194 protein-coding genes, 33 tRNA genes, 6 rRNA genes, 1 pseudogene and 2 riboswitches (2 of these 236 running past the window's edge) are annotated in these 230,686 nt (G+C 49.1%); of the genes and pseudogenes, 66 read left to right on the forward strand and 168 right to left on the reverse strand.

Going from position 1 to position 230,686, the window contains the following annotated elements:
• From ABIC22_RS07450 to serS, 4 genes are all read right to left on the reverse strand, one after another.
• Window positions 1-391, reverse strand: partial view of a GNAT family N-acetyltransferase gene (locus tag ABIC22_RS07450; RefSeq protein WP_354479792.1) — the 5' portion only. The gene continues 167 nt to the left of window position 1, outside the view; the window shows 391 of its 558 coding nt (coding positions 1-391); its start codon is at window positions 389-391; its stop codon lies off the left edge, out of view.
• Window positions 381-785 (reverse strand): ribosomal maturation YjgA family protein, encoded by a 405-nt coding sequence (locus tag ABIC22_RS07455; RefSeq protein ID WP_354479795.1) that lies wholly within the window; start codon window positions 783-785, stop codon window positions 381-383. The genes ABIC22_RS07450 and ABIC22_RS07455 overlap by 11 nt, the downstream gene beginning before the upstream one ends.
• Window positions 786-1,196: 411 nt before the next feature.
• Window positions 1,197-2,303, reverse strand: coding sequence for an Ig-like domain-containing protein (locus ABIC22_RS07460; protein ID WP_354479797.1), 1,107 nt, complete (start codon window positions 2,301-2,303; stop codon window positions 1,197-1,199).
• Between the two features lie 241 nt (window positions 2,304-2,544).
• Window positions 2,545-3,840: a serine--tRNA ligase gene (gene serS, locus ABIC22_RS07465; RefSeq protein ID WP_354479800.1), complete on the reverse strand. Its 1,296-nt coding sequence runs from the start codon at window positions 3,838-3,840 to the stop codon at window positions 2,545-2,547.
• A 376-nt stretch (window positions 3,841-4,216) separates the two neighbouring features.
• On the opposite strand from serS, the gene ABIC22_RS07470 reads away from it, so the two are divergent.
• A complete protein-coding gene (locus ABIC22_RS07470; protein WP_354479803.1) occupies window positions 4,217-5,449 on the forward strand; it encodes an MFS transporter in 1,233 nt (410 codons plus the stop codon).
• Window positions 5,450-5,678: 229 nt separating this feature from the next.
• On the opposite strand, the gene ABIC22_RS07475 is transcribed toward ABIC22_RS07470, so the two are convergent.
• Entirely contained in the window at window positions 5,679-6,179 is a 501-nt protein-coding gene (locus ABIC22_RS07475) for a DUF2798 domain-containing protein (protein WP_354479805.1), read from the reverse strand.
• 172 nt (window positions 6,180-6,351) lie between these two features.
• Here ABIC22_RS07475 and ABIC22_RS07480 point away from each other — a divergent pair, with 172 nt between their 5' ends.
• The 7 genes from ABIC22_RS07480 to ABIC22_RS07510 all read left to right on the forward strand — a co-directional run bounded on the left by ABIC22_RS07480 (window position 6,352) and on the right by ABIC22_RS07510 (window position 11,771).
• On the forward strand, window positions 6,352-6,738 hold the full coding sequence (locus ABIC22_RS07480; RefSeq protein ID WP_354485895.1) for a VOC family protein: 387 nt from the start codon (window positions 6,352-6,354) through the stop codon (window positions 6,736-6,738).
• A 95-nt stretch (window positions 6,739-6,833) separates the two neighbouring features.
• A complete protein-coding gene (locus ABIC22_RS07485; protein WP_354479808.1) occupies window positions 6,834-7,298 on the forward strand; it encodes a hypothetical protein in 465 nt (154 codons plus the stop codon).
• A 172-nt stretch (window positions 7,299-7,470) separates the two neighbouring features.
• A riboswitch (TPP riboswitch) is annotated at window positions 7,471-7,583 on the forward strand.
• Between the two features lie 209 nt (window positions 7,584-7,792).
• Window positions 7,793-8,833, forward strand: a complete 1,041-nt coding sequence (locus tag ABIC22_RS07490; RefSeq protein WP_354485897.1) for an ABC transporter substrate-binding protein — start codon at window positions 7,793-7,795, stop codon at window positions 8,831-8,833.
• 29 nt (window positions 8,834-8,862) lie between these two features.
• A complete protein-coding gene (locus ABIC22_RS07495) occupies window positions 8,863-9,153 on the forward strand; it encodes a thiamine-binding protein (protein WP_354479811.1) in 291 nt (96 codons plus the stop codon).
• Window positions 9,153-9,911: an ABC transporter permease gene (locus tag ABIC22_RS07500; protein WP_127539134.1), complete on the forward strand. Its 759-nt coding sequence runs from the start codon at window positions 9,153-9,155 to the stop codon at window positions 9,909-9,911. Before ABIC22_RS07495 ends, ABIC22_RS07500 begins: the two co-directional genes overlap by 1 nt.
• A 44-nt stretch (window positions 9,912-9,955) precedes the next feature.
• A complete protein-coding gene (locus tag ABIC22_RS07505) occupies window positions 9,956-10,864 on the forward strand; it encodes an ABC transporter ATP-binding protein (protein WP_246058501.1) in 909 nt (302 codons plus the stop codon).
• Window positions 10,865-10,964: 100 nt separating this feature from the next.
• A complete protein-coding gene (locus tag ABIC22_RS07510; RefSeq protein WP_354479815.1) occupies window positions 10,965-11,771 on the forward strand; it encodes a TatD family hydrolase in 807 nt (268 codons plus the stop codon).
• 68 nt (window positions 11,772-11,839) lie between these two features.
• Here ABIC22_RS07510 and nfsA read toward each other — a convergent pair whose 3' ends face one another.
• From nfsA to ABIC22_RS07560, 10 genes are all read right to left on the reverse strand, one after another.
• Window positions 11,840-12,583 (reverse strand): oxygen-insensitive NADPH nitroreductase, encoded by a 744-nt coding sequence (nfsA, locus tag ABIC22_RS07515; protein ID WP_127539132.1) that lies wholly within the window; start codon window positions 12,581-12,583, stop codon window positions 11,840-11,842.
• A complete protein-coding gene (locus ABIC22_RS07520) occupies window positions 12,580-13,173 on the reverse strand; it encodes a TetR family transcriptional regulator (RefSeq protein ID WP_354479818.1) in 594 nt (197 codons plus the stop codon). The genes nfsA and ABIC22_RS07520 overlap by 4 nt, the downstream gene beginning before the upstream one ends.
• Window positions 13,174-13,389: 216 nt before the next feature.
• Entirely contained in the window at window positions 13,390-14,550 is a 1,161-nt protein-coding gene (locus ABIC22_RS07525; RefSeq protein WP_354479821.1) for a YhgE/Pip domain-containing protein, read from the reverse strand.
• A gap of 254 nt (window positions 14,551-14,804) precedes the next feature.
• A complete protein-coding gene (locus ABIC22_RS07530; RefSeq protein WP_354479824.1) occupies window positions 14,805-17,330 on the reverse strand; it encodes a heavy metal translocating P-type ATPase in 2,526 nt (841 codons plus the stop codon).
• A 159-nt stretch (window positions 17,331-17,489) separates the two neighbouring features.
• Window positions 17,490-17,690: a copper ion binding protein gene (locus ABIC22_RS07535; protein ID WP_354479828.1), complete on the reverse strand. Its 201-nt coding sequence runs from the start codon at window positions 17,688-17,690 to the stop codon at window positions 17,490-17,492.
• A 51-nt stretch (window positions 17,691-17,741) separates the two neighbouring features.
• Window positions 17,742-18,137: a metal-sensitive transcriptional regulator gene (locus tag ABIC22_RS07540; protein WP_127539246.1), complete on the reverse strand. Its 396-nt coding sequence runs from the start codon at window positions 18,135-18,137 to the stop codon at window positions 17,742-17,744.
• Window positions 18,138-18,273: 136 nt separating this feature from the next.
• Window positions 18,274-18,756, reverse strand: coding sequence for a GNAT family N-acetyltransferase (locus ABIC22_RS07545; protein ID WP_354479831.1), 483 nt, complete (start codon window positions 18,754-18,756; stop codon window positions 18,274-18,276).
• A 110-nt stretch (window positions 18,757-18,866) separates the two neighbouring features.
• Window positions 18,867-19,049: a hypothetical protein gene (locus ABIC22_RS07550; protein ID WP_127539128.1), complete on the reverse strand. Its 183-nt coding sequence runs from the start codon at window positions 19,047-19,049 to the stop codon at window positions 18,867-18,869.
• Between the two features lie 86 nt (window positions 19,050-19,135).
• The gene (locus tag ABIC22_RS07555) at window positions 19,136-19,753 is read right to left on the reverse strand and encodes a hypothetical protein (RefSeq protein ID WP_354479834.1); all 618 of its coding nucleotides are present in this window, start codon (window positions 19,751-19,753) and stop codon (window positions 19,136-19,138) included.
• 195 nt (window positions 19,754-19,948) lie between these two features.
• The gene (locus ABIC22_RS07560) at window positions 19,949-20,839 is read right to left on the reverse strand and encodes a DMT family transporter (RefSeq protein ID WP_354479837.1); all 891 of its coding nucleotides are present in this window, start codon (window positions 20,837-20,839) and stop codon (window positions 19,949-19,951) included.
• Between the two features lie 199 nt (window positions 20,840-21,038).
• On the opposite strand from ABIC22_RS07560, the gene ABIC22_RS07565 reads away from it, so the two are divergent.
• The gene (locus ABIC22_RS07565; protein ID WP_354479840.1) at window positions 21,039-21,929 is read left to right on the forward strand and encodes a LysR family transcriptional regulator; all 891 of its coding nucleotides are present in this window, start codon (window positions 21,039-21,041) and stop codon (window positions 21,927-21,929) included.
• 108 nt (window positions 21,930-22,037) lie between these two features.
• Here the strand turns inward: ABIC22_RS07565 and ABIC22_RS07570 are convergent, their stop codons facing one another.
• From ABIC22_RS07570 to ABIC22_RS07595, 6 genes are all read right to left on the reverse strand, one after another.
• Window positions 22,038-22,799: a nucleoside phosphorylase gene (locus tag ABIC22_RS07570; RefSeq protein ID WP_354479843.1), complete on the reverse strand. Its 762-nt coding sequence runs from the start codon at window positions 22,797-22,799 to the stop codon at window positions 22,038-22,040.
• A gap of 2 nt (window positions 22,800-22,801) precedes the next feature.
• The gene (locus tag ABIC22_RS07575; protein ID WP_354479846.1) at window positions 22,802-23,473 is read right to left on the reverse strand and encodes a sulfite oxidase-like oxidoreductase; all 672 of its coding nucleotides are present in this window, start codon (window positions 23,471-23,473) and stop codon (window positions 22,802-22,804) included.
• Between the two features lie 23 nt (window positions 23,474-23,496).
• Window positions 23,497-24,420 (reverse strand): ABC transporter permease, encoded by a 924-nt coding sequence (locus ABIC22_RS07580; protein ID WP_095291641.1) that lies wholly within the window; start codon window positions 24,418-24,420, stop codon window positions 23,497-23,499.
• The gene (locus tag ABIC22_RS07585) at window positions 24,404-25,471 is read right to left on the reverse strand and encodes an ABC transporter permease (protein WP_127539122.1); all 1,068 of its coding nucleotides are present in this window, start codon (window positions 25,469-25,471) and stop codon (window positions 24,404-24,406) included. Before ABIC22_RS07585 ends, ABIC22_RS07580 begins: the two co-directional genes overlap by 17 nt.
• Entirely contained in the window at window positions 25,468-26,967 is a 1,500-nt protein-coding gene (locus tag ABIC22_RS07590; RefSeq protein WP_354479849.1) for an ABC transporter ATP-binding protein, read from the reverse strand. The genes ABIC22_RS07585 and ABIC22_RS07590 overlap by 4 nt, the downstream gene beginning before the upstream one ends.
• 103 nt (window positions 26,968-27,070) lie before the next feature.
• Entirely contained in the window at window positions 27,071-28,102 is a 1,032-nt protein-coding gene (locus ABIC22_RS07595) for a BMP family lipoprotein (RefSeq protein WP_354479852.1), read from the reverse strand.
• A gap of 278 nt (window positions 28,103-28,380) precedes the next feature.
• Between ABIC22_RS07595 and ABIC22_RS07600 the strand changes: the two genes are divergently transcribed.
• The 3 genes from ABIC22_RS07600 (at window position 28,381) to ABIC22_RS07610 (ending at window position 32,779) form a co-directional block, all read left to right on the forward strand.
• Window positions 28,381-29,823: a hypothetical protein gene (locus tag ABIC22_RS07600; RefSeq protein WP_354479855.1), complete on the forward strand. Its 1,443-nt coding sequence runs from the start codon at window positions 28,381-28,383 to the stop codon at window positions 29,821-29,823.
• A gap of 239 nt (window positions 29,824-30,062) precedes the next feature.
• Window positions 30,063-30,695 (forward strand): DUF5317 domain-containing protein, encoded by a 633-nt coding sequence (locus ABIC22_RS07605; RefSeq protein ID WP_354479858.1) that lies wholly within the window; start codon window positions 30,063-30,065, stop codon window positions 30,693-30,695.
• 251 nt (window positions 30,696-30,946) lie between these two features.
• Window positions 30,947-32,779, forward strand: coding sequence for a bifunctional diguanylate cyclase/phosphohydrolase (locus tag ABIC22_RS07610; RefSeq protein ID WP_127539119.1), 1,833 nt, complete (start codon window positions 30,947-30,949; stop codon window positions 32,777-32,779).
• Between the two features lie 142 nt (window positions 32,780-32,921).
• Here ABIC22_RS07610 and ABIC22_RS07615 read toward each other — a convergent pair whose 3' ends face one another.
• Window positions 32,922-33,089 carry a hypothetical protein gene (locus ABIC22_RS07615; protein ID WP_164764296.1) on the reverse strand — a complete coding sequence of 56 codons (168 nt, stop codon included), beginning with the start codon at window positions 33,087-33,089 and terminating at the stop codon, window positions 32,922-32,924.
• A gap of 288 nt (window positions 33,090-33,377) precedes the next feature.
• Between ABIC22_RS07615 and ABIC22_RS07620 the strand changes: the two genes are divergently transcribed.
• The 4 genes from ABIC22_RS07620 (at window position 33,378) to ABIC22_RS07635 (ending at window position 37,554) form a co-directional block, all read left to right on the forward strand.
• Window positions 33,378-34,208 (forward strand): sensor histidine kinase, encoded by an 831-nt coding sequence (locus ABIC22_RS07620; protein WP_354479863.1) that lies wholly within the window; start codon window positions 33,378-33,380, stop codon window positions 34,206-34,208.
• 1 nt (window position 34,209) lies between these two features.
• Window positions 34,210-34,866: a response regulator gene (locus ABIC22_RS07625; RefSeq protein WP_354479865.1), complete on the forward strand. Its 657-nt coding sequence runs from the start codon at window positions 34,210-34,212 to the stop codon at window positions 34,864-34,866.
• A gap of 179 nt (window positions 34,867-35,045) precedes the next feature.
• Window positions 35,046-36,740 (forward strand): copper resistance CopC/CopD family protein, encoded by a 1,695-nt coding sequence (locus ABIC22_RS07630; protein WP_354479868.1) that lies wholly within the window; start codon window positions 35,046-35,048, stop codon window positions 36,738-36,740.
• A gap of 31 nt (window positions 36,741-36,771) precedes the next feature.
• Window positions 36,772-37,554 (forward strand): YcnI family copper-binding membrane protein, encoded by a 783-nt coding sequence (locus ABIC22_RS07635; RefSeq protein ID WP_354479871.1) that lies wholly within the window; start codon window positions 36,772-36,774, stop codon window positions 37,552-37,554.
• A 107-nt stretch (window positions 37,555-37,661) separates the two neighbouring features.
• Here the strand turns inward: ABIC22_RS07635 and ABIC22_RS07640 are convergent, their stop codons facing one another.
• From ABIC22_RS07640 to ABIC22_RS07655, 4 genes are all read right to left on the reverse strand, one after another.
• Window positions 37,662-37,934 (reverse strand): hypothetical protein, encoded by a 273-nt coding sequence (locus tag ABIC22_RS07640; RefSeq protein WP_153976645.1) that lies wholly within the window; start codon window positions 37,932-37,934, stop codon window positions 37,662-37,664.
• A 56-nt stretch (window positions 37,935-37,990) separates the two neighbouring features.
• A complete protein-coding gene (locus ABIC22_RS07645; protein ID WP_354479875.1) occupies window positions 37,991-39,283 on the reverse strand; it encodes a Tle-like phospholipase domain-containing protein in 1,293 nt (430 codons plus the stop codon).
• Between the two features lie 33 nt (window positions 39,284-39,316).
• On the reverse strand, window positions 39,317-39,598 hold the full coding sequence (locus ABIC22_RS07650) for a hypothetical protein (RefSeq protein WP_127539116.1): 282 nt from the start codon (window positions 39,596-39,598) through the stop codon (window positions 39,317-39,319).
• A gap of 331 nt (window positions 39,599-39,929) precedes the next feature.
• On the reverse strand, window positions 39,930-41,186 hold the full coding sequence (locus tag ABIC22_RS07655; protein WP_354479878.1) for a DUF445 domain-containing protein: 1,257 nt from the start codon (window positions 41,184-41,186) through the stop codon (window positions 39,930-39,932).
• A 361-nt stretch (window positions 41,187-41,547) separates the two neighbouring features.
• Between ABIC22_RS07655 and ABIC22_RS07660 the strand changes: the two genes are divergently transcribed.
• Window positions 41,548-42,375: an aldo/keto reductase gene (locus tag ABIC22_RS07660; protein ID WP_154896509.1), complete on the forward strand. Its 828-nt coding sequence runs from the start codon at window positions 41,548-41,550 to the stop codon at window positions 42,373-42,375.
• 108 nt (window positions 42,376-42,483) lie between these two features.
• Here the strand turns inward: ABIC22_RS07660 and ABIC22_RS07665 are convergent, their stop codons facing one another.
• A complete protein-coding gene (locus ABIC22_RS07665; RefSeq protein ID WP_095361613.1) occupies window positions 42,484-42,942 on the reverse strand; it encodes a cupin domain-containing protein in 459 nt (152 codons plus the stop codon).
• A 212-nt stretch (window positions 42,943-43,154) separates the two neighbouring features.
• On the opposite strand from ABIC22_RS07665, the gene ABIC22_RS07670 reads away from it, so the two are divergent.
• Window positions 43,155-44,006 (forward strand): helix-turn-helix transcriptional regulator, encoded by an 852-nt coding sequence (locus ABIC22_RS07670; RefSeq protein WP_127539113.1) that lies wholly within the window; start codon window positions 43,155-43,157, stop codon window positions 44,004-44,006.
• A 168-nt stretch (window positions 44,007-44,174) separates the two neighbouring features.
• Here the strand turns inward: ABIC22_RS07670 and ABIC22_RS07675 are convergent, their stop codons facing one another.
• Window positions 44,175-45,788 carry a glycoside hydrolase family 28 protein gene (locus ABIC22_RS07675; protein WP_354479882.1) on the reverse strand — a complete coding sequence of 538 codons (1,614 nt, stop codon included), beginning with the start codon at window positions 45,786-45,788 and terminating at the stop codon, window positions 44,175-44,177.
• 460 nt (window positions 45,789-46,248) lie between these two features.
• On the opposite strand from ABIC22_RS07675, the gene ABIC22_RS07680 reads away from it, so the two are divergent.
• The 4 genes from ABIC22_RS07680 to ABIC22_RS07695 all read left to right on the forward strand — a co-directional run bounded on the left by ABIC22_RS07680 (window position 46,249) and on the right by ABIC22_RS07695 (window position 49,393).
• Complete coding sequence (locus ABIC22_RS07680; RefSeq protein ID WP_110756680.1) at window positions 46,249-46,977, forward strand: amino acid ABC transporter ATP-binding protein; 729 nt, start codon at window positions 46,249-46,251, stop codon at window positions 46,975-46,977.
• A 39-nt stretch (window positions 46,978-47,016) separates the two neighbouring features.
• Window positions 47,017-47,859: an ABC transporter substrate-binding protein gene (locus ABIC22_RS07685; protein WP_354479886.1), complete on the forward strand. Its 843-nt coding sequence runs from the start codon at window positions 47,017-47,019 to the stop codon at window positions 47,857-47,859.
• Between the two features lie 104 nt (window positions 47,860-47,963).
• A complete protein-coding gene (locus tag ABIC22_RS07690; protein WP_354479889.1) occupies window positions 47,964-48,686 on the forward strand; it encodes an amino acid ABC transporter permease in 723 nt (240 codons plus the stop codon).
• Between the two features lie 56 nt (window positions 48,687-48,742).
• A complete protein-coding gene (locus ABIC22_RS07695; RefSeq protein ID WP_095361619.1) occupies window positions 48,743-49,393 on the forward strand; it encodes an amino acid ABC transporter permease in 651 nt (216 codons plus the stop codon).
• A 105-nt stretch (window positions 49,394-49,498) separates the two neighbouring features.
• Here ABIC22_RS07695 and ABIC22_RS07700 read toward each other — a convergent pair whose 3' ends face one another.
• The 9 genes from ABIC22_RS07700 to ABIC22_RS07740 form a co-directional block, all read right to left on the reverse strand.
• Window positions 49,499-50,854 carry an FAD-dependent oxidoreductase gene (locus tag ABIC22_RS07700; RefSeq protein ID WP_354479891.1) on the reverse strand — a complete coding sequence of 452 codons (1,356 nt, stop codon included), beginning with the start codon at window positions 50,852-50,854 and terminating at the stop codon, window positions 49,499-49,501.
• Window positions 50,855-50,884: 30 nt separating this feature from the next.
• On the reverse strand, window positions 50,885-51,730 hold the full coding sequence (locus ABIC22_RS07705) for a carbohydrate ABC transporter permease (protein ID WP_483312581.1): 846 nt from the start codon (window positions 51,728-51,730) through the stop codon (window positions 50,885-50,887).
• A complete protein-coding gene (locus tag ABIC22_RS07710) occupies window positions 51,723-52,637 on the reverse strand; it encodes a carbohydrate ABC transporter permease (RefSeq protein WP_261780136.1) in 915 nt (304 codons plus the stop codon). The genes ABIC22_RS07705 and ABIC22_RS07710 overlap by 8 nt, the downstream gene beginning before the upstream one ends.
• 32 nt (window positions 52,638-52,669) lie before the next feature.
• Window positions 52,670-53,362 carry a beta/alpha barrel domain-containing protein gene (locus tag ABIC22_RS07715; protein ID WP_354479897.1) on the reverse strand — a complete coding sequence of 231 codons (693 nt, stop codon included), beginning with the start codon at window positions 53,360-53,362 and terminating at the stop codon, window positions 52,670-52,672.
• Window positions 53,363-53,394: 32 nt separating this feature from the next.
• Window positions 53,395-54,687 carry an ABC transporter substrate-binding protein gene (locus ABIC22_RS07720; RefSeq protein WP_354479900.1) on the reverse strand — a complete coding sequence of 431 codons (1,293 nt, stop codon included), beginning with the start codon at window positions 54,685-54,687 and terminating at the stop codon, window positions 53,395-53,397.
• 128 nt (window positions 54,688-54,815) lie between these two features.
• On the reverse strand, window positions 54,816-55,592 hold the full coding sequence (locus ABIC22_RS07725; protein WP_354479903.1) for a response regulator transcription factor: 777 nt from the start codon (window positions 55,590-55,592) through the stop codon (window positions 54,816-54,818).
• Entirely contained in the window at window positions 55,585-57,417 is a 1,833-nt protein-coding gene (locus ABIC22_RS07730; protein ID WP_127539103.1) for a cache domain-containing sensor histidine kinase, read from the reverse strand. Before ABIC22_RS07730 ends, ABIC22_RS07725 begins: the two co-directional genes overlap by 8 nt.
• A gap of 299 nt (window positions 57,418-57,716) precedes the next feature.
• Window positions 57,717-57,908: an aspartyl-phosphate phosphatase Spo0E family protein gene (locus ABIC22_RS07735; protein ID WP_127539102.1), complete on the reverse strand. Its 192-nt coding sequence runs from the start codon at window positions 57,906-57,908 to the stop codon at window positions 57,717-57,719.
• A 470-nt stretch (window positions 57,909-58,378) separates the two neighbouring features.
• Window positions 58,379-59,773, reverse strand: coding sequence for a transcriptional regulator (locus ABIC22_RS07740; RefSeq protein WP_354479907.1), 1,395 nt, complete (start codon window positions 59,771-59,773; stop codon window positions 58,379-58,381).
• A gap of 265 nt (window positions 59,774-60,038) precedes the next feature.
• On the opposite strand from ABIC22_RS07740, the gene ABIC22_RS07745 reads away from it, so the two are divergent.
• Entirely contained in the window at window positions 60,039-61,163 is a 1,125-nt protein-coding gene (locus ABIC22_RS07745) for an LLM class flavin-dependent oxidoreductase (RefSeq protein WP_354479910.1), read from the forward strand.
• An 84-nt stretch (window positions 61,164-61,247) separates the two neighbouring features.
• Here ABIC22_RS07745 and ABIC22_RS07750 read toward each other — a convergent pair whose 3' ends face one another.
• Entirely contained in the window at window positions 61,248-61,826 is a 579-nt protein-coding gene (locus ABIC22_RS07750) for a TetR/AcrR family transcriptional regulator (RefSeq protein ID WP_354479913.1), read from the reverse strand.
• Between the two features lie 273 nt (window positions 61,827-62,099).
• On the opposite strand from ABIC22_RS07750, the gene ABIC22_RS07755 reads away from it, so the two are divergent.
• Window positions 62,100-63,308 (forward strand): MFS transporter, encoded by a 1,209-nt coding sequence (locus ABIC22_RS07755; RefSeq protein WP_483312532.1) that lies wholly within the window; start codon window positions 62,100-62,102, stop codon window positions 63,306-63,308.
• 65 nt (window positions 63,309-63,373) lie between these two features.
• Here the strand turns inward: ABIC22_RS07755 and ABIC22_RS07760 are convergent, their stop codons facing one another.
• The gene (locus ABIC22_RS07760) at window positions 63,374-64,426 is read right to left on the reverse strand and encodes an oxidoreductase (protein ID WP_154896496.1); all 1,053 of its coding nucleotides are present in this window, start codon (window positions 64,424-64,426) and stop codon (window positions 63,374-63,376) included.
• A gap of 150 nt (window positions 64,427-64,576) precedes the next feature.
• Between ABIC22_RS07760 and ABIC22_RS07765 the strand changes: the two genes are divergently transcribed.
• Both ABIC22_RS07765 and ABIC22_RS07770 read left to right on the forward strand, forming a co-directional pair.
• Window positions 64,577-65,440 (forward strand): LysR family transcriptional regulator, encoded by an 864-nt coding sequence (locus ABIC22_RS07765; protein WP_127539097.1) that lies wholly within the window; start codon window positions 64,577-64,579, stop codon window positions 65,438-65,440.
• 84 nt (window positions 65,441-65,524) lie between these two features.
• Window positions 65,525-66,946 carry an erythromycin esterase family protein gene (locus tag ABIC22_RS07770; protein WP_354479918.1) on the forward strand — a complete coding sequence of 474 codons (1,422 nt, stop codon included), beginning with the start codon at window positions 65,525-65,527 and terminating at the stop codon, window positions 66,944-66,946.
• A 125-nt stretch (window positions 66,947-67,071) separates the two neighbouring features.
• Here the strand turns inward: ABIC22_RS07770 and ABIC22_RS07775 are convergent, their stop codons facing one another.
• The 3 genes from ABIC22_RS07775 to ABIC22_RS07785 form a co-directional block, all read right to left on the reverse strand.
• A complete protein-coding gene (locus ABIC22_RS07775) occupies window positions 67,072-68,178 on the reverse strand; it encodes a Glu/Leu/Phe/Val family dehydrogenase (RefSeq protein ID WP_095291585.1) in 1,107 nt (368 codons plus the stop codon).
• Between the two features lie 153 nt (window positions 68,179-68,331).
• Window positions 68,332-68,958 carry a sporulation-specific diadenylate cyclase CdaS gene (gene cdaS / locus ABIC22_RS07780; protein WP_354479921.1) on the reverse strand — a complete coding sequence of 209 codons (627 nt, stop codon included), beginning with the start codon at window positions 68,956-68,958 and terminating at the stop codon, window positions 68,332-68,334.
• A 179-nt stretch (window positions 68,959-69,137) separates the two neighbouring features.
• A complete protein-coding gene (locus ABIC22_RS07785; protein WP_354479924.1) occupies window positions 69,138-70,709 on the reverse strand; it encodes a DUF6359 domain-containing protein in 1,572 nt (523 codons plus the stop codon).
• Window positions 70,710-70,877: 168 nt separating this feature from the next.
• Between ABIC22_RS07785 and ABIC22_RS07790 the strand changes: the two genes are divergently transcribed.
• The 3 genes from ABIC22_RS07790 to ABIC22_RS07800 all read left to right on the forward strand — a co-directional run bounded on the left by ABIC22_RS07790 (window position 70,878) and on the right by ABIC22_RS07800 (window position 72,148).
• Window positions 70,878-71,174, forward strand: a complete 297-nt coding sequence (locus ABIC22_RS07790) for a hypothetical protein (RefSeq protein ID WP_354479927.1) — start codon at window positions 70,878-70,880, stop codon at window positions 71,172-71,174.
• A 147-nt stretch (window positions 71,175-71,321) separates the two neighbouring features.
• Window positions 71,322-71,477, forward strand: a complete 156-nt coding sequence (locus ABIC22_RS07795; protein ID WP_164764295.1) for a hypothetical protein — start codon at window positions 71,322-71,324, stop codon at window positions 71,475-71,477.
• Between the two features lie 122 nt (window positions 71,478-71,599).
• Window positions 71,600-72,148 carry a GNAT family N-acetyltransferase gene (locus ABIC22_RS07800; protein WP_354479930.1) on the forward strand — a complete coding sequence of 183 codons (549 nt, stop codon included), beginning with the start codon at window positions 71,600-71,602 and terminating at the stop codon, window positions 72,146-72,148.
• Between the two features lie 81 nt (window positions 72,149-72,229).
• Here the strand turns inward: ABIC22_RS07800 and ABIC22_RS07805 are convergent, their stop codons facing one another.
• A complete protein-coding gene (locus ABIC22_RS07805; RefSeq protein WP_261780133.1) occupies window positions 72,230-73,003 on the reverse strand; it encodes a Crp/Fnr family transcriptional regulator in 774 nt (257 codons plus the stop codon).
• Window positions 73,004-73,378: 375 nt separating this feature from the next.
• Here ABIC22_RS07805 and ABIC22_RS07810 point away from each other — a divergent pair, with 375 nt between their 5' ends.
• From ABIC22_RS07810 to chrA, 6 genes are all read left to right on the forward strand, one after another.
• Window positions 73,379-73,855, forward strand: a complete 477-nt coding sequence (locus tag ABIC22_RS07810) for a GAF domain-containing protein (protein WP_127539091.1) — start codon at window positions 73,379-73,381, stop codon at window positions 73,853-73,855.
• Between the two features lie 65 nt (window positions 73,856-73,920).
• The gene (locus ABIC22_RS07815) at window positions 73,921-74,571 is read left to right on the forward strand and encodes a response regulator (protein ID WP_354479935.1); all 651 of its coding nucleotides are present in this window, start codon (window positions 73,921-73,923) and stop codon (window positions 74,569-74,571) included.
• Entirely contained in the window at window positions 74,564-75,673 is a 1,110-nt protein-coding gene (locus ABIC22_RS07820) for a PAS domain-containing sensor histidine kinase (protein ID WP_354479938.1), read from the forward strand. The genes ABIC22_RS07815 and ABIC22_RS07820 overlap by 8 nt, the downstream gene beginning before the upstream one ends.
• A 271-nt stretch (window positions 75,674-75,944) precedes the next feature.
• Window positions 75,945-76,439 (forward strand): chromate efflux transcriptional regulator ChrS, encoded by a 495-nt coding sequence (chrS, locus tag ABIC22_RS07825; protein WP_095361639.1) that lies wholly within the window; start codon window positions 75,945-75,947, stop codon window positions 76,437-76,439.
• A 12-nt stretch (window positions 76,440-76,451) separates the two neighbouring features.
• On the forward strand, window positions 76,452-77,039 hold the full coding sequence (gene chrB / locus ABIC22_RS07830) for a chromate efflux transporter ChrB (protein ID WP_154896487.1): 588 nt from the start codon (window positions 76,452-76,454) through the stop codon (window positions 77,037-77,039).
• 3 nt (window positions 77,040-77,042) lie between these two features.
• A complete protein-coding gene (gene chrA / locus ABIC22_RS07835) occupies window positions 77,043-77,588 on the forward strand; it encodes a chromate efflux transporter ChrA (protein WP_095291571.1) in 546 nt (181 codons plus the stop codon).
• A 107-nt stretch (window positions 77,589-77,695) separates the two neighbouring features.
• Here chrA and ABIC22_RS07840 read toward each other — a convergent pair whose 3' ends face one another.
• A complete protein-coding gene (locus tag ABIC22_RS07840; RefSeq protein ID WP_354479942.1) occupies window positions 77,696-80,062 on the reverse strand; it encodes an Ig-like domain-containing protein in 2,367 nt (788 codons plus the stop codon).
• A gap of 222 nt (window positions 80,063-80,284) precedes the next feature.
• On the opposite strand from ABIC22_RS07840, the gene ABIC22_RS07845 reads away from it, so the two are divergent.
• Window positions 80,285-80,899 carry a class I SAM-dependent methyltransferase gene (locus tag ABIC22_RS07845; RefSeq protein WP_127539086.1) on the forward strand — a complete coding sequence of 205 codons (615 nt, stop codon included), beginning with the start codon at window positions 80,285-80,287 and terminating at the stop codon, window positions 80,897-80,899.
• A 106-nt stretch (window positions 80,900-81,005) separates the two neighbouring features.
• Here ABIC22_RS07845 and ABIC22_RS07850 read toward each other — a convergent pair whose 3' ends face one another.
• The gene (locus tag ABIC22_RS07850) at window positions 81,006-82,142 is read right to left on the reverse strand and encodes a glycosyl hydrolase (protein WP_354479946.1); all 1,137 of its coding nucleotides are present in this window, start codon (window positions 82,140-82,142) and stop codon (window positions 81,006-81,008) included.
• Between the two features lie 146 nt (window positions 82,143-82,288).
• The gene (locus ABIC22_RS07855; protein WP_354479949.1) at window positions 82,289-84,220 is read right to left on the reverse strand and encodes a heparinase II/III family protein; all 1,932 of its coding nucleotides are present in this window, start codon (window positions 84,218-84,220) and stop codon (window positions 82,289-82,291) included.
• A 318-nt stretch (window positions 84,221-84,538) separates the two neighbouring features.
• Here ABIC22_RS07855 and ABIC22_RS07860 point away from each other — a divergent pair, with 318 nt between their 5' ends.
• Window positions 84,539-84,871, forward strand: a complete 333-nt coding sequence (locus tag ABIC22_RS07860; RefSeq protein WP_354479952.1) for a hypothetical protein — start codon at window positions 84,539-84,541, stop codon at window positions 84,869-84,871.
• Between the two features lie 124 nt (window positions 84,872-84,995).
• Here ABIC22_RS07860 and ABIC22_RS07865 read toward each other — a convergent pair whose 3' ends face one another.
• From ABIC22_RS07865 to ABIC22_RS07895, 7 genes are all read right to left on the reverse strand, one after another.
• Window positions 84,996-85,223, reverse strand: a complete 228-nt coding sequence (locus ABIC22_RS07865; RefSeq protein WP_354479955.1) for a KGG domain-containing protein — start codon at window positions 85,221-85,223, stop codon at window positions 84,996-84,998.
• Between the two features lie 169 nt (window positions 85,224-85,392).
• Window positions 85,393-86,049 (reverse strand): SGNH/GDSL hydrolase family protein, encoded by a 657-nt coding sequence (locus ABIC22_RS07870; RefSeq protein ID WP_154896482.1) that lies wholly within the window; start codon window positions 86,047-86,049, stop codon window positions 85,393-85,395.
• Between the two features lie 105 nt (window positions 86,050-86,154).
• Window positions 86,155-86,961: an NAD-dependent epimerase/dehydratase family protein gene (locus tag ABIC22_RS07875; protein WP_354479959.1), complete on the reverse strand. Its 807-nt coding sequence runs from the start codon at window positions 86,959-86,961 to the stop codon at window positions 86,155-86,157.
• Between the two features lie 108 nt (window positions 86,962-87,069).
• Entirely contained in the window at window positions 87,070-87,399 is a 330-nt protein-coding gene (locus ABIC22_RS07880; protein WP_154896480.1) for an AzlD domain-containing protein, read from the reverse strand.
• On the reverse strand, window positions 87,390-88,115 hold the full coding sequence (locus tag ABIC22_RS07885; protein WP_246058504.1) for an AzlC family ABC transporter permease: 726 nt from the start codon (window positions 88,113-88,115) through the stop codon (window positions 87,390-87,392). The genes ABIC22_RS07880 and ABIC22_RS07885 overlap by 10 nt, the downstream gene beginning before the upstream one ends.
• 220 nt (window positions 88,116-88,335) lie before the next feature.
• Entirely contained in the window at window positions 88,336-89,535 is a 1,200-nt protein-coding gene (locus ABIC22_RS07890) for a DUF2087 domain-containing protein (RefSeq protein ID WP_354479962.1), read from the reverse strand.
• 313 nt (window positions 89,536-89,848) lie between these two features.
• Window positions 89,849-91,822, reverse strand: a complete 1,974-nt coding sequence (locus ABIC22_RS07895; RefSeq protein WP_127539077.1) for a methyl-accepting chemotaxis protein — start codon at window positions 91,820-91,822, stop codon at window positions 89,849-89,851.
• Window positions 91,823-92,130: 308 nt separating this feature from the next.
• On the opposite strand from ABIC22_RS07895, the gene ABIC22_RS07900 reads away from it, so the two are divergent.
• Window positions 92,131-93,489, forward strand: coding sequence for a serine hydrolase domain-containing protein (locus ABIC22_RS07900; RefSeq protein WP_354479965.1), 1,359 nt, complete (start codon window positions 92,131-92,133; stop codon window positions 93,487-93,489).
• A gap of 128 nt (window positions 93,490-93,617) precedes the next feature.
• Here ABIC22_RS07900 and nagZ read toward each other — a convergent pair whose 3' ends face one another.
• The 7 genes from nagZ to ABIC22_RS07935 are packed head-to-tail and all read right to left on the reverse strand — an operon-like array spanning window position 93,618 to window position 101,667.
• Entirely contained in the window at window positions 93,618-95,303 is a 1,686-nt protein-coding gene (gene nagZ, locus ABIC22_RS07905; protein ID WP_354479967.1) for a beta-N-acetylhexosaminidase, read from the reverse strand.
• A gap of 57 nt (window positions 95,304-95,360) precedes the next feature.
• On the reverse strand, window positions 95,361-96,542 hold the full coding sequence (locus tag ABIC22_RS07910) for an exo-beta-N-acetylmuramidase NamZ family protein (protein WP_354479969.1): 1,182 nt from the start codon (window positions 96,540-96,542) through the stop codon (window positions 95,361-95,363).
• Entirely contained in the window at window positions 96,539-97,252 is a 714-nt protein-coding gene (locus tag ABIC22_RS07915) for a hypothetical protein (protein WP_127539073.1), read from the reverse strand. The genes ABIC22_RS07910 and ABIC22_RS07915 overlap by 4 nt, the downstream gene beginning before the upstream one ends.
• A 47-nt stretch (window positions 97,253-97,299) precedes the next feature.
• The gene (locus tag ABIC22_RS07920) at window positions 97,300-98,409 is read right to left on the reverse strand and encodes an ABC transporter ATP-binding protein (RefSeq protein WP_354479972.1); all 1,110 of its coding nucleotides are present in this window, start codon (window positions 98,407-98,409) and stop codon (window positions 97,300-97,302) included.
• Between the two features lie 47 nt (window positions 98,410-98,456).
• Window positions 98,457-99,290, reverse strand: coding sequence for a carbohydrate ABC transporter permease (locus ABIC22_RS07925; protein ID WP_354479975.1), 834 nt, complete (start codon window positions 99,288-99,290; stop codon window positions 98,457-98,459).
• Between the two features lie 44 nt (window positions 99,291-99,334).
• Entirely contained in the window at window positions 99,335-100,258 is a 924-nt protein-coding gene (locus ABIC22_RS07930) for a carbohydrate ABC transporter permease (RefSeq protein ID WP_354479978.1), read from the reverse strand.
• Window positions 100,259-100,314: 56 nt separating this feature from the next.
• The gene (locus tag ABIC22_RS07935) at window positions 100,315-101,667 is read right to left on the reverse strand and encodes an ABC transporter substrate-binding protein (RefSeq protein WP_127539069.1); all 1,353 of its coding nucleotides are present in this window, start codon (window positions 101,665-101,667) and stop codon (window positions 100,315-100,317) included.
• A 350-nt stretch (window positions 101,668-102,017) separates the two neighbouring features.
• Here ABIC22_RS07935 and ABIC22_RS07940 point away from each other — a divergent pair, with 350 nt between their 5' ends.
• Both ABIC22_RS07940 and murQ read left to right on the forward strand, forming a co-directional pair.
• Window positions 102,018-102,983, forward strand: coding sequence for an N-acetylglucosamine kinase (locus ABIC22_RS07940; RefSeq protein WP_354479982.1), 966 nt, complete (start codon window positions 102,018-102,020; stop codon window positions 102,981-102,983).
• A 22-nt stretch (window positions 102,984-103,005) separates the two neighbouring features.
• Window positions 103,006-103,912, forward strand: a pseudogene (gene murQ / locus ABIC22_RS07945) (N-acetylmuramic acid 6-phosphate etherase).
• Between the two features lie 158 nt (window positions 103,913-104,070).
• On the opposite strand, the gene ABIC22_RS07950 reads toward murQ, so the two are convergent.
• Both ABIC22_RS07950 and ABIC22_RS07955 read right to left on the reverse strand, forming a co-directional pair.
• Window positions 104,071-104,910, reverse strand: coding sequence for a MurR/RpiR family transcriptional regulator (locus ABIC22_RS07950; RefSeq protein ID WP_127539240.1), 840 nt, complete (start codon window positions 104,908-104,910; stop codon window positions 104,071-104,073).
• A 123-nt stretch (window positions 104,911-105,033) separates the two neighbouring features.
• Complete coding sequence (locus ABIC22_RS07955; RefSeq protein ID WP_354479985.1) at window positions 105,034-106,260, reverse strand: anhydro-N-acetylmuramic acid kinase; 1,227 nt, start codon at window positions 106,258-106,260, stop codon at window positions 105,034-105,036.
• Between the two features lie 324 nt (window positions 106,261-106,584).
• Here ABIC22_RS07955 and ABIC22_RS07960 point away from each other — a divergent pair, with 324 nt between their 5' ends.
• Window positions 106,585-107,997: an N-acetylmuramoyl-L-alanine amidase family protein gene (locus ABIC22_RS07960; RefSeq protein ID WP_354479988.1), complete on the forward strand. Its 1,413-nt coding sequence runs from the start codon at window positions 106,585-106,587 to the stop codon at window positions 107,995-107,997.
• 35 nt (window positions 107,998-108,032) lie between these two features.
• Window positions 108,033-108,590, forward strand: coding sequence for a GerMN domain-containing protein (locus ABIC22_RS07965; RefSeq protein ID WP_354479991.1), 558 nt, complete (start codon window positions 108,033-108,035; stop codon window positions 108,588-108,590).
• Between the two features lie 95 nt (window positions 108,591-108,685).
• Here the strand turns inward: ABIC22_RS07965 and ABIC22_RS07970 are convergent, their stop codons facing one another.
• The 4 genes from ABIC22_RS07970 to ABIC22_RS07985 form a co-directional block, all read right to left on the reverse strand.
• Complete coding sequence (locus ABIC22_RS07970; protein ID WP_354479994.1) at window positions 108,686-110,191, reverse strand: MBL fold metallo-hydrolase; 1,506 nt, start codon at window positions 110,189-110,191, stop codon at window positions 108,686-108,688.
• Window positions 110,188-111,873 (reverse strand): ABC transporter permease, encoded by a 1,686-nt coding sequence (locus tag ABIC22_RS07975; protein WP_354485902.1) that lies wholly within the window; start codon window positions 111,871-111,873, stop codon window positions 110,188-110,190. Before ABIC22_RS07975 ends, ABIC22_RS07970 begins: the two co-directional genes overlap by 4 nt.
• A 78-nt stretch (window positions 111,874-111,951) precedes the next feature.
• The gene (locus ABIC22_RS07980; RefSeq protein ID WP_354479997.1) at window positions 111,952-113,019 is read right to left on the reverse strand and encodes an ABC transporter substrate-binding protein; all 1,068 of its coding nucleotides are present in this window, start codon (window positions 113,017-113,019) and stop codon (window positions 111,952-111,954) included.
• Window positions 113,020-113,092: 73 nt separating this feature from the next.
• On the reverse strand, window positions 113,093-114,106 hold the full coding sequence (locus tag ABIC22_RS07985) for an ABC transporter ATP-binding protein (RefSeq protein WP_354480000.1): 1,014 nt from the start codon (window positions 114,104-114,106) through the stop codon (window positions 113,093-113,095).
• Window positions 114,107-114,514: 408 nt separating this feature from the next.
• Here ABIC22_RS07985 and ABIC22_RS07990 point away from each other — a divergent pair, with 408 nt between their 5' ends.
• Both ABIC22_RS07990 and ABIC22_RS07995 read left to right on the forward strand, forming a co-directional pair.
• The gene (locus ABIC22_RS07990; RefSeq protein WP_354480003.1) at window positions 114,515-115,432 is read left to right on the forward strand and encodes a LysR substrate-binding domain-containing protein; all 918 of its coding nucleotides are present in this window, start codon (window positions 114,515-114,517) and stop codon (window positions 115,430-115,432) included.
• Window positions 115,433-115,560: 128 nt separating this feature from the next.
• Window positions 115,561-116,418, forward strand: a complete 858-nt coding sequence (locus ABIC22_RS07995) for a hypothetical protein (protein WP_354480006.1) — start codon at window positions 115,561-115,563, stop codon at window positions 116,416-116,418.
• A 203-nt stretch (window positions 116,419-116,621) separates the two neighbouring features.
• Here the strand turns inward: ABIC22_RS07995 and ABIC22_RS08000 are convergent, their stop codons facing one another.
• The 25 genes from ABIC22_RS08000 to ABIC22_RS08120 form a co-directional block, all read right to left on the reverse strand.
• Complete coding sequence (locus ABIC22_RS08000) at window positions 116,622-117,227, reverse strand: short chain dehydrogenase (RefSeq protein ID WP_354480008.1); 606 nt, start codon at window positions 117,225-117,227, stop codon at window positions 116,622-116,624.
• Between the two features lie 183 nt (window positions 117,228-117,410).
• Window positions 117,411-117,481: transfer RNA gene (locus ABIC22_RS08005), tRNA-Gly, on the reverse strand.
• A gap of 13 nt (window positions 117,482-117,494) precedes the next feature.
• A tRNA-Pro gene (locus ABIC22_RS08010) sits at window positions 117,495-117,568 on the reverse strand.
• Between the two features lie 16 nt (window positions 117,569-117,584).
• Window positions 117,585-117,661, reverse strand: a tRNA-Arg gene (locus ABIC22_RS08015).
• A gap of 9 nt (window positions 117,662-117,670) precedes the next feature.
• Window positions 117,671-117,745: transfer RNA gene (locus ABIC22_RS08020), tRNA-Gly, on the reverse strand.
• Window positions 117,746-117,753: 8 nt separating this feature from the next.
• Window positions 117,754-117,841, reverse strand: a tRNA-Leu gene (locus ABIC22_RS08025).
• Window positions 117,842-117,850: 9 nt separating this feature from the next.
• Window positions 117,851-117,926 (reverse strand) — tRNA-Lys (locus ABIC22_RS08030).
• A gap of 9 nt (window positions 117,927-117,935) precedes the next feature.
• Window positions 117,936-118,010, reverse strand: a tRNA-Gln gene (locus tag ABIC22_RS08035).
• Window positions 118,011-118,019: 9 nt separating this feature from the next.
• Window positions 118,020-118,095: transfer RNA gene (locus tag ABIC22_RS08040), tRNA-His, on the reverse strand.
• 86 nt (window positions 118,096-118,181) lie between these two features.
• A tRNA-Thr gene (locus tag ABIC22_RS08045) sits at window positions 118,182-118,257 on the reverse strand.
• Window positions 118,258-118,285: 28 nt separating this feature from the next.
• Window positions 118,286-118,363, reverse strand: a tRNA-Asp gene (locus ABIC22_RS08050).
• Window positions 118,364-118,390: 27 nt separating this feature from the next.
• Window positions 118,391-118,464: transfer RNA gene (locus ABIC22_RS08055), tRNA-Met, on the reverse strand.
• Between the two features lie 17 nt (window positions 118,465-118,481).
• Window positions 118,482-118,557, reverse strand: a tRNA-Val gene (locus ABIC22_RS08060).
• A gap of 5 nt (window positions 118,558-118,562) precedes the next feature.
• Window positions 118,563-118,634, reverse strand: a tRNA-Glu gene (locus ABIC22_RS08065).
• 16 nt (window positions 118,635-118,650) lie between these two features.
• A tRNA-Ser gene (locus tag ABIC22_RS08070) sits at window positions 118,651-118,742 on the reverse strand.
• A 3-nt stretch (window positions 118,743-118,745) separates the two neighbouring features.
• Window positions 118,746-118,821: transfer RNA gene (locus ABIC22_RS08075), tRNA-Asn, on the reverse strand.
• A gap of 1 nt (window position 118,822) precedes the next feature.
• Window positions 118,823-118,898 (reverse strand) — tRNA-Ala (locus ABIC22_RS08080).
• Window positions 118,899-118,986: 88 nt separating this feature from the next.
• A tRNA-Ile gene (locus tag ABIC22_RS08085) sits at window positions 118,987-119,063 on the reverse strand.
• Window positions 119,064-119,120: 57 nt separating this feature from the next.
• A 5S ribosomal RNA gene (rrf, locus tag ABIC22_RS08090) occupies window positions 119,121-119,237 on the reverse strand.
• A gap of 73 nt (window positions 119,238-119,310) precedes the next feature.
• Window positions 119,311-122,235 (reverse strand): 23S ribosomal RNA (locus ABIC22_RS08095).
• Between the two features lie 305 nt (window positions 122,236-122,540).
• Window positions 122,541-124,092, reverse strand: a 16S ribosomal RNA gene (locus tag ABIC22_RS08100).
• Together the 16S, 23S and 5S rRNA genes with 17 tRNA genes alongside form the textbook arrangement of a ribosomal RNA operon.
• A gap of 590 nt (window positions 124,093-124,682) precedes the next feature.
• On the reverse strand, window positions 124,683-125,651 hold the full coding sequence (gene rocF, locus ABIC22_RS08105; protein ID WP_127541293.1) for an arginase: 969 nt from the start codon (window positions 125,649-125,651) through the stop codon (window positions 124,683-124,685).
• An 87-nt stretch (window positions 125,652-125,738) separates the two neighbouring features.
• Window positions 125,739-126,932: an ornithine--oxo-acid transaminase gene (locus ABIC22_RS08110; RefSeq protein WP_354480012.1), complete on the reverse strand. Its 1,194-nt coding sequence runs from the start codon at window positions 126,930-126,932 to the stop codon at window positions 125,739-125,741.
• Between the two features lie 125 nt (window positions 126,933-127,057).
• A complete protein-coding gene (locus ABIC22_RS08115) occupies window positions 127,058-127,714 on the reverse strand; it encodes an amino acid ABC transporter permease (RefSeq protein WP_354480015.1) in 657 nt (218 codons plus the stop codon).
• 23 nt (window positions 127,715-127,737) lie between these two features.
• On the reverse strand, window positions 127,738-128,559 hold the full coding sequence (locus ABIC22_RS08120) for a transporter substrate-binding domain-containing protein (RefSeq protein WP_354480018.1): 822 nt from the start codon (window positions 128,557-128,559) through the stop codon (window positions 127,738-127,740).
• A gap of 324 nt (window positions 128,560-128,883) precedes the next feature.
• On the opposite strand from ABIC22_RS08120, the gene ABIC22_RS08125 reads away from it, so the two are divergent.
• Entirely contained in the window at window positions 128,884-129,528 is a 645-nt protein-coding gene (locus ABIC22_RS08125; RefSeq protein WP_127541299.1) for a GntR family transcriptional regulator, read from the forward strand.
• Window positions 129,529-129,640: 112 nt separating this feature from the next.
• On the opposite strand, the gene ABIC22_RS08130 is transcribed toward ABIC22_RS08125, so the two are convergent.
• Entirely contained in the window at window positions 129,641-130,366 is a 726-nt protein-coding gene (locus ABIC22_RS08130) for a class I SAM-dependent methyltransferase (RefSeq protein WP_164764375.1), read from the reverse strand.
• A 165-nt stretch (window positions 130,367-130,531) separates the two neighbouring features.
• Between ABIC22_RS08130 and ABIC22_RS08135 the strand changes: the two genes are divergently transcribed.
• Window positions 130,532-130,876 (forward strand): hypothetical protein, encoded by a 345-nt coding sequence (locus tag ABIC22_RS08135; RefSeq protein ID WP_354480022.1) that lies wholly within the window; start codon window positions 130,532-130,534, stop codon window positions 130,874-130,876.
• A gap of 215 nt (window positions 130,877-131,091) precedes the next feature.
• On the opposite strand, the gene ABIC22_RS08140 is transcribed toward ABIC22_RS08135, so the two are convergent.
• From ABIC22_RS08140 to ABIC22_RS08155, 4 genes are all read right to left on the reverse strand, one after another.
• On the reverse strand, window positions 131,092-131,319 hold the full coding sequence (locus ABIC22_RS08140; protein ID WP_095293549.1) for a cold-shock protein: 228 nt from the start codon (window positions 131,317-131,319) through the stop codon (window positions 131,092-131,094).
• Between the two features lie 187 nt (window positions 131,320-131,506).
• Entirely contained in the window at window positions 131,507-131,707 is a 201-nt protein-coding gene (locus ABIC22_RS08145) for a cold-shock protein (protein ID WP_024633772.1), read from the reverse strand.
• A gap of 393 nt (window positions 131,708-132,100) precedes the next feature.
• The gene (locus ABIC22_RS08150) at window positions 132,101-132,337 is read right to left on the reverse strand and encodes a DUF6953 family protein (protein ID WP_095293548.1); all 237 of its coding nucleotides are present in this window, start codon (window positions 132,335-132,337) and stop codon (window positions 132,101-132,103) included.
• A gap of 145 nt (window positions 132,338-132,482) precedes the next feature.
• Window positions 132,483-133,271 (reverse strand): CPBP family intramembrane glutamic endopeptidase, encoded by a 789-nt coding sequence (locus tag ABIC22_RS08155; RefSeq protein WP_354480025.1) that lies wholly within the window; start codon window positions 133,269-133,271, stop codon window positions 132,483-132,485.
• Window positions 133,272-133,577: 306 nt separating this feature from the next.
• Between ABIC22_RS08155 and ABIC22_RS08160 the strand changes: the two genes are divergently transcribed.
• Complete coding sequence (locus ABIC22_RS08160; protein WP_354480028.1) at window positions 133,578-134,249, forward strand: phosphatase PAP2 family protein; 672 nt, start codon at window positions 133,578-133,580, stop codon at window positions 134,247-134,249.
• 128 nt (window positions 134,250-134,377) lie between these two features.
• Here ABIC22_RS08160 and ABIC22_RS08165 read toward each other — a convergent pair whose 3' ends face one another.
• Window positions 134,378-135,157, reverse strand: a complete 780-nt coding sequence (locus ABIC22_RS08165; RefSeq protein WP_154897019.1) for a helix-turn-helix transcriptional regulator — start codon at window positions 135,155-135,157, stop codon at window positions 134,378-134,380.
• A 111-nt stretch (window positions 135,158-135,268) separates the two neighbouring features.
• Between ABIC22_RS08165 and pyk the strand changes: the two genes are divergently transcribed.
• Window positions 135,269-136,684, forward strand: coding sequence for a pyruvate kinase (gene pyk / locus ABIC22_RS08170; RefSeq protein WP_354480031.1), 1,416 nt, complete (start codon window positions 135,269-135,271; stop codon window positions 136,682-136,684).
• 102 nt (window positions 136,685-136,786) lie between these two features.
• On the opposite strand, the gene ABIC22_RS08175 is transcribed toward pyk, so the two are convergent.
• A complete protein-coding gene (locus ABIC22_RS08175; RefSeq protein WP_127541311.1) occupies window positions 136,787-137,236 on the reverse strand; it encodes an SRPBCC family protein in 450 nt (149 codons plus the stop codon).
• Window positions 137,237-137,503: 267 nt separating this feature from the next.
• On the opposite strand from ABIC22_RS08175, the gene ABIC22_RS08180 reads away from it, so the two are divergent.
• Both ABIC22_RS08180 and ABIC22_RS08185 read left to right on the forward strand, forming a co-directional pair.
• Window positions 137,504-138,241 (forward strand): WecB/TagA/CpsF family glycosyltransferase, encoded by a 738-nt coding sequence (locus ABIC22_RS08180; RefSeq protein ID WP_354480034.1) that lies wholly within the window; start codon window positions 137,504-137,506, stop codon window positions 138,239-138,241.
• A 74-nt stretch (window positions 138,242-138,315) separates the two neighbouring features.
• Window positions 138,316-139,155 carry a DUF6597 domain-containing transcriptional factor gene (locus ABIC22_RS08185; RefSeq protein WP_354480037.1) on the forward strand — a complete coding sequence of 280 codons (840 nt, stop codon included), beginning with the start codon at window positions 138,316-138,318 and terminating at the stop codon, window positions 139,153-139,155.
• Here the strand turns inward: ABIC22_RS08185 and ABIC22_RS08190 are convergent.
• The gene (locus ABIC22_RS08190) at window positions 139,139-139,672 is read right to left on the reverse strand and encodes an MOSC domain-containing protein (RefSeq protein ID WP_127541317.1); all 534 of its coding nucleotides are present in this window, start codon (window positions 139,670-139,672) and stop codon (window positions 139,139-139,141) included. The genes ABIC22_RS08185 and ABIC22_RS08190 overlap by 17 nt on opposite strands.
• A 100-nt stretch (window positions 139,673-139,772) precedes the next feature.
• The gene (locus ABIC22_RS08195) at window positions 139,773-140,993 is read right to left on the reverse strand and encodes an MFS transporter (protein WP_154897015.1); all 1,221 of its coding nucleotides are present in this window, start codon (window positions 140,991-140,993) and stop codon (window positions 139,773-139,775) included.
• Between the two features lie 230 nt (window positions 140,994-141,223).
• On the opposite strand from ABIC22_RS08195, the gene ABIC22_RS08200 reads away from it, so the two are divergent.
• The 3 genes from ABIC22_RS08200 (at window position 141,224) to ABIC22_RS08210 (ending at window position 143,157) form a co-directional block, all read left to right on the forward strand.
• Window positions 141,224-141,589: a DUF1304 domain-containing protein gene (locus ABIC22_RS08200; RefSeq protein ID WP_430197668.1), complete on the forward strand. Its 366-nt coding sequence runs from the start codon at window positions 141,224-141,226 to the stop codon at window positions 141,587-141,589.
• A gap of 120 nt (window positions 141,590-141,709) precedes the next feature.
• On the forward strand, window positions 141,710-142,510 hold the full coding sequence (locus tag ABIC22_RS08205) for a DUF4261 domain-containing protein (RefSeq protein WP_127541323.1): 801 nt from the start codon (window positions 141,710-141,712) through the stop codon (window positions 142,508-142,510).
• A gap of 287 nt (window positions 142,511-142,797) precedes the next feature.
• The gene (locus ABIC22_RS08210; RefSeq protein WP_354480046.1) at window positions 142,798-143,157 is read left to right on the forward strand and encodes a hypothetical protein; all 360 of its coding nucleotides are present in this window, start codon (window positions 142,798-142,800) and stop codon (window positions 143,155-143,157) included.
• A gap of 63 nt (window positions 143,158-143,220) precedes the next feature.
• On the opposite strand, the gene ABIC22_RS08215 is transcribed toward ABIC22_RS08210, so the two are convergent.
• The 36 genes from ABIC22_RS08215 to ABIC22_RS08390 all read right to left on the reverse strand — a co-directional run bounded on the left by ABIC22_RS08215 (window position 143,221) and on the right by ABIC22_RS08390 (window position 171,163).
• Window positions 143,221-143,721 carry a GNAT family N-acetyltransferase gene (locus ABIC22_RS08215; protein WP_354480049.1) on the reverse strand — a complete coding sequence of 167 codons (501 nt, stop codon included), beginning with the start codon at window positions 143,719-143,721 and terminating at the stop codon, window positions 143,221-143,223.
• Window positions 143,718-144,215, reverse strand: coding sequence for a hypothetical protein (locus tag ABIC22_RS08220; RefSeq protein WP_354480052.1), 498 nt, complete (start codon window positions 144,213-144,215; stop codon window positions 143,718-143,720). Before ABIC22_RS08220 ends, ABIC22_RS08215 begins: the two co-directional genes overlap by 4 nt.
• A 42-nt stretch (window positions 144,216-144,257) precedes the next feature.
• A complete protein-coding gene (locus tag ABIC22_RS08225) occupies window positions 144,258-144,902 on the reverse strand; it encodes a hypothetical protein (RefSeq protein ID WP_354480055.1) in 645 nt (214 codons plus the stop codon).
• Between the two features lie 309 nt (window positions 144,903-145,211).
• Complete coding sequence (locus ABIC22_RS08230) at window positions 145,212-146,225, reverse strand: LacI family DNA-binding transcriptional regulator (protein ID WP_354480058.1); 1,014 nt, start codon at window positions 146,223-146,225, stop codon at window positions 145,212-145,214.
• A gap of 126 nt (window positions 146,226-146,351) precedes the next feature.
• The gene (gene iolB / locus ABIC22_RS08235) at window positions 146,352-147,158 is read right to left on the reverse strand and encodes a 5-deoxy-glucuronate isomerase (protein ID WP_354480061.1); all 807 of its coding nucleotides are present in this window, start codon (window positions 147,156-147,158) and stop codon (window positions 146,352-146,354) included.
• Window positions 147,159-147,199: 41 nt separating this feature from the next.
• Window positions 147,200-148,252 (reverse strand): inositol 2-dehydrogenase, encoded by a 1,053-nt coding sequence (gene iolG / locus ABIC22_RS08240; protein WP_154897009.1) that lies wholly within the window; start codon window positions 148,250-148,252, stop codon window positions 147,200-147,202.
• Between the two features lie 80 nt (window positions 148,253-148,332).
• Complete coding sequence (locus tag ABIC22_RS08245; RefSeq protein WP_354480064.1) at window positions 148,333-149,808, reverse strand: CoA-acylating methylmalonate-semialdehyde dehydrogenase; 1,476 nt, start codon at window positions 149,806-149,808, stop codon at window positions 148,333-148,335.
• Between the two features lie 48 nt (window positions 149,809-149,856).
• Entirely contained in the window at window positions 149,857-150,867 is a 1,011-nt protein-coding gene (gene iolC / locus ABIC22_RS08250; RefSeq protein WP_336784424.1) for a 5-dehydro-2-deoxygluconokinase, read from the reverse strand.
• Window positions 150,868-151,056: 189 nt separating this feature from the next.
• Window positions 151,057-151,953 (reverse strand): myo-inosose-2 dehydratase, encoded by an 897-nt coding sequence (gene iolE, locus ABIC22_RS08255; RefSeq protein ID WP_127541342.1) that lies wholly within the window; start codon window positions 151,951-151,953, stop codon window positions 151,057-151,059.
• A gap of 60 nt (window positions 151,954-152,013) precedes the next feature.
• The gene (iolD, locus tag ABIC22_RS08260; RefSeq protein WP_354480069.1) at window positions 152,014-153,879 is read right to left on the reverse strand and encodes a 3D-(3,5/4)-trihydroxycyclohexane-1,2-dione acylhydrolase (decyclizing); all 1,866 of its coding nucleotides are present in this window, start codon (window positions 153,877-153,879) and stop codon (window positions 152,014-152,016) included.
• A gap of 314 nt (window positions 153,880-154,193) precedes the next feature.
• A tRNA-Gly gene (locus ABIC22_RS08265) sits at window positions 154,194-154,264 on the reverse strand.
• Between the two features lie 11 nt (window positions 154,265-154,275).
• A tRNA-Pro gene (locus ABIC22_RS08270) sits at window positions 154,276-154,349 on the reverse strand.
• A gap of 8 nt (window positions 154,350-154,357) precedes the next feature.
• Window positions 154,358-154,436, reverse strand: a tRNA-Leu gene (locus tag ABIC22_RS08275).
• Window positions 154,437-154,451: 15 nt separating this feature from the next.
• Window positions 154,452-154,528: transfer RNA gene (locus ABIC22_RS08280), tRNA-Arg, on the reverse strand.
• A gap of 9 nt (window positions 154,529-154,537) precedes the next feature.
• Window positions 154,538-154,612: transfer RNA gene (locus ABIC22_RS08285), tRNA-Gly, on the reverse strand.
• 10 nt (window positions 154,613-154,622) lie between these two features.
• A tRNA-Leu gene (locus ABIC22_RS08290) sits at window positions 154,623-154,703 on the reverse strand.
• Between the two features lie 11 nt (window positions 154,704-154,714).
• Window positions 154,715-154,787 (reverse strand) — tRNA-Lys (locus tag ABIC22_RS08295).
• A 7-nt stretch (window positions 154,788-154,794) separates the two neighbouring features.
• Window positions 154,795-154,880, reverse strand: a tRNA-Tyr gene (locus ABIC22_RS08300).
• A 12-nt stretch (window positions 154,881-154,892) separates the two neighbouring features.
• Window positions 154,893-154,965 (reverse strand) — tRNA-Phe (locus ABIC22_RS08305).
• 21 nt (window positions 154,966-154,986) lie between these two features.
• Window positions 154,987-155,064 (reverse strand) — tRNA-Asp (locus tag ABIC22_RS08310).
• Between the two features lie 9 nt (window positions 155,065-155,073).
• Window positions 155,074-155,149, reverse strand: a tRNA-Thr gene (locus ABIC22_RS08315).
• 5 nt (window positions 155,150-155,154) lie between these two features.
• Window positions 155,155-155,230 (reverse strand) — tRNA-Val (locus tag ABIC22_RS08320).
• 124 nt (window positions 155,231-155,354) lie between these two features.
• Window positions 155,355-155,426: transfer RNA gene (locus ABIC22_RS08325), tRNA-Glu, on the reverse strand.
• Between the two features lie 4 nt (window positions 155,427-155,430).
• Window positions 155,431-155,506 (reverse strand) — tRNA-Asn (locus tag ABIC22_RS08330).
• Window position 155,507: 1 nt separating this feature from the next.
• Window positions 155,508-155,583, reverse strand: a tRNA-Ala gene (locus tag ABIC22_RS08335).
• 88 nt (window positions 155,584-155,671) lie between these two features.
• Window positions 155,672-155,748, reverse strand: a tRNA-Ile gene (locus ABIC22_RS08340).
• Between the two features lie 39 nt (window positions 155,749-155,787).
• Window positions 155,788-155,904 (reverse strand): 5S ribosomal RNA (rrf, locus tag ABIC22_RS08345).
• Window positions 155,905-155,977: 73 nt separating this feature from the next.
• Window positions 155,978-158,902: ribosomal RNA gene (locus ABIC22_RS08350) — 23S ribosomal RNA — on the reverse strand.
• Between the two features lie 271 nt (window positions 158,903-159,173).
• A 16S ribosomal RNA gene (locus ABIC22_RS08355) occupies window positions 159,174-160,725 on the reverse strand.
• A gap of 645 nt (window positions 160,726-161,370) precedes the next feature.
• Window positions 161,371-161,919, reverse strand: coding sequence for a GNAT family N-acetyltransferase (locus ABIC22_RS08360; RefSeq protein ID WP_354480072.1), 549 nt, complete (start codon window positions 161,917-161,919; stop codon window positions 161,371-161,373).
• 21 nt (window positions 161,920-161,940) lie between these two features.
• Window positions 161,941-163,545: a response regulator gene (locus ABIC22_RS08365; RefSeq protein ID WP_354480075.1), complete on the reverse strand. Its 1,605-nt coding sequence runs from the start codon at window positions 163,543-163,545 to the stop codon at window positions 161,941-161,943.
• Window positions 163,542-165,425: a cache domain-containing sensor histidine kinase gene (locus ABIC22_RS08370; protein ID WP_354480078.1), complete on the reverse strand. Its 1,884-nt coding sequence runs from the start codon at window positions 165,423-165,425 to the stop codon at window positions 163,542-163,544. Before ABIC22_RS08370 ends, ABIC22_RS08365 begins: the two co-directional genes overlap by 4 nt.
• 25 nt (window positions 165,426-165,450) lie before the next feature.
• Window positions 165,451-166,299 (reverse strand): carbohydrate ABC transporter permease, encoded by an 849-nt coding sequence (locus tag ABIC22_RS08375; RefSeq protein WP_354480081.1) that lies wholly within the window; start codon window positions 166,297-166,299, stop codon window positions 165,451-165,453.
• Window positions 166,296-167,192, reverse strand: a complete 897-nt coding sequence (locus ABIC22_RS08380; protein ID WP_354480084.1) for a carbohydrate ABC transporter permease — start codon at window positions 167,190-167,192, stop codon at window positions 166,296-166,298. Before ABIC22_RS08380 ends, ABIC22_RS08375 begins: the two co-directional genes overlap by 4 nt.
• 102 nt (window positions 167,193-167,294) lie before the next feature.
• Window positions 167,295-168,629: an ABC transporter substrate-binding protein gene (locus ABIC22_RS08385; protein ID WP_127540478.1), complete on the reverse strand. Its 1,335-nt coding sequence runs from the start codon at window positions 168,627-168,629 to the stop codon at window positions 167,295-167,297.
• Window positions 168,630-168,826: 197 nt separating this feature from the next.
• On the reverse strand, window positions 168,827-171,163 hold the full coding sequence (locus ABIC22_RS08390) for a glycoside hydrolase family 88/105 protein (RefSeq protein WP_354480087.1): 2,337 nt from the start codon (window positions 171,161-171,163) through the stop codon (window positions 168,827-168,829).
• 373 nt (window positions 171,164-171,536) lie between these two features.
• Here ABIC22_RS08390 and ABIC22_RS08395 point away from each other — a divergent pair, with 373 nt between their 5' ends.
• Window positions 171,537-172,364, forward strand: coding sequence for a methyl-accepting chemotaxis protein (locus tag ABIC22_RS08395; protein WP_127540484.1), 828 nt, complete (start codon window positions 171,537-171,539; stop codon window positions 172,362-172,364).
• 146 nt (window positions 172,365-172,510) lie between these two features.
• Here ABIC22_RS08395 and ABIC22_RS08400 read toward each other — a convergent pair whose 3' ends face one another.
• Window positions 172,511-173,329 carry an endonuclease/exonuclease/phosphatase family protein gene (locus ABIC22_RS08400; RefSeq protein ID WP_127540486.1) on the reverse strand — a complete coding sequence of 273 codons (819 nt, stop codon included), beginning with the start codon at window positions 173,327-173,329 and terminating at the stop codon, window positions 172,511-172,513.
• 278 nt (window positions 173,330-173,607) lie between these two features.
• Here ABIC22_RS08400 and ABIC22_RS08405 point away from each other — a divergent pair, with 278 nt between their 5' ends.
• On the forward strand, window positions 173,608-175,371 hold the full coding sequence (locus tag ABIC22_RS08405) for an SWIM zinc finger family protein (protein WP_354480090.1): 1,764 nt from the start codon (window positions 173,608-173,610) through the stop codon (window positions 175,369-175,371).
• On the forward strand, window positions 175,368-178,394 hold the full coding sequence (locus tag ABIC22_RS08410) for a DEAD/DEAH box helicase (protein WP_483312533.1): 3,027 nt from the start codon (window positions 175,368-175,370) through the stop codon (window positions 178,392-178,394). The genes ABIC22_RS08405 and ABIC22_RS08410 overlap by 4 nt, the downstream gene beginning before the upstream one ends.
• A gap of 138 nt (window positions 178,395-178,532) precedes the next feature.
• Here the strand turns inward: ABIC22_RS08410 and ABIC22_RS08415 are convergent, their stop codons facing one another.
• Window positions 178,533-179,009, reverse strand: a complete 477-nt coding sequence (locus ABIC22_RS08415) for a hypothetical protein (RefSeq protein WP_354480093.1) — start codon at window positions 179,007-179,009, stop codon at window positions 178,533-178,535.
• 353 nt (window positions 179,010-179,362) lie between these two features.
• Here ABIC22_RS08415 and ABIC22_RS08420 point away from each other — a divergent pair, with 353 nt between their 5' ends.
• The 7 genes from ABIC22_RS08420 to ABIC22_RS08450 all read left to right on the forward strand — a co-directional run bounded on the left by ABIC22_RS08420 (window position 179,363) and on the right by ABIC22_RS08450 (window position 187,555).
• On the forward strand, window positions 179,363-179,707 hold the full coding sequence (locus ABIC22_RS08420) for a sigma-70 family RNA polymerase sigma factor (protein ID WP_354480096.1): 345 nt from the start codon (window positions 179,363-179,365) through the stop codon (window positions 179,705-179,707).
• Between the two features lie 31 nt (window positions 179,708-179,738).
• Window positions 179,739-179,897 (forward strand): RNA polymerase sigma factor, encoded by a 159-nt coding sequence (locus tag ABIC22_RS08425; RefSeq protein ID WP_354480099.1) that lies wholly within the window; start codon window positions 179,739-179,741, stop codon window positions 179,895-179,897.
• The gene (locus ABIC22_RS08430) at window positions 179,881-181,002 is read left to right on the forward strand and encodes a DUF4179 domain-containing protein (RefSeq protein ID WP_354480102.1); all 1,122 of its coding nucleotides are present in this window, start codon (window positions 179,881-179,883) and stop codon (window positions 181,000-181,002) included. Before ABIC22_RS08425 ends, ABIC22_RS08430 begins: the two co-directional genes overlap by 17 nt.
• A 33-nt stretch (window positions 181,003-181,035) precedes the next feature.
• The gene (locus tag ABIC22_RS08435) at window positions 181,036-181,611 is read left to right on the forward strand and encodes a VanZ family protein (protein ID WP_354480105.1); all 576 of its coding nucleotides are present in this window, start codon (window positions 181,036-181,038) and stop codon (window positions 181,609-181,611) included.
• Window positions 181,612-181,803: 192 nt separating this feature from the next.
• Complete coding sequence (gene udk / locus ABIC22_RS08440; RefSeq protein WP_095293127.1) at window positions 181,804-182,436, forward strand: uridine kinase; 633 nt, start codon at window positions 181,804-181,806, stop codon at window positions 182,434-182,436.
• Between the two features lie 453 nt (window positions 182,437-182,889).
• Window positions 182,890-184,161: an S-layer homology domain-containing protein gene (locus ABIC22_RS08445; protein WP_354480108.1), complete on the forward strand. Its 1,272-nt coding sequence runs from the start codon at window positions 182,890-182,892 to the stop codon at window positions 184,159-184,161.
• A 535-nt stretch (window positions 184,162-184,696) separates the two neighbouring features.
• Complete coding sequence (locus tag ABIC22_RS08450; RefSeq protein WP_354480111.1) at window positions 184,697-187,555, forward strand: DUF5704 domain-containing protein; 2,859 nt, start codon at window positions 184,697-184,699, stop codon at window positions 187,553-187,555.
• Between the two features lie 238 nt (window positions 187,556-187,793).
• On the opposite strand, the gene ABIC22_RS08455 is transcribed toward ABIC22_RS08450, so the two are convergent.
• From ABIC22_RS08455 to ABIC22_RS08480, 6 genes are all read right to left on the reverse strand, one after another.
• The gene (locus ABIC22_RS08455) at window positions 187,794-188,624 is read right to left on the reverse strand and encodes an ABC transporter ATP-binding protein (RefSeq protein WP_354480114.1); all 831 of its coding nucleotides are present in this window, start codon (window positions 188,622-188,624) and stop codon (window positions 187,794-187,796) included.
• Window positions 188,614-189,411 carry an ABC transporter ATP-binding protein gene (locus ABIC22_RS08460; protein ID WP_354480117.1) on the reverse strand — a complete coding sequence of 266 codons (798 nt, stop codon included), beginning with the start codon at window positions 189,409-189,411 and terminating at the stop codon, window positions 188,614-188,616. The genes ABIC22_RS08455 and ABIC22_RS08460 overlap by 11 nt, the downstream gene beginning before the upstream one ends.
• Entirely contained in the window at window positions 189,411-191,003 is a 1,593-nt protein-coding gene (locus ABIC22_RS08465; protein WP_354480120.1) for an ABC transporter substrate-binding protein, read from the reverse strand. The genes ABIC22_RS08460 and ABIC22_RS08465 overlap by 1 nt, the downstream gene beginning before the upstream one ends.
• Before the next feature lie 14 nt (window positions 191,004-191,017).
• The gene (gene nikC, locus ABIC22_RS08470; protein WP_354480123.1) at window positions 191,018-191,851 is read right to left on the reverse strand and encodes a nickel transporter permease; all 834 of its coding nucleotides are present in this window, start codon (window positions 191,849-191,851) and stop codon (window positions 191,018-191,020) included.
• A gap of 1 nt (window position 191,852) precedes the next feature.
• Window positions 191,853-192,791: a nickel ABC transporter permease gene (nikB, locus tag ABIC22_RS08475; protein ID WP_354480126.1), complete on the reverse strand. Its 939-nt coding sequence runs from the start codon at window positions 192,789-192,791 to the stop codon at window positions 191,853-191,855.
• Window positions 192,792-192,954: 163 nt separating this feature from the next.
• Window positions 192,955-193,144, reverse strand: a riboswitch (cobalamin riboswitch).
• Window positions 193,145-193,224: 80 nt separating this feature from the next.
• Complete coding sequence (locus ABIC22_RS08480; RefSeq protein ID WP_354480129.1) at window positions 193,225-194,052, reverse strand: AraC family ligand binding domain-containing protein; 828 nt, start codon at window positions 194,050-194,052, stop codon at window positions 193,225-193,227.
• A 192-nt stretch (window positions 194,053-194,244) separates the two neighbouring features.
• Here ABIC22_RS08480 and melA point away from each other — a divergent pair, with 192 nt between their 5' ends.
• Window positions 194,245-195,546, forward strand: coding sequence for an alpha-glucosidase/alpha-galactosidase (gene melA, locus ABIC22_RS08485; RefSeq protein ID WP_127540513.1), 1,302 nt, complete (start codon window positions 194,245-194,247; stop codon window positions 195,544-195,546).
• A 107-nt stretch (window positions 195,547-195,653) separates the two neighbouring features.
• Here melA and ABIC22_RS08490 read toward each other — a convergent pair whose 3' ends face one another.
• From ABIC22_RS08490 to ytxJ, 8 genes are all read right to left on the reverse strand, one after another.
• Complete coding sequence (locus ABIC22_RS08490) at window positions 195,654-196,352, reverse strand: response regulator (RefSeq protein WP_251643590.1); 699 nt, start codon at window positions 196,350-196,352, stop codon at window positions 195,654-195,656.
• Between the two features lies 1 nt (window position 196,353).
• Entirely contained in the window at window positions 196,354-197,934 is a 1,581-nt protein-coding gene (locus tag ABIC22_RS08495; protein WP_354480133.1) for an ATP-binding protein, read from the reverse strand.
• Window positions 197,935-197,942: 8 nt separating this feature from the next.
• On the reverse strand, window positions 197,943-200,282 hold the full coding sequence (locus tag ABIC22_RS08500) for a histidine kinase (protein ID WP_354480136.1): 2,340 nt from the start codon (window positions 200,280-200,282) through the stop codon (window positions 197,943-197,945).
• A 132-nt stretch (window positions 200,283-200,414) separates the two neighbouring features.
• The gene (gene kdpC / locus ABIC22_RS08505) at window positions 200,415-200,975 is read right to left on the reverse strand and encodes a potassium-transporting ATPase subunit KdpC (RefSeq protein WP_354480139.1); all 561 of its coding nucleotides are present in this window, start codon (window positions 200,973-200,975) and stop codon (window positions 200,415-200,417) included.
• Between the two features lie 259 nt (window positions 200,976-201,234).
• Window positions 201,235-203,403, reverse strand: a complete 2,169-nt coding sequence (kdpB, locus tag ABIC22_RS08510; protein WP_354480142.1) for a potassium-transporting ATPase subunit KdpB — start codon at window positions 203,401-203,403, stop codon at window positions 201,235-201,237.
• 71 nt (window positions 203,404-203,474) lie between these two features.
• Window positions 203,475-205,154 carry a potassium-transporting ATPase subunit KdpA gene (gene kdpA / locus ABIC22_RS08515; protein WP_354480145.1) on the reverse strand — a complete coding sequence of 560 codons (1,680 nt, stop codon included), beginning with the start codon at window positions 205,152-205,154 and terminating at the stop codon, window positions 203,475-203,477.
• Between the two features lie 36 nt (window positions 205,155-205,190).
• Entirely contained in the window at window positions 205,191-205,274 is an 84-nt protein-coding gene (locus ABIC22_RS08520) for a potassium-transporting ATPase subunit F (protein ID WP_354485906.1), read from the reverse strand.
• A 284-nt stretch (window positions 205,275-205,558) separates the two neighbouring features.
• Window positions 205,559-206,098, reverse strand: a complete 540-nt coding sequence (gene ytxJ / locus ABIC22_RS08525) for a bacillithiol system redox-active protein YtxJ (protein WP_261780164.1) — start codon at window positions 206,096-206,098, stop codon at window positions 205,559-205,561.
• A gap of 196 nt (window positions 206,099-206,294) precedes the next feature.
• On the opposite strand from ytxJ, the gene ABIC22_RS08530 reads away from it, so the two are divergent.
• Entirely contained in the window at window positions 206,295-207,152 is an 858-nt protein-coding gene (locus ABIC22_RS08530; protein ID WP_354480148.1) for a hypothetical protein, read from the forward strand.
• Window positions 207,153-207,234: 82 nt separating this feature from the next.
• Here ABIC22_RS08530 and ABIC22_RS08535 read toward each other — a convergent pair whose 3' ends face one another.
• The 16 genes from ABIC22_RS08535 to ABIC22_RS08610 all read right to left on the reverse strand — a co-directional run bounded on the left by ABIC22_RS08535 (window position 207,235) and on the right by ABIC22_RS08610 (window position 230,285).
• A complete protein-coding gene (locus ABIC22_RS08535; RefSeq protein WP_127540525.1) occupies window positions 207,235-207,663 on the reverse strand; it encodes a VOC family protein in 429 nt (142 codons plus the stop codon).
• A 392-nt stretch (window positions 207,664-208,055) separates the two neighbouring features.
• Window positions 208,056-208,292, reverse strand: a complete 237-nt coding sequence (locus ABIC22_RS08540; protein WP_127540527.1) for a MerR family transcriptional regulator — start codon at window positions 208,290-208,292, stop codon at window positions 208,056-208,058.
• Window positions 208,293-208,515: 223 nt separating this feature from the next.
• Entirely contained in the window at window positions 208,516-209,388 is an 873-nt protein-coding gene (locus ABIC22_RS08545) for a sugar phosphate isomerase/epimerase family protein (RefSeq protein WP_354480153.1), read from the reverse strand.
• A gap of 12 nt (window positions 209,389-209,400) precedes the next feature.
• Window positions 209,401-210,276, reverse strand: coding sequence for a sugar phosphate isomerase/epimerase family protein (locus tag ABIC22_RS08550; protein WP_354480155.1), 876 nt, complete (start codon window positions 210,274-210,276; stop codon window positions 209,401-209,403).
• A 228-nt stretch (window positions 210,277-210,504) separates the two neighbouring features.
• Window positions 210,505-213,603, reverse strand: a complete 3,099-nt coding sequence (locus tag ABIC22_RS08555; protein WP_354480157.1) for an alpha-mannosidase — start codon at window positions 213,601-213,603, stop codon at window positions 210,505-210,507.
• Window positions 213,600-215,912 carry a glycoside hydrolase family 3 N-terminal domain-containing protein gene (locus ABIC22_RS08560; protein WP_354480159.1) on the reverse strand — a complete coding sequence of 771 codons (2,313 nt, stop codon included), beginning with the start codon at window positions 215,910-215,912 and terminating at the stop codon, window positions 213,600-213,602. Before ABIC22_RS08560 ends, ABIC22_RS08555 begins: the two co-directional genes overlap by 4 nt.
• 55 nt (window positions 215,913-215,967) lie before the next feature.
• Window positions 215,968-218,181 carry a helix-turn-helix domain-containing protein gene (locus tag ABIC22_RS08565; RefSeq protein WP_354480161.1) on the reverse strand — a complete coding sequence of 738 codons (2,214 nt, stop codon included), beginning with the start codon at window positions 218,179-218,181 and terminating at the stop codon, window positions 215,968-215,970.
• Window positions 218,182-218,352: 171 nt separating this feature from the next.
• On the reverse strand, window positions 218,353-219,990 hold the full coding sequence (locus ABIC22_RS08570) for a type 2 periplasmic-binding domain-containing protein (protein WP_127540539.1): 1,638 nt from the start codon (window positions 219,988-219,990) through the stop codon (window positions 218,353-218,355).
• Window positions 219,991-220,118: 128 nt separating this feature from the next.
• A complete protein-coding gene (locus tag ABIC22_RS08575; protein WP_095293099.1) occupies window positions 220,119-221,027 on the reverse strand; it encodes a carbohydrate ABC transporter permease in 909 nt (302 codons plus the stop codon).
• Between the two features lie 15 nt (window positions 221,028-221,042).
• Entirely contained in the window at window positions 221,043-222,020 is a 978-nt protein-coding gene (locus ABIC22_RS08580) for an ABC transporter permease (RefSeq protein ID WP_153976529.1), read from the reverse strand.
• 313 nt (window positions 222,021-222,333) lie between these two features.
• The gene (locus tag ABIC22_RS08585) at window positions 222,334-223,746 is read right to left on the reverse strand and encodes an alpha-L-fucosidase (RefSeq protein WP_354480165.1); all 1,413 of its coding nucleotides are present in this window, start codon (window positions 223,744-223,746) and stop codon (window positions 222,334-222,336) included.
• Between the two features lie 309 nt (window positions 223,747-224,055).
• Window positions 224,056-225,114: a Gfo/Idh/MocA family protein gene (locus ABIC22_RS08590; protein ID WP_354480168.1), complete on the reverse strand. Its 1,059-nt coding sequence runs from the start codon at window positions 225,112-225,114 to the stop codon at window positions 224,056-224,058.
• A 247-nt stretch (window positions 225,115-225,361) separates the two neighbouring features.
• Entirely contained in the window at window positions 225,362-226,228 is an 867-nt protein-coding gene (locus ABIC22_RS08595; RefSeq protein ID WP_354480170.1) for a sugar phosphate isomerase/epimerase family protein, read from the reverse strand.
• A gap of 106 nt (window positions 226,229-226,334) precedes the next feature.
• Window positions 226,335-228,092, reverse strand: a complete 1,758-nt coding sequence (locus tag ABIC22_RS08600) for a glycoside hydrolase family 35 protein (protein ID WP_354480172.1) — start codon at window positions 228,090-228,092, stop codon at window positions 226,335-226,337.
• A 1-nt stretch (window position 228,093) separates the two neighbouring features.
• Window positions 228,094-229,554, reverse strand: coding sequence for an alpha-L-fucosidase (locus tag ABIC22_RS08605; RefSeq protein ID WP_354480174.1), 1,461 nt, complete (start codon window positions 229,552-229,554; stop codon window positions 228,094-228,096).
• Window positions 229,551-230,285, reverse strand: a complete 735-nt coding sequence (locus ABIC22_RS08610) for a copper homeostasis protein CutC (RefSeq protein ID WP_336784218.1) — start codon at window positions 230,283-230,285, stop codon at window positions 229,551-229,553. The genes ABIC22_RS08605 and ABIC22_RS08610 overlap by 4 nt, the downstream gene beginning before the upstream one ends.
• Before the next feature lie 138 nt (window positions 230,286-230,423).
• On the opposite strand from ABIC22_RS08610, the gene ABIC22_RS08615 reads away from it, so the two are divergent.
• A protein-coding gene (locus tag ABIC22_RS08615; protein WP_127540554.1) for a helix-turn-helix domain-containing protein crosses the window boundary here: on the forward strand, window positions 230,424-230,686 show its 5' portion. The gene runs 670 nt beyond the window's last position; the window shows 263 of its 933 coding nt (coding positions 1-263); the start codon lies at window positions 230,424-230,426; the stop codon falls past the right edge of the window.

Below are 230,686 nucleotides of genomic sequence, written 5' to 3' on the forward strand. Positions count from 1 at the left end.
GTTCCTGAAAGCAGTAATGGACGATGGGCTGCATCGCTTCAGCAGCAAGCCCTTTATTCCACTCCTTGCTTGCAATGGCATATCCCAAAGAAGCACTCTGCATTAGTTCATTGAAATGAAAGATCCCCCCGCGGCCAATCAGGCGCCCCGTGTCTTTGCGAACAAATCCCCATAGATACACCAATTTATTCTCATAATTGTTCAAGGCCCTTTGGATGTATTGAACGGAGTCATCCACCGTCTCATGGCAGTTCCACAGACTTTGCTCGCTCACTCTTGGGTCGGAGGCAAATGCATAGTAATCCTCCGTATCGTCTAATGTAAGACGTCTGAGCAGCAGCCGTTCTGTTTCAAATTCTGGCGACTCCACGAATAACTTTTCAACGTTCATACAAACTCCTCCTATTGCTTAGGAAATAATGGTCTATCACGAACGCAAACAGGATCCCAGCCGTATATCTGATGAGATCTATGGCAAGAAAACCGTGTCCCAAAATCAGGGCACCCAACATGGTTGAACGCACCTCATTGAGCCATGGCATCTGAATCATTTGCGAGAATTCTATTACCCAGCTAAACACGAAGCTCAAAAGGAAAGCCCAAGCCTTACTTCGCCTGATCCAAACCATACGAAATCCGAAATAGATCATGCCTGCCCACAAGGCATCTCCAGCATGGTCATGTAAGAAAACAGGCAGCATATCCCCGTAACGACGGGATGCCAGCCCGGCTGCCATGGTAATGACTACCGCAATAAAATAAATTCGTCTTTCTCTGATCAACATCACCTTCTCCAATGCTTACGATCCATCGGGCCTAACCCGCTTTTCCCTTTTTGTACAACAATTCTATGATCTGCAATTGGTTCTCAGATGGTAACCTGTTTTGTACGTTTCACTTGCCCTTTGTTTCATTTCCTCAAGCCTGATGCTCTTCTGAAACGTCAGCACCGAGATGATCGAAAGAAAAAGATACCTGAAGTAAGCCCAGTCTTTCAGATCCCCATTTGAACTTATAATTGTAGCTTTCATACGGGTCACGTCCTCTCCGTTTTTGTTTCTTGGCCCACGCAGCTAAGCCTCTTATTGCGGTGACTTTGTATTTTTGTATCTAAAAAGGGACGTATATTCTACGCCCCTCTGCTGTCTGTCTCTATGATGTAAAAAGCTAAGTCACTCGCTGGTTTGAAACAAGCTTTATTTTACTGTTACCGGTATCGTCACTTTCTTGTTGTTCCACTTGGCGGTTATGCTCGTTTTGCCTTTACTTACAGCCACCACTTTGCCATTGGTTACGGTAGCTACGCTCGGTTTCGTACTGCTCCAGACTGCATTGTTGGTAACCACCGTTGTCTTGCCTGTATCATACTGCGCCATAACGGTTAGCGTTGTGCTTCCCTGCGGGGATAACACCAGCTTCTTCTGACCTGTAAGCAACTTTTTGAGCAATGGAACAACTGTAACTTCTGTCTTTATTGTCTGATCTTGGTAGGTTCCTGTCAAGGTTGCATTTCCTTCGGTTAGCGTTTTGACCGTCCCATTTTTAACGGTTGCCACTGCATTATTCGAAGAAGTCCAGGTCACCTGTTTCGACAGATTGATTGTTTTCCCGTTGGCATATGTACCAATGACCTTCAGTGCTTTGGATTTCTTGATGTTCAACTGCATTGCAGTAGGAGTAACTTCCACTTTGGTAATAATGTCTGTAATGGCTACAGGCACTTTAACTGTTTCCGAGCCGTATTTACCCTGCAACAGCACCCGGCCAGGGGTATTGCCCTTGATCTTGCCGTTTTCCACGACAGCTGCTGCATTCGAAACGCTCCACACGATCTCGGAGGTGACATCTTCTTCCTTGCCGCTCGCACGTACAATGCTGACTTTTGGCAGTGCACTTTCACTGCCTTTGACAAAACTATAGGATTTGGGCGAAGCCTTGATGCTTTTGATTTTCTCGGAAACCTGGACAACGAGCTGCGCCTTTGCCCCATCGACTTCAACATGAATCGTTGCCTCACCCGCTGCTACTGCCTTTACTTTACCTTTCACAATGGTTGCAACTGCTGCATTACTCGTAGACCACGTAACCCCTGCAGTCACATCCTGCTTGTTATCAAACCCTTCAACTTCTGCCATCACCTTCAGCGCAACCGTCTGTGACACACTTAACTTCTGCGGGCTGCTGTTGGTAATTTCAATGGAGGTCACGTCACCTGTAGCCGCCAGAATGTGTGATGGAGCCAAGATGGCACATACCATGATCAGTGCAAGCATTCCTCGAAGTGTTCGTTTTACTCTTTTCATTGCTACCTTCCATCTCCCATAACCCAATATTTTACTTCTATTATATTATATCGGAGATTGAATGCATAATAATGAATTTTGCAGTGCTAGGATGGTCTAAAGAAGTGGGATTCGACAATTTTCCAATCAACCTTTCTACGAATTAAAGCTCTACGCCGTTTACATTCAAGAAAATAAAAAACAGAACCCATAAAGGGCTCCGTTTCTGTCTTGCTGCCAACTTAACTTATAGTTCAGGCGGTTACTCTTCATCTGGAAGCGGCAAAGTCAAATATTCAGCACCGCCCATGTAAGGCTGAAGGGCCGCCGGAATACGAATGCTTCCATCCTCCTGTTGGTGATTCTCCAAAAGTGGAATGAGGATCCGCGGTGATGCCACTGCGGTATTGTTCAGCGTATGGCAGTAAGCCAGTTTACCTTCGGCATCTCGACAGCGAATGTTCGAACGGCGCGCCTGAAAATCTTGCAGGTTTGACGACGAATGGGTTTCTCCATAAGCGCCCCGGCTCGGCATCCATGTCTCAATATCGTATTGTTTATACGTTTTCTGCGACATGTCTCCAATACACACCGCCACCACACGATAAGGCAGTTCCAGCAACTGCAGCAGCTCTTCAGCATGTCCGGTAATTTCCTGCAGCATACGCTCTGATTCCTCTGCATCCGGTGCACAGAGAATGACCTGTTCGACTTTGGCAAACTGATGCACTCTGTACAGTCCTCGCACATCACGGCCGCCTGACCCGACCTCACTGCGGAAACACGTCGATATACCAGCCAGCTTGATCGGCTTCTGTACATCCACAATCTCATCGGCATAATACGATACGAGTGGTACCTCCGAGGTTCCGACCAGCCACTTGTCCTCCCCTGCCAGCTCATAGACCTGATCACGTCCTGTTGGGAAAAATCCCGTGTTCACAAGTGCATCCTCCCTGACCATGAGAGGCACTTCCATAGGGGTGAACCCATGCCCCAGCAGCAAATCAAGTGCAAGCTGCTGAACAGCCCGGTGCAGAAGCAGCCCTGCCCCTTTCAGCACATAGCTTCGTGTCCCTCCGATCTTCACCCCCCGCGGGATATCAATCAGATCATGAAGCTCCCCGAGCTCCACATGGTCCTTGGCTGTGTACGCGAATGTCGGTGTTTCCCCCACACGTCGCAGCTCCACATTATCCTCGTCCGATGCTCCAAACGGCGTATCTGGTGATACGACATTAGGCACCAGCCATTGCAGCCGGGTCACTTCCTCCTGCACGTCCGCAAGCTTCGCTTCGACCTGTTCCAGCTTCTCATTCAGCTGTTTCACCTGAGTTCTTAATCCTTCGGCCTGTTCACGGTCCCCGGCTTGCATCAATTTTCCGATATCCGCTGATAAGGTGTTCCGCATTCTGCGTCCTTCTTCTGTTTCCTGCAAAAGCGCTCTGCGCTCCTCATCCCGTTCCAGCAATGCACGAATGCTAATATTGATTTTCTTCCCGTCTGCCGCCGCCTGCACTTCATCTGCATGGGCCCGAATCCACTTCATGTCCAACATGGTCACCGTCTCCTTTGGCTAAAAAAATGCAAAGAGCGCCCTCATCCCTTGGGACGAGGAGCGCTCTGCTCGCGGTGCCACCCAACTTGCCGAATCAGGATACCCTGTTCCAGCCTCTTGGTCCGCGATAACGGGCGGTTCCGGTTAACTTGGGGATGGATTCGCTCCCCTGGCGATAACGCCTCCGAGTTGGATGCTCTTCAACGGCATGGTTCCGATCTGTAATTGTTGTGTCTCAGTATATACGAACCATGAACCACTATGCAAGTCCTACCAAATCCTTACACATGCTGTTATGATAGACTTGTTTGCACTCGGACGTATGAGCCAAAGTAAGCTGACCTTAAATTGTACATAGGTATAGAAGGAGTTCTCCATGAAAAAATTGTTATGGATCGGCTGCCTGTCCTATTTTCTTATCGGACTTGCACACGTGGTCCTCGGTTCCATTCTGCCTGTCGCACTAGAACATTATGGCAAAGATTACAGTCAGGGAGGAACACTGATCTTTGCCCAATTTGCCGGATTCCTGGGCGGTGTACTGTTATCCCCTCCGTTAAATCGTCGCTTTGGCAAACGCGGCGGGTTACTTATCGCTGCAGCTCTGCTATGCATTGCAGAGTTATCCTATATGCTGCTGCCTCCATGGGGTCTCATGTTCATCATTGCACCCGCAGCCGGTTTCGGATTCGGCATGATTGAAGCCGTAATCGGTACGATCATCATTGCCGCCATCAAAGAAAATACCGCAGTTGCGATGAGCAAGCTTGAAGTATTATTCGGAATCGGAGCCATGGTCATGCCGCTGATCGCCAGCGGTCTGATCTCGGCAGGGTACTGGCGCATGTCCTTCCTCGTCGTTGCCGTCTGTTCAGCACTGACATTCCTCTTCTGGGCCAGAATGTCATTCGGGGAGCTGGATCATGCACTCAGCAGGCGCCAGCCAGATGCCGCTGCTGGACACATCCATGCGGTGGAAGCTTCTGATGGTGTGTCTCCTTCAGACCGTGACACTACCAGTTCAATCTATCGAGGCCGTAATCTGGCCCTGATGATCTTATTCGTTGTATTTTTCTTTCTCTATGTCGGCACGGAGATGAGTCTTGCCAACTTCATGCCTGCCATTCTGATTGAAAAAATGAACATGAAGGAAGCTGGAGCAGCACTTAGTGTTACCTGCTTTTGGATCGCGATGTCTGTTGGAAGACTCTTCGCCGGATATATCGCTGAAAAGTTCCAGTATCGCGTGTACATTTTGTACAGCTGTCTGGCAGCTGTGCTGCTAATGGCCATTTTCCCGTTTACCAACCAGATCTGGTCTGCTTTTCTAATTATTCTCCTGCTTGGGCTGGCTTTTTCAGGGGTTTTCTCCATTGCTCTCGTTTTTGCCAGCAAAATGCTGCCAGGAACAGAAGAGTCTACACCCAGTATCCTGATTGCATCTGGCGGAGTCGGCGGCGCCATTCTGCCTCTGCTTACCGGTTGGAGTCTGGATCATCTGGACATCAATCAATCCACATGGATGCTTGCGCTATTTTCTGCAGGTCTGCTTGTAATCAGCTTGGTTGCTTATCAGTGGCAGAGCAGACAACATGTAGGTTCCGTTTGATTACCGTCTTGCAAATCGTATTAAAATCACCAATTAAGCTATAATGTAAAGAGGTTCCGCAGCGCATGCTTCGGAGCCCTTTTTGCTTCAATTATCGCACTGTAGATTGAAACTCTTGCCGTTCAATGGTCTACATCATGATTGCCCAGGAAATAGTTTGCGGCAGGTTTTTTCATTTCTGGAGTAAAAAATATTAGCATTAATTTATGAATTACATTCAGCAGGTTTACTAAGCTTCATTGTTGATCAAGGGAGCTACCACTTCTTTCCCTTTAATAAATGTACGGAATACATAGCGAACAAGGGGCCCAATAATGAGAAGCTGCAGCGGAAGGGCCAGGCTAAAGTTACGAGTGATGGTGTGAAGATAGGTTTCGAGGAGCGATTTACCCACCAACTGATTCGCAAAATAAGACGTGACCATACCATACAAGGACATGATCAAAACCATGCCAACAACCATGCAGCAAGACATGGCCACAATACCGAGAAGCTTGTTGGACTTGTCAAACGGCAGTGAAAAAGCAACTTTCTGGGCTACCGGACCGACAACAAAGGATTCCACTAGGAAAGCAATAGCAAAACACAAAACAAACTGAAACAGTAATTCAAGCGGGGATAATCTACCGATTAATCCGTTGTAAATCAGGTTGAAGGACATCATCACGATGACCATTCCTGTACACATCATCAAGCCAAAATAAATATGTTCTTTCTTCGTGGTTGGCAACTCTCTCTCATCCTCTCTGTTTACTCTGCCAATTATAAAGATCGCGAATATCTCCACATAAGTGAACATTCTGTGAATTTGATTTAAATCATATTTGACAACTCGGAATTAGGAATCTATCATATCCCTTAATATGTAAGAAACGATTTTCTGAACTTGGGAGGTTTTCATGATGGGTTTTCAAAAACGTATTGACCACATCGGCATTGCTGTACGTGATCTGGAGACAACACTGCGTTTCTATACGGAGATTGTAGGACTGGAATTGAAAGATCGGGTAACCCACACGAATGGTGTTATTCAGCTCGCTTTCCTTGGCTTCCATGGTAGTGATGAAACGGAGATTGAATTGATTCAGGGATACAGCGATAAACTGCCTTCCGAAGGAACGGTGCACCATTTCGCTATCCACGTGGAGGACCTTGATGCGGAATATAAGCGTATCCAGGCGACGGAGGCCGAGTTTATTGACGGGGAGATCGTTACGCTGCCCAACGGCTATCGCTATTTCTTCATCTATGGACCGGAGAAAGAATGGATTGAGTTCTTCCAGCGTTAAACCATGTACCGTTTAAGGAATATTCAATTCCAGGAACCCGTGGGTATAATGTGACCTGTCACGCATTATTCCCCCCTATATTCAAGGAGTTCGCCATGAAAAGACTGATGCAAATGATCGCCGCTATTACTGTCATATGGGCATTATGCTACACCGTATATTTTTCAATTCTAGTAGGAGAATCTTTACTCGTGACTTTAAGCAACAAACCACTCCCCCAATCCACAGTCCTGGTTCAAGAGACAACCCTATCCATTCCTGCGGAGTATTTCGAGTATACTTGGAAAAACAATACGAAATATAACGAATTTTCAGCAATCGATGTGCCAACCTCCCCTGTAAATGTACCTGCCGGTTCAACGCTCTTCATAACCTTCGATCAGACTCCTACAGAAATTACATTTATTGAACAGGGGATTGCGTTAAACAGTTGGATCAGACTAGATCATTCTCATCATACAATCGAAGCACCTGATACTCCTGGAATATATACCTATTTGTACAGTGCAAGTTGGTTTGAAGGCAGCGTTAGTTACGTGATCAAAATCAAAGTTCAGTAAATCAAACATGTACCCGTCTGCCTTCAAACAAAGATCGAGTCCGATCTGCTTATCCTTTCTGATATTTGATACATTCCCACAGGCAAATCACCCTTGGCTATTCCATCCAGTTCCTGACTGGACACATCCCGGCCTCTGGCCTATAATTACACCTAGTAATGCCTGTAACTTCATAGTTTCCCAGGGGAGTCGGAATTGGCCGGCTGAGAGTGTATCCCATCAAGATACTAACCCTTAGACCTGATCTGGATCATGCCAGCGTAGGAATCGGAGTATATCGAATTGGCCCAGCCATGTGCTGCAGCCACCTCTCTAACGCCTGCACGCGTCCCGGATTACGGGGCGCTTTTTTTGATGGTATCTTTTTGACACAAAAAGTACGTCATCCGGATCATAGCTGGTATAAATCGAAGGATTTATGCACCATGCTTGGATATGAAGCCAAGGAGTACCCCGCGCCACTGGCCGGACCATATGAAGGAGAGAAAAACAAGATGAGATGGCGTAAAATGATCGGACTCCTGCTCTTGTGTGTGACACTGGTCACCGTCGCTGCATGCGGCAGCAAGGAAGCAGCGCCTGCAGGACAGAACGGCAGCAGCACCACTGAAAACAGCAGCGAAGGTGACAGCGCAGCATTGAAGGATGTTAAGGTCGTGCTCGACTGGACACCCAATACGAATCATACCGGGCTTTATGCCGCCGTGGATCAAGGATTTTACCAGGCAGAAGGCTTGAATGTCGAGATTGTGCAGCCGGGAGCCGGCGGTGCGGATACGATGGTAGCCTCAAACGAAGTTCCTTTTGGGGTAAGTTATCAGGAGAGTGTAACACAGGCCCGTACACAGAACGTTCCGCTCGTCTCCATTGCAGCAGTCATTCAGCATAATACGTCTGGATTCGCCGCTCCGGTGGATCGAAACATTAAATCACCCAAGGATTTCGAAGGCAAATCCTATGGCGGCTGGGGATCACCGGTTGAAGAAGCGGTTATGCAATCCATAATGGAAGGCGAAGGCGCCGATGTGTCCAAAGTGAAGAATATCAATATGGGCGACACCGACTTTTTTACCGCAGTGAAACGGGACATTGATTTTGCATGGATTTTCTATGCCTGGACCGGCATTGAAGCCGAGCTGCGCGGTGAACCCCTCGACATGCTGTATGTGAAGGATTATTCCGATGCGCTGGACTATTACACGCCTGTACTCGTGACGAACGAGCAGACCATTCAGAATGACCCGGAGCTGGTGAAGGCGTTTATGAAGGCTACTTCCGAAGGGTATCAATATGCGATTGATCATCCCGAAGAAGCGGCAGACATTTTAATCAAGGCTGTACCTGATCTCGATAAGGACCTTGTGGTGGCAAGTCAGAAATGGCTGAGCCCGAAATACAAGGATGACGCTCCGCGCTGGGGTGAGCAAAAACAGGAAGTGTGGCAGAACTACACGGACTGGATGTTTAGCAAAAAACTGCTTGATGAGCAGATCGACGTATCCCAAGCCTATACGAACGAATTTCTACCCCAATAAAGTTGAATCGAAAGGAGCCGTGATTACTCATGGCAAGCACACTGCTTAGCATTCAAGTGATTCCCAAAACGCCGAATGGCGAAAATTCTTATCCTTATGTAGATCGGGCCATCGAAGTGATTCAGCAATCTGGCTTGAAATATCAGGTTAATGCGCTCGACACCACGATGGAAGGTGAACTGGAGGAACTGCTGGAAGTTGTCCGTAAAATGCATGAGGTGCTCGTGGAGGCTGGCAGTCCAAGCATCATCTCCCAGATCAAAATCGCCCACAGCCCGAACGGCTTCAGCATGGATACCCTGACGGAGAAATATCGCTAATGCATACGTACTTCAAAAGTGTATGGCCGCCCATTGTGGCGGTTATTCTCTTTATAGCCATATGGCAGGGCGCCGTTTCCCTGTTTCATATTGAGAAATGGATGCTGCCCGCACCTTCGGACATCGCGCACGAAGCCGCTTCCCAAGCAGAACGCCTAGGCATGCATGCCTGGGCGACCATTCAACTTACATTAGTTGGCTTCGCCGCTGGCACGCTGGTTGGGCTGCTGATCGCCATGGTACTGCATCTGATTCCATTTCTGAAATCTGCCCTGTATCCTTTACTTATCCTTAGTCAAAATATACCGACCATTGCGCTCGCTCCGCTCCTGCTGATCTGGTTCGGATTCGGACTGCTGCCCAAACTTATTACCATCATCCTGGTCTGCTTCTTTCCCGTTGCCGTCGCTGCCATGGATGGCCTGACACGTACGGATGCCGCCATGATGAATTACATGCGCATGGCGGGAGCGAGACGCGGCCCAATTTTCTGGAAGCTGGAGCTCCCGCACGCACTGCCTTCCATCTTCTCCGGTGTCAAGATTGCTGCTACTTACAGCGTTATGGGTGCCATTATTGCTGAATGGATCGGAGCCGACAAAGGGATCGGATATTACATGATGCTTCAGAAGTCCGCTTACCGGACAGATCGTCTATTCGTTGCGATTATGATTATTGTCGCGCTCAGCCTGCTGCTCTTCCTGTTCATTGCCCTGCTGGAGAAGCTGCTCGTTCGCTGGCGACCACAGAAGCGCTGAAATCGCAGCAGAAGCACTATACAAGGTTAGGAAGTGAATGTGAGATGACACTCAAATATAACGAACAGGCACCTCCTGCACCAGGCGGAAGCGCCGGAATTTCAACTCGAGAAGAATCACTCCGCACTGCTGCTTCTACCGCTACCTCCGATTCGGGTAAGCAGAGCCTGCCTGCACTGGAAGTACAGGACGTCCATGCTTCCTTCCGGGAACGACGGAACAAGCTGTCAGTCCTGAACGGATTATCCCTGACCGTAGAGCAGGGCGAATTCGTAGCGATCGTTGGGCCTTCCGGATGCGGCAAGAGTACGTTGTTCCATATCATTGGCGGGTTGTTGAAACCCCAAACAGGCCAGGTTCTCATGAACGGACAGAATGTTACCGGGCAGCGGGGCAAAATCAGCTATATGCCGCAGCAGCCCGCTCTCTTTCCTTGGCGTACCATTGAAGACAACGTGCTGCTTGCCGGGGAAGTGTCAGCACATACGCCACCCAAGGCAGAAGCGCTTGCGGAAGCACGGAAGTGGCTTTCCAGCGTCGGTTTGGGCGGGTTTGAACAGGCATATCCGCACATGTTATCGGGCGGTATGCAGCAGCGGGTAGCCTTTTTACGTGCCCTGCTCAGTCCGCAGGAACTGATGCTGCTGGATGAGCCCTTCAGCGCCCTCGATGCGTTGACACGCAGTGACATGCAGCGATGGCTGCTCGATATATGGGAACAAAACCGCCGATCCGTACTGTTTATCACCCACAATATCGAAGAGGCACTGCTGCTTGCGGATCGAATCTATGTGTTATCCAACCGACCTGCGACCGTGCTGCATGAGGTACATGTCCCTTTTGATCGTCCAAGACGTGAAGAAATAACGGAAGAGAAGGCTTTCCTCGAACGCAAACGGCAGATTTCGGAGTGGATGAAAGAAGAACAGAAAAAAGCCCGGCTAACTCCATAGCACGGGTTTTTCGTTATATTTTTCCAAAACGGTGATCCGCATTCATCATATTCACGTATCAACCTTCAAAAGATAATAGATGACTAGGAGGGGCTACTTCATGCATTCCCAAGCTTTTGCACCACTGATTGATGCTCATATCCATTTTGACAAATATACCGTGGAGGAACAGCAGCATATGCTGCAATCTTTCCCGGATCAACAGGTTGAGGCTGTCATCGCCGTTTCCATGAATATCACCTCGGCACAGGATAATCTGGAGCTGGCGAGACAGAATCCCCGATTCATCTATCCGGCTTTTGGCTTCCATCCTGAACAGCCCCTGCCATCGGTGCAGGATCAGAACCTGTTCTTCGACTGGATTGAAAAGCATATCGAACAAGCGGTAGCCATCGGGGAAGTTGGACTGCCCTACTACAATCGCCAGGAAGCAGAACAGGCAGGACTTGCTTTTGATCAGAGTGGATATATTGAGCTGCTCGAACGCTTTATTCAACTCGCCAAGCGGCATAACAAACCCGTCGTGCTTCATGCCGTTTACGAGGATGCCGATATCGTATGCGACTTGCTGGAACAATATCAAGTCAGACGCGCCCATTTCCACTGGTTCAAGGGTTCCCGTCAAACCGTGCGGCGGATGGCGGATAACGGGTACTTCATCTCCTTCACGCCAGACATTCAGTATGAAGAGGAGATTCGTGAGCTGGCAAGACAATATCCATCTGAACAGGTCATGGCAGAGACGGACGGGCCCTGGCCTTTCGAAGGGCCGTTTCAGGGGCGAATGACACATCCCGCGATGACGAGACAGGTGATTCAGGCCTGGAGCGAGATCACGGGCATGGGAACCGAGCGGGCAGCACGCCTCTTTTACCAGAACTCGAAGCGGTTCTACCGTTTACCTTAATGTACAGCACAGATAGACGACAAAAGGGTCAGCCGGACTTCCCGGATGACCCTTTTCGTTGACCTTAATTAACGTTTCATAAACCCTCTGCCTTCGAGATACGATTTCATCTGCAGACGTGCCGGCTCGGTAAGGCGTTTGGCCATCAATTCGGACCACGGCGTCGTACGTTCACCATTCGTGCGGGCTCTCATATAGGCTGTAGTGGTTTCGTCATAACTTTCCACACCTCGGAGCGTCTCTTCGGCATCATAGCGATTACGATGAAGAACAGCATTCAGTGGCAGACGCGGACGGATGCCGGTTTCCTGGTCGGCTATACCGACACACATGCCGAAGACAGGGTATACCCCTTCCGGCAGTCCCAGTAGTTCAGTCACTTCTTCAATCTTGTTACGCAGACCGCCAATATATACAATCCCGAAACCGAGCGACTCAGCCGCCAGAGCGGCATTCTGGGAGGCAAGAGCCACATCGATCGTTGCTACCATAAAATTCTCTGTGGAATCGGCATACGACTCCTTCTCCGGCTGGTGGCGCTTCGCCGCATCACTCAGACGATACAGGTCTGCACACCACACGAGGAAAACAGGGCATTCTTCCACATAAGCCTGGTTGCCTGCGAGTGCAGCGAGCTTCGATTTTAGTTCCGGTTCCGTCACGGCAACGACGCTATATGCCTGTACACTGCTGGAAGAGGAAGCCATCTGCCCGGCAGCCACGATTGTCGCAAGCTGCTCCTCGCTTACCGGATCCGGCTTGAATTTCCGCACTGAGCGGTGTTTCATCATCAATTCAATGGTTTCATTCATGTCTGGTTCACTCCCAATCCTCGTAGTACGAACTCAATCGTCTGTTCAGCCAGCTTATCTGTATCCATATCCTCATAGTTAAACGTAAACCGTGAGTTTTTGGCACGTTTGTGTGCCAGAGCCACACCCATGACCTGAAGCATTGCATAAGATACGGAATCGATCTGGAATACACCCTGGTCTTTGCCTTCCTGCAGCAAATCATTCACTTTAGTCCAGACAGGGTCCAGGAACCGAAATACGGTAGCCGTGCGATGAGTGTTCAGTGTAATTTCAAGCTGTACAATGTCGCTCATTTCCCAGTCCGTCATCGTGAACTTCACGACTTCACCTACAATTTTGCTGATACCCTCCACAGGGGACATGGACTCTGCAGCCAAATCAGTCAGCATGTGATCAGGAAAGAAGTGCTCAAATATTGCTTCAAACACCTTTTCTTTGCCGCCAAAATGGTACGAGACCAGTGACACATTGGCACCCGCCTCATCACAGATTTGACGAACGCTTGTCCCGTCATACCCCTGCTGCGCAAAAAGTTTTTTGGCTGCGAGCAAAATCCTCGTTTTGATATCCAATTCCGGTTCCGTCATTCCGTTCGCTCCTCTTGTCCGTTCTTATCATGCTCCAGCTTCCGGGGCTGCAGCCAGCTGTTTCATCTATTTATTATGAAAGTTTAACTTTCAAAGCGCAAGGCATGACCATATCATGTCAGAGCTCTAACTGGTCCTTGATACACAGCAGGCACCCCGGTTGAGATCCAACGGGGTGCCTGCTCCAATACTATAGAGTCATTTACATCTGTAATATTAGCTGTTTACTTGAGCCGGGCTTGGTGCACCTGCTGGCATGCGCCGTTTTTTGAGCAAGGTCACTACCAGGGAGAGGGCAACCGCGATGACCAGAACAATCGCAACAGATCCGGCTGCCGACTGAACGCCAGGTCCACCAAGTTGAACGCTCAGAATACCTTGAACTGCGTACGTTGCAGGCAAGTACTGTCCGATACCGCTGTAGAAACCGTTAAGCAGCTCACGGGGTACCATTGCACCGGAAGATACCAATTGCAGGGACAGTGAGATGATGTTGAACAGGCTTCCTGCAGGTCCGAAGCAGATCAGGAAGAACTGCGAGAAGAACATGAACGTGCAGAGGAACAGAGCCTGGAACAACCAGAACGCGATGAATCCTTGAGCAATCTGTCCTCCGAGCGCAACAATCAGCGATGAGCCAAGAAGCGATACGACCAGAGCAGATGCGATATTAATCACAATTCTCGCACCAAACAGGGTCAAGCGGGAGTGGGTTGCTGACAGCATTCCCATAGCCGTTTGCAGATTCATACCCATGATCATGGCGCCGACATAAGAAGCCAGTACCATCATCATCGGTACCATCTGATTATTCATGCCGTTCACCGGATTAATCGAAGTTGTTGTGCCTTCAACCCGGGTAGCCAGATTGGCAGCAGCATCGGCAGCCTGATCCGCAGGTGCCCCTGCAGCTGTCAGTACGGTCTGCACGCCTTGCGCAGTCGCTTGCTTATTGATTGTATTCGTCACACTTTGGGAGACGCCCTGCATCATGCTTTTGATCGTCACCGGGTTAGCTTCGTTAATGGTGTACTTGATCTCAGCTGTGGAACCTGCAGTCTGAAGAAGCTCGTTAAAGCCAGCCGGAATATTCAGTACCATGTGAACTTGGTGGTGATTCAGCTGATCCAATGCCTCAGCGGAACTGAGATCCGATACCGTATGGAAAGGCAGCGTCTTAGTCAAACTTTCCGCAATACCTTGGGACATCTCGCCATCTTCGTTCACAATGGCTACTGTCAATTCAGTCGTGCGGTCGTTCACGCCGGAGTATGCAGTCATCCAGATGACACTGAAGATCACTTGGAACATAAGTGCTGTTACGATCCCCACAATCACTGGTGGTTTTTTCAATAAAATGCGTAATGCCTGTAGCATAGAATAAGGTCCTCCAATATAGATTAGTTCACATTTGATTTAAACGATCGTTTGAATCAAACAATTGTTTAAATTTTAATGGCATATGTCATTATTGTCAACTTATTTCTGAAATGTTCAGAAACATCATTCTCGTTTCATAAAGTCCATTTCCTTTTTTTCATAAAAAGACAAGAAAAAGCACGGTTCACCGCAGCAAACCGCGCTCCATTTCAGGCTAAGCTGAAGGTAATAGCACGCCTATCGCCTGCAATCTACTTTGGATTGCGTTCCAGCTTCAAACGTTGCAAACGCAGCGAATTCAATACCACCGATACGGAACTGAATGCCATGGCCGCACCAGCCAGCCAAGGGGCCAGGAAACCCAATGCAGCGATTGGAATACCAATGACGTTATAGCCAAGCGCCCAGAACAAGTTTTGCTTGATATTGCCCATGGTGCGCCGGCTCATCTCGATCGCATCCGCTATACTGTTCAGATCACCACGCATCAGCGTGATATCTGCCGCTTCCATCGCTACGTCTGTTCCAGTCCCGATGGCCATACCGATATCTGCTGTAGCCAGGGCAGGTGCGTCATTGATGCCGTCACCAACCATTGCTACTTTCAGCCCGCTATCCTGCAGCTTCTTCACTTCGGCTGCTTTACCCTCAGGCAGGACTTCTGCCAGGACATGATGGATACCTGCTTGCTCCGCCACGGCACGTGCTGTACGCTCATTGTCTCCCGTAATCATGATGACATCAATGTTCATCGCCTGCAGCCGTTGAATGGCTTCGCGTGATGTATCCTTAATTGTATCTGCCACAGCAACAATACCTGCCCAGCGGCCATCGACTGCTATCAGCATCGCTGTGCGGCCGAGCTCCTCCAGTTCATTCATCTGGCGAGCGGTTGCCTCCGATATCTCCACATGAGCATCGGCAAGCAGCCGCCGTGTTCCAACCAGAATTTCCTGTCCTTGTACTCTGGCCCGAACGCCATATCCTGGTATGTTCTCAAACTGCTCTGATTGGGACAATACGATCCCTTTGTCGCGGATTCCTGCTACGATAGCTTCCGCTAGCGGATGTTCAGAGCTTTGTTCTGCAGCTCCAACCCATTTCAACAGTTCTGCTTCTGTCCAATCTTGTGCTGTGATCACATCCGTCAGCACCGGTTTACCTTGAGTGACTGTCCCTGTTTTGTCCAGAACAACCGTCTGAATCTGCTGTGCCGATTCCAGATGTTCTCCGCCTTTGAACAGGATGCCATACTCAGCCGCCCGTCCTGATCCAGCCATGACAGATGTTGGTGTTGCTAAACCCAAGGCGCATGGGCAGGCAATGACCAGTACGGCAATCGCTTTTTCCAAAGATCCTGCGAAGTCACCGGGACTGGCAAACAGATACCAGATCAAGAATGTCAGTGCAGCAATGCCAACCACAATTGGGACAAAGATCCCTGAAATAACATCCGCAATCCGCTGAATGGGCGCTTTGGACCCCTGTGCCTGTTCAACTACTTTAATGATCTGAGATAATGCGGTATCCGAGCCGACTCGTGTTGCGCGCAGCCTTAATGCACCGTTTTTATTCAGTGTAGCACCCGTAACGGCATCCCCCGGCCTTTTATCGACAGGCAAGCTTTCGCCGCTGAGCATGGATTCATCGACCGAGGATTGCCCTTCTTCCACAACACCATCCACTGGGATACTGTCCCCCGGTCGCACCAACACAATGTCACCTACGGCTACATACGCTGCAGGCACAACCACTTCCTGGCCGCCCCGGATGACCCGGGCTTCACGAGGGGCCAGTTCGATCAGGCTTTTGATCGCCTGGGAAGAGCGACCTTTCGCTACGGCTTCAAACCATTTTCCAAGCAAAATCAACGTAATCAAAACCGCACTAGTCTCGTAATACAGTTCAACCGAAGGCATCGTGGCACCCGCACTCGTGCCCATCCCGCCATGATCCATAGCAGCCGTTGAAGGTACCATTCCATTCGTGAGTGTCAGATACAGACTGTAGAAGAATGCCGCGCTTGTACCCAGAGCGACCAGTACGTCCATATTGGCACTTCTGTTACGCAGCGCCTTGTAAGCCCCGACATAAAATTGCCACCCAATAACGAACTGCACCGGTGCTGCCAGTACCAGCTGGAACCATGGATTCATGAACAGATCCGGCACCCAAATCCATGATGTAAATGAGAAGTGGCCTACCATGGCCCACAGCAGCGGTATGGATAATAAGGCGGAGATCATCCATTTCCATTTTTTGCGCTGCAGCTCACGTTCGCGTACTGATGAGGTTTCTTCCTGCGTCTGCTGTAATTCGGCACCATATCCCAGCTGTTTGATTTTGGCCGTGATATCGGAAGGTTTCAAGGCTCCAGCAGCAAATTCAACGTGCCCTGTCTCCAGCGCCAGATTCACATTCGCTCGGGATACACCCGGAAGACGGGAAAGTCCCTTCTCAATTCGGGCAGAGCACGCAGCACACGTCATGCCTGTAATATCCAGATCAACCGACTCCGTTACTGTACCGTATCCGAGTGCCTCCACCTTATCCCGTAACGCGTTGACACTTACCGTCTTCGGATCATAGGTTACACTCGCTTGTTCTATGGCCAGATTAACGCTGGCCTGCTGAACGCCCTCCATACGGGATAGCCCCTTCTCGATTCGTGTGGAGCAGGCAGCGCACGTCATTCCCGTTATCTGCAGCGTGGTCTGGGTTCCATCCGGTTGCGATCCGGCTACAGGTACATGATCCCTTGATGATGCTTTATCCATGATGGCGTCTCCTTTCATATGAACTTTCTATTCGCATACCCCTATAGGGTATAATTCAGGCAAAAAATCAGGCTTAAACGACGATCCCTCTTGTCTGTTGTATATCGGCATCTTGGTTCAGCGCATAGACAATAAGAAATCCGTTTAAGCCAACATGGATTAGACTACATCGTACCCTTGATCTTCAATGGCAGCCTTGATCTGCTCCACATTGACCTGCTGCTCATCATATTCCACCGCAACGGTTCCCGCTGCCAGATCAACCTGACCCTTGGCACCGACGTTTTTCACCGCTTCTTCAACCGATTTTACACAGTGGTTGCACGACATTCCAGTAACATTAAGCGTAATGTTAGACATGATTCAATTCCTCCTTGGGATATATAAATGATTGCTTTATTCTTTTAACAATTACTTCATCAACTTTCTTACCGTTACCAACAGTTCATCCACTACCTCATGTTCCCCTGCCTGAATCCGTTCAACAATACAACTCTTCATGTGGCCTTCAAGCAGCAGCTTGCCCACTGAATTTAGTGCAGACTGCGCAGCTGCAATCTGGGTAAGCACATCATCACAATACGTGTCCTTCTCGATCAATCCCTTGATCCCGCGAATCTGGCCTTCGACCCGGTTCAAACGAGATATCAGGTTGCTCTTCATCTCCTGCGAGTGATGGCTCTTGCGCACATGCTTCCCGTCACTGCCTTCGGTATGGCATGCCGCTGCTTGTTGACCGGTTGCATTGTCATCGGACGGCGTTACAGATGGTTCCAAGGGTTCCTTGGGATGGCTCTGATGATCCATCATGAACACCTCTTTTCTTCGTTCTTTTCACAGTGTAACATACCCCATGGGGGTATTCAAGCATCAAAAATACTGTTTTTTTTCTCCCCATAAGAGCCCTTTGAAACCTTTACGTTATACCTTGTGCAAGTCATCATTACAGTATGTATTCCATCCTGCTGCTGCGGACGGCTAAACCCATCTGTTCATAAAAGGCCTGCGCTCCCGTGTTAAATGTGGATACTGTTAATTCTACGCTATCTGCCTGAAGCTCCCTGCCCAGTTCAATTAGAGCATGCATCAATTTCTTACCCGTCCCTTGACCCCGCCCATCACTGCCGACGATCAATTCATTAATATACAGCACCTTGCGATCCAACAGCAGTTCAACTCCCTGAATCAAACTGAACTGCGCACTACCGTACCCCAGAATATCCCCCGTGCCTACCGATTCAGCAATATACAGATAACGCTTATCCGTCTCCAGCAATGATACAAACTCCTGCTTCTCCATTCTGGGTTGCAATGCTCGATACACATCAGGCCGAGCCTCAACATGCATTTGATGCAGCTCATCCATCAGGAGGGAAACACCGGGATAGTCGGTGGCCACTGCCTTTCTAATCTGGATTGGATCCACTTGAATCACACCTTCCTTTACTTGAATTTACATTATTATACAACAAAATATAATAAAAGCAGATACCTCAGCGGTATCTGCTTCGTCAGAAACGACTCATTCGTTTCGTCTTATTCTTTGGAGGATTTGCTCTCATTAAATGCAACCGGTGATGGCTTGGCTGCCCAATCGTCCGCTTGTGGCTCGATATCTACACCGTTCATGATTTTCTTTTTCTCCATCAAGGAATCCCCGTCTTCGTCCAGCTTGTTGCGAATTTCCGCCTCATCTTGAGGTTGATTATTCTGTGTCATCTTAGAGTCCTCCTTTATATTTCATCATTATAATGATGTTCCTTTATATAACTTACCCAATTATTTCATTCCCATTCGCGATGTAGCTATACGAAATCCACCTGTTTATCCAGAATAACTTCTTCCATCTTATGTTCCAGTTCCGGAATTGAAGGAACCAGTGAAAATTGAACCTGTTCGAGAGAGGAAGGCAGCGCGGGCACAACCCGAAAACTTATGTGTGTTTCGCCGCCTCCTCCACGACTGCTATGTCTCATCGACATATGGTTCTGTTCACTAATCACTTCTAACGCCAAATGAGGCACCACGTGTACACGGTCCGTTTCACTTCCTTTATAATGAATCTCCAAATGAATAATACTTTCCGTCTCATATTGCATCGAATGCGTGATGAGATATTCGCAGGAATCCTGGATCGTTCTCTTCATAATCGGAACGACACCCATCAATGGGAGCTCTTCAGGCGGGAAAAACTGCCTCTGAGGCACTGGTTGTACACTACGCAGGACATAACGGATGTCTTCCTCCTTCAAATCCAGAGACGCTGTCCATTCATCTATTACTTCCTGAGGTGGATGGTACTGAACCGCTCCTGTTATTTGCTTCCTCTCAGCGACCAGTCGAAGCAGCTGTTCATCAATCTGCCGTACCTGATCATTGTACTCAAAAGGGATGGCACGAAATTCACTCCAACCTGAACTCATATTTTAATCTCCTCCCCATTTCGAAGTTCACCACTGACTTAGGTATCCATTGGCTAAGTATCTAATAGAAACTATTCGCTACTCTACGTTCGCTCCCTCTCCATAGATTGCAATTAACTCTATTGTAAAACAAAAAAATGACGAGCCTCTCGTCCGGCTATGATAGCCGGGTGCGAAGAGGTTCGCCACATGGTTTTATATTTTAGCCACTTTGTTGCCCTTCATCTTCATGTTTACGAGCAGAATGCTAGCGATAATCATAACCAGACCTGCAATCAGATTAACCGTCACGGACTCCCCAAGGAACAATACACTGCAGAACAGTGCAATCAGCGGAATCAGAAATGTGAAGGACCCCACTTTACTCGCTTCTCCTGAGCTGACCAGTTTGAAGAATGCGAGCCAACCCAGCGCAATGACGAAGACCGAAATGAACAGCATATCCAATATAAATGGAAGTACCCATTGCACTTCAGCCCAGCTCTCTGTCGCTGTACCCGTCAATGTCAAGACAACCCCGCCAATCAGAATAGGAATGGCCGTCATCCAGATTCCATCCACCTTCGTCGATGTTTTCTTCATATATACGGTTCCGATTGCCCAACTGATGGCACTAAACAGTCCGAGCATAACCCCTTCAGGTGATACTTTGCCAGTCATGCCGCCGATACTGATCGTTGCCACCCCTGCAAAACCAAGGACCAGTCCGGCAATTTTCAGCCCATACATCGACTCGCCCAGCCACAGCCAAGCCCCAATACCGAGCAGCACAGGCTGCAGGAATACGATGGAGGAAAATAAACCTGCGGGTACTTCCGTCAGACCTACCGTCTGAAATCCGTAGAAGAAAATGATGTTCAGCACCGCCGAGATCGCATAGATATGCCAGGTTTCCCGAAGCCGCAGCGTTTTGTACCTTGGAAAAGCATAGATACCGAGCACCAGTCCGCCAATCAACAGGCGCATGCCTGCAAATAAAAGCGGCGGTGCATAGTTTAAAGCGTATTTGGTCAGGGGCCAATTTACTCCCCACATGAGTACTAGAAAAGCCAGGACCCAGCCTGCTTTTGCACGTGATAAAGCCATAAATTAACCTCTCCTATCTTGCACAGCTTCAGAGCCGATCCACAATCAGGCACCAGATTCATGCCACTGTCTCAGCCCATCTATATTCAGAGTCGAATAGGCCCATGTCCTTCCGTTGATCGTTCTGTTTCTCCATGATACAATAACGAGCGTAATAATTGAAATGCATGTTAATCATAAGGAGCATATCATATTTGTTATGAACAATTCACAATTACAGTTATTCGTCAAAATTGCCGAGACCGGAAGCTTCACTCGTGCCGGACAGGAACTGAACATGACGCAGCCCGCGGTTAGCCGGGCTATCTCATCGCTGGAAAACGAATTGGACGTTACCCTGATCATACGGGACCGGCGGAACGGCATTGTGCTTACCGATGTAGGACAACGAATACTTGTCATTTTCCGCCGGATTCTACAGCAATATGATAAAGTGCAGCAGGTCGTTGCAGCCGAGAAGGGACTTGAAATCGGTACGATTCGCATCGGTTCTTTTCCCATGTCATCAGCTCATCTGCTGCCCAAGATTATCCGATCCATTCGTGATCGCTACCCTAACATCGAATTTGAACTGCATGAGGGAAACATTCATGAAATTCAGGAATGGCTTAACTCACGTGCAATTGACGTCGCACTCATTATTGTTACGGAACAGGACCCGGTAGAGATGGCTTATGAAACACTGCCGCTCTACAACGAAGAAATGCTGGCTGTATTCCGGGAGGATGAACCGTTTGCCAATCAGGAGATCCTGCCTGTGAAGATGCTGAATCAACATCCCATGATTGTATGCAACGGTGGATATGAAGTGCCGATCGTGGATCTGTTTAAACGTGCGGAAACGGAACTCAACTTTGGGTTTATCGTCCATAACATTAATACATGCCTTAACATGATTGAACAGGGACTCGGAACCGCCTTGCTGCCTGCCATTTCTCTCTCTTGGCTCCCTCCTGGTGTGAAGGCACTCCCTACCGAACCGAAGGCTTATCGCCACATCGAGATCGCCGTCCCTTCTCTGGTGGAGGCCTCTCCAGCTTCCCGTTTGTTCATCGAGACGGCGCAGCAATTGTTTGGACAGCGCAGCTAAACACACAAAAAAAGGACATCCACAAAGTCACATTACATGACCAAGCGGACGTCCTTTTTTTAAATTGTTTTGTGTACAGTTATATTCTCAGCATTCGTTGAACGCTGCTTACGCCTGATCCTGCCGAGCGAGCGCAGCAAGTGCACGCAGAGCCGCGTTGATCTCACGCTCAACCGCATGTGCTACCGCATCTGTATGCGGATCATATTCAGCAGCCAGATCGCTGTCGGCGAAGCCGTCGATGGCCACAATCGCACCGGCACGCGCACCTCGCAGCGTGCTGACGATGTACAGTGCTGCAATTTCCATCTCGGCCGCTAGTGCGCCGGCCTGTTTATACTTGCGGTGAGGGATCTCCTCAACCCCTGTGAAGAATGCATCCAGTGTAACGGTAATGCCTACACCGACTTTACCTGCATTCATTGCCGGGTCCGCAGTGTTCCCTTTCTCCTGTGCAGCTTCAATGAGTGCCTGAGTGACTCCAATGTCCGCAACTGCAGGGAAACCATCCGGCACGAGCTGACGGGTCAATCCGTCCGAACGGACTGCTGCCGTGCTGACAATGACACTGCCCGCAGGATAATCTGCCGTATAGGATCCGGCTGTTCCGACTCGAATCAGGGTTGTCACACCTGCCCGAATCAGTTCCTCGAAGCAGACGGCCGCTCCGGGAGAACCTACACCATGGCTGACAACAGCCATCTGCACCCCTTCATATAGCCCAACGAATGTACGATATTCCCGGCTGAACGCCAGTTCTCTCGCCTGCTCCAGCTTCCGGGAGATCTTCTCCGCACGAGCGGGATCACCACAGACAATCGCATAAGCAGGCATATCTTCCGAATGAATCTGCAAAATGGGCATTAACATTGTTAATCAAACTCCTTCTTCGTCCATTCATCTTCGGGGATCGGCAGATCTTCACCCGAGAAGCGCTGTTCCTTGAACGGATCGGCAAAGTGATGAAACCCGTTGCTCTCCCAGAATCCGTTGCGATCTTCGGTCATAAACTCCAGACCGCGTATCCACTTTGCACTTTTCCAGAAGTACAGCTGCGGCACCACCAGGCGCAGCGGATAGCCATGCTTCGGTGTAAGCGGCTCGCCGTTATATTTGAAGGCAAGCAAGACGTCGTCATGCATCAATTCTTCGAGCGGTACATTTGTCTCATAATCATGATCAGCATGGATCATCACATATTTGGCTTCAGGTTTAACGCCCAAAAGCTTAATGAAATCCGAGAAGCGAATGCCTTCCCATGGGGTATCGAACTTGGACCAGCGGGTCACGCAGTGAATATCGCTCACCGTATTGACCTGCGGCATGGCCTGAAGCTCGGCAAAGGAGAACACTTTCTCTTCCTCTACCTCCCCGAACACTTTCAGATCCCATGTGGACAGGTCGTATTCAGGCACTTCACCTTCATGCAAAATCGGGAATTTCTCGGTTAGCATCTGTCCCGGCGGCAGCCGATCTCCATGCTCAGCACCCACTTTCGGCGCAGTCGTTTTGGTTTTCTTCAGACGTTCAGCCTTGTTATGCAATGGTAACCCTCCTTCTTTTTACATTAGCGCGAGCTTCCGCCCGCTTTCAGTGCATCTTGTGCATACGTGCGGTCTTTGAAAAAGAACATCGCCACCAGCGTCACAATATATGGAAGCATCAGGGTGAAGTGCGTTGGCAGGGAGAAGCCCTGCAGACGAATGCTGAGTGCTTCCATGAAGCCGAACAGTACACTGGAACCCATGACGCCCAGCGGATTCGCTTGGCCCAGCATGGTTGCTACCAAGGCGATGAAGCCGCGACCTGCGGTCATGCCCTCCGTAAACATCGTCACCTGACCGAGTGACAACTGAGCGCCAGCCAGAGCACACAGGATACCACACATCAGAACCGCGCCATACTGAATGCCGCGTACCTTGATCCCGATGCTTTGCGCTGCAATGGGATTCTCGCCGACGGAACGCAGACGGAAACCTGATACACTTTTGAACAAATAAAATTGTAATGCAATAACGAGTATGATTCCGAGGTACACGAGCGGGCTGTGCCCGGAAAATACGCTGCCAACCCAAGGAATGTCCTTAATCAATGGAATATCCCATTTGGGAAGTCCCACCATGTCCTTGTCGTAGTATGCACCTTTTACATCAAAAATCGCCCGTAGTGCAAAGGTCGTCAGACCTGTCGCCAGGAAATTGAGTGATATCCCTACCACGATGGCATTTGCCTTGAGATTAATACTAATAAAGGCAAACAGCGCCGAGAACAACATCACAATAATAATAGAGAAGATAACGGCCAGAAGTACATTGCCAAACAAATAGTTGCCGACAATCGCGGAGAAAGCACCGATCAGCACGAGTCCCTCGAGACCCACGTTGAAAAGGCCAACACGGGAGCACAATGCCCCGCCGAGCGCTGCAAGCAGGATCGGAGTCATAATCCGCAAGGTCGAGCCGAACATGGCTGCATCAAACAGTTGCTGCATTGGATTTTTTCTCCTTTCTCCGCTTCAGGAATGAATACCCGATCTGGGCTGATACAAATAACGTAAGCACGGCCTGGATTACACTGCCGACTTCAAGCGGCACATCCGTATTTCGTTCCATACCCATTGCACCTGTCTGCAGGGCAGCAAGCAAAATGGCCGCTACAGCCGTACCGAGTGGGTGCGAGCGGGCGAGTAGTGTCGCCATGATACCGCTCCATGCGTAGCTCGCAGATGACAGCGAGCCATCCAGGAAACGGTACTGTGTTCCCAGCACTTCGCCTGCCCCCGCCAGACCTGCCAGTCCACCGCTAATTACCATGGACAGCATCATCATTCGAATCCGGCGTACCCCGCCATACGTCGCGAACGATGGATTGCTTCCGAGCATGCGAATCTCATAACCGGTTACCGTTTTGTGCGTAAACCAGTAGATCAGGATTGCAGCTACAATGGCAATGATGAAACCGGCATGCAGTCCCATGCCCTGAAACAGCTTCGGCAGCCAGACTCCCTGATCAATCATCGGCGTCTGCGCCATCGCTGCGGACCCGGTGCGATCCTTGAACGGATAAGATACCATGTACCCGCCAAAATAGATGGCAATATAGTTGAGAAGCAGTGTTGTAATCAACAGGTTCATACCAAACCTGGCATCCAGCCAGCCGGCAAATACGGACCAGATTCCTCCGGCCAGGATTCCTGCCACAATGGCCGCAATACAGACAAGCCAGCCCGGGCCTGGCAGATAGAGCGCCGTGAGCGCAGCACTGAGCCCCCCGAGAATCATCTGTCCTTCGGCTCCCATGTTGAAGAATCCCGCACGGAACGCGAGTGCTACACCCAGTCCAGCTAGGATAATGGGTGTCGAACGAGCCAGTGTGTTCGTGAAGAAGTAGAAGTTCCCGAAGGCTCCCTTCCACATCTCTGCATATGTTTCGAAGACATTCCCGCCAACAACCAGAATTGCCACAGCTCCTGCAAGCAAACCGATTACTATGGCAAGCAGCGGCTGTACGAGTCCGCGAAGTGTTTCTTTTACCCGATTCATACCCGCTCTTTCCCTCCTGCCATCAATAAGCTAATCTGTTCTTCCGTGGCTTCATCTGCCTTCAGTTCCCCGGCAATCTCGCCTTCATACATCACAATAATTCGATCGGATAATTGCAAAATCTCGGACAGCTCGGAAGAAACGAGCAGCACCCCAGCACCTTCGTTGCGTTTGCGAAGCAGCTCGGCATGAATCGTCTCCATGGCTCCGATATCGACGCCACGTGTCGGTTCCGCTGCAATCAGGAACGGAGCATCCTGCGCAAATTCACGTGCAGCAATCAGCTTCTGCAGATTACCTCCTGACAGGAACTGTGCCTTCGTCTCTGACGAACCGGTCTTGATGCTGAACTGTTTGATCCAGCCCTCTACCATGGCCCGTGCAGCTTTGGCCTTAATAACGCCTCGTGTCTGAAGCCGGTGGTGATGTCCCATGAGTCCATTCTCACGCACACTGGCATCCTTGGCTGCGCCCCACATATACCGATCCTCGGGAATGTGAGCAAGTCCATGCTCCCGAATGCGACGAACAGGCCAATTCGTTGTATCCTGCCCCGAGAGCAGGACACGGCCGCTGTCTGCAGTGCGCAGTCCGGCAATAACCTGGATCAGTTCGGACTGACCGTTACCCGAGATACCTGCAATGCCAACGACTTCTCCTTTTCGAACTTCCATATGGATATCCTTCAGCGCCGAGCGATCCTTCGCTCCGGACAAGCTCACGCCCTCCACCTGGAGTACGGCTTCTGCAGGCACGGATGGCTGCTTGTCGAGACGTACCAATTCACGCCCAACCATTAACCGGGATAATTCCTCCACATTGGTGTCCTTCGCCTCCAATGTGCCCGTCACCTGACCATCGCGAAGAACCGTAATCCGGTCAGCCACGTCCATGACTTCCTGCAATTTGTGGGTAATCAATACGAAGGTCTTGCCCAGCGCCGCAAGAGATTTCATATTCGCCAGCAATTCCTTGACTTCCAGTGGTGTCAGTACCGCTGAAGGCTCGTCCAGGATGATAATATCCGCCCCCTGATGCAGCACTTTGAGGATCTCTACACGCTGCTGCATGCCGAGAGGACATTCGGATACTTTTTTCCAAGGGTCAACAGGCATGCCGTATTTTTGGCCCAGGTCATTCACTTGAGCGGCTGCCTGCTTGCGGTCAAATACCCCAGCTGCAGCCGGCTCGCGGCCAATGACAATGTTCTCGGCCACCGTAAAGGAAGGAAACAGCATAAAATGCTGATGCACCATGCCAATACCGCTTGCCATGGCTTGAGACGGAGTGGCGAAGCTTACCTCGCGCCCCCGGACTTTGATCGTACCTGACGTGGGCTGCTCCATTCCGTACAGCATGCGCATCAGGGTTGTTTTGCCCGCTCCATTCTCACCAACGAGGGCGTGGATCTCTCCCTCACGCAAATTAAAACGGATATCCCGATTGGCGGTGAAGCCGCCGTATTTCTTCGTAATCTGATCCATCTCCAACAGCATATCTCGCGTTCGCTCCTTTCGGTCTCGGGCATTTAATAGCAGCAAAACCGGCTGCCTGATCGGGCAGCCGGCTGATCAATACAATTCCATCAAACAATCAAAACTATTGTTGCAATGGATCCTTCACAACGATTTTGCCGGATACGATATCTTCATTAATTGCTTTTACCTTGTCGATAACTTCCTGTCCAACAAAATCACTCAGTGCGGATTCGCTATCACGTGTAACGAAAGTCAGACCGACACCGTCCTCTTTCAGGCCATAGTTTACAGCACCTGCTTTGAAGTTTCCTTCTACGAAATCCTTCACCGTCTCATAAGCAACCGTATCTGTGGATTTCAATTGGGACAATACGATGTGCTCTGGATCTTCAACCGTGCGATCGGTATCCTGACCGGATGTATAGAAGCCTTTTTCCTTCGCTGCTTCGAATACGCCAAGGTCACCTACTGCAGATGCACCAGCAATGAAGTCAGCGCCTTTGCCGAATTGTACCAATGCCAGTTCTTTTGCCTTGGCCGGGTCATTGAAGCCACCAACGTAGTTCACGAGGAATTCCGCATCCGGGTTAACGGATTCCAGACCCGCTTTGAAACCTTCGGTATATTTCTTGATCAATGGAACGTCCACTGCTGCGATCATGCCGACTTTATCCGTTTTGGTAGATAGTCCGGCAGCTGCACCAAGCAGATACGCTCCTTCGTATTCACGGAAACCAACGCTACGTACGTTAGGCAGATCAACCGTTGTATCCACAATGGCAAACGACTTGTCCGGATTCTCGGCAGCCACCTTTTTCAGTGCATCTTCTGCCTGGAATGTCGCCGTAATAATCAGATCATAGTTCTCCGCAACCGCAGCACGCAGATTTTGCTCGAATGCTGCCGGGTCTGTGGATTCGATCGTTTTGGTATCCAATTTAAACTCTTCGCCTGCTTTTTTGAAACCTTCATCCATTTGTACAAAGAACGGGTTTACCCCGATTTTTTCAGGAAGTACGAGTGCCATGCGCAGTGATTTCTCACTGTCGCCACCTTGGGCCGATTGTTCGTCTTTGGAAGCTGAAGTTCCACAAGCCGCGAGCAAAACTGCCAACATGATGATCGATAAGACGAACGATAAGCCTCTTTTCATTTTGAAGATTCCCCTTTTCCACATTCTTTTTTTAATAATCCTAGCGGATACTGTCGATCCTTGTCAATAAATCTTTGTGCATAAACATTCAAATTAAATATAATTATTTCATCACCTACGAAGATACTTTGGGAAGCGCTCCAGAATGGCTTTTTTCCGTTGACATGGGTGGCTTCGCCGTGCTAAAGTCAATCCAATTATTAAATTCACATCGGTTTTGTCAGAATTATAGCGCAAACTGTTTCATTTTCCAACCATATCTTAAGGAGGCTATTCATATGAAAAAAATCACCCAGTTCACACTGGCGGCTCTGCTCGCCGCGCCAGTCACGATCGGCAGCCTCAGCTTGCCCGCTTCGGTTTCCGCTGCATCTGCTTCGCCCGTCGCGCCATCCGCATCGCAAACCGCAAAAGCAACCCCATCCCAGACTCCATCCGTGTATACGGAGAGTGCAGCCGATTATGCTCAGTTCCTGCAGGCCAAATACGACATCCAGCTGCCACAGCAGCTGACCAAGGGTGAATTCATTCAGGCCATAGCAGCTATTATTGGAGCAGATTCAGCAGCGGACTCTACGGAAGAAGCCAACGGAAGTCAGACCCAGACTCCTGCTTTTACCGATCTGAGCTCGGGAGATTCATCTTATGATGCAGCCATCACCCTACATAATAATGGCATCCTGTCTGGTACAGAAATTCGTGCCGGTGACACCCTTAGCACTTATGCTGCGGTATTCATTGCCGTCAAGGCAGCTGGATTCAAGGAACTTGCGTATACATATCCGGAAGAGAAAACAAAACAAGCGCTCACCAAGCTTGGCATCAGCCCGAATCGCGTTCAGGGTCAGGCGGCTCAGGAGCTCGCCGCTGCCATCGATACTGGTCTGGTTCCGGAAAGCCTCTATCCTGCTCTGCGTAAGGGCGGAGCGGCGAGTACTGATTTTGCCAACATCTTGCTTGGCCGGGTATTGACCAGTCAGGGAAAATATAAGCATGAGATCGGACGCTCTGGCGATGCCGACATCTACTCCAAACTGTATGCCGCGTATCGCACAGCGGATCTGATTGAAGCACCCGAATTAAGAGAGATTGTGGATCAGGCATTACGGGATGACCTCGTTACAGGCTACAACCTGAAGGATAGCCGCTTCGATTCCAATTTTATCGAAGAACTGACGTTGACTTATGGACATGACGATATCAAACATGCCGTGCAGCTGATTGGCCTGCTTCGCAGCGAGGGCATTGATGCCGATGTGCAATTCCAGCCGAAAACCTCTGCCTTCATCTATTTGAAGGAATGGGGCGAGCCCAAGGAAACGCCGGATTACAAAGTGACCCAAATTGAAAATGGTAATTATATTGCATATGCCAAGGAATATGATATTCAATTTGAATTCAACAACACGGCGGACAAGGCCCTCTTCAATGACATTATTCTGAAATATGCCAAAAAGAACAGCGATGATGCCTCTGCCCTCATTTATGCTTCCTGGTGGCAGCCGCTTTATTATTCACCGACAGCTGTTCAGGACTATCCTGTCATTGCCAACAACAAGATTTCACTCGGCAATTACTACGCTCAATCCTTCTCATTGAAAGAGAATGCGAAAGGTATTCAGGAAGGCTTCCGGAAGCTTGCTCCAGATGCGGACATTACCAGCTACAACTTCTGGGTAGATCAGCCTTTCTTCAATTATTTGAACGGGGAATCGGAGTAAACAAATATTCGTTACCTGTTAGAATTAATCTCGTAATTTGTCACACAAACAGCCGTTTTTCGCGAACCGCGCGATGGATTGAATCCACGGTTCCGTAAAGACGGCTTTTCATTTATTTTTTTGCAAAATTCTTCTTCAAAATCATTTCTCCTTTGAAGGATTTACCAGTAAAAGGTCGAATAACATATGTACACAAAAAGAAACCGCAATGACACATATCTGAATGACAGGAGTTAATCATGGTATATGACGGCATTCTGCTCGGTTTGATCGTTGGACTGTTCCGGGGAGGGTACCGGTATGGTCTCCACCAGTTTGCAACACTTCAACTTCGCGGCGGGTGGATATTCCCACTGTTGCTGCTTGCCCAATTCCTTATCTTTTTCTTACAGGGAAGACTGGATTGGGTTGCATCTATCAACGGGTATCTGTTTGCGGCGGTGTACGTTACAGGCCTTGCATTTCTGTGGCTGAATCGGCATCACCGGGGATTTACGCTGATCTGGATTGGCGTGTTCCTCAATTTCATCGTTATGGCGGTGAATGGTGGACGCATGCCTGTCTCGGTGGAGGCTTCCGCTGTACTCGGACCTTACTATGTGGATATGCTTCGTGAAGGTGGAGCGGTCTCGAAACACTATATGATGGATGCATCTACCCACCTTTCCTTCCTGGGTGATATCATCCCGCTCTCCAGTCCTTATCCGCGGACCCAGGTGATCAGCATCGGCGATGTGGTCATGAACATTGGTATATTCCTGTTTATCCAGTACATGATGGTGAATCGTTCCGGCAAGGCTGCAATGCCAGCGACATCCATCCGGCCTGAAGAGATTAGGACAGACTCCAAGGAAGGGAGGTCTTTTCCATGAAAAAATTTGAAGGCATTAAATATTCCCGCATCGTCATCAATGCAATCATCGTAGCTTCTGTCGTTGTCGCGTTGACTTCGGGATACAAGCTGGGCGGCTAGTACATACTTGCCAACCAAGACAAACAGGCTGCCAGCGGCCTGTTTTTTCTTTCTGGATTTTTACCAGGTAACTTGTTATGTTATACATCTAAATAGTACAAACCGATATCTATACATCAAGAGCCGACTAAACCAAGCAGGAGAATTTGTATGAACTTTATTCGTAATCTTATCCATAAAGCAGACCGAAGCAGCATGTATGTTGTTTTGCTGTGCTGTGCAGGCATCGGTATTTTTCTGTATATGAACAAGTTGTCTTATCTGCACCTCTCCACTGAGGAATGGGTTATGGTCTATACCATGCTGGGTGCCGCGCTGATTCTGGATTACTTCACCTTTCAGATCCCACCCAAGGGTAATCAGCAATCCATGGACTCTTCCGTGTATCTTGCCTGTATCTTCATGTTCGGCGGTGCGTTCAGCCTGTCTGTGCTCCTGCCCGTTTCCCTCATTTTATTAATCAAGGATCGCAAGCTTGCCTGGTGGAAACACATTGTTAATTTCAGCATTTACAGCCTTATGATTGCGGGAGCAGCTTCCATATTTACATGGACAGGCGGTGTTCCAGGAACGCTGGACGGGTATAATCTGTTTCCTTACTTTGCAGCACTTGCCGCATACTTTATCATTAATACGATCACGCTGGGCTTATTCTTTCATTTCTCCACCAAAGATGCTCTGCAGCAGATGAAACGTGCGTTCGTGACCGAGTCGCTGCTCGTCTATCTATGTACACTGATTCTGGCGCTCGTGCTCACCATACTGGTCATTCATAATGGCATTCTGGGCTTGCTGCTCTACTTGAGTCTCAGCATTCTGTTATCTCACGCGTTCAAACAGCTGTTCCTGATGTACCAGAACATTGAAGAAAAGGCAAATACCGATCAACGAACTGGTCTCTTTAACCACAGCCACTTCGAAAACATGCTGGAAAATGAGCTGGCATCTGCCCGTGCGGCAGGAACGCCGCTCTCCTTGGGGCTAATCGATATTGATGACTTCAAAAAGTATAATGATCGCTTCGGTCACCTGCAGGGTGACAGTCTGCTTGCTCTGCTAGGAGATTTTCTAAACCGCAAGACGGAGGGTACCGAGGTCACTGCTTTTCGGTACGGCGGGGAAGAATTCACGCTGCTCATGCCAGGCATGGAGCTGGACGAGGCTTATACCTTTATGAACAAACTGCGCAAGCAGCTGAATGATACTCCTTTTGAAGGAGTCGAGGTGTTTCCGCACGGCTGTCTCTCCTTCTCCGCCGGGGTCGCACGATACCAGGTAGATATGTACAATAAATCACAGCTTGTGGACCAAGCTGACAAGGCGCTCTACTATGCCAAAAAACAGGGCAAAAACAATGTCCATCGTTATGGCAGCAATGACGGCATGGAACATGAAATTGACCTGGTACAGGATGTGCGGGATATCGAGCAGCAGCTGAACCTGTTCAGGTACAAGGATATCGACACATTCAAACACTCCAAAAGAGTATATAAATACGCCCTGGATCTCAGTGAGCTGCTGGAACTCGACAATGCGGAGAAACGGCAGTTTGTACTGGGTGCTTTGATTCATGATATCGGTAAACTGGAGATTCCGTGGTCCATCCTGAACAAAAAGGAAAAGCTTACCGCAGAGGAATGGGAAACGATTAAAGGACATGTCACCTGGGGCAAAAAAATGGTGATGACCAACGAACGTTTCAACGATCTGATCCCGTATATTGAATTGCATCATGAGCGGTTTGACGGCAAAGGATATCCCTACGGTTTAAGAGACCGTGAAATTCCCCGCTTGTGCCGAATGCTGACTGTCATTGATTCATTCGACGCGATGACCACCGAACGACCGTATCAGAAAACCAAAACGGTGGATGAAGCGATCAACGAACTGCGGGCGTGTGCGGGCTCCCAATTCGATCCTGAGCTGGCGGAGCTTTTCATCCGTTATATTCAGAAGAAGACAGCACAGCAGCTGTTATCCTAACGCACGCTAACGTACAGCTGTCCACAAAATCCCTATATAATGCCAAAGCGCTACCCCCGGTCCATTGGGGATAGCGCCATTTTCATTTTCATCAATGAGTCAATCTTGGAATTCAGGACAGCTCTTAACGAACCAATTCCAATTAACGGGTGGTGCTCAGCTCATGTGAAGTTTGATGCAGCTCTTTGATCATCTGCTGCAAAAACATGTTATCCTGGCGACTGATTCCGTGCTGATTGTCTTGAAGAAGCATCTGATGAATATTCTTCTTGAGCAACTCACTACGACGTTCCAATACCTCTTGATTCATGTTGTTGCGTTCACTCCTTAACATGGTTTGTCATGAATTCACGTTCTATATAAGTATAAAGAACCTTCCGCCTCAGGGAAAACAGGCACAGCTCTCCTCTCCCGTATACATCCAGCCTCACACTCCATGACATTCTGTCACGACATGTCGTTCTTAGATATCCTTCTATATACTCCCGTATCCACCTATATATCCTCCGAGACCAACAGACTAGGTGCCAGAGACAGGTTGGGTTATAATGGGGCATAGATTCGTACAAAGAGTCGATATTAAAGGAGTTCTGGATGCATGTCCTACAAACAAATCAAGTGGATGATCCTGCTGATTCCCACATTAACCGTTGGTCTCTGGGAATACATACGTCATCAATTTTTAATGCCCTACCTCTCCATGGATGCGGGGAATTGGCTCACTCCCGTTATCGTATACCTTGTCAGCGTAACGCTGCTGAGCCGACTGTTCAAGATGCTGGAAGGCGCAAGAGCGGCGCTGGAACAGGAACGTGCCTCCAAGGCCGCCCTTGAGGCCAGGGACCAGCTGGCCCGCGAACTTCATGACGGGATCGCGCAATCCCTTTTTCTCTTGTCTGTCAAAACTGACAAAGCCGAGCGTGGTATGGCCGGCACTGGTCACGAACATGAAATTCAGGAAATCCGCAAGACTGTACACGAAGTAAATGCCTATGTCCGGCAAGCCATCGCCCAGCTGCGATATGTGCCCGGCCATACTGCCATGCCTACAGGAGTTTCTCTTCAGGGACAGGTCGAATCCCTAACGGAGGAAACGATACCTGGAGCCCAGGTTCATTGGGAACTGGACAGTCATTTCTTTACGCCAAAAGAACAAGTTGAGCTCCTCGCCTGCATTCGGGAAGCTCTGATTAACGTACGCAAACACGCGCAGGCCTCCCATGTTCAAGTGGAAGCGGAGGGCAATCCTCTCTCCTGGTCTGTTCGCATTCAGGATGACGGCGTAGGTGTCAGCGGCGATCCACTGCACATCAAGGACCGATATGGACTGCGGATTACGAAGGAACGTGCCATTCAGATGGGCTGGTCCTTTTCTCTGGATTCCGAACCCGGCTTAACACGAATGACGATAGGTAAAGGGGATGCTTAACATGGAACATGTACGTGTACTGGTTGTCGATGACCATGCCCATGCGCGCGAGGCGATATGCAGCATTTTGTCGGAAGACAGCCTATTTGAAGTCATTGGTACGGCATCAAATGGACAGGAAGCACTGGAACTTACCGAACAGTGGATGCCAGATCTTATTCTGATGGACGTACAGATGCCTGATATGGATGGTCTCGAAGCCACCCGGCTGATCAAGCTCCGCTATCCTTACGTGATCATCGTTATGGTGACGGTCTCCGACGATGTAACGTATCTGTTCGAAGCACTGAAACAGGGTGCCCAGGGTTATTTGCTCAAAAACCTGGCCCCCTCCACCTGGCTGGAATATCTGCGTGCGATCGTATCGGACGATGCACCGCTCAGCAAGGAGCTGGCGTACCGGATTTTGCAGGAGTTCCCTGCGCCCCGAAGTGAAGATGTGCCGGACAACCCGCTTACCACACGGGAGCTCGAGATTCTGCAGTGGGTATCCGCCGGGTATACGAACCGCGAAATAGCAGACCAGCTCGGCATTTCCGATCAAACGGTGAAGAATCATCTCAAAAATATTTTGCAGAAGCTGCAGCTCGAAAACCGTGTTCAACTGACCCGCTACGCACTTGAAAGCGGCCTTGCCGGACGAAAACTGCGCAAGTAGCAAGCATTCATGCTTTTGTCACAATTCTTGGAATATAATCGTTTTTTTATAGCCCGATGTAGTCATACGCCGTTATTTTGGACAAAGTTATAATGGTATAGATTGTTATCGGCATCCGAAGAATAACTACAATTCTATAACCTGAGGGTGATGTTTTTTTGAGTTTAGGACGTTTTACGATGAGATGGGATAAACGGCACTGGGCCGTAATGCTTTCCCTGCTGCTCATGTGTTGTCTGGTTATGCCGCAATGGGCTTCAGCCCATGCTTATATTGTTCAGGCCTCGCCAGGGGAGGACGAGCTGGTAGCCACTGCTCCAGAGCGCTTGACACTGGAATTCAATGAATCGCTGCAAACGGCCTTCTATGATATTAAAATTACCGCACCTGACGGTACACAAGCGGATGACGGCAACGTGCAGATAGACGCCGAGCGTCCTCACGTGCTTGAAACGGGGCTGCGCAGCGGACTTGGCAACGGTACATATGCCGTCAGCTGGAAAGCCGTGTCGGCTGATGGCCATCCCATTCAGGGAGCCTATGTATTCCATATCGGGGAACCGTCAGGTGCCCCTGCGGGTCTGGCGGATCTGACCTCAGGAACTGGTCAAACGGGCGGTCCAATCAAATGGATACTGTCGCTGACCGATTGGATTCAATATCTTGCATTGTCTGTCATCCTGGGCTCGCTCGCCTTCCTGCTCTTCCGGATTGCTCCGTCATCCATAGCAAGAGAGCCCATGGAGGTGCCAGGCAGCTATAAGCTGTTATGGATCAGCTATGCGGCAGCTTCTGTAGCCGCAATCATCAGTTTGCCGCTGAACACCATTTACGAGTCAGGGGTAGCTATCAATGAATTCAGCTGGGCACTGATGGGCAGTGCCTTGAAGCTAACGTCGTTTGGCCTCATTTGGATGGCACAAATGCTCATTCTGATGCTGCTTGCAGTCACAATTCTGTCAGGATATGACCGAGATCGCTCTTTGAAGATCCGCATCTGGTCATCTTATGGTTCACTGGTACTTGTACTGGGATGGCTGCTCACGCATGCTATGACAGGTCATCCTGCCGCAGCCGAGCAGCGTGGACTTGCCATAACCATGGACTATGTCCACCTGATTGCAGCAGCATTCTGGATTGGTGCCCTGACGGCCATGGCGGTTTGTCTGCCTCCACTGGCAGACAAGCTTCCTCCGAAGGTACGAGGAGAGGTGTATTGGGGAGCTATCCGCCGTTTTGCGGCTTGGGGCATTGGTGCTGTAGCCGCTCTGGTTGCTACAGGGATCTATAGCAGTTTGGTCATTTTACCCGAACCTGTACTGACGTCCCTGTTCACCACCACTTACGGTTACGTGCTGCTTGCGAAGATCGTTTTGCTGCTGGTGATGATCGCATTCGCATGGCGTCATGCCCGAACGGCCAGACAGGGCAAGGGTAACCGACTGGCAGGCAGTCTTAAAGCAGAGCTCGCTATAGGTGCCGTTGTACTGGCTCTGGCTGCTGTACTCACCCATCTGTCCCCCGGCCAGCCTGAAGCCGCTGGTCCATTCAAGGGAGTACAAACCACAGAGGATGGCTCAGCGATCACACTTCAGGTCAGCCCCAATGTTACCGGTGAGAATCAGTTCGAGGTTGGTGTAAAAGCACCTGACGGCAGCGTAGTAAATGATCTGGAGCAGATCACCTTAACGCTGACCCACCTGGATATGGATATGGGAATTTATGAAATCACCATTCCAAAAAATGATACAGGCGTGTACCAAGCGGAAGAATACATCTCCATGCCTGGACGATGGAGCATCAAGGTTCACCTGTTGACTCGATCCCTCGATTCACTGGATACCGAGTTCGAGATCGACACAGCGAATCCATAATTTTTCTAGAAAAAGAGAGGGGTAATTTATTTTGAAAAGAACATCCTGGACTTCCAAACTTACATCCACTATAGCGGCAGGTGCTGCAGCGCTCATGCTGTTCGCCAGCTTCGCGAGTGCTCACGTAACTGTCAGCCCAGCGGCCGCACAGACCGGAGCATGGCAGACGTACACGATCAAAATCCCTTCTGAGAAGGATCTGCCAACAACCAAGATCACGATGAAGGTTCCGGAAGGTGTAGCCTTCAAGCAATATCAGCCACTGGCTGGATGGAAAATCACCACGGAGAAAAACAGCTCGAACGAAGTCACATCGATTACCTGGGAAGTGGATGGAGATAACGAGGGGATCCTCGCCGGACAATTCCAGCAATTTAACTTTGTCGCACAAAATCCGGATACAGCAACAGAAGTAGCATGGGACGCTTTCCAATACTATAGCGATGGCAGTATCGTAGAATGGACAGGACAACCTAGTGACAGCACACCTCACAGTATTACGGCTATTAGCGAAGATCCTGCAGCTGCAGGCAATCAAGCCGCAGCAGGTGGCCATGACAGCGCAGGTACAGCTGGCAATGCAAGCGATGACGAAGCAGCCGCTGGAGATAACAATGCTGCAGACGATACCAAGGCTGACGATGATACCACGCTCGGCGATGCATTGAACGACACGGTTACAGGTGAGCCGAATAATACGGATTCAGATCCGGGTACATTGAAGCTGCAGCAGGCAACACTGATCGTATCGATTCTGGCATTGATTATGTCCTTCCTGGGCATTGCACTCGCAACACGCCGCAAAAAGAGATAACACGCAGTCTTCTAAATACCGGTTAAACGTAACAAAAGAGCCTTGGCAGATGCCAAGGCTCTTTCTTGTTAGATGAGACTTACCATACTTCGTTTCAACGTTTACGATTAACGTTCCTGATCCGTCTGGATCATGATCTCAATATATTGCAGCAAGCTCTGCTTCTGCTGTTCAATTGAATGGATTCGACTGGACAGCCCGGCGAAGAATCCTTCAATCTGCTGCCTGGTGTAGTCAGCCGACTGACCCTTCCAGTCATTCAGCCGTGCATACAGGGCTCTGGCTTCCTGCTCATCTGCCTGCAGGCGGGCCAGCAGCCGTGTAAGCTCCTTCTCCGCAATTCGAAGGTCATTCAGTTCCACCAGCAATTGTCCGCTCATGCCTATCCCCTCCCCTTATGTACATATCGCTATCGATCTCCTGGCAGCTCCGGTGTTTAATTAAAATGAACCGGACTCTCATCAGCCTGGCGGAAGGCATCTGCCTTCTGATCAATGAAGTCGAGGAATTGACTCGTATGCTTCATATGCCATGTACTTAATTCGTTAATGGACGCATCAAGCTGGGTTACAATGGGCTCCAGTCTGCGACTGCGGCTGGTATGCAGATATTGAGCCATACGGCTGCGCACCTGATTGAGCTCAGCGTTGCACTGCTGTGCATTTTGCTTCCAGCGGGAAGCGACGCTCTTCAGTTCTTCCGGCGTTACCTGAATCAGACCGGAAGCGGCCCCCACTGCAGCCATGTTTCTTGCCAAGTTACTTGCGTGCGCCCCCATGTTTCGCATGAACGCAGCAAGGTCAGACAACGCATTCGATGGTTGACGCGGAGAGTATTCAATTCTCTCACCTGTCACCGGATCGTATAAATCATTGGAGATGTAGCCATTCTCAAATTGGTATTGTTTCAGATCATGGTACTCTTTTCCTCCAAATGTATTGTTGATCTTGTCCATCATACTCATGCTGTCATTCATGTCTTTATAGTTGGAATTGATGTAATACATGGACCCAACATGACGATCATACCCTCCGAAAAAACCACTTGCCACAAAGTCTCCTGGATGCCCATAGTTGATAATCTGATTATCAAATCCACCTTCCTCCGCCTTTCGTTTCATCTCTGGCGTGAGGCTTGAGATCACGGAAGGTGCACTGAAGGTAACTGCCGGAAGTCCTGTATATGCAGCCGCATATTGAGCATTCCCTCCTCCGAGTGAATGTCCCGTCAATGTGAAATCCAAATTTTTATATTTATTCTGCATGTCTTTGGCATAGTCTTCCGCTTCATACATTTGGTTGGGACCTATGCTGAATGTCTTATCCAGCTTCTTATCCAGTTCCCCCACAGCATTCTCCACGGTAGTTATACCTGTCACATCCCTGACTTTCTGGATTCCACTAGATAACCAATCGGGTGTGATATCCGTGCTCTGCTCAATCTTCCTCCCCAGCTCAGGGATGGCAATCTGTCCATCCGCGTAAAAGTCACGGCCTTTTCGATCCCATCCGGCACTTCCCTCTGTACCCCGATAAGCAATAACCGCCTGTTCGGTTTCCGGGTTATAAAAGGTTACGGCATCGAAGCCGGAGTAGGAATTGCCATGCGTATCTTCGAGAACCTGCCAGCCAGGCAGATTCGCATATTCCGTGCCCGCTTTTGCATTTTCATAAGCCAATTCGGACATTAAACGGTATGTTTCATCATCAATTCTTTGGGCGTCCCCCACAATGCTTCACCTCCAAAAAAAATCATTGGAATTCTATTTTTCAAAAGGGTCATAGCCTTTAGCTATAATTGCTTCCTTGATGGCAGGACTCATGCCAAAATTTTTCATCTTTTTCTCGTTATAGTCATATGAAATCGTAAATTCCTGATCCTCATGCTCGGCCACATGTCCCTCCAGCGCGATGGAATCCAGCGCCATCTCAGGTAGCAGTTCCTTATTTGTAATAACAACGTTCAACTCAAACTTATCTTTAAAATACTTTATTGCTTCCGTCTCCGCCTCAGTAAAATAGGCTTGTTTTTCACTTTCCTTCATATTCTGACACCCTCCCAAAATAAAAGCAGATAATATGGTTAATAAGCATAACCATGATAATTGGCGTATCCACCGCACGATGATCACCTTCTCTTTGATTTTCAATAATTCAATTTATTGTTGTTAAGTGCATCATAGTACAAAATCAACATGACTACATCGGCTCACCGCATCGTTTTTATGTAACTTTCCTCCTAAATGGTTCCATTAAAGTATTCGGGTTACATTACCCAATTTCCTGATTTTTGCAACAAATTTGCAGCATTTGCGCAGACACGCAAAAGAGCCGCCCCATATTAGGGCAGCCCTCCAATTTACTATGCCTATAATCTTATTCCAGCACCATCCTTAAGGCAGTAAGCGCAATACCAATAACGAATCCGGTCACGGCACCGTTGATCCGAATCCATTGAAGATCCTGACCAACCTTGTCCTCGATCAACGAGATCAACGATGCATTATCCATTTTATCAACATTTTCACGGACCAGATTACCGATCTTGGAATGGTTCTTTTCCAGCAGTGTTGTCACGCCTTCGACAATCTTGGCATTCATGCCATCCAGCAATGCACTGTCTGAGCGCAGATCGGACAATACCCGCTCAATGGCAGGGAGCGCATACGTCTCCACATACTTTCCATCTTCCATAGCGGCGAGTGCTCTTTCCCTCAGTTCGGTAAGCTTGTTCAGCACGGTTTCTTCCGCGTCCCAGCTGTCCAGCAGGCTGTCTTTCCAGCCGTTCAATCCGCCACGCACACTCTCGTTCAAGGCAAGACGCACTGCTTGAGTTCGAACCAGACCTAACACCTTATACCGGAGGGCACTTCCCTCACGCTTCATATCCTCCACCTGGTCAAACAAATATCCCTGCAGGATGCTGCCAAGCTTCTCCTCATTCATATAGCCAAGGAAGGCATTCATGGCAAATTGCATAAGCCCATTCATCTGAATGCCACTAATCGCCTTCATGCCGCTCTCACCCAGAAACGTGATGGTCTCCGGCTTCACCAACCACTCTTCCGCCTGCTTCAACCCGTAGTCCAATGCCTTCGTGTCATATCCACGTTCACTCAATTGAATGGATGCCCGTTCCAGGATCGGTCCAAGGTCGAAGTCCCCGGCTTGTGATTTGATCTCGCTTGCAACCAGCGGCGCAATCTGCTCCAGCGGCAGGCCAGCCAGAATACGTTTGCACAGCGTGTCGATCATCGTTTTGACACCATCATTGTGAAGTTCACGTGACATGATGTCGAGTACCATTTCCGCTGCCTTGAAACCGGCAATCTTCTCGGTAATGCTGTCTTTGTTCAGCAAATTGTTCTCCACCGCAGAAACAAGGCCCTCCGTCATCTTATCCCGGTTCTTTGGCAGCAAGGCCGTATGCGGAATCGGAATGCCGAGCGGATGGCGGAACAATGCCGTTACAGCGAACCAGTCGGCAAGCCCCCCTACCAATCCCGCTTCAAATGAACCCACCAGCAGCTTGCCTACGACACTGCCCTGAAACGGCAATGAAGCGGCAAAGCCTGCCCCCATTACGACGAGTGACCAGGCTGCTGCCTTTTTGGTTTGTTTAGGTTTAGCCATCATTCTTGCTCCTTTATCATTAATCACACGTCTAAATCCCAATTGGATCTGTCCGTGCATATTCCGTTCTTTTTTCGAATGTGAATAATCCAAAGCGGTTAATTAGCACTTTACTTTTCATTATTTTCGCTTCCACATCGCGTATACTTCATCTTATCACCCGCAAGCACCAAAACCAAACCTCCAGCTGCCAAAAAGAGCAAAAGAGATTGATTTTCCGTAAAATTGCTGCCTATCTTTTTCCTTTCCCAAGGGCTTTTAGTATAATCAGGAAAGATGGCCTATCATATACGATTGGCTGCCTTGCAGCAGGGTAATTACATAGTGGGACAATTGAAGGAACAGGGAGGAATTTCGGAACATGAAAAACGTGCAGGACACAACGACACTCTATAACGGAGTCAAAATGCCTTGGCTGGGTTTTGGCGTATTCAAAGTGAAAGATGGAGAAGAAGTGGTTGAAGCCGTCAAAACGGCCATTCAGGCAGGTTATCGCAGCATCGATACAGCCAAAGCCTACAACAACGAGACAGGTGTAGCCCAAGGTATTCGTGAATCCGGAGTTGCCCGCGAGGATCTGTTCATTACCACCAAAGTATGGAACAGCGACCAAGGCTATGAATCAACATTGGCCGCCTTCGAAGCCAGCATGGAACGACTCGAACTTGAATATCTTGATCTCTATTTGATTCACTGGCCAGTCAAGGGCAAATACAAGGATACATGGAGAGCGCTGGAGAAACTGCACCGGGAAGGACGCATCCGCGCTATAGGCGTAAGCAACTTCCAGATTCACCATCTGGAGGATCTGATGACGGATGCCACCATTAAACCTGCTGTGAATCAGGTCGAGCTTCACCCGCTGCTGATTCAATCGGAGCTCCGGGACTACTGCAATAAACACCAGATCCAGATTGAGGCCTGGTCTCCACTCGGCCAAGGCAATCTGCTGGAGCACCCGCTTCTTCAGGATATTGCAGCGAAGTACGGCAAATCCCCCGCACAGGTCATTTTGCGCTGGGATCTTCAAAACGGCATCGTGACCATACCCAAATCCGTTACGCCACAGCGTATTCGAGAGAATGCTGATCTATATGATTTTGAACTGACTGCGGATGAGGTTGAACAGATTAATGGACTGAACGAAAATAAACGCTTCGGTTCGGATCCGGATAATTTTAACTTCTAAGCTCAGTCATTTAGGCAAGCTACATGAAATAGAGGAAAACCAAAAAAATCCCGATTCGAATGCATCTGCATCCGAATCGGGATTTTGCCGTTCAAACGTTTTAACCGATCAGCCTTTGGAAACCAGCTTGAAATCATCATAGTGGAAACCTGGCGCAACCACACACGTTACGAGCACTGGCTCATCTCCCAGTGGACGTGCCGTTTGCCATACCCCAGCTGGAACAAGCACCTGCGGCGATTGCCCTGCAGCAAGATCCATGCCAAGCACAAGCACTTCCTCATTCTCAGGGTTTTCCCCTTTGCCGCCCAGTTTCAATTCAATTGGACTTCCGCTGTGCCACAACCACAGCTCATCGGACAGTACGGTGTGCCACTCGGAAATTTCATGCGGGTGCAGCAAGAAGTATGTCGAGCTTGCAGAGAATCTTGGGCCGGAATAAGCTTCCGGCAGAACGGATTGCGGGATTTGATAAGAAGCCTTCCATACTTCTTTATACCAACCGCCTTCAACGTGGGGCTGCATATCCAGTGCAGCAACCAGAGGCGATAATTCATGTGTCGTCATAACCTGTTTCCTTCCTTCCAAATCATATTGGAGACCCTCTTCCAGAGTTCGGCCTCACTCTCCCTACTGTAAAACATCGCTGTTCGTTTGTCACCCTTAGAACCGGTCCATTCCATTTTAACGAAACTTTTGATAGCGTTTACAACAAACTGGATTTTCCGTTATGATATGGATATAAACGTAAATCAGATGAAGTAGAAGGGAGCCTGATCATGAGTATGATTGAGGATCGAATTGGACCCAAATATCGCATTGGGGAAAATTCATTCACCATTGAATACATGCGCAGACATGAAGGCAATGCCATGCCGCAGCCTCACGCTCATTCATTTTACGAGCTGTATTACCTGCTTGAAGGAGAACGGGTGTATTCCATGAACGGCCAGCTCCTGACCGCGAGAAAAGGTGATCTGATCCTCATTAATCCGCATGATGTGCATACAACGTCCAGAGGAAACAGGCCCGGATTCGAACGAATTCTTATCGGTTTCTCTCCTTCGTTTGCCACCGGGATGGAACTCGGTGTGTGCGGTCTGCTCCCTTTCGAACGATCAAGGCTTCTTCACCTCCCAGAATCAGAGCAGCAAGAGATGGAACGCATGCTATGGCAGATGCTGCGCGAATGCAAGGAGCGCCGCCCTCACTATGAGATGGTTGTCAGAAGCCTGCTCGCTCAGCTTCTGATCCATATCTATCGGGTAGAAGAAAATAGTCGCCTGATGTCACCCGGCCCAATTCACCCGATGCAGGATAAAATCGGCGAGATTGCCGCTTACGTGAACAGACATTACAACGAACCGCTTACCTTGGAGGATGCGGCAGCCCGTTTCTATATCAGCCCATCCTATCTGAGCCGGATGTTCAGTCGGTTTACCGGTTTTCGCTTCAGTGAGTACTTACGGGTCGTGCGGGTGCGAGAAGCGCAGCGGCGCCTATTGTCCACCCAGGAGCGGGTGCAGTTGATCGCGGAGAAGGTCGGGTTTGAGCACACGGCTCATTTCAACAAAACATTCAAACAGGTGACCGGAACCACCCCTTTGCGCTATCGAAAAGAGCATCGCTAGTACAGGGAATCTTGGGAAGTTGAAGATAGAAGCCGAGTGGGTAGCCCTACCCGGATGAATGTGTCTCTATATCACAAAAATCAGGATGATACATGGAGACACATGCTACACCACTGCGGCTGAGTGTGAATCAATGAACGACTTGCTATTCATTCGTATCAAGGACTCTTATCTGCGGATGAGCACACCGCTTCTCACCTCAGGACCCATGGAAATCTGGCGCCCTTCCTCATCTGCATCGTCCTCCCGGCACACAATTCCGGCAGACTCGTGTCCTGTTACAATCAGAAGCCGGCCGTCAGGCCCTTTTCCCTGAATTCCCTCTATTTCAGCTCCCTTGCACTGGTGTAAATGGATCAATGATCCTTCTGAAATCCGGGCTCGCAGATTGGCAATTCTCAAATGCTTCGCATGAGCACAATGTATACCGTTCCGAGCAGTGACGTCATATCCTTCAACCACTACACCGTCCAGAGGCATTTCGGGCAGCCCGCTTACGAATAAAGCCATCTCTGCACCTGCACAGATAACATCCGATATACGAATATCGCGGAACACCGGGGTCTCTTCACTAATTTCCTGAAACAGATCGCTTCCGCGGGCTGATCCCTCCATATTTGCATAGAAAAAGGAAAACGAGATGGCTTCCATGATAATATCTTTCATATAGATACGCTGAATTTCAATATCTTCAACGACTCCACCGCGCCCGCGGGCGCTTTTGAACCTTAGTCCAATATCCGTCCCAATAAACGTACAATCCGATACCCGCACATGCCGTACACCACCTGACATCTCACTGCCAATAACGAATCCGCCATGACCATGATACACAGTGCAATCCCGAATGGTAATATATTCAGATGGCAGACCGAGCTCTCGGCCTTCCGCGTCCTTGCCGGATTTCAGGCAGATGGCATCATCCCCCACATCGAACACACTGTGCTCCACGACAACATGACGGCATGATTCAATATCCAGCCCATCGCCATTCTGAGAAAACCACGGGTTTCGTACACTCACGTTACGTATGGTAACGTGCTCCGATGCCCAAGGATGCAGGTTCCATGCAGGTGAGTTCTGGAATGTTGGACCATCCAGCAGCACCCGCTTGCACCGACGCAAACTGACCATGTTTGGACGTAAAAAGTCTCTGGCATCCTCATAAGCTGACAATTCACGCTCCTGCTCCATATGAAGCCGGTTGGCGATGGCGCCACCTTCGAGGGCCGAGGCCGAAGGCCACCAGATTTCTTCATTTTCACCCGAATGCTCTACAACACCACCGGAAGCAACCAATCGACTCCATTGTGAAGCGGTCATCTTGGACCGTTTGACTGGACGCCACGCTTCTCCGCTGCCATCCCATATTCCCTCACCTGTAATCGCGATATCCTCCAACGATTCTCCGTCAATTGGAGATTGGCATCTCACCACCTGCCACCCCTCGAAGCTCGAAGCAATCAGAGGATAATGATCAAACTCGCGACTGAACGTAACCAAAGCTCCCGCCTCTGTGTGCAGCTCAATGCGACTGCGAAGCACAATCGGACCTGTCAGCCAGACTCCTGCCGGAATAACGATTCGTCCGCCACCTGCTTCAGCACACGCGGCTATAGCAAGCCTGAACACCTCCGTATTGTCCGTCACGCCGTCTCCTTTTGCTCCGTAGTCCGTGATGCAGAAATCCCGAGCGGGAATGTCAGGTAGAGCAACCTCATAGGCTTTCGTATTCGCTTGGATACCTTCTCTTGCACTTAATGGGGAGTAGTATGTATTCATCGTTCAGAACATCCTCTCTTCTCTGTATTGGGATTGGACTGTGATCGACATAGCATAGCTTTCAGGAATGAGTATTATCACCCATCATATCAACGGGATCTGGACCAAGGTTGTGTTTTTTTGCCATGTAGCGTTAGAATTTGAGGTTATTTGTTCCGTTACCCTGGACATAGGATAGGTATCAACACCAGTATACTCTATACATCTATTCCAAAGGTTGTAAAAACTCTAGGAGATTCGATTCATTTTTCTGTCAGGATTCGTCACAAAGAACTCACCCACTTAACAAATATATAACGTATTTTTGGCCTACAGCCCTATTAAACCTCATACTTATGTCATGTTTTATTACAAACCAATTGCCAGAAGAAGGATGACTATGTATGATTAAATAACTAGTTTCAATTTATTCCTTATTATTCCTTTTTCAAACCAACGTTGCAGAAAGGATGGGTTACTCTTGATTGAATTTAGGGGTGTGCAGAAGCACTTTGGTCATTTTCATGTCCTCAAAGATATCCATCTCCACATTGAAGAAGGAGAGGTCGTTGTCATTATTGGCCCTTCCGGCTCCGGCAAAAGTACACTGCTCCGCTGCATCAACCGTCTGGAGACCATTACGGAAGGCGAACTCGTCGTCAGCGGTGTCCCTTTACATCAGAAAAAGGTGGACATCAACCTCTTCCGTCGCGACATTGGCATGGTATTTCAACACTTCAATCTCTATCCTCACAAAAAAGTCATCGATAACATTACACTTGCCCCAGTAAAGGTACGTAAACAGCCCAAAGCTGAGGCAGCTGCTACGGCAATGAAATATTTAACCCGTGTTGGCATTGCCGACAAGGCTGACAGCTATCCCTCCCAGTTGTCGGGTGGACAGCAGCAGCGGGTCGCTATTGCGCGGGGACTCGCCATGGAGCCCAAAATCATGCTCTTTGACGAGCCCACCTCTGCGCTCGACCCTGAAATGATCGGGGAAGTACTGGATGTCATGCGCTCTCTCGCACATAACGGCATGACCATGGTTGTCGTTACCCACGAAATGGGCTTTGCTCGTGAAGTGGCAGACCGTGTCATCTTCATGGACGAAGGCCGGATCGTGGAAGAGGCTTCTGCCACAGAATTTTTCGATAACCCGCGGGAAGAGCGGGCACAGCAGTTCCTAAGTCGTCTAATTCATCATTGAGAATTATAGAATATTCCATTTTGAAAGGGGTCTTTACTCATGAAGAATTTGCTGAAGTGGCCGTCGTTCGTCCTTGTTTTGGTTCTCTCGCTGGCATTGGCCGGCTGTAGTACGGGAGAGGAAGCTACCAACAGCAGCGGTGGTGGTGGCGGTGATGAGAATACTGCAGCCAAAGGAACCATTGAACAGATTAAGGAGCGCGGCAAGCTGATTGCCGGGGTCAAATATGATACGAAGCTCTTTGGCTTGAAGGACCCGGCAAGCGGTGAGGTCGAAGGATTCGATATCGATATCGCCAAGGCACTTGCCAAACAGATCCTTGGGGACGAGACCAAGGTTGAGCTGAAAGAGGTCACATCCAAAACCCGGATTCCCATGCTCCAGAACGGTGACATCGATATCATCATCGCTACCATGACGATCACGGACGAGCGGAAGGAGCAGGTGGATTTCAGTGACGTTTACTTCGAGGCAGGGCAGTCCCTTCTTGTAAAAAATGATAGTGCCATCACTGGACTGGAGAGCCTTGGAGGCGTGAAGGTGCTCGCAGTTAAAGGTTCAACCTCTGCGCAGAATATTCGTGAAAAAGCTCCAGATGCCGAAGTACTGGAATTCGACAACTATCAGGATGCCTTCACTGCGCTCAAAGCGGGCAAAGGTGAGGCACTGACGACGGACAATATCATCCTGATCGGCATGCAGCAAACGGACAACAACTACAAGCTGGTTGGTGGCAACTTCACAAGCGAGCCATATGGAATGGCCATCCGCAAAGGCGACACTGCTTTTGTAGAAGAAGTAAACAGCCTGCTCAAGAGCATGAAAGACAGTGGTGAATACGATACGTTACATGAAAAATGGCTGGGCAGCAAGCCCGAGTAACCTCGATTAACGATGAACGAGCGGCGGTTTTCATCTGTAGGGACTAAATCACCCGTACAGCATGAGTCGCCGCTTCACATCTGGAGAACGGAGGCTTCGCCTACATGGGCAAATTGGATTTTGATGTATTGTTCAAGCATTCCGATCGTTTCCTGGAGGGATTCCTCAATACGATTCAAGTAAGCATCATGGCTTTGATCGGCAGTTTTATCCTTGGAGCAATCATGGCAATCTTCCGGATATCCCCCATCAAGCCGCTCAATTGGATCGGTACGGCTTTTGTGGAATTTATTCGAAATATTCCGCTTCTGCTGGTCGTGTTCTTCTTTTACCTTGGACTGCCCTCCCTTGGCATTTCACTGGACGGGTTTGTCTCCGGTACGCTAGGTCTTACCATCTACACGGCAGCTTTTATTGCAGAGGCCATCCGGGCAGGCATTCAGACCGTCCCCCGGGGACAGCTGGAGGCCGCTAGATCTTCAGGTTTGTCCTACGTACAGGCCATGAACCTGATCATTTTGCCGCAGGCAATCAAGATCGTGCTTCCATCCATCGGCAATCAATTTATTAACCTGGTCAAAAACTCCTCCATTCTTGCCGTTGTTGCCGGCATGGACCTGATGTATTTTGCCGATCTGGTCAATTCGGATACGTTCCAGCCGCTGAGCGTGTATACCATTGTTGCACTCTTCTACCTCGTATTAACGCTGCCGCTCAGTTTTCTGGTTCATTATATGGAGCGCAGGTTTGGACAGAGCGACGCCGAAGCACGAGGCAGCAAGGGCAAGCCGAAGAAAAACAAGCCGGCCGGGCAGGTTACCATGTGATTTAACCATACCACTATTCAGCCTAAGCATTACTCACAGAAGGAGGTCGATGTACTATGGACTTTAGCGGGGCTTATGCCTGGCCCAACCTTCGTTTCCTGCTGCATGGATTCCTGATCACCTTGCAGGTGGCAGGACTGTCAATCGTCTTCAGCTTTGTTCTTGGCACCGTGCTGGGTACCGTCCGGTATACGCGTATTCCGGTCCTGTCACAGATCATTGCGGTTATTGTGGATACGATTCGGAACCTGCCGCTGCTGCTGATCATCTTCTTCATTCATATTGTCCTGCCCCAGCTGGGGATTAAGATGTCCGTCTTCTGGTCCACCGTCGTTGGGCTTAGCCTGTTCGAAGGCGCCATGATCGCCGAAATCGTTCGTAGCGGTCTCAAATCGGTTGAGCGCGGACAGGTGGAAGCCGCCCGTTCCTCCGGTCTAAGTTATATGCAAACCCTGGGCAGCATCATTATGCCTCAGGCACTGCGCCGCATGTCGCCGCCGATGGTCAGTCAGTTCATCTCCCTGCTGAAGGATACGTCCCTGGCCATTATCATCTCCTTGCCGGAGCTGATGCACAACGTGCAGATCCTGGGCGGCCAGAGCTTCGATTACGTAATCCCGGCGCTCCTGCTCGCAGCGGTCTTGTATTTTGTCATCAACTACACCCTTTCCATTGTGGCCCGGCGCCTTGAGGCAAGAATGAATTGATTGGGTTAGATCTATCGAAAGGCATTGTGTATGCACATAAGAGTCCAGCTGAACACATATCTGTGTCTAACTGGACTCTTTATTATTTGCGTATTCTTTCCGATTTCATATCGCCACTCCATTTTGCCGTAATTCTTTCTGCAGCAACGCAACCGGGAGTGATAGCGGATCAAGCTGCAGCTGCACTGCCAATGCAGCGGATGTTCCGGCTGCCTCCCCCGTAGCCATGCAGCTGGGAGTCAATCTTGTCGTAGCATGGGCCTCATGCGTGGTAGAGATGCAGCGTCCTGCTGCCAGCAGGTTTCGGATATTGCTGGAGATCAGGCAGCGATATGGAATGTCGTATGCCCCATCTCCTTCAATAAATGCCGCCACTACGCCTTGACCTGAAGGATCATGTATATCAATGGGATAACCACTTCGGGCAATGACATCGTCAAACTTTCGCCCCGTAATTACGTCTTCCCTCGTCAAAGAATAATGTCCAATAATCCGTCTGGATTCACGTATGCCAATCTGGGGAGCAACTGCGGATATTGAAGCCCGCTCGAAACCAGGCACATCGCGCTGCAAAAATTCGGCAATCATGAGTACCTGCTTTCTGCCTTCCTGCTCAGCAGTGGTGAGATCCTCTGCATTGGTAGCATCCAGTCCCTGGACCCGGGTACAGTTAATCAGTACTTCATCTTCGGCCGGCCCGGTAAAAAACAACACCTGATCGCGGTTAATCGGAATACCCGACTTCTGCCATTGCGAATAAAAACCACTCACCCCGGTGAGCGGAATACGATCCAGCTCTGCGAAAGGTGTCTTGGCATAGAAATCTTCCGGATGCTCCAGAATATACTGCTTAACTCGCTCAAGGTTTACGCCGCGCATCCGAAATTTCATGGTCATGGGCTGGGACTGATGATCTCCATCCCGTCCCTTCGCGACAGCAGCACCGGCAAGATAAGCTGCATCCGCATCCCCACTGGTATCGACAAAAATCTTGGCCTTAAGCTCCAATCGGCCCGACTTGTTTGTCAATCGAACCGCCTCTACTCGATTATCCTGAACAATCACTTCATCCACGAAGCTGTGCAACAGCAGCCGAACACCTGCCTCCTGCAGCATATCGGCCGCTATCACTTGATAAATGGCCGGATGGTATGGTGTAACGGTATGCACGAAACCAACTGTATCCCGGAGATGCCCTGGAGAGCCCCCTCGCGCTTTCAGTCGGTCAACGATCTCCTGAGCAATGCCCCTGATCACCTGTTCACCGCTCTCCGTGTGAAAAGTCATCCAAGGATAAACCATAGCGGCAGTCGACATGCCGCCAACGAACCCATATCGCTCAACCAGCACAGTACGAACGCCCTGTCGTCCGGCAGCAATGGCCGCCGCTATGCCCGCAGGGCCACCCCCTACAATAACAACATCGGCTTGTTCTGTCTTCATGCTCATCCGTTCACTCATTTTTTACTCCTCCTTTCATTGATTAGCCGACTATTCTTTCAGTCCTGTCATCGCAACACCCTCAATGAATCGCCGTTGAGCCATGAAAAAGACAATCAGCAGTGGTACGGTTGCCATGACTGTGGCGCTCATCAGATATTGCCAGGCCGTACCCACTTCATCCGTGAACAGGGACAGCCCTAGCGGCAATGTCATTAGCTCGCGCGAGTTAATGAAAATCAGTGGATCAAAAAACTCATTCCAGATGGTCACAAAGGTGAAGATCGTCAGCGTCGCCATGCCGGGTTTGGCAATGGGCAGCATAATCCGCGCATATATCCGGAACCTGTTGCAGCCATCAATCATCGCCGCTTCCTCCAGCTCGGTAGGGACCGTGATGAAGAACTGCCGCATGACAAAGATACCGAATACACCGCCTGCCCCAAAGATCGGAAGCAAAATCAGCGGAAGATGTGTATCAATCCAGCCCAGCTGCCGCATGAACAGGAACATCGGAATTGCCGTCACCTCGTGGGGAATCATCATGGCACTCAGGAGGGTGAGAAATACCACATTGCGGCCCTTGAATGGTATTTTTGCAAATGCATATCCGGCAAGGGAAGCAAAGAACACCGTACCCAGCACAACCACAACAGCAATATACACACTATTAAAATAGAACCGATGAAACGGAATCAATCGAAAAACATCGACATAATTCTGAAATCGGAACGTTTCCGGTATCCACTGCGGTGGATACGTGAATATGCTCTGGGGCTCCTTGAAAGACGTAGATATCATCCAGATAAACGGTACAATCATAATCAGCGAAATCAGGGTCAGCAACAAATCCGTACCGATTGCACCCCCTGCTGTACGAACAGACGGCTTAGGCATCGCCTTCATTGAATACCCACCTCTTTCGAAGCTGCCATTGCAGCAGCGTCAGGATCAGTACGATAGCAAAGAGCACGTATGCCAGTGCGGAGGCATAGCCAAACTGAAACAGCTTGAACGCTTTTTCCCATATATAGTAGACCAGCACCTTGGTGCTATTGCTCGGACCCCCCTGTGTCATGACATAAATCTGTCCGAACACTTTGAGCGAGCCGATGACCGTCATCACCACAGTCAAAAAAACAGTAGGCGTAATCATGGGAAGCGTCACGTGAAAAAAAGTCTTCTGCCTGCCTGCACCGTCCAGTTTGGCCGCTTCGTACAGTGATCTCGGTACCTGCTGAATTGCGGCTATGAACAGTACCATATTAAGACCAACATTTTTCAGCACACTGGTGACAATAACCGCAGGCATCGCCAAATCCTGATTGTAGAGCCAGGCTGGTCCTTTGATGCCCATCATCAACAGAAGCTGATTAATCAGTCCCGACTCTGTCGCATACATAAGCTTCCATACAATTGCCCACACAATAAGTGAAGTCATGACCGGAACGAAGATGGCTGTACGGAATATTCCGATCCCACGCAGACTTTTGGATAACAGCAAAGCGAGTAGCAGCGCCAGCACAATATTCAGCGGAACAAGTCCGGCTGTGAAATATACCGTGTTTCCCAGTACTGTCCAGAACATCTTGTCTGTCATGATCTCGCGGTAGTTATCCAGCCCAATATAGTGATGATCTCCAAGCAATGGCCAATCGGTCAAACTCATATATAATGCGAGGCCCATTGGAAAGAGCAGCAGCAGAGTAAAACCAAGAACCATCGGAGATACGAAAAGCCATCCTGCAATCTGGGCCTCTCTTGCGAGCGGTCCTCTTCCTGAACGCTTGCGTGAATGGGTCAACTCTGGCCCTCCTCTCCTCATCCGTCTTCCTTCTACTTCAGTTTGTCCATGGCATTGCGAAACCCGTTTACGGCTTTTCGCAGCTGTTCCTCCGTTTTACCTGCTACGACTGCTCCGAGCATAATCGCCTTAACCCCGGTATCGTGCAGCACTTGCACATCTTTCTGCACCAGTCTCCTCTGGGAAGGGACCAACACCGGAAGCTCTGCTTGCATAACTAACCGGCGATACCGGAGGACATCTGAGAAGCTTAGCGATGTCCCATACTCTTCTCCAGGGACAATCGATGCTTCCAACGCGGTAAAACCATAATGCTTTGCCTCCTTAACCAGGGAAGGGTCGTAGTGTTCATTGATGGCGAATGTTTTATCCAGACCGAGCTCACCCAGCATGAAGGATGGTAAATGGTGAGCATATATGGAATAGAAATCAAAACCCAATCCGGAAAGCCTCGCCACATCTTCCTGTTGCGTCCCATCAAGGGTACCCGACGGGACCACTCCAAGCGGACCGTTAAATTGGGATCGGATTTCACGGAAGTTTTCAATGTATTCATCCAGCGGACCAAAATGATTTCCACTGGCGCGGTGTCCGACATTGTAATGTACTTTTAGCGCGTCAGCCCCTTCTTCAATTGCTGCCCGGGCCAGTACTGCATCATTAGCGGGCAGGCTGACCACAAGCAGCATGTGTTGTCCATTCAGCGCTTCCTCCAATTTCCCCATACCCCTGCCTCCTGTCGATATGCCGTTATTTATTATTGCAGCAGGCCTTGAATCTCTTCTTGCATCTGCTTCAGATTATCCTGAGGTGTGGCTGAGCGGGCGAATAATCGATCGAAACCCTGCAGCACTGCATTGTCGATATCCTGCCAGCGAATATGGCCCGGTATCAAGCGTGCTTTAGGCATTTCATCAATCACTGCCTGAACAATATGTTCCTTGCTAGGATTATTCGGCTGATTAATGAAAACATCCGAATTCAGTACAGAGGTCCGCGGAGGGACAAAATAAGTTGCCGTGGCCTGAATTCCCTGCTCACTAGCAAAAAACTTCAGCAGTTTCTTTGCTTCTTCGGGATGTTTGCTGTCATTAAACATGGCATATCCAGCCTGACCTAGCATGGGCACACTGCCCTGAGATCCTGAAGGCATCGGGGCAATACTCCATTCGAAGTCCATAATCTCTCTTGCTTTGGACACATAGCTGTAGTTGTCGAAGAACATACCCACATTCCCGGCATCGAAGCTCACCTGCTCACCCGCCTTCGGGTGGGACTCATCGGTAAACATCATCCGTTCAAGCAATTCCAAGGTTTGCACACCATAAGGATCATTCCAGGTGAACTGTGTCATGCCCTCATTGAATGGCCCGCTGCCATTGGACCAGGAATAGGAGGAAAGAACAGCCCAAGTCTTCCAATCGCGAAAAAAATTGGCACCGTAGATTCGGTTTGTCGCATCCTTGCTGGCAATCGTTTTGGCTGTCTCTTCAAATCGTTCCCACGTCCATTGCCCTTGAGCGGCGAGCGTGTTGGGGTCTGTAAGTCCAGCCTTGTCGAATAGCGATTTGTTGTAGAACATGACGACTGGAGGGGTTGAGAACGGCAAGCCAAGCAGTTGATCACCATCCCGAAACAGATCCAGCGTACTTGGAATATAATCATCCAATTTGAACTCTGCATCATCCTTGAATTCGGATACGTCTGCGAGAATGTGATTGGATTTAAATTGTGGAATCATCCGCTCGGAGACCCAGGCGATATCCGGTAGCGAGCCGCCGGCTGCAAGTACAGAGATTTTTTGCTGATATTCCGCAAAGGGTACGGATTCCATTGTCACCTTGATGCCCGGATTTTCCTGTGTGAAGCTATCAATCAACTTGTTATACACGTCCATGTGCGCCTGATTTCCCCACATCATGAACTTCAGTTCAATCTCTTCATCTCCTGCGGATGCATTTTCAGGATCACTGCCGGAATTGGTGCCTGCACAGCCAATTAATGCAACAATGATGAATACGAGCATAAACATCAGTCCTGCTTTTTTCATGGAAATCCCCCTCGTCGCTTAGTGATGTTCACGTGCAACCAAAGTATAGCGAAGGAATCAATGGTTCATAAATCACGCCAGCTATAGAAATGGTACGGTTTTTCAAGGACTTAGATGAAGGTCAAGTGCTACAGCTGCTCATCCGTACCGAATCGGTTCCGATATTCCCCTGCCGTCCAACCCACCTGCTGTTTGAATACCAGCATGAAGTGTTTGGGACTCTGATGACCGGACAACCTCGCTACATCATAGATTTTCAGTTGGGTGTTAACCAATAGCCATTTGGCCCGCTCCATGCGCGCCTCAGCGATGTATTCCGAATAGGTTGTCCCCGTTTCATTTTTGAAGAGCTGGCTTAGATAGGTCGGGTTCAGATGGACAAGTTCCGCTATGGTCTGCAGGCGCAGATCTCCATCAGGGTGAAGCCTGATATATTCCTTTACATCCCGAATGATCTTTCGCGTATCTCCACTGCTGCACTCGGGTTCCCCCGTTGTATCCAGTGTTTGGCTTGACGAAACGCCGTATCTTCGGTCCAGCAGCAGCTGAATTTTCTGAATGGCGGTCACCCACTCTTGGAGTTCCACCGGCTTCAGCAGGTAGTTCTGTACACCATACTCCATTGCTCTGCGTGCATACTCAAACTCGCCATAGCCGCTAATGATGATCATCAGCAGTTCGGGATACATTTCCCTTGCTTTGGATATCAGAGTCAATCCATCCATTTCCCGCATGCGAATATCTGTAATCAGCACATCAGGCACATCACTTCTCAAAAATTCAAGAGCCTCTCTTCCTCCAGAAGCTTCACCCATAACGCGAAACTCGGGAGCTGTCCGAATAATTAACTCCCGCAGCCCTTCGAGGATGACCCTCTCATCTTCCACAAGCAAAACTTTATACATGCACGTTATCCCCTTTCCCCTGCAGCGGTATAGTAATCGTGGCGGCTAGTCCCTGCCCGGGGCTTCCGTCAACGGTCAGACTGGCGCCTTGACCATAAATAAGGTGGAGTCGCTGTGCTATATTGGTAAGCCCTAATTGACCATCAGCGTTACAGCGCAGGAATTCACTTGAGGGAAGCTGGGAGAATGACTCGTTCCAATCGTCAATCTCTTCTTGGCGTAGACCTTTACCATTATCGCGAACGGTAAGCAGTAACTCTTGATCGAACTTCAAGGCCGATATCCAAATCATTCCCCCGTCCTCCTGCCCTTCCAATCCATGGTATACTGCGTTCTCCACGAGCGGCTGCAAAATCAGCTTGGGAATCAAACACTCCTGAACCTCTTCTTCAACTTCAAAAATCACCTGCAGCCTTCCGTTATAACGCACCTGTTGAATGCGTACATAAGATTCTACAAAAGCCAACTCCTCCTGAAGGAGTACGATCCGATCCACCTTATCAATTGTGTAACGCAGCAGCTTGCCCAGCGCTGTCACCATGTTGGACACTTCTGTATGCTTCCTGCGGATAGCCATCATATTAATGGACTCCAGCGTATTGTATATAAAATGAGGATGGATCTGACTTTGCAGCGCTGACAGCTCTGCTTCCCGCTCTCGAATACCGAGTAGAAACACTTCGTTAAACAAGCGGTGAATCTCATCCATCATCCGGTTAAACCCCCGGCTGATCTGCCCGAATTCATCACTGCCGAAGCTTGCCACACGCTGGGTAAAGTCACCCTGCTCCACGCGAATCATATTTTGCTTCAGGCTGATTAAAGGCCTTGTTACACGATAGGATATAAGAGCCGCCAGAATGGCTACACCCGCCATGCACAGAACAGCGAACCCAAACGTGAACGTAAGCATCTCACCTGATTCCTTTTGAATGACAGAAATGGGTGTAAGACTAATGACCGATAGCCCGGAATAATTCGAGTGGTGCCGTACATACAGATAGGGACTCCCGTCCATTACCACCTTTTGATTTCCGGCATAGCCTTGAAGCTGCTCATGCTGTAACAGTTGATTGTACGCGGATCGTCCACCAAGTGAAGTTCGCTCAAACACAAGACGCTGCTTGCTGTCCACAATCATGAGACTCGCATTTTCCTCAAAATTCAGATTGGATAACAGCTGGCGGAAGGCATCCAGCCGGATATCAATCAGAATATATCCAAGCCGTTTGAGGGTGCCTGGATCACGAATCTCTCGGGCAACGGAGATATAGGCTTCTTCATTCTTGCCTGTGTAATAACTTGGATGATGCGGAGGGAGCAGTCGCCACTCCCCCTCTGAGCCGCCAAGCTCTGCAAACCAATCATCCTGCCTACTGTCCCATACCGGCTTCACCGCCAATGAATCCAGATTGGAGAACAGGATGCCACTGTTTGAGATTAGGTGGATGCCTCGAATCTCCGGGCGATCATAGGCTTGACCCGAAGTATAGAGCTTCATCTTCAAGTAATCGTCGGATCTTGCCCAGGTGGCTGTTCCCATTGGCGCGTTGTATTTCCCCAGAATACCCAGCACGGTCTGATCATAGAGCGGCAGGAGCGATATACGCTCGAAGTCCTTCAACAGCCGATTCAGATTCGTGTTAATCTGGCGGATGATATCAATGGTGAACTGCTCCGTTTTGCGGTCAATTGTCTGTGAGAAATGGTAATAGTTGACCAACCCCTGCAAACTCAGCGGAAGCAAAGTGAGAACCAAAAACAATACCAGCAGCTTGGTGCGCAGGTTCAAGTTTCTTTTTAAACAACCTTGTACTTTGACCATTCACGGATCCCTCCCACTCCTGTCATTTGAGAATCATCTTCGAAATTGCTAGATATAATTGGCGTTTATCATATCCAGTTTCAACGATGGCTGACTATCCTGCCAACATCGGGATTGGTATGGAATTTCAAGATGAAATCCTCACTTCAAAGAAAACAAAAAAAAGCCGACTGTATTGCTCTACAGTCGACTATTTCTATGAATGAATCCACTCAATAAGACGGGCAGTCAGTTTCCATTGATTGTCCAGTGGATGGTATAGCCCTTCGTCTTTTTTCCAGACTAAAAAACCGACTGCATTATGCAATCGGCTGTCTGTTCATATATTGTTGTTTTCTATATTTGAAACGGTTATATTCATTGATCAGTTCGTCCAGTACCATGGATTGTTGAAGGACTTTGTTGTCTTGCATGCCATGATGCTCCGCCAAACGACTTAATTCTTGCCTGTTCCGTTCAATCTGGTCTACAACCTGACTTGGTCCTTTCATAGCATGCACCCCCTTCTTTATAGACCATTTTAGGATAGTTTGCCAAAAAATTCATATTTTATTCCTTTGCAAATCAAAAAGTTTATTTGCAGAGGGTATTCATTCATTACCAAGCAATTTGCAACAATTCAAGATATAGACTAAAGACTAACCAACATTAGGTGTTTAACCGCATTCACATTCCACATCTTGTATAGAATTAAACGATTATTTTCACTTATGGATTTCTATTAACGGTCTCTTACCGGAAGATAACTATTAACATCTCTCAATTCCTATTATTGATTCATATTAGAATACATTCACAAAAGAGCGTCCATTTCCTAAATTCGGAAAGAACGCTCGTCCACATTTTAACAACATCTATACACGAACCAAAGGCTTTTTAATATCCACCTGTACCGTGACTGGATACAGAACTTCTCATGGAATCCATAGGGTTAATCATACCCGTAATCAAAAGGATTGAACTAAACAGCATTAATACTAACATGGCTTTTTTTAGCATATCGACCATAAACCTCCTTGATAAGATTTGAGTAATTTAGCTTCACAGATTCAGTCGCTTGATTCCTGTATTCTTCGAATAAACCTACACAGTAAATGATTGTAGAGTCATCTTTGATTTTGTGAGCTGATGCCAAACAAGTCATTAGACTCCTAAATCCTTCTTCATATCTTTCCTTAGATAGCTGATAGAACGCTAATTCTGCCCAAAACTTGGTGTACCTATCATCTTTGACTTGAACAACATAGCTCGTTTCGTGATTGCCTTCCTCATATAAAAGATGAATATATAGATCAAACCTCCTGAGGGCGTGGTCTACATTCAAATTGTATAGATTTGCAGCTTCCATAACCTTAACCAACCCAAGAAGTGTTTCATTTTCGTCTTCATCGATAAAATCCAAATAGGAATTTAAGGCTTCGTAATCACCCAACATCAGTTTATAAAGGTAGGAATTAACTTCCGCCCAATCCTTAAATCTTTTAATAAATATAAGATCCTCTGCTGTAGGGTCATCAACAACAACATTGGAGTACAGCGTTGTAAGATTCAAAGCCTTTTCGTAATTTCCCCGCTCGCCCCACACATTAGACATCAATAAGTGCGCATAAGATCTATAGGTGAATAGAGGGTGCTTGGAAACTCTATGGTTATCTAAACCTTTTTTCTTCGTTTGATATTGTTCCAAAAATCCAACTCGCTGCTCTAGTTCACCAGCTAATTGAAATACCTTATCCCAGTGGCGCAATCCACTATATGTATTAGCCAATTCCCTGATTGCGTCCAGCTGTCGCTCTTCATCCAGCCGGTTAATATACGGCTCGAAGTGAACTGCGGCCCTGAGATTCTCATGCTGGTCCTGGCCAAGAGACAAGGTGAAGATGCGATAATGGCATAGTGCCAGACGTTCGGAGTGCTGGTACTTCTCACACTCGGCGACACATTCGTACAGCATTCGCGCAGCCTTCTTCTGATCACGTTCGAGCATATATTCCGCAAGTTCGAACAATTCGGACACATAGGAGCGGTCATCCGTCACTTGCTGAATTACCCTCTGTATGCAGTCCAGCTTGTCCAACTCAGCGCAGCGTTGCAGGAACGGCTCCAGCCTTCTCCAGTGCGGTGCGGACTCCACAAAACATTCAGCACCATATATTTCGTAGAAGTGTCCCTCTTCCAGCTTCATGCCCTGGGTGATGAGGTCCAATTGAGCCATGGCGATCGGCCGTGTACCTTTGATAATTGCACTTAACGTCCCGGCATTAACCCCCGATATATCAGCAAAGTATTGAAGGGTATACCCCTGTTTCCTGATGTAATCCTCAATATTTGAGCGTATCGTAGTTGTAGGTTCCATGTCTCCCACCTCCACAATGAAAATCCAGAAATTTGAATTTCTATGATAAGTACAATTTTAATCCTAAATTTTACAGCGGTCAATAAAAATCGTGGCAATTTCCTGCACATTTAGACATTTATATTGAATATATTTCGTCTTATAGAAAAAATCCATTAGAAGAATCGAAACGGACATGTTACAGTAAGTTCAATTCATAATATCCTACTATTTCCATAGGATTAAACAACACAGACTGGCCAATCCAGTTCAAGGAGAAGTTCAGATGAAATTTGCCTTGTTTAGCCTCATGATGAACCTGCCTAATGCGGTCACTGGCGAAGCACTCACGACACAGCAGAAATTCCACAACATTCTGGAGCAAGCCAGACTGGCCGAGCGTTTGGGTTTCGATGCGTACGGGATTGGTGAGCGGCACGGGGCACCTTTTCTGTCCTCTTCACCTCCAGTTGTATTGACTGCTATAGCTGCAGCTACCTCACGTATCCGGTTGCTAACCACAGTCACTGTTCTAAGCGTACTGGATCCGGTGCGGGTTGCAGAGGATTATGCAACGCTGGATCAGTTATCTGGTGGACGGCTGGAGATGATCATCGGGAAAGGCAATGACCCCCGGCACTATCCGCTGTTTGGCATTCGTGAAGAAGAACAGTGGGTTTCCCTTGCTGAACGTTATGAATTGCTGAAGCGCCTGTGGACGGAGGAGAACGTATCCTGGCAGGGAACGTATCGGCCTCCCCTTCATGAGGTTACCACTTGGCCGAGACCACTTCAGCAATCCATACCAATCTGGCATGGCAGCGCGTCGAGTACACTCTCTACTGAACTGGCAGCGAAATATGGTGAGCCGCTCTTCACTTCGAATTCTTTTCATCCCCAGGCTAAATACAAAGCATTGATTGACCATTATCGGGAACGCCTCGATTATTATGGTCATGATGCAAGCCGCGCGGTGATCGGATCGGGAGCAGGCAGCCTATATCTGGCAGATACTCGTGAGGAAGCGATTCGTCGCTACACACCTTACTATAATGCTTTTCATGCTACCGCCGCCGCACAGCATAACCAGTCACCCTTCACAGATCTGGAAGATAACATTGCACGTGGCCCCGTACTTATTGGTAGTCCGGAACAGGTCATTGAGAAAATTATGAATTACCATGCCGCGTTTGGACATCAGGTGCTGAGCATTAGTGTGGATGGACTCAGTCATAGTGAGCAGCTAGAGCAAGTGGAGCGCTTTGCCCAAGACGTAGCACCTGTATTGCGACGAGAATTGCCGAGTGCGGTATGGAACGATCCCCCCGTTTTAAGCCAGCAATCTCCTTCCTCTGCCTCCGACACTTCTGCTTCTTGGCCCTCAGCCATCTCTCCCCTATTTCAGGTATGACGCAGCCTCGCTAGATACGCCTTCATACAGGGTGATTCATGAGAATCGCCCTTCTCCCCTTTAGCTTTCGTTCTTTCTCTCCGCTTAATCGGACTTCATCCCTGCAAATAGTGAATCCAATAGTCGCTGTACAAACTCAGGATCCATTGGTTCCCCCGTCACTAACATGCGATAGAACACCGGCCCGTAGATCATGTCGATACACAAACCGATATCCAGGTCACTCTTTAATTCGCCCCGCGTTACTCCCTTTTCAATAATTCCCCAAGCTTCACGCCGACGAGGCTGAATATATCTGGTCCGGTATTCTACCGCAAGACCTGGATCTGACTGCCCTTCTCCGATAATCTCTGTAATGGCCTTTCCGTCCTGGCTGGTCAAAAATTGAATCATATTACTCGCATGAATACGTACATCCTCAAATACCGATCCTGTATCCGGGACAGGTAATCTTGCTGTCATGGCCGACATGTATCCATCCATGATGACAGCCCCCTTATTGGGCCACCATTTATATATGGTTGCTTTGCTCACTTGCGCTCGCTCAGCTATCTTTTCAACCGTAATCGCGGCAAAGCCGTGTTCCAGCAATAACTCATAGGCAGCTACCAAAATGGCATTCTGGGTTTCCATGTTGCGGGGACGCCCTCTTTTGGCTGTCATTTAAACCAACCCCTCCTTGTTTCTAACCATACATTTCATTTCTATTTTCTTAAAAACGATACGTTCATTATACTAAATTGCCCTCCATATAAACAATTTGACCCTTCGACAATGCTGATTATCTCAAATAATTTGTTTGCACCTATTTACAATACTAAACGTTTAGTTTATTATATGTTTGTAATTAGTGAACGAACTGTTTAGAAAATAAGGATTCCAGCTGCATCGACTCATACTGAGTAGTCATTTAATACCATGTGGAGGATGATAATCATGAACATGAAAAACGATGTGCAAGCAAGACAGGTTCCCCGTTGGCTGGTTTTCCTTTTGGCTGCGGCATGCGGACTCATTGTGGCTAATCTGTACTACGCACAGACCGTAATCGGGCCGATCAGTGATTCAACAGGATTGTCGTCAGCTGCGGCAGGGTTAATCGTAACGTTAACACAAATTGGATATGTCATCGGACTGCTGTTTATCGTACCGCTCAGTGACATTATGGAGAATCGGCGGCTCGTAACTTCCTTTCTGGTATTACTGGTCGTTGCCTTGGCTGCAGCAGCGCTCTCCACTCATGCTGTATTATTTCTAACATCCTCTCTGGTTATCGGTGTAGGTTCCGTGGTTGCCCAGATTCTCGTACCCTACGCGACTTACCTTACTTCGGAAGAACAGCGCGGGCAGGTCGTAGGCAATGTCATGAGCGGCCTTCTTCTTGGCATCATGCTGGCTCGCCCGGTGGCAAGCTTCATTACGGATGCTTTTGGTTGGCAGGCTGTCTTTATCTTCTCCGCTATCGTTATTACACTGCTCGCTCTGCTATTATCACGCGCTCTTCCTGTACGCAAGCCTCAACCTGCAATGAAATATGGTCAGCTCATTGTTTCACTGGGTACCCTGTTTAAAACTCTGCCCATGCTGCGCCGCCGGGCACTGTATCAGGCCAGCTTGTTTGGTGCCTTCAGTCTCTTCTGGACCACTGTACCCCTGCGGCTGGCGAATGATTTTGACATGACCCAGCAAGGCATTGCCTGGTTTGCCCTAGCCGGGGTGGGCGGGGCCATTGCGGCTCCTATCGCGGGCAGATGGGCAGACAAAGGCCTGACCCGGATATTGACCGGTCTCGCCATGGTGATTGCTGTTCTATCCTTCGGCCTTGCGTACGTGTTTCAGGGACATTCGACTGCTGAGCTGGTTCTGCTGGTCATTGTTGCCATTACGCTCGACATGGCAGTCTCGGGCAATCTCGTTCTGGGACAGCGCGTCATCTACTCCCTTGCTGGTGAAGCGAGAGGACGGGTGAACGGAATCTTCATGTCGATCTTCTTTATTGGAGGTGCCATTGGTTCCTCTATTGGAAGCTGGTCTTACGCATCAGGTGGCTGGAGTCTGACGACACTGATCGGCCTGATCATGCCGCTGCTGGCCCTCGGTTACTATTTCACTGAAAAGAAACCCGGCATTGTCAGCAACTCATAACTGCATCCCGTGACAACAGGAAAGAGGGCAGCCTAATCTCCGGATTAGAGCTGCCCCCTTTTTTTTCAGACCAAAATAGGCAAATGCTTGGTCACATCGTACTCGACTAACGGCTCACCTGTGCGCAATCTGTGCACAAGATCGGGATTAGCAATATAAGGCCGACCGAAGGCAGCAAGATTAATGACCCCATCATTCAGACCTTCTTCTGCCATGTGAATATCGAGATCCCCCACTCCAATAATGGTGTGCTCCCACTGTTCCCTGATCATCTCATGAAAGGTCTTCTCTCCCGCCCAGACTCTTGTATATTGATCTGTTGAAGGATGAAGAATCGTAATACCGGTCTCACGGAACAGGTTAAGATAAGCATTAATCATGCCAGCCTTATCTGTCCATACATAGGAAGGGTCATCATCCTTCTTCTCGGAAAATCGGATTGATATGCGATCCACGCTGATTTCTTTTTCTACTGCCAGGATGATTTCTCTCAAAAAACGTAATCTCCCCTGAATCCCGCCTCCATATTCGTCGGTTCTTTGATTCGTTTTCTCATTGATGAACTGATCAATTAAATACCCATGAGCTGCATGCAGCTCAATTCCATCGAATCCGGCCAACACTGCATGACGGGCAGCGATCTGAAAATGATGAATTGTACTCTGAATATCCTGTGTGCGCATCGTTTCAGGAATCTGATATGGCTTGTGCAACTTATGCACCTTCCCCTCAGCCTGAATACTTGAAGGCGCCTGCGGTGTTCTTCCAATGAGGTCAGAGTGGGACAATCTACCGACATGCCAGAGTTGGGCAATGATCGTCCCGCCCTGTCTGTGAACGGCCTCAGTTACCTTTTGCCATGAGATCGCTTGCTCTTCCGTATACAAACCGGGTATGCCATACGTTCCTTTTCCAGCCAGACTAGGGTTAATCCCTTCCGTAATAATCAGACCTGCACCATCTCGTGCACGTTGCTCATAATAGGCCACCATCTCCTCTGTCACCGTACCATCCGCATCATTCGCAAATCCTCTTGTTAACGGCGCCATCACAATACGATTTCTTAGCTCCCACTGATTGATCTTAACCGGATTGAGTAAATTAAAAAGATTATTCATGCCATCCCTTCTCTCATCGTGATTAAGGATATTGTAGGCCGGCTCAGACATATCGTAAAATGATTAAAATATATAGAAGTATCACTACGAGAGATATCTCATGTCCATTTATTTATATTTGAAGAGATTCCACAATCAGGAGGCAAACCCATGGAATTATCCGATATCGATATTATTCTAGCCGTCGGACGGTCAGGTAAAATCTCGCAAGCCGCCAAAGAACTGAACTATGCCCAGTCTAATGTCACTACACGCATCAAAAAGCTGGAGCAGGAGTATGAGGTACAACTATTCAACCGATTCCACAAGGGTGTGGTGCCCACAGCCAAAGGAGAACAGTTTATTAAATATGCTGAACGCATTCACAATCTGCTGCACGACCTGGAAGAGGATATGAAGGATATTGGGCAACCATCCGGTACATTAAAAATAGGAATCGTGGAGACGGCTGCTTCAAGCCGCTTCATGGAAATTCTGAACGAATACCAAATTGCACATCCAAAGGTATCCATCTCGCTAGTGAACGCCACCGCTCCAAAAGTGCTTCGCCACAAAATACAGACTAATGAAATTGATGGCGCGTTTATCAGTGGTGCCTGTGTTAAAGAAGGGTTAAGAGTGGAATATGAAATGCAAGACACTGTGCACATTATTTCTAAACGAACGGAGACACCCATTGAGAGCCTGTGCCAGGTCTCATGGGTAGTGTTCCCTCAGGGCTGCCCCTACCGTGAAATTACGGAAATGTTCTTAGAGGAAGAAGGGTTATCTGCCCGCAATATGATTGAAGTCAGTACGATGGAGAACTTGCTCAGCTGTGTAGAATCCGGCATTGCATATACGATTATGCCTTGCAGCGTGATCCATAAGAAACCGGATGCGTACGCTGTACATGATCTAGCCGAGCAGTTTTCCCATACCACAACTACCTTTGTACGTGGGGAGGGACGGTATGTCAGTACCGCATTGGATGAATTCATTAAGCTGCTGAATCAGAAATGCATTACATTCTAAGATCCGCGTTATACTTTCTTTAGAATTAACCAGTATCCTTGGGTTATGGATTTCAACACATCATTCATACGGAGGATACACATTATGAACCTGAAACATCGTTTTATTCAAAAAACAGCCGTACTCGGCATGGCTATTGCCATGATTGCTGGCTCCGCTTCGGCAGGAGCCTCACCTATAGCTAAGGAGCAATGGGTGCAGGAGCATGCCCATGAGATCACATCCCTGACCTCGGACAACTACAGTGACCTTGCCTTTCTGAAGCCATTGCTGCAGGACAAGAAAGTAGTTAGCCTGGGAGAGAACTTTCACCGGGTTGCCGAATACAGTGCAATCAAAACGCGCATGATCAAATTTTTGCATGAAGAACTCGGCTATGATGTCATTGCCTTCGAATCCGGCATGGGGGATGCAGCCGTTGCCTATGAACAAGGAGCAAACCTGACGCCTGCCCAGATGATGGAGCTGTCCATTTTTCCGATCTGGCACTCGCAGGAGACACTTGGCCTCTACGAATACATTCAGGAGCAGAGCAAGACGGATCATCCACTGATTCTGGCAGGATATGATATGCAGTTTACGACCGGGTACTTAACCCAATTTATCAGTGACTGGATTGGCAGTCTGGATCCTGCCAGAGGCAAGCAGTTCTATGCGTTTGAGATGCAGGGCATCACGAATTTGTATGCTGTCCTTAACAAATATGGTATCGACAGCGACAACAATCCCGAATTCAAGGCGGCCATCCATCAAGTGAAGGATGCTTATGCCCCGCAGTACGAGGAATTGGTTCAATGGATCACCGAGCATAAGCAGGAACTCGTAAAGTCATTCCCGGACAACCCGAAACTGGCTGACATGATGATCCGTGTGCTGAAGGACCGGAGCAAATTTATCGAGATGGCTGCCTACGACACTCGAGAGAGTTACGAATTCCGCGACCGTGCCATGGCCGATAATCTGGAGTGGCTAATGGACGTCATGTATCCAGGTAAAAAATTCATTCTTTGGGCTCACAATGACCATCTCGCCAAGAGCACATCGTCCATTCTCAATCCCCCAATCGGAGAAAGTAACGGAAACTCCGGATTGTGGCAATCCAGCTTCAAAAGCATGGGTGAAATGATGCATGAGAAGCTGCAGGATGACATGTATGTGATCGGGCTTTATATGAATGAAGGACAAGCGAGCGAGATTTCCACAGGCCAAACGTTTGATATCTCTCCGATGCCTCGCGGCAGTCTGGAGTATACCTTAATGAAATCCGGCTACCGTAATACATACATTGATCTCTCCGAAGCCAAAGACGCTACAGGTGCTGCAGCCTGGTTGTCCCGCCCGGTCTTTGCAGCAGAGGATGGCATGGTGGATGAAGTCATTCATCCGATGTCGATGAACTTCATTCCGACTGAACAATATGATGGCATTCTGTTAATCGACAAAGTCAAAGCACCAACGACCACCTACAAAGGCGGCTTCAAGGATCAAATGCAGCAGCAAAAGTAAACCAATACGCTGTAACAGGGTAACATATCAAAAAAAGAGGCAGATATTCCTTTCGGGATACCTGCCTCCTTGGCTATCTTTTTAACTCATTCCGCCTGTATGAATCTCATAGGTTCCTTCTGGACTTACCCACGTAGTCGGCGGGCACTCAGTGCGTGATGACCTTGCTGCAGGAAGGTGCTGCGTGTATTCTTCATCAGCTCAATTCGGCGTTCAGCCAAACGGTCTGCAGCAATATACGTTGCAATGCCTTCGGTACGGGAGGTTTCGAAAATTTTCTCCAAACTGGTGTAAATTTCTCCGATCTTGCTCCACGCACGCTCCGAGTTATAACCATTCAATTCGTCTGCGATGTTGATGACTCCGCCTGCATTAATAACATAATCCGGAGCATAAACGATACCTCTCTCATGCAAAATGTCACCATGACGTGGTTCCAGCAGCTGGTTGTTGGCGCAGCCTGCAACCACCTTGGCTTTGAGCGTTTTGAGTGTATCGTCATTAATCGTTCCGCCCAGTGCACATGGTGCATAGATGTCACATTCGACCCCGGTAATTTCCCCCGGATCAACAGCCGTTGCCCCGAAGCGATCCACTGCTTGCTTCACGGAATCCTTGTGAATATCCGTCACAATCAGGCGGGCACCTTCTTCGTACAAATACTTGCACAGACTCATGGCTACGTTGCCGACACCTTGAACGGCAACGATTTTGCCTTCCAGCAGATCCGTGCCAAAGGCCTCTTTTGCCGCTGCCTTCATCCCCCGGTACACTCCCCAGGCCGTAGCAGGAGATGGGTTCCCGGACGACCCGTAGCTTGGCGATATGCCTGTTACATAATCCGTTTCCTGATAGATCAGGTTCATGTCTTCCTCCGAAGTCCCCACGTCTTCTGCAGTTACATAACGCCCATTCAGACCTTGAATGTACCTGCCGAATGCACGGAACATCGCTTCGTTCTTGTCGCGGCGCGGGTCGCCGATAATCACAGCTTTACCGCCGCCAAGATTCAAGCCGGATACGGCATTTTTATATGTCATCCCCCGTGAAAGGCGCAGTGCGTCCTCAATAGCAGCCTCTTCAGAAGCATACGTCCACATCCGAGTACCGCCGAGTGCAGGGCCGAGTGTTGTATCGTGAATGGCGATGATCGCCTTTAACCCGGAAGCTTTGTCCTGACACAGGACCAGTTCCTCATAATCATGCTGCTCCATTACTTCAAACCAACTCATGTTTAACCGTCTCCTCCAACCATTTTTGCGAGTAATTCACAAGGCTTCTGTATCTTTGCCATCCTCTATTGTACCTAGATAAGCTCAGAATGTGCAAAATCACATCACTATGTAAGACGAAAACGAAGCTAGGGAGCCTCCTATCGCCTATCGTTAATGAATGGTCTCAACGACATTAATGGGATGCAAATCCCCGTCTACGGCAAAAGATGCTTGTCCCGTTTCTTCGGAAACAACCAGTACAACGGCATCTGTCAGTTCACTTAGCCCCAGTGCGGCACGGTGACGTGTTCCCATTTTACGTTCCCCTGCTGCAGCCTGGGACAGTGGGAGCACATTGCCTGCGGAGACGATCTGGTTGCCGCGGATCAGAACTGCCCCGTCATGCAGTGGTGCACCGGGGATAAACAAGGATTCAAGCAGCGCATGGGTCACTCGTGCATCCACAGCAATACCCGAATGGATGATAGGTTCCAGAGGGATTTCGCGTTCAATGACGATAAGAGCACCATATCTGCGATCGGACAGATGCTGTACGCTTGCCGTCAGCTCAGCAAATTTTTCGGTGAAGGGAGACAGGTAACAATCCAGATAAAAGGAAGAGGCGAGCACCTCAATCTGCTTGATCTCGGTACGAATTTCAGCGAATTGTCCAAGCAGACAGACACTATCATTGTCAAAACGGGATAACGTCCGATTCATCCGATCCGCTACACGATGCAAATCTTCCTTTAGCCTCTGTCTCATGGACGAACTGTCACAGTCTGCTTGCCGTGTCATTATTTACCGCCTCTCCTTCTGGATTGATGCCAACATAGTTAACCTATACGTTTCCCGCGGTACGATTCATTTATACAAGTCGCATCCTTGCCCTGTTTCAGCAATCAGGAAAAGCCTGCTTGCAACGTTAACGTCACAAACAGGCTTCAGTACAGGTAAGCAGCTACTAAGTTTCTACCTTAAGGTGTAACGGCGCCATAAGAACCATTCTTGAACGTCGTTGGATCGTACCATTTATATCCTGCAGCCGGAGCAGCCCATGGCTCAAGCTGTGGTTCTGTGGAGTTAGCCGGAGTCTCTATGGCAAGCAGGCTCGTCGGTGTGTCCAATGTCAGGCCAGATACCTGCGACAGACTCGTATAGCTTTCTTTTACCGCAAGCCATTTTACCGTGTTAACCAGGAACGTGCCATCGTCCACTTCCTTGAATCCGTCATAGGTTTTCTTGGAGGCTCCCGTTTCTTCTCGCAAATATTTGGGAGTCGCATCTTCCACCGGTGAGGAATCGCCGATAAATGCTGCTTTGCCTGCGCCTACCTTGGCAATGGCTGCATATGCGCCTTCAGCACGTCCGCCGCCATTGTACACGCCCTGATCCACGGCGTTGCCCCATTTGGATACACCGCTTGGCACATAAACCAATCCCTTGGCTTTGTTCGGATCAATGATGGCCAAAGTAGATCCGGCATGCATCGCCACCGCATTTACACCACTTGTAATTCCGAATGACTGTGATGGAGCCACAATATCGGTGGCATTGACGTCACCCAGTGCATTGTAGCGGAAACGGATGCCGAAGTTGCTTGCCAGCCAGTCAGAGCTCGTAACTCCCTGCATCGCTGGAGATTCGGCTTCTGCCGAGGACATGCCTTTGGCCGGGTTCAGGAACGCTCCACGGCGGTATCCATTAAACACCTCGGAGGAATCCCAGCGGTTTTTGTTTCGGTCTGCATTATAGTGATCGGAGATGAAAAAGACGCTGCCACCGTTCTGTACGTATTGCAGCAGGGCAGCCTGCTCCGTTGCTTTAAACGGCACGTTGGCTTCGCCAATGACGAAGACATCATAATCTTTTAATGCATTGTAGGTGATGGCCTGCTCACCAAAAGTATACGGGATGCTGCGCTCAAGCTGATCCACGGCAAAGCCTGCGTTTCTAAGCCCGTTCGCGAAGTCTGAAAATGCCCCATCAATGATCCAGTCCGCTGCGCCAGCTGTTTGGGCATGGGTATTATCGAACAAAACCTTCTTGCCTGTACCATCAGGCAGTGTCGTCCCTGGGCCTGGTTCTGGGTCAGGATTGGTTGTTCCGGTAGAGAGTGTAATTGAGGTTGGGTTTTTGAGTCCTGCATAGCTGTTGTATGCACCAAGTGTTCCGGTTACGATGACCTTTTTGCCTACAAGGCTCGGATTGGAAGCAAGTCCATACTGTGAGCGGAATGAAGAGGAAACTTGTACGTCCAGCAATTTTGCGTTGGCCTTCTCTGACGGAGACTCCGCGATCAGGAAGTTAAAATCATTGGCGTAAGGAGATGTAAACTTGGCTGTAAGTGAGCCGGTAGCATGTCCAACAATATAACCCTCTACTGTCGCCGTTCCTCCACCACTCTGAGCAGCTATAGCCTGCGATACAGTAAGCGGTGCTGCCGCAGCCTGTGCCGGACCCTGTGAACCTGGCCCCAGCAGTGCTGTTGCCGTCAGAATGAAAATTAGGAATGCTCCGATCCAGTGCTGCCATAACGCCTTCTTCATGTTCTCCTTCTCCTCCTCGGATTTACCTTTTAATGGGTTGTCCACTTTAATTTAATCCTTCACATGATGAATTCCTCTTTGTTTATGTAAAATTTTTGAAAAAAGTTTGCTCCGTTGCGCAACTGCCCATACTGTTTACCAAAAGCATGATAAAGGAGAACATGTACCATGAGATTTCTATTTTTGCTGCTTCTAATCATTGTCCCGCTCGTGATGGTCCTTCTAGCTCTTCGTTTCCGAACGGTCATAAAGTTATTTCATGCCCTGGCTCTTATATGTTTCTATAGTGCTGCCACGGTCATTGCCGGAGATGTGTATGCCACAAATGCACATATGACCACATTTACAACCGAAATTCATCATTTTCTGCTGAATGGCTGGTTCCTCTATCCGTCGGCTTATTTGGGCGCATACATTCCGTTTCTGTTATGGATAAGTCTTTTTTCGAAAAAAAATAATGGTTAATCTGTTTCTCAACGTTGCTTTTTCGCTGTGTTCGTAGCATAATACATGTATACGTGATAATGATTATCATTCTTGAGGTTGTCTCTTATTCACAATTGAACTTTACATGAATTATCGATCATATAGCTAAAGGGGAACGAACATCAAATGAATACAACACTGCAAAAGACTTCACTGCAGCTTGACGATTATCTGGATCTTCTGAACCTGGCCATCACCTTGGGTGATACGAAGTGGCAGAAGGAAATCGTCCGCAAATTGGCTTATACTTATCCATCGGTTCCATGCAAACAACCACAATAACACCTTTTCGATAACTCATGAGGGATTCAGATCTGAATCTGCTTCATGAGTTATTTTTTGTTTTAATAATCCACTCGATACAGGTAAAATGAACTTAATTATCGCCCAAGGGAGTGAACGACATGTTAGCAGAGACAGAACGACTGATTTTACGAGAGATCGGCTTGGACGACTGGGAAAGTATACATACGTACACCATTTCACCTGAAGTAACCCAGTACACAGCATGGGGACCCAACACGGAACAAGATACAACTGCGTACATCGAACAGGTTCTGCAAGCGCAACAGGAACAGCCTAGATCCCAATTCGATCTTGCTGTCTGCCTGAAAACAGATGGAACACTGGTTGGCAGCGTTGGCATATACACGGAGGGCACCAATGCGGAGATGGGTTATGTGATGAATCCACAGTATCAGGGAAGAGGCTATGCCGCTGAGGCAAGCCAGGCGCTGCTGGGTTTGGGCTTCAACACCCTCGGTGTACATCGGATCTACGCCAAATGCCGGCCGAATAACAAGGCTTCGGAGCGAGTCATGCAGAAGATCGGCATGGAGTACGAAGGCCTGATGCGGGAGCATTGGTTTTACAAGGGAGCATTTCACGATTCGTTGGTCTATTCGATCCTCGCCAGGGAATATGCTCAACTCGAAAAAGCTGATATCGGTTAATACCGATATCAGCTTTTTTCATCTCCGTAACGACCCCAATCGCCAGTGAAGATTGATCTGTGATCCATGACTATGGTGAGACTAAAGGCGACATAACTCTACTGGACAGCTCGGGAACGTAGGACACCCACACATGCAGCGCAATGCGGCTAGATCGCGAATCATCAGTTTGCCATCCAGTGTGTCCAGTGTTCCTTGTTCTTTCCAGGCCCCCAGCATCCGTGTAACACTCTCCCGAGTAGCTCCAATCATCTCCGCAAGCTCCGTATGGTTCAGCTTCATCTCAAGTACGATCCCCTCAGGAGTGATTTTGCCATACGAGTTGCTGGCACGGATCAGTGTCGAAGCCAAAGCCCCAGCCTTGCCATAGAGCAGCAGATCCCGGAAACGCGATTGGGTAATCCGCTGTGAAAGTGCCATCCATTGCAGGAATTTCAAGGCAAGGTCCCCATGTTTGCTAAGCACGCTTTCCAGATCACTGAGCGAGATGATCGCGAGTTCGCCTTTCTCCGTCATCTCTGCACTGTAGCTGTGATTCTGGCCGCCAATGCCACCAAATTCCCCGATTAGGTCCCCTTTTTGCTGAATCGACAAAATGATTTCCTTGCCATCTTCCGTCGATTTGGTCATTTTCACGCGTCCCGAACGAATGTAGTACAGATATCCGGCTTCATCGCCTTCCAGAAAGAGACTATACCCCGACTTCACCCGTTTGGGCTGCATTTTTTCCTCAATCCAGGCCCACTGTTCAGCTGTTACGAACGAAAGTATTCCACCTGTCTCTCGTGTCATTTTGCTTCCCTCCGTTTTACGTTCTGTCGCTTGGGTTGTTCTTTCTGTAAATATCGTACCCATCACTTTCGTCCCCCTCGTGTTTCCTTATGAATCTATCTTATCGCGAAACCGGCCTGAACGTTATCGGGGGATTACCTGAACCTGGCTGAGAAATTCCCTGAATTTGCTGTGAGAAAAGTCACATCCTATGAAGTCATACGCATGTTGTGATATGGTAAAGTTCTTGCTGTGTACGGATTGAGGCCTTACGTTAACCAAGATCAGTATTTTGCAGAACCGAAATAGGGGGATTCCCTGAATTACAACTCAGACGAATGGGACTACAATAGAACTACCGTATAAACTTATATTTCATGACACCTTGGTCAAAGGTTAAACATATCTATGTCACCAGGTCTAATCTAATGGTGTAATTCCAAAAAGGAAGTGTCTCTCATGCACGATGAACTCCCTTCCGGCATTCAGGAGATGATCAATAATCTGCGCCTGAACACATCCACCGATTTTTGCGGACTGGCCTATCTCTCGGGGTCCATGCTGCGCTGGAAGTACACTTCCGGCGCAACCAATGATCGCGTTACACGGATGGAGATGCGTCCCGGACAAGATCTTGTGGGCACTGCTCTACGGACAGGCCGCACGTCCCTGTCGGATGAAAGTACCACAAATGCCAGTACACCTGGCCGTTGTCCGTTGATGATCGCAGAGCGGCTGTTATGCGCCATCGCCGTCCCTGTGTTCCTGGAGAGCAGCATCCCCGGTGCCGTGCTGCTTGTTGGCAGCAGGCAGCCATGTACGTTCTCACCAAACACGGTCAGGGAAGCAGAGCTGGCGGCCAGAGCAGCTGCAGCGAGCCATTCACAGATAAGCAGGCCCCGCGTAAGCCATGAAGAAAAGCTATTCAGAGATTAAAGCTCTGGGTGGCTTTTTTTGGTATCATGAAGACAGAACCAAGAAGCGGACAGGGGGAATATATAGTGATTCAACTATTGGTTGTGGATGATCATGTTGTTGTGCGTTCCGGGCTGATCGCCCTGCTCGACGGCAAGAATGATATCCGGATCGTGGGGGATGCAGCAGATGGTGACGAGGCCATTGCCAAGGCACAGGAATTGAAACCGGATGTGGTATTGATGGATTTCAGCATGCCGCCAGGCAAGGACGGGCTAACCGCCACCGCAGAATTGAAAAAGTTGATGCCTAACGTGTCCATTTTAATTTTGACCATGCATGATGATGAAGAGTATCTGTTCCGTGCAATCCATGCCGGAGCTTCCGGGTATATTCTCAAAAGCGCGCCGCATGAGGAACTGCTGGCAGCCATTCGCTCTGTAGCAGAGGGCAGTGCGTATCTGTATCCCAGTGCCACCAAACGGCTGATGAGTGAATACCTGGACAAATCCAAACAGGAAAACGCCGGGCCGTATGACACACTTTCCGAACGGGAGAAAGAGATATTGTCCTGGATCGCCAAGGGTTATGCCAACAAGGAAATTGCCGAGCACCTGGTCATCAGCGTCAAAACGGTCGAATCCCATAAAAGCAATCTCATGGATAAGCTGGGCCTGCGGACCAGACCTGAACTCGTCAAGTTTGCCATGAAAAAGGGGTTGCTAAACTTTGAGTAGCACACGTGAGAACAGACTTAGCGGACTGGCGGAGCAGCCTGTACTGCAGCTGCTGGATGAACTGGACGACCATATCACCGATGATGAATTCCGCAGCAGGCTGAAAGGTTCGCTGCATCAGCTAAGCGATCTGAAGTTTGCATTGGATGAATCCTCCATCGTTGCCCTCACGGATCGTAAAGGGAAGATCCAGTATGTGAACGATAAATTCTGCGAAATTTCACAATATGACCGCGAAGAATTGATTGGTCAGGACCACCGGATTATCAATTCGGGATACCACGGTAAAACGTTCATGAAGACCCTTTGGGAAACCATCTCTTCAGGGCGAGTATGGAACGGAGAGATTCGTAACCGTGCGAAGGATGGCAGTCACTACTGGGTGAATACAACGATTGTGCCTTTTCTCGACAATGACGGAGAACCATATCAATACCTGGCAGTGCGCAGTGAAGTGACGAAGCTGAAACGGGTCGAAGCTGAATTGCAGACGATGATGACCCAGGTCATGAACATTCAGGAGGAGGAGCGCCGCCGGATTTCGCGTGAGCTGCATGACGGAATCGGACAGAGTCTCTTCTCACTCGTGATTCAGATAGATCAGCTGCTGGCTGACAAGCCTCATTCTGGCGTGGAAGCACTGCGTAAGCAAGTCACGGGTATTATGGAAGAAGTCCGTGGCATGGCCTGGGAACTCAGACCTTCCGTGCTGGATGATCTCGGTGTCGTTCCGGCCATCCGGACTTACATTGAGAACTATACCCGCCACTACGGTATCGAAGTCGATCTGGAATGCAACCTGCGCAGACGGCTGGAGATGAATCGGGAGATCGCCATGTACCGGATTATCCAGGAGGCACTTACCAATGTCGCCAAGTATGCCGATGTAGCCGAAGCACAGGTAACGGTGGAAGATTCCCAGGAGAGCACAGTCGTAACTATTTCAGACCAAGGTGCCGGATTCAATGTACAAACGGCAGGTCAGGGCGTGGGACTGTTCAGTATGGAAGAACGTGCTCGTGGAGCAGGAGGAACGCTGACGTTATCGTCTGAGCCTGGTGAGGGTACAAGCATTACGTTTCACCTTCCCAGAGGTATATAGAACGGAACGAATGTGTGGATAGGCTATACGCACATCTACAATATAAAGAAAGAGAGCTGCTCACGGTTTTATTCCATGAGCGGCCTCTTTGCGTTCCAATTTTGGTACCAATGACAAAATGAAAGCCTGAAATCGGATAAATTTAATATAATGGATAAATAGGTTGACTCCATTTACGATTCGTCATTAAAATATGAATGCTGCATGCAAAATGCATTTTTGAAGGTTTACATTTTATATTCCATATAGAGAAGGAAAAGGATGATCAATCATGTCAGATAAACGCTCCTCCAAAGGAGGAGAAATCCCGCAAATGTACAACCTGGACGCGATCGATCGGAAAATCATAGCCGCCCTGCATCAGAACAGCCGTATATCCTATACGGATCTGGGCGCACAGATTGGACTGTCACGTGTAGCAGTTCAGGCTCGCATCAATGCTTTATCCGAAAAAGGCATTATTGAACGTTTCACGGTTGTTATTAACCCGGGTAAGGTTGGGCTTCAGGTCTCTGCCTTTTTTAATGTAGATGTGGAGCCGCCCTTCCTTGATGAAGTGGCCGAGAAACTGGACGAGGAACCGGCGGTTACCAGCCTCTATCATATGACGGGCCCAAGCACACTGCACATGCACGGCATTTTTGCGGACATGGAAGAGATGGAGCAGTTTCTGCTGGAGAAGCTCTATAAGATGCCTGGCATTGTGAAGGTCGAATCACAGTTGTTATTGAAACGATATAAAAGCCGAATGGGCATGAGACTGTAGGAGGAAAACAGCATGAGTTGGAAAGATTACACCGGTCTCGTTACGGGTATGGTACGAACCGGGATATTGGGTTATGGCGGTGGTCCTTCGGTTATTCCGTTGATTCGTTATGAAGCAGTCACCCGTTATCAATGGGTTAGTGATGAGGAATTCGGCGAAATTTTGGCCATAGCCAATGCCCTGCCTGGTCCGATTGCAACCAAGATGGCTGCTTACCTCGGTTACAAAACCAAAGGTGTGCTCGGCGCCATCGTTTCCGTGCTGGCACACATTTTGCCCACGAGCATTGCCATCATCGCCCTGCTTGGCTCCATGTACGCACTGCGTGAGTCGAAGATCGTCGCAGGTATGGTTGCGGCTGTGCGCCCCGTGATCTTTGTGATGCTGGGCATGATGGCTTATGAATTCGCCAAAAAAGCATGGTCCGGACTCGGCAAAACCTTTGCCGTCCTGTTTGGTGTCATTGCGTTTGTGTTATTGCAGCTGCTGAATATTCATCCAGGCATTGTTATTGCAGTCTTCCTGGGTTATGGCGTATTCCACCTGGATCTGGTTCAGCGCTACAAGTCCAAACGCAGCTCCGACAAGGAGGTGTCCTAAACGATGCTTCAGACATGGTGGGAATTGTTTTGGGGATTTTTCGTAGCAAATATTTTGGGATACGGGGGCGGTCCAGCTTCCATCCCGCTCATGCAGGAAGAAGTGGTGAACCATTATCAGTGGATGACCACAGAGCAATTCGGCGATGTGCTCGCCATCGGGAATGCGCTCCCTGGTCCAATCGCTACCAAGATTGCCGCATTTGTCGGTTATCAGGTGGCCGGCTGGTTCGGAGCGTTTATCGCCAGTTTTGCCACGATTGTACCTTCTGCAGCCGCGCTGATCCTGCTGCTTCGTTTACTTAACAAGCATCGCACATCGCCCAAAGTCAAAGGAATGACGCTGCTTGTGCAGCCAGTTATTGCGGTGCTTATGATTCTGCTCACGTGGGAATTCGGCCAAGTATCCACCGATTCCATCGGGATCTGGCAGACATTGATCATAGCAGGGATCTCCTTATGGGTCATGACCAAGACCAAACTGCATCCGGCTATTTTAATTGTTATCGCTTTTGCTTATGGTGCCTTGGTTCTGTCTCATACGATGTAATCCGTTGATCGAAAAAATATAATTGTTTATACCAAAAAAAACGGTGGTGTCAGCATCTAAGCTGGCATCACCGTTTTCCCGTTTACCTCTCACCTTTAAGGCAAGGTTTATTTCGCTTCAACAACGATGGTCACTTTTGTTTTCACGCCAGCATAACTCACCGTGATTGTCGCTTTACCTTTACCGTTAGCCTGAATAATACCATCCTTCACCGTTGCTGTTGCAATACGGGAGGACTTCCAGAGTGCCGGTTTGGAGACATTCTCTTCACTGCCATCGGCATATGTTGCCGTTGCTACCACGGTAACCTTATCCCCTGGTTTCATGGTCAGGGTAACTTTATCGGTTTGCAGATATTTCAGTGTATCTACATCGATAGCCACGGTTACAGATTTGCTGCCGTATTTGGCTGTAACTTTCGCTTTACCTGAACCAACCGCTTTTACTTTACCTTTGGTTACCTGAGCTACTTTGTAGCTGTTGGTTTTCCATTCGGCTTTGTCGGTTACATCGCGTTCGCTACCGTCATTAAAATACGCCACAACAGTAATATCAGCAGTCTCGCCAGATTTCAGAGATACGGCTGGCTCTGATGCTTCAATGCGGGCAATGACATCAACTTCAATTGCAATCGTAACCTTTTGGGAGCCATACTCTGCAGTAATGTTCACTTTACCGCTACCGTTTGCTGTTACCAAACCTTTTTTAACATCAGCTACCCGAGCATTGCTCGTTTTCCAAGTTGCTTCTGAAGTTACATCCAGCGTATTACCGTCTTCATCTGTACCCGTCAGGGTAATCTGCTGTGTTTCTTTGGAAGCCAGTGCGATAAAGTTTACATCCGCTTCGAGACCGCTGGCCATACCAACCTCAACAGACATGGTCAGTGTTTTTCCATCCACTTTAGCGGTAATGGTTGCTTTGCCGACAGCGATACCTTTTACTTCGCCATCCTTGGACACTTCGGCAACCTTATCACTGCTGCTGCTCCATTCCACATCTTCAGTAATGACTTTGGATGTGTTGCCATATACAGCTAGAACCTCTGCAGTAAAGGTATCGCCCACACCGATTGATTTTTTCTTGTTTTGCATTTCGTATTTGTCTGGAACATCTACACTTACAGTGATTTTGACCGTTTTGCCGCCATAAGCTACTGTAATGGTTGCCTGTCCCGATTTGTAAGCAGTAAGTTTACCAGCAGATACATAGACGATATCTTCATCGCTTGAAGTCCACGTTGCTTTGGATGTCACGTTCTCCGTGCTTCCATCTACATACTCCGCGTTGACTGTAAGTTCTTTTTCTTTTGTTCCGGTCAAACTCATAGCCAGTTTATCTTCAACGTCTACAACGTCCAGATAACGAGCTGTGTCTACATCTACCGTAATTTCAACGGTTTTACCACTGTAGCTGGCTTTAACTGTAGTTGTACCTTGGCCAATAGCCGTAATTTGCCCTTTATATACAGTAGCAACCTTTTCGTTACTTGATGTCCACACTGCCGTATTGGTTACATCTGCATCTGAACTATCCGGATAGATTGCCGTCAACGTCAGTTGTTTGGAGCGATCGGTATTGCTTAACTTGAAGAATAGCTTTTGCTCGTCGACCTTCAGATTGCTTGTCCGGTCCACGTCTACATCAATCGAAACGGTTTTTGTACCGTATTTAGCTGTGATTACAGCAGATCCCGCGGCATAACCTGTGATGGTGCCCTTCAGCACATCAGCAACTTTCTCATCACTGGAACTCCAATCTGCAAGAGAAGTTACATCCATGGTCGTCCCATCCGGATATGTTGCTGTCAAAACGACTTTGTCGCTTTTGTTCAAAAGTAGGTTCACTTGCTTTTTATCTGTATCGATTCGCTTCACGACTTCGACGTTTACCTCAACGGTAACAGATTGTTTTCCTACCTTACCTGTAATTAATGCCGTACCCGCGCTTTGGCCGGTAACTTTACCGTTCACTACAGTCGCTATCTGATCGTCATCAGAAGACCACTCTGCGATATCGGATACGGATTCAGAACTGTTATCACTGTAAGTTGCAGTCAGTGTGATCTGATCCGATTCACCTTTACGAATATCAATGGTTTGCTTGTCCTTCGTCAATGCCTTAACCTTTTTGGTCACGTTCACCTGAATGGATTGTGGCTTATTTTCATAGGATACGATGACCGTTGCCTGTCCCTCACCTTTGGCTGTAATTGTTCCGTTATATACCGTAGCCACTGCAGTGTCATCACTGCTCCAGCTTGCATTCACTGTAATATTACTTGTCGAAGCATCCGTGTAGACTCCTGTAGCTGTTACAGAACTGGATTCTCCCACTTCAAGCGCCACTTCATTTTTGGAAACCACTATTTTGGACAGTTCCTTATCTGCCGCAGCGGCCAAGCCTACGTTGGAAATACTCAGCACGAATACCAGCATCATCACCATGTACTTGGTCAATCTTGGCTTTAACATCATTTCCCCCCGATTATCATCATTTTTTTCCTTAATTTTAATGTCGGCAAGTTCTTTCCAGATGTTTAGGCTTTCAGCGATTTTTCAGAAAAATGATGGAAAAATAATTCGGAAGTCTCATCCTTCTCCGGGGAATCATACCCGCCAGCATTCCGCATAACCTATCTATATTGCTACTTAACAAGCGCCAAGCAACTGATTGTACATGATAGGAGGAGAAACATGCGGCAGCCCTTTGATTACATTGGATATTGGGAGCAGACATACCGTTCCGGAGAAACTTCTGGACGTGGATCATACGGGGTTCTGGCTGAATTCAAGGCCGAGATTGTGAACGGATTGATCCAACAGGAGGGCATTACCAGCGTAATCGAGTTTGGATGTGGGGATGGCAACCAGCTGCAATTTATGAATTATAAAGAATACCTCGGTGTCGATGTCGCTGCCTCTTCGGTGCGCCTGTGTGCCTCGAAATTTGCCACGGACTCCTCCAAAAGCTTCATGCTGTATACACCTGGCCTGTGGATCAACCGGGGTTTTCTGACGGCAGACCTTACGGTGTGTCTGGATGTGCTGTACCACATCACGGATGAGACCGATTTCCGCAATACCTTATATGATATTTTGCATTCATCGAAGGAATGGGTTGTACTTTACACCCGGTTGAAGGAAAACGGCAACCCAGGCGTGGACACGATTCAGGATCGCAACCTGTTCCATTATTTATTTGACTATCCCGACTTCAAGGTTCAAGAGATCATCCCGCAGCGATATCCCGATCAATCTTCAGCGGACTTTGTGATCCTCAGGCGCGTGCCATCGAAGAAAAACAAATAAATCATCTAACTCATATCACGAAAAACCACCCAAAACAGCCCAGTGGAAGATAGGCTGCCTCAGGTGGTTTTGTATTTCAATGATTTAATTCTCCGACATGTTGAGGTTAAAATAGACCCGGACGTCCGCGCAGCTTCGCCAGCGCTTCCATATAGAAATAATCGCCGTAGATGATCGGCACATTCAATCCCCTTCCTTCCGGGTAATGCACGGTTCCCTGCATGATCAGCCCCTCTTCCGCAGCTGACTCGCCTGAGCTGTAGCGCTCATGCAGGCCGCGAACGATGCGCTCGCCCGCTGCGGCATACTCTTCTCCGCGTGGCGACAGCTTCGCCAGCTCAAGCAGACCGCTCGCCGCAATCGCAGCGGCGGACGAATCCCACGCCACCTGATGCTCCGCCGGTGCGCGAAAATCCCAGAACGGCACGATATCTTCGCCAAGCATGGCGAGGAAGAAATCGGCCGCGCGTTCCGCTGTCTCCAGATAGCGGGCTTCGCCCGTATACCGGTAAGACAGCGCAAAACCATGCAGCGCCCAGGCGGTGCCCCGCGCCCAGGCGGAACCCGGAGCATGGCCCTGTCCGCCATGCTCTCGCAGCTTCTGCCCCGTGTGTGGGTCGAACTCCACCACGTGGCAGATGGACCCGTCTGCGCGGACGAACTCGCGCGCTACGGTGTCCGCGTGGGCTTCCGCCAGCAAGCGGAAGCGGGGATCGCCGCTCTGCTCGGATGCCCAGTAGAGCAGTGGCAGGTTCATCATGCTGTCGATGATGACTACGCCGCGCGTGTCCATTGCAGGCGAGTTGAAGTTCCAGGCACGAATGAACTGACCACGTACATTGAAACGAGCAGCAAATAGATTGGCAGCAAGCATCCCCCGCCGCCGGCTGTCCATGCTTCCAGTCTGCCGGTAAGATGCTACGCCGCTAAGCAGCCAGATGAAACCCAGATCGTGATCCACCGAATCCGGATTGCGGAGGCACCCCTCCAGCTGCCGTTCACAGCTATCTGCAAAACGGGACAATGGAGCAGCATCCACATTTTCCGGGGACTCACCATACACGAGCCATAACAATCCTGGCCAGAATCCGGCTGTCCACCATTCCGGATCATTCTGGTCATACGTTCCCTGCGGAGAGATGTGTGGAAAGGTATCCTTGATTCGCTGTGCGTTGCGAATGGTTTTGTCCGCGCCCTGCCGCCATGCTTCTTCAACCCATGTTACCGATGTCGATGTACTCACGAGCTATGCCTCCTCTTTCCGTATCCTAATTTATTTACTCATACACATAAGCAACTTTGATGGACTATATCAGCACGCTTGTCTTCAGTGGTTTCCTTGCAACAGTTCAGTCCGGGTTGTCCTCAATTCTGATTCTTCGAATTGAATTACCTCGGATAAATGGTGAATTTGAATCTGCACCTTGTCTCTTGTACAGAATGATCCCGAGAATCTCCGCTTTCATCTGCGGTTTGCCGTATGATTAATGCGGTGCGGTAAAACTTCTGTGGCAGGTGATCATGATCCACGGTCTCGATCACTTCGATCTGTGCATTCCAGCATTCAGCATCGTACTCCATGATTACCACAGCCTTGCTACCTTCCCATCGTACTCCTGTTTCTTGCAAGACAGGTTCGATTCGACTGATAAAATGCTGGGCGACTCGCGGTTCTCCAATCAGGCGCTCCCCTATCTGAATACCGGAAGAAGGTGGACTCCATTGGTAGTGGTCTTCAAGGAAAAGCTCTGCTTCGGAATTTCCAGCTGAACCGTGCCATCGTAACCGCCGGATATATCTTGCCAGTGTAGGAGCCTCCGAATAAGCTGACGTCAGGTCCAATTCAGCCTCTATCCCCTGTGAAGGCAAGTGCTTGATATGTAGCATTTTGGCCTCGGCTTGTCGTCCGGATTGCTGACTCGTTCCTTCAATGACAGGAACGCTATGCCCACGAGAGCCAATTTGCAGAATGCTCTCCCGCCCAGGTGCGAAGTAGGCTTGAGTATACTCGCCTGAGCCTGGATCACAGAGAATGTTTTCACCGCCGCCATGAAGGATGAAGTGTCCCAGATCATTATGATTATGAGGCTCTGCGTTATGACCCCCTTTTACCGAAAAGGCCACCTTCACTTCCTGCTGTTCACCTGTTGTCAGCGTCCCTCGTGCTATCACCCACGACAAATCCTCCAAGTAAATTGGAATCCCAGGCTCACCCGATTCAGTCTCACTATCGAACTTAGCGGGATTAGTCCAGAGTACATTGCGGAGAGCATGAGCCCACCTGCGGCAGGGATCCTGGGAGAGAAGCGGGATGTGAAGCCCTGAGTTGATTAGAATCTGCTGCCGTTCGGACAAAAGGGACAGCAAACCGGACGGAAGGGTCTCCCGCTCACGACAGTCCGAATAGTTAATATACACCCCGCCCGATAAATGAATATTTCCCGGGAAAGCAGCAATTGCTCCCGTCTTGGGTTCTGACAACATATCCAGTTCATCTGCACTGAACAATCTCAGCATCTCTGCGTAATAGGTATAGAATCCGAATCCGTACACCCAGTAGCCCACACCTTCAGCACATCCCCCATCCGTCCCGTAACCACTCAAAAAGGCATTCATGGATCGAATGGTGTGCTGCACAGCCATGGTTCTAAGACGCTCATCCTCCAATAAAAGGAGAGCAGCAATTCCGCATCCTCCACTGCAAACTGCTGACCAGTTGTGATTTGCCTCTTCCCAACCATAAGTCCGCTGCTCTCGGTACAATGGAGTAAATATCCTGTCTTCTATCTCTGCCTTGACCATCCGGATCACACGTTCATCCAGCATGTCATCCAGCATAACGACTAGCTCTGCCAGCATCTGTGCGGTCTCTGCAGCGAATAGATCAATATGTGTTCTTGCGCCAGCTTCTTCCCCTTCCGGTATATGGGCAGACAGACACCAGGTTTGTTCGGTACAAACACTCCAGATCAGATCCTCCACCAGATGCAAACGAGAGGAAGACGGCGATACTGCCATCAGCAACCCCAGCGATACAAGCCTTCCGCGCCTTTCAAAATAGGCCTGCTCATACGCTTGACGCTCACCCGTATCCCTGAATTGACGAAATAGGGAAAAAGATAGTTCAGGCAGGTTCTCCGTGAGTGCCTTCTGTTCATATCCTTCTAAATCCGACCAAAAGCCGGCGTAAATGGGGTCATTCCACGTGTCCGTGAGCCTGTCTTTCCAGTGATGGATAAGCTCCAAACCATCGGACTTTCCATGTTTCATAGCCGCAGCGATGTGATCTGCCGTCCAACGTAATCCAGGGTGAACTGTCATCAGAATTCCTCCCCATTTTTGTAACCGATTTCATTTTAGCCCATCATGCAGTAAAAAAGAAGGGAATTCCGCTAAATGTATGTAAAATAACATATAATATGAAAATAACTGAAACTTTTCAGACGTTTTTCTCGTAATAAAGTTGTCGGTACTCATTGTATATGTACGTAATTCCATTATGAGGACAGGTGAACGATACTGAAGACTGAATTATTTAATCAGGCTGTAATTGAACTGCTGCATCGCTCGGATAGCCATGCACTTGTCCAGGTAGAGACTCATTTTCCGGATAACCGCCTCGTTGGCGGCAAATATCACATGGGAACTCACACCGTGTATCTATATCAAAAAGAAATTATGGAGCAATGCCGGATGTTGTTCGGATCGCTGGCTCTATTAGAAGCCTATATTTATGTTATTTTGGCCCATGAACTGGGTCATGCCGAGGATGCAGAATTAGTGGAACTATCAAACCGCCTTGATGGTCCTCTTACAGCTCTTGAGCAGGCGGAGATTCGGCTGCGCATTGAAGAAAATGCCTGGCGTTATGCAGAATCCCTGCTATCGGATATGGATCCCGTGTTTCTGCGTACCATCATTGATGAATCCCTGCTTAGCTATCGTCAAGCGATTGAACCACATATTGCCTGAATGTTCTAGCACAGCTGTAGCAAACAAGGCCAGACTCACCCTTTTCCACAGGTGAGATCTGGCCTTGTTTGCTTGGACTACATTTATACATTTTATTCATTCATGCTTGCTTCTATATCAATGATTAATTTTTCCGATTACGCGACCGGGCTTGTCCGCCCTTGCGCCCTGCTTCTTCACGGCTCATTTTGCCATCCTGATCGTCGTTTCCATCACTATTGCCCCTGGCTTGTCCGCCCTCACGTCCAATCTCCTGATAAAACTCATGATCATGATTCTTCGAGGTTGCTTCTCCACCCTTACGTCCTGCTTCTTCACGGCTCATTTTTCCGTTTTGGTTATTCTGTGCCATTTTGAATTCACTCCTTATCGGGTATTGAGTATAGTGTGCTACGCTTTTTAATTACCCTCTATAATGTCAATAAAACATGTTATTTCTAAATTTGTAATTTTTCTTTATTTTAGTGATATTTCATTATGTAAAAAGAGCAGAGGATCTGCAAAGATCCTCTGCTCGATTTTTATTGAATTTTAAGCTGACTGTCCTGTACAACAGACAACCATTGACGTGCAATCAGTTCGTGACCCGCTGCCGTTGGATGCACACCATCCCACAACCAATAGGATGCCTCTGCCTTTTCAGTCGCTTGATTGAGCACATCCTGCAAAGGAACGAACACAGCACCGAACTCATCCGCGAGCTCCCGGACAAGGCGTTGATATTGGCCTATTTTCTCCTGCCACGCATCCCATTTGTCCACCGTAGCGCCTGTTTTCAGAATGAAGGGTTCCATCAACACGAGCCCTGTATTCGGGAGCACTTCCCTCGTCTCTTCCAGCAGATGATGATATGCCCGTCCAAGACGATCCGTTACCCCGCTGGGCTCATTATTGATTATACGCCAGGCGTCATTCACACCGATCAGAATGCTGATCAGATCCGGCTTCAAACTAAAGGTATCTTCATTCCAGCGTGCATACAGATCGGATGCGCGATCCCCACTGACCCCCCTGTTGTAAAAGGTGAGCTGCTTCTCTGCCAGCTCCGCACCCAATCTGCTTGAGATCAGATAAGCGTAGCCATGTCCCAAAAAGTGATTCGGATCATCGTTCCGCGATCTTCCTCCGTCTGTAATGGAGTCTCCCTGAAACAATATTACGGATGGACTTGTACTCATGATTTGAACCGTTCCTTCCTCTTATGCAAAATGGAAACCTTGATTCTACAGTCTCCATTTTATCCCTTTCCGGTTCAATAGAAAATAGCGTTTTCAAAAGTTCAACTAAACGCCCTTCTGGTCTTTTGCCACATATCCTCCGCCCTGATACTTAGTCTCATCCTGCTTATCCGGCGTACCTCTGCGCTTCGCTTCTTTCCACAGCTCGGCAGCATCGTCTTCCGGGCGGTATCCAATTTTTTCAGCCAAATAACCAATATCATAATAATTGTCGCTATTCGCGGAGGTTCCGTATAGATTAAGATACTTCATCCCGGAATCGGCTTCGATACAGCACACAGCGAGCTGCACCATATCCCTCGGGGATATCCAGATATGAGCAGAGCGCTCGGAATGCGGATAATCATCCCCGGAGAAGTTGCCGATCCGAATATTGAATGAAGACAGGTCATACTTGTCCACATAATATCGGCCAAGCAGTTCAATATAACATTTGCTGAGGCCATAGAAGCTGTCAGGGCGATAGGGGTCGTCGACCTCAATCTCTTCACCTGTACGGTAAAAGCCGGTTGCATGGTTAGAGCTTGCAAAAATGACACGCTGAACACCATTCATTCGTGCTGCTTCATATACATGGTAAGCACCCGTTACGTTGATCGGGAGAACTTTGCCCAAGAAGTCCTCTCCATCCTTGGCCCAGGCAATGTGCAGCACGGTATGCACTCCTCGCATCAGCTCTTGCAGCCTTTCCGCGTCCGTAACATCCATGGGGACAATACCTGCTCCAGAATCCTCCTGAAGATCAGCCGCAACAATATCAAACTTGTCCATTTCCCTCAGACCATTCAGCAGACTGCGACCGATTACGCCAGCAGCACCTGTGATCAGTACCTTTTTCCTCGTATTACCCATTCGCCTTCGCTCCCTTCATTCTTTACGGATACCTCAGTTCTACTATATAGGTCTATAGAACATTATTAACCGTTAGTCTGAAGGAATTACCTGTACCTCTTGCGTCCTCTACCCGAGCACATAACGCAAAATCATCATGGCTACAATGCCCACAAGAACCGTACCGAGAAGGCTTCGAGTCCAGATCGCTACCACAAAGGTAGGCAGGGCGGCCCACAGTGCAGCATTTTGGGTGAGCGGTACCAGCTGGTTGCCAGACATCAACAGTTCCTGGCCAATTAGTGATGCCATCACGGCCACAGGCACATATTCCAGCCAGCGAAGCAGCCATACCGGAATCTGTATTTTGCTAAACAGCATTAGGGGCAGCACCCGGGGAATAAAGGTCAACAAGGCGGACCCGATTATAATCCAAAATACATCCCATCTTACTTCCATCGTTCCATGACAACTCCCATCGTTGCTGCAACGACTGCAGCCACTATAATGCTCATACTGCCTAAAGAAGCCATACTCGCGAGTACCACACACACCACGGCGATAATGGCTACATTGATGTGCAGCTTTCTGTTTTTCCGATGGATTAACTGGAGCACGATTAGGCCGATAAACATGGCCGGCAGGGCAAAATCCAGTCCAAACTGCTCCGGATTCGTGATCCAGCGCCCGAAATAGGCTCCTGCCATATTGGCTGCGAACCAATTCAGATAAGCTGTAATATTCAATCCATGCATCCAACGTTCACTTAATGTTTTGCGGCCAATTGCGCGAGTCATCGCCACTCCGAATGATTCATCCGTAAGCAGGGAGCCAATCCACATGTTTTTGAGTGGGGTCAGATGTCTGAAATACGGGGAAACTGCAGCACTGAGCAACAGATGACGCAGATTCACAAAGAAAATGGTGAAAATGATTGCTGCTGCCGATCCGTTCGATGCGAGCATGCCTGCGGCAATAAACTGGGCCGAACCTGCATATAAGATCAGACTCAGCAGGGCGATTTCTGCCATACTGAGTCCTGCTGTCATTTCAATGACGCCTGCTGCAAACCCAATACTCAGATAGCCAAGCAGGGTGGGAATGCAATCCTTTACCCCCTGCATAAACGTGGCATGATCCCGAGTCTCTAAGATGTCTTCCGATTTTGTGACCATGGGTATTGATTTATCCAATTCTGCTGCAACTCCTTCTCATCCCTTCAGAGATGTAAATACGTTTCCTTTATAATAATCTAGAAATATACCACAAGTTGAATTAATGAGGGAGAGACAGATTTCTCCTTTACAGAACAGATACAATAAATCTCATATGCAAAAAGCCCATAACCTATTAAGGTCATGGACTTGGCAAGCCAGAAATAAATGTGCTGCGGAATTACTCACTACTACCTTTTTTGTCCCCGTGATATCCTTGTTCGCCGTATGGCTCAAGCTGATCCATCCAACGACTCAAACATTTGGCGAGTGCATCCTTGGTGTCAAAATAGGGGTTATCCTCTTTTTTCAATACTTCCAGCACTTCAATCGTAAACGCATCATCACCGTATTCATTCCATTCCGCCTGCAGCTGCTTGTTCAGATGGCTGCCCATTTGCAGCATGAATTTCTGTCCATTGATCGTCTTCAGATTCAACGTGCTGTCCACAAAAACTTTGCCGTTACGCTCATTGCGGATCTGGTATATACCCGCCTCCGTTTTGACTTCCTTGGCCTGCTCCTGAAGCTCTTTGCGCCGATTCATCTCTTCATTTTCTCCTTTCGCACGTCCCGTTTCGGTTTGCTTCCTATTCTTCTCTTCATGCTCTGCCGGAAGGTTCAGCCAGTACTGACTGCCGTCCTCTTCACGACTCAGGAAACCGTAGTCGATCAGATATCTCCTCAGTTCCACGTAGTCCTCATAGATTTGTTTTAAGACTTCGTTAACCTGTTTCTCGGTATAGTCGCGTTTTGGCTCGAACCGTTTGGCAATTTCAGTGAGAACGATATATTTATGCTTCTGCTGCATGTGAAAACTCGACAGTGGACCATCTGTTCCTTCTGGAAAATACTTGGTCAGTACTTTTTCGCGGTCCTGTTCCGAAATATCAAACTGTTTATAGTTGATCGTATGCACATGTCTTGTGACAGGCAATACGAGCTCGGCAGGAGCATAGTCATCCTTGCTTTTTAGCAGTTCCATCAATGCCAAAAAGATTTTGGCCTGCCGTTCTTTCTCCTTCAGCACAAACCGATGATTCCGAATGGTGGACGCACTACCGATCCCAAGTGCCTTCTGCACTTCGGTATCCTTCTTCCCTTCATAAAACTGGCCAAGTAACCCCCGCTGCACGTCGGACAGGCCTGTTACACTTTTATCCAGTTCCAGCAAATATTCAAAAACAGATCCATGGGCCTTCTCAATATGAACACGCATATATCTCTCTGCCTCATAGAGAACACCTTCCTCGGGATAGACAATTCCCGCTTCCGTTTTATAGCCACAGCAGATACATGTAAAGGTTGGCCCTTCCGCGAGATATCCCCGCTTGATCTCTTCGAGCGTGGCCGTCTGCAATAATGGTTCCGATGATTTCATTGGACAAACTCCTTTTTATGCTTTTATTTAGATATCCCAATCGACAATCGATATTACTCAATAATTTAATTTAAGTTTGTTTATTTATAGATATAATATAATTTTGTTTGTTTAAAGTCAACAATCATCTCCTGTATGCTCTCTTCTCAATGAGTTAAACCCTCAGTGAAGTTACCAGGGCATACTTTTTCCAATAAAAAAAAGACTACAGGAATTGACCCTGCAGTCTGGTTATCATCGTCATGCTGACGCTGGCACTCTACGGTTTATCCCCTTTCTAACACAGAGGCACCGCTTTATTCATTTTAATCGGTTATAGCTTGAAACGTTCAATCATGCTCTGCAGATCTTCAGCCATTCGAGACAATGCGGCAGAGGAAGCTGCCACTTCTTCCATCGTGGCAAGCTGCTCCTGCGCTGCAGCAGAGCCATCTTCCGTACCGGATGCGATCTGATCAGACAAGACAATGGTGTCATTGACCGCTTTGGTTACATGATTCATTCCTCCATCAATCTGACGGGATGCCGCAGATACTTCTCCGGCTTGAGCAGCAACGAGCTGCACCGCATCTCGAATGGTACGGAACGCATCGCCCGCTTCGGTAATCAGCTCAGAACCTTTCACCATACCTTCACCTGTACGTGCAAAGGTGGACTGCACCGCGTATGTTTTCTCCTGCATTTCACGCATCAACTCATTAATCCGCTCAGCCGAGCTGCCTGAATTGTGAGCCAGAGCCTTGACCTCATTTGCTACTACAGCAAAGCCGCGTCCTTGCTCTCCAGCTCTGGCAGCCTCAATGCTCGCATTCAACGCGAGAATATTGGTCTGTTTCGCAATGGAGGTAATTTCGGTAACGATCTGAATAATCTCTTCATTTTTTGCCCGGAGATCCTCAATGACTGCCGCCATGGCTTCACTCTCTTCGTTGACCTGCTGAATATGAGCGACTGCCTCTTCTACGGTTACCATTCCGGCTTCGGACTTATTCGAAGCTTCCCCTGCAATGCGGGCCGTTTCTTCAGCGCTGGAAGATATTTCTTTGACCCCAATGGACATCTCTCCGACAAGCTGACCCGTTGCCGCAAGACTGTCATTTTGTTTGGTCGTTCCTTCTGCTGCATTCTGCATCAGCTCGGCGACCTGTTCTGTGGCTTTGGACGTCTGTTCCGAACTGGCCATCAATTCCTCGGAAGATGCTGCGAGCTGGCTCGACGTATCGTGCACCTCTCCAAGAACATTGCGCAGTGATGAAGTCATGGAGTCGAAGCTGTCTCCAAGCTGTCCAAATTCATCCCGCCGCTTCAGTCCTACACGAACCGTAAGGTCCCCGGCGCTGACCTTGGATGCGGCCTGGGTGAGCTGCTGCAGTGGACGAATAATTCCCCGGATGATGAATATAAGTAGGATCATTCCGATGATGAGTGAACTTCCCACAAGCGTGTAAGTTCGAATCATAATCGGTCTAACCGCTTCGTCGGCTTCAGAAGGCAGCATCTCACCGACAATTTTCCATCCCGTCGCCGGGTTGGTGAAGTATACAGCTTCCACTTCTTGCCCTTCATACGTATACTTCACGGTCCCTGTGTCGCTGGTGTACATTTTGTTAATATAGTCTTGGTCTGACTGCACACCCGATTCGATATTGTAATGGAACAGGAATTTCCCACCATTGTCCAGCATGTACAGCTTTCCTTTTTCACCAATATGGATCTGATCCACGTTTTCTTTCAAATGGTTAAGGCTTACATTGGCTCCAAATACACCTTTACCGTCAGCCAGCTTGGCAGAAGCGGTCACAACCCACTCTCCCGTTGTTGCCGACTGGAATGTGTCCGAAATAATAGCTTCATTCGCCGCCATACCCATCGTATACCAGCTTCGTTCCCGCGGATCATAGATTTGTTGTCCAGGATCAGGAGACTTCATCCAGCTTCCATCCTCGGCACCGATCGTCAGAACGCCAAGTTCTTTATGATTTTCAGACATATGGTCCATTTGTTTTTGTAGTGCAGGCGATTTATTAATAACATCCTCGGAAGTAAAACCCGCAGCAAGCTGTGCGGCGTTATCCTTCTCCATGTTGAGCATCTGATCAATCTGTAAACTGAGCATCTCTGTTTTGGCCTGTGCAGAATGCAGGAGTTCCTCCCTGACCCGTTCTGCCGCTTTATCGTAAGATAACCAACCAACGGTGATACTTGGCACAATCAAAAATAGAAGCAGCGCCGCGACCAGACGTTTTTTTACGGTTGGCGCAAACCATTGTTGAAACCTTTTCTTCATATTAACTATCCCCCATCATCATCTTCACCTTCTTTTTATCGGACGAACATCATGAAAACATTATGTATGAATACTAAATATCATCGAAATTCTATTATTTTTGTTAGGCTCTTCTATTCTCTTGTTCTTCATCCATTTTGACCCTCTTCGCGAGATCGTTTACAATATTTTAAGCTGGTTATTCATGAAAAGTCTGGAAGGAGAGGATTCAAATCACACGCAGATCGCCTCACGAGCATCAATCGGTTTCCAAGGCCTATTTATCCCTGTTTCGTATTCTGCTCGCGTTCATTCTGGTTGCAGGGCCGGTGCTGGGACAATTCAGCACATCCATATCGGCTGCACAGAACACGAAAGCAGTTCTTATTGAAGTGAATGGCGAACCACAATCATGGAAGAATACACCTCAGATCTATAACGGATCAACGTACGTACCCCTTAGGGATGTCATCCAGTCGGTGAAGGGTTCCTTGAAATGGGATAATCGTACCAAAACGGCTACCATCACCGTCGGAAGAGACACTTTGGTTCACCAGGCTGGCAGCGACTCGATCAAGGTCAACCATGTTCGCCTGGATGCAGGCGTGAAATCCCGTACGGTTAACGGAACGCTTATGGTACCTGTCCGTCCTATGGCGAATGCCCTGAAAGCCGATATTAAAGTCGGCCGCACCTCATCGGGTCAGATGAGCGTGAACATCCAAACGGACAAAGTCAGTTTGCTGGACAAGGAAGTGACCAGCGTGGATGCTTATTTACGTGAGATCCAATTCCCTGGCATGGCATTAATAGCCCGCAATGGTGAAGTATTGCTTCGTCAAGGATATGGACTGGCCGATGAGAAAACGCTGAACCGTCCGGACCAGAAGACAAGAATTGCTTCACTGAGCAAATCCTTCACGGCAGCTTCCATTCTCAGCCTCGCTGAAGATGGCAAGCTGAATGTAGAAGATCCCATCTCCAAATACATCTCTGGTATTCCGAAGGGTGACGAGATGACTCTGCATATGCTGTTATCTCAAACTTCCGGGCTTCCGTCTGCATTTGGCCGGGGTGAGGGAACCTCACTGGAAGAAACGGTAGAGGAGATCCGGCACAAAACGCTGAAGTTCGAACCGGGCACTGCCTATCTCTACAGCAATAGCGGCTATGTGCTGCTAGCCTATGTCATTGAACAGGTATCCGGCATGAGTTATGCCGACTATGTTCAACAAACGATTCTGAAGCCGCTCGGCATGAAAAACTCGGGTGAGGCATCACGTAAGGTCAAAACCATTAGTGGTTTCGTCGCAGAAAATAACAAGTGGGTGCCTGCTCCTTATTACGTGTCACAATCGGGATCAGGGACGATCTATTCGACGGTTGACGATATGCTCAAATGGGACCGCGCACTGTACACCGATCAGATCCTGAGTCAAGAGACAATTGAACAGATGTACAAGCCCTATTCGGACAAAAATTACGGCTACGCCTGGATTCTCAAGGAGAACGGCGATAATCGTACCGTCTTCCACAATGGCAGCGGTGGCGGTTTTGCCACAGCCTTCTCTCGTAATCTATCAGACGACGTAACAATTATTCTGCTTGGTAATCATGCGGGTATGGATATGACCTCTTTGATGGATGAAGTAGAAGTGCGCACAGCCAAAGCATTGAAATTGCAATAATTGGTTTATACGCATTAAAAGAGACGGCCCCTTAGGGTCGTCTCTTTCGTTTAGGTAATGCCATGTTACCGTTGGGAGATTAACTCCTCTACTGTATGAAGTGCATTTGATGAACAACTGATTAGATGTTATATCAGATTTACGGGAAGCTTTCCGGCAAAAGGGATATGCCCCATCATTGCTCTGGCGGCACTATCCATGGCAAGCGGACGGCTTTCGTAAGCCGCTACATAGACTTTCACGTCCGGAAGAGCCTGCAGATCATAGGGGCTCCGCAGCGCTACAACAGCCAGCGGTTTACCCAACTGCTGAAGCCAGCCGATTAGCCGGCATTGCGGGTCACCTGAAGGACTGCTCGCATTATAGGTACCCACCACGATCTGCCTGATGCTCTCCTCTTCCGCAGCCTGAAGCAGGCGGGCAGATGAAAGCGCAACGTCCTCCGGGGTTACGGTTAAGTCGATAACATCAAGTCCATGTCTCGCCAAAGCAGAACCAAGCGTATCAGCTTGGCTAAGCTGCTCGTCGGCGATGGTTGTCACCGATGCAGCAATAGTAATCACCAGTGTTCGTTCCGGCTTCAGCGGAAGCATATCCAGCTGGTCTCGCACCAGCGTGATGCTCCTCTCACTGATGTGCCTCGCAACCTCTTGATGCTGCAGACTGTTGCGCTCCAGCTGCTCATTTGATGATGTCTGATCATTCCCTACCTTGGATAATGAACGTTCAGACCCGCCACTAGCCACTTCATCATCTGAGTGCATTTTTATCTCCAAGAGTCCATGCTTCTCCTTGTACATCAGCAGGCGGGCAACCGATTCATCAATGCGTTTTTCGCTGATCCGTCCATTCTTCACTCCTGCTTCCAATGCTTCGAAGGCTTCCGCCTGAAGCTTAGCTGTGTGGCTGATAAGTACAAGATCGGCTCCTGCTTCAACAGCCATCACCGCAGCTTCAACCGTACCATAATGAACAGCGATGGCATTCATCTCCATGCAATCCGTTACAATGATCCCCTCATATCCAAGCTCCTGCCGCAGCAGCCCGCTCAGTACGGTATGCGACAGCGTCACCGGAAGCCTCTCTGGTTCCAGGGCCGGAAAATAAATATGGGCGGACATTATGGCGTCCACTCCTTCTGCTATCGCAGCCTGGAAGGGAACGAGCTCCACCCGTTCCACCCGCTCTCTGTCGTGCATGATTACGGGAAGATCCAGATGAGAGTCCGTATCTGTATCTCCATGACCGGGGAAATGTTTGGCCGTCGCGGCAATACCTGCCCCCTGAAGCCCCGCGATGGTCTTCACGCCGTAGTCTGCGACGGATTGAGGTGATTCACCAAACGATCGGACTCCTATAACCGGATTTGCCGCATTATTGTTGATATCGAGGACCGGAGCAAAATTCATGTTAATCCCCATCGATTTCAACTCCAGCCCACTAATATATGCTGCTTCATACGCCTTTTCGTTGGAACCCGCAGCGGCAATGGCCATCTGTCCCGGCATCAGAGTAATCCCGTTCGTGATCCGCGCTACCATGCCCCCCTCTTGATCGATGGATATCCAGAGTGGGAGTTGACCGCTTTTAGCTGCAATCCCCTGTAACCCGGCAGATAACCGCTCTACCTGCTCTGGCGACTCGATGTTACGCGCAAAATAAATTACGCCTCCAATCGGATACGTACGAAGCAGGCGTTCTACATCTCCAGCTGCTTCGGTACCATGAAAACCGCACAGCAGCATCTGTCCAATTTTTTCACGCAAAGTCATTCTTGCCAGCTTATGTTGGTACTGCTCCAGTAGCCCCTTCATTCCGCGCCTCCTCACGACGAATATCATCCCTCATTAGGCATCGCATCAATGCACCTCTCATGGATACAACAAAAACGGCTTGCGCCGCTCTCCCCATTCCTTCGCCTGCGCATTCCATGTTTCAACCAAATCGAATAATTTCTCTTGGATATGTATCCCTTCCCTGACTTCCTTGCCTCCTGTCAACAAATCAATAAAATACCTCGAACCAGCCCGCGGCGGCTCCAACCAGTGGAATTCCTCGGAATAGAGCGAAGCAAGCTCATGCAGTAGAACGAGTCCTGTTTCCACAGCCCGGAATTCGCTGCTATCCGTAATAAAAAGTCGAATGCCGCCGCATAACTCACCTGCATGCTTGGAGAACGTCGGAGACATGTACACAGGATGCACATGCACCCCCTTCAACCCATAACTCCGAAATCGTGCAGCCAGCTGATGCCCATCGATCCACGGTGCTCCAATCCACTCGAACGGGATGGTCGTTCCCCTCCCCTCCGACACATTGGTACCTTCAAACAGGCAAGTACCCGGATATACCTGCACCGTATGCAAGGTAGGTACGTTTGGCGATGGGAGCATCCAGGGCAGTCCCGTATCTGTAAAAAGAAAGTCTCTCTTCCACCCGTCCATCGTGATGACGTCAAGTTCACATGGAACATCGGCCTGGCTGTTCACCATTAGGGCCAGCTCACCGACTGTTAATCCAGTGCGGATCGGAATACGCCAGGCACCGACAAGTGATTCGTATCCCGCACTCAGCACCCCGCCTTCCACTGCCTCCCCGCCAAGCGGATTGGGACGATCCAGCACCAACATGCGTTTGCCTGCTTCAGCACAGGCTTCCATCATTTGAAATAAGGTTGAGGCATATGTGTAGTAGCGAACGCCTATATCCTGAATGTCGAACAGCACGGTATCCACTCCGGCGAGCATGGATGGGGTCACTTTCTTGTGTTCTCCATAGAGACTGAACACAGGGATCCCCAGACGCGGATGCACCGTATCCCCGAATCGGACTCCTGCCTGAAGCTCACCGTCCAATCCATGTTCACAGGCATACAATGCCGCCAGCTCCGCATCTGACAATCCGGCACACACCTCCACTGAAGAGACAAAATCAGACGTAATGCCGGTTGGATTGGTTATCAGACCAATGCGGGAACCCCCCAGCAACCACGGGTGAGACTCCCCCTCGAACAATCGGTCAAGTCCTGTTCTTACAATAGCCCCTCTGCTCATCCCGCATTCTCCTGACTCATCCACCCCGCATGTTGATGATCATTGCCAGCAGACATGTTGGGTTCCTCTTGAGGCTCAAGTACATTTTGCGCAACCTTATGCTGATAGATGGCGAACATGCCTGCGAATAACGCTCCGAAACCAACCACAGTTAGACCGAGTAATGCTGTCAGACATATAGCTTGAAAACAAGCTCCCATCGTATACCCTGGATGGCGAAAGAACAGCTTCACGCTTTCCCCCATTGCCTGGATGATACCCATGTCCTTTTGCAGTACAAGCTGCCAGGTATAGAACTGTGACATCAGGGCCATGAGTACGAAGAACGTTTGGAATACACTCACAGCCGTCCCCAGCATGCCGCCCTGTTCGCCGTAATACCACCAGGTTGACCACAGGATGAAGCCCAGCACAGCAATGAGGATACCTACTGCACCACCAGGTACAATCCCCTTCAAGGTGCCTGCCCACAAATCCCGAGGTCCATTACGACGTTCCTTCCGTTCCAGCCTGTGATGTACGGTGTAACAAACACCGAACACAATGGGCATATAGATTACAGCGAGCAGCATGATCGCGATCGGCAGCGGAGCAAGCATCAAAATGGGAACCAGAACCAACGAGCTGGCTACACTGAACAAGGCCACAGGAATAATGTCGCGGTAGATCTCCACCCCGGATCTGACCAGCACCTCACTTAATTTGCGCATCCCGCATCTCCCCTTTCTTACCGTTCCTTCGAATCGTTCTTACTTGGCTACTCCCGGCCGATGGCCAGCTCTGTATCCGGATCGAAAAAATGCGCTTTTCGCAAGTCCAGCACGAAGTTTTTATCCATGCCGACGTACGCATGCGTCTCCGGATGTACTTTGGCCGTTACGGTACGGGCACCAAGGTGAAAGTACACCAGATTTTCCGAGCCCAGATGCTCCACAACCTGAACACGAGCCTGCAGCATATGGTCTGTTGGAATATTAGGTGCGACATCATCTCCAAAGATATGCTCTGGGCGCAAACCAAGAATCACTCGTCTGCCCTGATGGTTCTTCAGACGGACGAGCACCTCCTCCGGCAAGGTGAAGGATGCGCCTTCCACAGCAACCTGATCTCCTTCAATCCGTGCATCAATGAAGTTCATAGCAGGAGAACCAATGAATCCGGCAACAAACATGTTGCGAGGACTCGCATACAGCTCTTTCGGCGAGGCTACCTGCTGAATGTCGCCATGATTCATGACCACGATTCGTTCACCGAGTGTCATGGCTTCCACCTGATCATGCGTGACATACACAATGGTAGCACCAAGCCGCTTGTGAAGCTCACCCAGTTCTACACGCATTTGCACACGCAGCTTCGCATCCAGATTGGACAGAGGTTCATCGAACAAGAATACCTGCGGATCACGGACAATCGCCCGTCCCACCGCTACCCGCTGGCGTTGACCACCAGACAATTCACGCGGCTTGCGCTCCAGCATCGCCTCAAGCCCAAGAATGGAGGCAGCATTCTGCACCTGCTCATCAATATAGGATTTTGGCTTTTTGAGATTTTTCAGGCCAAAGGACAGATTTTCCCGAATGGTCATGTGCGGGTAGAGTGCATAATCCTGAAATACCATTGCAATATCCCGGTCCTTCGGATGCAGGTCGTTGACGACCCGATCGCCAATTACAATATCCCCGCTCGTTTGCTTCTCCAGACCGGCGATCATTCGCAGTGATGTTGTTTTTCCACAGCCAGAAGGACCAACAAACACGACGAATTCCTTATCTTCTATAACAAAGTCCGAGCCGGCCACAGCCGTGAACGTTCCTTTATGATCGTCTTTGAATTCTTTGCGCACTTGGCGAAACTCCACGCGTGCCATAGGTAGATCCCCCTTTACGTTGTCGCTTGTCTGAATGCTAGTTAGCCTTAACCTTTAACTGCACCGATCGTAATCCCCTGCAGGAAGTAACGCTGCAATGAGAAGAACAGAATAATCATGGGCAGAGCTCCAATCGTCGCCCCAGCCATCATGGCACCAAAATCGGTTGATTCGGCAAATACGAACGAAGCCAGCCCCACCTGAATAGTTCTCATTTCATTGGAATTGGTAATTAAGAAAGGCCAGAAAAATTCATTCCATGAAGCCACAAAGGTGAAAATGGCAAGCACGGCAATCCCCGGCTTCGCCATGGGCAGAATTACCTTCCAGAAGATGCCGAACTCACTGCATGCATCAATGCGTGCCGCATGAATCAGCGATGTCGGCAGTGTCGACATGAACTGTTTCATCAAGAAAATGTTGCCCACACTGACCGCCGCTGGCAGAATGATCGCTGTATACGTGTCCCCTAGGTCAAACACGTTGACCATCAAAATGTACAGAGGAATCAGCGTCACCTGAGCCGGAATCATCATCGTGCCAAGCAAAACCCAGAATACGGCCTGGCTGCCGGGAAATTTCAGCTTCGCAAATGCATATCCCGCGAGGGATGCAAAAAACACATTCGTCACGGTCAGAATGACCGAGATCAATAATGAGTTATAGAGCCAGCGCCACGCATCGGTTTTGGCAAAAAAACGTTCATACGGTGACAACGACAGCTGCTCTGGAATCATCTGCGGTTTGAAAGAGGCAGACATCGTGGTGTCCTGCACCGAACCGACGAGCATCCAGTACATCGGAATAATGGTCACCAGTGCCCAAGCGACCAACAGAATGGAGGCTACGACAAGCAGCGTCCTTTTCTGAGTTGATTTCATAGATTTGTTCACCCCCGGATGCTAGATCCAAAATATCAAAACCCTTAATATTCAATATCACTTGAAAAATACTTGAACTGGATAACGGAGATGACAATAATAATAATCGCTAGTACGAAGGACTGCGCCGATGCCAATCCGAACTCATAGAACTTAAACGCCGTTTCGTAGATCAGATAGGCAATTGTTGTTGTCGCGAAGTTGGGTCCGCCCTGTGTCATCAAGTATACGGAGATAAATACCTGAAACGATGTAATCACACCCGTAACCAGCAGATACAACGTGGTTGGCTTAAGGAGCGGCCAGGTTATTTTGCTAAACTGGGTCCATCCGCTGGCATGATCGATGTCCGCTGCTTCATACAGCGATTTCGGAATGCCTCCCATGGCTGCGAGATACAGAATAATGCCTGCACCATGCGATCCGAGCCAGTTCATCAGGATTAGTGAAAAGAGTGCCGTCCCCGACTGACCCAGCCAAATCACCGGATCGAGCCCGAACAGGCCGAGGAAGCGATTCAAAAGCCCGGAGTCGGTAGGATCAAAGATGGCCAGCCATACAATGGAAATCGTTACTCCGGATGCCACCGCAGGCAGATACAAGGTAGCTTTGAAAAAGGTCTGCCATTTGCTTTTCATCTGGAAGATGAAATAGGACAGCACAAAGGTAATAAGAATATTGACGGGTACCGTACCCACGGTGAAGATGATTGTATTTTTAATCGACTTCCAGAATGTCTCATCCTTCACCAGACGCTCGTAATTATCCAATCCAACCCAGGTTGAATTCATAATGTTATATTTCTGGAAGCTCATTACAAGAGCGGTCAGAACCGGATAGAGGGTGAAGATGAGAAACAGCAGGACAGGCGCCAGGATAAATAAATACGCCCACCCATAGTCTCGCCAAAGCCGGGCAACCCGGGAAGTCCGGGGTGCGGGCGACTTTGGCGCAAGGGCGGTCTGCATGGCAAATCCTCCTCTCCTAATCATTGTGGTCTTACATGTGCGCTATGTTTTTCTTTTTATTGTCCAAACATCTGCTGGCCTTTGCTCTTGAAGTCTTCTGCAATCTGCTCTGGCGTTTTCTCTCCCGAGAACAGGGCCTGAATATTCGGTTTTACAACCTGCTCCTTGAATTGCTTTTGCTGTGAAGCCTTATCAATGTCCAGCTCCAGCACAACAGGCATTGCAATGTTCTCAGCCATCACTTTGGCAGCCTCCAGATTATCCGGCTCCCCCAATTCTTTCCCTGCAAACAGATCAACTTGAGATTGTCTCACAAAAGGGAGTGCGAGTTCGTTGGCAGAGTTCCCCGCTTTTGCACCGCTTAGCGCCTCCATAACCAGGAACGTATTCTTGGCATGCTGTTCACCTTTGTCCTTCTTCTGCTTGAAGGCTACGTACCCTTCACCGCCCATCGTGGTTGCCGCTTGTTGATTGTCATTATGCGGCACTGGCAGCAGGACAAAATCGATTTTCTCTCCCTGCACTTTGCCATCATCAATGTCCTTGTTGCGGTTCTGGATCATCACATCGTAATAAGGAATGGCCTTGGAGATCATGGCCGTCTCTCCTGCATAGAACATATCCGTCCGTTTCGCCGGGGCAATTGCTGCTGTTTCCTTCGGCATGTAACCTTGGTCCATCAGATTTTGGATGAAAGAGAGTGTATCCAGAATCCGCCCATCATTCCATTGGAACGCACCCTCTTGGTCCAGAACGTCGATCATGCCGTTATTCCGGGAGAGCATTTCAATAAAATCAAGGGAAGTACCGTCGGTAACGAGCGCATACTGCTTAGCTCCGCTATCCAGCGTTTTGGTGAGCTTGGAGGCTGCTTCATTGAATTCCGACCAGGTCCAGCCATTTTGCTGAATGGACTTCCAATCGATGCCGGCCTCCTCCAGAATACGTTTGTTGCCGCCCCAAGCCCACTGGAATTGATATAGTGGCAGGCCGTACTGTTTACCTTGAATTTGCCCTAACTCCAGCGTACCTGGCAGATAGTCGTCCTTGATCTCGGGAGTCAGATAGCTATCCAGTTCAAGCGCAAGTCCCGTATTTACATACGTTCCATCCACACTGTGAAAGTACAGATCCGGGGGATTTCCCGCATTTAGCGCCACATCGAACTTTTTGGGTCCTTCCGCCCAGGAGAGCATCTCCGTCTTCACGGTAATGTTCGGGTGTTCTTTATTGAAGTCGGCAATCAGTTCTTTCAGTTCGTCTTCATAAGTTCCATGCACCGGATAGGTCCATACGGTCACTGTATCGTCTGCATTAGGGTCTTCCGAAGCAGCCCCACCGCTATTTCCGCAGGCTGTAATCCAGACCATCATTAGTACCATTGCCAAAACCAGACCCTTTTTCTTCATCCCTTCATCTCCTTCGCGAGTCGTTTCCCAATCATTCCTTTGCCAAACTCGATGCCCCTTTGAAATCTTCGAACATAAAAATGATGAACCACCCCGTAAGTGTGGCAGTAAGGAACAGCACCTCCCCGTCCATTGACCTGCTAGTATGCAGAGTTCAACTAAATGCAATATTAACGTCAACTTACATGACATTAACAGTATTAATTCCTTCCAAAATTGTAGATTGAGTTCATTATATGAGCTATGAAATAAAAATTCAATATTATTTTTAAACATAAAATTTAATTTTACTTTTTCGTTTTATGCTCTTATACTATGTAAAAAGAAAACCTATGCAAGCGAGGTGAGCCATGTTGCGAGTATATGCAGGCATTGATGGAGGCGGTACCAATACTGATGCAGCAATCATTTCTGAATCTGGTAAACTTCTTGCCCGGTTCAGCGGCGGACCTACCAATCCTCACAGCGTACCGCCCGATCAGGCCATTTCAGAACTGCGGCGGGTACTGGATGGGCTGTTTAATCTAAGAACTGATTTGTCGACAAATTGTGAAGGTATATGTCTTGGAATGTCAGGTGTAGACAGCATACAGGAGAGACAGATGATTGCTGAAGCCGTAACAGACTATACCAAGAACAGTCTTCATCAGAGTGTGAAGGCTTGTCCCGTTTGGATTGTATCTGAGGGGGAGATCGCCCTTATGGCCGTACTTGGGCATACTCAGGGAGTCTTATGCATATCAGGTACAGGATCTATTGTTTACGGATTTACACCGGAAGGTGCACGATACCGTGCTGGGGGTTGGGGCCACCTGCTTGGGGATGAAGGCAGCGGCTATCGCATCGGGCAACGGGCGCTTCAGGCTGTTATGCAGAGCCATGATGGCATTCTCCCCCCAACCAAACTAACCCCACTCATTTTACAAGAGCTGGGCCTGCATTCTCCCATTGAACTGAAGATGAAGGTATATCAATCCGATTGGGGTAAGTCCGATACAGCATCTCTAGCCCGTCTTGCCGTTGAAGCTGGGGAACATGGCGATGACGTTGCCAGGGCATTCATTACTGAAGAAGCAGGGCAGCTGGCGAATACAGCCAAGGCTCTGATTGCCCGTCATTTCACATTTAAATCTGCTCAGGTCGTCCTGTCAGGGTCTCTGTTCCGTCACTCTGCCTTATTCCGAAGCGAATTTATACACAAACTATCGGCAACCTACGGTGAGCTCGGCTTTGTCCAGCAGGATAATGCCCCGCCTCCAGCGGTTGGTGCGGCACAGCTGGCCAAAATGCGATGTTCCCTTCATGGATCACTATGAAAGAGATAAGGAGGCCATACTGATGAACCATATGCTTAACTCATTGCTAACGGAACAGCCTAATCCGCAGACGGATCATATAGATGAGCTGCCCTCGGCAGAGATTATGGAATTGATAAATAGGGAAGATCAGCGCATTGCCGAATTGATCCAACCGCTCATCCCTGTGATTGCACGGGCGGCAGATCGAATTGTGGAAGCCTTTCAGTCGGGAGGAAGACTGTTCTATGTCGGTGCAGGAACCAGTGGCAGATTGGGGATACTTGATGCTTCGGAATGTCCACCGACTTACGGAACACCACCTTCCATGGTACAGGGCATTATCGCTGGGGGCTTTCGGGCCGTGAAGGATCCTGTGGAAGGAGCTGAGGATAGTGAATCCCAAGGCGCCTCTGATCTGAGCGAGCACGGTCTGAATAAGAATGATGTTGTGGTAGGCATTGCTGCCAGCGGGCGAACTCCCTATGTCATCGGAGCAATGAGATATGCAAGGGAAAAAGGAGCTGGTGTCATCAGCCTGAGCAATAATGCCGGTACACCAATGACCCTCCTGGCTGATGTGAGTATTGAAGCGGTCATGGGCCCCGAGGTTGTGATGGGGTCGACTCGGATGAAGGCAGGCAGTGCACAGAAAATGATCCTGAATATGCTGACGACTACAGCAATGATCAGACTGGGCAAAGTTTACCGGAACTTCATGGTCGATTTGAACCCCCTCCAACGAGAAGCTTGTCCATCGGGCCAAGCGAATGATACAGCTTGCCACCGGTGCGAGTGAATCCGATATTGAACAGACCTTCACTGCCGCAGGCGGACATGTTAAAACAGCAATCGTCATGCTGATGGCAGACGTAAATGTGCTCGAAGCAAGGCGCAGACTGGATCAGGCTGACGGCTTCGTTCGCACAGCTATTGCAGGGCCGTCCTGATCGAATGCAAAGAGTATGCGTTAGCTCATATTTTTTTACAGGAGCCTGATACTGATCTTTGCTCCTTTTCACTTATTTTTCACGCCCGATCAGCATCAGCATTGGTCCCAAGAAAAAAATCCCTTCTGTTATATACAGTAAGGGATTTTTCCGCTTCATCATTTATGTTCCAAAATAGCCTGACGGCTCTTCTCCAGATACTCAACAGACTGGTTATAATCCCGGCTGGCAATTGCCAGGTAGAGAATATCAATTACATTCAGCTGCGCAATTCGCGAAGATGTTGCTCCACTTCGGATATCGCTTTCAGTGGACGTAATCTTTAAGGGTACATCCGCCAGACTACTGAGCGTGTTACTACCCCATTTGGTAATACTGATTGTTGCTGCTCCGCCTTCGAGAGCATGCTTCAGACACGAAATGACATTTGAGGTTTCCCCCGAGTAGGAGATACATACAACGGCATCATCTTCACGAAGGGTAGTGGAAGAGGAAATTTGCATGTGCGGATCCGCAAACGAAAAGCTCGTGCGATTGATTCGCATGAACTTGTAGTGTGCATCCAGCGCAATCAGGTTCGAGGCCCCAACGCCATAGAAAAAAATTCGCTTTGCCCGGTGCAGTGCATCAACTGCCTGCTCAACCAGTCGTGGGTCCAATATATGGACCGTGTCCTTCACCGATTGGATATTGTTTGCGGATACATGCTGAATGATGCTCTCCATCGAGTCCTGAGGACGAATCTCCGTATAGTGATATTGCTCACCTGTTTGCAAATCGCCCGCAATCTTCAGCTTCAGCTCCTGAAATCCAGATACCCCCAATGATTTGCACAAACGAATAATGGCAGCCGGGCTGCCACCACTCCGTTCGGACAGCTGTGCCACGGAAGACTGGACCGTCTCTTGAGGATGATCGAGAATGTAGGCCCCGATCTTCCGCTCCGACGGGGTCAGGTCATCCATTAATGCGCGTAAACGTACGAGTCCACCTTTCATGCCTTCCATTCGTTCCACCTTTCCGTACTGTGTTCATGTACAAGCATTTTATCCTATAATTTCACTCGAGTCTAATCGATAAACTCACTTCAGCCATTCTGCTGCCGGACCGTAACCACGTATCTACAGTGTAAGTGTACCCGAGATGACAGCATGCCTAGCCCCAGTAACCTCCGGGAGCGTATTTGTTCTACCCATTAATGCTTCATGACCCAGGAGGGCAAAACCAATAGCTTCGCGGGCATCGTCTGGTATGCCATAATCTGTGGTCCGCTCCAATCGAATACCTTTCGGAAGTCTGCCTTGAATCATTTTCATTAATGTGGCATTCGAAGTTCCCCCACCGCAAGCCAGCATGGCCGAGATCGGTACATTCGGCAGCACAAAGTCCTCTACAGCCCGCACAATGGTCTCTGCTGTCAAACAAGTGGCCGTAGCCAAAGTATCTTCCAGAGATAAGGAACGTGCAGCTGACAGGTCCATCAAACGCTCTGCATAAGCAGCACCGTAAACCTCCCGTCCGGTGCTTTTGGGAGGCATTCTTCTGAAATAATCGTCGTCCAGACACAGCTTCACCAGGTCCTGATCAGGTGTCCCCTTGGCGGCAATGCTTCCATTGGGGTCATAATGCTGCCTGCCGTTCGTTTCCTGTCGCACAATGGCATCTATCACCATATTTCCCGGTCCTGTATCAAATGCAGAGATGCCTACTGGAGATGAAACAGCTGGAAGCACGGTCACATTGCCAATACCGCCGATATTCTGTACCAGTCGCCCCTCTGTTGTGCTGCCAAACATAAGAGCATCCGCATATGGTGTGAGCGGTGCTCCCTCCCCGCCAGCAGCTACATCTCTTGCACGCAGGTTACTGATCACCGGCAGTCCGGTCCGTTCCCGCACGACAGCACCTTCACCGATCTGCAATGTGGATGCCACTTGAAGACTCCCCTCCGGTCCGGGAAACGCTGACGGGACTGGCGAGTGCCACACGGTTTGTCCATGCATACTGATCGCATCCACTTGTCCAGGCGAGAGGCCTGCCGAATGAATCAGCTTCATGACACTGTGTGCGTACCACTCTGAAACGCCGAAGTGTGCCGTCGTCAGGTCATCCACCCTCGCTGTTTCTGAAGAACACAATCGAATCAATACGTTCCTCAGCTCATTTGAATATGGAACACAGATGAAATCCATCAGGCGGATATTGGCTAATGCCCCGCTGGCATCCGTCTGAATGTGTACCAGAGCTGCATCTGTCCCATCAAGGGATGTTCCGGACATCAGCCCTATGACGTAATGATCTTGCTTCAAGCGATACTGTTCCCACATCGGATAGCTGCCTGTATCCATGTTCTCCTACCTCCTGCCAAACTTCATGTCCACGAATCCTGCCATAATTTCACCCAGTATATGATATAAAATTTCACAAGTCAATTATATCATGAAATTTAATTACACTCATCCATTTAACATACGTAATTCCTTTTAAATACAGTGTAAATCAGTACAATTTCTCCATACATAAATTAAATAAATCAATAAAAGAAACATTTTTACAATTTTGTTGTTTATATATTGTAGTAAAATTATGGGAGATGAATTGTTTTTTACCGATGGGAACTCTGAATTTCCATGTCGGTGAGTTACAAGCTCTAAAAATGTTGAGGTGTAATCATGAAGAAAATCATTGTACTTATGTTTCTGAGCATGTTCTTCCTTTTTCTGTTTCCTATTCAGGGAAATGCCACTGCAAACACGTCTAAAATCTTCTTGAATGGAGAGCAATTGTCTCTTCCGAATGACGTTCAGGTGACCATCGTCAATAAAAATGTCATGATCCCGATCCGAGTCGTTGCGGAAAATTTGAAGTTTGATGTCGACTGGAATCAACAAGCCCGTCAGGTGAAGATACAGCAAAATGAAAAAGTGATATCTCTCACCGTTGATCAGAAGCAAGCCATGGTTGCTGACAAACAGGTTACCCTGAATACGGCTCCACAAATTTTAAACAAAACGCTGGTGGTACCCATTCGTTTTGTCAGTGAACAGATGGGGCTTAGCGTAAAGTGGAACAACCAGGAGAAGATCGTATACTTAACTGGCAGCAATAATGAGCCCACCGAAGCATCTCGAGATGATTCAGGTAGCGACACCACGTCGTTAACCCATGTAACAGATATTGTTTTTGCCGATAATCAGCTTGTCGTGTCCATGGATGGGGAACAAGTGCAGCCTGTCATATCCACCTTGAAGAACCCGGATCGACTGGTTGTGGATTTGCCTGGAACGGTCTTTGGTAATCTGGCACAGCCACTTGATCAGGGGCTTAATGGAAAGCTGGATGTAACCGGATATCCCAATGTATCGGAAGTGAGATATTCCCTATTTAAACGAGATCCCGGACAAGTTCGGATTGTGGTTGAATTGAACAATGTGAAGGACTTGCAGTTCGATCAAAACGTGATTGCCGACAAGCTGCTTATCGATCTCAACGTTTCGGGGGACAGCGTAACTCCCGTGCCAGTGACTCCCGGCATCGATACAGGACGCAAAGTCGTCGTGATTGATCCAGGTCACGGAGGCAGTGACCCAGGGACCATAAGTATCACCAATAAACCGGAGAAGGAATACGTTCTGGCATTGGGTCTAAAAGTACAAGCTCTTCTGCTCAATGAGCCGGATATTGAGCTGGTCATGACACGTGACAGCGATATCTATCCCACACGTTCCGAGCGCGTTCAACTGGCGAATGAGTTAAATGCGGATGTCTTTGTCTCTATACACGGCAACAGTGCAACATCCTCACCTCAGGCATCGGGTACAGAAACCTTTTATTATCAGCGCAGCAGCAGCAAAGACCTGGCCAATATCATTCATGAACGCTTGGTGAAGGCTCTGGGATTCAAAGATAGGGGTGTCAAGAATGGCAGCTTGCAGGTGATACGGGAAACCACCATGCCTGCTGTGCTCCTGGAAATTGGTTTCCTGAGCAATGCTGCTGAAGAGAAGGCCATGTCATCTGAAGAAGTTCAGACAAAAGCTGCACAAGCAATAGTTGATGGGATCAAGGAATATCTAGGGATATAAAATATAACGTTATACCAAACGAAGGATGTGATTTGTTGAAACGAAAGATGGGATACGGACTACTATTCTTGTTCATTCTTATCATGGCCGCAGGGTGTGCCCAGAAGCCAGTGAGTGAATCCGGAACGAATGAACCCAACCATTCCGGAAGCGTACAGCCTTCCAACAATGGTGGGACTCAGGTTGAGCCGAACAAGGAAGAGAAGCAGACGGTTGAAGTATATTTCGCCGATACACAGGTGCTGGAACTGGAAAAAAGAGAAGTTGAGCTGGAGTTTGTAGAGAACGACGAAAAATACAAAAAAACATTTGAAGCCTTACAAAACAATGACGATACTGAGCTGGTCTCTCTATGGGAAAAGGTTGAACTGCTCTCCGTCCAATCTGCCGAGGATACATTGACTTTGGATGTGCATATCCCCGATGAAGCCAAGCTTGGCACCAGTGGAGAATTACTGGCCTTGGAAGCTTTAACCACAACGATGTTTCAGTTTGATGAAATAAATCAATTGGAAGTGCTTGTAGATGGAGAAGCACTGGATAGCCTGATGGGTCACTCGGAACTTGAGCACCCCATTCAACGTGAACCCTAGTCCTTAAATAATAAAATGCAAAGAACGTCCCCAAGGACGCTCTCAACTGATGCTTTATGGCATTATAATGCATGGATCTCATTCTAATTTCATGTTTAGACATATAGCTCATCCCCGGGAGACAATGAATGTAACTCTACTTCCGGTGATGGGCTATTTTTCAGCAAACCCTCTCTCAATCTGTCCGTCTCGGCCTTATCTGCATGTACAAGCAAGGTATGTCGAGCAGGCAGCTGCTGCAGCATTCTCTCAACATCCAGCCAGCCTTGATGCACTTTATAACGAATCTTCTGCACCTCACAGACCCCATGCTCCGCCGGATTCTGTGCTAGCTGCTGTGCAAAAGTGCCAACAGCCGCATGCCCGGTGAGCAGGATCAGGTTCTCACCACTCTCCGCCAGCTGGCTATAGTACCAACGGGCAAGCGAAGATTGCATCATGCCGTCGGGAATAAACCATAGGGAAGCACCATATTGATTCATCAGTCGCTCCCGATCCTCCTGACTTTTGGGCAGATTCCAAGGCTGGCCATTTAAAAATCGTTCAATGGCTCCCGTTATCGGACCCTTGAGATGTGTTCCCTGTTCTCTCAGCCAGTATGGGACACGCAGCAGCTGCTTCATGCCATCTACTAGCCCCTGTTCAACGATAATCGGAACGCTAGTGAATCGCTCTTGTGCCCATAGTATGATCTCTTGACCACGGCCTACCGAAGGCATTGGGAGCAGAACCTTACCACCACGAGCAATGGCCTGGCGTATGGCACGGTCCAATTGTTCCAGCTTGTCTGCCTGCGTATCCCGGTCTGTTCCATATGCAGCATCCACAATCGCCAGATCCATCGGCTGATTCAAGCTGCTCTTTGTTAACGAAGGAGTCAAGGATACCTCGGAAGTTCCAGAATTCTCAGTTGCTATCGCTAGTTCCACACGGGGTTCTCCAGCAAATGGTATGCCGTCACTAACAGCCAAGCCTTCAGTCAATCGCGAATTATTTATACGCCTGCTTTTGTGCTCCCTGCTTCGGAACAGACTTGCCAATCTCAGCGCCTCTGCCGCACAATCTTCCTGTAAAAGCATGGACTCGGGCGTGTAATCTCCGGAATAGAAGATCCGTTTACCCTCCATCTCAAGGACAAACCATACCGATCCTGCAAGGTGACCACTGCGTCCCCATAACACGTGCAGACCAGGAATCATCTCGAACCAGATCCCAGGCTTCGCCTGATCCTCCAGATACCTGTAACGTATGGACTCCACGTCTGTTTCCTCATACGGAAGTTCATATCCTGCACGCTCCAGATTGCTGCGCCACGCCCGGAAATAGGTGTTCAGCTGCTCCCTTGTCTCACGTGTCGTCCATACTTCACCCTGATAGCCCATTTTATACAATAAGGGAATAGCAACGGAATGATCCTCATGCGCGTGGGACAGCAGAACAGCATCCAGCGTTGATACAAGTTCAGGCTGGATAAGCGGGTATGCTCCCGCTCCTTCTTTTTTCACGCCACAATCCATTAAAATGTGAGTTCCGTCTCCGCTCAAGAGATAGGCAGAGCGGCCATGCTCGCCTGCCCCGCCCCATACGTTCAGTTTGATCATGATGCATTCCACTTTCTCTTTGAATTCAGTAGTTCAATGCCGAGCAGCATCAGTACAGTCATGCCGACCGTTACAACCGCCATAGCCATTCCGAGCGACACCTGGCCTTGTTCAAACTGTGCAAAGATATACGTTGCCGATGTCTGCATGGAAGGCGGGAGAATCAACAATGAGCCTACGAGCTCGCGTGTAGCAATGGTGAATGTCATCATCCAACCGGCCAGCATGCCGGGAATGATGAGTGGCACAAGTATGCGCCGAAGGATATACAGCGGCTTTCCGCCAAACACCTGCCCTGCCTGAAACAAAGTACCATCGATCTGGGTAAAGCTCGATTTCACGTACTGCACCGTATAAGGCAGGAAAAGTACGACATACGTCAGAACCACCATCCCGTACGTGTTATACAGGGTGACAGGCATCCAAGGTGAATTCCAAAACAGGATCAAACCCACAACCATGACAATGCCCGGTACGGTGTTGGGAAGCAAGCTGAAAAGATCGATGACACGCTGCATAAATGAAGATGACTTGCCAATTGCCAGCGCAAAACCTGTACCAATCACAACTGCAACGGTGGAAGCGGCGAGGGATAATCCCAGGCTATTTCCGATGGCTTTCATGCTAACCGAGCCCCAGGAGAGCAGATCCCGATAGTGATCCAGTGTTACATTGTCCAGAGACAATCCGGCCCCGCGCAGCTTCATCGTCGACGCCGCAATAATGGAGAAGTACGGAATCCCCACGGAGAGAATGAGAAGTACCGCAAGATACAGACCGCATAGCCAGCCAGCTCCTCCGCGAAGGGAATACCGTTTGGACCGCTGTCCTTTGCCCCCCACTAGGCGGTACGTGAATTTACGACTCATGGCGGATTGCATGTACCACATTACGAGACATACGGATAACAAGACCGATGCCAGTGAGGTGGCCTTACCGAAGTCAATCGGCCAACTGGAGATATATTTGTGGATCTCCGAGGTCATGACGTAGTACCCGATACGACGGCCGAAGGTGGCTGGAGTTCCGAATTCTGCAATCGTTTTGACAAAAACAAGCATGATCCCCATCCCATAGGAAGATAGCAGTAAGGGTAATATAATGCGTCTGAAACGGTATCCCGCCGGTGCCCCGTGCACCGATCCTGCCTCTTCCAGATTGCCGCCGATGCGAATCAACGCATCCCGCAGCAGCAAGTACAGAAACGGGAATAGATGCAGGCTCATAATCAGCACCATGCCCCAGAAACTGAAGAAGAGCTCACTCCATCTCTCAGCTGATGGCACCCACTGCTGCAGGTATCCTCCTTTTTGCATAAATAATATCCAGCCCATGGAGCCGATATACGGTGGTGTCATGAACGGAATCATCAGGATCACATCCACCCAGCGGTGCTGGCCCATTCGGGTCTTGGCCATCATCCAGGCCAATGGCATAGCCAGCAAGGTGGTGACGGCAACAACACAGATGCCGAGCCAGACAGAATTGAGCAGCACACCCGACAAATGATGACCGGTAATCGTCCGGATCGGAGCCATCCAGTCCCATTGTCCATCCGGATACACGCTCTGCCAGAAAATCAGCAGCAAAGGTACGCCAATACTTATAGTCAGCAGAAAGAGGGCCAGAATCACGCCCACTCTCCGAAAAATACGGTTGTTGTCCAGTACAACAGGTTTCACTGATTTCACCTCACATGACTTCCACCCAAACACTCGTCACACGTGTTGCCGAATGTTCTTCAGTTTGTTTCAGCCGTCTTATTTGAAAATCTCGGAGAAACGAGCCGCTGTTTCATCACCGTGTTCACTCATCCAGTTCCAGTCCACTTTCAGCTGCGGGATATCTTTCAGATTGGCCCGGTTGGTCGCTTCAATATCTTCACGGCCCGGAATCAGGTACGCATCGGCAACCAGCTTCTGCGCTTCATCGGACAACAGATAGTCGATAAACGCCTTGGCGTTTTCTACATTCGGGCTTGATTTCAGGATGGCAGCCGGTCGTGGGCTGATTACAGTCCCTTCTTCTGGATATACGATATCCAGGGGTTCGCCTTTATCCTTGGAGGAATATGCCATGTAATCAACACCTGCGGCAACGATGCTTTTGGCTCCCGTAATTACCGGATCAAGAGCTTCCTGGTTCGCACCCGCCATGGCCACACCGTTCGCTTTGTAGCTGTCCAGCAGATCCCACCCTTGGTCACCGTTCACACTCAGGTACCCTGTAATGAAGTCCAGTGCAGAGCCAGACAAAGTTGGATCCGGGATATTTACAGCGTCTTTCCATGCTGGTGTAGCGAGTTCAGCCCAGCTTGTCGGTGGCGTAGACACCAGCTTGGTGTTGTACACAATTCCGAGTGCCGAAGCACTTGAACTGAAATAGTTACCTTCTGCATCTGACCAGTCCTTGTTCAGCTTGTCGGCGTTGGCTGCATCAGGGTATGGGAGCGTCAAACCGTCAGCTTTGAGCGCCTGTGCTGAAGGCAAAGAGGCAAGTATCACTACATCGGCTACAGGATTGGATTTCTCTGCCTCCATACGGGCGAGGATTTTACCGGTTGTTCCCTGAAACATTTCTACTTCAATCCCTGTTTTGGCTGTAAACCCGCTCACAATATTATCTGCCAGCTTTTGCGGCCCTGCACTATAGAGCACCAGTTTGCCGCCTGCTGTTTCGGTTGGTTGTGCTGCTGCAGCGCTTCCTTCTCCGGCAGATTGTCCTGCGTTTCCAGCGGTTGAGTTCGTACTGCATCCGAATAAGCTAATGCTCATCACCGCTGTTAACAGCAGCAATGCACTTTTTTTCCGTGTTTTCATTCCCAACATCACATTCCATCTCCCTTGGTTATATGTTTTTTCGAGTAAACTTAAACTTCTTCTCATTTCCTAATTTAAGCATCTAGTTCGCTGCAGCTATAACTTCCCGCTTTGCATCCATGCTATCCTGCCCGTTCATACGGCAGATACGCTCCGGCGAGATATACAGCTGAACCTGCTCGCCTACGCGGACCCTTCGATCCAGGTAAGCCGTCCATATGCCTAGCCCTTCCATTTGAACCCGGATTTCATAACGCTCCCCTACATAGCTGACACTCAGTACCGTGGCCTGGTAACGCAGGTCGTCATGACTTGTCCTGTTCCAGGTCACATGTTCCGGCCGTACCATGGACTGATTCGGTGTCAGCCAGTTGGATTTGCCGATAAACGAAGCAACAAACGGATCGCTTGGCGATGAGTAGATCGTCTCGGGACTACCTTTTTGCAATATTTGCCCCTTCTCCATGACCACAATCTCATCCGACATCGACATCGCCTCAACCTGATCGTGAGTGACATATAGTGCGGTTAGCCCCATATCCCGAACGAGGGACATCATCTCAATCCGCATTTCTTCCCGCAGTACAGCATCGAGTGCACTAAGCGGTTCATCGAACAGAATTACACCAGGTCTTACGGCTACCGCTCTGGCAAAAGCAACCCGCTGCTGCTGTCCACCGGACAGCTGATGAGGATAACGATCTTCCATGCCTTGCAGGCGAACCATGCCAAGTGCTTCGGTTACCTTCTGCCGTAAATTTGCCTTCTGCTTCCCGGCCCTCAAGCCAAATGCCACATTTTCATATACCGTCATATGCGGCCATAATGCAAAATCCTGAAACACCATGCCCAGATTACGCTTATGGGTGGGTACATCAATCCGCTTGGCTGCTGAGAAGATGAACTGATCACCCGCAACAATCTCTCCTGCATCCGGCTGTTCCAGTCCGGCAAGCATCCGCAGCAATGTGGTTTTGCCACAGCCTGATGGACCAAGCAGCGTTGTAAACTGACCATGCTGAAGCGTTAGATCCGTGGGCAATAGTGCAGGCGTGCGATTGAATGATTTTTGAACTCCTGAAATTTCCATTTTCATAAGCATCCCTGCCTGTCTTCTTGTACTGTACTCAGTCTAACTCCCGCTCTCGCGAGTTGTATGTTAGGAATGTAAAAATGAAATTAACTTTTTAGATGAATTCTGTTGATGTTCATAGATTAAATCTATATAAGGTGATTCAAATCCATTTTTCATTTGGTTACCTCGACAACAGCACCATCTTCCGATCGCTGTTTGCTGTAATCTCCGGATTTCCTTGATTCCCTTTTCAAAGGGAGACATCAGGGGATCAAGGCGAAGCGTATGCTTCCGAAGTAGCTTTCTTTCAGAAAGCTTTTAGCTTCACTTTTTTTCAAGTTGGTCCTGTACTCTCCGTGTTTATGAAAACAAGCATTAAATCATCTTCTATTATGGAGACCCTGTATAAGGGAGAGGAGTGTGAGTTCGTTGAACCTCATTAAACTGCAAATTGTAGAGCTGATTGACAAGCATCATCACATGACCAGCGTCGCAGAGATTCTGGGCATCAAGCAGCCCACGGTTACGTTTCATATGAAATCACTGGAGGAAGAGATGGGAGTGCGATTATTCGAATCGCGCAGCGGAAAGACGTTCCTAACGGAGGCTGGACAGGCCCTGCTTCATTATTCCGTTAAGATCAATGCCCTGACCCAGGAGGCCCGCCGGGTAGTCAAAGAATACGACAGCCTTTACCGGGGCACGCTTCACATTGGGGCGAGTTATGTACCTGCAACCTATCTGCTGCCTCCGATGCTAAATACATTCTCACAGGAGTTTCCCGGTATTCGTATTGTGTTATCGGTCAAACCATCGCCTGTCATTCGCGAGATGTTAATGCGGCACCAGATTGATCTGGGAGTAATCTCTTCCGAACCGTTTATTGGTCCGATCCTTCAAGCCGATCCGCTATGCGCAGATGATCTGGTATTAATCTGTGCTCCTCAGCATGCTCTGGCTGGAAGAGCAGTGTTGGAGCCCGAACATATCTCCCAGGTTCCTTTTGCCTTGCATGGGAACGAGTCGAGTACTCGCCGTTTGACCAACCAATGGTTGGAACAGCATGCCGTGCGGCTCCGAAGTACGGTAGAAATGGACTCACTCGAGGCAATCAAGCAGCTTGTTCTGCTCGGAGGTCATATTTCATTCATGTCACGCATGGCCGTTCAGTGGGAGGAGCAGCATGGCTTGATTCAAGTTCTGCCCATTCCCGGGGAACAAGCCCCTAGACATATATACACGGTACATAATAAGGATCGACATCCTTCAGTTCAAATGCAGCGATTCAAGGAAGTTCTTCAGGAAGGAGTCACGGGCTCACCTTCTTTTCTTGGCTTGATCCCATAAAATCTCTCGTTCGCCATTCATCAAATCTATGCAGGGTTAACGCAATGCTCGTCCAACGTTAATCACTTTCATATACTCGGGCGCTAAAGTGGGTCTGTACATTAATTCAGCCTAGGGAGTGATTGGTTTTGAAAACGTGGAAAAAGGTAACAACCTCATTGATGCTGAGTATCGTCACATTGGGCAGCAGTCTAGCGTTCCAAGCACCACAAGCTTCAGCGGCGGCCAATGCCGTACCTGCCTACGAAGTGAAGTTTCTGGCTAAACCGGAGCTGGTATTAAACTCGGATGGAACGCCTCGCAGTGAAGTTATTCAGACGTTGTCCCTCGATTCAACACCGAGAAACATCAGCGCTGAGTATTTTGACACCAATGCTCTGAATCTGAACCAAGCGGGATGGGATGTCCGTTTCCGGAAGAAGGATGACAAAAACAACTATGAATTGACCTACAAAAAGCGCTATCCCGTAATTAACGGTGACATTAACGCTGCACTGACCTTGGCTAATCAAGAGGGATTTGATGCATCAGATGATAACTATGAGGCTGAGATCGATTGGGGTTATGGTAAACAAACGCTGAGCTTCTCCAACACCAAAAAGGTGGATACCAAAGCTACAGGCGTGCAGCTCCCTTCCGAGAAGGATGCGCTCGATATGCTGCTGGACAAGCTGCCAGGCAAACTGAAAAACTGGTCTTCTTCCAACTGGGGTAAACAAACGCTCTCACAATCCCGTGCTCATGGCCCTGTAACGTTCCAACGCTATGAAGGCACATGGAATGGACAAGAGCTGTCGTTTGAAGTATGGCCTATTCGTAACGCAGATGGTACAGGTTTCGAGAATCTTGTAGAGGTTTCTTTCAAAACCGAAGATGCTGCAGCCGTATCCGGCCTGCGTACCGAGCTGCTGCAAGTGTTGGAAAGCAACAACTGGCTTATACCTGCCGATGGCTTAAAGACTCAAACGATTTTGGAAAGATACTAATCGTCTGGAATGACAAAGCATAGATATAACCAAAAGGACATTAGCAGGTTTATCCTGTTAATGTCCTTTGTGATTTTTACTTTGGGCGTATCCTAAGTTATATCATCCTATTTAGCAAGCTTAGTTTATGGAGATCAACTACATGCTGCCCGCAGTAACTTTCTGACGATTCAATGATTAATTGATCATCCTATTCTGAATATTTAATATACTTTAAAGGTTTGTGCCGTTTCGATGCCCAGCGCACTTTGAATAAACGTATTAGCCACTCGTTCCACAGGTACCGGGTTAAAACCAATGAAAAAGTCTCTATATTTCTCAGCAGACTCTTCAAACAAATTAGGGCTGACCGAATTCAAACGAATACCTCTTGGCATTTCGTAGGCTGCCGCTTTGGCAAACGCATCGATTGCCCCGTTGACCATAGCACTTGAAGCACCTTGTGCAATAGGATGATCCTTGATAATGCCACTAACCAGTGTGAAACTCCCATTGTCATTAACATAGTGTTGTCCAATCAACACGATGTTGACCTGTCCCAGCAATTTGCTCTGTACACTGATCATGTTGTTCTCAGGGGTCAGCTCTTCCAGTTTGGCATAATGTGTCTGCCCAGCCGCGACAAGGACGTAATCAATGTTTTGCACAGTTTCAAAAAGAGCCTTAATGCTATCCGTTGAAGTCATATCGACCTGATAATCACCTGAGCTTCTACCTGCTGTAACCACTTCTACAGACAGCTCATTCAACTTGGCAACAATCGCCTTTCCTAACGTTCCATGTCCTCCAATAACAAGAGCTCTTTTCACACGATTCCTCCCCTTTAGATCCGAACCATTTTCAACCAATATAATCCTGTTTCTACCTAATTTAAACAAAATCATTCGGCGAGAGCAAGTTATTAAAGTCTGAGCTGTTCATATAAGATGAAGTGCACATGAGATTATAAATAAATAAAAAAACCTCTCGCACAAGGCAAGAGGCTTACTGTAAGCGGGTGATGGGAATCGAACCCACGCTATTAGCTTGGAAGGCTAAAGTTCTACCATTGAACTACACCCGCATAATCATAAAAATCGGGATGACACGATTTGAACATGCGACCCCCTGGTCCCAAACCAGGTGCTCTACCAAGCTGAGCTACATCCCGATATTAATGGAAATAATGGCGCGCCCTGAGAGATTCGAACTCCCGGCCTTTTGATTCGTAGTCAAACGCTCTATCCAGCTGAGCTAAGGGCGCATATATGATTGGAGCGGACGACGGGAATCGAACCCGCGACCCTCGCCTTGGCAAGGCGATGCTCTACCGCTGAGCCACGTCCGCAAAATATATGGTGCGGTCGAGAGGACTCGAACCTCCACGGGGGGTTAGCCCACACGGACCTGAACCGTGCGCGTCTGCCAATTCCGCCACGACCGCAAAATATAATGGTGAGTCATGAAGGGCTCGAACCTTCGACACCCTGATTAAAAGTCAGGTGCTCTACCAACTGAGCTAATGACTCTTAATATAATGGCTGGGGATATAGGATTTGAACCTATGCATGACGGAGTCAAAGTCCGTTGCCTTACCGCTTGGCTAATCCCCAATAAAATCATGGGGCGATCGAGGGGAATTGAACCCCCGAATGCCGGATCCACAAACCGGTGCGTTAACCACTTCGCCACGATCGCCATAATTCAACCTGAGAGTATCTCAGTATTCCCATCCTTGTCTATAATATACATTCTACTATAGATTAAGATGTGAAAGTAATAAATGGTGCCGGCGAGAGGACTTGAACCCCCAACCTACTGATTACAAGTCAGTTGCTCTACCAGTTGAGCTACACCGGCACGGTGTAAAGTGTGGAATGTATTAAAATGGCGGAACCGACGGGATTCGAACCCGCGATCTCCTGCGTGACAGGCAGGCATGTTAGGCCAACTACACCACGGTTCCAGATCACTTTCTGTTAGGAAAGTATAATTGCGGGGGCAGGATTTGAACCTGCGGCCTTCGGGTTATGAGCCCGACGAGCTACCGGGCTGCTCCACCCCGCGTCGTTATAAAAGTTATATGGTGGAGGCTGAGGGGCTCGAACCCCCGACCCTCTGCTTGTAAGGCAGATGCTCTCCCAGCTGAGCTAAGCCTCCATATATGACCCGTAGGGGATTCGAACCCCTGTTACCTCCGTGAAAGGGAGGTGTCTTAACCCCTTGACCAACGGGCCTCACTAAAAAATTTTCTGGCGGAGAGAGAGGGATTCGAACCCTCGAGACGCTTGTGGCGCCTACACGATTTCCAATCGTGCTCCTTCGGCCAACTCGGACACCTCTCCATCTGGCTCCCCGAACAGGACTCGAACCTGTGACAACTCGATTAACAGTCGAGTGCTCTACCAACTGAGCTATCAGGGAATGGTGGAGCCAAGCGGGATCGAACCGCTGACCTCCTGCTTGCAAGGCAGGCGCTCTCCCAGCTGAGCTATGGCCCCATGTTTTTTCACCCCACAAAGTGAAGTGTAGCTTCGAGGTTTATTCCGATTACTTTCCGGGGACCCCGAGAATTTCATAAAACTTGTATGGTGGGCCCTGGTGGACTCGAACCACCGACCTCACCCTTATCAGAGGTGCGCTCTAACCAACTGAGCTAAGGGCCCGTATATAAATCCCTTTTTCTCTACGAGGGGGGCAAAAAAAATACCCCAAAGGGAATCGCTTGGCAGCGTCCTACTCTCCCAGGACCCTTCGGTCCAAGTACCATCGGCGCTAGAGGGCTTAACGGTCGTGTTCGGGATGGGTACGTGTGGAACCCCTCCGCCATCGCCACCAAACGATGCTGCTATACTCAGAGATCATTCTCTGAAAACTAGATCCGAAACGAAATTTGCGATCAAAACCTGCAATTTGGATAAGCCCTCGACCGATTAGTACTGGTCAGCTCCATGCATTACTGCACTTCCACCCCCAGCCTATCTACCTCGTCGTCTTCAAGGGGTCTTACATACTGGGAAATCTCATCTTGAGGGGGGCTTCACGCTTAGATGCTTTCAGCGCTTATCCCGTCCGTACATAGCTACCCAGCGGTGCTCCTGGCGGAACAACTGGTACACCAGCGGTACGTCCATCCCGGTCCTCTCGTACTAAGGACAGCTCCTCTCAAATTTCCTACGCCCACGACAGATAGGGACCGAACTGTCTCACGACGTTCTGAACCCAGCTCGCGTACCGCTTTAATGGGCGAACAGCCCAACCCTTGGGACCTACTTCAGCCCCAGGATGCGATGAGCCGACATCGAGGTGCCAAACCTCCCCGTCGATGTGGACTCTTGGGGGAGATAAGCCTGTTATCCCCAGGGTAGCTTTTATCCGTTGAGCGATGGCCCTTCCATGCGGTACCACCGGATCACTAAGCCCGACTTTCGTCCCTGCTCGACTTGTAGGTCTCGCAGTCAAGCTCCCTTATGCCTTTGCACTCTTCGAATGATTTCCAACCATTCTGAGGGAACCTTTGGGCGCCTCCGTTACTCTTTAGGAGGCGACCGCCCCAGTCAAACTGCCCACCTGACACTGTCCCCGTACCCGCTAAGGGCACCAGGTTAGAACCTAGATACGATCAGGGTGGTATCCCAACGGTGCCTCCACACAAGCTGGCGCTCATGCTTCAAAGGCTCCCACCTATCCTGTACAGATCGTACCCAAATTCAATATCAAGCTGCAGTAAAGCTCCATGGGGTCTTTCCGTCTTGTCGCGGGTAACCTGCATCTTCACAGGTATTAAAATTTCACCGGATCTCTCGTTGAGACAGCGCCCAAGTCGTTACGCCATTCGTGCGGGTCAGAATTTACCTGACAAGGAATTTCGCTACCTTAGGACCGTTATAGTTACGGCCGCCGTTTACTGGGGCTTCGGTTCACAGCTTCGGATTGCTCCTAACCGCTCCCCTTAACCTTCCAGCACCGGGCAGGCGTCAGCCCGTATACTTCGCCTTACGGCTTCGCACAGACCTGTGTTTTTGCTAAACAGTCGCTTGGGCCTTTTCACTGCGGCCCCCTCGTGCTATTCACACTACCGGGGCACCCCTTCTCCCGAAGTTACGGGGTCATTTTGCCGAGTTCCTTAACGAGAGTTCTTCCGCGCGCCTTAGAATTCTCTTCTCGCCTACCTGTGTCGGTTTGCGGTACGGGCACCTTCATCTGGCTAGAGGCTTTTCTTGGCAGTGTGAGATCATGACCTTCGCTACTGTAATTTTCACTCCCCATCACAGCTCAGCCTTACGATGTGCGGATTTGCCTACACATCAGCCTCACTGCTTGGACAGACATCCATCAGTCTGCGTCACTACCCTACTGCGTCCCCCCATCGCTCGTAACGATTTACGGTGGTACAGGAATTTCGACCTGTTGTCCTTCGACTACGCCTTTCGGCCTCGCCTTAGGTCCCGACTTACCCTGAGCGGACGAGCCTTCCTCAGGAACCCTTAGGCTTTCGGCGGATCAGATTCTCACTGATCTTTTCGTTACTCATACCGGCATTCTCACTTGTATAATGTCCAGCGCTCCTTACGGTACACCTTCAACCCTTATACAACGCTCCCCTACCCCTGATGCAAGCATCAAGCCATAGCTTCGGTGGTGTGTTTAGCCCCGTTACATTTTCGGCGCAGAGTCACTCGACCAGTGAGCTATTACGCACTCTTTCAATGGTGGCTGCTTCTAAGCCAACATCCTGGTTGTCTGTGCAACTCCACATCCTTTCCCACTTAACACACACTTGGGGACCTTAGCTGATGGTCTGGGCTGTTTCCCTTTTGACAATGGATCTTAGCACTCACTGTCTGACTCCCGGAAGTAAGTCTATGGCATTCGGAGTTTGACTGAGCTTGGTAACCCTTGCGGGCCCCGCACCCAATCAGTGCTCTACCTCCACGACTCTGTTTTCCGAGGCTAGCCCTAAAGCTATTTCGGGGAGAACCAGCTATCTCCGAGTTCGATTGGAATTTCTCCGCTACCCCCACCTCATCCCCGCACTTTTCAACGTGCGTGGGTTCGGGCCTCCAGTGCGTGTTACCGCACCTTCACCCTGGACAGGGGTAGATCACCCGGTTTCGGGTCTACGTCCACGTACTATGTCGCCCTATTCAGACTCGCTTTCGCTGCGGCTCCGGCTCTTCACCTTAACCTTGCACGGGAACGTAACTCGCCGGTTCATTCTACAAAAGGCACGCCATCACCCCTAAAATGGGCTCTGACTTCTTGTAAGCACACGGTTTCAGGTTCTATTTCACTCCCCTTCCGGGGTGCTTTTCACCTTTCCCTCACGGTACTGCTTCACTATCGGTCGCTAGGAAGTATTTAGCCTTGGCAGATGGTCCTGCCGGATTCATACGGGGTTTCACGTGCCCCGCACTACTCGGGATCCGTCTCGGAGGGAACAGACTTTCAATTACAGGGCTTTTACCTTCTTTGGCGGGCCTTTCCAGACCTCTTCGTTTAACCGGTTCCTTTGTAACTCCATGTGAGACGTCCCACAACCCCAGAGAGCAAGCTCTCTGGTTTGGGCTGTTCCGCGTTCGCTCGCCGCTACTGACGGAATCACTATTGTTTTCTCTTCCTCAAGGTACTTAGATGTTTCAGTTCCCCTGGTATGCCTCTGCATAACCTATGTATTCAGTTATGAGTAACTGGATATTACCCCAGCTGGGTTTCCCCATTCGGACATCCCCGGATCAAAGCTTGCTTACAGCTCCCCGAGGCAGTATCGTTGTTCGCCACGTCCTTCATCGGCTCCTAGCGCCTAGGCATCCTCCGTGTGCTCTTAGTAGCTTAACCAATTCGCTCGTGTTCGAGCTGTCTCTTCCCTTGGTTTGCTTGCGCAAATCCAAAAGTCGTTCCATTCGATCACTCGCTCATACAGTATCACTATTATTTGAAACTTGTTTACACAAGTTCAGCTAAAAGGAATGTTCTAATTCGCAATTTTCGTTTCGATATCTAGTTTTCAAAGAACAAGCTCCATGCAAAAGCAAGCTGTTTTGAGAGTTTGAGCTCTCAAAACTGAGCAACGAGTGAGTAACTAGCCGACCTGGCTAGATTTGTATTTGAATGTTTCCGCTACGGGAAACGATTCTCCATAGAAAGGAGGTGATCCAGCCGCACCTTCCGATACGGCTACCTTGTTACGACTTCACCCCAATCATCTATCCCACCTTCGGCGGCTGGCTCCTTGCGGTTACCCCACCGACTTCGGGTGTTATAAACTCTCGTGGTGTGACGGGCGGTGTGTACAAGACCCGGGAACGTATTCACCGCGGCATGCTGATCCGCGATTACTAGCAATTCCGACTTCATGCAGGCGAGTTGCAGCCTGCAATCCGAACTGAGACCGGCTTTTTAGGATTCGTTCCACCTCGCGGCTTCACAGCCCGTTGTACCGGCCATTGTAGTACGTGTGTAGCCCAGGTCATAAGGGGCATGATGATTTGACGTCATCCCCACCTTCCTCCGGTTTGTCACCGGCAGTCACCTTAGAGTGCCCACCCGAAGTGCTGGCAACTAAGATCAAGGGTTGCGCTCGTTGCGGGACTTAACCCAACATCTCACGACACGAGCTGACGACAACCATGCACCACCTGTCTCCTCTGTCCCGAAGGAAAGCCCTATCTCTAGGACGGTCAGAGGGATGTCAAGACCTGGTAAGGTTCTTCGCGTTGCTTCGAATTAAACCACATACTCCACTGCTTGTGCGGGTCCCCGTCAATTCCTTTGAGTTTCAGTCTTGCGACCGTACTCCCCAGGCGGAATGCTTAATGTGTTAACTTCGGCACCAAGGGTATCGAAACCCCTAACACCTAGCATTCATCGTTTACGGCGTGGACTACCAGGGTATCTAATCCTGTTTGCTCCCCACGCTTTCGCGCCTCAGCGTCAGTTACAGCCCAGAGAGTCGCCTTCGCCACTGGTGTTCCTCCACATCTCTACGCATTTCACCGCTACACGTGGAATTCCACTCTCCTCTTCTGCACTCAAGTCATCCAGTTTCCAGTGCGATCCGGGGTTGAGCCCCGGGATTAAACACCAGACTTAAATGACCGCCTGCGCGCGCTTTACGCCCAATAATTCCGGACAACGCTTGCCCCCTACGTATTACCGCGGCTGCTGGCACGTAGTTAGCCGGGGCTTTCTTCTCAGGTACCGTCACTCCTTGAGCAGTTACTCTCAAGGACGTTCTTCCCTGGCAACAGAGCTTTACGATCCGAAAACCTTCATCACTCACGCGGCATTGCTCCGTCAGGCTTTCGCCCATTGCGGAAGATTCCCTACTGCTGCCTCCCGTAGGAGTCTGGGCCGTGTCTCAGTCCCAGTGTGGCCGATCACCCTCTCAGGTCGGCTACGCATCGTCGCCTTGGTGAGCCGTTACCTCACCAACTAGCTAATGCGCCGCAGGCCCATCCTCAAGTGACAGATTGCTCCGTCTTTCCAGCTTCCTTCAGGCGAAAGAAGCAAGTATTCGGTATTAGCTACCGTTTCCGGTAGTTGTCCCAAGCTTGAGGGCAGGTTGCCTACGTGTTACTCACCCGTCCGCCGCTAACCATCAGAGAAGCAAGCTTCTCATCAAGTCCGCTCGACTTGCATGTATTAGGCATGCCGCCAGCGTTCGTCCTGAGCCAGGATCAAACTCTCCAATAAAGTATTGAAAAGAGCGATTAGCTCATTTTGAATCTGACGAGATTAAAAATCTCATTTTTGCTTCGAAATCATACAGTCAGATGACTTGTACCGATTTCTCAGCATCGATCTTACAAAGTAAGATCGTTACTCACTCGTTGTTCAGTTTTCAAAGATCAAACGTCGTTTGCATCCGAGTGTTGTTCTCTTCAGCAACTTTTATATCTTATCACATCCGAACCAATTTAGCAAGCACTTTTTTTAAGTTTCTTTCGAAGTTTTTCAGTTTGCTTACCGCACCGTGTTTCTCGTGTTTTCTTGGCCGGAATTAGAATATACCATGTACAGTTTTATTATGCAAGTACTTTTTACAAAAAGTTAAAAACCATACTCATATCCTTCTACCCCTGTCTTCCACTCTTCTTACCTTCTATATGTAAGATCATATTTCGGCATACTCAATCACGTTTATAACAAAAAGCCAGACAAGCCTCTCTCCCTCCTTCAAGGAAGGCACGTTCGAGACTCGGTTCCGGCTCATCATAAAACTCTTTCCTTCTATATAAGAGACTTCTTAGGACCACGCGATATTTCCACTCCATAGAAACTCATTACAATATGCGTTTACCCAGCAGTGACGCAATGAGTTCTACCCCCAGCCTCGCAGTGTGTCTATTATGATCGAATAACGGATTGACCTCCACAAGTTCCATAGAGGTAATACGATTCGTAGAAGCCAGTAACTCCAGTGCAAAATGCGCTTCCCGATAGTTCAACCCTCCCGGGACTGGTGTACCCACCCCTGGTGCTTCACGAGGATCAAGGCAATCCATATCGAAGCTAAGATGAATCCCGTCACTTCCCTTTCCTGCCACAGCCACCGCTTGTTCGACAACCCACTGGATTCCCATTCGATCTATATCATGCATTGTGAAGCTTTTGATTCCATGTGCTTTAATCTGCTCTTTCTCATACTCATCAATATCCCGCAACCCAACGTATACCAGATTGGAAGGATTAATAAATGGACCAACCCCAGGGATATGAGATAAATTAAACGCCGAATGTCCCAGTGCCGCAGCCAGACTCATCCCATGCATGTTACCGGACAAACTGCGCTCTTCGGTATTTAGGTCAGCATGTGCATCGAACCAGATTACACCCAAGTTGGAATAATGAGAAGTTAACCCCGCCATAGTACCGATTGCCACGCTGTGGTCTCCTCCGAGAACAAGCGGGAACACGCCCCCTGCTACCACACGCGACACTTCTGTGCATACCCGCTCACTCACCTGGCGCACTTCACGCAAATACTTAGCACGGTTACGCTCAATTGGCGCATCAGCTACCAACGGACAATCCACACGCACTTCCTCTGTCAGAACTAATCCGAGTCCCGCAATCTCCCTTTTCAGCCCAGCTGTAATCAGCTCATCCGGACCTAACTCTGCACCCCCGCGAGCACCCCCGAGGCCAAAAGGAACTTTAATAACAGCCACCTGGCGCTGCTCCTTAGAACTCGACCCTATTTGAATAGCAGCTTCCAGCTTGCCTGCAGTTTCCGTATAATGATTCCCCATACAGATCAGCCCCTTCGCGGCTTATTTCTAAAGCAATGATATATAATTAGAACCGATCTCACATCCGCCTATCCAGGCTCCCATCCCTTAATCCTTTAAGACCTGTATAATTCTTTCTATTGCCCAATTGATTTCATCTTCCGTTATGGTAAGAGGGGGTGCAAAACGAATCGTCGTCTCATGCGTTTCCTTGCACAGCAATCCTGCTGTCATTAGTTGCTCGCAATATGGGCGGGCAGGCACATGAAGTTCGACACCTATAAACAACCCTTTTCCTCGTACCTCTTTTACCGCTGCACTCCCAATCCCCTTGAGATGTTTCATAAAATAATTCCCTAGACGCTCCGATCGCTCCGCCAGTCGTTCATCTTCCAATACCTGCAGCGCCGCAACAGCCACCGCACAAGCAAGCGGATTACCACCGAAGGTGGAACCATGAGAGCCCGGCTCGAACAAATCAAGGATCTCTGCATCCGCTGCCACAGCCGAGATCGGCATAATCCCTCCACCAAGCGCTTTACCCATGATCCAGAGATCAGGCACTGCCCCTTCCCAATCAGAAGCAAAACGGCGTCCCGTTCGACCGAAACCCGTCTGGATCTCATCCGCCACCGTTAACACCTGCATTTTCTTACATAGTTCAAAAGCTTCCGCAAGATATCCGTCCGGCGGGATAATTATACCTGCCTCACCCTGAATCGGTTCTACCAGAAACGCCGCAGTATTGGGAGTGATCGCTTGCCTCAATGCATCGATGTCCCCATAAGGAATAATTCGAAATCCAGGCGTGAATGGACCGAAGTCCTTTTGGTACGCAGCTGAAGATGAGAAAGACGTGACTGTCAACGTTCTTCCGTGGAAGTTACCGGAGCAGACGATAATTTCAGCTTGATTTTCAGGGACACCTTTACAACGGTAGGCCCATCTGCGCACAGCCTTAAGCGCAGTTTCCACTGCTTCAGCACCCGTATTCATTGCAAGAATCTTCGTTTTGCCCGTAAATTGCGAGAGTTTTTGATAAAAAAGGGAGGCTGCACTGCTGTGAAACGCCCGCGAAGTCAACGTAACCCGGTCCGCTTGATCCTTCAGCGCCTGAATAATCACAGGATGCCTGTGTCCATGATTCAACGCCGAGTAGGCACTTAGCATATCCATGTATCGACGGCCTTCAGGATCTTGAACCCAAACTCCCTCGGCTGTCTCAATGACAATCGGGAGCGGATGATAGTTAGGCGCAGCATATTGTTCCGACCATTCCAACCATTTTTGAGAGTCTGACATTACTCCTCAGCACCTCCTGCCGATCTGTATACAAAATACAATATCAATGTATGCTCCGCCTTCTCCATTTACGACCCCTTCACAGCCAATTCCACCATAGCCCTGGTACCGAGGGTAAACCTCAATTAACGGGAAGCAGAGAGCCTCCGTTCTACCCAGGCAAGCAGATTAGCCAGCGTAAATGTGATCACAAAATAGAGTGCAGCAGCCACGAGGAGCGGGGCGAGTGGTTGAAAGGTAACACCTTGAACAGCTCTGGCCGTGTAGATAATTTCGGCAATCCCAATCATGGAGACAAGGGAAGAATCTTTAATAATGATAATGAATTCATTACCGATTGCCGGCAGCATGTTGCGGAACGCCTGAGGCAGTATAATGTAGCGAAGTGTCATGCCATGGGTTAAACCAAGTGAACGAGCAGCTTCCGTCTGACCTTTATCGATCGCCTGGATTCCGGCCCGAAACACTTCCGCCATATAAGCAGAACTATTGATGGTTAGTGCCACGACCCCCGACATAAATGCCGGCAAGTTGATGCCGATCACCGTCAGACCATAGTGAATGATAAGAATTTGCACCAGCATCGGTGTGCCCCGAATGAGTTCAATATAGGCTGATGCCAAAAATTTGATTGGCCACACACGTGATATACGCAATAGTGCGACCAAAACCCCAAAGATGGTGCCCAGCAGGACGCCAAAGAAAGACAATTCCAACGTCACCCACGCACTTCTTGCATAATCCTGCCAATGATCCGATAAAAACGAAAAATCTAAATTCACGGCATATCCCTCACTCGCCAGGCTTAGTCCCCAACCAACTCATTGGCTTCAATGACGAAACGTTCGATGTCACCGTTACTTTTGAGCTTTTGGAGTGTAGCGTTAATCTGTTCCACCAACTCCTGATTCCCCTTTTTGACGGCAATTGCCGATCCAGCTTCATCTTCAGCTTGTTCAATCTTTATGTCCGACAATTCAAGTCCCTGCTGATTTTTCACATACTGTTCCGCTACCGGCTTCTCCAAAATGAGCGCATCCACGCGGCCAGTCTGCAATTCCAGAATCAACTCGGGGATTTTCGCCAGGGATGTGAGCTTGGCACCATCTATCCCTTGAGCAATCCCTTCTTGGATGGAGCTCTTCTGCACACCGACCTGCTTGCCTGACAGATCCTTCAGTGAGCCTAACGTTCCTCCCTCACCCTCCCGGACAAGCACTGTCTGTTCTGCATAGTAATAGATGTCCGTGAAATCCACGTTCTTCTTCCGCTCTTCGGTTGGGGTTAAGCCCGAGATCACAAAATCCACCTTTTCAGTGTCCAGCGCCATGAGGAGGCCGTCAAAATCCATGTCTTCAATCTTCAACTCTGCTCCCATATCCGCCGCAATGGCTTTGGCAATCTCGATATCGAAACCTACTATTGTGTCTTTGCCATCGATGCTCTTATGAAACTCATAGGGTGCGTAATCTGCGCTGGTACCAAGTACAATGACTTCCTTCTCTGTTGCGTCACCTTCAGCGGTCGAAGCCGGAGCCGAAGGATTACCCGTTGTCCGTTCCTGCCCACAAGCCGACATGATTACAACCATCAATGACAGCAACACTGGTAAAAGAATTCTTTTCACAGAGCATACCCCTATTCTTTTTTTGGAATGATACACATCTAAATCTGTATACAATATACATTGTACTATATAAGGAACTTTATGTAAGATATACTAACAAACATTTGCATTTTCAGCAATAACTTTCAACCATTTATGGACTTATATCCCATTGTAGGTCATATATCTAACGCTTATATAACATTAAATAGGCATTTAAGTTAGCTTGCCCAACTTCCCCCTCGGTGTTAAGATGATAAAAACTTATAACACCTGAACGGCGCACCACACTTGGGCCCAGCTCACACATCCTATCATTACTATATACAGAAGGGGGAATTCGGTATGGAAGTACCTAAATACCGTTCCTTGAAAGATCACGTTTACGACTATATCGCCCAGAAGATTCAGGACGGAACATTGCTCCCCAATCAGAAGATTAACGAAGCAGAGATATGCAAAAAGCTGGACATCAGTCGCACTCCGACAAGAGAGGCACTGTTCCAGCTTGCATCAGACAATCTGCTGCAATATATTCCGCGCCGGGGGTTTATTGTTGCTCCTTTTGATTCTGGTAAAAAGCTTGAATTCTCCCAGGCCATCGGGGTACTGGAAGCTCTCGCCGCCACACTCGCAGCAGATCATTTGAGATCATCCGACCTACTTGAGATGGAAGCACTTATCGCAAGAATGGATGAAGACATTGCCCAGCTCGATCTTGCCGCCTATAGTAAAGACCAATATCAATTTCACAACTTGTACATCCGGCGATGTGGCAATTCAACCGTTATTGAAATGTTGGATACATTGAAAAACAGCTTCATTCGCCAGTCGTATGTAAGTGATAACAAATCGAAGTTATCCGGGGTTCTTCAGGAGGTTAACGAGGAACATCGCCAGATTCTTAACGCCTTCCGTACCAACGACAAACCACAATTGGAGTCCCTCCTCAAGCATCACTGGCGAATTATCGACAACGATATGCTGTAATGGCTTCCCGGGCCGCATTCAAACTGCAGTTCAAAAAGGCAACTCACCCTGTGAGTTGCCTTATCCTTTTCTCACACCAATAACTTACGCTTAAGTTCACCTTCATCAGCATTCATCTCTCGTCAGGCGGGACCTTTGCATCAAAAACGGCATAGCCCAACCTTTTACCGTACCTCGCCAGCAATTGGTCATTGGTTTCACTCATGCGCCGGACCTGTTCATCCTCAAACAGAGCCATGTCCAGTTCCCGGTGCGGATCATGATCCACTCCCCATTTCCCCATGGACCGAGAGTGCTCACGAACCAACACGCTGGTAAATCCGCACTTTTTGAGTCGCTTCTTCCATACCGTCATGGTGGCCAGTGTCCTCATTCCATAAAAATGCTTCAACCTGCGGCTCATCAGCTCAGTTTTCCGTCCGCACAAAATCATCTCCCTGTCAATCAAACGCCCTCCTGGTTTCAAAACCCGTTTATATTCGGAGAGCGCAGCGTGCCAGCGAGTAAATATCGTAACCGACTCTACAAACACCACATCAAATTGATGATCCGGAAATGGTAACGCAGTGACATCCGCCTGAATAAAACGAATATCCAGCCGTTCACGTCTTGCTCTTCTGACCGCTTTCTCCAGCATCTGACGGTGAAGATCAATCGCCGTCACCCGATACCCATTTCGCGCGAGATAACAAGCCGTCCTCCCTGTACCACATCCTACTTCCAATACTCGCCCCCGTTCAGGAAGAGACAAGGAATCGATTAATTCCACTGTCGCCGTGAATCCGCCAGGATGCGCACTCCCTTCACCGAGCTTAGCCAGTAAATCATGATAATCCAATGTTTCCAGCCCCCTTCCCTCCCTCCAGTGTATGGAGCAATGGCAAAAGCGGCACATCCCTATACATTTTCCGGGTACTCGTCCATACCAATTCACTCTCTTTTTACTATGATATACAAACCGTTGATTCCAAGCGGCAAACCGCAAAATCTGAGGGGGATATGCATGCACAGAATTCATCCGGTATGTGAAGAGACGGTGTCTCCACACGTTGGACGCCCGGTATGTATGATTATGAAAGATGGCAAGCACATATACGGTACACTTGGAGGCTGCCGGGATGGCAAGATTTATGTCAGCGGAAGTTTCGAAGGCCCACGCTTGTGCTCTGTAAAATCCAAACAGCAGCTCCGCAGAAAAAGGAAAAACAACGCAGTTACCGCAAAAAGAGTAAAGTCTTCCGCCTATGGCCCTTACGGATACGGGTACGGCGGGGGTTACGGATACGGGGCCGGATATGATGTTGCGCTGGTAACCACATTATTGCTGCTTCCATTCCTTTTCATCTAAGCAATCACACTCACTAGCTATTTTAAAATAAAAATGCCCCTCATGATGGTACTGCCATGAGGGGTGTTTGTTCTATTTCAATATTTCAAAACGAATAAAAAAAGGCATTCACCAAAACGAATGCCGGGAATTTCATATTTCATTACCCGTACCTTTGCACAAGATGTCAGGTCTAAGTTAAAAAAAAACACCTCGTTAGAGGCGGGTAAGCTATGTTAAATCCGATTTCCTTTAGACATCGTCTTCATGTTACTGTTCGAATTTTCAAGCAATGGCAGCATCCTAGTCGTGCTAACCATCTCAGAAGCACATATCGGACAAGTTGGCACGCTATCAAACGCAAAATTGTCCCGCATCCATCCTTTGCACGTATCACTCGTACATTCCCAGATTGCCGCATCCGCTTGTGGAATTTCTTCCAATGGCTTTTTGCGATTATACATGACTTCTACCCCCTTGTTATGGAAAAACATCTAACCGACGTTATTTCACAGAAGCCTATACTTAGCGGAAGTCTTGACCCCGCTGGGCTACTGCCTCGACAACTTATTGGGCCGACTTACATCTATCTGCTCAAAAAAAAGAAGCTGCCTTTACCATTATAACATGTTAAAGGCAGCTATGCTTTAATTACAGTTTTACAACTTCTTCTGCTTGAGGACCACGGTTTCCTTGTACAATTTTAAATTGCACGCGTTGACCTTCGTCCAGCGTTTTGAAGCCTTCGCCTGTAATAGCGCTGAAGTGTACGAATACATCTTCTCCGCCTTCAACTTCGATGAAACCGAAGCCTTTATCAGCGTTGAACCATTTTACTGTTCCGTTTTGCATGTGAATTACACCTCCAAATAAAGATTAACATGTTCCTTTGTTCTTTGCAGCAAGCAAATAAAAATTCACACATTGAAAAAGGTACCAGTCATAACCTATAAGTGATCGCCCTTTACAATATGTGAATTAGGTTTTCCACTCTCTCTACAACTTGTTCTTATTATAACTCTAATTCTGCCAAAAAGCAAATCTTTGTATTTTCTTTTCAAACAGCTTTGGAAATACATGTTATTCGTGCTGCAGTGGACAAGTCTTGTTCAAAAACACATCCGCTGCTGTGCGGTCTTATGAAAGGATATGCAGATCCGAACCAACTTATACATTTTTTATAAAATATTTTGGCATGCATATCCATTTCAATTAGATTCACTTATCCTATACATCGAAATGAACCTACGTCCAAGCCCACATAAAGGCATCCCGATCCCAGGCGATCTGCCCACCATGGAGCTTTCGGAATGCTTTTTTCACTTCTTTGGATAAAGAAGCATTCCCGTTCTCATTAACAAAAACAAATTCATCACCAAAATGAGTCTTCACGTATTCAATTGCTGCTTCCTGCTTCAATGTTCCGGTAAACTTAATCTCCTGAACCATCCATTCGGCGACTTCCTGTGCTGTTTTTTCCATCCTTAATCACCTGCTGTCTATTCTAATGTGCGAAAGGGGCTGACACAGGAAACCGAATCCAGTGTCACCCCTACCGCCAGACTGAAGTATAACACGAGTACATCACAAGTGCTAAATGCGGTTACCAAGGCGCCTTAGGAACGATCTAATGTGTAACTTCATGTCCAGCAGGTCCCGCATCGGCAGAGATCCTTTTTTCTTTTCGAGCACTGTAGATCAACCATACACAATGAACGGCAAGAACGATTAACAAGAAAAGATCATAAGGAAGAGTATTCGTATCCTGGAGGTCATCACTTAGGAACTGGATCAAATTATGTATGAAGTGAAACAGAATCAAGGGAATGATGTTCCCGTTTTTCAGCATTAATAGCGCCAGTACAGCTCCGAGCAGTAATGCATAGATCAGCTGCAGCATTGTATCCGCCATACTTTGACCTGAGAGTGCATTCAACATATGTGTAATGGAAAATAAAATGCTTGAGGTCACTACCGCTGCCACTGCACTTTTGCGAAGTAATGTTTTGAATATAAGTCCGCGGTATACGGTTTCTTCCACAAAGGCAACGAGCAGCGTAAAAAAGATAAAGAAGGTCACTTTCGCTAAAGTCAGCTCCGCAAAACCTTTCAGGGCGATTGTACCCAGTACAAGGAGTAGCGGAATATAATACTTTGCGTGCTGAGCCGGGATGGTTCTTAGGGAACGAAATCCTGTCTCGGCCCACCTGCGCCGCAGGGTCAGATAAATGATGAGCACAACAGCCATTGGCGTAAAGGACATAAGCACTGGGGACGTGTAATCCAATTGCTTCACCGTCGCCACAGCCCCTGCTGCAAATACAGCGAGCAAGAGCAGCAGTTCAATGATAATCACAGCCAGTATCGGTCTGCGTAGGGAGAACGATGGTTTTTTTCCGGTTTGCGGGGTTGCCATGGGTGAATCAGCCTCATTTCATTGTCATTTGTCGTTGTCATGAGAATCCGATATGACAATTTAGTTGTATCATATCAGTAAACTTTCGAGTATCCTTTTTTGGATAAATTTATAAAAGTAACAAAATAGAGACTTTCTCTACCCTCTTTTCCCCTAAAATCAGGTATGGCTTGTGTTCAAAACTGTCATCATAGTAGTACGAAAGATATTGGCTGCAGGGTTAACCCTACTCTGCACCGTCTTATATAGAGAGAAAAAAGGTAAAATAACGAACGTGCATGATGCATAACAAATCAGGGGGTCAATATGAAAGAACTATTTCTGCGCTGGGGGCATCTGCTGGCTATACTCTGCATACCACTTCAAGGCACCATATATGTTTTTCTAGGCAGTAATCAGGGTGACAATGTCTTCTACAATTACGCTTGGATTGATACACAAATTCCATTTATCAAAGAATTTATCTACCCTTACATCAGTTGGATGCCTATTCTGTACCTTGGCTTTATCTATCTGGGCCTGACGAATAAATCGTTATTCTGGCGTACACTACTGACCTATAATGTCGGGGTCATCGCGGCCAACATCTGTTTTGCAGTCTTTCCAACGCATGTCCCGCGGCCAATGGTCGGCGGAACCGATCTGAGCAGTACGTTAGTTCAGTTCATCTATGCCAATGATGCTCCATTCAACTGTTTTCCAAGCGTTCACTGCCTCACAAGTTATCTGCTGTTTATAATCATTAATCGGCATTTAAATTTCCGACCACTCGCCCGAATCTCCTGGTCAGTGTGGCTCTGGCTGATCATTGCTTCAACGGTGTTTGTAAAACAGCACTCCCTGCTGGATGTTGCAGGCGGAATTCTGTTTGCGGAAGCAGCGTATTGGGCCGTCCGGGCAGTCTTGGCCCGCAGCAGCCTTGCCCGCAAAAAAACAAAGCAGCGTGTAGGTGCCACCAATACAAGCAGCAATGCTTAATCACTCCTTACAAACAGCAAGGATATATGCTGCATGAAATCAAAAGAGGGCCAGCGGCCCTCTTTTTTTTGCACATCTATATATAGAAGAAACCAAAACCGACCCACCTCCAGGGTTAATGTTCCATCTCAAATCACAGGAGGACGCTCATGGAGCCAGTCGGAAGGCTGGGTTCCGGTTATGCGCTTGAAGATGCGGTAAAAGTACGACAAGTCCCGATAACCAAGAAATTCAGCAATCTCCTGAATGGACAACTGTGATTCGGTAAGGAGATATAACGCTCGTTTCATCCGCTGGTCATGCACATACTGACTGATCGTTTGATTCGTCATGCTTTTGAACAACGCTGCAGCATAATTGGGCGTCTTGCCAATTGCATCTCCGAGATCATCCTTCGTTAACTTTTCCCGGTAATGGCGCTCGATGTATCGTTTCATCCGCTCTGCGTGCATATGTTTCTCTGGTGGGATAACTCCCCGGTCCAGTTCCCGATTCACATAAATCAACACTTCCATCAATAACGCCTGACTCATCATGACATAATAAGAAGGACGTTCCTGCCACTGCTGGTGAATCGCCTTCATCCGTTCATGAATCAACTCGTAACATCCGGGTCTATGCCTTAACGCTTCTTCCCGTTCTAATGCAGGCAATCCATCGGCGTAATCTCCTTGCAAATGGACAACAATTTGAGTGTGCGTTACCGTAGGAATGCTTTTGCCATAGTAGGAGACATCACCGGGAATCAACAACAATTCCCCCTTCTCCATAATCTGTTTCTCGCCGTTCACCCAATATACACATTTCCCATATGTAACCAAGCTCAAGCGCCAGGTTCCTTCGGTTTGCACTGCTTCTTCGTACCAACCGACGCCATTAATATGCCTTACTTCTAACGGAGTGATCATAACTCACCTCATTACTGGACTATACTCCAATCATTGTACTATAGTTCATACCCTGATTCGACAGAAAACGCTACAATACACACATAAGCAAAATATGAGGAGGAAATCAGCATGTTGAAAACAAAGATTATTTGTACTATGGGACCTGCTTGTGACTCGATCGAAACATTGAAAGTAATGATTCAGGAAGGCATGACGGTGGCCCGTCTGAATATGGCTCACGGTGAGCTGGAAGACCACGTTACCCGGATTAACAACATCCGCCAAGCAGCTTCCGAACTGAACAAATATATACCTATTATGATGGACATCAAAGGACCGGAAGTTCGGATCGGCAAACTGAAAGAAGCATCCTGCCACTTGCAAGCAGGCAAAGAGCTGATTCTGACAACGGAAGAAAACCTGGGTGACGCAGAGCGCATCTCCGTAAACTATCCTGAATTGAATCTCGTTGTGAAGCCTGGCGATCGCATCCTGATTGACGATGGTCTGGTAGACCTGACTGTACTCTCTGTAGAAGGTTCGGATATTCATTGCAAAATCATCAGCGGCGGCATTCTTAAACCACGTAAAGGTGTAAACTTGCCAGGAATCAAAACGACTCTGCCGGGTGTAACCGAGCGTGACGTTATGCACATCGGATTCGGAATCGAAAACGATATCGAAATCATTGCAGCTTCCTTTGTTCGCAAAGGCGATGACATTCGTGAAATTCGCAGCATCCTGAAAGAGCGCGGTGCAGATCACGTGCAGATCATCTCCAAAATTGAAAATCAGGAAGGTATGACCAACCTGAACGATATTATTGAAGCTTCTGATGGTATCATGGTAGCTCGTGGTGACCTCGGGGTTGAAGTACCGATTGAAGACGTGCCTATGATGCAAAAAGAAATGATCGACAAATGTAACCGTGCAGGTAAACCGGTTATCGTTGCTACACACATGCTGGAATCCATGCAAGTTAACCCGCGTCCAACCCGTTCCGAAGTCAGCGACGTAGCGAACGCCGTTCTTCAAGGCGCAGACGTAGTCATGCTGTCCGGTGAATCGGCTGCAGGTAAGTATCCTGTTCAATCTGTTCGCACAATGGCTGCTGTTGCACGTCGTGCTGAAACGATGATTGATTACAAAGAGCAATTCGGTCAAAAATCAGCTGCACAAGTAGCCGACATTACGGAAGTTATCAGTCAGGGAGCTGTAAGTTCCTCTCTTGTACTGAATGCCAAAGCGATCATCACTTCCACAGAAAGTGGCTTCACGGCACGCATGATCTCCAAGTACCGTCCGAAAGCACCGATTATCGCCGTTACTCAGCATGAAGAAGTACTCGCTAAAATTTGCTTGCTCTCCGGCGTTATCCCAGTTATGGGCGACAAAGTAACGACGACGGATGAAATGTTCGAATCTGCTACACGTAACGCAATCAAAACAGGTTATATCGAAAAAGGCGACATTATCGTGTTGTCCGCAGGTGTACCTATCGGTCAATCCGGTAATACCAACCTGATCAAGGTTCAACAAGTATAATTCAATTCAATCGATACTGTTAAAATATAGACAAATAAAATCCACCGAAGGCTCGGCTGCCTTTCGGTGGATTTTTTATGTGACCAATCAGGTATATTTTTTTTACCAGCCGAAGTCCAAAGTTTTTCCCGTTTCTGCCCAGGTTTTGATACTGCTTAAAATCATCCACCAGCTGCTCTGCGCGTTTGCATAGGAAGGATGATTCTCCGTAAATTGATCATTGATCAAGGTCAGTTTGGTACATTCGCCCACGGTCTCGAGCTGGAAGACCACTCTGGATTCAAGATCTGTATGATTCGCATGATACGAGGGTCCGGGATGTTCCCGATAACTGAGTCTGGATAAAGGTTCGAACTCTAAAATGTCACCGTACACATGGACGGTTTCAGCACCATCATTGCCTGGTCCTACATAAGCAAACGGCTGGCCTGGTTGAAAATTGGAACGAAGTTCACTGCCAAAGAAACTGCTTCGTGTGCCGTCAGGTGAAATCAGGGCATTCCACACGTCTTCCAGCCCGGCATTGATATAAAATTCATATTTTAATTCCATGAACTCACTCCCTTATGCAATGGATATGCGATCTACCAACTCGCACTCCTATCCTATCGTTATACCCCTAACTTCGTATTGTAAAAACACGACAACCGGAAAAATAAGAGTAGAATTATAGAGAATCCCTTGTTCCATAACTGATAACTGAACCATATAGTTCTTTGCCAGAAGATCAGATATACTAAAATGGAATGAAATAACAGGAGTGGTACCATGAGTTTGCCCTATTCATTGGTGGGGCGTTCATCAGAAAGGAAGCAAAGCATGAGCCAAACTACGAATATTATGGGTATTTCTTTTCCCAACCTTACCATGGAGCAGACCGTCACCATTCTAGGCGATGTTGTAGATCAGCGTAGCACTGAACTCTTTCAAGTCATTACGGGAAACCCGGAAATCGTCATGTCGTGTCAAAAGAACCAAACACTCCGGGCGATCGTGGATCAAGCCGGACTGGTGACCGCTGATGGGGCAGGCATCGTGATGGTCTCACGCTTCCGAGGCGGGCAATTGACTGAGCGGGTAACCGGCTGTGATCTTTTATTCCGCTTATTGGAAGAGGGAAACCGGAAAAGTTGGTCCTTCTATTTGCTTGGAGCAGAAGAGAAGGTTAGTAAACGGGCAGCGGAAGTCATAGAGGAGAATTATCCGGGTGTAATCGTTAGCGGCAGGCACCATGGTTTTTTCTCAACGGATGAGGAAGAGCACATTGTGGAGGAAATTCGCAATGCACAACCAGACTTTCTTATTGTCGCACTCGGAGCACCGAATGCCGAGCACTGGATCGACAAGCACCGCCATCTGCTGAATGCTCGTGTAGCCATTGGCGTCGGAGGAAGCCTGGATATCGTCGCAGGCAAGACCAAACGTGCCCCGGCCTCTTGGCAAAAGCTAAATCTGGAATGGTTGTACCGGCTGCTCAGCCAGCCCTCAAGATGGCGAAGACAGCTTATATTGCCACGTTTTGCTGTTCGAGCACTGCTGTTCCGAGAGCAGAAGTGACCGGACAACACCCATGCTTTTCTGTACCTGCGAACACAGGGATAGCCACATTAAATACAGAGGAGATGAACAAGATGGAATCCTCAACCCATATCAGCAGACCCAGCATGGGCTTGCTTCAACTGGACGAAGGCAACAAAAGATATGAGCTAACACGACATGCTCCAGCGGAAGCGCTCAGTCCTTTTGTTAAACATTACTGGATGGTATCGTGGGATCTTACAGGTCTTGAATCCTATCCACAGCATGTGGTGCCCAATCCCTGTGTTAATCTGGTCGTAGAGCGGGGCAACACGTTTTTCTTCGGTCCTTCCGGACGCAAATTCTCCTATCTCATTCGCGGAAAGGGGCAGGTGTTTGGCGTAAAGTTCCGACCGGGAGGATTCTATCCCTTTGTTCGTCTCCCCGTCTCATCATTATGTGAACGACCGTTAGAAGTTTCCCGTGTGCTTGACGCGAGCGCAGCTTCATTGGAAGAACAACTGCTCACAGATGGCGGTGATGTCGATAAAATCAGTTACATGGATCGGCTTCTATGTGCACATCTTCCCGCTGAGGATACCCAAGCGAGACTGGTTCACGATATCGTGCAGCAGATTGAACTGAACCGGGAACTGTTGAGGGTGGATGATCTGTCGTCGTTCTGGAACATTCATACAAGAAAACTCCAGCGCCTGTTCAATCAGTATGTAGGAATCGGCCCCAAAACGGTAATCAAGCTCTACCGACTGCAAAATGCAGCCGAACTGATTGACCGCGGTCTTCACTGCGATCTGGTTAAGCTATCTCAGGAGCTTGGATACCATGATCAGCCTCATTTCATCAAGGATTTTAAATCCATTATCGGGAGCACACCCGAGGAATACATTCATTCACGCAAAAACCTGCCCCCAAATATCAGGACAGGCGTATAACTTCAATCGTATCACCAGTACGGATTGCACCTTCCCGCTCAACCGAGCAGACAATACCACGTTTTTTGCGGGCGGCAGGCACGAATTTTTTGCGCAAACCATCCTGTTCATAGACTTGCTCAATCACTTTCCCTGGATGAACACAAGGAAGATTCTCCCCTTCACATATCAAACCTGTCCCGTCAGGAAACAGAAGCCGCGTTCCGGCAGGCAGCTCAGTTAAGCGGTCAATGCCACGAACCAGCATATTGGCACCAAGCCACTCCGGACGAATTTCGGGAATGTTCATTTTCTCTGCGATGAGAGCACATTCCTCCTCCGACACAATACTAATCTGCCGACGATTGGCAATCATCGTGCCCCGCTTATATATCTTCTGTCTGGAGTCCGCCGGACGCAGCAGGCCATAATGACGGTCTCCCGGTATTCCAGCAAGCTCAATATCGATTAACGGTACGGTCCGCGTAACAAACGTCGATGGATCGTCTGCAAGCAGCACGAATTGAACGGTTCCCATGCCAATCTCCTCTTTTCCATGAGCAATTCATCTCTTCGAATATATTATTACCCAACAGGCAGACTTCAGCAATCGGCATTTGTTGATCCTGCAAATGAACTTACTCCGAGCTCCTCATCACGTGAGATCCGCTAACTTCCTTCCCCTTAGGTAACATCAGCAGCAAAATGAACGCACCTGCCAGAAAGAGTACACCACTCACGGTAAATACCGTCGTTAGGCTCAATTGATTCATTAGATAACCTGCAGACGACATGCTAATGACCATCATGCCCATAAACACCGGAGTAACTGCCCCTCCCACTCGGCCAATAAAGGTCGTATCCGTATTGCGCATAATCATCGTCTGAATGCCTACATGAATCCAAGGATAAAAGAAACCGTTAATCACCTGAGCAATCATGGTCAGCAGAATATTGGCGGACCAGCCCATCACGATTGTTCCGAGCGCACTGATTAGCAAACCTGAAGCGAGCAGCACTTGAGGCTGAAGTTTTTTGGCTGCACTCATGATGATTGCGCCCCCGACCAGCATGGCTGCACCATTAACCATGAGCAGCCACTGTAGAAAAGTTTTGTCCTGCCCCAGATTATCGATGACAACAAAGAGCATCAACGGTTGTATCAACCCTGCAGCCAGCCCGGCTACCGCAAAAGTCATGACCAGTGCCCGAAGAGCAACATTGGCATACACATATCGAAATCCCTCAGCCAACTCTTGATGGAAGGAACCCCGAATGCCTGTAGCCACAGTACCCCCTTCATCTTTAGGTAACCGCGAGAGAACCAGCCCGGATAGCAGAAACATCACAGCTGTAAGAACAAGAGATACTTCGATCCCGTAGTTCTGATAGATGACCGTTCCAATCATGGGACCAACCACCATAAAGACAGCAACCATCGTTTGAAACATGGCCATTACTCCCTGCAACCCCTCACCTGGGACGTGCTGCTTGAACAGCTTCATTGCAGAGGGCTGTGAAAATTGAGAGAAAACTGCTGAAACCAAGGTACCCAACAAGACTGAATACCAGGGACCAAACATTAAGGCAACCAGCACAACTACCGCAGAAAGTGAGGAAAGCAGATCACACCACACCATGGTACGTTTGGGCCTCCAGCGATCAGCGAAGGTTCCTCCGATTATTGCAAAAATAAAGATGGGTGCATACTCCGCCACAGAGATCCATGATACGGCCTGCGGATCATTGTTGGTCAGATCAGTCACATACAAGAGTATGGCAAAATTGCGTATCCAGATCCCCAATTGCAGAAGTAATCGCGAAATGACTATGGTCCGTACATATGGATTACGAAACACTTTAACTCCTCCTTCGGACTTTCCAAACAAATTATTTCAACTAATGTTTGTTTATTTATAGATAATATAATTTATTGTTTGTAAATAAGCAACAATTTGTTTACTCAATTGTCCTATCCATATTTATTTCACTCAATTTATTTGTATAAAATTTAATTAGTACTTTTAGTTGTGGATGCAAACATTTATACTGAGAAGATAATGAAATAAATTACATAAAAGAAAGCAAGGTGTTCGTATTGATCGGTTCAGTTTTTGTGGCTCTGGTAGCCATTGAACACATTTACATCATGATCATGGAGATGTTTATGTGGACTCGTCCACGTACAATGAAAACCTTTGGTCTCACACCACAATTCGCAGAATCAACCAAGTCTTTGGCAGCTAACCAGGGGCTTTACAACGGTTTTCTCGCAGCAGGGCTAATCTGGGGATTGGTGTATCCAGACACGGTGATTGGTCAGCATATTCAGATCTTCTTCCTGGCTTGTGTCATCATCGCAGCCCTGTACGGAGGAGCAACTGCTTCCCGGTCTATTATCGTCAAACAAGGATTGCCAGCAATGATCGCATTGCTTCTGGTGCTTTTCCTCTAATCAGCTCTTGAGTGGTAACTCACTGCCCTTATTCATTACAGACCAGAGTATGGTATGGTAAGGTAATAATGGAATCAGTTATACCCATTACTGTGATGGATTTGGAAAGGAGAATGTCTCATGGGACTGTTTGACAAGCTTCGGCGTCGCAAAAAGGAACCTGTATCTGTAGGCGGAGCCGTCGAATCTTCTTCACATAGTGAAACCATTGTTGGTTTTGTCCTTTTGGAACAGGATGACTGTGATTTTGATCAATTCATCCACACGATGAAGAAGGATTGGGATATTAATATCGAAGAGAGTTCGGAAGAGGGTAACCTTTTCTTTGAGGTAGATGGGATGCAGGTGGTGTGTGCTTATATCGGTGCCCCTGTTCCTGACCGGGAAGTAGAGGAGAACGCCAAATTAAATATATTGTGGCGTGAAGCCGAACAAGTTACTTCCAGGCATCAATCACAGATTATCGTCTCTGTTCTGAACGCACCGGATGCGATCCAGGGACATATCGTGTTTACCAAGACAGCAAGTGCACTGTTACAGCTTGACCATGCACTCGCCATATATTTGGCACCACTTGTTGTCGAGGCACGTCAGTATGTTGAGACAAGTTATATCCTCAAGCAGGACGAGCTACCTGTTTCCCTATGGATTTTTATCGGTATGTATCAGAATGCGGAAGGCGCTTCAGCTTATACTTATGGATTGCGTAACTTCGGAAAAGAAGAGATCGAGATTATACATTCAACCAACCCATTAAGTGATGTATTTGAAATGATGTTTATGACGATGACCTATGTGGTTGAAAATGACGTCACGTTGCACGATGGGGAAACCCTCGGGTTTACAGCTGAGCATAAGCTCCCGATTACCCGTTCTAAGGGAGTAGCTACAGAAGGCAGCAGTCTAAAGATCGGATATTAATTAACATGTAGTCATATAAGAAGCAACCCACAGGGGCAAGCTCAGCATCCCCCTATTTGTCTCCTGAAATAAATAGAGCCTTCTAGAGCATTAACCTGGGCGGCTCTATTATTTTTGGCGGCTATATCACTCTCATCCTAGATTCCCTAAAATTAACTCTGCTAGTATAAAAATAGTTCATAAGTATTACATAATCTCGAAAATTTGTTTCAACGCCCGATTTTCGGGTATAATTAATAGGTCAATAGACTTATATATTACATAATTTTTTCGAGGGAGTTGCCTGTATGTCTGTACGGCGTTTGGATTCAAAGGAACCTATTATTGAAATAATCTGGGATGGCATGGTCTCCCCTGAAGAAGTAGAACAAACGAATCGGAAAATTCAACATATTGCGCAGCAATTGAATAATTCGTTTGATGTACTGGTTGACATGCGAAACATGAAGGCTTTCTCCCAGGAAACCAAAGAGAAAATTGTGGAGCACCAAAAGCTGCTCACACAGTGGGGTATGAGACGTGCGAGTGTTGCGGTCGGCAGTGCCATTGCGAAGATGCAGCTGAATCGAATCTCCAAGGAATCGGAGCACCAGACGGAATTCCAATGGGAAACATATGATGAAGCACTAGCATTTTTGACGAAATAAGAGAAGCGTTCCCTTATGGGAACGCTTCTTCTATGTTTAGATCCATTTAGACTCCCGTAGTACTCAAAGGGCTGGATGAAGTCGACATAACATGGTGACCGATGTACCACACATCCCAATCTCCTCGAATCCAAAACGCCGGTAAAGTCGGATGGCTGCATTGTCTGGATCTACGCTGAGCGACACGGCCTCAGTCCCCCTCTGCCGAGCTTCTTCCAATGCTGCTTGCATCAGAAGAGTGCCCAATCCTTTTCCCCGTGCTTCCTCAATGACTGCCATGCCCATCTCTGGTGTAGCAGCGTTCACGTAACCGTATCCGGCATTCTGCTCATCATACAAACGTAAAGTGATCGAACCCAGTTTCCTGCCTAATGTATCTACCGCGATATATCCAAAATCTCCTGTTCTTCCCCAGCCTTCCACGTACTTGGATAGTTCTGGAGAATGGACAATCCCAGGTTCCAAAAATTCATCACCCACCTGGGTATGTAGGGAAGCGTATAACATCTCCCACAGGAACGGAACATCTTCCGTCTCTACAGGACGCACATGGTACTTGGTCATGATTCTTCCTCCTTTATTCCCTCAAAGAGGCGCTCCATCTTGTACCAATTCATATCTTGCGACACCTTATAGTCCTGTAGTTTATCTCGCGTATCATTACCGTCATAGATCGTCATTGAATGTTTGTTATATAGGGTAATTCCAAAACCATTGATTTCACGTTCCTCTTTGTTAATCATCAGACGCCACTCATAATAATAGGGAGATTCCCGTTCCGTATCCCTCCGATTAATCTTCTTCAATTCAATGTCCTTATAGTCCTTCAGAAAGTCCTGAATTTCCCCCGCATCCTTGATGATCACTTCCTCCCTGTCCCCCGATGTACTTGAAAATCTCGTGATTTCTAACCGGTCGAATTTGTCCAGCATGGTCATGTGTTCCGTAACCTCTGCCCGAAACGTGGTATGTTGTTTAGATATGTATACGGGTATCGCTGTAGCTACTAAGACAAGTAAAATAACGATACCCAAAATCAGCTTTCTTTTTCTATTCATAAATCAACCTCCTCTCGTTAACCTATATGCACCTGAGTCCATCTATAGTTGGAAAAATCCTGATCCGCTAAAATGAAGTGGATCCCTCGCCCTCTGATGCTGGGCTCCCCATTCTTCTTGTCTCTCTAAGTGTTCTACGTATCCACTAAAACTGAGCTGTAATCGAGAGCGATCCTGCAGCGTACCCAAGACATAATTTCTCACAAGTTCAATTGAGCTGGAATCATCAGAGGAGAGATAACCGGTGTTCTCATACACTTTGCGGAACTCTTTTCGTATCATGTCACCACTTCTGACCTCTCTTACTTGTACCAAAACGCCTGCCTGTGCTGAAATTCCTTCTTCCAGGGCTATAGTGGCCGCGTACTCTGCGTCGTAGCACTCCATGATTAGTGAAGGTGTTTGTTCCTCTGTGGTGTCGGCCTTCTGGCACTCTTGCTCCTGCTTGATGAGTTCCTTCGATGTTCTCTCACCCGTAAGTTCAGTATATCTCTCTTGAAACTGTTCAGGAGATAGTTTCGTAACTTCCCAGTCCATCACATTAGTTTGAGAAGGATCCTGTGTAAGGGATTCTACTGCTGATTCTGTAGTGATCTCCCTCTGACCAGAAGAAAAATCCAGTAGCAATAAGCCCACAATGAAACATATGGATGCAGCAAGTCCCCACCTTTTAATAAAATCACCCATCTTTCTTATCCTGATATCGTATAAAAATTGGATATCGTATGTTACTTTCAGTATACCATTTCATCCATATATTGTTCTATATTAATACATCCATCCAAACCAACATATTGAACATTATAGCTACCCTATGCGAAAAACAGCTTACCTCCCCCTACCAAGCAGCAGCTGGATTACATCATACCAATTCGATTTCATCATGCCTTCTGGTCCCGTGCTCCACACGGAATAAGCCGAATCCATCCTCCTACGAGGTTGAATACGGCTTGTTTGTATGTCTCACCCGAGCGGATGTGATGCTGGATCCCTGAATTAAGAACGAATGGAGACATCCCCCGTTGACTCTCTGATCACCAGCTCGGGTTTCAGAACCAATTTCTGTGGCCGTTTGTGCTCATCCTTCAACTCATCGATCAGCAGATCCACAGCACGATGCCCCAAATCCTCAATAGGCTGGGCAACCGTCGTAAGCGGTGGATTGGTCACGGATGCGAGAATGGTATTGTCGAATCCGATGATGGAGACATCTTCAGGGACTCGCAGGCCGAGCTCTTTTGCTGCCTGCAACGCACCAATGGCCTGCATGTCATTACAGCAAAATATGCCGGTTGGCCGGGTGGTTTGCCCGAGCAGCACAAGCACCTCCTGTTTGGCTGATTTTATGTCCGCGGTTGATTCCCTGACCTGGGAAGATTCAAGAGCAAGACCTGCTTCCTCCACTGCTTCCCGGAATCCGCGTATACGTTCCTTACTGCTGCTGACCTTGAGGGGCTCTGACACCACCGCAAGGCGGGTATGACCGAGCTGAAGCAAATGCTGCGCAGCCAGTGCGCCTCCGAGCCTGTCATCGATTGTAACGGTGTGCACCGAGAGGGATGGCAGTTGACGGGCGATTAAGGCAACAGGTATGGATTGCTGCAGAAGGGGTGACAAAATCTCGGCATTATCAATACCCGTTCCGATCATCATGCCATCGACTCTTTTTTGCTGAAGCAGGTTCAAATAGCGCTCTACCCGCTCGTCCTTATTGTCCGTGCTGCAGATCACGACACTGTACCCCAGCTGACGGCTCCGGTCTTCTACCGCTCTGGCAAGCTCGGCAAAATACGGATTGGATATATCGGGTACAAGCAGACCGAGCGTATAGGTTTTCTTGCCTGTAAGTGCAGCTGCAATCGCGCTAGGTTGATAGTTAAGGCGCTCCATGATCTCCATAACCTCAGCGCGCCGCTTTTCACTGATTTTCCCTTTGCCGTTAATGACCTGTGAGACTGTGGCAATGGATACGCCCGCCTCTCGTGCAATATCATAAATGGTTGCTTTCATTGTTAATTCCCCATCTGTGCTATATACAAGATCCTTATATATAGGTAATCGTTTTCTTCTCATTATGCAGGGGGAAGTCTGCATTCGCAACTCGAAGCCACACTATAAGATGCCAATGAGACCGCATTACCTTTTCATTAGCCAATCATGGTCAGGGTCATTATAAAATTTCCAGGTTCGAGTCGGGCCCGCCATCACATTAAGGTAATACACCTCATATCCCGGTGGAGCACCTACTGGGTGGTATCCGCAAGGGACAAGCACAACTTCACCATTGTTCACTGCCAGTGTCTCATCCACTGACCGATCATCCGTGTAAATGCGTTGAATGGCAAACCCCTGCTCGGGCTGCACCCGGAAGTAATAGGTCTCCTCCAGTTGTGATTCTTCAGGCAAGGCATCCCGGTCATGTTTATGCGGCGGATAACTCGACCAATGTCCATCAGGCGTAAATACTTCAACGACGAGCAGACTGTCCGCTTCCTTCTGTTCCGGCAATATGTTATGAATCTGGCGCTCCAGATTGCCATACCCGCGGGTCTCAACTCCAACGTCTTCCGGTGTGATGAGACGAGCTGGGTATGTTCCTTTGCCTGGTGCCGCACATATGGCTATTTCCAATGCCGAAAGAGCCTTGATCTCCACCTGATCGGAGCTAGAGACATAGACGGAATACGGAGGTATTTTCTCAAATATGCTCATTCTCTTCCCAACGTTCTCCCACGCATGCTCCCGCGTACTTATATTGGCCAGCCCGCTAAGCAGTACGATACAGAGCTCCTGATCACCGCTCTCGCGGGTGAAGGATTCCCCTTCTGCAAGCTGTACTACCTGAAACCCAACATATTGCCAACCAGCAGACTCTGGAGTTACGTGTATAAGCGTGCCGTCCCCCTCCAAATGTGCTGCCGGTTTTACGATACGTTCTGACATGCTGCAGCCTCTCCTTTCTGTGCGCACGCTGAATTGAATTTTTAGGGCGATGCAGTTTGAGATTCCATTGTCACCCCGGTGACTTCTCGCAGCTTGACAGGTCTCCCCTGTTCCATGGACATCCTTGCAGCCAGCGCAATCCGTTCAGCCTGAACCGCATCATGGCCGTCGACAGTAACAGGTGTATCCTTCAGTATCGCTTCAATAAAAAGGGCCGTCTCCTGCACATAAGCCTCATTGTATCTTTCCAGAAAAAAGTGAAGCGGTTTATCCCGCATAAGCCCTGCCGCTGTACTAATCTCTGCCGTATTGGGATGATCGTTTGCAGCTGCTGCACTGCCCAATGAGCCAAACACCTCGACACGCTGATCATATCCGTATAACGCTTGGCGGCTGTTATCAATGACCCCGATGGCTCCATTTTCAAAACTCATCGTCACAATGGCTGTGTCCACATCTCCATGCTCTGCAAAAACAGGGTGGATCAGCACATTCCCTTGGGCATATACTTCCTCTACTTCACTTCCCGACAGATAACGTGCCATATCAAAATCGTGAATCATCATATCCATGAAAATCCCGCCAGATACCCGGATATACTCCGGGGGCGGCGGGCTTGGGTCCCGTGAAGTGATTTTGATAATATGCGGATCACCGATCGTCCCCTCCTGCACGTGGTCCCGCACCCGTTTGAAGTTGTGATCGAAACGGCGGTTGAATCCGATTTGCAGCTTCACGCCTGCCTTTTGCACAGCCGCCACAGCCGCTTGGGTTTGAGCCAAATCCATACTGACCGGCTTCTCGCAGAAAATATGCTTGCCCGCTTGCGCTGCTTGTTCAATTAAGGGTACATGCGTATCCGTCGAGGAGCAGATCAGCACAGCATCCACGTTCGGCATCGAGATAAGCTGACTGCTGTCTGTCGTTACAACCGAAATTCCCCGGACGGAGGCCCAAGCCTCCAGCTCAGGCCCCGCAAACAAATCACTGATTCCTACAATTTCGGCATGCGGGTTGCGCAGGAGATTGTCTGCATGAATTTTACCGATCCGTCCGGCACCGATAATGCCAATTCTCACTCTGTCCTTGCCCATTTTGTTATCCTCCCTGTCCCTGTTCGCTCGCTATACGATGAGGTTTCCCTCTTGGTCTGGCTTATCCCTGAGGTAGGTTGTTACCAGCGGGCTGTCACCATCTTTTTGCGCGTATAAAATTCAACACCATCCGTACCGTTGGCGTGCAGGTCACCGTAGAAGGATTTCTTCCAGCCGGAAAAAGGGAAAAAGGCCATTGGCGCAGGTACGCCCAGGTTAATGCCAAGCATGCCTGCATCAATCGTTTCACGGAACTGTCGCATACTCGCCCCGCTACGAGTGAACAGGCACGCCCCATTGGCAAAGTCGGAACGATTCGCCAGCTGGATTGCTTCCTCGAGCGTATCTACTCTAGCTATGGAGAGTACAGGGGCGAAGATTTCATCCTTCCAGATTTTCATGCTGCTCTGAACCTCGTCGAATATGGTGGGTCCTACAAAATATCCGGATGTGCTTGCCGCTTCATCCTTGCGGCCATCGCGGATCAAGGCTGCGCCTTCCTGTTCTCCGGATTCAATGTAGCTGAGGGTACGTTCTTTATGCGGACCTCGAATGACCGGACCGAGGAACACACCCTCATCTAAACCGTTGCCTATCGTGATGTTGTCCGCTGCTTCCACCAGCTTTTGGACCAACGCATCTGCAATATCACCAACGGCCACGACAACCGAACAGGCCATGCAGCGTTCTCCGGCTGAGCCAAAAGCTGCACTGGTGATCTCCTTCACCGTCAGGTCAAGGTCGGCATCCGGCATGACGATCGAGTGGTTTTTGGCACCGGCGAGTGCCTGCACCCGTTTTCCGTGAGCGGATGCAGTAGTGTAGACGTATTCAGCCACAGGCTGTGAGCCGACAAAAGAGATGGCTTGAACATCCGGATGTTCAAGCAGTCCGTTCACGACGTCATGCGCACCGTGAACGATGTTAAGTACACCGTCCGGAAGCCCAGCTTCCTTGAACAGCTCAGCCAGGCGCCCTGCGAGCAGCGGTGTTCGCTCGGAGGGCTTCAGCACAAAGGTATTCCCGCACGCAATCGCCAGCGGGAACATCCAGCACGGTACCATCATTGGGAAGTTGAAAGGGGTGATCCCCCCTATAACGCCGATCGGGTACCGGTACATGCCTGATTCCAGCCCCGTGGCGATATCAGGCAGCTGCTTGCCCATCATCAGATTCGGAGCACCCGCCGCGAATTCGACGCATTCAATGCCCCGCTGTACTTCCCCGTAGGCTTCGGCATAGCTTTTGCCGTTCTCCAATGTGACCAGCCGGGCCAGCTCTTCCCAGTGTTCTACCAGCAGCTGCTGGTAGCGGAACAAAACACGCGCACGGCGAGGAACTGGTGTGCTGCTCCAGGATGGGAATGCCTCTCTTGCCGTTTGGACCGCGAGATCCACGTCTGCCTGTTCTGACAGCGGTACGTGTGCAATGACTTCCTCCGTAGCCGGATTCATGACCGGCTCGGTTCGGGTTGCCACCGGGGCTACCCAGGCACCCCCGATCCAGTTTTGTACCATCGTCACGGTTGTGGACGCTTCCGAAATTCCTTTTCCCATAGCCCTGTCTCCCTTCGCTTATATATGTTGCAGCCATTCTTTAGTGATTCAGGACACTATAATCTCGCCCCGATTACAGCGCTCAATATAATCATTCACCTGTTCCACCGTTGGCATCGCATCCGAGCAGCTGTGACTAGAAATGACGATACTCGCTGCTGCACTGCCGTACGCCATACTGCGTTCAATCGTCCAGTTCTGCATTAATCCGTACAGGAATCCTGCTGCATAGGAGTCGCCAGCTCCAAATGTTTTCACCACACGCGCTGGGTAGCTGTCTGCACGATGGGATAACCCCTCGCGGGTATAGGCGATGGATCCCTCCTTGCCATGCTTGATAACAACAATTTTTGCTGAGTAGTCAAACCACTTTTGCGAGGTCACCTGATCGCTGCGCTGTGTATTATGGTCAAATGTCTCCATCATGTCGAATTCCTCACGGGTGCCCAGGATGATATCGCATTTTTCGGCTGCAAGGTTGTAATACACTGCTGTTTCTTCCGCCGATGTCCAGGTGTAGGGACGATAATCGAGATCAAATACAATGACCGTTCCATGTTTTTTTGCATACGTTAGTGCCTGAAATACTGCTTCACGAGATGGGCTCTGGGCAAGAGCCGTTCCGGAAATTAACAGTACTTTGGAACCCTCGATCAGCTGCTCCTGCACTTCACGGGCTTGTAACAGCAGATCAGCTACATGGTCTCGATACATCAGTATGCTGCAGTCGGTTGGACTTTTGATCTCGGTAAAAGCAAGCCCTGTCACTGCTCCTGTGTCATCGGTTACCACATTGGACGTATCAATTCCATTGCGTTCCAGATAACTATGGATGAACCTTCCCATCTGGTCATTGGCGATTTTCCCGATAAAGGCCGTCTCCATGCCGAGCCTGGACATGCCAATCGCAATATTGGCCGGAGATCCACCTACATACTTCGTAAACGTCATCGTCTCTTCCATCGGACGGTTAATCTCATTGGCGTTCAAGTCAATGCATAGTCTTCCGATTGCGGTAAAATCCGTCTTCCTGGAAGCAGGAAAGGAAACGTAAGCCATGGCTCAGAACCCCTTTCTGTAAATGGAATAATGTTCTAGATTGAAGGTGCTGAACGGTCCAGATAAAACATACTCTTCTCTCCGAATACACCTTCTGTCTACATTGGTATTTTGATATGCACCTATGAAAAACACCTTCGTTACCTAACCCTATGGAAATCATAATAAACTCATGCCGAATTAGATGGTCTACCTAATTAATGAATTCATGTACAAGAGGGAACGTTTCGCATACTCATATGGGTTATGAATGGCAGGATCCTGCTCGCCTTCAAGCATCGCCCACCCATCGTATCCCCGATCAACCAATTCCTGCAGAATCGGTGCAAAATCAATGCATCCATCCCCGGGTACAGTAAATACCCCTTTGCGAATACAGCCGACAAAATCAGATTGTGCTGCCCGTGCCTCATCCAGAACATCCGGACGGATATCTTTCAAGTGAATATAGGCAATCCGGTCATAATGCTTACGCAGCAGAGCAAGTGGATCAGCTCCCCCGTAGTAGGCATGACCCGTGTCATAAAGCAAGTAAACGAGAGTAGGATCGGTCAATTCCATCAACCGGTCGATCTCCTCCGGCCGTTCCACTACGGTGCCGCCATGGTGATGGTATGTCAGTTTCAATCCATGTTCTCGTGCAATGGCACCAGCCTCGTTCAACCCTTCAGCAAGGATGTGCCACTCGGATTCACTGAGTCTTAGCACTTCCTTCTCATGCGGAGTCCGCCGTGGATCAAAATGCAGGGAACCCCCGACCTCTGCTGTACTAATGACCGTACTACCCATCGATTGCAGAAACTCCGTGTGTCTGCGATAGCTGTCCAGCTCTGATTTCCGGTATGCCGGGTCGGAGAGCAATACCGACTTCCACTGGGAAACGAGACGGATATTGCGCTTATCTAATTCCTCACGCAGTGCGGCTGGATCCGTTGGATATTTGCGCCCCATCTCCGTACCAGTCAGTCCGAGTCGCTGAATATCATCCAAAATCTGCTCACACGTCGTGTTGTCTCCATGCTCCTTCACATCCTCGCCGACCCAGTTGATCGGATGAATCCCGAGCTGAAATGGCAGCTTGTTCATGGCTCCACGTCTCCTTTATTTGAGTTCAGCATCTTGTCTGTTCAGATATACGGTGCTGAATTAAATGAGATTTACTTTGGCACGGCTGGCTTGCATTGCATGATGAGCATTTACCACCTTTTCTTCCGTTGATACTTCCGGCACGCCAACATTCCACCAGGATTCATATCCTCCTGCATTTGTCCCTGGTACAACCGGAATCTCGATAAGTGTCGTCACGCTCTCATTCCTAGCATCCCTGAGCGCCTGCTCCAGCTGCTCTGCTGTTTCCGCTCGATATGCTTGTGCTCCCAGACTGCGGGCATGTGCTGCAAAATCCATCGGCATGTAATCCCCTGTCAGTCGTCCACTCTCCGATTCCCTATAACGAAACTCGTTGCCGAATCCGTCACTGCCGTGCTCACGCTGCAAATTATGAATGCATTGGAATCCATTGTTATTGAATAGCAAAATGGTGAACTTCTTCTGTTCCTGCAGGCTGGTCACCAACTCGGAATGCAGCATCAGGTAACTACCGTCACCAACCATGGCATATACTTCCCGATCCGGCTCTGCGAGCGCTGCTCCAAACGCACCACTCACCTCATAGCCCATACAGGAGAAGCCGTATTCCATGTGATACGTCTTCGGTGCTGCTGCTCGCCACAGGCGATGCAAATCTCCGGGCAGGCTTCCTGCCGCACACACGATGATGGAAGATGGATCAATGGTCCGATTAATAATTCCAACGGCGGTGGTCTGTGCCAAGCCGGCTTCGTGCTTTAGTTCATACAACCGATCTACTTCTCGGTTCCATTCACCCCGCAGATCAGCAACCTCGGATGGGCCGTAGCCGCTACGGTATCCCCGTTCCTGCATTGCCGTTTTCAGGGCTTGCAGACCTTCCCGTGCATCTGCCAGGATGGCTTCCCCGCCCAGCTTGGCTGCATCCATACCGTTCAGGTTTAGGTTGATAAATGTCACTTCAGGATGCTGAAAAGCGGATCGGGACGCCGTCGTGAAATCCGAGAACCGGGTGCCGACGCCGATCACAACATCTGCTGCTCTCGCAAGTCGGTTTGCCGCCAGAGAGCCTGTAACCCCGATGGCCCCCACGTTGAGTGGATGGTCCCAGGACAGTGCACTTTTGCCAGCCTGGGTCTCGGCAACCGGAATGCCAAATGCCTCGGCGAAGGCAGCAAGCTGAACAGACGCCTCGGAATACAACACACCGCCGCCAGCAACCAGCAGCGGCTTCCTGCCACGGGCCAGCTGTTCCGCAGCCCGTTCAATGGCTGCCTGAACCGGGGGGCGGCGGTCCAGGTAATGCACCTTGCGGGCGAAGAACGCTTCCGGGTAGTCGTACGCCTCTGCCTGCACATCCTGCGGCAGTGCCAGCGTTACCGCTCCCGTCTCCGCTGGATCCGTGAGAACACGCATTGCCTGTGTTACAGCAATCATTAACTGTTCAGGACGTACAATGCGATCCCAATACTTGCTGACCGCTTTAAATGGGTCTGTAGCCGAGACGGTATAATCACTGCTCACCTCAAGCTGTTGCAGTACTGGGTCCGGCTCACGTGTGGCAAAGTTATCTCCAGGAAGCAGAAGTACAGGAATCCGGTTCACGGTCGCTGTTGCAGCTGCGGTAATCATATTCAACGCACCTGGGCCGATCGATGTGGTACACGCGTATATTTGTCTGCGATTCTTCTGCTTGGCATATGCCGCTGCAGTGTGTACCATACCCTGTTCATTCTTGCCTTGCATGTACGTCAGACTTCCTGGGCTGCGTTCCAGTGCCTCTCCTATTCCTGTAACATTACCGTGTCCGAAAATACCGATAACACCCTTCACGAATTTGGTCTCAACACCATCTACGGAAATATACTGCTGATCCAGATAGCGGAGCAGTGCCTGGGCCATGGTCAGCCGGATCGTTGTCATGGATTTCGTCTCCTTTCCCTTTACGGGTAAAGCGCTTAATCTGCGTTAAGTTTAAGCGCCTTACCCGTAAAGGTTAAGCGCTTAATTGGTATAGTATTACATCATGGCTAAACAGGCAAGATATTTTTGTAAGCGTTTTATAAAAAATGAGGGCTACTCTGATCTATAAGCTGCCAATCAACATATCACAGGGTGAGTTGTATTTGTTCAAGTTCAAAAGGATGTAATTGCAGAGAGTATGTAGTCTGGTGAAAACCCTAAAAGCACAAAAAAAAGAGATGATCATGATCATCTCTTTTTTCTCTATATCGGTAAGCGGGTGATGGGAATCGAACCCACGCTATTAGCTTGGAAGGCTAAAGTTCTACCATTGAACTACACCCGCGTAAAATAATATCGGGATGACACGATTTGAACATGCGACCCCCTGGTCCCAAACCAGGTGCTCTACCAAGCTGAGCTACATCCCGTTATGTTATACCGGCGAGAGGACTCGAACCTCCACGGTTTCCCACTCGATTTTGAGTCGAGCGCGTCTGCCATTCCGCCACGCCGGCATATGAAGTTATAAATGGCGCGCCCTGAGAGATTCGAACTCCCGGCCTTTTGATTCGTAGTCAAACGCTCTATCCAGCTGAGCTAAGGGCGCATATTTAATTGGAGCGGACGACGGGAATCGAACCCGCGACCCTCGCCTTGGCAAGGCGATGCTCTACCGCTGAGCCACGTCCGCGTATAAGGGATGCGCGTGGAGGGACTTGAACCCCCACGTCAAAGACGCTAGATCCTAAGTCTAGTGCGTCTGCCAATTCCGCCACACGCGCATATATAAAAGTGAGTCATGAAGGGCTCGAACCTTCGACACCCTGATTAAAAGTCAGGTGCTCTACCAACTGAGCTAATGACTCATAAAACTGGTGGAGGATGATGGATTCGAACCACCGAACCCGTACGGGAGCAGATTTACAGTCTGATGCGTTTGGCCACTTCGCTAATCCTCCAGGATTAAAAGGTGGCTCGGGACGGAATCGAACCGCCGACACGAGGATTTTCAGTCCTCTGCTCTACCGACTGAGCTACCGAGCCTTATTAAATTTTATAAATTAATGGCGGAACCGACGGGATTCGAACCCGCGATCTCCTGCGTGACAGGCAGGCATGTTAGGCCAACTACACCACGGTTCCAGGCATTAATGGTGCCGGCGAGAGGACTTGAACCCCCAACCTACTGATTACAAGTCAGTTGCTCTACCAGTTGAGCTACACCGGCGTATATGGTGGAGGCTGAGGGGCTCGAACCCCCGACCCTCTGCTTGTAAGGCAGATGCTCTCCCAGCTGAGCTAAGCCTCCATATCTATGACCCGTAGGGGATACTCTCACTTCGATCGAGACTGCGTAGCAGCTGCTAACGATGATTATCCTCCGACGAACCTTTGGGATTCTCATCCCCTTGATGCTTTAAAAAGTAAAGCTATGACCCGTAGGGGATTCGAACCCCTGTTACCTCCGTGAAAGGGAGGTGTCTTAACCCCTTGACCAACGGGCCTTACTGGCTCCCCGAACAGGACTCGAACCTGTGACAACTCGATTAACAGTCGAGTGCTCTACCAACTGAGCTATCAGGGAATGGTGGAGCCAAGCGGGATCGAACCGCTGACCTCCTGCTTGCAAGGCAGGCGCTCTCCCAGCTGAGCTATGGCCCCATGTTTGTTTACCCCACAAAGTGAAGTATAGCTTCGAGGTTTATTCCGATTACTTTCCGGGGACCCCGTAATTGTCTTAAAACTTATATGGTGGGCCCTGGTGGACTCGAACCACCGACCTCACCCTTATCAGAGGTGCGCTCTAACCAACTGAGCTAAGGGCCCTTAACAAAAACTCGAAAAAAAATACCCCAGTGGGGTCTCGCTTGGCAGCGTCCTACTCTCCCAGGACCCTTCGGTCCAAGTACCATCGGCGCTAGAGGGCTTAACGGTCGTGTTCGGGATGGGTACGTGTGGAACCCCTCCGCCATCGCCACCAAACGATGCTGCTATACTCAGAGATCATTCTCTGAAAACTAGATCCGAAACGAAATTTGCGATCAAAACCTGCAATTTGGATAAGCCCTCGACCGATTAGTACTGGTCAGCTCCATGCATTACTGCACTTCCACCCCCAGCCTATCTACCTCGTCGTCTTCAAGGGGTCTTACATACTGGGAAATCTCATCTTGAGGGGGGCTTCACGCTTAGATGCTTTCAGCGCTTATCCCGTCCGTACATAGCTACCCAGCGGTGCTCCTGGCGGAACAACTGGTACACCAGCGGTACGTCCATCCCGGTCCTCTCGTACTAAGGACAGCTCCTCTCAAATTTCCTACGCCCACGACAGATAGGGACCGAACTGTCTCACGACGTTCTGAACCCAGCTCGCGTACCGCTTTAATGGGCGAACAGCCCAACCCTTGGGACCTACTTCAGCCCCAGGATGCGATGAGCCGACATCGAGGTGCCAAACCTCCCCGTCGATGTGGACTCTTGGGGGAGATAAGCCTGTTATCCCCAGGGTAGCTTTTATCCGTTGAGCGATGGCCCTTCCATGCGGTACCACCGGATCACTAAGCCCGACTTTCGTCCCTGCTCGACTTGTAGGTCTCGCAGTCAAGCTCCCTTATGCCTTTGCACTCTTCGAATGATTTCCAACCATTCTGAGGGAACCTTTGGGCGCCTCCGTTACTCTTTAGGAGGCGACCGCCCCAGTCAAACTGCCCACCTGACACTGTCCCCGTACCCGCTAAGGGCACCAGGTTAGAACCTAGATACGATCAGGGTGGTATCCCAACGGTGCCTCCACACAAGCTGGCGCTCATGCTTCAAAGGCTCCCACCTATCCTGTACAGATCGTACCCAAATTCAATATCAAGCTGCAGTAAAGCTCCATGGGGTCTTTCCGTCTTGTCGCGGGTAACCTGCATCTTCACAGGTATTAAAATTTCACCGGATCTCTCGTTGAGACAGCGCCCAAGTCGTTACGCCATTCGTGCGGGTCAGAATTTACCTGACAAGGAATTTCGCTACCTTAGGACCGTTATAGTTACGGCCGCCGTTTACTGGGGCTTCGGTTCACAGCTTCGGATTGCTCCTAACCGCTCCCCTTAACCTTCCAGCACCGGGCAGGCGTCAGCCCGTATACTTCGCCTTACGGCTTCGCACAGACCTGTGTTTTTGCTAAACAGTCGCTTGGGCCTTTTCACTGCGGCCCCCTCGTGCTATTCACACTACCGGGGCACCCCTTCTCCCGAAGTTACGGGGTCATTTTGCCGAGTTCCTTAACGAGAGTTCTTCCGCGCGCCTTAGAATTCTCTTCTCGCCTACCTGTGTCGGTTTGCGGTACGGGCACCTTCATCTGGCTAGAGGCTTTTCTTGGCAGTGTGAGATCATGACCTTCGCTACTGTAATTTTCACTCCCCATCACAGCTCAGCCTTACGATGTGCGGATTTGCCTACACATCAGCCTCACTGCTTGGACAGACATCCATCAGTCTGCGTCACTACCCTACTGCGTCCCCCCATCGCTCGTAACGATTTACGGTGGTACAGGAATTTCGACCTGTTGTCCTTCGACTACGCCTTTCGGCCTCGCCTTAGGTCCCGACTTACCCTGAGCGGACGAGCCTTCCTCAGGAACCCTTAGGCTTTCGGCGGATCAGATTCTCACTGATCTTTTCGTTACTCATACCGGCATTCTCACTTGTATAATGTCCAGCGCTCCTTACGGTACACCTTCAACCCTTATACAACGCTCCCCTACCCCTGATGCAAGCATCAAGCCATAGCTTCGGTGGTGTGTTTAGCCCCGTTACATTTTCGGCGCAGAGTCACTCGACCAGTGAGCTATTACGCACTCTTTCAATGGTGGCTGCTTCTAAGCCAACATCCTGGTTGTCTGTGCAACTCCACATCCTTTCCCACTTAACACACACTTGGGGACCTTAGCTGATGGTCTGGGCTGTTTCCCTTTTGACAATGGATCTTAGCACTCACTGTCTGACTCCCGGAAGTAAGTCTATGGCATTCGGAGTTTGACTGAGCTTGGTAACCCTTGCGGGCCCCGCACCCAATCAGTGCTCTACCTCCACGACTCTGTTTTCCGAGGCTAGCCCTAAAGCTATTTCGGGGAGAACCAGCTATCTCCGAGTTCGATTGGAATTTCTCCGCTACCCCCACCTCATCCCCGCACTTTTCAACGTGCGTGGGTTCGGGCCTCCAGTGCGTGTTACCGCACCTTCACCCTGGACAGGGGTAGATCACCCGGTTTCGGGTCTACGTCCACGTACTATGTCGCCCTATTCAGACTCGCTTTCGCTGCGGCTCCGGCTCTTCACCTTAACCTTGCACGGGAACGTAACTCGCCGGTTCATTCTACAAAAGGCACGCCATCACCCCTAAAATGGGCTCTGACTTCTTGTAAGCACACGGTTTCAGGTTCTATTTCACTCCCCTTCCGGGGTGCTTTTCACCTTTCCCTCACGGTACTGCTTCACTATCGGTCGCTAGGAAGTATTTAGCCTTGGCAGATGGTCCTGCCGGATTCATACGGGGTTTCACGTGCCCCGCACTACTCGGGATCCGTCTCGGAGGGAACAGACTTTCAATTACAGGGCTTTTACCTTCTTTGGCGGGCCTTTCCAGACCTCTTCGTTTAACCGGTTCCTTTGTAACTCCATGTGAGACGTCCCACAACCCCAGAGAGCAAGCTCTCTGGTTTGGGCTGTTCCGCGTTCGCTCGCCGCTACTGACGGAATCACTATTGTTTTCTCTTCCTCAAGGTACTTAGATGTTTCAGTTCCCCTGGTATGCCTCTACATAACCTATGTATTCAGTTATGAGTAACTGGATATTACCCCAGCTGGGTTTCCCCATTCGGACATCCCCGGATCAAAGCTTGCTTACAGCTCCCCGAGGCAGTATCGTTGTTCGCCACGTCCTTCATCGGCTCCTAGCGCCTAGGCATCCTCCGTGTGCTCTTAGTAGCTTAACCAAATGCTCAATGAGCAAAAGCAATCTACCGTTTTATTGAAACTTGTTTTAACACAAGTTCAGCTAAAAGGAATGTTCTAATTCGCAATTTTCGTTTCGATATCTAGTTTTCAAAGAACAAGCTCCATGCAAAAGCAAGCTGTTTTGAGAGTTTGAGCTCTCAAAACTGAGCAACGAGTGAGTTAAAAGCTTTACGAAGTAAAGCTCGCTTCGGAAGCATGCTTCCTGAAGACTTTTTGAATGTTTCCGCTACGGGAAACGATTCTCCATAGAAAGGAGGTGATCCAGCCGCACCTTCCGATACGGCTACCTTGTTACGACTTCACCCCAATCATCTATCCCACCTTCGGCGGCTGGCTCCTTGCGGTTACCCCACCGACTTCGGGTGTTATAAACTCTCGTGGTGTGACGGGCGGTGTGTACAAGACCCGGGAACGTATTCACCGCGGCATGCTGATCCGCGATTACTAGCAATTCCGACTTCATGCAGGCGAGTTGCAGCCTGCAATCCGAACTGAGACCGGCTTTTTAGGATTCGTTCCACCTCGCGGCTTCACAGCCCGTTGTACCGGCCATTGTAGTACGTGTGTAGCCCAGGTCATAAGGGGCATGATGATTTGACGTCATCCCCACCTTCCTCCGGTTTGTCACCGGCAGTCACCTTAGAGTGCCCATCCGAAATGCTGGCAACTAAGATCAAGGGTTGCGCTCGTTGCGGGACTTAACCCAACATCTCACGACACGAGCTGACGACAACCATGCACCACCTGTCTCCTCTGTCCCGAAGGAAAGCCCTATCTCTAGGACGGTCAGAGGGATGTCAAGACCTGGTAAGGTTCTTCGCGTTGCTTCGAATTAAACCACATACTCCACTGCTTGTGCGGGTCCCCGTCAATTCCTTTGAGTTTCAGTCTTGCGACCGTACTCCCCAGGCGGAATGCTTAATGTGTTAACTTCGGCACCAAGGGTATCGAAACCCCTAACACCTAGCATTCATCGTTTACGGCGTGGACTACCAGGGTATCTAATCCTGTTTGCTCCCCACGCTTTCGCGCCTCAGCGTCAGTTACAGCCCAGAGAGTCGCCTTCGCCACTGGTGTTCCTCCACATCTCTACGCATTTCACCGCTACACGTGGAATTCCACTCTCCTCTTCTGCACTCAAGTCATCCAGTTTCCAGTGCGATCCGGGGTTGAGCCCCGGGATTAAACACCAGACTTAAATGACCGCCTGCGCGCGCTTTACGCCCAATAATTCCGGACAACGCTTGCCCCCTACGTATTACCGCGGCTGCTGGCACGTAGTTAGCCGGGGCTTTCTTCTCAGGTACCGTCACTCCTTGAGCAGTTACTCTCAAGGACGTTCTTCCCTGGCAACAGAGCTTTACGATCCGAAAACCTTCATCACTCACGCGGCATTGCTCCGTCAGGCTTTCGCCCATTGCGGAAGATTCCCTACTGCTGCCTCCCGTAGGAGTCTGGGCCGTGTCTCAGTCCCAGTGTGGCCGATCACCCTCTCAGGTCGGCTACGCATCGTCGCCTTGGTGAGCCGTTACCTCACCAACTAGCTAATGCGCCGCAGGCCCATCCTCAAGTGACAGATTGCTCCGTCTTTCCAGCTTTCTTCAGGCGAAGGAAGCAAGTATTCGGTATTAGCTACCGTTTCCGGTAGTTGTCCCAAGCTTGAGGGCAGGTTGCCTACGTGTTACTCACCCGTCCGCCGCTAAGTATCAAGGAAGCAAGCTTCCTATCAACTCCGCTCGACTTGCATGTATTAGGCATGCCGCCAGCGTTCGTCCTGAGCCAGGATCAAACTCTCCAATAAAGTATTGAAAAGAGCGATTAGCTCATTTTAAATCTGACGAGATTAAAAATCTCATTGTTGATCTTGCAAGCAAGATCATTTACTCACTCGTTGTTCAGTTTTCAAAGATCAAACGTCGTTTGCATCCGAGTGTTGTTCTCTTCAGCAACTTTTATATCTTATCATGTCCGAACCAATTTGGCAAGCACTTTTTTTGAAGCTTCTTTCGAAGCTTGTTAAGCTAGCTTACCGCACCGTGTTCCTCGTGTTTTCTTGGCCGGAATTAGAATATACCATGCTGAAAAAGTAATTACTACATGTAAAATATTCCAAATGATAATATCGAAGAAAGAATAGATTTATACAGATACTTTGACCATATTCCTGCAGTCATCAGTGTACAGACTATATCTAAACATATCAGACAGAAGTCAACATCTATCCCAATCCATTCATTAGGTAGACGAGTATTGTTACAGTAGAGGTAAGACTCATTAGTTTCTTTTCCGGAAGCATTTCTGGATTCGCTGTTGAAAGCATTCTGAATCCTTTGATACAACTTATATGATCTACTACAAATCACCTACTACGTTATATATCTTCTATTAATAGTAGAAGCCGATGGTTAGATATCTGATTAGGTGGCCCAACCACTGCCGATCCTCCCTACTTGTTTCCGAATCTACCCATCACAATCGTATCGTAGTACTCCCCGTTCGCATGTCTGCGGTCCTTTTTCAACACACCTTCAATTTCAAAACCCATTCTATGATATAGCTCTATTGCTTTACCATTAGTTTCTAATACAGTCAGTGTCACTTTCTCAACACCGCTCCTGTCAGCCCAATGGAGTGACGATACCAGCAGCTTATTCCCGATACCATAACCCCAGTAATTTCGAGCAACACACACACCAAACTCAACTCTATGGGAAAACCGCTTCAGGTCAGACCCCTCACATCTGGCGTACCCAACAATCTCATCCTGCACAGTAGCCACAAGAAACAAGTTTCGATCTTTCTCTGTGTCCAAACGGATAATATTCCTGAACCCCGCTGCATCGATATAAGCTTCGCCCTGCTCCCGGTCCATGTTCTCCGTTTCTCCATCGATCTGTACACGAAGCGAAGATAACGACTCTGCATCCCTCTCTTCTGCCGATCTAATCGAAAAAGCCATTCCTTTTATGATAAACTCCTGTGTATGAATCTTCATATCTACCCTTCCCTCTATCTCCTATCCGAATTCGGATGGACTTTTGCCCGTAAGCATTTTGAATACCTGACTAAAATACGTCGCGTTTCGGAACCCCGTCATCTCACTAACCTCGTAGACCATGTAGTGACCAGATTGCAGCAGCTCTATCGCCTTTTGAATTCGATATCCGTTTAGATAACCCACGAAATTTTCCCCGGTTACCCTTTTGAATAGCTGGCTCAGATATTTGGGATGTACAAAAAGCCCCTTCGCTATGGCCTCAAAACTGATTTCTTCAGCATAATGCTGCTCCACATACTGTTTCACTTGATCGACAAGTTTATTGCTCTTTTTCTCTGTCATCTCTTTCCGTGTCTGCTCGATCCATTCTCCAATAAATGCATCCATCCAGCATAGCAGATCCTGCAATGAATATTTAGTTTGAATGTCCCTGAGAAACTCGCTCATGGCCATTGGCGGCTGTAACAGGGGATATTGTCTATTCCAACTATGAATTAAGGTATTAAAAAGACTTACGGCTACCACCTGTACATCCTGAAGGCCAGTACACTTGCCAACCTTAAACAGCTGGCGGATTAAAAGCCATGCCTCTTCTGCCAAATCAATCTTCATGTCTGCCCATGACTCGTTCCATTGCTGCAGCAGAATAGAATAATCATGTACACTCGTTTCCACTCTTTGGATGGAGTTATATAAATAGATTCGGCTTCCTCCCTGAAATTCCGCCATCTCAAGTGCTTCTCTGCTCTCCAAATAAGAGTCCATTACCCCGCACAGATGATTTTTGGGTGTTCCAATCCCAGCGCTCATCTCCATTTTGAGATACGTAAATACTTGGTCAATCATCCTTTCCACAAGGGAGTACATCTCATGAAGCAGCTCTTCTCCGCCAAAAAGAAGCAGCACAAAAACCTGATCTGAATAATCCAGGATCTCTACCTGACTGTTCGGCAAGCGCACCGATTGTTCCTTGATCGTTTCCTGAATAATATCAGCCGCCCCGTAGCGGAGCAGCTGCCAGTCACGCTCTTTCATCTTTGTCAGAAATCCGGGGCGATTCAGCTGCAGACTTATTGCGCTTACCTGCGCAGACAAGGGAATGCCCACGTAATCCATACGTTCGCTAGGCAGCTCATTGGCCTGATAACGTGTGGTCAGGAGTTCGTGCAAAAACTGTTTGCGCAAGTAGGGAACTACCTTCCCGATCTCTTGCTTGTATGTCCGCTCCAGCCGCTCATGCCGCTCTCGCACCTCCTGTTCCAACAGAACTTCACGCAGCACAGATTCAATCTCTTCCACCTCTGCCGGTTTCAGCAGAAAATGATTCACTCCCCACCGCATGGCGGCCCGAGCATTCTCGAATTCGTCGTATCCACTTAAAATAATAATCGGCAGATGAGGATAATTGCGGCGAAGTGCCTGTGTTACCTCCAACCCTGTCATCCCTGGCATGTAAACATCGGTCATGACCAGATCAGGGCGCAGCCGCTCAAATTGTTCAAGCGCATCTACGCCGTTGGAAGCTGTGCCTGCAATTCTTAGACCCAGAGAAGGCCACTCAATATGTTCGGTTAAAGCCTTAATCATATGTGGATCGTCATCTACAAGCATGATGGTTTTCATATGTTTTCACCGTCCAGCCAGAGATTTAACTGCTCTTCCGTCTCAATACGCGGTAGTGAGATCGTTACTTGCACACCACCCGAGCTGCCTGTACGTAAATGAACGCCATATCCCTTGCCACAATATAACTGAATGCGCTGATGTACATTTCTTACACCGATACCTGATGAACTTTCCAGTCCCCACTCTTCTGGTAAACCTTGACCATTATCTATAATCTGAATAACGACCCTGGATGGATCCTCAGTCTCTTCCCCTATTTCCACACGGATTTGAAGTGTCTCATCTTTGGGATTTGCATGTATGACGGCATTTTCAATAAAAGGCTGCAAAATAATTTTGGGGATGTAACAGCTCCGGACACGCGGATCGATCTGTTCTGCATATTGAATGGAGAAAGGCAATCTTTCGGCCTGGATGCTGACATAACAACGGGCATGCTCCAGCTCATCACGAATTTTAATGAACATTTTACCTCCACTAAGGCCAATGCGTAAAAGTTTGCTGAGCTGAACAATCATGCGGCTAATGTCTTTGGCTTCATAATCAAGCGCACGCCAGTGGATCATATCCAGTGTATTGTAGAGAAAGTGAGGTTTGATCTGTGCCTCCAGCAGACTTGTCTGGGCCTCTCGCTTGGCGCGGCTCTCCTCCTTCACCTGGTTCATCAATTCCGTCAGTCTGGAAGCCATATGATTGAAGCCATAAGCCAGATGAGCATACTCCTGGGTAAACGAGAGCTGTACCCTGGTTTCAAAGTCACCCTTCTCAAGCTGTCTCATTCGCTTAATCAGCTGACGAAGGGGCCGGATAATGCCCCGGACAAACAAATACGCGAATACGGCTGAACATACCAGTCCGACCACAGCAATACCGAGCACCTGCCATCCGGCATACCTGACCGGAGATAGCAGCGTATGTACCGGAATCGTCTGTACCAAACGCCACTGAAGTGTCGCGGGCTTGGAATACAGCACGAGCTGCGCACCGCCACCATCGCCAGATACCACCTCGAATCCATCTTCATTCTGCTGGGCATGCTCTTGAATCCATTCACTGTCTACGACCGGTAGCGTTCCCCGAGCGGCTGTATCCACTGGCAGGAGCGAGTCAGCTACAACTGCATCTTCATTACCACTGGAACGTTGGTCATAAGCCCTTACCGGATCGGCCTCACCCATCTGCATAATGACGTTACCGGCCGTGTCCACGAGCAGCACCTGTCCATCCAATACCATGGGCATGTCCGCAAATCGGCGTACAATATCGGCACGGCTCAAACGGATGAGGACATAGGCCGCCGTACTGCCACGACTGTCGAAGATCCGCTGGGCATAACCAACGAGGGAATGTCCTGATTCATTTTCCCGCAGAGGTACCCAGGCAGCATCAGCATGTTCCAGAGCTGTGAACCATGCGTCCCCTGCAATCGTATCTACTGGAAAGATCCGGTCAGCCATCGTGACGTTAACCCCATTGAACGCATCCGTATACAATTCCACGGAAGTGATACCTTCACTAACAACAAGCGTATGGTCCAGTATTTTGGCTAACTCCCGTCTTTGGTGAATCTGTGTAAGCCTCCCTGTTCCTGCTGTCTCCAGCAAACCTGAGAGCTCTCTGTTGCTCGCCAGCGAATAGGCGGTTCCTGTCACTCCAGTAATAAAATCAAAGCCGCGCCGGGTGCTCTCGTTAAGGAGTGCCAGCCGTGCTTTGCTAATCTCGGTAAAGGTTACGGTAGAGAAAGACTGATATGCCAGCCAGACGATGCCCGATACAAGCAGCAGGTTAAACGCAATAAAGCAAGTCACCATCAGCGTGGTGAGCTTGCTTTGCTGCAGTTTGTGATTGATAAACAGGGATAATCTTCGTTTCCCCATGAAACCAACTCATTTCGTTTGAAAATTACCCTTTGAGCCCGGAAGTCGCGATCCCTTCCACGAAGTACTTTTGGCAGACCATAAATACGATGAAACAAGGCACGAGCGATAACACGGACATAGCAAACATTGGACCCCAATCCGATTGGGAGCTGGAATCCAGGAACAAGCGCAGCCCCAGCGGCACCGTGTATTTGCTGACATCACTCAGATAGATCAGTTGACTGAAGAAATCATCCCATGTCCACAAAAAGGTAAAGATCATCGTGGTCACCAGCGCCGGAAAGGCCAGCGGGATAATGACCTTCGTGTATATGCGGACGGGTCCACAGCCATCAATGGTTGCCGCCTCATCCAGCTCTTTGGGAAGACCGCGGAAGAATTGAACCATCAAAAAAATAAAGAAGGCATCCGTGGCGAGCCATTTGGGCACCACCAGAGGCAGGTACGTATTCACCCATTCCAAATGGTTGAACAGGATATATTGCGGAATCAGCGTCACATGATGCGGCAGCATGATCGTCATTAACATCAGGCCGAAGCAGATTGCCTTGAAACGAAAATCGAGTCTGGCAAAGGCGTACGCCGCCATTGAGCAAGAGGCCACATTGCCCAGCACCGCACCCAGTGACAGAACAATGGAGTTGGTCAGGAAACGGGAGAACGGGTTACCCTGGATTCCGGTCCAGCCGTTCATGTAATTTTGAAAGTTCCATTCCTGCGGCCAGAACCACGTCTCCGTGAAGATCATATGTCCCGGCTTGAACGAACTGCCCAGCATCCAGAGCACTGGATACAGCATGACGAGGGCAATTCCTGAAATCAAAATATGTTTCGCCATGACCCAAACAGCAGAATTCCGTTGTCCAATCATGATTTCCCACCATCCTCATAATGGACCCACAGCTTGCTGCTGCGGAATACCAGCAATGTAAACACGCCGATCAGGATTACCAGCACCCAGGCCATCGCCGATGCATAACCCATCTGAAAGAAGGAGAATCCCTTCTTATAGAGATATAGGGAATACATCAATGTTGAATTTACAGGACCCCCGCTGCCATTGCTGATGACGAAGGCTTGCGTGAACGATTGAAAGGAGGTGATCAGCTGCATGACCAGATTGAAAAAGATAACCGGCGATAATATCGGCAGCGTTATATTGAAGAAACGCCGGAGCGGACCAGCACCGTCTACCGCAGAAGCTTCGTCATATTCAGGTGGAATTTGCTTCAGGCCTGCCAGGAAAATAATCATGGATGATCCGAACTGCCATACGGATAACAGCACGATGGAATACAGCGCATATTTCGGATTAGCCACCCAATCCGGTGCCTTGATACCCACCATGGCAAGCACGCCATTGAGCAGGCCGTCGCCACCCAGCATTTTGCGCCATAACATGGCGATGGCCACACTGCCTCCAAGCAAGGTGGGGATGTAATATACGGTCCGGTAAATACCCAGCCCGCGAATTCCTTTGTTAAGCAGCATCGCGACAAGCAAGGCAAAGATCAATTTAATTGGAACGGACACAGCAACATACGTAAAGGTCACCTTCAGCGACTGGATAAACAGCTTATCCGATGTAAACATGGTCGTGTAGTTACCCAGACCGACCCAGGAAGGGGCGGCCAGGATACTGTAGTCTGTAAACGAAATGTATAATGAAACCAACATTGGGCCTAGGGTCAGAAACAATAACCCAACCAGCCATGGGGCCAGAAACAGAAGTGCTGCTCCACTATGGGCATACCTCCGTTTCACCCGCCCGGGCTGCCATACGCTCGGTTCGGGCTTGACCGATCTGTGTTGTACTCATCTTCGCAACCTCCCCGCGGAATTTGAAGTCCGGATCTGTTCAAGGCTCTATTGACTCGATGCAAGTGTCGCCTTGGCGCCTTCAATGAATTGGGCAATCACATCCGATGTGCTGCCTTGACCAAAGGCGATCTGCTCACTTGCACTCTTGAAGCTGGTATCCACTTCGGAAAATCCCTGCGGGTAAGGCGGATCAATTTCACTGGAGTTTTTTGATACGACGTCGATAAACTTGAAGATAGCTTGCTCCGCTTCAGGCAGCGTAGGTTGCATTTTCTCACGAATGCTGGAGTTGACGGGTACTCCCCGCTCGGAGCCGAGAATGGCGGTTGCCTCCGGATCGTTCACCATGAAGTCAATGAACATGGCCACTTCCTTCGGATGTTTGGTTTTGGCGTAACCCGACAGGAACTGGCCTGCTTTCAGATATTCACCGATTTGTTTTTCGTTCTCGCCATGTGGGAGCACTTGTATGCCAAGCTTGTGATCCTGGTTTTTGTTCACCTGCTGGAACGTTAATAATTGGTTGGACCACGCAAAATCCATAGCGGCCGTACCCAGCGAGATCGGACGTGTCTCCAATGCGTTGGTTGTGGACGCCGTCACTTCGGCAGGGGTAACGCCCCCATTCTCGCGAAGGGCTCCCCACATGTCAAACCACTGCTGAAGCTCCTCATGGGTTGCCGCCATCGTCCCACCTTCGAATAGTCCCTTGCCTGTTTGACGAATAAACACCTCAAACATGTTGGTCGTTCCCGATACATCCGCTGATCCGTAGAAACCTTCACCCTTTTCTGCAGCAATCTTGGCTGCAATATCGCTAAAGTCCTTCCATGTCCAGCTCTCCTGAGGCTCTTCGATTCCAAGTTCCTTAAACAGAGTCGCGTCGTAAATGACTCCGGGTGCATTTACGCCTAACGTAATTGCGTATAATTTATCATCAATCGATCCGGCTTTGAGCATGCTCGCGTCATGGTCATCTGTACGGAGCTCTTTACTCTCGCTGTATGGGGTCAGGTCGAGAAGTGCACCACGCCGGGCAAAGTCGGTAAGAAAAGCGTAATCCATCTGTACAATATCCGGTGCATTCGAACCGGCTACCTGCGTGGTCAGCTTATCAAAATATCCGTCCCATCCGGAGTATTCCGGTTTGATCGTAATACCGGGGTGTTTCTCTTCAAACAATTTGATCACTTTGGTCGTCAGATCATGGCGAGTCTGTGATCCCCACCAGGTCATGCGCAGCTGAATGCTGCCCGAGGCAGCTTCCTCACTTTCCTCACCAGATGAAGCAGTAGACCCGGAAGATGCTCCGGAACAGGCTGTAGCCAATAACAACAGGGACATGCAGAACAGGGTTACCCATTTTTTAGTGATCAACATGAATGAATTTTCTCCCCTTTTATTATGGAATCGCTTACAAAACTATTGTAACGGCGTATTACCGCTCATGACATAAACAAAAGTAAGCTTTCCTGTCAAAAAAGTAAGGGGTTAGGGAGTAAAAACCACCGGAGTAAATCCTCCGGCGGTTTGTCATGTCACGAATGCATCATCTCCATGGGAGACCTCATTTTCTCTCACATTGAGGGTTGCGTCACTGTTGCAGGTGTTGTGGTCTGCCTAGCCAAGTGCTCTTTCATTTTCGCCACTTCGGTACCTGCCAGCATCATAATGCCAATACCATGGTTATCATTCGTTACAGTCAGCAGGTCCTTATCGTAATATTCCGCCGTGAAAGCATACCTGGATCCACTGCATACCCCGTGTACATTGCCTTGGCGGTCGATAGCTGTCCGGGTCAATCCGCTCCAGGCCCGCTCTGAAGCTTCAATATAACGCTCCGGCTGCTCCAACCAACCGAATCGAACACCCCGTGCAAACCCATATGCGAACATGGCCGTACAGGAAGCTTCCTGGTACGTGTTTGCATCATTCAGCACCTGATGCCATAACCCTCCCTCTCCCTGCAAAGCTGCATAACCATCACACAATTCATTAAAGAACTGGATTAATGCCGGGCGATCAGGGTGCTCTACAGGCAAAGCCTCCAATACTTCGGTCAGGGAAAACAGTGTCCATCCGTTCCCACGCCCCCACGGAATATGAGTTGCTTGTTCATATTTGAAATCATATACATGAGACATCATTTTGAACTCAGGCATAAACAGATATTTGCGATAAAGTATAAATTGTCTGGCTGCCTCGTCCAGCGCTGATTGCTCCCCTGTCAGGCGAGCATACCGAACCAGAAACGGGGTACTCATGTAGAGATCATCTGCCCACATGGTATTCTCAGCAAATTCCCCAATGCACTCGCGGTAAAACGCACCGTCTTCCTGCCGCTCCAACCGGAAAAGCATGAAATCAGCAATACGCTCGGCAATCGGTAGAAACGTCGGTTCATTACATTCCGAGTACGCCTCAAGCATGGCTGAACCAAAAGAGCCGCAGTTATCCAGCATTTTCATCATGACCAGCTGCTGGTTAACCGCCGGGAAGCCGTACTGTTCCCGATCCCATAGCGAGTAATCATACATTCGGGTGCATGCCTGCACATGCTCTGTTGCATAACGAATGATATCGGGTCGATCCAGATAACGCCCCGTTTGCAGTAGTCCATAAACAGTTACACCCAGCGGATAATCCCAGCGGCCGTAATTGGTCACACTGCCAACCGTCCACTTATTGCTAAGCATTGCATTTTCATAATACGGGCGAATCCATGCATCTGGCTGATCCAGCTGCCAATACGTATGCTCCCCATGCTTGTTTTGGTTATCGTCTTCATTGCTACCCGGTGAAGCATTGATTCTGTACACACGGTCTGTCCGCAATAAATCTTGCACTTCCGGCTCCATTCCAGCTTGGAAAGGACCAACATACATCCACTTCTCCCCTGAAGCTCCATGCACATGTTTGGGCAGTTCCAATTCAAGCCGCTTCCCGTTCACTGCTGCGTTCAAAGTGAAACTCCATGGCCCGGTAATCGCACTGCATTCACTGCATACTAATAGATCGTTCTGACCATATGATGCCTGTATTTCAGACTCGAATGATCCTGCTTCCTGTAACTGTACAGCTGGCTTTCCATTTACCCATATCGTTAGCGGTCCGGAAGAATGGCCGGATAAACTTATAAGGCTTCCCGCCGAGTCCCTATTGTTTATTCGTGTCCAAGCGTAGGCCCGCTGTCCGGGAACATGTCCATATAATCGCTCCAATGTCGGTCTGGCCTGCTGTTCAATGGACCACTCTCTATTCGGAAACCACTCAAATATATCATCCTGTTCCCGTCCAAACAGGTTCCAATTAGGTTCAATACTTCCGGATGGGGATGAAGTACTGAATGCGCGGGCAGCTTCTTCCTGATCAATAGGCTTCGTGTAAATCCATCCAGCTTGTCCCTGACGTTCCTGAAAAGGCGCAAGCACATTCAAAATGCGCACTTTCCCTTCATCCGAACCAAACTGGCATCCAAAACCGGCAGGGGTATATTTCATTTCAAGCAATAACGTATTCCAGCCGGGCTTGATGTCGATCCCCAATTTTACCGTGGCGTCCGGATTAATCTCGTCCATTACCGTTGAGCGATACACTAGCTGATCATTAAAATAGAAACGAACAGGTCCGTAGCAGCGAATGAGCACATCCAGGTTTCGAGTCTCATCTCCCCATACCAGGGCTGCGGCATAGGCTACTTGTCCTTTGTGGGTATCCGTGAATCGTTCACTCAGATTGAAATCATATAACCCCTTCTCATTCTGCAGAATACCCGACTTCTGGAACACCCGATATACAAAGTCAGCTTGCGCATTGGCACCGATATACCTCTCAGCCAGCACCTTCAATATCTGATCCTGATCCTCTCCAAAACGGTAATACATACTCTGCGGTTTATCAAAATACGTTGTCATGGATTGCCACAGTCCTCTCCAGATGGAATGAACACACTCTCTTCAAACGTAATTGTCCAAGCGTACAATTCAAGTATAGCGCTTAACCTTCGTGAGAAAATCCCTTGTACCACAGCAATTGAATCGTTAGCTTACGACTCATGCTTATTGCAAAACAGCCGAATAATATCCCCAGTATAACTGACAGGTTTGTTGGTTGGCTACAGGAATTTGATTACGCTTTCATATTATAGAAATGAGTCCCCTACTTTTCATAGATTATTAAATACGGTAAGAACAAAACCGGAGAATCGGTTTAAAAATGGGAATGGCCTGCCGATAAAGGTATTAGAATGGAAATTCCACTTTTTGTATGGGAAAGGAAAGATGAGCCTTGAGTATCCTTGAATCTTTGGTAAATGCTATGCCTTTTGTAAGACAGATGTTTCGTGACGATGTTTCCATATCCATTAATGATCATGAGAAAGTGTTATATTTTGCCGAGGCCAACGGGCTGGAGATTGGTGTCAAAGTAGGAGACGAGCTGCACGAAGACTATAAGGATTTCAAAATGCTGACGAACCGGGATTCCCGTACCGTGGCAAGAATGCCAGGCGATCTGCAAGGCAGACCTTTTGACGCCATACTCATTCCAATTAAAGAGAACGACCAGGTTGTTGGCATATTGGGCGTAAACTACGCGCTGGATAACCATATCACCCTTGAGAAGCTAATCAGTGAAAATGAAGCAACCATTAACGCCCTGCTTGGTGGCATTCAGCAGATTGCAGCCCATTCGGAGGAACTATCCGCGACCTCGGAAGAGATCTTGCGCAACTCCAAACAAGCTGCAGAGAATTCTGTCAGTGTGACCAAGGTAACCAATGTAATTCGGGAAGTATCTGAACAAACCAATTTGCTTGGCCTGAACGCCATGATCGAAGCCGCTCGCGTCGGCGATCTGGGAAGTGGGTTCGGTGTCGTTGCCAGTGAAGTTCGCAAGCTATCGGATCACACTAAACAAGCAGCCTCAGATATCGAAACTTCACTAGGCAGCGTTCAAGATTCAATGAAGCATATGGAGCTGGAGATTGGGCAGATTACATCCGCAACCGTGGATCAGGCGCAGTTGGTCAGTGAATTTATGCAAAGTATCGAGCAGCTCAGCGAAACCAGTGCGAATCTGAAAAAATTCGTGACCGAGATGCTGGCCTTAGAGTAGAAATAGCAAGATAATAGAACGGACAAATAGACAAACGCAATAATATGTACATATGCATTCAATAAAAGAAGCCCCCGGCTGATTTCCTTGTGCAGGAATCCAGCGGAGGCTTTTCATTTTTGCTACAGGATAACCAGAATCATTCGCTAAATTTCCACAGCCACCCCGTAGTGGTCAGACACAACCGGGCCGTTCTTGCCATTAAGCACGACAGTAGATGACTTCGCCTGCACCGGATGTTTGGAGAAGATGTAATCAATCCGAAGATCGCGTTTGTTGTCAGCCCATCCGGCAATGGCTTTGACTACCGTTGCTCCATCATCTTTTTGTTCGGCAGTGGTGTAAAGGTCATTCCAGCCTTGGCTGATGATATGATCGTAGCCTTCCCCGCGCACTTCCGCAACATTATTGAAATCTCCCATAATAAACAGCGGATGATTCAGATATGGAGCAAGTTTGCTCTCCGTTAATTCCCACTGTCCCTTGAATGGTTCCTGTTCATCATCCCACCAGTTATAGTGTCCGTTCACAAACCACGTGGTCTCACCTTCAACGGCTGTCTGTATACCCACAATTTTGCGTGTCCGGTAGTTGCTATAATCGCGCATGTGAGATACATATTCTTCAAAAGAAGCTGTAATCGGCGTACGGCTCAGGATCGCCAGACCCTCATCGTATTTGCTGAATCCGATATGCGTGGGAACCCATGTCCAGTAATAGGTATCGGTCAGCTGCGTCAGCAGGACATGAGCGTAATTGTCTTTTTTGATCACGGCATCCGGATCGGTTGAGATAAAATGCTGCAAGTGTTCTGCAGACAATGCCGACTCTTCTATGGATTGATTGACCTCCTGCATGGAGATTACATCAAACTGATGTGTATTAATAAAGTCAGCCAGCTGGCTGATCTTGTTCAACTGGTCTTCTTCCGCCCAGGCGTGTGTATTTAACGTAAGTATTTTCATATATGCTCTCTCCTGTTGATTAAAATTGACCACTTCAAGGCCTGTATCGTTCCTGAAAGGAATACATACGCTAAGCATACACAATATGGAGCAACAACGCATGCAGATGTGTAAATCCACCCCTGCTGTTTCCATTTATAATGATCAAAAAGTCTACTACAAGTTCTCTCAATCCATGCACGTGGACACCCATAACTGATATGATGGATACAGAAAATCCACACCATACGTCAAGGCGTATGGATCGTTAAACCTATGATTGCCCAGGAGATGGAATGATGAACATACCGATTGACATGAATCTGGATGATGCACAGTGGCAGCAATTGATTCGAGAGGTTGCCGAGCACTTTAATAATCTGACGATTATGCGCGGATTCCAATATTATAAACAGAAACGCGTTGGATCATTAACCTTTACGGAACATCACGGAATCACAGCCGACGTGCAGGGCTCTGAAGAGTATAATGTCACCTTAAGCGTCCAGTCTCTGCCCACCAGCTACTGTACCTGCCCGGTGAGTTCGCGCTGTAAACATATCATTGCCGTTATGATGAGTTATGCCGAGCTGCTGGAAAGGCCCGTGCATGCCATCGTTAATGCTCATTCCAGCACGGCTTTGAAACAGGCACCAAAGCCCGCAGCTTCCAAGTCTGCATTTCGCTCCGATGCAGTATCCGAGCAGGATACAGATATCCCTCATCAACAGTACAGTCAGATCAGGGAACGGGCACTAGAGCTTGCAGGCCTGGAAATCACGGCGTGGCATGAACTGTTCGAACAATGCTTGGCCCGATTAGGTACAGGCACGCCAAGTACAGCATATGTGCAAGAAGCTGCCGATGAACTGTATGCGATTAAGCCCAAATTATCCGCCGGGATGGATCAGCTATTTGAATTCCATGTACATCTGTACCTGATGCGATACTGCATCCCTTCTCGCCATCCTAGCAGCCATACACCTGTCTATCTAAGTTACCCAGCACAACTTGCTGTAGATGCACTACAGAAAGGCATGGATCAAGTACTAAGCCGCCCCCTTCAATTCGCCGAGCTTCCGGATAATAAGCTTAAGCAGCTGTGGAAGCGGCTTGAAGAAACCATATCGTACCTCCGCACACAAATGATGTCCGAGACGTCCACACTGATGCTGTTCACGCCGATCTATCGGCAGGTTTGGCTAAATTGGATCGTTCCTCACTTACAAAATGATCATTTGCTCGTATCGGAGCTGAACATTTTACAGGAAATCGAAGATCAGTTGAAAGAAGCTGCCGTGAACACACCAAGCAATAGCGGAGGTCGTGTGCTAGGTGTAGCCAATCTGACAGGCAGCAGCCAGTCCGGTAAGCCTGGAAAATCGGCGCCTTTGCCACTTGTACTCGCGCAAAGCTGGATATACTTCCACTTGCATCAGAACGAGCAAGCCTGGCAACGGTTGACGAGCGGGAGTACGGCGTACGGCATCCCGGCAGAACATCTGCTGCATTTCCTGCATGTGCTCGCGGATGAATCAGATTGGAAACGGCTCGGTGCATGGCTTGCACAGCTTGGACCACTGCTGGCCAATCGCCGGAACGAACCTCTGCAGGATTATATGCAGCTGTGGGACATGACGATCAAACATCTTCCCGAGATGGAAAATCACATGTGGGATACCCTGGTCAGCATGCTCCCTCACTCCCGTCCGGCTTACGAAGAAGCCATGCATAGCCGCGGACAGTGGCGGCGCTGGATTGATTTTCAGTTGAGTACGGAGACAGAACCGCTTGAATTTCGCGTGGCGGTACTGCAGCCGATTGAAAAAGATGCACCGGAACTCCTGCTCCCGTTCTATCATCAGGCCGTGGAACGTTACATCGGTCACAAGAACAGAGACGGTTACAAGGCAGCAGTCAAGCTGTTGAAGCGGCTGTCCAAAATCTACAAAAAACTGAAGCAAGAGGAACGCTGGGAAGATTTCATCACCGCACTGGCTGTGCGGAATAGCAGACTGCGTGCGCTGCAGGAAGAACTTCGGAAAGGTAAGTTGATCTCATGAGCCTTATACATCCCTATACCGAAACGATTGAAGTCCACGTCGCGTTAACCGGATACGGTGATGCCTTATTTTATGGAGCCCTTAATACTCATCATTTTGTATCGGGGCAATCGCTTAAGCAGCGACTATTTGCCTGGCATGCTCCTTCCTTCTACGGAACCGAGCTGGAGACGAGACAGATTGAAGATATCGATCTGGTGGTACTGCCTGCGGAAGAGGTCATCCCGTTCTTCGCAGAGATGCACACGCTGCTGCACATTGAATGGAAATGGGACGAGCAGGCTGCTCATCTGATCAGGCTTGCTCCTACACTTGCTGCAACCATTGAAAATCGAAAATATGTCCCAAGCTTCGCTGCTTATCGTACAGGTCAGCTGCAATGGAGCTGGGATCCGGATAGCATGAAGCCACAGGATCGATCTGCGCTGAGCAAAGCACTTGACGAGACAGACGAGAGCTACGCCGAAGGACTTAACGCGGCCTATTCAGCTACTGTATTCCAGCGGTGGTATAACACCGAGGAAGCTGCAACTGATCTTCGGCGCGAGTTCCCTCAGCTATTCCCTCAAGGGGGAACACCACCAAGGACAGCAGGAATGGATGCCCAGGCCTGGCTTGTCTCCATTGGATGGAAAGCAGACGCTGCCCCGTTCCGCCCGCTTCTGCAATTGCTGGGGCCGGATGACGATGAACCCGCATGGCGGCTGCGTGTAGTTTTGCAGGATAAGCTGGATGCTGCTTCATTAGTTCCCGTTCGGCTTGATTCCCGCGGAAGACTTGAAGGTGAATGGCCGGAGGTGTGGACAGCATTTATCCTTGACCGTTCTGCCGGGTGGCTGGAGCAGCTGCGTGCACATTTGCCACGAATCAGCCGTTCCATCAGTGGGAGCCGTGATGTGCTCAGCGATCCGCTCAGTGATCAGGAAGCATGGCAGTTCCTTACCATAGACAGCGGCAGACTGCTGGAATCAGGCTGGCAGGTACTGCTTCCGGGATGGTGGGAAGCAGCCCGCAAGAAGAAACCCAAACTTCGTGCCAAGGTGAAGCCAGAGGAAGGCAGTGAACGCGGACAGTCCTTCTTCGGACTGGACTCCATCATTCATTTTGACTGGCGCATTGCGATTGGAGATACCGATCTCAGTGAAGAGGAATTCGCCGACCTCGTTGCCCGCAACGAGCGGCTGGTACGATTCCGCGGAGAGTGGGTACCACTCGACCCTGCCCTACTGGAGCAGATTCGCCGTGCCATGGGCGGTGTCGATCGGGAACAGGGGCTGTCGTTTCAAGACATTCTGCACCTGCATCTGCTGCAAAATGAGCAGCGTGAATATCGTCATCAGAAATGGAAGGAAGGACAGCAAACCGAGGAGGAGCAGCAGCCTCAGGCTAATGAGAACATTCGTCTGGAGGTCGAGCTGAATGAACACCTGAACCGGATCATTGCACAGCTTGGCGGCGGACAAGGCGGGGCTCCCTCCCTTCCCGTTCCGACTGGACTGCATGCAGAACTTCGCTCCTATCAAAAAGAAGGATTTGCATGGCTTGGATTCTTGCGCAAATTCGGCCTTGGAGCATGCCTTGCGGACGATATGGGGCTTGGTAAGACCATTCAGTTTATTACGTATTTGCTGCATCTCAAAGAGAATCAGCAGCGGTTACCCGGGGATGCTCCCGCCCTTCTCGTCTGCCCCACTTCGGTACTGGGCAACTGGCAGAAGGAAATCAGCCGTTTTGCACCTTCGATTAACGTCAGTCTGCACTACGGTGCACGCAGGCTTAGCGGAGAAGCCTTCAGGGAACAGACCGAGCAAGTGGATATCATCATTACGTCGTATGCTACCGCTACCCTGGACCAAGAGATGTTACAGTCATACACCTGGGCTTCCATCTGTCTGGACGAGGCACAGAACATTAAAAATGCGCAAACCAAGCAGTCCTTGGCGGTACGCAGTTTCCCCGCTAAACACCGTATCGCATTGACAGGTACACCAATTGAAAACCGGCTGGCCGAGCTATGGTCCATCTACGACTTCATTAATCCGGGATACCTTGGCAGCGCACGCGCTTTCCAAACCCGGTTTATCACCGCGATTGAGAAAGACAAGGATGAGCAGCGCATGCTGGATCTGCAGCAGCTGGTCAAACCATTTATGCTTCGCCGCAAGAAAAAGGATCCGAATATCCAGCTCGACCTGCCGGACAAAAACGAGATGAAAACCTACATTCATCTTACCGGCGAGCAGAGTGCCCTATACGATCAATCCGTGCAGGCACTAATGGATAAAATGAAAGAGCTGGAAGGCATTAAGCGCAAAGGTGCGATTCTATCCGCGTTAACCCAGCTCAAGCAGCTGTGTGATCATCCGCTGCTCCTGACGAAGGAAGCTCTGCCGGAGACGTTGTCTTCGGACGGCTCCAATACGGAGTATGACCTGTATAGTCCACAGGACATGGCGATGCTGATCAGCCGCTCCGCGAAGCTGGAACGGCTGATGGAGCTTGTCCGTGAGCTGCGTGAAGAGGGCGAGCGATGCCTTATTTTCACCCAGTACATCGGTATGGGTCAGATGCTGCAGCAGGTTCTCCAGCAGGAACTGCAGGAGCCTGTATTATATCTGCATGGTGGCACATCCAAGACGGCACGGGACCGCATGATCGACCAGTTCCAGTCCCGTACACTGCCTGCGCATGAACAGCCATCCGTCTTCATCCTTTCCATCAAGGCAGGCGGCGTGGGTCTGAATCTGACCGCTGCGAATCATGTATTTCACTTTGACCGTTGGTGGAACCCCGCCGTGGAAAACCAGGCCACCGACCGGGCATACCGCATGGGACAGACAAAGGATGTTCAGGTGCACAAGTTTATTTCCCTCGGCACGCTGGAAGAGCGTATAGACGAGATGTTGGAGAGCAAGCAGCAGCTTAGCGACAATATTATCACCAGCTCCGAGAACTGGATTACCGAATTGTCAACGGACGAGCTGAAGGATCTCTTTACTCGCCGCCGCGACTGGTCTGGTTAAGGGCCGGAAGTTGCTATATAGGCTAATGGATAAGAAAGCAGAAAAAGCGAAGTTACCGACGCTGCGTCGAGAACTTCGCTTTTTTGTTATACCTCATGACCTTCCATTGACCACAACGGATCAGATAAAAGTTGTAGATTAACGCATGTTGCCGATGATGGATGATCTGGAATCCTGCATTTTTTTGATAAAGTTCGTCATCACGTCAAACGCCTCATTACGCTTGTTGGACAAGGATTGCAGACGCAGCATGTCCATCTGTTGGGAGCTGGAGAGAGCGTCAATTTGGGTTTTGAGAGACTGCGCCAGCTCAAAATCCCCACTTTCGATGGCTTGAGCAAGCTTCCCATTCAGTTCCGCAATCGCTGCATTACGACTCTGTACTGCTTCCAACTGGGCTTGCAGCTGTGACTCAATTAGCGCGGAACGCTGCTGCTGAACAGCCATAAGTGCGGATTCCAGGTCCATTCCCTGCAGATTAATAGATGAAATGCCTGATGGTGACGGGGTTATTGAAGACGCATATGTACTTTCTGTAAAAGCAAAAGAACCAACCGATACTGCTGTAATGGTTGCCATAACAACAGAAGAAATAAATCTACCTTTTCTTTTCAAAAGTATCACCTCCTTGGATTGTAATAATCCCGTTACAGTTACATAACGGACATTATTCGACATCATTATATCAAAGGACCTAGCTCCTTCAACCCAAACCAGAAATATTGAGACAAAATTGATACATCAGCTGAGTATTCATACGAACTTCGTACGAAAGGCCTCCTCTCCCCCGTCTACTGACTATCCCCAACCCATCTGAAGGGTATAGCGCGTTCCCAAGCGTCCATATTAAGCAAGCATTTTTCCTTTTTAAAAAAAATTGTGACCATATCAGCCCACCGAAAGTCTAATTCATGTAAAAACCAAGCGGGGAGCTGTTATCCCGTATCCCAAGAAAGGAGCTGTTATCCATGGACCCGACCGATCTCGTCAACCAAGCCATTCAGGGAGATCGTGACGCCTTTATCAGGCTCATCCGAGAAATTGAAAATTCCCTATACAATACAGCAAAATCCATGCTGCGAAAAGAGGAGGACGTAGCTGATGCCATTCAGGAGACGATCCTGAAAGCTTATAAATCCATGCATACGCTTCGTGAACCCCAGTATTTCAAGACCTGGATGTTCCGCATCCTCATTAACGAATGTAATACCATGCTCTCCCGTCGCTCCCTCTCCACATCATATGCAGAGGTGCCTGCCAAGCAGGAAGTATCCAGTCCCTACGACGAGGTGGATATGAGAGAAAGCAGTTGATCGACTGGAAGAATCGAAACGAATTGTCATTGTGCTGCATTATTTTGAGGATCTAACCCTGCGTCAGGTAGCGGATACGCTGAATATATCCGAGAGCGCGGTAAAAATGAGACTTAGCCGGGCACGGCAGGAGCTATACCAAAAATTCAAAAACTTTCGGGAGGTAAAATTGCATGTCGAACCCATTTAATATCGATCAGGAGTTAAAAAAACAAGCAAAGGAGCGCCCTGTCATGTCTAATCTTGTACGCACTCGAATTGATGCCACACTGGAGTCTCTTCCCGAATCACCCAACCAGCTGAATAGTGAACAGGCTCAGCGTCCGCGCCGGGTTAACAAAGGAATGCGACGTACCGCAGCGGCTGCCGTTGCCGCAGGTGTATTAGGTGTTACCGTATTTGCATCCGGATTTGTGTCTCCAGCCATGGCTGATTCTTTGCGCAGCATTCCGCTCGTAGGCAGTCTCTTCAGCTCAATTGAAGCGGATATGGGTCTGAGAACGGCGGGTAACGAAGGTTTGACTAACCCAGTAAACAGTTCTTTTGCTTATCAGGATGTAAAATTCAAGGTGTTGGAAACAGTATACGATGGCACACGCGCAGCATTTCTGGTTCATGTCACGGCTCCCAACCTGAATCAGGGCATGTATGATAACGGCAAGGACATTGTGAAGCTGAGCAGCGGAGTCGACAACGTTTCCCTCGATGTCAATGGGTTTAGCCCAGATGGCGGTCTGTTCTATAGTTCAGCCGGGGCGAACGAGCCTGATACCCTGCTTTTTGAACAGGTCATTCCTACGGATCATAAAGGTGAATTCCCGGATCAGTTCGATGCCAAGGTTAAGTTGACACTACAAGGGCTGGATCATGAGTTTGAGTTAACCGTTCCATTTACCAAATCAACAACGGACACCTACAAGGTTCAGCCTGATACCATCATGGAGAATGACTTGTTTACCGCCACTGTTACGAAAGCCGAGGTTACCCCTATCACAACACGCTTAACTGCCGCCATCGGTTTGAATGGGAAAGAAACGTTGACTGCCAAAGAAAAAGAACAGCTGCAGGACATCAGGTTTGCCATCTATGATGATCAAGGTAGACAACTCACTGCACTCAGCGGCGAGGGTATATATGAAGATAACCAGTTGAAATGGGAAAGCATATATGCAACAACAGCGAAGGATGTAAAATACCTGGTAGTGAAACCTTTTGAGGTGAAAGATGACTTTACCGAAGAGGTCAAAGACAATCAATTTATTCAGCGAATGGAAATGAAAATTCAGCTCCAATAGCTCGAACTCATTTCCTTGCAAAGGGGTCATCGCATGTCCATTCAATTTACCATTTCATCTATAAGTGTCCTTGGTCCACTATTTATTCTGATTCTGCTCGCTCTGGTGATCCACGCCAGGGTGAGCAAAGTTAGATATACAAGCAAACAGTATATGCTGATGCTGACATTCGCTATATACATGCTGGGCGTGCTGCATTTTGTATTTTTCCCAATTGATGTGAATATCGGAATCTATGCCAACCAAACACCCTGGTACAAGAACCTTCAATGGGTTCCGCTGCTGACTGTGGATGCGCCAAGTTTCCTTCTGAACATTGTGCTGTTTATGCCGCTGGGGTTCCTGCTTCCTCTTTTGAAACCTTCAGTTAACTCGATTCGCAAAGCGGCATCGGCGGGCCTAATGTTAAGTTTCACTATTGAAATATTGCAGCTTGTAATTAGGATTACTCTGGGGAATGGCCGCTCGACCGATATCAATGATCTGATTGCAAATACGGCAGGAAGTGTGCTTGGTTTTGTTATTCTTGGTCTGCTCATTCGCCTGATTGGCCAGAACCTGATTCTTCCCTGGACCATGCGAGGGCACAAGCGCTCTACTATGCGTTAGAATCGTAAATCTGAAAATGAGTATGCCTCCCGAAAGGCAAAACATGGTCTGTTCCTTAAGATGAAAAAGTCAGCAAGCTGTGATACAATGAAGGAATTGTGTATTCGCAGACAGACATGCAGATAGAGCTCATTTTTGGGGCTCTACATCTACTGATCATGCTGCCAATCTAGGGAGGTTTATGGAACAACCATGCTCATTATTGGTATCGCCGGAGGGACCGGCTCCGGTAAAACGACGGTAGCTCGCTCCGTCATCGACCGTCTTGGATCAGGCAAAGTGACGTTTATATCCCAGGACAATTATTACAAAGATCAATCACAGCTCACTCCAGAGCAGCGTCGACTCACCAATTACGATCATCCGTTTGCATTCGACAATGATCTGTTGATTGAGCATCTTACCCTGCTGAAGCAAGGACAAACGGCATATGCTCCCGTATATGACTTCACCATAGATAACCGTGCTGCCAATGAGACGGTTGAACTCGCACCGAACCATATCGTTATTGTAGAAGGCCTTCATGTGCTCATCGACGAACATCTACGTGCCCTGCTGGACATCAAGGTATTCGTCGATACCGATTCCGACGTTCGTATTTTGCGGAGAGTGTTGCGGGATATGGAGGAACGTGGACGTACGATTCAATCCGTTTACAAACAATATCTCGAAACCGTCAAACCAATGCACGATGCCTTTATCGAGCCTTCCAAAAAGTACGCGGACATTATTATCCCCGAAGGTGGACATAACGAAGTCGGCATTCAGATGTTGTCGATTTTGACCGAGAAGTACCTGACCGGAGAGAAGTGGAACGGCGCGTAGAAGATATCTAATGTAGAATTGTTAGCCGTCTGCCTCTTCTGGTTTGAGAGAAGTAGGCACGGATCGGCTACTACATTCAATGTAAATTAAACTGAAATCCAGGCTGCGTTGATGCAGTCTGGATTTTTGGTATTATTCTGTTTCTCTCTTTTCAAATGGGTGAAAATGGGTTATCCTTGAAATATATGAGCTTGGCAACTACATATTTAGATCTTCTACCTTAAAGCATAAGGCTATGAATCTACGGATTCGTGGCCTTTTTTTGTGTTTTGGGAGGTTGGATGGGTCTAGAGGAGGGGTTTTAAACCATAATTCGTAAGACCAATATTGAGAAATAATACCAAATACCCAGTTAGACATGGTAGAATATTGATGATTATTACAAATTTAGTATCTAGCAGTATCCAGTACATAACCACAACCAGGAATTGAAATTAGAAAGGAGCAGTATTCATGAAGAAAATGATTCTATCCGGGGTTACGGCCTTGGCTTTGCTTACAGGAGGCGTAATAGGTTCAGGAAGTATCGGGAGTTCAGTAGAAGCCGCTCAAGCTACGCTAAAATTCAAAGATGTCCCTTCGACACACTGGGCGGCTGCAGCGATCAACTCCGCAGTTGAACAGGGATTTTTCCAAGGGTATGCCGATGGAACATTCAAACCAGGCTCACCTGTGACCAAGGCCGAAATGGCTAGTATTCTCGGACGATTAACCGATCAGCCTAATGCAGCCATACAAGAAACCAATAACTTTACAGACGTGCCTGAATGGGCAAAAAGTGGCGTATCCGCTGCGATTGTCAAAGGATTCATCAGCCCTGCCAACTACAATGGAAAACTCGATGCCAAAGCTTCTCTAACACGGGGTGAAATGGCGACCTGGCTGGCACAGGGGCTGACCGTGGTTGATTCGGATTACAAACAAGCTCTGTCTGATGTAAGCAATACCGTGATACCTGCGAAGGAGTACTTCACGGGCAAACTGGCAAGCAACCAAAAAAATGCTGTCGCTGTTGCTCTGGGTACAGGGTTGATGAGTGTTGCTAACGATAAAAATTTTGGAACAGATCGCACCACGACAAGGGCCGAAGTTGCTGTACTGATTGCTCGTTATACAAGTGTGGCGAAAACGAAGCCTGCTGATTTTCAGGGTTTGAATGAGTTGCGTGCAGTTGGTTTAACGGGGACGAATTTGAGCATTATTGCGCCTAAATATAAAGTATTACCAGAGAGTAGATATCCTGAATCAGAGGATTATAGTAAGGTTACAGGGGATTTTGCAAAAATTCGCAATCAAGAGTTAAATACAGTTACTCATTATGCAGATATTAAATTGAAAAACTGGATTATTGTAAACCCTTATGTAAAGTCAGATGCTCGTAGTATTTATTATCCAGTCTTTGTAGACGAAGGATCTACGTTATTACGAGGTGCTTACTATTCATTCCCAGAGTTTGAGATTAGTATTAAAACCTCGATGAATCAGTTACAAGGAGGAAGCCTCATTAATTCTCCTGCAATAAACCCTGCAATTTCGCCCTCTAGCAAAGCAGTTATTGATTATGGTGTATCTCACATTAATAGTTTTCTAGGTGCTAAAGGAGTTTTCAATGTTAAAAAACCAACTTACTGGGGTCTTGGATATTTGCATTTTGATAAAACTCTAAATCCTAGAATCCTTTTAGAAAGAAGCGATGGAACTCATTTTGAGATTATACCTCAATGAAAAAACATACACTAGGAGGTATATTGTGCATCGTCTAAGATTTTTAAAAATTTCATTTATTTCAATTATCGCTGCATATTTGATCATAGCTCCACCTCTTGTGGTTTTTGCAGGAGGTGGCCCTGGAACTAAACCTATATTGGAAGCTTTTCGTATGGAACCCTCTACTCCCGCTAGTTCTCAGAAAAAAGTAATTCCACTCGAGGGCACAACAAAGACCAATATTGGTATTTATATTTATCAACTAGATAATATGAGATGGCAAGTAGATGGAGAATGTAATGGGCAAACTTTAAGTAATAACGCATCTACCAATAAGCCAAATTCATCTATTGTATGTATTGACTTATCTTTAGAACACCCAAGTTACAAGCCTACATCATTTGTAGATAAGCTTGGTGATGCACACCCTATGTCAGAGATCACAGAAACTACACTTTTCCCTAAATATATGGACAACACAGCTTGGTATCAAGTTGGCCAACCTATCTTACTAGACGTAGAATCCTTTACTGATAAACGAACAAAATTTAAGATGCAAATAGGAGGAAATATTGAGCCCTCAGCCTACAGACCATATAACCCTCCTAAATACTCTGCGGATTACATATTTTTCACCGATCTATACTGGTACGGTAAAGCCGAGATCACCAAAGAAATCAATCTCACCAATGGCGGCCAACTCACCATTAACCAATCCAAGCAATTAAATGCAACCGTAAAGACCAAAACCGGTGATGGAAGCTTTGGTGCTGAAACCAATGTAAATAGCGGTAATGGGCGAACAACCTGGACTTCCTCCAACCCTGGTGTTGCAACCGTTAGTAATTCGGGATCAGTTCAGGCCGTAAGCAGGGGGACTACTACCATCACCGTACTGTGGGAGAAAGACGACTTCCAATTAACGACAACCACAACGATTGGTGTAGATGAGGATCCCGGAAACGGGGATGGCGGAGGCAATGGGGGCGGAAGTGGTGTTGGATGTTCACCGACAATCGGGCCACCATCTACAGGGACGATTATGAGCATGAGTGACCTTGATCCAAATGCTAACGGTGTAATAAATTCAGATAACAGAGGTAATGAGACATTCAATGTACTGAGAGGAATCCCTACTTCTGAGTCACTGTATACCAATGCATTTGCTGACAACTATCTCTTCAAGCAGGCCTGGGCGAAAATGTCGGGCAAAGTTACGTATGATTGCAGTGTTACGCTGTCCTATGACAGGGAATGGACTGTACCGGGCCCTGATATCTGTACCGAGGATGGCTGTACGGATGGACCACCTGTTCCAGCCAATGACACCGTAACCAAACCATACAATTTCCAGATTACACGGGACTACTCGTACTGGAAAATCAACAATCTTGAAGTGTACAAGATCGCAAAAGCGACCATGCAGAATTATGCCCTGCCGGGTGAACTGGTCACCATGACTCCATCCGGATATACACCGCCAACTTTGGTATCCAAAAATGATGACAACGTGGAGAGCCACGTCAGACCAGGCCAAACAACGTCTATCTCGTATACCCCACCCAAATTAACAGGCGGGCTGAATGCACCTCCCGATGTGCCGGATGATACATCGCGTTTGAAGGGAATGGCTGAGTCCAACACCCCTCAGGCAAAAGTGAATAATGACTCGGTCATATTTAATAATACCAAGATTATGGACGACACGGAGGCGACCAAGGATGGACCTACGCCATCGAATATTCCTAACCCTACAACGATTGGCCAGGATGTCCTCTATAAGCCAAATAACATGATTAGTAACACGCTGGTCAACAAAGAAAACACACCAAGTTCCGGTACCATTTATTACGATCTGCTGCCCGGGAATGTAAATGGCGGCGCCAACAAGGATTTCCCGATTAACAGCATTAACACCGTTACCGTGCACACCCCTGTCGTAAACTACGCCCTGGTATCGGATGATCAGGCTCATAATCAGAAGACGACTCCTGATCAAACCCGGTCAGCACTGATTCTGGAACGTCCATTTATTGTCCGTATTCCAACGACAGGTCAACATTTAAACGCAGCAAGTTACCCCGGTTATGGCAATCGGGACTATGCCAAATATTTTCGAATGAAACAGGTGAAATTCCCGTTCGATGTCTACAACGCGGACAGAAGCCAATTTATCCCGGCTAAAACCTGGGTAGATATCCCGGTAAACCAGCTGGACACCAGCTTTTACCTCCCGGTATGGGTAGACGAGGGCAACTATGAAATTGAATTCCGCAACATTGCGGAGAACGCCCCCTCCAACTTCACCGAACAGCAGGATGCCAATACCAACCTGGCCCATCACGTAGCTGCCGATACGGTTCCTGTCGACGTCATCGGTAGGCTATACGATTTTCATGTCACCGACATTTCGGACTACAACTGGGAAAATGTTTTTCGCAAGCAGCCGGGCAGCCCGGAGCCAACGGGAGTCAGCTATTGGACAGGCTTGAATCGTATAGATGGTGACCCTCGTGGCAATCTGGCACCTTTCGTACTGCCCATTCGTCCAGGCAGCCATCCAATACAGGGATTCAAAAATGTGGCTGTAAAAACCGGGTACCATATCAAGTTTGACCTCAAAACGAAAGGTAATATGTTTGGTCAGCAGGATGGGGTACGGATTACGCCAACTTTTCATTTTGTGAACGAGGATGGTACCTCCCGGCAGGAGGTAGATCTGTATTACCACAGAGGACAGGAAAGATTTATCCGTATCGGATCTGCACAGGATTTGGAGAAACGCTTTGTGGTTCTGAATGCCCGTTTACGAAATGTTCCTGGTACGGAACTGGGCGATGCTGCCCGTTATCGATACACCTATGAACTGACCAAAGAGGAGCAGAGCCAAGGCACACTGGCAGAATACATGGTTCGTTTCGTCGATCAGATCTCGCACCAGAAAACGTGGGTGGGACGTTATGATTGGATGATCCTGCCCTCATCCATTCGCACATTGATCGGACCCAAAACGGACATCCCGCAAGGCGTTAACTTGGATCGGGCAAATGCAGCCATCCAGCACTGGTACGGAGAATACAGCCTGCCAGCCGATGTATATGCCGTGCCGAAAGGCACGGATATGGAGCCACTTGCGAGACAAAACCAGTTGGATGAAAAGTCCGCTGTGTTTCTGAGAAATGGGTATATCGTAGTCAACTTCAATATTGAAAGTCTACGAGATGGCGATACTGACGCGCCTCATCTCCAGTACATCTATGCACCTCTGATGAATCAGTGGCAGATGGAGGGTTTTCAGAACAATCCAGTCGATACTGAAGGCAATTCTTGGCCCATCCAAGACGGGGATGTTGTCTTCTACCATGCCAATCGGTCGAGCCGAAGCGACTTCCAATCCCAAGTGCCACATTAAAAAAAGATATCAGGCGATGCTTAATACTCGGCTGAGTCCCCCATGCTTACGTATATTGGTTTTAATAGATCGGTTTGCGTACATCGGTTTACTTACATTGTAGTACTTTTCAACAGCAGTTCATCATTTCATATAGTGCTTATACAGTAAAAGGATTACTCCGGCTGTCACCACCATGACCCGGAATAATCCTTTTTCTTCGCTTAATTATAAAAAAACCACAATACACCGTACCAACTCAACCGGTGATGCCTTGCAGGGCATACTCTCGCATCTTATCCTTGATCTCCCTCACCGACAACACCGAAGTCATCAGGTTTCGTGTATAAGGATGACTGGCTTTACGCGTTAGTTGTGCACTTTCTAACACCTCAACGACTTCACCATTGTACATAACCGCAGTGCGATCGCTAACCTGCTGCACCACGGCCAGATCATGCGATATGAAGATATATGAGATCCCTGTCTCTTCACGCAATCGGACCAACAGATTCAACATTTGCTGCTGAATGGAAACATCGAGAGCCGAGGTAGCCTCATCAAAAATAATCACATCCGGCTGCACTCCGATCGCCCGGGCAATAACCACTCGCTGCTGCTCCCCACCACTGATTTCGTGTGGATACTTGTCAGCAATCGCAGCAGGCAATCCCACCAGCTCCAGCAAACGATGAATTTCCTTTTCGCCCTGCCTGCGTTTGATCAGTTTATAATTCAATAAAGGCTCAAGGATAAATGATCCCACCCTCATGCGGGGATTGAAAATCGCCGAAGGTTCCTGAAAAACCATCTGAATCTGCTTGCGCTGCAGCCGCAAAGCCTCTCCACTGATCAGAGTAATATCCTGCTTACGATAGATGATATGCCCGGAGGTTGCCTTTTCCAGATGGGTTACGCATTTGGCCAAGGTGCTCTTGCCACTTCCGCTCTCACCTACAATTCCCAGACATTCTCCCGGATAGAGCTTCAGGTTGATCGATTGCAATGCTGAATGGGCTCCCTGGCCCATGGATTCGTAGGTTTTACTTAAATTCCTCATTTCCAGAACGGGTATCCTCTCATCTACCATCCGTATTCTCCTCCAGTTCAGGTACTGCAGCTAGCAACTCGCGTGTATAAGCATGACGTGGACTCGTAATAATACTTGAAGTTTGTCCAAACTCAACCAGTGACCCGTTCTGCATCACACCGATGTAGTCTGCCATATGGGCTGCAACAGCAATATTGTGCGTCACAATGATCATCCCTGTTCCCTGACTTGCCCGAAGGTTGGTCAATCGTTTGATCACTTCAACCTGAGTGGTTACATCCAGCGCACTGGTCGGTTCATCGGCAAGCAGCAGTTCTGGCTCCATCGTTACCGCCATGGCAATTGCCGTTCGCTGCTTCATGCCTCCGCTAAGCTGGCCGGGATACATGCTCATCATCCGCTCGGGGTCATCCAGTCCCATCTGTGAGAGCATGTCCACCGCCATCTCATAGGCAGCTTTCTTCGATAGTTCAACGTGTGTACGGATCGCCTCGATGTACTGACTTCCTACTGTACGGATGGGATTCAGATAAGAACCGCTATCCTGAAAAACCATAGCCATCCGCTTGCCGCGTATGCTGCCCCATTCCTTCTGCGAAAGACTAAATATCGATTTCCCCTGAAAAAAAATGTCTCCCCCGGCATACTGCCCACCGTCTGGAAGCATGCCGAGCAAAGCTCGAAGCAACGTCGATTTACCACTTCCGCTCTCGCCCACTATTCCGATAATCTCCCCGGCATTCATTGCGAACGATACATTCTGCAGTGCAGGTGAACCGCTCTTATATGCTACAGAAAGCCGATCTACACTCAGTAAAGCGCTCATTATTGCCCAACCTGAATATTGCGATCCAGGAGATAAAAGTCGATCGGATACATCGTCGCACCCTGAACGTTGCTCTTGCTTACAATGTTAATTGGAGTATAGGTAATAAACATGTATGCCGCATCATCCAGAATCATCTGCTGGGCTTCTGCAGCCAGTTCATATCTTTTCTCCACATCGAATTCGGAATGCAGCTGCTGAATCACCGCATCCAGCTTCGGATTGCTGTATCCACCGATGTTCCACTCCGCTCCCGTTTTGAAATAAAAGTCGAGAATATACTGGGGATCTCCGGTAATCCCTGTATTAATGCTGGTCAGCGCCAAATCGTAGTTCCCGCTTTTTTGGTGATCAGTCAGATCCTCGTAAGAGGTCATTTCCAGATTAACTCCAATTTCCTTGAGTTGGGACTGCATTGCAGCAGCCACAATGGAGTCCGATTCATAAGCCGAATTGAGAATCAATTGAAGCGTTAGCTTCTGTCCGTCTTTTTCCCGAATACCGTCCCCATCCGCATCCATGTAGCCAGCCTTATCCAACAGCTTCTTGGCTGTCTCCGGTTCATAGTCATACCCCTTGACCTGATCATAGCCAAAAGGCAGAGCCGAGGTAAACGGTCCTTTGGCCGCCTGACCGCCCACCAGTGTGTTTGCATACATCTCGCGGTCTATGCCGTACGAGATTGCACGCCGTACGTCCGGCTCACTCAGCAGCGGATTCTGCGTATTAAACCATACAAACTGCGTACGCAGGCTCGGGATTTCATCAATCGTATATTGACTCTGATCCTGGAATAATGCCAGGCTGCTTCGTCCCACGTTGCTGGCTACATCAATCTCACCCGATTGCAGTGCAAGGGCACGCGTGCTGTCATCCTTGATATATTTGAATGTAATGGTATCCACATCGGTTGCCCCGTCCCAGTATCCGTCATACTTTTTCACTTGAATCTCCTGATCCGGGGTATAGCCTGTTACCATAAACGGCCCTGTAGCGATAGGCTCACTCTTGAATTTGGACGTATCCGCGCTTGTATCCACTATTACAAACAGGGGTTCAGCAATATTGCCAAGAAGGGATGCATAAGGCTCAGTTGTTTTAAAGGTCAGATCCTGACCTTCGGCAATCATGGAAGCTACCGGCAAGGTCGACTGTCCTCTCTCATTTAATTCGATGGAACGTTCAATGGACTTCTTCACCGCATCTGCCGTGACCTTATTGCCGTTATGAAACGTTACACCTTCCCGGATATGAAAATGCCATGTCGTATCATCGATTCGATCCCAGCTATCCGCAATTTTCGGTACCAATTTCATATTTTCGTCAAACTGAATCAGGGTCTCTCCTATTGCTGCCCGTGTAAGGGTCCAGCCGTTCCACTCCTCTGCCGGATCCAGATTACTTCCAAGCCAGAATAGCGCTACATTCAGATGAGTCGGTTTACCAGCACTGCCTTTGTCCGCCTCCACCTTTTCGCCAGATGATGATGAGGTGGAAGTACTTGTTGTGGTTTGGCCACATGCCGCGATAATACATAAAACCAATAATGACAGTACGGTAAGCGTTAGTGTTTTTCCATATCTCGAATTCATTCCCGTTCCTCCTGTTAAGCTGCCTTTTTCTTGGGATCCAGCACATCCCTCAGACTGTCGCCCAGCAAATTAAAAATGATCACCGTGCAAAAAATCGCAAGTCCCGGATAAATCAACAGCCACGGAGCTGTCTGCAAATATCGTCTGCCTTCATTCAGCATTGCCCCCCACTCCGGTTCGGGAGGCTGAGCACCCAGCCCCAAAAAGGACAGGCCTGAGATGGATAACATCATGCCGCCCACATCCATCATCGCCATGACGATGAGAGGAGACAGCATGTTGGGCAGGATGGTTCTGGTGATGATCTGAATCTTCCGTGCGCCGCTGAAGGCTGCCGCAGCGACATACTCCCTTTGCTGAAGCGAGATCACCAGACTTCTTGCCAGTCGTGCATACTTCGCCCACCAGACAACAGCCAGGGCAATTACCGTATTAAATAGACCTGGCCCCAGCATCCCCACTACTGCGATGGCGAAGATTAATCCTGGAAAGGCCATCAGCGTATCGGATAACCGCATCAGCACTGTATCCGTCAGACCACGGGCAAAACCTGCGATAACACCAATGGTTACGCCAAGCACAAACACAATTCCGATCATCATAAAGGTAAGCAGAAGCGACGTCCTTGCCCCGTAAAGGATACGGGATAACACGCAGCGTCCAAGCTGATCGGTTCCAAGCGGATATTCCGAACTGGCTGGCTGCAGTACCTTGGCAAAATTCGTTGCCAGTGGATCATGCGGTGCGAGCAGCGGCGCAATCATGGCGAGAATGACCCAGAGGAGGGTCAGTGAACATAGAAATGTGAACCAGCGATGCTGTGTCAGAATAAACTTAAATTCTCTCATTTTAGACATCCACGTCCAGTCGAATCCGCGGGTCATGCAGATGTGTCCAGAGATCAACCATCAGATTCAGCAATACATAGATGGTTGCCATCCAGATGACATAGCCCTGAATCAGGGGATAGTCTCTTGTAAAGATGGCATCCACCGCCATCTGCCCTACACCCGGCCATACGAACAAACTTTCCACAATGGCTGCCCCGCCGAGCAGGGCGCCTGTGGACATGCCCATGAGCGTAACGATGGGCAATAATATATTGGGTAAAATATGCTGCAGCATAATGACTCTCTCCTTCACGCCTCTGGCTCTGGCCCCCGTGACATAGTTCTGGGACATCTCTTCCAGAATTACCGTACGGATCTGCCTGATATATTGGGCGATTAGAGGTAACGCCAGTGTGCATGCAGGCAATATCAGGCTGTTCCAGCCCGAACTCCCCATGACGGGCAGCAGCTTGAGCTGTACGCCAAACACCAGCATGAGCAGCATCCCGAGCCAGAAGCTCGGCATGGACAACCCTGCAAACGAAAACAGGCGAATGACGTAATCCAGCACGTTGTTTCTGTAGACGGCCGACAAAATACCCAGTGGAAACGCAATCAGAATGACCAGCAGCAGGGCACTTCCTGTTAGCCGAAGCGTGGCTGGAAGCCTGGACAGCAGAATGTCGAGCACAGGCCTGTCGTATTTATAGGACGTTCCGAAATCTCCGGTAAGCACCTGTCCCAGCCAGGTTCCGTAGCGTATCCAAAATGGCTGATCCAGTCCCAGCTGGACACGCACCTGCTGTACCAATTCGTCCGACGGTGTGACCCCTGTAGACATGAGCATAAGCCTTGCCGGGTCCCCCGGAGACAGATAGGTCAGCAGAAACGTCAGAAACGAAATGCCGAATAACACGGCTGCCAGCTGAATGAATCTTTTCACAATATATCTACTCACATGTCTGACATCCTCTCCCCAATCTCCAACCCCGCACGTGACTTGTCCATGCATATCAAAAAAGACGTCTCTCTCCGCTAGTACCGGATAAGGACGTCTTAAATAAACAGATTTTCAGAAAAAATCATGCTCTCTAAACACCTTCCTATCTCCCGTAGGTACTACTGTGTTGTTAAACTAGGCAGGTCTCCTGGCTCCAGAATCCTCGTCATTGCAGCACCTTCCCGGTCTAAACCAGTGGCATAACGCTGCATGACTCCTCTGTTACAGTGGCGGGACCGCGCCGGCATCACACCGGTCTTCCCTATTAAGCTTCTACCCGAAGGTAAAGCACCCAGTTCCACATATTCAATTGAAATGCATTCTGTACCAGTATAGCTGGCTCACAGATAATGATCAAAGCATTTATTCAAATTTGAAACAGCTCGTCAGCCTATTCCCGCTCTCTCGAACCTTTGGGGGATACTCCTGTCACACGCTTGAACATCTTGGAAAATAAAAGCGGATCCGTATACCCCACGGAGTGGGCAACCTCACTGACCGAAAGCGTTGAACTCTGCAGCAGCTCTGCTGCGCGATTCATCCGGTATTCAAGAAAGAATGCCTGAAGCGACTTCCCGTACTTCTCCTTAAAAAGACCGGACAGATACGTACGATCCAAGCGGACGGACTGCGCAATATCAAGGATGGACGTCTTCTGGCTGTACCTGTTCTCCATGAACTGGACGGCTTGTCTGATGTATTCATCCTTGGTGGAAAGGGGATGCCCCGCCTTCTCTTCTTCAGGTGAGGAGGATATCAGTTCGGCAATTAAACGGTATAACAGACTCTGGCTAAAAACATCTCCGCCATTGCGTGATGACGCCTGAGTCATGTCTGCATACAAACCATCCATTACCTTCGGATCTCTGGCATCAAATACAGGATGTGCCGGACTCAGTTTTGCCCGCTGCATAAATGTCTTGGCATGGACGCCCTTAAACCCGAACCAAGAGTACGTCCATGGCTCCTTCGCATCGGCCTCATAATGGATAATGGTATCCGGGAGAATGACGAAGCCCTGACCCTGGGTCAGCCGGTATTCCTTATCCTCCATATGCACCGTTCCCCATCCCTCATGAATGTAATGAACCACATAGGAATCTCGCACCCCTGGACCCCAATAATGAGAAGGATCGCAGGCTTGCCAGCCGAAAAACAACAGCACCAGCTCCATCTGTGTCCAGTCCATGGGCATCACATTAAACTCAATCGGTGTCATCCTCCCACTCCTTCCCTTCCTCCGCATCTATTTTTTCATTTTAAATTATAACAGGTGAACCTGGGAAATATCAGCTGAAAGCGGGACCAAAAATGGGATTATGCCATGTATGGGAGAGGTTGAACCATAGTTATATAAGCCGGATCGGCCTATAGTTGGGGTACACCATTATTCAGGGAGGCTGGACTTGAGATGAACAAAATTACGTTTCTCGGTGCAGGCAGCACCGTTTTTGTCAAAAATGTATTAGGTGACGTCATGATGACCGAAGCACTGCAGGATTTTGAATTGGCCTTGTTTGATATTGATGCCGAGCGGCTGAATGATTCGGAGCGACTGCTGACCAGTATGGGCCGTTCTCTTGGAAGCCGTTGTTCCGTAAAAAAATACACAGACCGCAAAGAAGCACTGCGCGGTGCCAAATATGTCATTAACGCCATTCAAGTGGGCGGATATGATCCATGTACAATTACGGACTTCGAAATACCGAAGAAATACGGACTGCGTCAGACCATTGCTGACACCCTTGGCATTGGCGGTATCTTCCGTAATTTGCGTACCATTCCGGTCATGCTCGACTTTGCCCGGGACATGCAGGAAGTGTGTCCTGACGCCTGGTTCCTGAACTACACCAACCCGATGGCCGTACTGACTAATGTCATGAACGTGCATGGAGGGATCAAAACGGTAGGTCTGTGCCACAGCGTGCAGGTATGCGTGCCTCACTTATTTGAAGCGCTGGGAATGGATCAGACAGGCGTAGTTGCAAAAGTGGCAGGAATCAACCATATGGCCTGGCTGCTGGAAGTAACGAGAGATGGCCAGGATCTGTATCCGGAGATTAAACGTCTGGCGAGGGAGAAACAGAAGGAGCAGCATCATGATATGGTGCGTTTCGAGCTGATGAATCGTTTTGGATATTACGTAACGGAGTCTTCCGAGCACAATGCTGAGTACCATCCATACTTTATCAAACGGAATTATCCGGAATTGATCGAACGCTTCAACATCCCGCTGGATGAGTATCCGCGCCGCTGCGTGAACCAGATTGAAGGTTGGAAGGAAATGCGCGAGAAGCTGTTTGCCAGTGAACATATTGAACATACCCGCAGCCGCGAATACGCTTCGCATATCATGGAAGCGATGGAAACGGACCGTCCATACAAAATCGGCGGTAATGTAATGAATACCGGTCTAATTACCAACCTTCCTCGTGAGGCCTGTGTCGAGGTGCCATGTCTGGTGGACGGATCCGGAATCAGCCCAACATACATTGGCGACCTGCCTCCGCAGCTGGCGGCACTGAACCGCACCAACATCAACACCCAGCTGCTGACGATTGAAGCGGCCATGACGGGCAAAAAGGAACATATCTATCATGCCGCCATGCTGGATCCGCACACTGCTGCCGAGCTGTCCATTGATGACATCGTTGCCATGTGCGATGAACTGATCGAGGCTCATGGGGATTGGCTGCCGAAGTATACATCCTAAAGCAAAAGATCATTTTTATTTCATTGTTGATAAAAAAAGCGCCGAAGACCTCTGTAAATCCAGGAGGCTCCGGCGCTTTTTTATGGGATTCTTATTACATTTCCAAACTAATCCTGAAGCAAAAAGCGATAGCCAATTCCGGGCTCGGTCTGGATGAATCGCGGTTGCGTAGGGTCTTCCTTTAATTTTTTGCGCAGATGACCCACGTAGACCCTCAGATAATGACTATCAGATTCGTGATGATGCCCGCCCCATACCTGCTGCAGCAGCTGGCGCTGGGTAATGATCTTTCCGGCGTTGGAGGCCAGAACCTTGAGCATATCATACTCTGTGGGTGTTAATTTGATCGGCAAACCGTCCAGCTCCACCTGCCTTTGTGCCAGATCTACAGTGAGAGACCCAAAACGCAGCACAGGTTCATCGGTTGTCTTCGCCACATGCCGAAGTGCAACCCGAATCCGGGCAACCAGTTCACCCATGCCAAACGGCTTCGTTACATAGTCATCGGCCCCACCGTCAAGCGCAGCAATCTTGTCTTCCTCGCGTTCCTTCGCCGTCAGTACAATAATGGGCACCTGGGACCATTCGCGAACGCGATGCAGCACGTCCATCCCGGACATCCCCGGCAGACCCAGATCGAGTATGATCAGATCTGGATGAACGATACTCGCCTGAATGACAGCCTCGTCGCCATCTGCACATTCATGAATTTCGAATTGATGGGCCTGCAGGGTCACCTTCAGCAGTTTGCGAATCTGTGGTTCATCATCTACAACCAATATGCGAGCCCCTTGCGATGCCGTCATGTTACTCAACCTCTCCTTGTCCTCTATAGGGAAATAATGCTTCCGGCGCTTCCATGGGCAAACAGATGCTCATTCTTGTTCCGCCTCCTGGATTGGGATCTGCTTCAATCGTTCCTCCGTGAACTTCAACAATCCCTTTGCATATAGCCAGTCCCAGTCCTGTGCCCGTCACATGACGAGAGGATTCCGACCGGTAAAACTTTTCAAAAATCCGCTCCCTGTCAGCATCAGGAATACCTACACCATTGTCCGCTACCACAATGGTCAGCCTGGCGTTTCTCTCATCCCTCGTAACAGTAAGGACAATCTCGCTATAGTCAGGAGAATATTTAATGGCATTGCTGACCACATTGATCAGCACCTGTTCCAGCAGCACTTCATCTCCACATATAAATAACGGTTGATCCGGCAAATCCACACGAATGCTCCGATGCTTGCTGAATTCCCTTACTTGCGTTAACACCACGCTGATCATGTCCCCGACGTCACACCATTTCCTGCGCAGCTGCAGCATACCGCTCTCCAGCTTCACCATGCCCAGTAAATTGCTCACCAATCGGTTCATGCGCATGGCACCATCCCGAATATTGCCCGTCAGCTCCTTCCGGTCTTCCGGGGTAAATATGGCGTCATTCTCGATCAATCCTGTAGCGGATCCAATGATCGTCGTTAAGGGCGTCCGCAGTTCGTGGGACACAGAGTCCAGCAAAGCCGTGCGAATGCGCTCTGATTCGGCAGTCATCTGTGCCACCCTTGCTTCCTCTGCCAGTTTGACGCGAGCAATTGCACTGGCCGCCAGCCCTCCACAGGCCTCCAGCAATTGCAGCTGTTCCCGCTGCTCATGAATATCCCTGGCCTCCATACGGACGGCAAGCACGCCGTGTATCTGATCTTCCGTACGCAAGGGAACGTATAGACCCAAAGATTCCCGCAGGATGGTAGAACCTCTCCCCGCAGTTTCGCCATTCCTGTACACCCACTTGGCAATCGCGATCTCTGATTCCTCTCCACCCCAGACTGCGGTTCCCAGGTCATCGGCAGATGCTGTTACTTTCAGCTCATCATGAGCATCAGGCAAATATACGGCAGCCTGGGTACCCAGTGTGTATGATACTTGCTTCGCAATATGATGGAGCAGTGTATCCAGATCCGTAACAGCCGTCATCTGGCGGCTGAGCGCATACAATGAATTGGTAGTGGCTTCACGCTGCCTAACCATCTCCAGCTGCTGACGTAAGCGACTGGAAAGTGTGGCTGTTAAAACCGCTACGGCCAAATACACAATAAAGGAAAAAATATATCGCAGATCCGCAACGGTAAAACTGAGATTCGGAGGTACAAAAAAGAAGTCAAACATGATTACGCTAAGACTCGCTGCGTAGATTGCAGGGCCCAATCCCCAGTAAACGGCGCTCACCAAAATGGGAAACAGATAAATGAGTGAGACGTTAACCAGATCACTACTCATGCCGATGACATGAAGCAGTGGGGTTAATAAGGTAATGCCAATGGTTACCCATACATATTGGGAAACCCGGTGCAAAGGAGGATTCCCCTTCTCTTCTGTGTTTCGTTCAGGCACTGTACTGTTCACATCCCGCTTGGATCATAATCGTAATCTGCAACTATTAATACATCCATATGTCTGGACAGCCGTACCAGCCGATTGATCACCGATCCGGCACCACGATAGCCATTTAGCCACCAGAGCCTCTTCGCTTGACCAACCACCAGCTGCGTTGCTTTTTCCTCTGCTGCCTTGCTTGCCAAAATACTTGATACTTCCCTCAGTTTCTCACTGTGATGAATATGAAATTTCCCACCCAGCCTTATGGTTAGCTGTTCCAGGGCCTCCAGCTGATCCTTTACTTCGTCACTCATTGCCCTGCCTACATGTACATGATGTACATGCCATACGGCCTTCAACCGATAAGCCGTGCGAAAACCACGGCGAATTAACCGCTCCGCATGTTTGTCACTGCTTACACAGACAAAGACCGCTTCCTGTCTTCGCCAAGGGCCCCGAAGCGCACTTTTTTGCTCCTTCGCTTCCAGCCGTTCATCCACATCATCGGCCAGTTCACGCAGGGCAAGTTCCCGCAATGCAATCAGATTGCCAATGCGGAAGAAATTCGCAAGTGCCTGCTCCACCTTGGCTGCTGCATAGATTTTACCTTCCCGCATGCGCTGCCGCAAGGCCTGAGGTGCAACATCGATTAACTGCACTTCATCTGCCATTTGCAGAATCTGATCCGGTACCGTCTCCCGGACCCGAATTCCCGTAATGTGCTCTACGGCATCGTTCAGGCTTTCCAGATGCTGCACGTTAACAGTCGTGATTACCGAGATACCTGCATCCAGCAGATGAAGCACATCTTCGTAACGTTTTTTCCTTACGCTTCCGGGCACATTGGTATGGGCCAGTTCATCCACCAACACTACTTCCGGGCAAAGGCGAAGAATAGCCTCCGTATCCATCTCCTCCAGCGCTACTCCCTGATATGTCCGACGATCCCGTGGAATGACAAGCAGCTGTCCAATCTGTTCCATGGTCTCGGCCCGATTGTGCGTTTCCAGCAAGCCGATTCGGACATCAATGCCTTTGCGGAGCAGATCGTTGCCTTCCCGGAGCATCATATAGGTTTTGCCTACGCCCGGGGCTGCACCGATGTATACTTTGAATTTGCCTCTATGAATCTGGCCGATCTGTTTCTTCACTTCTTGATCGCTTAATCTGCGATAGGTTGTGCTGCGGGTATCCGGCAATTTCGCAGGAAGTAATCGTTCTCCATCCAGTTCGGTTCGGTCTGCAAGCAGGAACAGATCTACCCCCTGCAGCTTGTGCAGGAGCGAGTTGATGACTGAACCTTGCCATAACTCCTGCCAGCGGGTATGACGTGAGTGACCCATCACAATACGCGTAATCTGCTGCCTGGCAGCATAACGTGCCAAGGCGGATGGAATCCTGCGACGATGCGTCATGGGCAATTCCTCGAATGCTCCTCCGAATTTCTCCACCAGCTTGATCATGTTTCGGCGAAATACCGTGGCTTCCTTGGTTAATGCCTTCTTCATGTCGCGGAAAGTGACCACGCATAAATCACCATTCAGTCTCTTCGCAATCTGCTGCCCTCTTCGAATGTAAATGGATCCATTCCAATGATATTGGGTCGACACCAGCACCCGTTCCATGATGCCTGTTGTCATGGTAATACCCATCTCTTCCCGGTGTTCCCTCAGTGATTCATTGACTCCTTCGGCAACGAGTTTCAGCGCCAGTTCCCGTAAAATGCCCAAATTGCCTTGTCGAAACACTGCCTCTCCCTCATACCCCTTCAAATGTCCTTCGGCAAGCCGGGTCAAAACCGTTTCCGGTGTCACATCGATCAGCTTCACTTCGTCAGCCAATTCAAGTGTCCCCGCAGGAACGGTATAATCTGCCGCAATACCTGTAAGTTTACGGGCCAGTTCGGTATACCCTTCCAGCTCGTAGACGTTTACCGTTGTGATCACACTGATGTTGTGTTTCAGCAGATACTGAATATCCTCCAGCCTCGTAGCATGCAGAGCTCCCTCGCGGTTTCTATGCGCCAGTCCGTCAACGAGCACCACTTCCGGATTGCGCTCCAGCAGAGCTTCAATATTGAGATCCTTCATCTCCATGCCATCTCTCTGACGGCACCAGTGGATACTCGGAATCCGTTCAAGCTCGCCGAGCTGTTCCACGGTTTCCGGTCTTTGCATGGTCGATACCGCGCAGATCACCACATCAATGCCTTGCTGGCGCAGCGTATTTCCTTCTCTTAACATATGATAGGTTTTGCCAGAACCGCTGACCGGACCGATATAGATGGTGAGCGTGCCCTGCTGCAGCTTCGTAATCATCTTCAGGAGGTCCTCGGCTGATCTGCGCTTGAAGCTTTCATGCATTCGTTGATGTCTCCTTTCCACTCCCAATTTATCGAAAATGGAGAAAGCCCCTTCCGAAATCCGGAAGAAGGCCAATGATAGATAAGGCGATTTATGCCGCTTTTGACTTGAGCTCAGATATATTTCTGCAGGCTAATTGAGCTCTGCTGTCAGCGCCAGATTCAGTGCAGTCACATTGACACGAGGCTCTCCGAATATGCCGAGCTGACGCCCTTGAACATGCGCTTCCACAAGTTCTACGAGCTGCTGCTCACTAAGACCTGTCGCCTGACTAATTCGCGGGATCTGTGCTTTTGCTGCTTCCGGTGAAAGGTCAGGATCCAGACCTGAGCCCGAACCCGTCACCAGATCGGCAGGAATCTGCTGTAGTGTGGGATTTTCCTGTCTAAGCTGAGCAATCTTATCTTTCATCTCACCAATATACTCCGCCGAAGCTACTGCCCGATTGGAGCCTGCCGATGCCGTCGGGTCATAACTCGCGTTTGATGCACGGGGTTGGAACATGGCCGGTGATTTTACTTCCTGTGCCAGCAGGGATGAACCGATCACTTTTCCGTTTTGGGTAATCAGGCTCCCATTCGCTTCTGCTGGAAACAGCAGCTGTGCCGCAGCAGTCGTCACCATCGGATACACGATGCCGCAGATCAGCATAAGTACAACTGACAAGCGGATGGCAGGCAGTATGGTCTTCATATCAGTCACATCCTGAATTCGTTATTTTAAAACAAAATTGAGCGTTACACTGTATCACTTCGATTACAGCCCCATCTTCCGATCGCTGTAATCCACGGATTTTTTGATCTATTCTCCTAATGGAGAAAATCCGTGGATAGCTTAGGCTTCCGAAGTAGCTTTCTTGCAGAAAGCTTTTAGGCGAACACTTCGTTTCTACAGATTTGTTCTGCCCTCTCTGTTTTCGTGTAAAAAGGAGTCCAATTTATAGGAGTTAGTGTCACACCAGATGAAGCCCCGAAAGAATCAGGTCAATCAGCTTAATCCCGATAAAGGGTACGATCACGCCACCCACGCCATAGATCAACACATTGCGTCCGAGCAGCCGCTCGGCTGACATGGCCCGGTACTTCACGCCCTTCATCGCAATCGGAATGAGCAGCGGGATGATGATTGCGTTAAAGATCAATGCCGACAGAATGGCCGATTGCGGTGAAGCCAGATTCATAATATTCAGCGATTGGAGCTGCGGCATGGCGATAATAAACATCGCCGGGATAATGGCAAAGTATTTCGCAATATCATTCGATATCGAAAAGGTGGTTAGCGCCCCGCGTGTAATCAAAAGCTGCTTCCCAATGGAGACCACCGACAGAAGCTTGGTCGGGTCGGAATCAAGGTCAATCATGTTGGCCGCTTCCTTGGCCGCCATGGTACCCGAATTCATCGCCAGGCCCACATCGGCCTGCGCCAGGGCAGGCGCATCATTGGTCCCGTCGCCGGTCATGGCGACGAGCTTGCCTGCCTGCTGCTCTTTTTTGATCGCGGCGATCTTGTCTTCCGGCTTCGCTTCAGCAATAAAGTCATCCACGCCTGCTTCCAGTGCAATCGTGGCTGCTGTAAGAGGGTTGTCGCCTGTACACATGATCGTTTTGATGCCCATGGACCGCATCTCGGCAAACTTCTCCTTCAGACCCGGCTTCACTGTATCCTTCAGGTAGATTACACCGTAGATCCGGTCATCGATCGCAACAGCAAGGGGAGTGCCTCCAGCCTTGGCAATGCGATTGGCGATGTCATCCAGATCGGCAGGAATTCGTCCACCCCGGGAAGCAATATGATGCTTGATGGCATCCACTGCGCCCTTGCGAATCTGCATTCCGCTGCCAAGATTGAGACCCGACATACGGGTCTCGGCGGTAAACTCCACACTTTCCGCATCTGCATATTCCTGCTCTGGCCAGCGCTCTCCCTGCTTGCCTGCAAGCTCCACCACGGAGCGTCCTTCCGGCGTCTCATCACGAACCGAGGCCTGCAGCGCTGCCCGGGTCATCTCCTGCACGGTCACACCCTGAACGGGAATGAACTCGGAGGCCATGCGATTTCCGTACGTAATTGTTCCGGTCTTATCCAGAATCAGCGTATCAATATCCCCTGCCGCTTCCACTGCTTTCCCTGACATGGCGAGCACGTTGAACTGCGTGACCCGGTCCATTCCGGCAATCCCGATTGCGGACAACAGGCCCCCTATTGTTGTAGGAATAAGGCAAACCAGCAAGGCAATCAGTGTCGCCAAATCAAGGCGAATGCCTAGGTAACTCGCCATCGGAACCATCGTCAGAATGACGATCAGGAAAATCAGGGTCAATACGGCCAGCAGCGTGGTCAGCGCGATTTCGTTTGGCGTTTTCTGACGCTGCGCACCTTCAACCAGAGAGATCATCCGGTCAAGGAAGGATTCTCCCGGATCGGTCTGTACCCGCATGACGATATAGTCGGAAGTGACTCGTGTACCTCCCGTTACGGAGGAAAAATCACCGCCTGCTTCCTTGATGACCGGAGCTGATTCACCCGTGATGGCCGATTCGTCTATGGAGGCCAATCCTTCAATAATCTCGCCGTCCGTGGGGATCAGTTCTCCTGCTTCCACGCGGACAATATCTCCCTTTTTCAACTGAGTCGATGATACTTGCCGAATTGTCCCATCCTTTTGCATCAATTTGGCGGTCGTATCCGATTTCGTCTTGCGCAGGGTATCTGCCTGGGCTTTGCCCCGGCCTTCGGCGAGCGCTTCAGCAAAGTTGGCAAACAGCAGTGTGAACAACAGGATGAGGAACACCGCAACGTTGTACCCCCGTCCCGCTTCCGATGCAGCAAAAAGATCCGGATCGATACATAAGAGCAGCGTGATGAACGTGCCAACTTCCACGATAAACATGACGGGATTTTTGATCATGACCATCGGATTAAGTTTCTTAAAGGCGTCCAGAGAAGCCTGCCGTACGATGTCCCCGCTTAATCTCCTTTTGCCTGGACCTTGTTGGCGGGGATTAATCTCCTTTCCCTCACCCTTTCCGCTTGGTCTGTATGTTTCGTTGTCTGTTTCTGCAATTGCTTGATTACTTGTTCCTTCCACCATGTGTTCCTTCTTTCGCTCTATAGCACCCATTAATTTCGTGCACCTCCATGCTCAATGTCCTTGCTGTACTTCCCGTATCTCATTCATAGACTGTCTGCCCGTTACCGGAGCATCGCCAAATGCTCAGCGATCGGCCCAAGCGCCAGTGATGGGAAGAAGGTGAGCGCTCCGACCACCACAATCATCATCACCAGAATCCCTGCAAATAAAGGGGTATGTGTGCGAAGTGTACCCGTTGTTACCGGAACTATTCGTTTCGTTGCCAGGGATCCTGCAATCGCGAGCATGGCAATCATGGAGATGTACCTTCCCAGAAGCATCACCACACCAATGGCGATATTGTAAAAGTCGGTATTGGCATTCAGTCCGGCAAAAGCGGACCCATTATTGGCAGCACCCGATGCAAAAGCATAAAGCACTTCGGTCAGGCCATGCATGCCTGAATTTGAAATCGAGGCTACCGCTTCGGGCCGCATAAGCGCCAGCGCAGTTGGAGCCAAAATAATTAAGGGATGAATCAGCAGCGCAATCGATGCGAGCTTTACTTCTTTCCCTTCAATTTTTTTGCCCAGAAATTCAGGTGTCCGTCCTACCATCAGTCCGGAGATAAACACGGCCAGAATGACGTACAGCAATCCGTTAAGCAGGCCTACCCCTTTACCGCCAAATACGTTATTGAGCATCATTTCGGCAAGTGCCACCATTCCGCCGAGCGGCGTGAGCGACTCATGCATATTGTTGACGGATCCCGTTGTCGCAGCTGTAGTCACTGCCGTGAATAACGCCGATTCGGCTATCCCAAACCTGACCTCTTTCCCCTCCATGTTCCCTTGAATGCCGGCGGCATCCAGCGCAGGTACACCGCGGTACTCCGATACAAAAACAGTCGTGAGCATCACGAGAAACAGAAAGCTCATCGCTGCAAACAATGCCCAGCCTTGCTTCCGGTTGTTTACCATCAGTCCGAATGCATACACCAGTGCAGTGGGCAGCAGCATCATGCAGACAATGTGGAGCAGATTCGCCAGCGCCGTTGGATTCTCGAAGGGATGTGCTGCATTGGTTCCAAACCAGCCGCCGCCATTCGTACCAATGTGTTTAATCGACTCGAGTGAAGCAACCAATCCGCGAGTGATTGTCTGCTCTCCGCCTTCCAGCGTGGTCGCGTTCACCGCCCCTGCCAGCGTCTGTGGCACACCCTGAAAGACCAGGAATAAGGCCACAATGAAGCTCAGCGGTAAAAAGATTCTTGTAATCGACCGTACCAGGTCGACATAAAAGTTCCCCAGTTCATCCCTCCGGCCAACCAGTCCGCGGATGAATGCAATTGCTACAGCGAAGCCCGTTGCCGCCGATGTAAACATCGGGAACGTCACGGCCAGCATCTGTGACAGATACGACAGGGCATTCTCGCCCGTATACGACTGCCAGTTGGTGTTGGTCATGAAGGATGCTGCTGTATTAAACGCCTGCGCTGCAGGCATGTTGCTGATGCCATCCGGGTTGAGCGGCAGAAACTGCTGCAGCCGCAGCACCAAAAACATCAAAATCAACATGACAAAGTTGGAAATGAGCACAGCTGAAAGGTACTTTTTCCAGCCCATCGACTCATTCTCCCGAACCCCCATTAATCGATAGAGCAGTCGTTCAGGTCCTCCAAAGATCCGGTCCAGTCCTGTCCGCTTGCCATCGAATACCTTGACCAGATAACTACCCACCGGTTTTACCAGCAGGATGATGATCAGCAGCGTGACCGCCACTTGTAATAAACCGCTACCCATATCCATAGTTCCTCCCTAATCTGCGATCCAAATGATTCAGAATTTCTCCGGCTTCACGAGCACATAGCCCAGATAGACCATAAGTGCCAGTACAATCATTCCTATAGCGGTCATATGCATCTTCCCCTCTCTGGCTATAGCCCTAGGCTCTCTCGCAGAATTTAATGAAACCCCAGAACACCACGAACAGCAGTACAACCAATCCGATCATTGCAGCATCACTGACCATATGCCCTTCCTCCCTCTCTCTACCGTTCTTCCAACCTGCTACGTGTAAAATCTTATACCTGAACGCTGTAAAAAGGGGGTAAAGAAATCCCTGCCAGGGTGTAAAAAAAACGTAAAAATAGACCCGTTCCTTCGCCAATGGCTGAAAGAAAACGGGTCTATCGGTGATTTGACCTTTATCCAAACGGATTCTGCGCCCATTGCAGCAGTCTCTTTTTCGTGATTTTGCCGTGGGATGTGTGCTTGATGACCTGCCCTTGATCCAGGAGCAGCACCTGTGGTGATTCATGATGTACCTCTGTTTCCTCCGCAATCCGGCGGGAGAGCGGGCGATTCTCGATGACTTTGACGATATGATAGTCCATCTGCTGTCTGGGATCGGACGCATTGGAGCCCACAAATGCCATAAACTCGCGGTACGCTCTCGCGCTGATCGGGCAGGTGGTGCTGTGCTTCAGGATGAGTACGGGATGATCCTCCGAAGATTGAAGTGCCTCTTCCCAGTCTTCCTGTCTACGGAGTTCACGGACATGTTCCTTCAACATATCTTCCGTACCGGCAATCGCCCGTTTGCTTACCACTGATCCAATCACAACGCCAAGGGCCACGCCAAAAGCAATGCCGAGTGCGAGCTGATCCGTTGCCGTACCAATGCTCACTCCGAGTGCTAGGCCTAATCCAAGCCATAGAGCTTGGGGATTCACTTTTTTCTCCATGGTGATCATCCTTTCAGAGCATATGTATAATAAGGTTCTATAACAATTTTCTGTCCTGTATTCTCCTCAAATTATACCATAGGCATGCCTTTGGTCGACTTTTATAAAATGCATCTCCGGGTATATACTTGTGATACACTGATTGTAAATTGGAAACGATGAATGGAGAAACAATGGGGAAAGGCGGAATCACGAAATGACATATGCTTTTATGATAGAACCTCAGCATTACATTCCCCTGGACAACGATGAGGAACTCATTGAAAAGTGCCAGGAGTGGGGCCTGCTTTCGGGTAAAGCAACCAAGCTCAAAACGTTCTACTATAAAGGAAACGGACTGAACACGCCCTGTACCATCATTGGTTATGTGGATCATATGGCTGCCGTCATCCAACTGGATAATGAACAGAAACACTGCATTCATCCCTCTTATCTGAAAGAGATGCAAGCGTCGAGCTACAATGTAAGAGCCGTGGCGGCAGCAGAAACGGATAAGGCGAGTGAGCCATTGAACATATCCCGGACAGAGGACACAGCTCATGCTGTTACTGCTTCAGTCGACGTGGATGCCATATCCGATTCAGACGGTATTCCATCTGATCTGAATGACATGGACATCGATGCCGGGGAAAGCCATTCCGGACTGAAAGGTGACCCAGATGGACTTGTAGAGGAATATGTTGGCCCACAAGGCGGGACAAGCAGTGAATCTAAACCGAAGGCGAAGACGGCAAGCAAGGCGAAATCGGTCAAGATTGACCTGCCTGAAGGCAAAGTGAAAATGACGGCAGTCGTCAAGGAATTTACAACGGTTCCAAACCATTTCTCCGACAATGATGATGAAGTTATCGTTTATGAAGGAGTGGCCATCACCGAGCCTGATCACGTTGAACTTGGTGAAGCCTGGTCCAGCCATAGTGCCACGATGAAAAAGCAGGAGCTTGAAGTCGGGGATGTCCTGACTTTTGAAGCAAAGATCATTAAGAAGAAGCTCACTCGAAATCCGGTGCCCTATAAGATCAACAATCCTTCCAAGATTCAAAAGCAAGTCTAGGCCAAAAAGACCTCCAGCTCGCGTGATGAAAATCAGGCAGTGGAGGTCTTTGCTTTTTAAGGATAGCGTCGAAGACAATTAGCTAGGCTTGGCCAGGTGTACAGCTAATTTGGAACTGAACGCCGTACTTGTCCGTAACCATGCCGTATGCCGGGCTCCAGAATGTCTCCTGGATTGGCATTTTCACCTCTCCGCCATCTTCGAGTTTATTGAAGATGTGCTTGGCTTCATCTGCGGTATCCGTATTCACGGTAACACTGATGTTGTTACCAATGACATGAGGCATGCCAGGGAACGTATCCGACAACATGAGCACTGAGCCCCCGATCTGCAGAGAAGCATGCATGATACGGTCCTTGGCTTCTGGCGGAATCGGATGATCCGGACTTGACGGACCTTCACCGAATGTCTGAATTGCCAACACTTCTGCGTTAAAAACCTCTTTGTAGAACGCGACTGCTTCCTTTCCGTTTCCATCCGTTACAAGATACACATTCAGACTAATCGCCATGCGTTCTTCATCTCCTTAAGCTCATGTTTTGATAACCATTCCTGCCGCTTGCGACATGAGTATATAGGACAGGTTGTCCTTTGACAAGCAGGTATTTCCTTCTTTAAAGCAATACCCTTTCCGGTCAGATCTTATCCCCGGACTCTCTTGATATAACGGGTCAGCAAAATACATATTCCCGGTACAAGCACCGCGAAGCTGGCATAGATCAGACACCACTTCAAGAGGGTGAAGATGGGTGTTATTTCGGCTATCACGGGTGTGCGTCCAGGATAACGAAGCATAACGATGGAGCAGAATACAAGAAGGACGAATCCGGTGAAGCCCCTCCGCCCGTATAAACAAAACAACCACCTCCCGAACTCGTGTCGGTAAGATGGCTGATCAAAGGACTATATGGATTTATTCTTCTTAACGATGTCGGCAATCTCGCTCTCCAGCAACAAATACCGATGTACGCTTCGCATAATGGGCACCTTGGTTAACTTGTTTTTGTCCACATACAGTTTCATTTGATCTTTAGATAAACCGAGCAGATTACCTGCCTCCGAAACCGTCAGTACAACCGCGGGGTTTGTCGCATTAAATGTTTTTTTCACCTTTTGATTCCAGTCCTCGAATACCTGCATAGATCAGTGATCTCTCCCATCCATAGCCAGTAAATTTCCAGGCTGAATAGATTCAGTATATCACACTTGTGACGATCGTAACTTGATCCTTGCACAGAACCAATATATGTTAGCTTACCGAGAGGACACTCGCAGATCGGTCTGCACGAATACAATCGTGTAAAAGAGCCAAAAAAGCCACTTTAAAGTAAAGTGGCCCGAGATATAAAATCGAATGATTGCCTTATGCTTCTTTCCAAAATCGGCGCAGGTTGTCCATCGCAATTCGGGATGCGGACTTACACTCTTCCATGCCTTCGAATTCAACCGTAATGTTGCCATCATATCCGAATTCCTTGATCAACTTCACAATTTTCCGGATTGGGATATCTCCATGCCCCACAATGGCTCCGCGCAGAAAATTGCCATGAGTTGTGGTGAACCAATCACCGCCACCCGGATGTTCATCATATGGACGGAAATAAAAGTCCTTGAAATGAACCAGGGAAGCGTATGGCAAGTTCTTCATGACACCGATTATCGGATGCTCATCCACACACATAAAATTGCCAATGTCCAGCGTTGTTTTGAAATTGGGGCGGTCTACAGCTTGCAGTACTCGTTGCACCCGATCGCTTGCCTGCACACTGAACCCATGGTTCTCAATCGTCGTTGTAATGCCGAACTGTGCGGCATAGTCCGCGATAATCTGGCTTCCCCGAACCATGAGCGGCAAATGCTGCTCAAACCAGGTAATGGTCATGTTTTCTTTCGGCAAGGTAAAGGCCGTCACGTCATGACGCATATGTTTGACACCCATTCGGTGCACGACATCGACATGCCTTTTGACCCGGGCCATTTCTTCCTCAAAAGCCTCTTCCGTCTCCTGTACAAAATTGGCTGGCATCGAATAATTGGACAGCTCTATGCCTGCGGAAGCAGCACGCTCCCGAATCGCATCAGCCAGCTCCGGGTTATCTTCCACCGTGTAGCCGTACGGGACCATTTCCATATGCTCGCCGCCATTTGCCGCAATCCAGTCGATCACGTCCAGAACCGTCATCTCGCCCGACTTCAAATCGTTCAACAAGCTATACGTACTCAGGCCCACTTTCATCTTCTCAGCTCCCTAACGGTATTGTTTGATAAATTCAACCGCCTTGCGGATATCCTGTTCAGGCTGATTGCCGACTTCGCGCTCAATCGTCAGGTACCCTGTATAACCAATCTCCTGAAGGGCAGCAAAATAGCTGTCAAAATCCACTCCACCCTCTCCGAGCGGCACCTCGCGGAAAAAGGTTCCTGAGGATACCATTTCGGCAATTTTCTCATGATCCATCGGCGCATAGCCCACTGCACCGTATACATCCCTTGGATCGACTTCCTTCAGGCGTACACCATCCTTCACATGGGTATGTACGATGTAGTCCTTCAGCAGACGCACACCCTGAGCCGGGTCATCACCCGTCACCATCACCATGTTAGCCGGGTCAAAATTGACTGAAACCCCGTTTGTTGAGAGGGTATCCAGAAATCCTTTCAAATCAGCTGCCGTCTCCGGTCCTGTCTCAATTGCAAAGTACGCTCCTGCACTTTTTGCATACTGACCAAGCTCTTCACATGCTGCGTGCAGCGTAGCGTATACCTCTGAGGCAGGGTCATGCGGGACAATGCCGATATGGGTCGTCACAATATTGGTACCCAGATCAAGAGCCAGATCCACGATACGCTTGGACTTCTCGACTTTCCATAGGTTATCTTCCTTCACCTGAAATCCGTGACCGCCCAGGTCGCCGACCAGGGCTGAAATTTCAAGACCCAGGGAATCAATATAGCTTTTTAGCTCCTTGCGTGCCGCGGGAGACAGATTTTCCGGATCCATCTCTCCCTTGACCGCATAGATTTGCACACCTTCCGCACCCACATCCTTGGCCTTTTTCAACCCTTCACGTACACCTACGCCGAAGCTATCCACGATTACACCGATCTTGTTCGTTAATGTCATGTCATGCCCTCCCGTGAATTGGTATTTTCAAAACAGGATACTGTCTGAGCCGATAATCAGATGATATAAACGTCAATAATAGAGAAGCGAATCTTCCTCGACTCTTCCTCATCATAACTAAAGTATGAGTCGCCGTCACATATCAATCGAGCATCTTTTTTTATATCCTTTTACGTCATTTATCGTGTGGGTTCCAAGCGGCCTGTCTAGGCAATGCCTGGCTAATCCTTAATCAACAGGACGAAGTTTCACCGATTTGATCTCATAGGGTCTAAATGTTAGCTCGAATGCGCCTTTCTGAGAAGTAAGCAGACTAATTTCATCCTCCAACAGGTTGACGATCGATGCCTCCACATTCCGGTCTTTCCACTGGGCCTGTACCGTCTCCCGGCCACCTGACGATTCATAGAAGCGAAGTATCGTTCCCGTACCATCTTCCGAGGCCTTAACCGTATCCAGGATGACATGCTTGCTCTGATAATCAATCCAGGCATGCTCCGCAGGTAGGACGCCCGCATGCCTGCCTGCGGCAACGGCCTGAACCGGATGATTCAGCTCCATCGCCTGACGTACGACCCCAGCTTCCCGCCAATCTCCCTGGTGGGGCAATAATGAATACGTAAATTCATGTTCGCCCTGATCAGCATGTTCATCCGGCCACTTCGGAGCACGCAGCAGAGACAGGCGAATTGTCCGATCCTTGATGTCGTATCCATATTTGCAGTCATTCAGCAGACTTACTCCGCTATTGCCCTCGGAGATATCCGCCCAGCGATGCCCGCAGACCTCAAACTGTGCCTGTTCCCAGCTGGTGTTGTTATGTGTCGGCCGTTCCAGCGCACCAAACGGGATTTCATACGCTGCTTTGGCAGCCACCAGATCCACCGGAAAGGCAACCTTGAGCAGCTTATGACTCTCATTCCAGCTGACCTTTGTCTGGAAATCCACCCGGCGCTGATGACGATAAAATACGATATCCTGGCTGATGTCAGATTCATTCAACTTCCAGCGAAACCGCAGTACATCCTTGACTTCACCCCGCTGTACAACCTCCTTCGAGATTAGCTGAACCTTACCTGCAGGCTGAGATTCGAACCTCGGATCAATGTCCCATGCATCCCAGTAGGTCGGTTTGTCGTGGAAAAATTGCAGTTCATTCGCCTTGTCCCCTGGCTTCAACCACTCCCGACCCACAGATTTGTCGTACCATCTGGTAATCTCGCCGATCTCGTTGAATTCAACCATATAAAATGGGGTCTCCCAGCTGGAAGGAAAAGAGTCCTCCTTCCATGCAGCTTGAGCAGAATGCTTGTCTGGGCAAAGCCATATCGTCGTATAACCAAACGCAGGGATGGATGGGATAACGACAGACAGGGTCCGTACGTCTTCCTTTTCCACCAGATCACAATCCATCCGATTACCGTTCTGGTCAAACGCTGCCATCCCGCTGAGTTCAGCACCCCCACTAAGGGTCACCACTTCTCCGCGCTCCCAGCCCAGACTATTGAATATAACGTACGGCAAACCGTCTGAACCATCTGTTGCAATGCGTTCTGTGAGATAGCCAAGGTTACTATCCAAAGCCGCCGTGCCCAATTCGAATACCTTCGTGTACTCTTCCGCTGATGTAACGTACGCTTCCGGAATGGACGTGCCGGGGATAATATCATGGAACTGATTAAGCATAATCAGCTTCCAGCCCTCCTTCAGCGCACTCTTCGCCCAATCTGCCTCAGACCCGGCAAACTGACCCCAGATCTCCGCATCCCGATACAGCACTTCCGCCTTGCGGTTGCTTCGTTTATTTCGCGCATGCGTCGTATACGTTCCACGATGCAGCTCCAGATACAAGTCGCCATGCCATTTCGGCAGCGTCGGATTATCGGTCGAAATCCCTTCGAAAAAGGCCTGCGCCGTACTGAATGTGCTGATTGGTTGTCCAACCATGAACGGGGCACGCTCCGCAAACTCAACCATCTCATGTGTAACCCCGCCCCCACCGTCTCCATGTCCATAGAGGAGCATTTGCTCCGGATGCAGATCCTTCTGTTTATAGGATTGCCAGTGTTCATCCACATCCTTGGGACGCGTATGCTCATTCACCCCGTGATTGAGATACGCCAGCACTGAGGTACCATCTATGCCTACCCAGTCGAACAGGTCGTAAGGAAACACATTGGTGTCATTCCAGTTGAGCTTGGTGGTCATGAAATAGGGAATATTCGCAAGCTGAAGTATTTGCGGTAGGGACGCACAGTAGCCGAAAGTGTCCGGCAGCCATTCGATGCTTGAGCGCTTGCCAAACTCCTCCTGGTAGAAGTTCTGTCCGTATAGAATCTGTCTCACCAGGGACTCGCCGCTCGGGATATTCAAGTCCGGCTCTACCCACATGCCACCGACGAGTTCCCATCGCCCCTCAGCAATGCGAGCCTTGATCCGTTCGTACAGATCCGGATAATGCTCCTTCACGAAGGCGTATAGCTGAGGCTGGCTCTGTGAATACACGAACCCCGGATGTTCGTCCATTAAGGTACACATTGTGGAGAAGGTACGGCTGGACTTGCGCACGGTTTCCCGCACAGGCCAGAGCCAGGCGATATCAATATGTGACTGTCCCACAAGATGCATGAATCCATCCCGTTGTTCTTCCGGATCCTGCTCCTGCACGGACTGTGCAAGCAATTGTTCGAAGCGCTGCACCCACGCTGGCTCAATCCACCGTCTCGGCTCGTTGTACATCTCATCCATGATTTGGTGAATGGCCCGAACCAGCCGGGTACGCTTCAGATCTTTTTCAGGCAATGCCTTTAGCGATTCTGCAAGCACCGTTACGCTATACATGAGACTTTGCAGAGGACGATTGATATGTACGAGAGCTGTATGTATGCCCCGAATCGGCGATTGTATGACCGCCTGGCGATTCAGTGGATCGTGCGGCTCCGGAATGGGATCATACAGCTCAATCTCCAGCAGGGGTGATGCCCCAACCCGGCTTCGGGGAAGCGGGACCAGCCAATGATTGCGATCCAGTCCGTGATACGACTTGCCGTTCACCTTCAGCAGCCCTTCACCACCCGCTTCAAAAGTCAAAGCAATGGCGTGATCCTCCCAATCGCTGGGGATTTCAATGAGCTTGCTCATAAAATAAGTCGTTCCGTGTGTACTATGAAGGGGATTCACAGATTGGACAGAGGCTTCTTCCTGCTCCATCCGGTATTCTCCAGGCCGTATATATCTGGCCTTCTGCATCTGCCATTCAGGCAGCTCCACTTTCGCTAACCATTGCTGCTGTGCCATATCCTCTATAAATCGGCTTATCCGAATCATACCGGTCCCACCTCACTTTGCACTTGTAAATCGCATGCCTTCCACTTCTTAGAGCTGCTGCCAACCATCAGACGGAACTTGCCTGGCTCAACCACCCACTGATGTCGGGAGTCCATGAGTTCCAGGTGCTCTGCGTTTACGGGAAAAGTGACGGTCCGGGACTCTCCAGGCTCCAGATGGATCTTGCAAAATCCCTTAAGTGATATTTCTGGCCGAGTAACAGAGGCAGCTTCGTCCGTTATATACAATTGCACAACCTCAGCTCCGGCTACCTTACCTGTATTCGTGACCTCCACCTGAACCACAGCCTCACCATTCGGTTCGATCATTTCAGGCACAACTCTCACATGGTCATACTCGAATTCGGTATAGCTGAGTCCGAAGCCAAACGGATATTGCGGCTCCAGATCCATCTCCAAATATCTCTTCCCTCGCATACGTCTGGCATTGTAAACCACGGGGAGCTGTCCAACATGTTTGGGAATGGAGATCGTCAGACGCCCGGACGGATTAACATCTCCAAACAGAATGTCTGCCACCGCATTGCCGCCCTCCTGCCCCGGGTACCAGGCCTCCAAAATGGCATGCACATGCTCGTCGATCCAAGGCTCTGCAATAGGTCGTCCGTTTATATATACGACAACCACGGGTTTGCCCAGCTTATATACCTCCTGAACCAACTCCAGCTGCACACCCATCAGATTGAGCGATGAACGGTCGATACCTTCTCCACATTCCATATCATTCCATGGATTATCCGTTACAACCGATGCACCCGTCCGTAGATCAATTGTGCCTTCTCCGAAGTCGCGAGCGCTTGATCCGCCCATAACCATCACAACTACGTCGGCCTGTTCAGCACAAGCGAGTGCTTGCGCAAAGCCCTCCCTGGAATCGCCTTTGATCCGGCAGCCGGGCGCGTACAGGATTTGATCCGCATGAGCACCAACCTTGCGGCGTATGCCTTCCAGCACTGTAACGATCTGTCCACTCGGTTGTGGAGAGGTGTAGTCTCCCAGCTGGTTATACGTATGGTTGGCGTTCGGACCCAGTACTGCGATCTTCGGACCCGTCTTGCTGAGCGGAAGGAGATTCTCCTCATTTTTGAGCAAAACAATCCCTTCCTGGGCTGCCTTCCTTGCCAGCTCCACATGCTCTTCGCAACCAATCACTCGCTCGGCGAATTCTGGATCGACATAAGGCTGCTCAAACAGCCCCAATCGAAACTTCATCTCCAGAATCGGCCATACCGCTTTATCCAGATCCTGATGATGAATCAATCCCTGCTCCAGTGCCTTCGCCAGATGTTTACGATACATGAATCCGGACATCTCCATGTCCACACCCGCTTGAAGAGACTGAGCTACGGCCTGCTCCCCGTTCTCCGCTGTGTTGTGTCCGCTGACCAGCATCTGAATGGCACCAAAATCGGTGATGACAAACCCCTCAAAGCCCCACTGCTCGCGCAGGAGATCATTCAACAGATACGTGCTGGAAGTGCACGGTACACCGTCAATCTCGTTGTACGCAGTCATCACAGAGCATGCGCCGGCCTCCACCGCCTTTTTGAAAGGCAGCAGGTCTACCTCGTGCAGCTCGCGCAGACCCATATGCACAGGAGCGGCATTACGCCCTCCTTCCGAGCTTCCATATCCAGCAAAATGCTTCAGCGTTGCCAGAATGGTCCGGTCCGAATTAAGACGGTCTCCCTGTAATCCCCGGATCGCTTCCACAGCCAACTCACCAATCAGATACGTGTCTTCGCCAAAACACTCCTCGGTCCGTCCCCATCTTGGGTCCCGCACCACATCCAGCACAGGCGAATACGTTGCTGCTCCGCCCTGGCTGCGAGTCTCGACCGCAATCGCCTCACACATCTTGCGGTACAATTCCGTGTTCCACGTGCTTCCTACGGTCAGCGGCACCGGAAATACCGTTGCCCCGATCGCCATATGGCCATGCGAACATTCCTCCCCGAACAAAACGGGAATGCCCAGACGCGAGTTTTCAATCGCATAGCGCTGAATTTCATTGGTGGCAGCTGCTCCCTGGCCCGGGGTCAACCCGGTTTCCAGTGTTACCTCGGTCCACGGGTCAGCACGAAGCACGCCGTATAGAGAACCAACGCCACCTTGCGCGATATTTTCTTTGAATTCCTCCGTCACTTGTACGGTGCCATCCGACTCTTTCCGGTATGTCTTCCAGCCCATCGGCTGGATCAGCTGGCCAATTTTCTCTTCCGTAGTCATCTGTTCAAGCAAATTCTGTACCCGCTCGGGGATCGGTAACGAAGCATCTCTATAATCCATGTGCACATTCTCCTTATGCATTTGGCTTGGCTTGCTGCTTGTGTTCCACTTGAGATCAAATGGCTTTTCGGTAATCGCTCGGTGCGACCCCTACCACATTTTTGAAGGCCCGGTTGAATGAATTGTAATTCGTGTATCCGACTTCCTCGCTGATCTCCTGAATGGCCTTATCCGTCTCCTGCATCAACTGTTTGGCCTTCTCAATCCGCTGACTGATCAGCAAATCCACAAATTTCTCACCAATCTCATCCTTGAAAAGCTTGCTTAAATATTTCGGATTAATATCGAACAGGTCACTCAAATAATTCAAGGACAGATCCGGATTGTTATAGTTCTCTTCGATATACTTGCGAATCTCCAGAATATGTGTCCGGTGTTTTTTGGCACAACGCAGTGTTTGCATCTGCCCGGCAAGTGTTTGGAAGCCTTCCTTGCATAATTCCCGCAGATCTTCAGCGGTCTCCCAATCCTCCAGATTGCGAAGCAGATGACCCATAACCTCCGCCCACAGCTCGTGGTATTCACGCGGCAGCTCTGCGAATTCCCGGTTCACATGCTGGAACAGCAGCTGGATCGTGTTCATGATTTCCTGACGGGACAACATTGAGGCATGAATTTGCTCAAACAGCCTGTCAAAATGCTTGTCCCAATCGTCATCGGACAGCCGCATCGCCTGTACCAACAGCGATATTGTCTTCAGGAATTCATACACGTCATTGGTTGAGCCCGGTACATCACCGTACGGAATAATCCGGTTTACACCCAGTACCGCTTTGTAATCGAGCGCATGGACAGCCTCCTTGAAGGATGCTCTGAGACCACGCAGGTCCACAGCTACCCGTCCAATTCCGATGGTTACCGTGAAGTTCAGATACTGCTCGACCTGGTCCAGATAACCTTCGAGCAGTCTGCGCTCACTCTCCTCCGGCTGCGGCGTCTCCGGTAACCATAAGATGGCATACAGCCGATGGTCCGAGATCCACTCCGCCCATACCTCGGTATCTTCCTTGCGGGCGCTCTCCTGCAAAATGCTGGACAATACAAATTTCAGAAGGGACTGGTCCTGCACATGGTATTCATCAATGAAGCGGGAGTAGCGATCGATCTCCACGACCATCACGGTCCATCTGTCATCCAATCGTGGCAGGCTGAACTTGTTCATCTCGGCCAAGAGCTCATCGCCGGTAAACTCCTTCGTTCCCTCCAGCAGTTCCTGAAAGAAGTATTTTTTCTTCAAAATCAGATTCTCTTCGTATTCCTCCTGATACTGCTTCGTTTGGTCAATCATTTGCTCCAGAGTCGTCTGGATAAATCGGAACTCATTCTCCTTGGCATAGCTCATGCCTGGCTGTTTCTGTGAAGCCACCGTCTCGATTAACGTAACAATCTGCTGAATTGGCTTATAATTCCTGCGCGTTACATAGATCACCCACACTACACCAATCAGAACAACAGCCACGGCAAACACAAACCAGATATTGTAGAATTTCAGGGCAAATTTGACGACTTTGCCATTGTTCAGCCCTGTCTGTACCTTCCACCCGCTGTAGCTGGAAGTGAATTCAGAGAAAACTTCGCCGGAAGAGGCTTGGACAGTATGCTCTTCTGTCACACCGCTGTCCCACAGATTGCCGCCTGACCGATTGTAGATATTGACGAAGGTGAACTCGGGATCGTACATCTGCATAATGGACTTCTGCAGCGTCTGCAGATCAACATTCACCACAATCAGCCCACTCCCATTGCCAACTCCACGGATCAGTGTAATGACTTGTTTCCCTTCCTCTGTGGGAAAGGCCCTGAAGGTTCTTCCGCCGACCCATTTCTGCGTTTCTGCAGCCCGGCTGTCTTCTATAAATGCCGCATCCGGGAACTCCTCGATGGGCACGGGCTTGCCATTGCTGAATACCTTATCATCCCTGTAACGGACCATATAAATGGAGTCGATTAACGGATATTCTATTTTCAATTCGTCGATAACCTGAACTGCCTGAATGCCGGCATAGACATCATCACTTCCGGTTACCGCGTAATAATTTTTCAGATTCGGATTGGTCAAAATCTCACGCAGCACCTTGAAATCGATCGAGCGCAGGGAATTATCCAAATACTGCGTCACTTGTGAAGCCAGAAATTCATTGGCCTTTAGCGCTTCCTTGCGGTTCTGTTCATTGAAAATCTGGAAGAAGATAATAAATAGAATCGTAGTCACAATAAAGAACACAGGCAGATACGAAAGCAGCAAACGTCTAAACCAATTGTTGTTCATCCCCAAGGTCCCCCCACCACTGTTTATACATGTGACGACAACCACTCGCTCTGGTCGTTAACTACCTATAAATAATCCGTATTATATCGGAGGAAGTGGGGTTGTCAAAGGATAAAACTGTCCCGGTCACTGGTGACTTCGGGACAGTCTCGATCTTGAATTCCTCAACTATTATTGATCCTTCTCAATTGCACGCTGGTAGATCTCAAGGTAATTGCTGAGTCCCAGTCCATCGAAGCCTTTGACATATGAATCCCATTCCTTATCGATGCTTTTGCTGCCGATAATGAACTGTGCCATATTGGTCTGCACATAATCCTTGATGGCCGTGGTAAGTTGTGCTGCCGATTCGGTATCCTCCGGACGAATAAATACATTTGCCGGATATACTTCTTTTGGTGCATATGGTTCATACACATTGGTCGCTTGAGCCAGCCTTGTACCGTAGCCTTCTGCCTCTAGCGGATTTTGACCTTCGGCAAACAGGTTACGGAACGTATTGGACAAGTCATGTGCTCCGATCTGCGACCAGCTTTCGTTAACGACAACGTTCGGGTCACGTTCAGGCAGGTTGTAGTAGCTGTACTTGGCAGGCTCACCATTGATGTTTTTCTCATCTGCATCAGCCTTCTTCCATCCCTTGCCTTCGGTCGGGCCATATTCCGCGTACAGGGCACCTTCTTCACTGAACATGTAATCCACAATTTTGATCGCCGCAATCTGCTGTGCTTCTGTTGCTTTGTTGGTGATAGCAAACTCAAATTCGCCTACGCTCTGTGTAGCACCTGTTGTCTGTACGCCATCCGGTCCTTTCAATGGAGGAACGATCTCCCAATGCTGGTGACGTGTAATATCTTTGTCATAGGTGTTCACGAGATAGCTGACCAGTGCCGTCGTAATTGAACCGACCACTTCGTCGCCTTCCTTATTTCCCAGCTGTCCGATGGCCTGGTCGTTTTGCGTGAATGAAGCCGGGTCAATCAGGCCTTCCGCATACAGCTTGTTCATGTACTCCAGCCCTTTTTTCCACTCATCCTTGTTTGCTGCAAAATCTACCTTGCCATCGTTCACGATCAGGTATTTGTCATTGTCGTTGTAGATGAAGCTGTTCATCAGGTAGGCATCAATGTTGCCGTTCCATACATACTTGTTCGGTGCGCCAGTGAGAGGAATCTCATCAGCCTTGCCGTTACCGTTGGGGTCCTGCTCCTTGAACGCCTTCAACACCGTGTACAGTTCATCCGTCGTTGTTGGCATTTTCAGGCCCAGGTTATCGAGCCATTCCGTGTTGATCCAGTACTTCTGTGCATACGTACAGTGGTAACATTCATTGAAAATCGGCAGGGCATAGATGTTGCCGTCCGGAGCTGTGATGGCTTCTTTGAAATATGGCTTCTCTTCCATGATCTTGGTCAGATTCGGGCCATATTCCTTGATCAGATCCTGCAGCGGAAGGAACACGCCTTGTTTTCCATAGTTCTGAAGATCTGAGGTGGTGAACTTGCCGTGAAGGAACACTTCGGGATAATCACCACTGGCGAGCAGCAATTGTCTGCGGTCCTGCAATGCGTCTGTCGGGGCCAGATCCCATTTCAGGGTAACGTCGAACTTGTCTTCGATAAATTGGGTGAACTCATTCTCTTCCATGGACGCTTTGCCTTGCGGGGCAAAGAAAGTCATCGTTACAGGGCCACCGCTCTCGCCGCTACCGTCGCTACCTGCACCCGATTCTTCGGATGAACCGCATGCGGACAACAAAGCCATTGAAGCAAAGACCAGAAACAACATCGAAATCCAAGATTTTCTCAATCTGACTCCTCCTTTTTGTTCAAAACGGCATACAACTCGTTTACTGCACTCGTATAAAACCGATCCCGGAAGCCGGCGTGTTCCTTCCACCTCCTTTCAAGAGGCCAGCCGGGCATCATTTCTGTGAATTATCCCTTGAGGGAACCAACCATGACCCCTTTGACAAAATGCTTCTGTACAAACGGATACATGATCAAAATTGGAATACTTGCAACAACGATAAGTGCATATTTCAATACCTGCTCGAAGCCCTGATCCCGCATCTGCTGACTGGTATTGGCGAGCATCGCCGGATCAGCCGCATTCAGGATGAGCAGATTGCGCAGGACATATTGCAGCGGGAACAACTTTTCGGAACGCAGATAGATCAGGGCATCGAAATACGCATTCCAGTGACCTACGGCATACATGAGTGTCATGACAGCCAGGATGGGCTTCGACAACGGAAGAACGACACTGATCAAATACCGGATATCCCGGCAGCCGTCCATTTCCGCCGCCTCTCCGAGCTCTTCCGGGATGGAAGACTGGAAGAAGGTTCTCGCGACGATGACCTGGAACACCGCGAGCGCCCCTGGCAGCCACATCGCCCAGCGTGTATCGAGCAGGTGCAGGTCCTTCATCAGGAGGTAGGTTGGAATCAATCCGCCATCGAAGAACATCGTAATCATCATGAAAATGATAATGGCTCCTCGTCCATAGAACGACTTGCGTGACAAGGGATAAGCCAGCATGACGGTCAGGGCCACGTTAATGAATGTGCCGACCACGGTGTAGATGATCGTGTTGTAGAAACCGAGCATGAGCTGCTGGCTTTTGAAAATGGAGATGTACGCCTTGATGTTAAAGTCCACCGGGAACAGCCACACCTGACCGGATGTAACGGCTCGTGAAGAGCTGAATGAAGAACTGATGATATACAAGAGGGGGTAAAATACCGTTAACAGTATGGCGAACAGAAAGATATAGTTGAGTGTCATGAAGATGCGGTCACCGAGCGGATCCTTGATCCGGTTACGATTAAACAGGTTGAACATGGATGAGCTCCTCCTTTACCACAAGCTGTTCTGGGATACTTTGCGGGAAATGCCGTTGACGATGATCAGCAGGATCAGATTGATAATGGAGTTGAACAACCCTACTGCCGAGGAGAAGCTGAAATTTGCACCGATCAGACCGACCTTGTACACATACGTGGAGATGACCTCCGATGCGCTTGTGTTGAGTGGATTCTGCATCAGATATATTTTTTCAAAACCGACACCCATAATGCTGCCCAAACTCAGAATCAGCATGATAACGGTGACTGGAACGAGCGTTGGAAGATCGATATGCCATATTTTCCGAAGCCTTGAAGCCCCGTCCATCTTCGCTGCCTCATACAGCGATGGATCAACACCAGCAAGGGCGGCGATGTATATGATGGATGAATATCCCATGCCCTGCCATACACCGGACCAGACATAGATGGATTTGAAATATTCCGGAATGCCCATGAAGTTGGTCATCGGGAAGCCGAGCAGCGTGAACAGCTTGTCTACCACGCCCACATGCGGGGACAGCATCAGAATAATAATGGATACCATCACGACCGTGGAGATAAAATGCGGAGCGTAGGTGACCATCTGGACGGTCTTCTTAAAGTAACCCGTTCGGATCTCATTTAGCGCCAGCGCAAGCAGGATCGGAATAGGGAATCCGGCGATCAGGGAGTAGAAGCTGATGCCGATCGTATTTTTGATTAGGAGCCAGAAGTTGGGGGATTCGAAGAATGCCTCGAAGTGTTTGAATCCGACCCAGGGGCTTCCCCAGATTCCTTTGACTACACTAAAATCCTTAAAGGCGATCTGGACCCCAACCATAGGGATGTACTTGAAGATCAACAGATACAACACGGGAGGCAGAACGAGCAGATAGAGCTCCCAATGCTTCTTGAGGCTTTTGATGAATGGATGCTGCCTTTTGGGCTCCACCTGATTCCTTTGCTGGAGTTCCAGGTTGGCGGGTATGCTTTCCGTAGCTCGACTCATTTGCGTCACTCCTTCTACACCTCAAGTGTAATAATACATTACATTCAATTCACTAAAACATCCTGTTTTTCGATCAAATTGATGTTTTGACGCTAACCGTGTTAGTAATAGTATCAGGTAGCGCTTTCTTAATTCGATAGTACATGGAACCTTGTTTTTTGATCAATTCGTAATTTTCTCCCACCTCTCCATATTCCATAAACCCTTGCGGCACAAGCATTTATGCGCCTTTATTATCAGGAATCCCACCTCCATATGCTTGAATACAAAAATCCCGGAGGCCCTGATTGCTCCCCCGGAATTCACATGCCATCTACCCACTTGTTAACAATTTGAACGTATGCGTGATCGGTGCTGTCCCAGAAACTGCAGATGGCGGCAGATCGACAACGAGTCCATTCTCCGTCTGCTGATACGAAATTACGTCATTGGTGCCCACGAGTTCGACTCGCTCTACTTTCTCCAAATAAGGGATGATGACTTGTGCTTCTACTGCTTCGTTCTCGTTTCTGTATAAACGGAAGGCGTACACGGTGTTGATATCTTCCTTCTGCGTAAAGGCCCAATCCTTCGTAAAATAAGGTCCGCAGATCCGGGTTCCATAGATCCCTTCACCGTGGGTGTTGAGCCATTCACCAAGTGCCTTGATGCCCCTCACTGCCCCTTTGGGAAGGCGACCATCCGGCTGCGGTCCAACATTCAGCGCCAGGTTGCCGCCCTTGGACACCACTTCCAGCAAAATATGCGCCAGCTGTCTTCCCGATTTATACTGGTCATCAAATCCGAAGGCGAAGGAATTACCCACTGTGATGCAGCTCTCCCAAGGGATATTCATCGGGTGTTCCGGGATGGTCTGCTCTGGGGTAACAATATTCTCGTATGCTCCACCTACGGTGCGGTCTGCTGACAGAAGCCATGGCTGAGTTGTCTGACGTGCCCGCTCCACAACTTCTCCCAGCCGGATATCCTGGCCGTGGCGACCCTCTCGCACCCAACCGGCATCCAGCCACAGACATTCGATCCGGCCATAATTCGTCAGCAGCTCCATGATCTGCTCATGTGTGAACTCCACGAATTTCTCCCACAGCCACGGGTACTTGTGGGGATCGTACGATGGTCCGCGCCACATGTGGCTTCCGCGCTCCATTCCAGGTGCCCAATAATACGGGGTATGCCAGTCCGCTTTGGAGAAATACGCCGAGATCCCCAGCCCTTTGGCCCGGAATGCGTCAAAGAGTACTCTACAGATGTCCGCATATTTATGGGTATGAAACGGGGTATCCTTGCCCGTGATCCGATAATCGGTCGTATGGGTATCCCACATGCAGAAACCGTCGTGGTGCTTCGTCGTGAACAGGAAGTATTTGAAGCCATTGTCTGCTGCCATCTGCGCCCATTCTTCGGGTTGGAAACGGATCGGATTAAAGGTTTTGTTCAGATCGAAATATTCCCGCTTGAAATGCTCCATGTCGTCCGTCCAGTCGATGTCATCACGCGACCAATCGCCATCCTCATCGCTCAGTGCCCAGGACTCCACGAGTCCAAGCTGGGAATAGGGGCCCCAGTGCATCATCAGCCCCAGCTTCTGGTCCTTGAACCACTCCAGCCGCTCAAGGAGCAGCGGATCATCCGGTTTGACCCATTCTTCCTCTTTGCTAAAATGGTGTACCCCGGCTTCAATGACCTGTTCTTCCTGTTCCAGCACCACGTCTTTGGTTTCGCTCATCCCGTTCATCTCCTTTGGATTAGATGTCATAAGCTGAATAAATAGCTTTACCCTGGGCCACTGCGCGGTCAGAACCATCTTTCGATCACTGTTATCCCCGGATTTTTTTGAATTCACTTTATAATTGATGGAAATCCGGGGATAAACGCGAGCGCTTCGCTTCTCCAGATTGGTTCTGCACTCTCCGTTTTGGCTTAAACGTTCAGTTCAACTAAGAAAGACATATTAAGTCCTGTTACTTCGTAATACAGATTGGTTCTGCCCTCTCCGTTTTGCCTTAAACGTTCAGTTCAACAAATAAGGGCAATATTACAGTGAAATTTCGCGTCCCTCGCGTGCTGACTCGTAAATGGCACAGAGCATTTTCATCACTTCCACGCCGTCCTCTACCGGACTAAGCGTCTCCTTCCGGCCCTGTGTGCTGTCGATAAAATGGTTGATTTCATTGCGGAACGAGCCCATAAAATCGAATGATTTGAAATCCACCTGCGGGGTCATGTTCAAAATGGTATTGAATTTCTCGCCAATGATCGAGATTTCTGGCTCCAGTTCGGCACCGCCCTTGTCACCGTACAGTTTGACCGAAGTTTCATCTGCCTTCGCATGAAGCGTGAAGCTGACATCCACAAGCAGACTTGCCCCGTTTTCGAAACGAATCAGGGCATTCGCCATGTCCTCAACGGTGTTCTTGTCAGCGTCATAGTCTGCTGCTTTGTAAAATGACAGATTCTTGATATGGGCACGATTGCCGAGTCGATTGGACACGTTGGCAGAAACGGATTTCACCTTCGGTCTGCCCATCAGATACCAGCAAATATCAATGACATGCACGCCAATATCAATCAGCGGACCACCGCCGGAGCGATTGATATCCGAGAACCAGCCGCCCGGGTTACCGAGGCGACGCAGGCTGGATGCTTTGGCATAATAGATCTCGCCCAGCTCACCTGCATCAATGAACTTCTTCAGAATCTGCGCATTGTCGCTATAGCGGCGTACAAAACCGACCTGCAGCAGCTTGCCGCTGCGATGAACGGCTTTCTCTACTTCGAGGGCATCTTCTACGGTTTGGCATAGCGGCTTCTCACACAGCACGTTTTTGCCCGCGTCCAGTGCGGCAATGCTGATCTCTGCATGAGAATCATTCCATGTACAGATGCTGACGGAATGAATCTCGGGCAAGGCCAGCAGTTCCTTGTAATCCGTGAATACATGAGTTGCATCATATTTTTTCGCCATGTCTGCGGCACGTGCTTCATTCAGGTCGCATATGGCGTAAATTTCAACGTCTGGATTACTGGCATAGGCTTGCAGGTGGCAATCGGATATTGATCCGGCACCGATGACGGCGACTTTCAATTTGGACATTGTGCTGATCCCTCCATCGTTTTCATAAGAATGGACTCAATTAATTATAATTTTGGCTTAACGTAACGACGGTGAATGCTTGGACTTTCGGCCGCTGTTGTCTGCCAATTTCTTTTATCGACCGCTCTGGCGGTTGAAATCTGCAGACAAAGGCGGTCGCTTCCGCTCCTACAGTTCCAAGCTTCCCCTCTGTTACTCACGCCTTCTTTAGAATTTGATTCAATTTATTTAAAACAAGTACTCAGCCCTATGCCTCTTCCCATAGGCGGCGAACATTATCCATCGCAATGCGTGAAGCGGTTTGGCAATTTTCCATACCCTCGAATTCAACCGAAATATATCCGTCATACCCGGATTGCTTCAGTACACGGAACACCTCAGGCATGTCGATATCGCCATGGCCTACAATGGCACCGCGCAGGTAATTGCCGTGCGAGGTTTGGAACCAGCCTTCACCGGGATTGCGGTACGAAGATCTCCAGTAGAAGTCCTTGGCGTGCACAATCGACGCGTATGGAATGTTATTTTTCACAGCACTCACCGGATCTTCATCTACACAGAGAAAATTGCCGACATCCAGCGTGGTTTTGAAATTTTCCCGTGCCGTTTCATGCAGCAAACGCTGAATCCGCTCGCTGGATTGCACATAATACCCGTGATTCTCCACACTCGTTGTAATTCCGAAGCCTGCCGCATAATCGGCAATTCGCTGGCAGGCCTGCACCAGTACCGGCAGGTCCTTCTCAAACTGCGCTACAGTCCCTTCTTCGGCCGAACGAAAAGCTACATCATGACGCATAAGCTTAACACCCAGCGCAGCAGCCACATCCACATGCCGCATCACATTCTGTATCTCTTGCTCCAGCGCATCGGCGCCCTCCTGTACAGCGAAGTTTGCGCCAATCGCATAATTGGAAATGTCGATTCCGACCTCTTCTGCCGTATGTTTAATTTCATCAATCAACTCCGGATTGTCGATCAGACTGAATCCCATCGGTACAATCTCCACATGCTCGCCGCCCTGCTCGGCAATAAATCGGATGGCATCCGGCACGGTCAATTCCTTGCGATCAAGTGCCTGCTGCAGACTGTAGGTACTAAGTCCAACTTTCATACTTCACCTCATCCTCTCTTGTAGTCGATGACCATACCCAACGTATACCTTTTTCCGGATGGCTCGACAATTCCCAATAATCGTTTGCTATGCTTTTTTCCTTTTCCTAGCCCAAATCTGCCTTATTTACAAAAGTTACTGCCTGATCGGTCGTCTTATGCAGCTCAAACACGATGATTTCATTTACACCTTGGCGCAGCAGCGGCGCAGGGACGTACAAGGTTTTTTGCGGCCCTTTATCCCAATATCGCCCCAGATTGAAGCCGTTTACATAAACCACACCCTTGGTCCAATGGTCCAGTCGCAGAAAGGTATCCTGCGCTTCGTTGACTTGAAAGTTCCCCCGGTAAAATGCCGGACCCTCCATATCTGTAGATCGTTCTCCGAATTGCAATCCTGATAGCTCCGTCAGCGGCAGACAATGAATGGTCCAATCGAATAGAAATTGAAAACCATGACGTACTCCCTCTGTAATGCCCTTCGGATCTCTCAGGTAAGGTCCATAGTTGATTCGCCCCATGTTTTCAACAAGGATCGTAATGTCCGCACCCTCTACTGGCACTTCAAAGGATACTGACAAAGCATCGTTCCCGCGTTCCAGCACGCCCTGGAATTGTCCATCCACAAACACCAGCGCACGGTCATGCACCTCTTGAACCACCAGCTCCTGTCGCTCTCTGGGCCCGGAAATTCGGGTTTGGTACAAAATAAATCCATAATCCTGTCCGAGCTTTTCCATCGGTTCGGGATTGGTTCGCTGAACAGGGATTGAGATTTGGTCCACCTGTCTCAGCAGTTCGGCCTGTTCCGTCAACTCCACTCGCCCGTAGGCAAAGGTGCCCTTTGATTCAGGCAGCACAAGCTCTCCCATATCGCGGCCGCTATAACGGGCAATAAGATTACGTACTGCATGGAATTTTGCTGTCGGCTCCCCTGATTCACTGAGCAGAGAATCGTAATCATAACTTGTTATCGTAGGCTCGTATTGATTCTTTTGCTGACAATTGGCCCCGTTGTAGAATCCGAAGTTTGTTCCACCATGGAACATATAAAAGTTAACTGAAGCTCCTTCGCGCAGCAGCTCTTCAAATACACCGGCTACATCTTCTGCATCACGAGTGTGATGTGACTCTCCCCAATGATCAAACCAACCGTTCCAGTATTCCATACACATCAATGGTTCTTCGGCTTGATATGTGCGCAGCTTGTCAAAGGCCCCTTGCGTCCCTGAGCCAAAATTGACCGTAGCCAGGTGTCCCGGCACTGATCCAGCCTGCAGCATGTGGTCTGTCGGTCCGTCCGAGGTAAAGAGCAGTACATCGATACCACGCCGCACCATGCCATCACGCAAATATTTCAGATAACTCGCATCATTTCCGAAGCTGCCGTATTCGTTTTCGATCTGCATCGCGATGATTGGTCCGCCTTGGGTGCTGAGGAACGGGTGCAATTTGGGCAAAAGCACATCATAATAACGGTCCACATTCGCCAGAAACTGCTCATCATTACATCGAAGACGTATGGCATCATCAGCCAGCAGCCAGGAAGGCAATCCCCCGAATTCCCATTCGGCACATATATAAGGACTCGGACGGACAATCACATACAAACCCACATCTGCTGCAATTTGAATAAAACCCTCCAGATCCGCCATGCCCTCAAAACGATACTGTCCCGGCTGTGGTTCATGGAAATTCCATGGCACATATGTCTCCACGGTATTCAAACCGCAAGCCTTCAGCTTCAGCAGCCGATCCTCCCAATATTCGGGGACTACCCTGAAATAATGGATGGCTCCTGAACAAATTTGAACAGGCTTGTTATCATACATGAATTGTGAACCTTGATAAGTCAAAACCGCCATGCTACACCTCTCCCCCCTCGCTCAGATATACACCCAGCCTGGACAGCGTCGGGTACCATCTGGATTGATGAATGGTTAGTCGAACCCTTCTCGATGTGACCCTCGGAAAGCGACAAATTCGTTTGTACCCTACAACCGTACCGGTATATATCTCATCCCAGGTGCCGTCTGGCCTGCTAACCTGCAGTGTAAAACGCTCAATCCGTTGACCTATCTGGATATGTTCCATTAACACAACCCGGTCAAACATTGTCTCCGTTAGCAAATCCACCTCAACCCACGCCTGCTCCGTTCCTTCGCGCGGACACCAATACGTATCCTGCTGTTCACTCAGCACTTGCAAGACTTCATGTTGTTCATCCATCGTCTCTGATGCTTCAGCCTTTGCATGCAATGCCAGGTTTTCCTGAAACGTGGTACGCAGAACATCTCCGAGCTCCTGCAGCCGTTCCACATCCCGTTCGTGAATAAGGCCACGCGTATCCGGCGGCAGGTTGAGCAGAAAACTGGCGTTGCCGCCTACGGAGCCGTAGTAAACGGTAAGCAGCTCTTCTAGCGTTTTGACCTGGGTATCCTCGCTTGCATGATAGAACCATCCTGGACGAATGGATGTATTCACCTCGGCAGGGTACCAGATCAGTTGGTCACCTAGGTCACGGATGACCTCTCTGCTTCCCAAATCACTGTCCTGCGTATTGACCCTTCTGGCAAACTCCCCATCATCCACCTGCTGGGATTGCTCCTGAATCTTCTCATTATCCTGCATATGCGCCGGCACAACACTCCATTCCGAATCCCGTGTATGACCAGCCTCGTTGCCGCACCAGCGGACATCCGGGCCGCATACCGAGATCACAGCTTCCGGCTGGAGTTCCCGAATAAGCGCATAGTAAGCGTCCCAGTTGTAGACCTGCCTTTTGCCATTCGCACCTTCGCCGCATGCTCCGTCAAACCACACACAGAAGATATCGCCATAATTGGTGAGCAGCTCGCGCAGCTGATGGAGGAAAAACTCGTTATACCTCTCTGAATCCCCGTATGATGCCTCATGACGATCCCAAGGGGACAAATAAATGCCAAATTTCAATCCGCCCTCACGGCAGGCATCGGCCACTTCTTTTACCAGATCACCTGTGCCGCTTCTCCACGGACTGGCCGCGACTGTATGCTCGGTAAACTGACTTGGCCACAAACAAAACCCGTCATGATGCTTGCATGTCAGGATCAATCCCTTCATACCTGCCGCCTTACACGTCTCTACCCATTGCTCGGCGCTGAGCTCCGAAGGATTGAAGATTGCTGGACTTTCTTCGCCAGTCCCCCATTCGCGATCCGTGAATGTATTTACCGTAAAATGAATAAAGGCGTAGAACTCCATCTCCTGCCATTCCAGCTGGCGCTTGGAAGGACTGACTTGTGCTGCAGCCTTGACCCAATCGGCTGCTTGCAGTCCATGACTCATCGTGTATCACTCCCGTCATTCGTGGATTGGAATGCACTTAACAGATGTCGTTTGGCTTCTTCAACCATCTGCGGATGAATGGGCTTATGAAAACCGCCTTCATATCGGACACCTGAACCCATATGTATTTCCGTGATACCCGTTTGCCTTACCAAATCCCTAATCCTGTCCAAGGTTACCCCTGAGCCAGCCATTACCGTTATATCCAACGCCTGACTCAGTTCATGGAGCTGTTTCAATTCAGAAATGGCTTCAGGTGCTGCCCGTTTTCCTCCAGATGTCAGTACACGTTCTACCGGTCCCAGCGTGCTGATGGAATGGAGTGTTCCTGTCAGACTTGCGCTCACATCCATGGCCCGATGAAATGTAACACCAAGTCCCTGCGCTTCGGCTAGACATGACTCCATGGCTGCAAGATCAACTTCTCCGCCTTCCGACAAGGCACCTACCACAATGCCAGATGCTCCAAGTTCTCTAGCCATACGCACCTGCTGGGTCATAACACGGATGTCCTCGGCGCTATAGCAGAACGAGCGGCTATGCGGACGAATCATGACATATACCGGAATGGAAACTTGGGACACCACTTGCTCGATAATGCCAACGTTGGGGGTAAGGCCTCCTTCAGACATGGCAGAGACCAGTTCAATTCGATCTGCTCCACCCTGCTCGGCTGCCCTGGCGTCTGCTGCATCTACTGCAATCACTTCCAGTATGGGCTGTTTCTTCATTGGATGACTCCCTTCGTTCCTTCCAATATATAAGTCCTTGAGGCTTCTCACCATTCACAAAGCGTCCGGTTTTTTGACCTTTTGTGCCTGCTGACCGAGTGGTATAATCTGTGACAACAAGCTCAAGGCGGTGATTCCATGGATACGGATGTGATCTTTCCCAATATGACGAGCACACTGCAGGTTACGGGATGTCATTTTGGCAGGAAATCACCCGGCTGGATCTATCCAAAGCACCATCATCATTTATATGAAGTTCTGTATTGCCAGTGCGGAGAAGGCAGAATGCTGATCGGTGCGGATGAAATTCTGCTTGGTCCAGGAGACTGGTTCTTCATCCGTGCAGGTGCCAGACACCAGATGGAGAACGCCCATACCAACGAGTCCACAGGCGACATGGA

Origin of the sequence: Paenibacillus sp. PvP094 (assembly GCF_040546835.1) — a bacterium.
In the GTDB taxonomy this organism is placed as follows: Bacteria; Bacillota; Bacilli; order Paenibacillales; family Paenibacillaceae; genus Paenibacillus; species Paenibacillus illinoisensis.

Bases quoted from the DNA above. Each gene is read 5' to 3' on its own strand.
- nfsA (WP_127539132.1), bottom strand. From the start codon at position 12,583: ATGAATGAAACCATTGAATTGATGATGAAACACCGCTCAGTGCGGAAA.
- ABIC22_RS07670 (WP_127539113.1), top strand. From the start codon at position 43,155: ATGAGTATGATTGAGGATCGAATTGGACCCAAATATCGCATTGGGGAA.
- ABIC22_RS07890 (WP_354479962.1), bottom strand. From the start codon at position 89,535: ATGAAATCATCGGAACCATTATTGCAGACGGCCACGCTCGAAGAGATC.
- ABIC22_RS08165 (WP_154897019.1), bottom strand. From the start codon at position 135,157: ATGATCACTCCGTTAGAAGTAAGGCATATTAATGGCGTCGGTTGGTAC.
- iolC (WP_336784424.1), bottom strand. From the start codon at position 150,867: ATGGCTTACGTTTCCTTTCCTGCTTCCAGGAAGACGGATTTTACCGCA.
- ABIC22_RS08480 (WP_354480129.1), bottom strand. From the start codon at position 194,052: ATGACACCGATTGAGTTTAATGTGATGCCCATGGACTGGACACAGATG.
- ABIC22_RS07530 (WP_354479824.1), bottom strand. From the start codon at position 17,330: ATGGATAAAGCATCATCAAGGGATCATGTACCTGTAGCCGGATCGCAA.
- ABIC22_RS07870 (WP_154896482.1), bottom strand. From the start codon at position 86,049: ATGAGTACAAGTCCATCCGTAATATTGTTTCAGGGAGACTCCATTACA.
- ABIC22_RS08360 (WP_354480072.1), bottom strand. From the start codon at position 161,919: ATGAAGATTCATACACAGGAGTTTATCATAAAAGGAATGGCTTTTTCG.
- ABIC22_RS08405 (WP_354480090.1), top strand. From the start codon at position 173,608: ATGAACATACCGATTGACATGAATCTGGATGATGCACAGTGGCAGCAA.
- ABIC22_RS07765 (WP_127539097.1), top strand. From the start codon at position 64,577: ATGGAATTATCCGATATCGATATTATTCTAGCCGTCGGACGGTCAGGT.
- ABIC22_RS07930 (WP_354479978.1), bottom strand. From the start codon at position 100,258: ATGCAGACCGCCCTTGCGCCAAAGTCGCCCGCACCCCGGACTTCCCGG.
- ABIC22_RS08140 (WP_095293549.1), bottom strand. From the start codon at position 131,319: ATGTATAATCGCAAAAAGCCATTGGAAGAAATTCCACAAGCGGATGCG.
- ABIC22_RS07490 (WP_354485897.1), top strand. From the start codon at position 7,793: ATGAGATGGCGTAAAATGATCGGACTCCTGCTCTTGTGTGTGACACTG.
- ABIC22_RS07625 (WP_354479865.1), top strand. From the start codon at position 34,210: ATGGAACATGTACGTGTACTGGTTGTCGATGACCATGCCCATGCGCGC.
- ABIC22_RS07750 (WP_354479913.1), bottom strand. From the start codon at position 61,826: ATGACAGCCAAAAGAGGGCGTCCCCGCAACATGGAAACCCAGAATGCC.
- ABIC22_RS08545 (WP_354480153.1), bottom strand. From the start codon at position 209,388: ATGAAAGTGGGCCTGAGTACGTATAGCTTGTTGAACGATTTGAAGTCG.
- iolG (WP_154897009.1), bottom strand. From the start codon at position 148,252: ATGGGCAAGGACAGAGTGAGAATTGGCATTATCGGTGCCGGACGGATC.
- ABIC22_RS07730 (WP_127539103.1), bottom strand. From the start codon at position 57,417: ATGGTCAAAGTACAAGGTTGTTTAAAAAGAAACTTGAACCTGCGCACC.
- ABIC22_RS07590 (WP_354479849.1), bottom strand. From the start codon at position 26,967: ATGCTGTTGGAGATGGATCAGATTACGAAGAAATACGGCGGCTTCACC.
- ABIC22_RS08540 (WP_127540527.1), bottom strand. From the start codon at position 208,292: ATGCAGGTATTCGAGGACTGGAATCAAAAGGTGAAAAAAACATTTAAT.
- ABIC22_RS07955 (WP_354479985.1), bottom strand. From the start codon at position 106,260: ATGGATACAGGCAGCTATCCGATGTGGGAACAGTATCGCTTGAAGCAA.
- ABIC22_RS07605 (WP_354479858.1), top strand. From the start codon at position 30,063: ATGGTATATGACGGCATTCTGCTCGGTTTGATCGTTGGACTGTTCCGG.
- ABIC22_RS08560 (WP_354480159.1), bottom strand. From the start codon at position 215,912: ATGGATTATAGAGATGCTTCGTTACCGATCCCCGAGCGGGTACAGAAT.
- ABIC22_RS07525 (WP_354479821.1), bottom strand. From the start codon at position 14,550: ATGCTACAGGCATTACGCATTTTATTGAAAAAACCACCAGTGATTGTG.
- ABIC22_RS07495 (WP_354479811.1), top strand. From the start codon at position 8,863: ATGGCAAGCACACTGCTTAGCATTCAAGTGATTCCCAAAACGCCGAAT.
- ABIC22_RS07915 (WP_127539073.1), bottom strand. From the start codon at position 97,252: ATGCGCAAATTAAGTGAGGTGCTGGTCAGATCCGGGGTGGAGATCTAC.
- ABIC22_RS07555 (WP_354479834.1), bottom strand. From the start codon at position 19,753: ATGAGTTCAGGTTGGAGTGAATTTCGTGCCATCCCTTTTGAGTACAAT.
- ABIC22_RS08375 (WP_354480081.1), bottom strand. From the start codon at position 166,299: ATGATTGGACAACGGAATTCTGCTGTTTGGGTCATGGCGAAACATATT.
- ABIC22_RS07775 (WP_095291585.1), bottom strand. From the start codon at position 68,178: ATGAGTTGGTTTGAAGTAATGGAGCAGCATGATTATGAGGAACTGGTC.
- ABIC22_RS08180 (WP_354480034.1), top strand. From the start codon at position 137,504: ATGAGCCAAACTACGAATATTATGGGTATTTCTTTTCCCAACCTTACC.
- ABIC22_RS07485 (WP_354479808.1), top strand. From the start codon at position 6,834: ATGAAAAGACTGATGCAAATGATCGCCGCTATTACTGTCATATGGGCA.
- ABIC22_RS08565 (WP_354480161.1), bottom strand. From the start codon at position 218,181: ATGAACAACAATTGGTTTAGACGTTTGCTGCTTTCGTATCTGCCTGTG.
- ABIC22_RS08175 (WP_127541311.1), bottom strand. From the start codon at position 137,236: ATGGAATTAAAATATGAATTTTATATCAATGCCGGGCTGGAAGACGTG.
- ABIC22_RS07810 (WP_127539091.1), top strand. From the start codon at position 73,379: ATGCACGATGAACTCCCTTCCGGCATTCAGGAGATGATCAATAATCTG.
- ABIC22_RS07675 (WP_354479882.1), bottom strand. From the start codon at position 45,788: ATGAATACATACTACTCCCCATTAAGTGCAAGAGAAGGTATCCAAGCG.
- kdpC (WP_354480139.1), bottom strand. From the start codon at position 200,975: ATGAAGACCATACTGCCTGCCATCCGCTTGTCAGTTGTACTTATGCTG.
- ABIC22_RS08580 (WP_153976529.1), bottom strand. From the start codon at position 222,020: ATGAGTCGAGCTACGGAAAGCATACCCGCCAACCTGGAACTCCAGCAA.
- ABIC22_RS08450 (WP_354480111.1), top strand. From the start codon at position 184,697: ATGCAAATAGGAGGAAATATTGAGCCCTCAGCCTACAGACCATATAAC.
- ABIC22_RS07845 (WP_127539086.1), top strand. From the start codon at position 80,285: ATGCGGCAGCCCTTTGATTACATTGGATATTGGGAGCAGACATACCGT.
- ABIC22_RS07580 (WP_095291641.1), bottom strand. From the start codon at position 24,420: ATGCAGCAACTGTTTGATGCAGCCATGTTCGGCTCGACCTTGCGGATT.
- iolB (WP_354480061.1), bottom strand. From the start codon at position 147,158: ATGTCAGAACGTATCGTAAAACCGGCAGCACATTTGGAGGGGGACGGC.
- ABIC22_RS07560 (WP_354479837.1), bottom strand. From the start codon at position 20,839: ATGGCTTTATCACGTGCAAAAGCAGGCTGGGTCCTGGCTTTTCTAGTA.
- ABIC22_RS07505 (WP_246058501.1), top strand. From the start codon at position 9,956: ATGACACTCAAATATAACGAACAGGCACCTCCTGCACCAGGCGGAAGC.
- ABIC22_RS08605 (WP_354480174.1), bottom strand. From the start codon at position 229,554: ATGAGTCATGGACTGCAAGCAGCCGATTGGGTCAAGGCTGCAGCACAA.
- ABIC22_RS08410 (WP_483312533.1), top strand. From the start codon at position 175,368: ATGAGCCTTATACATCCCTATACCGAAACGATTGAAGTCCACGTCGCG.
- ABIC22_RS08150 (WP_095293548.1), bottom strand. From the start codon at position 132,337: ATGGAAAAAACAGCACAGGAAGTCGCCGAATGGATGGTTCAGGAGATT.
- ABIC22_RS07480 (WP_354485895.1), top strand. From the start codon at position 6,352: ATGGGTTTTCAAAAACGTATTGACCACATCGGCATTGCTGTACGTGAT.
- ABIC22_RS07620 (WP_354479863.1), top strand. From the start codon at position 33,378: ATGTCCTACAAACAAATCAAGTGGATGATCCTGCTGATTCCCACATTA.
- ABIC22_RS07695 (WP_095361619.1), top strand. From the start codon at position 48,743: ATGGACTTTAGCGGGGCTTATGCCTGGCCCAACCTTCGTTTCCTGCTG.
- ABIC22_RS07970 (WP_354479994.1), bottom strand. From the start codon at position 110,191: ATGATCAAACTGAACGTATGGGGCGGGGCAGGCGAGCATGGCCGCTCT.
- ABIC22_RS08530 (WP_354480148.1), top strand. From the start codon at position 206,295: ATGACATATGCTTTTATGATAGAACCTCAGCATTACATTCCCCTGGAC.
- ABIC22_RS08135 (WP_354480022.1), top strand. From the start codon at position 130,532: ATGCACAGAATTCATCCGGTATGTGAAGAGACGGTGTCTCCACACGTT.
- pyk (WP_354480031.1), top strand. From the start codon at position 135,269: ATGTTGAAAACAAAGATTATTTGTACTATGGGACCTGCTTGTGACTCG.
- ABIC22_RS07500 (WP_127539134.1), top strand. From the start codon at position 9,153: ATGCATACGTACTTCAAAAGTGTATGGCCGCCCATTGTGGCGGTTATT.
- ABIC22_RS07785 (WP_354479924.1), bottom strand. From the start codon at position 70,709: ATGAAGAAGGCGTTATGGCAGCACTGGATCGGAGCATTCCTAATTTTC.
- kdpA (WP_354480145.1), bottom strand. From the start codon at position 205,154: ATGGGTAGCGGTTTATTACAAGTGGCGGTCACGCTGCTGATCATCATC.
- ABIC22_RS07760 (WP_154896496.1), bottom strand. From the start codon at position 64,426: ATGAATAATCTTTTTAATTTACTCAATCCGGTTAAGATCAATCAGTGG.
- ABIC22_RS07885 (WP_246058504.1), bottom strand. From the start codon at position 88,115: ATGGTCACAAAATCGGAAGACATCTTAGAGACTCGGGATCATGCCACG.
- ABIC22_RS07985 (WP_354480000.1), bottom strand. From the start codon at position 114,106: ATGAAAATGGAAATTTCAGGAGTTCAAAAATCATTCAATCGCACGCCT.
- ABIC22_RS08430 (WP_354480102.1), top strand. From the start codon at position 179,881: ATGTCGAACCCATTTAATATCGATCAGGAGTTAAAAAAACAAGCAAAG.
- rocF (WP_127541293.1), bottom strand. From the start codon at position 125,651: ATGGGGAATCATTATACGGAAACTGCAGGCAAGCTGGAAGCTGCTATT.
- ABIC22_RS08365 (WP_354480075.1), bottom strand. From the start codon at position 163,545: ATGAAAACCATCATGCTTGTAGATGACGATCCACATATGATTAAGGCT.
- ABIC22_RS07925 (WP_354479975.1), bottom strand. From the start codon at position 99,290: ATGAAATCAACTCAGAAAAGGACGCTGCTTGTCGTAGCCTCCATTCTG.
- ABIC22_RS07910 (WP_354479969.1), bottom strand. From the start codon at position 96,542: ATGAGCAGAGGGGCTATTGTAAGAACAGGACTTGACCGATTGTTCGAG.
- ABIC22_RS07550 (WP_127539128.1), bottom strand. From the start codon at position 19,049: ATGACACAGAATAATCAACCTCAAGATGAGGCGGAAATTCGCAACAAG.
- ABIC22_RS07540 (WP_127539246.1), bottom strand. From the start codon at position 18,137: ATGGATCATCAGAGCCATCCCAAGGAACCCTTGGAACCATCTGTAACG.
- iolE (WP_127541342.1), bottom strand. From the start codon at position 151,953: ATGAACAAGCTGCCATTTCAGCTCGGGATTCATCCGATCAACTGGGTC.
- ABIC22_RS07875 (WP_354479959.1), bottom strand. From the start codon at position 86,961: ATGGGTAATACGAGGAAAAAGGTACTGATCACAGGTGCTGCTGGCGTA.
- ABIC22_RS07935 (WP_127539069.1), bottom strand. From the start codon at position 101,667: ATGAAGAAAAAGGGTCTGGTTTTGGCAATGGTACTAATGATGGTCTGG.
- ABIC22_RS07805 (WP_261780133.1), bottom strand. From the start codon at position 73,003: ATGGGTACGATATTTACAGAAAGAACAACCCAAGCGACAGAACGTAAA.
- ABIC22_RS08225 (WP_354480055.1), bottom strand. From the start codon at position 144,902: ATGGGTGATTTTATTAAAAGGTGGGGACTTGCTGCATCCATATGTTTC.
- ABIC22_RS07630 (WP_354479868.1), top strand. From the start codon at position 35,046: ATGAGATGGGATAAACGGCACTGGGCCGTAATGCTTTCCCTGCTGCTC.
- ABIC22_RS07615 (WP_164764296.1), bottom strand. From the start codon at position 33,089: ATGAATCAAGAGGTATTGGAACGTCGTAGTGAGTTGCTCAAGAAGAAT.
- ABIC22_RS08445 (WP_354480108.1), top strand. From the start codon at position 182,890: ATGAAGAAAATGATTCTATCCGGGGTTACGGCCTTGGCTTTGCTTACA.
- ABIC22_RS08575 (WP_095293099.1), bottom strand. From the start codon at position 221,027: ATGTTCAACCTGTTTAATCGTAACCGGATCAAGGATCCGCTCGGTGAC.
- ABIC22_RS07705 (WP_483312581.1), bottom strand. From the start codon at position 51,730: ATGCCTAAGCCGTCTGTTCGTACAGCAGGGGGTGCAATCGGTACGGAT.
- ABIC22_RS08205 (WP_127541323.1), top strand. From the start codon at position 141,710: ATGGGACTGTTTGACAAGCTTCGGCGTCGCAAAAAGGAACCTGTATCT.
- ABIC22_RS07895 (WP_127539077.1), bottom strand. From the start codon at position 91,822: ATGAAGAAAAGGTTTCAACAATGGTTTGCGCCAACCGTAAAAAAACGT.
- ABIC22_RS08160 (WP_354480028.1), top strand. From the start codon at position 133,578: ATGAAAGAACTATTTCTGCGCTGGGGGCATCTGCTGGCTATACTCTGC.
- ABIC22_RS08370 (WP_354480078.1), bottom strand. From the start codon at position 165,425: ATGGGGAAACGAAGATTATCCCTGTTTATCAATCACAAACTGCAGCAA.
- ytxJ (WP_261780164.1), bottom strand. From the start codon at position 206,098: ATGGAGAAAAAAGTGAATCCCCAAGCTCTATGGCTTGGATTAGGCCTA.
- ABIC22_RS07745 (WP_354479910.1), top strand. From the start codon at position 60,039: ATGAAATTTGCCTTGTTTAGCCTCATGATGAACCTGCCTAATGCGGTC.
- ABIC22_RS07715 (WP_354479897.1), bottom strand. From the start codon at position 53,362: ATGGGGAAATTGGAGGAAGCGCTGAATGGACAACACATGCTGCTTGTG.
- ABIC22_RS08555 (WP_354480157.1), bottom strand. From the start codon at position 213,603: ATGATTCGGATAAGCCGATTTATAGAGGATATGGCACAGCAGCAATGG.
- ABIC22_RS07640 (WP_153976645.1), bottom strand. From the start codon at position 37,934: ATGAGCGGACAATTGCTGGTGGAACTGAATGACCTTCGAATTGCGGAG.
- ABIC22_RS07700 (WP_354479891.1), bottom strand. From the start codon at position 50,854: ATGAGTGAACGGATGAGCATGAAGACAGAACAAGCCGATGTTGTTATT.
- ABIC22_RS07725 (WP_354479903.1), bottom strand. From the start codon at position 55,592: ATGTATAAAGTTTTGCTTGTGGAAGATGAGAGGGTCATCCTCGAAGGG.
- ABIC22_RS08465 (WP_354480120.1), bottom strand. From the start codon at position 191,003: ATGAATTCGAGATATGGAAAAACACTAACGCTTACCGTACTGTCATTA.
- ABIC22_RS07660 (WP_154896509.1), top strand. From the start codon at position 41,548: ATGAAAAACGTGCAGGACACAACGACACTCTATAACGGAGTCAAAATG.
- ABIC22_RS08455 (WP_354480114.1), bottom strand. From the start codon at position 188,624: ATGGTAGATGAGAGGATACCCGTTCTGGAAATGAGGAATTTAAGTAAA.
- ABIC22_RS08185 (WP_354480037.1), top strand. From the start codon at position 138,316: ATGGAATCCTCAACCCATATCAGCAGACCCAGCATGGGCTTGCTTCAA.
- ABIC22_RS08215 (WP_354480049.1), bottom strand. From the start codon at position 143,721: ATGACCAAGTACCATGTGCGTCCTGTAGAGACGGAAGATGTTCCGTTC.
- ABIC22_RS08535 (WP_127540525.1), bottom strand. From the start codon at position 207,663: ATGGCGATTAGTCTGAATGTGTATCTTGTAACGGATGGAAACGGAAAG.
- ABIC22_RS07570 (WP_354479843.1), bottom strand. From the start codon at position 22,799: ATGTTAATGCCCATTTTGCAGATTCATTCGGAAGATATGCCTGCTTAT.
- ABIC22_RS08110 (WP_354480012.1), bottom strand. From the start codon at position 126,932: ATGTCAGACTCTCAAAAATGGTTGGAATGGTCGGAACAATATGCTGCG.
- kdpB (WP_354480142.1), bottom strand. From the start codon at position 203,403: ATGGGTGCTATAGAGCGAAAGAAGGAACACATGGTGGAAGGAACAAGT.
- ABIC22_RS07610 (WP_127539119.1), top strand. From the start codon at position 30,947: ATGAACTTTATTCGTAATCTTATCCATAAAGCAGACCGAAGCAGCATG.
- ABIC22_RS07565 (WP_354479840.1), top strand. From the start codon at position 21,039: ATGAACAATTCACAATTACAGTTATTCGTCAAAATTGCCGAGACCGGA.
- ABIC22_RS07665 (WP_095361613.1), bottom strand. From the start codon at position 42,942: ATGACGACACATGAATTATCGCCTCTGGTTGCTGCACTGGATATGCAG.
- ABIC22_RS08550 (WP_354480155.1), bottom strand. From the start codon at position 210,276: ATGACATTAACGAACAAGATCGGTGTAATCGTGGATAGCTTCGGCGTA.
- cdaS (WP_354479921.1), bottom strand. From the start codon at position 68,958: ATGACACGGCAAGCAGACTGTGACAGTTCGTCCATGAGACAGAGGCTA.
- ABIC22_RS08390 (WP_354480087.1), bottom strand. From the start codon at position 171,163: ATGACAACGTATTTTGATAAACCGCAGAGTATGTATTACCGTTTTGGA.
- ABIC22_RS07770 (WP_354479918.1), top strand. From the start codon at position 65,525: ATGAACCTGAAACATCGTTTTATTCAAAAAACAGCCGTACTCGGCATG.
- ABIC22_RS08600 (WP_354480172.1), bottom strand. From the start codon at position 228,092: ATGGCGGTTTTGACTTATCAAGGTTCACAATTCATGTATGATAACAAG.
- udk (WP_095293127.1), top strand. From the start codon at position 181,804: ATGCTCATTATTGGTATCGCCGGAGGGACCGGCTCCGGTAAAACGACG.
- ABIC22_RS08385 (WP_127540478.1), bottom strand. From the start codon at position 168,629: ATGTTGATCACTAAAAAATGGGTAACCCTGTTCTGCATGTCCCTGTTG.
- ABIC22_RS07735 (WP_127539102.1), bottom strand. From the start codon at position 57,908: ATGAAAGGACCAAGTCAGGTTGTAGACCAGATTGAACGGAACAGGCAA.
- ABIC22_RS07880 (WP_154896480.1), bottom strand. From the start codon at position 87,399: ATGGAAGTAAGATGGGATGTATTTTGGATTATAATCGGGTCCGCCTTG.
- melA (WP_127540513.1), top strand. From the start codon at position 194,245: ATGAACAAAATTACGTTTCTCGGTGCAGGCAGCACCGTTTTTGTCAAA.
- ABIC22_RS08230 (WP_354480058.1), bottom strand. From the start codon at position 146,225: ATGAAAGCAACCATTTATGATATTGCACGAGAGGCGGGCGTATCCATT.
- ABIC22_RS08400 (WP_127540486.1), bottom strand. From the start codon at position 173,329: ATGAAAATACTTACGTTAAATACACACGCCTGGGCGGAAGAAGACCAG.
- ABIC22_RS08220 (WP_354480052.1), bottom strand. From the start codon at position 144,215: ATGAATAGAAAAAGAAAGCTGATTTTGGGTATCGTTATTTTACTTGTC.
- ABIC22_RS07685 (WP_354479886.1), top strand. From the start codon at position 47,017: ATGAAGAATTTGCTGAAGTGGCCGTCGTTCGTCCTTGTTTTGGTTCTC.
- ABIC22_RS08245 (WP_354480064.1), bottom strand. From the start codon at position 149,808: ATGGGAAAAGGAATTTCGGAAGCGTCCACAACCGTGACGATGGTACAA.
- ABIC22_RS08125 (WP_127541299.1), top strand. From the start codon at position 128,884: ATGGAAGTACCTAAATACCGTTCCTTGAAAGATCACGTTTACGACTAT.
- ABIC22_RS07855 (WP_354479949.1), bottom strand. From the start codon at position 84,220: ATGACAGTTCACCCTGGATTACGTTGGACGGCAGATCACATCGCTGCG.
- iolD (WP_354480069.1), bottom strand. From the start codon at position 153,879: ATGACAACGATCCGGCTGACCATGGCCCAGGCACTGCTCCGCTATCTG.
- ABIC22_RS07790 (WP_354479927.1), top strand. From the start codon at position 70,878: ATGAGATTTCTATTTTTGCTGCTTCTAATCATTGTCCCGCTCGTGATG.
- ABIC22_RS07650 (WP_127539116.1), bottom strand. From the start codon at position 39,598: ATGAAGGAAAGTGAAAAACAAGCCTATTTTACTGAGGCGGAGACGGAA.
- chrA (WP_095291571.1), top strand. From the start codon at position 77,043: ATGCTTCAGACATGGTGGGAATTGTTTTGGGGATTTTTCGTAGCAAAT.
- ABIC22_RS07950 (WP_127539240.1), bottom strand. From the start codon at position 104,910: ATGAAAGGTGGACTCGTACGTTTACGCGCATTAATGGATGACCTGACC.
- nikC (WP_354480123.1), bottom strand. From the start codon at position 191,851: ATGAGAGAATTTAAGTTTATTCTGACACAGCATCGCTGGTTCACATTT.
- ABIC22_RS07980 (WP_354479997.1), bottom strand. From the start codon at position 113,019: ATGTTGGGAATGAAAACACGGAAAAAAAGTGCATTGCTGCTGTTAACA.
- ABIC22_RS08610 (WP_336784218.1), bottom strand. From the start codon at position 230,285: ATGAAGAAACAGCCCATACTGGAAGTGATTGCAGTAGATGCAGCAGAC.
- ABIC22_RS08460 (WP_354480117.1), bottom strand. From the start codon at position 189,411: ATGAGCGCTTTACTGAGTGTAGATCGGCTTTCTGTAGCATATAAGAGC.
- chrB (WP_154896487.1), top strand. From the start codon at position 76,452: ATGAGTTGGAAAGATTACACCGGTCTCGTTACGGGTATGGTACGAACC.
- ABIC22_RS07920 (WP_354479972.1), bottom strand. From the start codon at position 98,409: ATGGCACGCGTGGAGTTTCGCCAAGTGCGCAAAGAATTCAAAGACGAT.
- ABIC22_RS07740 (WP_354479907.1), bottom strand. From the start codon at position 59,773: ATGGAACCTACAACTACGATACGCTCAAATATTGAGGATTACATCAGG.
- ABIC22_RS07755 (WP_483312532.1), top strand. From the start codon at position 62,100: ATGAACATGAAAAACGATGTGCAAGCAAGACAGGTTCCCCGTTGGCTG.
- ABIC22_RS08590 (WP_354480168.1), bottom strand. From the start codon at position 225,114: ATGTCCAAATTGAAAGTCGCCGTCATCGGTGCCGGATCAATATCCGAT.
- ABIC22_RS08210 (WP_354480046.1), top strand. From the start codon at position 142,798: ATGTCTGTACGGCGTTTGGATTCAAAGGAACCTATTATTGAAATAATC.
- ABIC22_RS07460 (WP_354479797.1), bottom strand. From the start codon at position 2,303: ATGAAAAGAGTAAAACGAACACTTCGAGGAATGCTTGCACTGATCATG.
- ABIC22_RS07520 (WP_354479818.1), bottom strand. From the start codon at position 13,173: ATGACGGAACCGGAATTGGATATCAAAACGAGGATTTTGCTCGCAGCC.
- ABIC22_RS08520 (WP_354485906.1), bottom strand. From the start codon at position 205,274: ATGCATATGACCGCTATAGGAATGATTGTACTGGCACTTATGGTCTAT.
- ABIC22_RS07595 (WP_354479852.1), bottom strand. From the start codon at position 28,102: ATGAAAAGAGGCTTATCGTTCGTCTTATCGATCATCATGTTGGCAGTT.
- ABIC22_RS08500 (WP_354480136.1), bottom strand. From the start codon at position 200,282: ATGCATGAAAGCTTCAAGCGCAGATCAGCCGAGGACCTCCTGAAGATG.
- ABIC22_RS07800 (WP_354479930.1), top strand. From the start codon at position 71,600: ATGTTAGCAGAGACAGAACGACTGATTTTACGAGAGATCGGCTTGGAC.
- ABIC22_RS07720 (WP_354479900.1), bottom strand. From the start codon at position 54,687: ATGAAAAAAGCAGGACTGATGTTTATGCTCGTATTCATCATTGTTGCA.
- ABIC22_RS08490 (WP_251643590.1), bottom strand. From the start codon at position 196,352: ATGACGGCATCGCAAGGGGCTCGCATATTGGTTGTAGATGATGAACCA.
- ABIC22_RS07940 (WP_354479982.1), top strand. From the start codon at position 102,018: ATGTTGCGAGTATATGCAGGCATTGATGGAGGCGGTACCAATACTGAT.
- ABIC22_RS07690 (WP_354479889.1), top strand. From the start codon at position 47,964: ATGGGCAAATTGGATTTTGATGTATTGTTCAAGCATTCCGATCGTTTC.
- ABIC22_RS07600 (WP_354479855.1), top strand. From the start codon at position 28,381: ATGAAAAAAATCACCCAGTTCACACTGGCGGCTCTGCTCGCCGCGCCA.
- nagZ (WP_354479967.1), bottom strand. From the start codon at position 95,303: ATGAAGGGGCTACTGGAGCAGTACCAACATAAGCTGGCAAGAATGACT.
- ABIC22_RS08420 (WP_354480096.1), top strand. From the start codon at position 179,363: ATGGACCCGACCGATCTCGTCAACCAAGCCATTCAGGGAGATCGTGAC.
- ABIC22_RS07795 (WP_164764295.1), top strand. From the start codon at position 71,322: ATGAATACAACACTGCAAAAGACTTCACTGCAGCTTGACGATTATCTG.
- ABIC22_RS07860 (WP_354479952.1), top strand. From the start codon at position 84,539: ATGGGAACTCACACCGTGTATCTATATCAAAAAGAAATTATGGAGCAA.
- ABIC22_RS08585 (WP_354480165.1), bottom strand. From the start codon at position 223,746: ATGAGCGAAACCAAAGACGTGGTGCTGGAACAGGAAGAACAGGTCATT.
- ABIC22_RS07865 (WP_354479955.1), bottom strand. From the start codon at position 85,223: ATGGCACAGAATAACCAAAACGGAAAAATGAGCCGTGAAGAAGCAGGA.
- chrS (WP_095361639.1), top strand. From the start codon at position 75,945: ATGTCAGATAAACGCTCCTCCAAAGGAGGAGAAATCCCGCAAATGTAC.
- ABIC22_RS07840 (WP_354479942.1), bottom strand. From the start codon at position 80,062: ATGTTAAAGCCAAGATTGACCAAGTACATGGTGATGATGCTGGTATTC.
- serS (WP_354479800.1), bottom strand. From the start codon at position 3,840: ATGTTGGACATGAAGTGGATTCGGGCCCATGCAGATGAAGTGCAGGCG.
- ABIC22_RS07470 (WP_354479803.1), top strand. From the start codon at position 4,217: ATGAAAAAATTGTTATGGATCGGCTGCCTGTCCTATTTTCTTATCGGA.
- ABIC22_RS08155 (WP_354480025.1), bottom strand. From the start codon at position 133,271: ATGGCAACCCCGCAAACCGGAAAAAAACCATCGTTCTCCCTACGCAGA.
- ABIC22_RS07535 (WP_354479828.1), bottom strand. From the start codon at position 17,690: ATGTCTAACATTACGCTTAATGTTACTGGAATGTCGTGCAACCACTGT.
- ABIC22_RS08435 (WP_354480105.1), top strand. From the start codon at position 181,036: ATGTCCATTCAATTTACCATTTCATCTATAAGTGTCCTTGGTCCACTA.
- ABIC22_RS08595 (WP_354480170.1), bottom strand. From the start codon at position 226,228: ATGAAAGTTGGACTTAGTACCTACAGTCTGCAGCAGGCACTTGATCGC.
- ABIC22_RS07960 (WP_354479988.1), top strand. From the start codon at position 106,585: ATGAAGAAAATCATTGTACTTATGTTTCTGAGCATGTTCTTCCTTTTT.
- ABIC22_RS07510 (WP_354479815.1), top strand. From the start codon at position 10,965: ATGCATTCCCAAGCTTTTGCACCACTGATTGATGCTCATATCCATTTT.
- ABIC22_RS07455 (WP_354479795.1), bottom strand. From the start codon at position 785: ATGTTGATCAGAGAAAGACGAATTTATTTTATTGCGGTAGTCATTACC.
- ABIC22_RS08190 (WP_127541317.1), bottom strand. From the start codon at position 139,672: ATGGGAACCGTTCAATTCGTGCTGCTTGCAGACGATCCATCGACGTTT.
- ABIC22_RS08145 (WP_024633772.1), bottom strand. From the start codon at position 131,707: ATGCAAAACGGAACAGTAAAATGGTTCAACGCTGATAAAGGCTTCGGT.
- ABIC22_RS07585 (WP_127539122.1), bottom strand. From the start codon at position 25,471: ATGAATCGGGTAAAAGAAACACTTCGCGGACTCGTACAGCCGCTGCTT.
- ABIC22_RS07655 (WP_354479878.1), bottom strand. From the start codon at position 41,186: ATGGCTAAACCTAAACAAACCAAAAAGGCAGCAGCCTGGTCACTCGTC.